The organism is Pseudomonas sp. PS01297, from assembly GCF_029959305.1.
GTDB classification, from domain to species: domain Bacteria; phylum Pseudomonadota; class Gammaproteobacteria; order Pseudomonadales; family Pseudomonadaceae; genus Aquipseudomonas; species Aquipseudomonas helleri.
In genome coordinates this window covers 1-230,686 of the sequence record NZ_JASCPQ010000001.1, presented here as the reverse complement: position 1 = coordinate 230,686, position 230,686 = coordinate 1, and the positions used below count along the sequence as shown (strand labels likewise).

179 protein-coding genes, 3 pseudogenes and 1 riboswitch (1 of these 183 cut by a window edge) are annotated in these 230,686 nt (G+C 58.0%); of the genes and pseudogenes, 134 read left to right on the top strand and 48 right to left on the bottom strand.

Annotation, left to right across the window (positions count from 1 at the left end; genetic code table 11):
• The 9 genes from QMX84_RS00910 to QMX84_RS00870 all read left to right on the top strand — a co-directional run.
• Positions 1-926 carry the 3' portion of a MotA/TolQ/ExbB proton channel family protein gene (locus QMX84_RS00910; RefSeq protein WP_282362870.1) on the top strand. Its footprint begins 892 nt before the window's first position, so only the last 926 of its 1,818 coding nucleotides appear in the window; its start codon lies beyond the left edge, outside the window; the stop codon is at positions 924-926.
• An 11-nt stretch (positions 927-937) separates the two neighbouring features.
• Positions 938-1,363 carry a biopolymer transporter ExbD gene (locus QMX84_RS00905; RefSeq protein WP_048372120.1) on the top strand — a complete coding sequence of 142 codons (426 nt, stop codon included), beginning with the start codon at positions 938-940 and terminating at the stop codon, positions 1,361-1,363.
• Between the two features lie 6 nt (positions 1,364-1,369).
• Positions 1,370-2,050: an energy transducer TonB gene (locus tag QMX84_RS00900; RefSeq protein ID WP_153326368.1), complete on the top strand. Its 681-nt coding sequence runs from the start codon at positions 1,370-1,372 to the stop codon at positions 2,048-2,050.
• A gap of 40 nt (positions 2,051-2,090) precedes the next feature.
• On the top strand, positions 2,091-3,791 hold the full coding sequence (locus QMX84_RS00895) for a putative porin (RefSeq protein ID WP_282362869.1): 1,701 nt from the start codon (positions 2,091-2,093) through the stop codon (positions 3,789-3,791).
• A gap of 18 nt (positions 3,792-3,809) precedes the next feature.
• Entirely contained in the window at positions 3,810-4,445 is a 636-nt protein-coding gene (locus QMX84_RS00890; protein WP_262125951.1) for a DNA repair protein, read from the top strand.
• An 18-nt stretch (positions 4,446-4,463) separates the two neighbouring features.
• Positions 4,464-4,955, top strand: coding sequence for a YbjN domain-containing protein (locus QMX84_RS00885; RefSeq protein ID WP_048372128.1), 492 nt, complete (start codon positions 4,464-4,466; stop codon positions 4,953-4,955).
• On the top strand, positions 4,952-5,893 hold the full coding sequence (locus tag QMX84_RS00880) for a peptidylprolyl isomerase (protein WP_262125950.1): 942 nt from the start codon (positions 4,952-4,954) through the stop codon (positions 5,891-5,893). Before QMX84_RS00885 ends, QMX84_RS00880 begins: the two co-directional genes overlap by 4 nt.
• Before the next feature lie 102 nt (positions 5,894-5,995).
• Positions 5,996-6,979, top strand: coding sequence for a LysR family transcriptional regulator (locus tag QMX84_RS00875; protein ID WP_282362868.1), 984 nt, complete (start codon positions 5,996-5,998; stop codon positions 6,977-6,979).
• A 115-nt stretch (positions 6,980-7,094) separates the two neighbouring features.
• Complete coding sequence (locus tag QMX84_RS00870; RefSeq protein WP_282362867.1) at positions 7,095-7,889, top strand: SDR family oxidoreductase; 795 nt, start codon at positions 7,095-7,097, stop codon at positions 7,887-7,889.
• An 87-nt stretch (positions 7,890-7,976) separates the two neighbouring features.
• Here QMX84_RS00870 and QMX84_RS00865 read toward each other — a convergent pair whose 3' ends face one another.
• The 4 genes from QMX84_RS00865 to QMX84_RS00850 form a co-directional block, all read right to left on the bottom strand.
• Positions 7,977-8,846 (bottom strand): oxaloacetate decarboxylase, encoded by an 870-nt coding sequence (locus QMX84_RS00865; protein ID WP_048372137.1) that lies wholly within the window; start codon positions 8,844-8,846, stop codon positions 7,977-7,979.
• 313 nt (positions 8,847-9,159) lie between these two features.
• Positions 9,160-11,517, bottom strand: coding sequence for a TonB-dependent receptor (locus QMX84_RS00860; RefSeq protein WP_282362866.1), 2,358 nt, complete (start codon positions 11,515-11,517; stop codon positions 9,160-9,162).
• A 76-nt stretch (positions 11,518-11,593) separates the two neighbouring features.
• The gene (locus tag QMX84_RS00855; RefSeq protein WP_282362865.1) at positions 11,594-12,433 is read right to left on the bottom strand and encodes a FecR domain-containing protein; all 840 of its coding nucleotides are present in this window, start codon (positions 12,431-12,433) and stop codon (positions 11,594-11,596) included.
• Positions 12,430-12,954 (bottom strand): RNA polymerase sigma factor, encoded by a 525-nt coding sequence (locus QMX84_RS00850; protein ID WP_153389861.1) that lies wholly within the window; start codon positions 12,952-12,954, stop codon positions 12,430-12,432. Before QMX84_RS00850 ends, QMX84_RS00855 begins: the two co-directional genes overlap by 4 nt.
• Positions 12,955-13,162: 208 nt before the next feature.
• Here QMX84_RS00850 and QMX84_RS00845 point away from each other — a divergent pair, with 208 nt between their 5' ends.
• Positions 13,163-13,936: an ATP-binding cassette domain-containing protein gene (locus QMX84_RS00845; protein ID WP_282362864.1), complete on the top strand. Its 774-nt coding sequence runs from the start codon at positions 13,163-13,165 to the stop codon at positions 13,934-13,936.
• 7 nt (positions 13,937-13,943) lie between these two features.
• On the opposite strand, the gene QMX84_RS00840 is transcribed toward QMX84_RS00845, so the two are convergent.
• Entirely contained in the window at positions 13,944-14,900 is a 957-nt protein-coding gene (locus tag QMX84_RS00840; protein ID WP_282362863.1) for a DMT family transporter, read from the bottom strand.
• Between the two features lie 95 nt (positions 14,901-14,995).
• On the opposite strand from QMX84_RS00840, the gene QMX84_RS00835 reads away from it, so the two are divergent.
• Entirely contained in the window at positions 14,996-15,931 is a 936-nt protein-coding gene (locus QMX84_RS00835) for a LysR substrate-binding domain-containing protein (RefSeq protein WP_282362862.1), read from the top strand.
• A gap of 26 nt (positions 15,932-15,957) precedes the next feature.
• Here the strand turns inward: QMX84_RS00835 and QMX84_RS00830 are convergent, their stop codons facing one another.
• Genes QMX84_RS00830 through QMX84_RS00820 form a run of 3 tightly spaced genes read right to left on the bottom strand, consistent with a single transcriptional unit; the run spans position 15,958 to position 19,109 of the window.
• A complete protein-coding gene (locus QMX84_RS00830) occupies positions 15,958-16,719 on the bottom strand; it encodes an enoyl-CoA hydratase-related protein (RefSeq protein ID WP_282362861.1) in 762 nt (253 codons plus the stop codon).
• A gap of 60 nt (positions 16,720-16,779) precedes the next feature.
• On the bottom strand, positions 16,780-18,129 hold the full coding sequence (locus tag QMX84_RS00825) for an MFS transporter (protein WP_282362860.1): 1,350 nt from the start codon (positions 18,127-18,129) through the stop codon (positions 16,780-16,782).
• Complete coding sequence (locus tag QMX84_RS00820; RefSeq protein WP_123749221.1) at positions 18,126-19,109, bottom strand: flavin reductase family protein; 984 nt, start codon at positions 19,107-19,109, stop codon at positions 18,126-18,128. The genes QMX84_RS00825 and QMX84_RS00820 overlap by 4 nt, the downstream gene beginning before the upstream one ends.
• Positions 19,110-19,279: 170 nt before the next feature.
• On the opposite strand from QMX84_RS00820, the gene QMX84_RS00815 reads away from it, so the two are divergent.
• From QMX84_RS00815 to QMX84_RS00800, 4 genes are all read left to right on the top strand, one after another.
• Complete coding sequence (locus QMX84_RS00815; protein ID WP_282362879.1) at positions 19,280-20,743, top strand: coniferyl aldehyde dehydrogenase; 1,464 nt, start codon at positions 19,280-19,282, stop codon at positions 20,741-20,743.
• A gap of 63 nt (positions 20,744-20,806) precedes the next feature.
• Positions 20,807-22,375 (top strand): amidase, encoded by a 1,569-nt coding sequence (locus QMX84_RS00810; RefSeq protein ID WP_282362859.1) that lies wholly within the window; start codon positions 20,807-20,809, stop codon positions 22,373-22,375.
• A gap of 155 nt (positions 22,376-22,530) precedes the next feature.
• Positions 22,531-24,240 (top strand): FAD-binding protein, encoded by a 1,710-nt coding sequence (locus QMX84_RS00805; protein WP_153332514.1) that lies wholly within the window; start codon positions 22,531-22,533, stop codon positions 24,238-24,240.
• Between the two features lie 8 nt (positions 24,241-24,248).
• Entirely contained in the window at positions 24,249-25,913 is a 1,665-nt protein-coding gene (locus QMX84_RS00800) for an FAD-binding protein (protein ID WP_282362858.1), read from the top strand.
• Positions 25,914-26,147: 234 nt separating this feature from the next.
• Here QMX84_RS00800 and QMX84_RS00795 read toward each other — a convergent pair whose 3' ends face one another.
• Positions 26,148-26,933, bottom strand: a complete 786-nt coding sequence (locus QMX84_RS00795; protein WP_282362857.1) for an enoyl-CoA hydratase — start codon at positions 26,931-26,933, stop codon at positions 26,148-26,150.
• Between the two features lie 139 nt (positions 26,934-27,072).
• On the opposite strand from QMX84_RS00795, the gene QMX84_RS00790 reads away from it, so the two are divergent.
• From QMX84_RS00790 to QMX84_RS00745, 10 genes are all read left to right on the top strand, one after another.
• Complete coding sequence (locus QMX84_RS00790) at positions 27,073-27,858, top strand: SDR family oxidoreductase (RefSeq protein WP_282362856.1); 786 nt, start codon at positions 27,073-27,075, stop codon at positions 27,856-27,858.
• 56 nt (positions 27,859-27,914) lie between these two features.
• The gene (locus QMX84_RS00785) at positions 27,915-28,898 is read left to right on the top strand and encodes an OB-fold domain-containing protein (RefSeq protein WP_282362854.1); all 984 of its coding nucleotides are present in this window, start codon (positions 27,915-27,917) and stop codon (positions 28,896-28,898) included.
• 8 nt (positions 28,899-28,906) lie between these two features.
• Positions 28,907-30,040: an acyl-CoA dehydrogenase family protein gene (locus tag QMX84_RS00780; RefSeq protein ID WP_282362853.1), complete on the top strand. Its 1,134-nt coding sequence runs from the start codon at positions 28,907-28,909 to the stop codon at positions 30,038-30,040.
• Positions 30,012-30,431, top strand: a complete 420-nt coding sequence (locus tag QMX84_RS00775; protein WP_262125937.1) for a MaoC family dehydratase — start codon at positions 30,012-30,014, stop codon at positions 30,429-30,431. The genes QMX84_RS00780 and QMX84_RS00775 overlap by 29 nt, the downstream gene beginning before the upstream one ends.
• Before the next feature lie 17 nt (positions 30,432-30,448).
• Complete coding sequence (locus QMX84_RS00770; RefSeq protein WP_282362852.1) at positions 30,449-31,627, top strand: lipid-transfer protein; 1,179 nt, start codon at positions 30,449-30,451, stop codon at positions 31,625-31,627.
• A gap of 10 nt (positions 31,628-31,637) precedes the next feature.
• Positions 31,638-32,807, top strand: coding sequence for an acyl-CoA dehydrogenase family protein (locus tag QMX84_RS00765; protein WP_153338001.1), 1,170 nt, complete (start codon positions 31,638-31,640; stop codon positions 32,805-32,807).
• A gap of 66 nt (positions 32,808-32,873) precedes the next feature.
• Positions 32,874-34,094, top strand: a complete 1,221-nt coding sequence (locus tag QMX84_RS00760) for an acyl-CoA dehydrogenase family protein (RefSeq protein WP_282362851.1) — start codon at positions 32,874-32,876, stop codon at positions 34,092-34,094.
• Positions 34,091-35,233 carry an acyl-CoA dehydrogenase gene (locus QMX84_RS00755; protein WP_282362850.1) on the top strand — a complete coding sequence of 381 codons (1,143 nt, stop codon included), beginning with the start codon at positions 34,091-34,093 and terminating at the stop codon, positions 35,231-35,233. Before QMX84_RS00760 ends, QMX84_RS00755 begins: the two co-directional genes overlap by 4 nt.
• Positions 35,234-35,283: 50 nt before the next feature.
• On the top strand, positions 35,284-36,966 hold the full coding sequence (locus tag QMX84_RS00750; RefSeq protein ID WP_282362849.1) for a class I adenylate-forming enzyme family protein: 1,683 nt from the start codon (positions 35,284-35,286) through the stop codon (positions 36,964-36,966).
• Between the two features lie 116 nt (positions 36,967-37,082).
• On the top strand, positions 37,083-38,441 hold the full coding sequence (locus QMX84_RS00745) for a DUF1329 domain-containing protein (protein ID WP_262125933.1): 1,359 nt from the start codon (positions 37,083-37,085) through the stop codon (positions 38,439-38,441).
• A 168-nt stretch (positions 38,442-38,609) separates the two neighbouring features.
• Here the strand turns inward: QMX84_RS00745 and QMX84_RS00740 are convergent, their stop codons facing one another.
• Complete coding sequence (locus QMX84_RS00740) at positions 38,610-39,938, bottom strand: MFS transporter (RefSeq protein WP_282362848.1); 1,329 nt, start codon at positions 39,936-39,938, stop codon at positions 38,610-38,612.
• Between the two features lie 277 nt (positions 39,939-40,215).
• On the opposite strand from QMX84_RS00740, the gene QMX84_RS00735 reads away from it, so the two are divergent.
• The 11 genes from QMX84_RS00735 to QMX84_RS00685 all read left to right on the top strand — a co-directional run bounded on the left by QMX84_RS00735 (position 40,216) and on the right by QMX84_RS00685 (position 55,007).
• Positions 40,216-41,301 (top strand): alkene reductase, encoded by a 1,086-nt coding sequence (locus QMX84_RS00735; RefSeq protein ID WP_282362847.1) that lies wholly within the window; start codon positions 40,216-40,218, stop codon positions 41,299-41,301.
• Complete coding sequence (locus QMX84_RS00730) at positions 41,298-43,151, top strand: long-chain-acyl-CoA synthetase (RefSeq protein WP_282362846.1); 1,854 nt, start codon at positions 41,298-41,300, stop codon at positions 43,149-43,151. The genes QMX84_RS00735 and QMX84_RS00730 overlap by 4 nt, the downstream gene beginning before the upstream one ends.
• The gene (locus QMX84_RS00725; RefSeq protein ID WP_282362845.1) at positions 43,144-44,229 is read left to right on the top strand and encodes an MBL fold metallo-hydrolase; all 1,086 of its coding nucleotides are present in this window, start codon (positions 43,144-43,146) and stop codon (positions 44,227-44,229) included. The genes QMX84_RS00730 and QMX84_RS00725 overlap by 8 nt, the downstream gene beginning before the upstream one ends.
• 67 nt (positions 44,230-44,296) lie before the next feature.
• Positions 44,297-45,964: a DUF1302 domain-containing protein gene (locus QMX84_RS00720; protein ID WP_262125928.1), complete on the top strand. Its 1,668-nt coding sequence runs from the start codon at positions 44,297-44,299 to the stop codon at positions 45,962-45,964.
• A gap of 92 nt (positions 45,965-46,056) precedes the next feature.
• Entirely contained in the window at positions 46,057-47,268 is a 1,212-nt protein-coding gene (locus QMX84_RS00715; protein WP_123749202.1) for a thiolase family protein, read from the top strand.
• A gap of 4 nt (positions 47,269-47,272) precedes the next feature.
• The gene (locus tag QMX84_RS00710; RefSeq protein WP_282362843.1) at positions 47,273-48,223 is read left to right on the top strand and encodes an OB-fold domain-containing protein; all 951 of its coding nucleotides are present in this window, start codon (positions 47,273-47,275) and stop codon (positions 48,221-48,223) included.
• Between the two features lie 243 nt (positions 48,224-48,466).
• Positions 48,467-49,471: a YCF48-related protein gene (locus tag QMX84_RS00705; protein ID WP_282362842.1), complete on the top strand. Its 1,005-nt coding sequence runs from the start codon at positions 48,467-48,469 to the stop codon at positions 49,469-49,471.
• Entirely contained in the window at positions 49,468-51,891 is a 2,424-nt protein-coding gene (locus QMX84_RS00700; RefSeq protein ID WP_282362841.1) for an efflux RND transporter permease subunit, read from the top strand. The genes QMX84_RS00705 and QMX84_RS00700 overlap by 4 nt, the downstream gene beginning before the upstream one ends.
• Positions 51,892-52,072: 181 nt before the next feature.
• Positions 52,073-53,308, top strand: a complete 1,236-nt coding sequence (locus QMX84_RS00695; RefSeq protein WP_153332474.1) for a helix-turn-helix transcriptional regulator — start codon at positions 52,073-52,075, stop codon at positions 53,306-53,308.
• Positions 53,309-53,394: 86 nt separating this feature from the next.
• Positions 53,395-54,162, top strand: a complete 768-nt coding sequence (locus tag QMX84_RS00690; RefSeq protein WP_262125924.1) for an SDR family oxidoreductase — start codon at positions 53,395-53,397, stop codon at positions 54,160-54,162.
• Between the two features lie 11 nt (positions 54,163-54,173).
• The gene (locus QMX84_RS00685) at positions 54,174-55,007 is read left to right on the top strand and encodes an SDR family oxidoreductase (protein ID WP_262125923.1); all 834 of its coding nucleotides are present in this window, start codon (positions 54,174-54,176) and stop codon (positions 55,005-55,007) included.
• 103 nt (positions 55,008-55,110) lie between these two features.
• Here the strand turns inward: QMX84_RS00685 and dmpG are convergent, their stop codons facing one another.
• The 4 genes from dmpG to QMX84_RS00665 form a co-directional block, all read right to left on the bottom strand.
• Complete coding sequence (gene dmpG, locus QMX84_RS00680; protein ID WP_262125922.1) at positions 55,111-56,130, bottom strand: 4-hydroxy-2-oxovalerate aldolase; 1,020 nt, start codon at positions 56,128-56,130, stop codon at positions 55,111-55,113.
• A gap of 10 nt (positions 56,131-56,140) precedes the next feature.
• Complete coding sequence (locus QMX84_RS00675; protein ID WP_153332466.1) at positions 56,141-57,067, bottom strand: acetaldehyde dehydrogenase (acetylating); 927 nt, start codon at positions 57,065-57,067, stop codon at positions 56,141-56,143.
• A 31-nt stretch (positions 57,068-57,098) separates the two neighbouring features.
• Complete coding sequence (locus QMX84_RS00670) at positions 57,099-57,890, bottom strand: fumarylacetoacetate hydrolase family protein (protein WP_282362840.1); 792 nt, start codon at positions 57,888-57,890, stop codon at positions 57,099-57,101.
• A gap of 77 nt (positions 57,891-57,967) precedes the next feature.
• Positions 57,968-58,741 (bottom strand): glucose 1-dehydrogenase, encoded by a 774-nt coding sequence (locus QMX84_RS00665; RefSeq protein WP_262125920.1) that lies wholly within the window; start codon positions 58,739-58,741, stop codon positions 57,968-57,970.
• 207 nt (positions 58,742-58,948) lie between these two features.
• Here QMX84_RS00665 and QMX84_RS00660 point away from each other — a divergent pair, with 207 nt between their 5' ends.
• From QMX84_RS00660 to QMX84_RS00640, 5 genes are all read left to right on the top strand, one after another.
• The gene (locus QMX84_RS00660) at positions 58,949-60,136 is read left to right on the top strand and encodes an acyl-CoA dehydrogenase family protein (protein WP_282362839.1); all 1,188 of its coding nucleotides are present in this window, start codon (positions 58,949-58,951) and stop codon (positions 60,134-60,136) included.
• Between the two features lie 74 nt (positions 60,137-60,210).
• Positions 60,211-61,233, top strand: a complete 1,023-nt coding sequence (locus tag QMX84_RS00655) for a ferredoxin--NADP reductase (protein WP_282362838.1) — start codon at positions 60,211-60,213, stop codon at positions 61,231-61,233.
• Between the two features lie 16 nt (positions 61,234-61,249).
• Positions 61,250-62,866 carry a FadD3 family acyl-CoA ligase gene (locus QMX84_RS00650; RefSeq protein WP_282362837.1) on the top strand — a complete coding sequence of 539 codons (1,617 nt, stop codon included), beginning with the start codon at positions 61,250-61,252 and terminating at the stop codon, positions 62,864-62,866.
• A gap of 43 nt (positions 62,867-62,909) precedes the next feature.
• The gene (locus QMX84_RS00645) at positions 62,910-64,556 is read left to right on the top strand and encodes a DUF1302 family protein (RefSeq protein WP_282362836.1); all 1,647 of its coding nucleotides are present in this window, start codon (positions 62,910-62,912) and stop codon (positions 64,554-64,556) included.
• A gap of 73 nt (positions 64,557-64,629) precedes the next feature.
• Positions 64,630-65,862: an NADH:flavin oxidoreductase gene (locus tag QMX84_RS00640; protein ID WP_282362835.1), complete on the top strand. Its 1,233-nt coding sequence runs from the start codon at positions 64,630-64,632 to the stop codon at positions 65,860-65,862.
• Between the two features lie 92 nt (positions 65,863-65,954).
• Here the strand turns inward: QMX84_RS00640 and QMX84_RS00635 are convergent, their stop codons facing one another.
• Entirely contained in the window at positions 65,955-66,788 is an 834-nt protein-coding gene (locus QMX84_RS00635; RefSeq protein ID WP_153332453.1) for an alpha/beta hydrolase, read from the bottom strand.
• Between the two features lie 215 nt (positions 66,789-67,003).
• Here QMX84_RS00635 and QMX84_RS00630 point away from each other — a divergent pair, with 215 nt between their 5' ends.
• From QMX84_RS00630 to QMX84_RS00620, 3 genes are read left to right on the top strand one after another with little or no spacing between them, the layout of a single operon-like run.
• Complete coding sequence (locus QMX84_RS00630; RefSeq protein ID WP_282362834.1) at positions 67,004-67,738, top strand: SDR family NAD(P)-dependent oxidoreductase; 735 nt, start codon at positions 67,004-67,006, stop codon at positions 67,736-67,738.
• A 13-nt stretch (positions 67,739-67,751) separates the two neighbouring features.
• On the top strand, positions 67,752-68,525 hold the full coding sequence (locus tag QMX84_RS00625) for an SDR family NAD(P)-dependent oxidoreductase (RefSeq protein WP_282362833.1): 774 nt from the start codon (positions 67,752-67,754) through the stop codon (positions 68,523-68,525).
• The gene (locus QMX84_RS00620; protein ID WP_153371997.1) at positions 68,525-69,160 is read left to right on the top strand and encodes a nuclear transport factor 2 family protein; all 636 of its coding nucleotides are present in this window, start codon (positions 68,525-68,527) and stop codon (positions 69,158-69,160) included. Before QMX84_RS00625 ends, QMX84_RS00620 begins: the two co-directional genes overlap by 1 nt.
• A 58-nt stretch (positions 69,161-69,218) precedes the next feature.
• On the opposite strand, the gene QMX84_RS00615 is transcribed toward QMX84_RS00620, so the two are convergent.
• Together QMX84_RS00615 and QMX84_RS00610 are read right to left on the bottom strand one after the other, a co-directional pair.
• Positions 69,219-70,409: an acyl-CoA dehydrogenase family protein gene (locus tag QMX84_RS00615; RefSeq protein WP_282362832.1), complete on the bottom strand. Its 1,191-nt coding sequence runs from the start codon at positions 70,407-70,409 to the stop codon at positions 69,219-69,221.
• Positions 70,406-71,578 carry an acyl-CoA dehydrogenase family protein gene (locus QMX84_RS00610; protein ID WP_282362831.1) on the bottom strand — a complete coding sequence of 391 codons (1,173 nt, stop codon included), beginning with the start codon at positions 71,576-71,578 and terminating at the stop codon, positions 70,406-70,408. Before QMX84_RS00610 ends, QMX84_RS00615 begins: the two co-directional genes overlap by 4 nt.
• A 219-nt stretch (positions 71,579-71,797) precedes the next feature.
• Between QMX84_RS00610 and QMX84_RS00605 the strand changes: the two genes are divergently transcribed.
• From QMX84_RS00605 to QMX84_RS00510, 20 genes are all read left to right on the top strand, one after another.
• Positions 71,798-72,688 (top strand): VOC family protein, encoded by an 891-nt coding sequence (locus QMX84_RS00605; protein ID WP_153332441.1) that lies wholly within the window; start codon positions 71,798-71,800, stop codon positions 72,686-72,688.
• 12 nt (positions 72,689-72,700) lie between these two features.
• Positions 72,701-73,576, top strand: a complete 876-nt coding sequence (locus tag QMX84_RS00600) for a CoA-transferase (RefSeq protein ID WP_282362878.1) — start codon at positions 72,701-72,703, stop codon at positions 73,574-73,576.
• 12 nt (positions 73,577-73,588) lie between these two features.
• A complete protein-coding gene (locus QMX84_RS00595) occupies positions 73,589-74,386 on the top strand; it encodes a ketoacid CoA transferase (RefSeq protein WP_282362830.1) in 798 nt (265 codons plus the stop codon).
• Positions 74,387-74,401: 15 nt separating this feature from the next.
• Positions 74,402-75,310 (top strand): enoyl-CoA hydratase, encoded by a 909-nt coding sequence (locus QMX84_RS00590; RefSeq protein WP_262125908.1) that lies wholly within the window; start codon positions 74,402-74,404, stop codon positions 75,308-75,310.
• The gene (locus tag QMX84_RS00585; protein WP_282362829.1) at positions 75,307-76,419 is read left to right on the top strand and encodes a nitronate monooxygenase; all 1,113 of its coding nucleotides are present in this window, start codon (positions 75,307-75,309) and stop codon (positions 76,417-76,419) included. Before QMX84_RS00590 ends, QMX84_RS00585 begins: the two co-directional genes overlap by 4 nt.
• Complete coding sequence (locus tag QMX84_RS00580; RefSeq protein ID WP_262125906.1) at positions 76,416-77,168, top strand: enoyl-CoA hydratase family protein; 753 nt, start codon at positions 76,416-76,418, stop codon at positions 77,166-77,168. Before QMX84_RS00585 ends, QMX84_RS00580 begins: the two co-directional genes overlap by 4 nt.
• Positions 77,169-77,177: 9 nt before the next feature.
• Positions 77,178-78,341, top strand: coding sequence for an acyl-CoA dehydrogenase family protein (locus QMX84_RS00575; protein WP_153332431.1), 1,164 nt, complete (start codon positions 77,178-77,180; stop codon positions 78,339-78,341).
• Positions 78,342-78,350: 9 nt separating this feature from the next.
• Positions 78,351-79,409, top strand: coding sequence for an acyl-CoA dehydrogenase family protein (locus tag QMX84_RS00570; protein WP_262125904.1), 1,059 nt, complete (start codon positions 78,351-78,353; stop codon positions 79,407-79,409).
• Positions 79,410-79,412: 3 nt separating this feature from the next.
• The gene (locus tag QMX84_RS00565; RefSeq protein WP_282362828.1) at positions 79,413-80,564 is read left to right on the top strand and encodes an acetyl-CoA C-acetyltransferase; all 1,152 of its coding nucleotides are present in this window, start codon (positions 79,413-79,415) and stop codon (positions 80,562-80,564) included.
• 56 nt (positions 80,565-80,620) lie between these two features.
• A complete protein-coding gene (locus QMX84_RS00560; RefSeq protein WP_278938450.1) occupies positions 80,621-81,499 on the top strand; it encodes an SDR family oxidoreductase in 879 nt (292 codons plus the stop codon).
• A 120-nt stretch (positions 81,500-81,619) separates the two neighbouring features.
• The gene (locus QMX84_RS00555; protein ID WP_262125901.1) at positions 81,620-82,405 is read left to right on the top strand and encodes an SDR family oxidoreductase; all 786 of its coding nucleotides are present in this window, start codon (positions 81,620-81,622) and stop codon (positions 82,403-82,405) included.
• A 10-nt stretch (positions 82,406-82,415) separates the two neighbouring features.
• Positions 82,416-82,886 carry a MaoC family dehydratase gene (locus tag QMX84_RS00550; RefSeq protein ID WP_282362827.1) on the top strand — a complete coding sequence of 157 codons (471 nt, stop codon included), beginning with the start codon at positions 82,416-82,418 and terminating at the stop codon, positions 82,884-82,886.
• A gap of 7 nt (positions 82,887-82,893) precedes the next feature.
• Positions 82,894-84,102 (top strand): acetyl-CoA C-acyltransferase, encoded by a 1,209-nt coding sequence (locus tag QMX84_RS00545; protein WP_282362826.1) that lies wholly within the window; start codon positions 82,894-82,896, stop codon positions 84,100-84,102.
• Positions 84,103-84,165: 63 nt separating this feature from the next.
• Positions 84,166-85,368: a LuxR C-terminal-related transcriptional regulator gene (locus QMX84_RS00540; RefSeq protein WP_282362825.1), complete on the top strand. Its 1,203-nt coding sequence runs from the start codon at positions 84,166-84,168 to the stop codon at positions 85,366-85,368.
• 105 nt (positions 85,369-85,473) lie between these two features.
• On the top strand, positions 85,474-86,850 hold the full coding sequence (locus QMX84_RS00535; RefSeq protein WP_282362824.1) for a DUF1329 domain-containing protein: 1,377 nt from the start codon (positions 85,474-85,476) through the stop codon (positions 86,848-86,850).
• Between the two features lie 153 nt (positions 86,851-87,003).
• The gene (locus tag QMX84_RS00530; protein ID WP_048387576.1) at positions 87,004-88,044 is read left to right on the top strand and encodes a Rieske 2Fe-2S domain-containing protein; all 1,041 of its coding nucleotides are present in this window, start codon (positions 87,004-87,006) and stop codon (positions 88,042-88,044) included.
• Positions 88,045-88,636: 592 nt separating this feature from the next.
• Positions 88,637-89,848 carry a transporter substrate-binding domain-containing protein gene (locus QMX84_RS00525; protein WP_282362823.1) on the top strand — a complete coding sequence of 404 codons (1,212 nt, stop codon included), beginning with the start codon at positions 88,637-88,639 and terminating at the stop codon, positions 89,846-89,848.
• The gene (locus QMX84_RS00520) at positions 89,845-90,480 is read left to right on the top strand and encodes an ANTAR domain-containing protein (RefSeq protein WP_282362822.1); all 636 of its coding nucleotides are present in this window, start codon (positions 89,845-89,847) and stop codon (positions 90,478-90,480) included. The genes QMX84_RS00525 and QMX84_RS00520 overlap by 4 nt, the downstream gene beginning before the upstream one ends.
• 137 nt (positions 90,481-90,617) lie before the next feature.
• A complete protein-coding gene (locus QMX84_RS00515) occupies positions 90,618-92,138 on the top strand; it encodes an amidase (protein WP_282362821.1) in 1,521 nt (506 codons plus the stop codon).
• A 119-nt stretch (positions 92,139-92,257) separates the two neighbouring features.
• Positions 92,258-93,733 carry a cytosine permease gene (locus QMX84_RS00510; RefSeq protein WP_282362820.1) on the top strand — a complete coding sequence of 492 codons (1,476 nt, stop codon included), beginning with the start codon at positions 92,258-92,260 and terminating at the stop codon, positions 93,731-93,733.
• Between the two features lie 57 nt (positions 93,734-93,790).
• Here the strand turns inward: QMX84_RS00510 and mdlC are convergent, their stop codons facing one another.
• On the bottom strand, positions 93,791-95,422 hold the full coding sequence (gene mdlC, locus QMX84_RS00505) for a benzoylformate decarboxylase (protein WP_282362819.1): 1,632 nt from the start codon (positions 95,420-95,422) through the stop codon (positions 93,791-93,793).
• A gap of 563 nt (positions 95,423-95,985) precedes the next feature.
• Between mdlC and QMX84_RS00500 the strand changes: the two genes are divergently transcribed.
• The 7 genes and pseudogenes from QMX84_RS00500 to QMX84_RS00470 all read left to right on the top strand — a co-directional run.
• Complete coding sequence (locus tag QMX84_RS00500; RefSeq protein ID WP_282362818.1) at positions 95,986-97,422, top strand: hypothetical protein; 1,437 nt, start codon at positions 95,986-95,988, stop codon at positions 97,420-97,422.
• A gap of 11 nt (positions 97,423-97,433) precedes the next feature.
• Entirely contained in the window at positions 97,434-98,243 is an 810-nt protein-coding gene (locus QMX84_RS00495) for a hypothetical protein (protein WP_282362817.1), read from the top strand.
• Positions 98,244-99,788, top strand: coding sequence for a hypothetical protein (locus QMX84_RS00490; protein ID WP_282362816.1), 1,545 nt, complete (start codon positions 98,244-98,246; stop codon positions 99,786-99,788).
• Positions 99,788-100,837: a hypothetical protein gene (locus QMX84_RS00485; RefSeq protein WP_282362815.1), complete on the top strand. Its 1,050-nt coding sequence runs from the start codon at positions 99,788-99,790 to the stop codon at positions 100,835-100,837. The genes QMX84_RS00490 and QMX84_RS00485 overlap by 1 nt, the downstream gene beginning before the upstream one ends.
• Before the next feature lie 999 nt (positions 100,838-101,836).
• Positions 101,837-102,994, top strand: a complete 1,158-nt coding sequence (locus tag QMX84_RS00480) for an ATP-binding protein (protein WP_282362814.1) — start codon at positions 101,837-101,839, stop codon at positions 102,992-102,994.
• A gap of 2 nt (positions 102,995-102,996) precedes the next feature.
• A complete protein-coding gene (locus tag QMX84_RS00475) occupies positions 102,997-105,231 on the top strand; it encodes a hypothetical protein (RefSeq protein ID WP_282362813.1) in 2,235 nt (744 codons plus the stop codon).
• A gap of 326 nt (positions 105,232-105,557) precedes the next feature.
• A pseudogene (locus QMX84_RS00470) lies at positions 105,558-106,100 on the top strand (IS3 family transposase); the annotation flags it as partial.
• 372 nt (positions 106,101-106,472) lie between these two features.
• Here QMX84_RS00470 and QMX84_RS00465 read toward each other — a convergent pair.
• Positions 106,473-108,854: a type I restriction enzyme HsdR N-terminal domain-containing protein gene (locus tag QMX84_RS00465; RefSeq protein WP_282362812.1), complete on the bottom strand. Its 2,382-nt coding sequence runs from the start codon at positions 108,852-108,854 to the stop codon at positions 106,473-106,475.
• 204 nt (positions 108,855-109,058) lie between these two features.
• On the opposite strand from QMX84_RS00465, the gene QMX84_RS00460 reads away from it, so the two are divergent.
• The 5 genes and pseudogenes from QMX84_RS00460 (at position 109,059) to QMX84_RS00440 (ending at position 112,981) form a co-directional block, all read left to right on the top strand.
• Positions 109,059-109,751 carry an HNH endonuclease signature motif containing protein gene (locus QMX84_RS00460; protein WP_282362811.1) on the top strand — a complete coding sequence of 231 codons (693 nt, stop codon included), beginning with the start codon at positions 109,059-109,061 and terminating at the stop codon, positions 109,749-109,751.
• On the top strand, positions 109,748-110,389 hold the full coding sequence (locus QMX84_RS00455; protein WP_261760986.1) for a hypothetical protein: 642 nt from the start codon (positions 109,748-109,750) through the stop codon (positions 110,387-110,389). The genes QMX84_RS00460 and QMX84_RS00455 overlap by 4 nt, the downstream gene beginning before the upstream one ends.
• Positions 110,390-110,706: 317 nt before the next feature.
• Positions 110,707-110,979 (top strand): annotated as a pseudogene (locus tag QMX84_RS00450) (IS3 family transposase); the annotation flags it as partial.
• Between the two features lie 28 nt (positions 110,980-111,007).
• Entirely contained in the window at positions 111,008-111,739 is a 732-nt protein-coding gene (locus tag QMX84_RS00445; protein ID WP_261760985.1) for a hypothetical protein, read from the top strand.
• 63 nt (positions 111,740-111,802) lie between these two features.
• A complete protein-coding gene (locus QMX84_RS00440) occupies positions 111,803-112,981 on the top strand; it encodes a hypothetical protein (protein ID WP_282362810.1) in 1,179 nt (392 codons plus the stop codon).
• 466 nt (positions 112,982-113,447) lie between these two features.
• Here QMX84_RS00440 and QMX84_RS00435 read toward each other — a convergent pair whose 3' ends face one another.
• The 3 genes from QMX84_RS00435 to QMX84_RS00425 all read right to left on the bottom strand — a co-directional run bounded on the left by QMX84_RS00435 (position 113,448) and on the right by QMX84_RS00425 (position 117,719).
• Positions 113,448-116,387 (bottom strand): DEAD/DEAH box helicase family protein, encoded by a 2,940-nt coding sequence (locus tag QMX84_RS00435; RefSeq protein WP_282362809.1) that lies wholly within the window; start codon positions 116,385-116,387, stop codon positions 113,448-113,450.
• Positions 116,388-116,687: 300 nt separating this feature from the next.
• Positions 116,688-116,876, bottom strand: coding sequence for an AbrB/MazE/SpoVT family DNA-binding domain-containing protein (locus tag QMX84_RS00430; protein WP_282362808.1), 189 nt, complete (start codon positions 116,874-116,876; stop codon positions 116,688-116,690).
• 315 nt (positions 116,877-117,191) lie between these two features.
• A complete protein-coding gene (locus QMX84_RS00425) occupies positions 117,192-117,719 on the bottom strand; it encodes a hypothetical protein (protein ID WP_282362807.1) in 528 nt (175 codons plus the stop codon).
• A gap of 346 nt (positions 117,720-118,065) precedes the next feature.
• Between QMX84_RS00425 and QMX84_RS00420 the strand changes: the two are divergent.
• A pseudogene (locus QMX84_RS00420) lies at positions 118,066-118,415 on the top strand (GNAT family N-acetyltransferase).
• 293 nt (positions 118,416-118,708) lie between these two features.
• On the opposite strand, the gene QMX84_RS00415 reads toward QMX84_RS00420, so the two are convergent.
• The gene (locus tag QMX84_RS00415; RefSeq protein WP_282362806.1) at positions 118,709-118,921 is read right to left on the bottom strand and encodes a hypothetical protein; all 213 of its coding nucleotides are present in this window, start codon (positions 118,919-118,921) and stop codon (positions 118,709-118,711) included.
• 313 nt (positions 118,922-119,234) lie between these two features.
• Between QMX84_RS00415 and QMX84_RS00410 the strand changes: the two genes are divergently transcribed.
• On the top strand, positions 119,235-121,655 hold the full coding sequence (locus QMX84_RS00410) for a glucose/quinate/shikimate family membrane-bound PQQ-dependent dehydrogenase (RefSeq protein ID WP_282362805.1): 2,421 nt from the start codon (positions 119,235-119,237) through the stop codon (positions 121,653-121,655).
• A gap of 148 nt (positions 121,656-121,803) precedes the next feature.
• On the opposite strand, the gene QMX84_RS00405 is transcribed toward QMX84_RS00410, so the two are convergent.
• Both QMX84_RS00405 and QMX84_RS00400 read right to left on the bottom strand, forming a co-directional pair.
• The gene (locus QMX84_RS00405; RefSeq protein ID WP_262125888.1) at positions 121,804-123,357 is read right to left on the bottom strand and encodes a TerC family protein; all 1,554 of its coding nucleotides are present in this window, start codon (positions 123,355-123,357) and stop codon (positions 121,804-121,806) included.
• Positions 123,358-123,619: 262 nt separating this feature from the next.
• On the bottom strand, positions 123,620-124,504 hold the full coding sequence (locus tag QMX84_RS00400; protein ID WP_282362804.1) for a LysR substrate-binding domain-containing protein: 885 nt from the start codon (positions 124,502-124,504) through the stop codon (positions 123,620-123,622).
• Positions 124,505-124,652: 148 nt separating this feature from the next.
• On the opposite strand from QMX84_RS00400, the gene QMX84_RS00395 reads away from it, so the two are divergent.
• Both QMX84_RS00395 and QMX84_RS00390 read left to right on the top strand, forming a co-directional pair.
• Complete coding sequence (locus tag QMX84_RS00395; RefSeq protein WP_282362803.1) at positions 124,653-125,954, top strand: FAD-binding oxidoreductase; 1,302 nt, start codon at positions 124,653-124,655, stop codon at positions 125,952-125,954.
• Between the two features lie 49 nt (positions 125,955-126,003).
• Positions 126,004-127,089, top strand: a complete 1,086-nt coding sequence (locus tag QMX84_RS00390; RefSeq protein ID WP_282362802.1) for a polyamine ABC transporter substrate-binding protein — start codon at positions 126,004-126,006, stop codon at positions 127,087-127,089.
• On the opposite strand, the gene QMX84_RS00385 is transcribed toward QMX84_RS00390, so the two are convergent.
• A complete protein-coding gene (locus tag QMX84_RS00385) occupies positions 127,086-127,286 on the bottom strand; it encodes a PLDc N-terminal domain-containing protein (protein WP_153332401.1) in 201 nt (66 codons plus the stop codon). The genes QMX84_RS00390 and QMX84_RS00385 overlap by 4 nt on opposite strands.
• Positions 127,287-127,374: 88 nt before the next feature.
• On the bottom strand, positions 127,375-128,220 hold the full coding sequence (locus QMX84_RS00380) for a tyrosine-type recombinase/integrase (protein ID WP_282362877.1): 846 nt from the start codon (positions 128,218-128,220) through the stop codon (positions 127,375-127,377).
• A 1,078-nt stretch (positions 128,221-129,298) separates the two neighbouring features.
• Here QMX84_RS00380 and mgtA point away from each other — a divergent pair.
• Both mgtA and QMX84_RS00370 read left to right on the top strand, forming a co-directional pair.
• Positions 129,299-132,013: a magnesium-translocating P-type ATPase gene (gene mgtA / locus QMX84_RS00375; RefSeq protein ID WP_282362801.1), complete on the top strand. Its 2,715-nt coding sequence runs from the start codon at positions 129,299-129,301 to the stop codon at positions 132,011-132,013.
• A gap of 96 nt (positions 132,014-132,109) precedes the next feature.
• The gene (locus QMX84_RS00370; RefSeq protein WP_282362800.1) at positions 132,110-133,738 is read left to right on the top strand and encodes a Na/Pi cotransporter family protein; all 1,629 of its coding nucleotides are present in this window, start codon (positions 132,110-132,112) and stop codon (positions 133,736-133,738) included.
• 53 nt (positions 133,739-133,791) lie between these two features.
• On the opposite strand, the gene QMX84_RS00365 is transcribed toward QMX84_RS00370, so the two are convergent.
• Together QMX84_RS00365 and QMX84_RS00360 are read right to left on the bottom strand one after the other, a co-directional pair.
• Entirely contained in the window at positions 133,792-134,436 is a 645-nt protein-coding gene (locus QMX84_RS00365; RefSeq protein WP_282362799.1) for a response regulator, read from the bottom strand.
• 3 nt (positions 134,437-134,439) lie between these two features.
• The gene (locus tag QMX84_RS00360; protein WP_282362798.1) at positions 134,440-136,251 is read right to left on the bottom strand and encodes a PAS domain S-box protein; all 1,812 of its coding nucleotides are present in this window, start codon (positions 136,249-136,251) and stop codon (positions 134,440-134,442) included.
• A gap of 178 nt (positions 136,252-136,429) precedes the next feature.
• Here QMX84_RS00360 and QMX84_RS00355 point away from each other — a divergent pair, with 178 nt between their 5' ends.
• The gene (locus tag QMX84_RS00355; RefSeq protein WP_282362797.1) at positions 136,430-138,052 is read left to right on the top strand and encodes an acyl-CoA synthetase; all 1,623 of its coding nucleotides are present in this window, start codon (positions 136,430-136,432) and stop codon (positions 138,050-138,052) included.
• 33 nt (positions 138,053-138,085) lie between these two features.
• Positions 138,086-139,858 (top strand): acyl-CoA dehydrogenase C-terminal domain-containing protein, encoded by a 1,773-nt coding sequence (locus tag QMX84_RS00350; RefSeq protein WP_282362796.1) that lies wholly within the window; start codon positions 138,086-138,088, stop codon positions 139,856-139,858.
• A gap of 46 nt (positions 139,859-139,904) precedes the next feature.
• On the opposite strand, the gene QMX84_RS00345 is transcribed toward QMX84_RS00350, so the two are convergent.
• A complete protein-coding gene (locus tag QMX84_RS00345; protein WP_282362795.1) occupies positions 139,905-140,201 on the bottom strand; it encodes a putative quinol monooxygenase in 297 nt (98 codons plus the stop codon).
• Positions 140,202-140,310: 109 nt separating this feature from the next.
• A complete protein-coding gene (locus tag QMX84_RS00340; protein ID WP_048371676.1) occupies positions 140,311-140,559 on the bottom strand; it encodes a DUF465 domain-containing protein in 249 nt (82 codons plus the stop codon).
• A 529-nt stretch (positions 140,560-141,088) separates the two neighbouring features.
• Here QMX84_RS00340 and bcsE point away from each other — a divergent pair.
• From bcsE to QMX84_RS00285, 11 genes are all read left to right on the top strand, one after another.
• Positions 141,089-142,633 carry a cellulose biosynthesis protein BcsE gene (bcsE, locus tag QMX84_RS00335; protein WP_262125875.1) on the top strand — a complete coding sequence of 515 codons (1,545 nt, stop codon included), beginning with the start codon at positions 141,089-141,091 and terminating at the stop codon, positions 142,631-142,633.
• The gene (gene bcsF, locus QMX84_RS00330) at positions 142,630-142,830 is read left to right on the top strand and encodes a cellulose biosynthesis protein BcsF (protein ID WP_153355642.1); all 201 of its coding nucleotides are present in this window, start codon (positions 142,630-142,632) and stop codon (positions 142,828-142,830) included. The genes bcsE and bcsF overlap by 4 nt, the downstream gene beginning before the upstream one ends.
• On the top strand, positions 142,817-144,466 hold the full coding sequence (gene bcsG, locus QMX84_RS00325) for a cellulose biosynthesis protein BcsG (RefSeq protein ID WP_282362794.1): 1,650 nt from the start codon (positions 142,817-142,819) through the stop codon (positions 144,464-144,466). The genes bcsF and bcsG overlap by 14 nt, the downstream gene beginning before the upstream one ends.
• On the top strand, positions 144,436-144,657 hold the full coding sequence (gene bcsR / locus QMX84_RS00320; protein WP_123749132.1) for a cellulose biosynthesis protein BcsR: 222 nt from the start codon (positions 144,436-144,438) through the stop codon (positions 144,655-144,657). The genes bcsG and bcsR overlap by 31 nt, the downstream gene beginning before the upstream one ends.
• On the top strand, positions 144,654-145,376 hold the full coding sequence (bcsQ, locus tag QMX84_RS00315) for a cellulose biosynthesis protein BcsQ (RefSeq protein WP_262125873.1): 723 nt from the start codon (positions 144,654-144,656) through the stop codon (positions 145,374-145,376). Before bcsR ends, bcsQ begins: the two co-directional genes overlap by 4 nt.
• Positions 145,373-147,976: a UDP-forming cellulose synthase catalytic subunit gene (gene bcsA / locus QMX84_RS00310; protein WP_282362793.1), complete on the top strand. Its 2,604-nt coding sequence runs from the start codon at positions 145,373-145,375 to the stop codon at positions 147,974-147,976. Before bcsQ ends, bcsA begins: the two co-directional genes overlap by 4 nt.
• Entirely contained in the window at positions 147,973-150,294 is a 2,322-nt protein-coding gene (gene bcsB, locus QMX84_RS00305) for a cellulose biosynthesis cyclic di-GMP-binding regulatory protein BcsB (protein ID WP_262125871.1), read from the top strand. Before bcsA ends, bcsB begins: the two co-directional genes overlap by 4 nt.
• 3 nt (positions 150,295-150,297) lie before the next feature.
• A complete protein-coding gene (bcsZ, locus tag QMX84_RS00300) occupies positions 150,298-151,410 on the top strand; it encodes a cellulose synthase complex periplasmic endoglucanase BcsZ (protein WP_262125870.1) in 1,113 nt (370 codons plus the stop codon).
• Positions 151,410-154,928 (top strand): cellulose synthase complex outer membrane protein BcsC, encoded by a 3,519-nt coding sequence (gene bcsC / locus QMX84_RS00295; protein ID WP_282362792.1) that lies wholly within the window; start codon positions 151,410-151,412, stop codon positions 154,926-154,928. Before bcsZ ends, bcsC begins: the two co-directional genes overlap by 1 nt.
• 709 nt (positions 154,929-155,637) lie before the next feature.
• The gene (locus QMX84_RS00290) at positions 155,638-157,296 is read left to right on the top strand and encodes a nitrite/sulfite reductase (RefSeq protein ID WP_262125868.1); all 1,659 of its coding nucleotides are present in this window, start codon (positions 155,638-155,640) and stop codon (positions 157,294-157,296) included.
• Positions 157,280-157,774, top strand: coding sequence for a DUF934 domain-containing protein (locus QMX84_RS00285; RefSeq protein WP_262125867.1), 495 nt, complete (start codon positions 157,280-157,282; stop codon positions 157,772-157,774). Before QMX84_RS00290 ends, QMX84_RS00285 begins: the two co-directional genes overlap by 17 nt.
• Positions 157,775-157,822: 48 nt before the next feature.
• Here QMX84_RS00285 and QMX84_RS00280 read toward each other — a convergent pair whose 3' ends face one another.
• Positions 157,823-162,940 (bottom strand): NEL-type E3 ubiquitin ligase domain-containing protein, encoded by a 5,118-nt coding sequence (locus QMX84_RS00280; protein WP_282362790.1) that lies wholly within the window; start codon positions 162,938-162,940, stop codon positions 157,823-157,825.
• Between the two features lie 180 nt (positions 162,941-163,120).
• Positions 163,121-164,140: a protease SohB gene (sohB, locus tag QMX84_RS00275; protein ID WP_262125864.1), complete on the bottom strand. Its 1,020-nt coding sequence runs from the start codon at positions 164,138-164,140 to the stop codon at positions 163,121-163,123.
• A 204-nt stretch (positions 164,141-164,344) separates the two neighbouring features.
• On the opposite strand from sohB, the gene QMX84_RS00270 reads away from it, so the two are divergent.
• From QMX84_RS00270 to QMX84_RS00255, 4 genes are all read left to right on the top strand, one after another.
• Positions 164,345-165,055: a histidine phosphatase family protein gene (locus QMX84_RS00270; RefSeq protein WP_262125863.1), complete on the top strand. Its 711-nt coding sequence runs from the start codon at positions 164,345-164,347 to the stop codon at positions 165,053-165,055.
• A 55-nt stretch (positions 165,056-165,110) separates the two neighbouring features.
• Complete coding sequence (locus QMX84_RS00265; RefSeq protein ID WP_123749121.1) at positions 165,111-165,425, top strand: SCP2 sterol-binding domain-containing protein; 315 nt, start codon at positions 165,111-165,113, stop codon at positions 165,423-165,425.
• A 187-nt stretch (positions 165,426-165,612) separates the two neighbouring features.
• Positions 165,613-166,680 (top strand): phosphotransferase family protein, encoded by a 1,068-nt coding sequence (locus tag QMX84_RS00260; RefSeq protein WP_282362789.1) that lies wholly within the window; start codon positions 165,613-165,615, stop codon positions 166,678-166,680.
• Positions 166,681-166,703: 23 nt separating this feature from the next.
• On the top strand, positions 166,704-167,471 hold the full coding sequence (locus QMX84_RS00255; RefSeq protein ID WP_262125861.1) for an SDR family oxidoreductase: 768 nt from the start codon (positions 166,704-166,706) through the stop codon (positions 167,469-167,471).
• Positions 167,472-167,547: 76 nt separating this feature from the next.
• On the opposite strand, the gene QMX84_RS00250 is transcribed toward QMX84_RS00255, so the two are convergent.
• The gene (locus tag QMX84_RS00250) at positions 167,548-170,481 is read right to left on the bottom strand and encodes an RHS repeat-associated core domain-containing protein (RefSeq protein WP_282362788.1); all 2,934 of its coding nucleotides are present in this window, start codon (positions 170,479-170,481) and stop codon (positions 167,548-167,550) included.
• 266 nt (positions 170,482-170,747) lie between these two features.
• On the opposite strand from QMX84_RS00250, the gene QMX84_RS00245 reads away from it, so the two are divergent.
• A complete protein-coding gene (locus QMX84_RS00245; RefSeq protein WP_262125859.1) occupies positions 170,748-171,269 on the top strand; it encodes an AAA family ATPase in 522 nt (173 codons plus the stop codon).
• A 370-nt stretch (positions 171,270-171,639) separates the two neighbouring features.
• Here QMX84_RS00245 and QMX84_RS00240 read toward each other — a convergent pair whose 3' ends face one another.
• Positions 171,640-172,965, bottom strand: a complete 1,326-nt coding sequence (locus QMX84_RS00240; protein ID WP_282362787.1) for a sigma-54 dependent transcriptional regulator — start codon at positions 172,963-172,965, stop codon at positions 171,640-171,642.
• A 352-nt stretch (positions 172,966-173,317) separates the two neighbouring features.
• Here QMX84_RS00240 and QMX84_RS00235 point away from each other — a divergent pair, with 352 nt between their 5' ends.
• On the top strand, positions 173,318-173,584 hold the full coding sequence (locus QMX84_RS00235) for a hypothetical protein (RefSeq protein ID WP_153335391.1): 267 nt from the start codon (positions 173,318-173,320) through the stop codon (positions 173,582-173,584).
• 72 nt (positions 173,585-173,656) lie between these two features.
• On the opposite strand, the gene QMX84_RS00230 is transcribed toward QMX84_RS00235, so the two are convergent.
• The 4 genes from QMX84_RS00230 to cobW all read right to left on the bottom strand — a co-directional run bounded on the left by QMX84_RS00230 (position 173,657) and on the right by cobW (position 180,182).
• Positions 173,657-174,199 (bottom strand): VWA domain-containing protein, encoded by a 543-nt coding sequence (locus QMX84_RS00230; protein WP_282362875.1) that lies wholly within the window; start codon positions 174,197-174,199, stop codon positions 173,657-173,659.
• A gap of 110 nt (positions 174,200-174,309) precedes the next feature.
• Entirely contained in the window at positions 174,310-175,317 is a 1,008-nt protein-coding gene (locus QMX84_RS00225) for an AAA family ATPase (protein WP_282362786.1), read from the bottom strand.
• A gap of 20 nt (positions 175,318-175,337) precedes the next feature.
• Complete coding sequence (gene cobN, locus QMX84_RS00220) at positions 175,338-179,108, bottom strand: cobaltochelatase subunit CobN (RefSeq protein ID WP_282362785.1); 3,771 nt, start codon at positions 179,106-179,108, stop codon at positions 175,338-175,340.
• Between the two features lie 3 nt (positions 179,109-179,111).
• The gene (gene cobW / locus QMX84_RS00215) at positions 179,112-180,182 is read right to left on the bottom strand and encodes a cobalamin biosynthesis protein CobW (RefSeq protein WP_153335926.1); all 1,071 of its coding nucleotides are present in this window, start codon (positions 180,180-180,182) and stop codon (positions 179,112-179,114) included.
• Between the two features lie 93 nt (positions 180,183-180,275).
• Positions 180,276-180,475: riboswitch (cobalamin riboswitch) on the bottom strand.
• 125 nt (positions 180,476-180,600) lie between these two features.
• On the opposite strand from cobW, the gene QMX84_RS00210 reads away from it, so the two are divergent.
• A complete protein-coding gene (locus QMX84_RS00210) occupies positions 180,601-181,905 on the top strand; it encodes a glycosyltransferase (RefSeq protein WP_282362784.1) in 1,305 nt (434 codons plus the stop codon).
• Here the strand turns inward: QMX84_RS00210 and cobF are convergent.
• Positions 181,900-182,661 carry a precorrin-6A synthase (deacetylating) gene (gene cobF, locus QMX84_RS00205; protein ID WP_262125855.1) on the bottom strand — a complete coding sequence of 254 codons (762 nt, stop codon included), beginning with the start codon at positions 182,659-182,661 and terminating at the stop codon, positions 181,900-181,902. The two genes, QMX84_RS00210 and cobF, sit on opposite strands and share 6 nt — an antisense overlap.
• Before the next feature lie 121 nt (positions 182,662-182,782).
• Between cobF and QMX84_RS00200 the strand changes: the two genes are divergently transcribed.
• The 8 genes from QMX84_RS00200 (at position 182,783) to QMX84_RS00165 (ending at position 192,253) form a co-directional block, all read left to right on the top strand.
• The gene (locus tag QMX84_RS00200; RefSeq protein ID WP_278938867.1) at positions 182,783-183,718 is read left to right on the top strand and encodes an AraC family transcriptional regulator; all 936 of its coding nucleotides are present in this window, start codon (positions 182,783-182,785) and stop codon (positions 183,716-183,718) included.
• Positions 183,719-183,859: 141 nt separating this feature from the next.
• Positions 183,860-185,170 (top strand): sugar ABC transporter substrate-binding protein, encoded by a 1,311-nt coding sequence (locus tag QMX84_RS00195; RefSeq protein WP_282362783.1) that lies wholly within the window; start codon positions 183,860-183,862, stop codon positions 185,168-185,170.
• 138 nt (positions 185,171-185,308) lie between these two features.
• A complete protein-coding gene (locus QMX84_RS00190) occupies positions 185,309-186,235 on the top strand; it encodes a sugar ABC transporter permease (RefSeq protein WP_282362782.1) in 927 nt (308 codons plus the stop codon).
• A gap of 7 nt (positions 186,236-186,242) precedes the next feature.
• On the top strand, positions 186,243-187,076 hold the full coding sequence (locus QMX84_RS00185) for a carbohydrate ABC transporter permease (protein WP_048371715.1): 834 nt from the start codon (positions 186,243-186,245) through the stop codon (positions 187,074-187,076).
• Positions 187,077-187,098: 22 nt separating this feature from the next.
• Entirely contained in the window at positions 187,099-188,202 is a 1,104-nt protein-coding gene (gene ugpC, locus QMX84_RS00180) for a sn-glycerol-3-phosphate ABC transporter ATP-binding protein UgpC (RefSeq protein ID WP_282362781.1), read from the top strand.
• Positions 188,203-188,232: 30 nt separating this feature from the next.
• Positions 188,233-189,708 (top strand): mannitol dehydrogenase family protein, encoded by a 1,476-nt coding sequence (locus QMX84_RS00175; protein ID WP_262125850.1) that lies wholly within the window; start codon positions 188,233-188,235, stop codon positions 189,706-189,708.
• Between the two features lie 113 nt (positions 189,709-189,821).
• Positions 189,822-191,309: a xylulokinase gene (gene xylB / locus QMX84_RS00170; protein WP_282362780.1), complete on the top strand. Its 1,488-nt coding sequence runs from the start codon at positions 189,822-189,824 to the stop codon at positions 191,307-191,309.
• Between the two features lie 5 nt (positions 191,310-191,314).
• Positions 191,315-192,253, top strand: a complete 939-nt coding sequence (locus QMX84_RS00165) for a carbohydrate kinase (protein WP_282362779.1) — start codon at positions 191,315-191,317, stop codon at positions 192,251-192,253.
• 73 nt (positions 192,254-192,326) lie between these two features.
• Here QMX84_RS00165 and QMX84_RS00160 read toward each other — a convergent pair whose 3' ends face one another.
• Positions 192,327-193,628 (bottom strand): OprD family porin, encoded by a 1,302-nt coding sequence (locus QMX84_RS00160; protein ID WP_262125847.1) that lies wholly within the window; start codon positions 193,626-193,628, stop codon positions 192,327-192,329.
• A gap of 241 nt (positions 193,629-193,869) precedes the next feature.
• Here QMX84_RS00160 and QMX84_RS00155 point away from each other — a divergent pair, with 241 nt between their 5' ends.
• The 4 genes from QMX84_RS00155 to rarD (QMX84_RS00140) all read left to right on the top strand — a co-directional run bounded on the left by QMX84_RS00155 (position 193,870) and on the right by rarD (QMX84_RS00140) (position 198,043).
• The gene (locus QMX84_RS00155; RefSeq protein WP_282362778.1) at positions 193,870-195,603 is read left to right on the top strand and encodes an ATP-binding protein; all 1,734 of its coding nucleotides are present in this window, start codon (positions 193,870-193,872) and stop codon (positions 195,601-195,603) included.
• Positions 195,604-195,648: 45 nt separating this feature from the next.
• Complete coding sequence (locus QMX84_RS00150) at positions 195,649-195,924, top strand: peptidylprolyl isomerase (RefSeq protein WP_019409622.1); 276 nt, start codon at positions 195,649-195,651, stop codon at positions 195,922-195,924.
• A 117-nt stretch (positions 195,925-196,041) separates the two neighbouring features.
• Positions 196,042-196,926 carry an EamA family transporter RarD gene (gene rarD / locus QMX84_RS00145; protein WP_048371730.1) on the top strand — a complete coding sequence of 295 codons (885 nt, stop codon included), beginning with the start codon at positions 196,042-196,044 and terminating at the stop codon, positions 196,924-196,926.
• A gap of 235 nt (positions 196,927-197,161) precedes the next feature.
• On the top strand, positions 197,162-198,043 hold the full coding sequence (gene rarD, locus QMX84_RS00140; protein WP_262125845.1) for an EamA family transporter RarD: 882 nt from the start codon (positions 197,162-197,164) through the stop codon (positions 198,041-198,043).
• 33 nt (positions 198,044-198,076) lie between these two features.
• Here rarD (QMX84_RS00140) and QMX84_RS00135 read toward each other — a convergent pair whose 3' ends face one another.
• On the bottom strand, positions 198,077-199,372 hold the full coding sequence (locus QMX84_RS00135; protein ID WP_282362777.1) for an ATP-binding protein: 1,296 nt from the start codon (positions 199,370-199,372) through the stop codon (positions 198,077-198,079).
• Positions 199,373-199,375: 3 nt separating this feature from the next.
• On the bottom strand, positions 199,376-200,077 hold the full coding sequence (locus tag QMX84_RS00130; RefSeq protein ID WP_048371735.1) for a response regulator transcription factor: 702 nt from the start codon (positions 200,075-200,077) through the stop codon (positions 199,376-199,378).
• A gap of 179 nt (positions 200,078-200,256) precedes the next feature.
• Here QMX84_RS00130 and QMX84_RS00125 point away from each other — a divergent pair, with 179 nt between their 5' ends.
• From QMX84_RS00125 to QMX84_RS00115, 3 genes are read left to right on the top strand one after another with little or no spacing between them, the layout of a single operon-like run.
• The gene (locus QMX84_RS00125) at positions 200,257-201,411 is read left to right on the top strand and encodes an efflux RND transporter periplasmic adaptor subunit (protein ID WP_282362776.1); all 1,155 of its coding nucleotides are present in this window, start codon (positions 200,257-200,259) and stop codon (positions 201,409-201,411) included.
• A 2-nt stretch (positions 201,412-201,413) separates the two neighbouring features.
• Positions 201,414-204,515, top strand: coding sequence for an efflux RND transporter permease subunit (locus QMX84_RS00120; RefSeq protein WP_282362775.1), 3,102 nt, complete (start codon positions 201,414-201,416; stop codon positions 204,513-204,515).
• Between the two features lie 56 nt (positions 204,516-204,571).
• Complete coding sequence (locus QMX84_RS00115) at positions 204,572-205,210, top strand: DUF1345 domain-containing protein (protein ID WP_123749092.1); 639 nt, start codon at positions 204,572-204,574, stop codon at positions 205,208-205,210.
• A 99-nt stretch (positions 205,211-205,309) separates the two neighbouring features.
• On the opposite strand, the gene hppD is transcribed toward QMX84_RS00115, so the two are convergent.
• A complete protein-coding gene (gene hppD, locus QMX84_RS00110; RefSeq protein ID WP_048371743.1) occupies positions 205,310-206,386 on the bottom strand; it encodes a 4-hydroxyphenylpyruvate dioxygenase in 1,077 nt (358 codons plus the stop codon).
• Positions 206,387-206,715: 329 nt separating this feature from the next.
• On the opposite strand from hppD, the gene QMX84_RS00105 reads away from it, so the two are divergent.
• The 4 genes from QMX84_RS00105 (at position 206,716) to QMX84_RS00090 (ending at position 210,561) form a co-directional block, all read left to right on the top strand.
• Positions 206,716-208,272, top strand: coding sequence for an EAL domain-containing protein (locus QMX84_RS00105; RefSeq protein ID WP_262125842.1), 1,557 nt, complete (start codon positions 206,716-206,718; stop codon positions 208,270-208,272).
• 219 nt (positions 208,273-208,491) lie between these two features.
• The gene (locus QMX84_RS00100) at positions 208,492-208,851 is read left to right on the top strand and encodes a histone-like nucleoid-structuring protein, MvaT/MvaU family (RefSeq protein WP_153335908.1); all 360 of its coding nucleotides are present in this window, start codon (positions 208,492-208,494) and stop codon (positions 208,849-208,851) included.
• A gap of 454 nt (positions 208,852-209,305) precedes the next feature.
• Positions 209,306-209,827, top strand: a complete 522-nt coding sequence (gloA, locus tag QMX84_RS00095) for a lactoylglutathione lyase (protein WP_262125841.1) — start codon at positions 209,306-209,308, stop codon at positions 209,825-209,827.
• 146 nt (positions 209,828-209,973) lie between these two features.
• Positions 209,974-210,561, top strand: coding sequence for a TetR/AcrR family transcriptional regulator (locus QMX84_RS00090; protein WP_282362774.1), 588 nt, complete (start codon positions 209,974-209,976; stop codon positions 210,559-210,561).
• Positions 210,562-210,670: 109 nt separating this feature from the next.
• On the opposite strand, the gene ahpF is transcribed toward QMX84_RS00090, so the two are convergent.
• The 3 genes from ahpF to QMX84_RS00075 all read right to left on the bottom strand — a co-directional run bounded on the left by ahpF (position 210,671) and on the right by QMX84_RS00075 (position 214,033).
• Positions 210,671-212,233, bottom strand: a complete 1,563-nt coding sequence (gene ahpF, locus QMX84_RS00085) for an alkyl hydroperoxide reductase subunit F (protein WP_262125839.1) — start codon at positions 212,231-212,233, stop codon at positions 210,671-210,673.
• Positions 212,234-212,358: 125 nt separating this feature from the next.
• Positions 212,359-212,922, bottom strand: coding sequence for an alkyl hydroperoxide reductase subunit C (gene ahpC / locus QMX84_RS00080; RefSeq protein ID WP_016780891.1), 564 nt, complete (start codon positions 212,920-212,922; stop codon positions 212,359-212,361).
• A 172-nt stretch (positions 212,923-213,094) separates the two neighbouring features.
• Positions 213,095-214,033 (bottom strand): site-specific integrase, encoded by a 939-nt coding sequence (locus QMX84_RS00075; protein ID WP_262125838.1) that lies wholly within the window; start codon positions 214,031-214,033, stop codon positions 213,095-213,097.
• A gap of 178 nt (positions 214,034-214,211) precedes the next feature.
• Here QMX84_RS00075 and QMX84_RS00070 point away from each other — a divergent pair, with 178 nt between their 5' ends.
• The 13 genes from QMX84_RS00070 to QMX84_RS00010 all read left to right on the top strand — a co-directional run bounded on the left by QMX84_RS00070 (position 214,212) and on the right by QMX84_RS00010 (position 229,455).
• Positions 214,212-215,213: a DNA-binding protein gene (locus tag QMX84_RS00070; protein ID WP_282362772.1), complete on the top strand. Its 1,002-nt coding sequence runs from the start codon at positions 214,212-214,214 to the stop codon at positions 215,211-215,213.
• A 165-nt stretch (positions 215,214-215,378) separates the two neighbouring features.
• On the top strand, positions 215,379-216,221 hold the full coding sequence (efeU, locus tag QMX84_RS00065) for an iron uptake transporter permease EfeU (protein WP_282362771.1): 843 nt from the start codon (positions 215,379-215,381) through the stop codon (positions 216,219-216,221).
• Positions 216,222-216,229: 8 nt separating this feature from the next.
• Positions 216,230-217,423: an iron uptake system protein EfeO gene (gene efeO / locus QMX84_RS00060; RefSeq protein WP_282362770.1), complete on the top strand. Its 1,194-nt coding sequence runs from the start codon at positions 216,230-216,232 to the stop codon at positions 217,421-217,423.
• 16 nt (positions 217,424-217,439) lie between these two features.
• Positions 217,440-218,759, top strand: coding sequence for an iron uptake transporter deferrochelatase/peroxidase subunit (gene efeB, locus QMX84_RS00055; protein WP_262125834.1), 1,320 nt, complete (start codon positions 217,440-217,442; stop codon positions 218,757-218,759).
• A 42-nt stretch (positions 218,760-218,801) separates the two neighbouring features.
• Complete coding sequence (gene efeO, locus QMX84_RS00050; RefSeq protein ID WP_048371765.1) at positions 218,802-219,626, top strand: iron uptake system protein EfeO; 825 nt, start codon at positions 218,802-218,804, stop codon at positions 219,624-219,626.
• A gap of 481 nt (positions 219,627-220,107) precedes the next feature.
• Complete coding sequence (gene arnC, locus QMX84_RS00045; RefSeq protein ID WP_262125833.1) at positions 220,108-221,115, top strand: undecaprenyl-phosphate 4-deoxy-4-formamido-L-arabinose transferase; 1,008 nt, start codon at positions 220,108-220,110, stop codon at positions 221,113-221,115.
• Between the two features lie 2 nt (positions 221,116-221,117).
• A complete protein-coding gene (gene arnA / locus QMX84_RS00040; RefSeq protein ID WP_048371769.1) occupies positions 221,118-223,109 on the top strand; it encodes a bifunctional UDP-4-amino-4-deoxy-L-arabinose formyltransferase/UDP-glucuronic acid oxidase ArnA in 1,992 nt (663 codons plus the stop codon).
• A complete protein-coding gene (arnD, locus tag QMX84_RS00035; RefSeq protein WP_262125831.1) occupies positions 223,109-223,993 on the top strand; it encodes a 4-deoxy-4-formamido-L-arabinose-phosphoundecaprenol deformylase in 885 nt (294 codons plus the stop codon). Before arnA ends, arnD begins: the two co-directional genes overlap by 1 nt.
• Entirely contained in the window at positions 223,990-225,639 is a 1,650-nt protein-coding gene (gene arnT / locus QMX84_RS00030; protein WP_262125830.1) for a lipid IV(A) 4-amino-4-deoxy-L-arabinosyltransferase, read from the top strand. The genes arnD and arnT overlap by 4 nt, the downstream gene beginning before the upstream one ends.
• On the top strand, positions 225,636-225,980 hold the full coding sequence (gene arnE, locus QMX84_RS00025; RefSeq protein ID WP_262125829.1) for a 4-amino-4-deoxy-L-arabinose-phosphoundecaprenol flippase subunit ArnE: 345 nt from the start codon (positions 225,636-225,638) through the stop codon (positions 225,978-225,980). Before arnT ends, arnE begins: the two co-directional genes overlap by 4 nt.
• Positions 225,977-226,384: a 4-amino-4-deoxy-L-arabinose-phosphoundecaprenol flippase subunit ArnF gene (gene arnF / locus QMX84_RS00020; RefSeq protein WP_262125828.1), complete on the top strand. Its 408-nt coding sequence runs from the start codon at positions 225,977-225,979 to the stop codon at positions 226,382-226,384. Before arnE ends, arnF begins: the two co-directional genes overlap by 4 nt.
• The gene (locus QMX84_RS00015) at positions 226,381-227,745 is read left to right on the top strand and encodes a UDP-glucose/GDP-mannose dehydrogenase family protein (protein WP_153330298.1); all 1,365 of its coding nucleotides are present in this window, start codon (positions 226,381-226,383) and stop codon (positions 227,743-227,745) included. The genes arnF and QMX84_RS00015 overlap by 4 nt, the downstream gene beginning before the upstream one ends.
• Before the next feature lie 102 nt (positions 227,746-227,847).
• A complete protein-coding gene (locus QMX84_RS00010; RefSeq protein WP_282362769.1) occupies positions 227,848-229,455 on the top strand; it encodes a glycosyltransferase family 39 protein in 1,608 nt (535 codons plus the stop codon).
• A gap of 57 nt (positions 229,456-229,512) precedes the next feature.
• On the opposite strand, the gene QMX84_RS00005 is transcribed toward QMX84_RS00010, so the two are convergent.
• A complete protein-coding gene (locus QMX84_RS00005) occupies positions 229,513-230,598 on the bottom strand; it encodes a nitronate monooxygenase (protein ID WP_282362768.1) in 1,086 nt (361 codons plus the stop codon).
• Between the last annotated feature and the right edge of the window lie 88 nt (positions 230,599-230,686).

Here is a 230,686-nt window from a genome sequence, read left to right as displayed (position 1 = left end):
CCGACGTGCCGCAGGCCGCTGACGCTGAGCCAAGCCACTACCAACCGTTGAATGGGGCCATTGACGAGTTGCGCCTGTCCAAGGTCGCCCGCCCGGCCAGCCTGCTGCTGGCAGATGCCACCGCGCAGGGTTCCGAGTCCAAACTGGTTGCCTATGGCGTTGATGAAGAACAGTCGGGCTTCGGCTTCGGCAGCCTGGGTTTTCTGTTCAATGCCGTGCCGATGGATGCCTGGATCATCATTTTGGTGCTGGTGGGCATGATGATTCAGTCGTGGATCATCATGATCCGCAAAAACCGCATGGTCACTCGCGTCAGCAAGGCCAACGAAGTGTTCCGCGAGCAGTTCGCCCAAGTTGGTACGCGTCTGGAAATGTTTGCCGATGACAAGGCCCTGGCCGAGCGTCTGACCCATTCGCCGCTGTGGCGCCTGTACCTGGTGGCGGTCAAGGAAATCCGTACCCGCCGTGCCCAGGGCGCTGATACCTCGTCGGTGTCTGCCGCCACCATCGAAGCGATCCGTTGCTCCATGGACGGTGTGCGCACCCGTGAAAACCAGCAACTGAGCTCAAAGCTCTCGACCCTCTCTAATGCCATCGCCGGCGGCCCTTACATCGGCCTGCTCGGTACGGTCATGGGGATCATGGTGGTGTTCCTCGGCACCGCGATGGCCGGTGACGTGAACATCAACGCCATTGCACCGGGTATGGCGGCCGCCTTGCTGGCCACGGCCATGGGCCTGTTCGTCGCGATCCCGGCACTGTTTGGCTACAACCGCCTGATTACCCGCAACAAGGAAGTCAGCGCTGACATGCGGGTGTTCGTCGATGAGTTCATCACCCGCCTGGCGGAAATGCACGGCGAGAGCCAATTCAGTGAAGCAGCGCATCAGCGCGGCCATCACGCCTACGCCGCGTTGCCGGCCTGAGGAGAAACGTCATGGCTTCTGTAAACGCCGCCCACGACGATGACGATGATGCCGCCGTCGACAGCATCAATATCACGCCCCTGGTAGACGTGCTGATGGTGGTGTTGGTGATGTTCATCCTCACCGCCACCGCACAAGTGTCGGGCATCCAGATCCACCTGCCTAAAGCCAGTGCTTCGGTGTCGTTATCCGAAGCCAAGACCAAGGCTATTTCGGTGAACGATGCCGGGCAGGTGTTCCTCGATGCCTACCCGGTCACCTTGAGCGAACTGGAAGAACGCCTGCGTATCGAGAAGGCGCAAAGCCCGGATTTCCCGGTCATCGTGCGCGGTGACGCCATGGTCCAGTACCAGAAAGTCATTGAAGTGCTCGACCTGCTGCGCCGCCTGGAGTTGTCCCAGGTCGGCCTGGTCACCGGCAAACCGAGTCAGGGCTGATACGACATGAGCGCACAGACTCCAAACACGCTCTTGCGCCCGCTGAAATGGGGCGCAGGTCTGCTGCTGGGCGGTGTTGCTGCCTGGTTTATCTGGCAGTGGGCCAATGACATGAGTGGCGTACGCCGGGAGGCACCGAAGGTGCCAACAATTATCCCGTTGCCGCCACCACCGCCACCGCCGCCAGAAAAACCCAAGGAGCCTGAACCGCAGGTGGAAGAAAAGGTGGTTGAGCCCGAGCCTTCACCGGAGCCCGAAGACGTCAAGCCCGAGGAAGAAGCACCGCCGTCACCGGCAGATGACCTGGCCAACCCGATGCAGATCGATGGCGACGCCCAGGCCGGTAACGACGGGTTCAACGTCGGCGCGGGCAAGGGCAGCGGCATGGCCGGTTCTGGCGGTGGCGGCCTGGGTACCGGGACGTACAAACAATACCTGGCGGGGGTCTTTCAGCGCCTGCTGCGCGAAGACCCGGAACTGCGCAAGAAGGCTTACCAGGTGCAGGCCGACCTGTGGCTGAGCGCGGATGGCCAGGTCACCCGTGTGGTGCTGGTGCAGTCCAGCGGTGACGCCCAAACCGATGCTCAGGTGCTGGCTGCCTTGCGTGCGCCGCATGCCACGCAGCGCACACCGGCTTCGCTGACCTTGCCGGTACGACTGTCCCTGAAGGGCCGTCGTCCGGAGTGATTGAACTTTTTTTGCAGTTTTTTACAGGAGTTGTGAGCACATGATTTCCCCCGTGAATCGACTGACCCTGGCGGTCGGCATGGTCATCGCGACCCTGGTTGGCCCCGCATCGGCAGCGACTGCCGCGCCCTCGGAAAACGCCACGATCAACCTGATCCGCCTGCTGGTCGAGCAAGGCGTGCTCAAGCAAGCGGCCGCTGACGGGCTGATTGCCCAGGCCGAACGTGAAGCTCAACAAGCCCGTCAGGCCAGCGCAGCCCCGGTGGTTGCCGCTGGCCCTGTGGCAGCGCCTGGCGATGTACGGGTGCAATACGTGCCGACCGCCGTGCGTGACCAGATCCGTGATCAGGTCAAGGCTGAAGTGATGGCCACCGCCAAGCAGGAAAACTGGGCTCAGCCCAACACCTTCCCGGAGTGGGCTTCACGCATCAGTTTTGACGGCGACATCCGCCTGCGCGACGAATCCCGTTACTTCTCGGGCCACAACAGCAATGAAATCGTCGACTACGCCAAGTTGAACGAAAACGGCCCTTACGACGTTAACAAAGACAGCAACACCAAGATGCCGCCGTTGCTGAACACCCGCGAAGACCGCGAAAACCTGCTGCGCCTGCGTGCGCGTCTGGGCATGAAAGCGATCATCTCGCCGGAATGGACGGCGGGCATCCGGGTCGGCACCGGCAATGACAACAGCCCGGTATCGGCCAACCAGACCCTGGGCGGCGGTTTTGGCAAGAAAGACCTGTGGCTTGATCAGGGTTACTTGAGCTGGAAAGCCATGCCGGGCCTGACCTTGACCGGCGGCCGCTTTGCCAACCCGTTCTACTCAACGGACATGATGTACTCCAAAGACCTGAACTTTGACGGGATCGCAGCCAACTTCAATCACACGTTCAACAAGGATTGGGGTGTGTTCGCTACGTTGGGCGCGTTCCCGGTTGAGTACAGTTCGGACACCGCGAGCAGCAACGGGCTGGACAAGGAAGACAGCAAAAACAAGTGGATGTTTGGCGGCCAGATCGGCGCTGACTGGAAGCTCAACAGCGACAACAGCCTGAAGGGCGCGCTGGCTTACTATCGCTTTGAAGACCTTGAAGGCAAACGTTCTGCCCCGTGCAAGCCGTGGCAAGGCCAGCCAGGGTGCGACACCGACGGTTCCCGCCTGACCTTTATGCAAAAGGGCAACACGGTGTTCTTGCTGCGCGACATCGTGCCGAACCCGGATACCCCTGGCCTTACGCCACAGCCTCAGTTTGTCGGCCTGGCCTCCAAATTCGATGTGCTTGACCTGAACCTGGCATGGGACGCCCAACTGCCGGAAAACCTGATGCTGCGCACCCAGGGCAACTACATCCGCAACCTGTCATACAACAAAGGCAAGATGCTCAAGCGCTCGGAAGGCGAGATCGTCAACAACCTCAACAGCAGCGGCGAGTTTGAGAGTGGCGGCAACGCAATGATGCTGCAATTCACCCTCGGTAACGCGCTGGAAATGCGCAAACGTGGCGACTGGAACGTGCTCGCGGGCTACAAATACATCCAGCCTGACGCCTTGCCGGACGGCTTCAACGACTCGTCCTTTCACTTGGGCGGCACCAATGCCAAGGGCTATTTCGTCGGCGGCAGCTACGGCATCGACAAAAACATCTACGCCAGTGCTCGTTGGTTGAGCGCCTCCGAAGTGTATGGCGCGCCGTTTGAGGTCGACGTCATGCAACTGGAACTCAACACGCGCTTTTGATGCGCCGGGAGAAACCACATGAACACCCGAATTTGCGGCCTGGTACTGGCCTTGGGCAGCCTGGCCGCGACCGGTGCATCAGCCGAAGGTATGGAGGAGCGCCTGCGCACGCAATTGCGCAGCACCACTGCGCAATTACAGACGCTGCAAAGCGAGCAGGCCCAGGCCAGCGCCGCGCGCATCGCTGCCGAAAACCAGGCTAAACAGGCGCAGGCACAGATCAAGCAATTGACCGCCGAGCTTGAGAAAACCCGAGGCATGGCCGAGCAGTTGGTGGGTCAGCAACAGAACCTGCACAACCAGGCGCAAGCTCAGGTAGCGGCGAGCAACGAACAGACCGGCAAGTTTAAAAAGGCCTATGAAGACCTTTTGCAACTGGCGCGGGGCAAAGAAGCCGAACGTGCACGCTTGCAGACGCAATTGACCGAACGTGACACACACCTGCAGCAATGTGCTGCCAAGAATCAACAGATGTACGGCGTGGCCCAGCAACTGCTCGCGGCTTACGAAAAAATCGATGTGGCTGAGGTGATGAGTATTCGCCAGCCATTCGCCAGCGGCGCACGGGTCAAGTTCGAAGAACTGGCCCAGGGCTTTGGCGACGATTTGTACAAGACCCGGTTTGATGCACCTCAAGCAGCCCTCAATCATTGATAGACAAGGAAGCACACCATGAGCGATTTGATCACTAGCGTTACCGTCCAGACCCTGACTGAGCTGCTGCAAGCGGCAGGCTACCGCGTCAACGAAACCGAACAGAACGGCATCGTGCAACTGCTCAGCGCCAGCCAAGGCATCGGTTTTGCCGTGCGTTTCGGTAACCCGGCAGTGGAGCAGGGCAGCTACGTTGACTTTACCTACAGCTGTGCATTGCGCGTTCAAGGCCAACTGCCACAAGGCCTGACCGAAGTGTGGAACGCTTCGCGGCGCTTTGCTCGCCTGTCGCTGCAGGGCGAGTTCTTGCTGATGGAAATGGACGTGGTCGTGGCCGGAGTCGGTGAAGTCCACCTGCGCAGCCAGCTGGAGCTATGGGACCGCTTGCTGCAAGAGTTCATCGTGTACCTGCGTGAATACAGCCAGCAAGCGGCGCAGTTGGCAGCCCAGGCCGAGAAACAAGAACAGACCGAGTCTGTCGACAACCGCGAAGAGGCGACTGCCCTGTGAAGAAACCAACCCTGGTGGTCGGCGCGGGCGCGTTGACCTTGCTGGTGGTAGCGGTGGTATTGAGCCTGCGTCCGGGTAGCGACCCGGTTGCCGCTCAGCAACCGGCGCCGGTCCTTGATCTGCAGCAAAGCGGCCCTGCGGTCGCCCGCCTGGGCAGTCAGCAAATAGATGTCCAGGAACTCAAGTCGGTGATGGCGACTTTACCGCCCGAGGCCCGCGAGCAACTGCGCAGCAACCGCAGTGCTCTGGAGACCTGGCTGCGTTCCCGATTGGCACAAAAGGCCGTTCTGGAACAAGCCGATGCCCAGGGCTGGCGTCAGCGCCCCGAGGTTGAGCAACAGACTCGCGCTGCCGCCGAGCAGATCGTATTCCGCGATTACATGTTGTCGGTCAGCGAAGTGCCGGCCAACTACCCGAGCGCCGCCGAACTGCAAGCGGCCTATGACAGCGGCAAGGCTCAATGGGGGACGCCGGCACAGTATCAAGTCAGCCAGATCTTCCTCGCAGTGGGCCCGGGGCAACGCGCAGAAGGGGTGCGCCGCCAGGCGTTGGAGCTGAGCCGCAAGGCTCAAGAGGCGCCGGGTGAGTTTGCAGAACTGGCGACCCAGTACTCGCAAGAGCCCAACAGCGCCGGGCATGGCGGGGATATCGGGATGCAGCCGCTGGAACAGCTGCTGCCAGAGGTACGTGGCGTGGTCTCGCGGCTCAAGGTCGGTTCAGTGTCGGATGTGGTGCAAAGCTCGGCGGGTTTTCATGTGCTCAAGCTCACGGCCCAACAGCCTGCACGTACCGCCACCCTCGACGACATGCGCGAGCGCCTGACTCAGGCCTTGCGCGCCCAGCGTCAGGAGCAAATCGCCAAGTCGTATCTGGAAGGCATGCTCAACACGGCAACCCTGAGCATCGATGGTGCGCAGTTAAACAAAGTACTTGAGTAAACCCCGCGCAAGGACGCGACACTGCAACAGGCTGCGATTACCAACAAAATCAACAGATCGCAGCTTGCCCCGCGCCGGCACCAAGACAGGGAGTCACCCTACATGGCATTTCAAGAATCGGCTGCACCCCAAAGCAACACCGGCTACCGCAAATCCTGTGAATTGCCAGAACCAAGGATGCTTCTGGCGAACACCCTGAGTAGCGATGTAGCGCGATTTTTTCTGGTGAGCGCCCGCTGTGGCTGCTTTACCCAGGCAGCACGCAGCCTGAACATCAAGGCCACGCTATTACGCAGGCAACTGACCCAACTGGAAGATCGCCTCAACTGTACATTATTCAACTATCAGGGCAGGTCGCTGGTACTCAGCCCTGAAGGCCAACGATTGCAGGCCCAACTGATTGCCCTGGCGGACGCAGAGCAATTATCGGTGGCCATGGCCGAGCAACCGCGCATTCGCCTGGCCGTCGCCGAAACAATCCTGCACGACATCCTGGGGCGTGACCTGATTGCCTTGTTACGCCGAAATGCCAGCATCCGCCTGGACATCATCTCGCTGAAAAACCACCACGCCTTGCAAACGGTCGAGGCTGACGTGGTGCTGTGGCTCTCAGATATGGACCCAACCCCGTCGGGCCCGAGTTTCGCCGTTGAGTCCGTCAGGCCGCTGGCGCGCCTGCACTACCTGCCGCACATCGCCAAACGTTACTCGCGGCTAATGACCCGCCCAGAAACCCTCGACGACCTGGCTGACTACATGCTGGTGCAGTGGCACCCGGACCAACAGGTACAGGTGCTGCAGCCATGGAATACGCTGGTGGAACAGCGTCAGGCGGCGGTGGTGCACGTACACGATTACTCATTGATGCTGGAAATGATCCGCTGCGGCGCCTGCATCGGTTTACTGCCGCGCTACATGAGCCACTGTGATCGCGGCCTCACCGCCATCCCCGGGCTGCTGCCCGCAAATCTGGAGCGGCAGGCCTGGCTGGCCGTCAATGCCGCCGCAGCATTCCCGCAAGAGGCACAGCGGCTGGTGGACCTGATCGTCAGCACCTTTGAAGGGCGCAAAGAGTGGTTTGATTGACACTCGTGGGTGCCAAGGGGTTTTTGAACGGTCGGGGAGTCAATTCGCTTTGTTGAAGGTCGTACTGAGTGTGCCCACCACACATCCGCACGATCAATCATGAGAAGGAGCAGTGATGAACATCCAATTCAATGACAAACGCGCACTGGTAACGGCTTCCACCGGGGGTATCGGTTTTGCCATCGCCCAGGGCCTGGCAGAGGCGGGCGCACAGATCGTCCTCAATGGTCGCAGCACGGAGTCTGTGGCTGAAGCCGTCGCCAGGTTGACGAAAGCGGTGCCGGGCACGTCGGTGCAGGGTATTGCTGCTGACTTGAGCACCGCCGAGGGTGTTGCGGCGCTGGTTCGTGATGCCGGTGAGGTGGATATTCTGGTGAACAATGCCGGTATCTATGGGCCTCAGGACTTTTACGAAACCGATGACGAGGTCTGGGACAGCTATTGGCAAACCAATGTGATGTCCGGGGTTCGCTTGAGCCGGGCATTGCTGCCGGCCATGGTCAATAAAGGCTGGGGGCGGGTGGTGTTTATGTCGTCGGAGTCGGCACGCAATATTCCGGCTGACATGATCCATTACGGCGTGTCCAAGACAGCGCTACTGGCGTTGGCGCGAGGGCTGGCCAAGCGGGTTGCAGGTAGCGGTGTGACCGTTAACAGCGTGTTACCGGGCCCGACACTCTCGGACGGGGTTGCAAACATGCTGAAAGACGAGGTTGAGCGTACGGGTAAAACCCTGGAGTCAGTGGCGACTGCATTTGTTTTACAGCATCGGCCCAGCTCGATCATTCAGCGCGCAGCAACGGTTGAAGAAGTCGCCAACATGGTCGTCTACGTGTGTTCACCTCAGGCGTCGGCGACGACAGGGGCGGCACTGCGGGTAGACGGCGGTGTGGTAGATGACATCGTCTGACCTAACGCTCTCCATGCGGTCGTTGTCCAACCACAGGTCTATCAAGGTGGTGAGATAACGGCCGTGTTATCCAACCGGGGGGGTGAATCACTCTTTTACGTCCATGAACTCTTTGGCCCAAGCCACGTAGTCTTCCGGCTGGGTGTAGGTGTGGGTCAGTTCGGTAGCGCTGAGGTTATTGGTGCTGTTGGTCAGGTGACGTTGGGCACGCAGGCTGTCGTAGGTGGCCTTGATCGACGCAAAGTAAGCGGCATGACCGGCGACGACAATGCGTACACCCAAGCTGGCCAGACGCTGGCTGTCATTGAGTTTCGGGTTGCCATATGTCACCAGCATCAACGGCACTGTGAGCTTCTCGGAAATTTGCTCAAGCTGGGCAAAGTCGTCGATCCCCACGATGCAAATGCCGTCTGCACCGGCTTTTTCATAAGCCTGGGTGCGTTTGATCACGTCTTCGGTAGACAACACGCCAGCGTTGGTCCGCGCGATGATCGAGAGCGCCGGGTCTACACGGGCTTCCAGGGCGGCCTTGATTTTGCCGATGCCTTCATCGATAGAAATCAGGTCGGTGGATTTGCGGCCAAATTGTGCGGGCAGCAAGGTGTCTTCAATGGTCAGTGCGGCAACACCGGCACGCTCAAGTTCTTCGACGGTGCGCATCACGTTGAGGGCATTGCCATAGCCGTGGTCAGCATCGGCAATGAAAGGCAACTGAGCGACGCGGCCGATACGGGTGGCCTGCTCGACGAATTCACTCAAGGTGATGAGGGCAAAATCAGGGGCTGCCAGAACTTGCAGCGACGCCACCGAGCCACCGAGGATACCGACCTCAAAACCCAGATCAGCGGCGATACGTGCGGACATCGGGTCAAAAACCGAAGCCGTTTCGAAACACGCAGGGGTGGCAAGCAATTGGCGGAAGTTATTGCGCAGGGCGGTGTGGGACTTTTTGGGCATGATCTTTCCTGTTTCTGGCCATCATCGAATTACGATCTATGCCTGTTCATGGTTCAGCGAGACTACCACGCAGCAAAACACAGGTTTATGACGTTTCAGAATGGGCTATGCCGCAACTGCATACCTTAAGTGTGGCGAGATGCCTTTATGAAGAAAGTTTCATCAATCGGAGGCTCCATTGAGGCTGAAGCGTTTCTGCCCCTCGCGGTTGCTGTGCGCATGGACGTCGCCTCGCAAAGCTCGACAACTGCTACGGGATTTGGGGCCGGGCAAATCAAAAGCGCCCTCTCCCGAAGGAGAGGGTGGCTGTTAATCAGAACTGATAGTTCAGCCCCAACGTCAACGAGCGTTGCGGTGCAGGTTGGCGGCCCCACGGGCTGGTGTCGATGCCACGGAAGTAATACTCGCGGTTGAACAGGTTGCTGATGCCCGCAGAGGCGGTCAGCAAGCTGTGGTCTTGCAGCTTGAACTGGCGCTCGATGGCGGTATTCCACAGCCAGTAGGCGGGCAGCCGGCCGACCGAGGCAATGGCGTCTTCGTCGACGCTGTTGGCGGCGTCGGTGTAGGCGCTGCTCACGTACAGGCCATCGAGGCTGTAGCTCCAGTGTTCGGCAAAACGGTAATGACCGTCGACGCTGAACTGGTTGCGCGAAGCGAAGGGCACGTCATTGCCTTTGTAGATACCGTTACGCTGCTTGGCATCGAGGTAGGCATAACTGGCGTGCAAGTCAAGGGCGGGCAGGGCTTGCGGGGTCCAGAAGATTTCACTTTCGATGCCCTGGTGACGGGTGCTGCCCAGGTTGACGAAGCGGTCGGTGGTGCCGTTGTAGACGATCTGATCCTCAAAATCGATGCGGTACAGGCCCATATCGACGCGCAGGCCGTCCCAAGGTGTATAGCGCACGCCCGTTTCGTAGTTCCACGCCAGTTCAGCACCGACCTGACCTTCCTTGACGATCTGCGTGACTTGCGGCGGCCGCAGGGATTTCTGCGCGTTGGCGTACACGTACCAGTCGTCACTGGCCTGGAAGCCGACGGTCAGGCCCGGCAACCACTCCCGGGAGGTGTTCTCGTTGGTAAAGCCGGTGATGCCGTCGTCGTAATCCATGCGCGCATTTTCATAACGCGCACCGGGGGTGATGGTCAGGCGGTTGTCGAACAGGCCGATGGCGTTGCTGATGTAGAACGCCTTGGCCGAGTCATTGAACTGCCAGTCACGGAACGGCGTGGTTTTGCCCGTGGCAACGCTTTGGCGATCGACCTTGTAGTCGATGTCTTCCTTGACGTAGCGGGCACCCAGCAACCAGGTCTGGCTGACCTGGTCGCCGTCGATGTTCATGCTCAGGCGCGGCTCGCTGCCCCAGACCTTAAAGTCTCGCGGGCCATCCTGCTTGGTAACGGCGGTGCCATCCGGGGTGAAAGGCAGGCCCACGACAAAGTTGCGGTAGCTCTTGTGGGCGAAGTTGGTCCAACTGAACTGCACCGAATCGAACGGCCCAATAGCGCCCAATTGTTGGGTGTAGGTGCCCCAGACGCGGTCGGTATTGCCTTCGAAGTTGTCCAGCGGGCGGGTCGACTGGCGCGGGTTGTCTTTGTAGTCGCGCACGCTGAGGGCGCCCGGCAGGTCCATGTCGGCGCGGTAGTGCTGAATGCCGAAGCTCAGGTCACGGTCATCGTCGATGTTCCATTGGCCGCGCAGGCGGTAGTTCTGGATATCCGTGTCGGAGTGTTCACGACCGGTTTCACCATTGATGCTGTTGAGGTCCAGTTGCAGGCCGAAATTGTCGGTCAGGTAACCGCCGGTGCCCACGTAGGTGTCCCACAGCTGGCGGCCTCCGGGGTTGAAGGTGGTGCGCTCTTGAACGGTATTTTGCCACTCGCGAGGGATGGGTTTGCTGATGAAGTTGATCACGCCGCCGACGTTGTTAGGGCCGTATTGCACCGCCGCGCCCCCACGTACCACGTCGATGCGATCCACCGTCGCCATGGTTACCGGGAACAATGAAAGCCCGGTCTGGCCATAGGGCGCCAATGCCAGCGGAATCCCGTCGGACAAAGCCTGAACCCGGCCGCTGCGGCTTTCATAGAGGCCGCGCACGGCGATTTGTGGCAGTGCGCCGGTGCCGGTTTCGTCAAACACCTTGACCCCCGGTACACGTTGCAAGGCTTCATCGACCCCGCGCACGCTGGCTTTTTGCAGTTGCTCGTTGCCAATCACCGTACGGCTGCCCGCGTAGGTGCGAACTTGCGGGTCGGTGGCGCTGCCCAGCACATCGCCTTTGATCACCATGGTGCCCAAGGCTACCGGCTCAGCAGGCGGTGGCGGGGTGAGGGTATTGGCCTGGGTGTCTTGCGCGACGATAAAAAACGTCTGGTCGTCGCGCTTTTGCACGTTAAGGCCATGTTTATCGAGCAGTCGGTGCAGGGCTTCTTCAGCGGTATAGCGACCTTTGAGCGCCGGGGTGGTGCTGTTGCCGACCACGTCGCTGGCGAAAATGATTTGCACGCGGGACTGTTGGGCCAGCGTATTCAGCGCTTGCTCCAGGTTGCTGCTCGGCAAGTCGACGTCGAACGTATCTTTGTCCTGGGCATTGGCCGAGAGGGCGAACAGAAGGCTGGTGGCGAGTACAGACAGCGACAGATACTGACGCGCCGGCAAGCGTTGTTTCATGGACGGGGCTCCTGAGAACGTTAGGGTTAGTTCTATTGCCGTCACCCGCACGGCAAAACCCTACCTCGTCACTGAATTATTTTTTTGCAGGCTTGTGGGTGATGTGCAACGTACCGTCCGCATCCCGTGCCGTCGCCAGGGGCAAGATATGCGGTAACAGGTCGAGCAGGGCTTCAACGTTGTCGGTGTTAAAAACGCCGCTGATGGGCAATTGCGCCAGGGCTGGATCTTCGAGGCGGATCGGTGCCTGACGATAACGCTGGATCTGCGCGATGGCCTGTGCCAGCGGGGTACGCGAGAACACCAGCTTGCGTTCTTGCCAGGCCAGCACGCCGTGCATGTCGGCGTTTCGGGTTGGCTGTAGCTGACCGTCAAGGACCGCCAACTGCTGCCCCGGAATCAGCCGCTGTTGCTGTGCCGGATCGGTGATTGACTGCACGTTGACGCTGCCGCGCACCAATGCCACGTGCACGGCATTCTCTTCGCGGGCCACATTGAACAGGGTGCCCAGCACAGTCACGCGGGCAGCACCGGCATCCACCTGGAACGGGCGCCACAGCGTTTTGCTGACATCGAACAAGGCCTGTCCGCTGTTGAGTGCCACGCGACGCGAACGCAAGTGCCAACTGACTTCAACCTGGGTGCCGCTGTCGAGCACCACCCGGCTGCCGTCTGCCAGATCGAGCACGCGCCGCTCACCCAGTGCACTGCTGTACTGCTCGATGTGATAGCTGGGGTCTGTCCAGAACAGGCCTGCACCCACCAGCGCCACCAGGGCCCCAACCACCAGCGGCGTGCGCGGTTTGCGCGGCTTGGGAGTGGGCATCGGAAAGCGCTTGCGCAGCTCTTCGCGATGGCGAGCCAGGGTTTCGTCTTCGGCAGACAGCGGTTGCTCGGGTGAAGAGGGCGTGTTCATAAAGGGCCGGGCGGACGATCCAGGTGTGCGCGGCAGGCAGCAATGCCCAGGCGCAGGTGTTTTTCGACGGTTTTTAGTGAAATGCCCATACGTGCAGCCACTTCAGCCTGAGGCAATTCGTGAATCTTGTGCATGACAAAGACCATCTGGCAGCGCTCCGGCAATTGGCTGATGGCCTGGGTGAGCAACTCCAGCTCCCGAGCCGACTCATACTGGCGCGTTGGTGACGGCGCCGGGCAGACAGCATCCAGCGGTTCGGGCATCTCAATGAGCCAGGCCTGGCTGCGTCGCTCACTGCGGTAGCGGTTGACCGCTTGATCGTGGGAGATCTTGCGCAACAACGCCAACGGCGTGTGGACGTTATCCTTTTCGCGTTTTTCAAGCAATTGCACGCAGACATCATGGACCACTTCGCGGGCAAAACCGCGATCGCCAAAACGCCGACGCACATGATCAACCAGCTCGTCGTAGTGACGCACCAGTGTACTGAGCAGTGAGGGTTTGACGGGGTCGAAGGGCATGATCGGCCTGAGCGGGTGCAGAGCGGCAGCAAATATAAATGAGAAATGTTTCCATTCATAGTAAAGATTGCCACGGCGTGCTTGCGCTCATTGGAGGAGCACTTACCGGCCGCAAAAGGGTTTCAAAACCCAAGAATGCGTCGTACAGTCTCGCGCGGCAAAACGCTAGTCGCTACGGCACGCACCCACGGTCAACCAAGGCATAACCATGATCGATTTGAACCAGGTCAGCGCTTTTCAACAGCAAACACAGGTCTTCGACCGCGTCACGCTTCACATTGGCTACAACGAACGCGTGGCCATCCTTGGCCCAAACGGCGCCGGCAAAAGCACCCTGTTAAAGCTCATCAACCGTGAGATCTACCCGGTTGAACGCGAAGGCAGCTACCTGAAGCTGTTCGGCGATGAAACCGTGAACCTGTGGGCCCTGCGCAGCAAGATCGGCTTCGTGTCCCAGGACATGCAAGAGGATTACACCCCGTACACCTCGGCGCTGGATGTGGTGGTGTCCGGCTTCTTTGGCGCCATGGGCGCCCACGCTCACTTGCAGCCCAATGAAGAACACATCACCTTAGCCCGCAACCTGATGCAGCAATTGGGCAGTGATATCGAAGAGCAGCGCATGTTCCAGCGCCTGTCCACCGGGCAAAAGCGCCGCTTGCTGCTGGCCCGCGCCCTGGTTCACCACCCGCAAGCACTGATCCTCGACGAACCCACCAGCGGCCTGGACATGGGCGCCAGCCTTGGGTTGCTGTCGCTAATGCGTAATTTCTGTGGCGAAGATCGTGCCATGATCATCACCACTCACCACATCGACGAGATCATTCCGGAAATCGACCGGGTGATTCTTATCAGCCAGGGCAAACTGATTGCCGACGGGCCCAAGCGCGAGATCCTCACCAGCGAGAAGCTTTCGGCGCTGTATCAAACTGAATTGCAAGTCTCGGAAAACAACGGCTGGTATCGCTGCTGGCACGCGTAACAGCGCTTTAGCCCTGACAGGCCGGGCTTGGTAGCTTAACGCCCGGCAGTCGATGGCGCCTCGCCGCCCAGACCACGCCGCCCACCAACAAAGCAATCGACACCAACTCGATGAGGCTGGGCAGGCGTTGGGCGTAAAAGAAGCCATAAATACAGGCGAACAGCGTTTCAAAGACAATCAATTGCGCGCTGAGCGACGCTGCCATGCGCCGTGAGCAGGCATTCCATAGCCCATTGGCAATCCACGAACCGCAGAACGCCAGGAACAGGCACACCCACAAAAAGTCCATCCAGCGGCTGCTGTCGATGTTGGCAGGCATGAGGTTAGGGAACAGCCACCAGGCAACCAGGCCAAACACCACGGCGACGGTCCCGGTAGCGATGCCCAGCAGGGTTGACCATTCGCTGCTGTTGAACGCGCTCTGTTTTAGGTAACGGGCATTGTGGGTGGCATACCACGACCAACTGACCACACCGCAGAACCCGCAAGCGATGCCCAGCAGTTGCGTGGTCAACTCTGTGCCCGATGAATGGGCCCCGGTATGTTCCAGGCTGATCGATACGATTCCGAGGAATACCATCAATAAAGGCAGCTTGAGTTTGCTGATCGGCAACGAGCCCGCATCGGCGCGGCCCAAAAACGTGATGGCCACCGGCATGATGCCGTTGATCAACGAGGCCGCCGTGACCCCGCTGAGCTGCACAGAGGCGCCCAGCAGTGCATAGTTCAACACGTTACCGGTGAGTGACAGACGCACCAGCATGCCGACATCGGCGCGGCTGATTTTAGCGAGCAGGCGTGCTGCCATGGGCAGTGCAACGGCCAAAGAAATAAGGCCATACATCGCAAAGCGGACGCTGCTGATCAGTACCGCATTAAATTCCGGCAGCAAGGAGGGCCCAAGAATCACCCCGCCCCAAATGGCTCCGGCCAGCAACGCAAACACAATCCCGCTTTTCATCACGCCTACTCAACTAATGACTTTGGCGAGATTCTATCGGTAGCTATTCAACGCCACCTGCGATAAAAAATCAGTCATCCATTCCGCTGCGGAATATCTTGCTGTTTGTCGCCACAAGGAGCTGCATCATCAACCGTTACCTGCGTGCCTTGCCACCATTGGAAACCCTGATCACCTTTGAAGCAGTCGGCCGCCACTCAAGCTTTACCGGCGCCTCCAGAGAGCTGTTCCTGACCCAAAGCGCCGTGAGCAAACAAATGCGTCAGCTGGAAGACTGCATTGGCGTGCCGCTGTTCGAAAGAAAACCGCGCGGCGTCATGCTCACGCCTGCCGCGCAGGAACTGCTGATAACGGTCAATACACTCCTGACCACGCTGCACCAGAGCGTGACGCGGATCCGCAATGTGCATCAACCCAACACCGTCTCAATTTTGGCGACCCATGCCTTGGCGCAGTTTTGGCTGTTCCCCAAGCTGATCGAATTCAACAAGGCCTATCCCGACATCGCCGTGCACGTGCACGCAATGAATGAATTCGATGAAGCCAGCCTCAAGGATTACGACCTGGGCATCCTCTACGGCCAAGGCGAGTGGGGGGCACTGAACAGCGATTTCCTGATGCCGGAAATCGTCTTTCCGGTGGCTCATACCTCATTGGACGTCGCAGGCATTGAAACCCTGGAACAGTTGGCCAGCGCCAACCTGGTGCAGATCGACACCTCGGCCTGGCATTGCCTGGACTGGGAGCAGTGGTTTGAGCATTTCGGCATCGACTACCTCGCCCCGGAAAAAGCCCCGGTGTTCAACCAACTGACCTTGGCCTTTCGCGCGGTGCAACAAGGCATGGGCATTGGCCTGGCGTGGACCTTCATGGGCGACGAAGCCTTCGCCAAAGGCGAGCTGCAGCGCGTCACCGGGTTTGAATGCGTGACAGGGCGTGCCGAGTACCTGGTGTCAGTCAAGCATCGGCCGTTGTCGCCCTGTGCGGTGATTTTTCGCGAGTGGGTGTTGGGGCTGGCGCAAGGCGAGATTTAATGACGTAGGCAGTCATGAAACCGGCTTCAGCCTTTTTCGGCACTGCGCTGCAACATGCCTTCCAGCACAGCCTTGGCCTCGGTGCTTTTCAGGCGTTCCATAAACAGCAGGTTTTCCCGGCGCAGGGTGTCTTGCAGCGCTTCCAGCAACGGCTGTTTCAGCAGACGCTTGGTGTGCAACACGGATTCACGGGGCAGGGAGATTAAGCGCTGTGCCATTTTTTGTGCCGCGGCCAGGCATAATTCGCCGTCTTCAAAGGCTTCGTTGGCCAATCCCAGAGCGACCGCTTGCGTGCCGTCCAGGCCGTCCCCCCATAGCAACAGCCGGGCGGCTCTGGCATGGCCGACCAGGCGGGGGAGCAGCAGGCTGGCGCCGAACTCCGGGCACAGGCCGAGGTTGACGAAGGGCATGCGCAGTTTTGCATGGTGGGTGACAAGCACCTGATCGCAATGCAGCAACAAAGTGGTACCGATGCCAATGGCCGCACCGCAGACGGCGGCGATCAAAGGTTTGTCCAGTTGGATAACCGCGTCCATAAAGCGGAACGCCGGGCTGTTCAAGTGGGTGGGCGGCGATTCGAGAAAATCCCGCAGGTCGTTGCCACTGGTAAAGCAGTGCTCGCCCCCGGTGATGATGACAGCGGTTATCCCCGGGTCTTCGCCTGCTGCATACAGCAGATCGGCCAGGCGGGTGTACATGGCATTGGTGAGGGCATTGAGTTTGTCTGGGCGGTTGATGCTCAGGGTGAGCAGCGCGCCTTGCTGGTTACTATGGATCAAGTCGTTCATAGAGTTGCCTTTTAATGACGGAGAAAGAGCGCAGTCCATGCCTGCAGCAGGGCAAGTTATTCACCCCTCTGCCCCAATAGGTGTCTCGACATAGCGATAACCTGTCCTGGAGGCATGACGCATGGCGCGCATCAGCAGCAACACGGCCCAAATCACTGGCAGGCTCACCAGCAGCAAGGCGTAGCGCAGCGATTCGTATCCGAATACCGGGTGCAATAAATCGCTGAACAAGCCCGTGATCAATGGGCCGATACCGACCCCAAACAAGGTGCTGATGATGGTTTGCAGCGCCATGGCGGTGCCGCGACGACCTGTCGGCACCAGTTGGGTCACGAGGTTGTAGGAGGGGGCAACCCACCACACGGCAAAGAACGAATACAGCGCACACCAGAGCATCGCGGTCGGGATTGGTACAGTGCCGACCTGCACTAGCAGGCTGTCGGACCACAGCAGGTAGGGGATCAGGGCGCTGAGGGCGATCAAGTGGCCGAGGATCGGAATGGTCAGTTGCCAATGTGCCTGGCGGCGGCACAGGCGATCACTCAACCAGCCACTGAACAGGCCGCCAAATCCGGCCGAAGACCCGCAAATCACCCCGGCCAGCAAGCCGGCATGTTGCAACGACAAACCATGTGAGCGCACCAGAAAGCTGGTGTTCCACATGCCAATTGCGTAAGAGCTGAGCGTGGCCAGGCCACCGGCGAGCACGAGGCAGCGATAGGCGGGTATGGCCCATAGTTTGCGCGCCTCGGCGCCCATGCCGAGCAATGCAGGCGCCGTGTGCGAGGGAGCCACTATGTCCCAGCGGCCACGCTGCGGTTCACGCACAAAAAAGGCCAGGATCGCGCAAAACACCAAGGCCGGGATGCCGAGTGCAATAAAGCCACTGCGCCAGCCGTACACCTCGACTACCCAGGCACCGATGCTCAAGCCGATGATCGAAGAGAAAGTCGGGGCTGCGGTAAAACAACTGATTGCAAACGAACGCCGTTGGGGCGGGTACAGGTCTGCGATCAGCGACAGCGATGCCGAGGTCGTGGGCGACTCGCTGACAGCGACCAGCATGCGGGCAACGGCCAGCGCCAGGAAACTGCCCGCCAACCCGCAGGCCATGGTCGCCAACGCCCACAACAGGCATGACATAGCCAGCAGGCGGACACGCGGCATGCGGTCTACCAGACGCCCGGCAGGCAAACCGGTGAGGGCATAGACCCCGGCAAACGCCAGGCCCGAAATCACCCCGATGGCGGTGTCGCTGACGCCAAACTCGGCTTTGATCGGTTCGACCATCACCGCAAGAATTTGCCGTCCGACAAAGTTATCGGCAAACACCAGGGCCAACAGCATCAGCAAGCCATGACTGCCCCAGCCGAGCGTGGCGGGGGGCAGTACACCTGCGCGAGCAGTCATCGCGGTGCCCACAAATCGGGCAAGCCCGGATCACTGACCACGATCAAGCGCTTGAGCAAGACCTTCAGGGCTTGCGCATCCGCGGCCCCCAGCGTGCTCGACAGATCCTCTTCCACGGCCTTGGCCAGCGCCAGTTGATGCAGGGACATTTCGCGGCCTTGAGCGGTGAGCACAAAGCGCAATGCTTCGGCTGCCCCCTCGAAAGCCACCAGACGCTGGCGCTCAAGAAAACGCATGCTGGCCAGCGTCACTTCACGCCCGGTGTAGCTCACGAAGGTGTTGATTTCTTCGAGGGTGAGGTTGTCGCGAATGCACAGGATCGACAGGATGAAAAATGTCTGCTCGTCCAGTTGCTTGCTGTTGAGCAACTGCCGCAGGGTGTTCAGCACCTGGTAGTGGGCGCGCCCCAACAGGTAACCGAGCAAGTCTTCGGTGTAGCTGCATTCCGGTGGCGGCGGGGTGGTCGCCAGCCGTAACTCGCTGCGCGGTTTGCGCGTAGCCAGCGCATATTGACCGCTCTGGAACGCTAGCGGAGCGCGGTCGCTGTGATCGAAGGCAAGGACTTCACCGACAAAAATAACGTGATCGCCGCCTTCGTACTGAAAGGCCGTGCGGCACTGGAAACGTGCAGTGCAATTCTGCAGCAGCGGGGCCGCGCTGACGCCGTTATCGAGTTCGATCTCGGCAAATTTGTCCTCGCCCTGGGTGGCAAAGCGTCCTGAAAGCGTCTCTTGCTCAGTGGACAATACGTGCACGTTCCAGTGCTTGCCGCTGCTGAAGACGGGCAGGCTGCGGGCTTGCTTGGACAAGCTCCAGAGCACCAGGGGCGGGTTGAGCGACACCGAGTTGAAGCTGTTGGCGGTAATGCCTACTGGCGCGCCTTCTTCGGTCTGAGTGGTGATGATCGTGACCCCGGTGGTGAATGTGCCAAGCGCAGCACGAAACGCCTGGGGGTCGAAGCTGATGTTTTGCATTGCCATGACTGGCCTCATGGAGTGGAATTTTCGTATGGCCAGTATTGAGCGTTTGCCCACCTCGAACATCGTCTCAACGGACTAACACTAATGAAGGGCTCTAGTTCGATTGGACGAGGCGCGGCAAGGGCTTGCGCGGTTAGGGTGGCGCCAGGCGCATAGGGCGCTCACCGGCCATCGAGCCAACCTGCAAGGGGATAACAATGAGTTCAGCCACGGCTTCTGTCCCGCATCTCGTCAGCCTGCTGGCGCAACAAAAAAGCGCCTTTGCGCGTGCTGGGAGCGTCAGTGCCGACACTCGTCGCCAGCGTCTTCAGCACGTGATCGATTTGCTGGTCAATCACCACGAGGCATTGACCCGTGCCATCGACCAGGACTTTGGCGGGCGGCCCGCCGGGTTCTCCCTGATGAACGACGTACTGGGTGCACTGGCTTCACTGAAATATGCCCGCGATCACTTGCAGGGCTGGATGCAAGACGAGCCCCGCGAGGTGTTTTCGCCTTACGACCAACTCGGTGCCAGGGCGTGGGTGATGTACCAGGCCAAAGGAACGGTGGGCATACTCGGCACCTGGAACGCTCCGCTGTATACCCTGTTCAGCCCGCTGGCCTCGGCCCTGGCGGCCGGTAATCGGGCGATTCTCAAGCCTTCAGAAGTGCTGCCGCGTACTGCTGAACTGCTGACCCGGCTCTGCACCGATCACCTGGACCCACTGGTCGTAGCGATGTTCAACGGCGGGCCGGAACTGGGCGAAGCCTTCAGCAGCCAACCCTTTGATCATTTGGTGTTCACGGGCAGCACGGCGATTGGTCGACGGGTGATGAGCAATGCGGCGAAAAACCTGGTGCCGGTGACCTTGGAGCTCGGCGGCAAGTCGCCGGTGATCATTTCTCGCACGGCGGACCTGAACAAGACCGCCTTCAGCCTTGCTGCGGGCAAGTCCAGCAATGGCGGGCAGATCTGCATCAACCCGGACGTGGTCTACGTGCCTCGGGAGCAACTCGAAGGGTTGCTGGATGCGCTGCGCAGTGCATATCGCGAACTCAACCCCAGTGTGGCGGGCAACCCGGATGTGGTGGCAGTGGTCAACCAGCGCCACTTGGAGCGGGTTGAAGGTCTGGTGCAAGACGCCGAATCACGCGGTGCGCGGGTCGAATGTTTGCCCGAGCCATTGGCCGTGGATGTTGACGACCGCCGCCGACCGCTGCGGGTCGTGGTAAATCCGCCTGCGGACAGCCAGATCCTGCAAGAGGAGATCTTCGGCCCGGCCATGGTCGTGCTGAGCTATGACGAAGTGGCTGAGGTTATCGCCGATATCAACGCCAGGCCCCGCCCACTGGCGTTGTACTACTTCGGTGATGACGTGCAGGAGCAGCGCCAGGTGCTCGAACACACCGTGTCCGGCGGGGTCACGATCAACGATGTGATGATGCACGCTGCGTTGCACGACGCTCCTTTTGGTGGCGTCGGGGCTTCAGGGATGGGCCATTACCACGGCCGTGAAGGGTTTCTGGAATTCAGCCACATGCGCACGGTGTTCAAGGCGTCGGCCCATGATCCACGCCGTGAGTGGGGGCTGTTGCCACCCTATGGCGAGCATTACCTCGCCACCATGCTGGCCGGGGTCACCGCCGACTGATGACCGTACAGGTGGCCTTAAGGCCACTGCCAATAAATGATTAATCAGGGCGTGATAACGACAATGGACAACCCTAAAAACACACCGCACAACACCGCCACTGACTGGCCTCGGCGCAGTGTGCTCAAGGCCGGTGCAGTGGCTGTCGGCGTTGGCTTGCTGGGGCGCTTTGCCGATGCGCGTGCGCAAGGGCTTTCTGCCAGCGATTACCAGCACATGGATGCCTGGGCCATGAGCGAGGCGATCCGCAGTGGCGAACTAAGCCCCGAAGACCTGCTGACGGCCGCACTGGCTCGCTATAACGCGGTCAACCCGAAAATCCAGGCCGTGAACATGCTGCACGACACTTACGCGCGCAATTTGCTTGCCCAACGTCGTGTCGCGGGCACCTGTAGCCAGGGCGCTCTGGCCGGTGTGCCCTTGCTGTTCAAAGACCTCAACACCACGCTGCAAGGCACGATCACCAGCAACGGTAGCCGGCTGTTCAAGGAGTCTCCGCCTGCCGAGCGCACCAGCACGCTAATAGCCCGTTACCAGCAGGCCGGAGCGGTGCCGTTCGGCAAGACGGCGACACCTGAATTTGGCTTGACCACCACCACTGAATCCCTGGCCTGGGGCCAGACCCATAACCCCTGGAACCTGGCCATGAGTGCGGGCGGTTCTTCGGGTGGCTCGGCCGCCGCAGTGGCCGCGGGCATCGTGCCTGTGGCCCACGCCACCGATGGCGGCGGTTCGATCCGCATACCGGCGTCGTATTGTGGCGTGATCGGGCTCAAGCCCAGCCGCTATCGCACCCCCAGCGGGCCGCAGCATTTCGAAGGTTTGTTTGGTGCCAGCGTGGCCAATGTTGTGACGCGCACCGTGCGCGACAGCGCGTTGTTTCTCGATGCCGGTCAAGGCCATGAAGCCGGGAGCGCCTATTGGTGCGCTCCGCTGGAGCGTCCCTACGTCGATGAATTACAGCGTGATCCGGGCAAATTGCGGGTGGCTGTTGTGCGCCGGTCGCTGACCGGAGCGCCTCTGGACCCGGTAATTGCGGCCACGCTGGAACAGACGATCAAGCATTTGTCGGCGCTGGGGCACGAGCTTGACGAGTTGACCCTTAACATCGACCCACGCCAATTGTTCGGTGCTCACGGCACGGTTATCGGGACCGCCGTGCGGGCGCAGGTTCAAGACCGCGAGCAAGTGCTCGGGCGGGCCGCAACCGCGCAGGACCTGGAGCAAATCACGCGGGTCAACCTGGAGCGTTCACAGGGCATCCGTGGTGAAGACCTTTATCGTGCGCGGCAGACCTTCGAGAGCATCGGCGCACTCATGGAACAGCAATTCGATCGCTACGACGTGATCCTGTCGCCGGTCACCGGCAGCCTGACACCGACGCTCGGCGTGTTGTCCCTTGATCAACCTTGGGACAGCTACGTCGGCCACGCCATGGGCAGTGCCGGTTTTACCGTGCTGGCCAATGTCAGTGGGCAACCGGCGATTTCGCTGCCTCTGGGCATGAGTGACAACGGCTTGCCTGTGGGCATGATGTTCACCGCCCGCCTGGGCGGCGAAGACGTGCTGCTGCGGCTGGCCAGCCAACTGGAGCAAACCAGCCCCTGGGCCGACAGGCGCGCGCCGGTCTGACCCGGCGCCTCTTGGCGCGGTGCCGCAGGTCGGCTTTCTAGTCTGCTTTGACGATGAGCCGAACCTGGGCAGCGCTGATCATGGGTTGCACTCCGCCAGCGCAGGTGCTGCGTCGTTGGCGGTTTTTTCTGACCTCAGCTAATGGCATAACAATAATGACGGCTCAAGTTCAGTCTCAGACCCACTACGATGTGATTGTCGTCGGTTCGGGCGCAGGTGCGATGACCTCGGCAGTGTTCCTGGCCGACCAGGGTTTTAAGGTCCTGATCGTCGAAAAAAGCAATCAGTACGGCGGCACCTCAGCCATTTCCGGGGGCGGTATCTGGATCCCCAACAATCACTATTTCGCCCGCTTGAGCGATAACGACAGCTATGCCAAGGCGCTCACCTACCTCAAGGCAGCGGTAGGCGAGACAGTCGATGAGGAGCGCCTGCGCGCCTATCTGGACAATGCGCCGAAGATGATCGAACAACTGACCCGCAGCAGCCGGGTGCGTTATGCGGTCGCGGACAAATACCCGGATTACTACCCGCATTTGCCGGGCGCTCTGGCCGGGGGCCGAACCCTGGACCCGGAGCTGTTCGACACCAGCCTGCTCGGTGACGAACTGGCCAACCTGCGTAAACCGTCGCCTTCCACCCTGTTGATGGGGCGAATCGCCTGGACCGCGCGGGATGCGCACAAAGCCATGGCCCGCAGTTTTGGCTGGCGCCTGCTGATCATGAAACTGATGCTGCGCTACAAGCTGGATTTTAAATGGCGGCGCAAAAGCAAAATGGACCGCAGGGCTTCTTTGGGCAGTTCGCTGGTGGCTTCGCTGCGCCGCTCGCTGATGGACCGCAACGTGCCGTTGTGGCTTAACACCGACTTTAGCGGGCTGATCAACGATAACCAGCGCATCACCGGTATCACCGTGCAGCAGGATGGCGCCGAGCGAGAGCTGTATGCGCGTTACGGCGTCATCCTCGCCTCGGGTGGTTTCGAGCAAAATCAGGCCCTGCGCGATCGCTATCTGCCAAGCCCGAGCCGCCAGGCCTGGTGCGCGACACCGCCGGGTAACAACACCGGCGCAGCACTGATTGCCGGTATGGAGCAAGGCGCTGCCACCGCCTTGCTGGACTGGGCCTGGTGGGCTCCGACGATTGCCGTGGTAGGTGAAGACAAGCCCCGTGCGGTGTTTGCCGAACGAGCTTTCCCTGGGGCCATCGTGGTCAACGGCGAAGGTCAGCGCTTTGTCAACGAAGCGGCGCCGTACCTGGAGTTTGTCGATGCGATGTACCAGGACAACGCAAAAACCAACGGCAAGTCGGTGCCGGCCTGGGTGATCTTCGACGCGCATTTTCGGTTCAACTACGCCATGGGGCCGTTGATGCCCGGGCAGGTCATGCCGGACAGCCGCTTGCGCAAGGAATGGTTGAACTCACTGTACTGGAAGGCCGATACCCTGGACGACCTGGCCCGGCAGATTGGCGTCGACGCCAGCGGGCTGCAAGCCACTGTCGGCAAGGTCAACGACTATGCCGTGACAGGTGTCGACCTGGATTTCGGGCGCGGCGCCAATGTGTTTGACCGTTACTACGGTGATTGCAACATCAAGCCCAACCCCTGTCTGGCGCCGATGCGCAAAGGCCCGTTTTACGCCATGCGCCTCGACGCGGGCGACATCGGCACCAAAGGCGGCCTGTTGACCAACAAACACGCGCAAGTGGTGCGTGAGGACGGCACGAGCATTGCCGGTCTGTACGCCATTGGTAACTGCTCGGCATCGGTGATGGGTACCCGTTACCCCGGTGCTGGCGGCACGTTGGGACCGGCGATGACCTTTGCTTATATCGCCGCCAATCACTTGGCCAGCCAGCGCTAGGAGGCGACATGTCAACACGCGAGAGCAGTTCCGGCAGCCCGGTGCTGCCGCCCTTGCAGGTGGCGGATGGCAACAGCCTCGATTGGGATGAGCAGTGTGATGTGCTGGTGGTCGGCTGGGGCGCTGCGGGAGCTTGCGCCGCGCTGGAAGCTCGGACACAGGGCGCCGATGTAATGATCGCCGATCGGTTCACGGGCGGCGGTGCCAGCGCCAAAAGCGGCGGAGTGGTCTATGCCGGTGGGGGGACGCGGCATCAGTTGGCGGCGGGTTTCAATGATAGCCCCGAAGCTATGTTCGATTACCTCAAGCACGAAACGCACAATGTGATCAGTGATGACACCTTGCGTCGCTTCTGTGCTGACAGCGTGGGCAATCTTGCCTGGCTGGAGGGCCACGGCGCGCCTTACTCCCACCAGATGCCACCCGGCGGCAAAACCTCGTACCCGTCTGACGGCTACTATCTGTATTACTCCGGCAACGAGTTGGTGCCTGCGTATGGCGGTGCCCTGCCACCCGCACCACGGGGGCATCGCACGGTGGGCAAGGGGCAGGGCGGCGCGGTGCTGTATGCCCACCTCAAATCTGCCTGCCTGCGAGCCGGGGCCCGGCCATTGTTGCAAGCAGCGGCGCGGCGGCTGGTAACCGACCCTCAGGGCCGTGTGCTGGGGGTTGAGTTCTATTGTTTGCCCGCAGGCAGCAAACCCGCGTTATTGCATGCGCGCCTGGCGGCCAGGGCTGAACGGTTGCAGAACTTCGCACCAGGTTATTGCAACAAGCTGCGGCACAAAATCAGCCAGCTGGAACGTGACTTCGCCCAGCCACGACGGGTGCAGGCGCGAAAGGGCGTCATCCTCAGTACGGGCGGGTTTATCTTCAACCGGCAGTTGCTGGATCAGCACGCACCCAAGTTCGTGCGCAATTTCAAGGTCGGTGCCACCGGCTGCGATGGCAGTGGCTTGCGTCTGGGCCAAAGCTGCGGCGGCCAGGGCGATCGGCTGGAACGGGTATCGGCGTGGCGCTTCCTTAACCCGCCGTACAGTTGGCACAAAGGCATTGTGGTCAATCGCACGGGGCAGCGCTTTTGTAATGAAGAAGTTTATGGAGCCACGCTGGGCCAGCCGTTGATGGAAGAACAGGGCGGCAAGGCATGGTTGGTGCTGGATGCACCGTTGCGCAAAAAGGCCATTCGTGAAGCGTTGTTCGGCGGTTACTGGTGGTTTCAGAGCTTTCCGGCGTTGGCGCTGATGCTGTTGAAGGTGCGCAAGGGCAAAAGCCTGGGTGAATTGGCCGCCACCACCGGCATGGACCCTGCTGCACTGAGTGCTTCGGTACTGGCCGCCAATGCCGCTGCCCATGGCGAGGCCCCGGAACCGTTCGGCAAGTCTGAAGGCGGGCGACACGTGCTCGAACAAGGGCCTTTTTATGCGTGCGACATCTCGGTTAATAACCCGCTCTTTCCGCTGGGCGCCCTGACCCTGGGCGGCTTGCGGGTTGATGAACGCAGCGGCGCGGTGCTGGACGGGCAGGGCCGGGCAATCGAAGGCCTGTACGCCGCCGGCCGCAGTGCCCTGGGCATCCCTTCACACTTGTACATCAGCGGTCTGTCACTGGCCGACTGCGTGTTTTCCGGCCGCCGTGCGGGAGCCGCTGCTGGTGCAGCCCCCCAAACATAAAATAAGTGATTGATTCTTGGGCCCTGTAGGAGCGAGCTTGCCTCGCGATCTTTTGATCTTGATCTAAGAGGCTCCGTTAAACCACGCTGGCCGAACGCAGGTTTTGCGCAGTAGTGCGCCCGGCAGGACGCCAGGTTAGCCGCGACACGGCCAGGGATTGCCGATCGCAGCCTTCGTACCTCGTCAGCGACTACAGTGGCCTGTTTGCTGCGCGACAGCGCGGCGTCGTATCAGTCAATGACCTTCAAACTGTGCCGGGCGTTTTTCAATAAAGGCTTGCATGCCTTCTTTCTGGTCCCTTGAGGCGAAGAGCAGGGCGTTGGCTTTGCGTTCCAAGGCCAGGCCGGCTTCCAGTGGTGCGTCCATGCCGGCAAGGATGACCTCCTTGATCTGTTCAGCAGCCAATGCCGGCATGCTGGCAATCACCCGTGCCAGTTCCAGCGCGTGCGCCTGCACCTGATCATCCTCCACCAGATCACTGACCAGCCCGGCAACCCAGGCATCCTCGGCACTGATGGGTTGCCCGGTCAGCGCCATGCGCATGGCCTTGACCTTGCCCACCGCGCGCACCAGGCGCTGGGTCCCGCCAATGCCGGGCATGATGCCGATGCGGATCTCCGGCTGGCAAAACCGCGCACTGCGCCCGGCGACGATCAAATCGGCGTGCATCGCCAGCTCACAACCGCCGCCATAGGCATAACCGCAGACGGCTGCAATCACAGGTTTAGGGCAGTGCTGGATCGGCCCCCAGACTCTCTCGGTGTGACGTTTATAGATATCGATGGCACCGACCCCGGCCATGCTGTTGATGTCGCCCCCGGCGGCGAACACCTTGTCACCGCCGGTCAACACGATGCAGCGCACCTCGGGATCAAGCGCCAACTCACTGAAGTACTGCGACAACAGCGCCTGCAATTCCAGGCTTAAGGCATTAGTCGCATGGGGGCGATTAAGCCGCAGCAGGGCCACGCCGGGCAGCGGGCGTTCAAGTAAAACCGGTGCAGCGGGCAAGTCAGACATGCGCATCCTCGAAAACCAGACAACGTAAATGAGTGCCAGTGTCCTGTTCACGAGGCCAGATTTTCATCGTCCGTTCAGACGTAGTTTGGCCAGATGTTCGGCCCTAGAGTGAACCTTGTCAGCAGAGAAGGAGCACATGATGGAGCTGCATTCGGGTCTTGATTACAGCGGCAAGGTGGTACTGGTCACCGGGGGTACCAAAGGCATCGGCGCGGGTATTGTCTCGGGATTTTTGGCAGCCAACGCGCGGGTGATTGTGTGCGCCCGGCGTGAGCCAGAACAGATGCCGGCATTCGGCGCGCGGCAGGCCACTTTCATCGCCGCCGATGTGCGTGACCCTGATTCCCTGCAACGCCTGTTTTCTGCCATCGAGCGCGACTTCGGCCGCCTCGACGTGGTCATCAACAATGCCGGAGGCAGCCCTGCCGCCGAGGCCGCGACGGCATCACCGCGCTTTCACGACAGCATCATTGGCCTCAACCTGATCGCCCCCCTCAATGTCGCCCAGCACGCCAATCGCTTGATGCAGGCGCAAACACAGGGCGGTTGCATTGTCTTTATTGGCAGCATCAGCGCCTTGCGTGCCTCTCCAGGTACCGCTGCCTATGGCGCTGCCAAGGCCGGAGTCTTGGCCCTGGTGCAATCGCTGGCGGTGGAGTGGGGGCCTAAAGTGCGCGTCGTGACGGTCAGCCCCGGGCTGGTGCTGACCGAACAGGCGCACCTGCATTACGGCTCCGATGCGGGTATTGCGGCGGTCGCGGCCGGTATCCCGGCAGCCCGTATGGGCGTGCCCGACGACATCGCCAACGCCTGCCTGTACCTCGCGTCCCCGCTGGCCAGTTACGCCAGTGGTTGCAACCTGCTGTTGCACGGTGGCGGTGAGCGCCCGGTATTTTTAGGGGCCGCGCAGGCACTGCCGACCTGATCGATCCATGGCGGTGGCCGGGTCTGGTCGCCGCCTTCACTGTGAAGGAGACGACTTTGGCTGATCCACAATTGCTATCCAATGTGCGTGCCCTGGTGGGGCGCCAGTACGGCCGCGTGTATGCCTGGGACGAGGTGAATGCGCCGATGATTCGCCAGTGGTGCGAAGTCATGGGCGTTGACAACCCGCTCTATACCGACGCGGATTTTGCTCTGGGCACTCAACATGAAGGGTTGATTGCACCGCCTGCGATGCTGCAGGTGTGGACCATGGAAGGCCTGCACGCCAACAACTATCCGCCGGGCTCCACGGATGAAAACCCTTACGAAGTGCTCAAGGAAATGGAAGCCTACGGGTATGCCTCGACCGTGGCGGTTAACTCCGAATTGAGCTTTCGACGGCCGGTTCGCCTGGGTGAAAAGCTTTACTACACCACCCGGCTGGATTCGATCAGCGACGAAAAAACCACCGCATTGGGTGTCGGTTTTTTTGTCACTCTGGTCATGAGCCATTTCGTTGAAGGGCCGGGGGCAAAACATAGCGGCGGCGATGAGGCCGTGGGCGAGTTGTTGTTTCGGGTCTTCAAGTTCCGCCCGGCCAATGTCCAGGCACCGGCCAAGGCCGAGGTTGCACCGCCCACGATCAAGCGCCCGTTACCCGGCATCAGCGACGATACGCGGTTCTTCTGGGAAGGCTGCGAAAAAGGCCAGTTGCTGATCCAGCGCTGCACCGCGTGCCAGACCTTGCGCCATCCCCCTGCGCCGGTGTGCATTGAGTGTCACAGCTTCGACTGGGACAGCGTGCAGGCCAGTGGTCGCGCCACCCTGTATTCGTTTGTGGTGATGCACTACCCCGAAGTGCCGCCGTTCGATTACCCCAACCCCATTGGTCTGATCGAGCTGGCGGAGGGCGTGCGCCTGATCGCCGGGCTGGTCGGGATTGAACGCGAACAACTGCAAATCGGCCAGCACTTGCAGGTTGAGTTCCAGACGTTTGATGAGCAACTGACCCTGCCGTTGTTCCGGCCGGTAGAGGCATAGGAGCCAGCATGGATTTCGAATTGAGCGAAGAGCAGCGCGCGATTGCGCAAATGGCCGACAGCCTGTATGTCGATCATTGCCATGACGACTACATGCGTCAGTGGGACAACAGCGGGGAACCGATAATGGCGCCGTTATGGGCGCTGAGCATCGAAACCGGTCTGCATGCACTGGCCATTCCTGAAGAGCACGGTGGCAGCGGCTTGGGCATGACCGAGTTGATGGTGGTGTTGCAGGCCCAGGGCAAGGCGCTGGCTCAGGTGCCGTTATGGCGGCATCAACTGGCCGCCGCGACGCTTGCACAGTTCGCCGCCAGCCAGTGCGGGGCCTGGGTCGACAAGGCGGCCAGCGGTGAGGCGCTGCTGAGCCTGTCCATAGATGGCTTGAACCACGCGCTGGGGATCGAGTTGCACGGGCAAGCCACTTCCGCAGGCTGGTCAATCAATGGCCGGGTTGCCGCCTTGTCTCTAGGGGCGCAGGCAAACGCGGCCCTGGTGCTGGTCGAGGTCGAAAAGCAGCCGCGCCTGTTGTTGCTCGACCTGTCGGCCGCTGAAATCCAGAAAGTCCAGGGGGTACTCACCCACGGTGAGTCAGTCGCCGACTTGCATATCCACGGCTTGACGGTCGAGGCCGGTGCCCTGTTGCCTGCCGAGGCCGTGGCCTGGCTGGAACTGCGCAGCGTGGCTGCCCTGGCGGCACTGCAACTGGGGGTCAGCGAAGAGCAGATCCGCCGTACCGTGGCCTATGTCAGCGAGCGTCGGCAGTTCGAGCGCAGCATCGGCAGCTTTCAGGCGGTGCAAATGAGCATGGCCGACACACACATCGCCGTTGAAGCCTTGCGCACGGCACTGTGGCAACTGGTGTACCGCATCGATGCCGGGTTGCCGGCCCCTTCTGAAGCACTGGCTACGGCCTGGCTGGCCTGTGAAGCCGGGCACCGTATCGGCCATGTCGCGCAACACGTGCATGGCGGCATCGGTGTCGACCTGACGTACCCGATCCACCGTTTTCTCTATTGGAGCCGCGGCCTCTGCCTGGCCTTTGGCGGCTCGGCGGCCAACCTGGAACGCCTGGGTGACTGGCTCAACGATAACGACAAGCTGGGATGGAAATATGACCTCGAAGAACACCAAGCGCTTTGACGACGTGCGCCCCGGCGAAGCGCTGCCGGAGCTGGCCGTGCCGATTACGGTGACCCTGATCAACGGCGGGGCAATTGCCACCCGTGACTATTTCCCCGGTCACCACGATGCGGAGGCAGCCCGTGCCCTGGGCTCGCCCCATGTGTTTATGAACATCCTCACCACCAACGGCCTGGTGCAGCGGTTCATCGAACAGTGGGCCGGACCGCTGGCGCAGTTCACTGCGCTGAAAATCAAGCTCGGCGCACCGAACTACCCCGGCGACTGCATGACCTTCAGCGGCAGCGTCAGCGCTGTTGATGCCCAGACCCGTTCGGTGGACGTCACCTTGAGCGGCAAAAATTCCATGGGTAACCACGTGACCGGCACGGTCTCGCTGGTTTTGCCCTGATAGCCGGAGAAACGCAGATGATTGGTTCATCGATTTCCGGGCGCGCTGCCATCGTCGGCCTCGGCGCAACCGAATTTTCCAAAAACTCCGGACGCACCGAGTTGCGCCTGGCCCTGGAAGCCACCTTGAGCGCGCTCAAGGATGCCGGGATCGATCCTGGCGAGGTTGAAGGGTTTAGCTCCTACTCGGTAGACAAAGTACCGGAATATGAAATTGCCCGGCTGCTGGGCTGCAAAGACGTCAAGTTCTTCTCCCAGGTGCCCCACGGCGGTGGCGCAGCCTGCGGGCCGGTGATGCACGCGGCGATGGCCGTGGCCACTGGTATGGCCAAGGTTGTGGTGGTGTATCGGGCCATGAACGAGCGCTCGTGGTATCGCTTCGGCACGGGCAACTATGGCTTCGCCGCGGCGCCGACTTTCGACAACGTCAACTACGGTTGGTACATGCCCCACGGGTTCCACACCCCGGCCGCCTGGGTCGGGATGTTTGCCCAGCGCTACATGCACACCTACGGCGCGACCAGTGAAGACTTCGGCCGAATCGCCGTGGCTGCGCGGGATTTTGCCGCGAGCAACCCCCAGGCGTTTTTCCATGGCAAGCCGATCACCCTCGAAGAGCACCAGGCTTCGCGCTGGATCTGCGAGCCGCTGCACTTGCTCGATTGCTGCCAGGAGTCCGATGGCGCGGTGGCAATGGTCATCACCTCGGCTGAGCGTGCCCGTGACCTGCGTCAGAAGCCGGTGAGCATCAAGGCTGGCGCCCAGGGCATCAGCCAGGGCCAGCAGAGCATGACCTCGTTTTATCGCGAGGACATTACCGGGCTGCCGGAAATGGGCGTGGTTGCCCGCGAACTGTATCGCCAGTCGGGCCTTGGCCCGGAGTCATTTCAGACCGCCGTGATCTACGACCACTTCACACCGTTTGTTTTGCCACAACTGGAAGAGTTCGGTTTTGCCAAGCGCGGTGAAGCCAAGGAGTTCATCCGCGCCGGGCATCATGCCCGTGGCGGCAAACTGCCGATCAACACCCATGGCGGACAACTGGGCGAGGCCTATATCCACGGCATGAACGGTATTGCTGAAGCCGTGCGCCAGGTGCGTGGTACGGCTGCCAACCAGGTGGCGGATGTGCAGAACGTGCTGGTCACCGCCGGTACCGGCGTGCCTACCAGCGGCCTGATTCTCGGCGCAGCTTAAGGAGCAGCACATGTTCGTTGACCTCACACCCGAACAACATGCCCTGCGCCACAAGGTGCGGGACTATTTCCAGGCCCTGATGACCCCGCACATGCGTGACCAGTTGCGCGGCAAGGAAGGCGGTGAGCTGTACCGCCAGACCATCCGCCAAATGGGCCGCGACGGCTGGCTCGCGGTCGGTTGGCCCAAGGCCCACGGAGGCCAGGGTTACGCCGCAACCGAGCAGTTGATCTTCTTCGAAGAGGCGAACATCGCCGGGGCACCGTTGCCTTTTGTGACGATCAGCACCGTGGGCCCGGCCTTGATGACGCACGGCAGTGAATGGCAAAAAGAACGCTTTCTGCCGGGTATCGCGGCTGGCGAGATTATGTTCGCCATCGGCTATTCCGAACCCGAGGCTGGCAGCGACCTGGCCGTGCTCAAGACCAGCGCCCGCCAGGACGCCGAAGGCTTTGTAGTCAATGGCAACAAACTCTGGACCTCCGGAGCCGAGTCCGCTGACTTTGTCTGGCTGGCGGCGCGTACCGACCCGACGCAGGCTCGGCACAAAGGCATTTCGTTGCTGATTGTCGACACCACGACGCCGGGGTTCTCGCACACGTTGATTCCCACCACCAGCATTCCCACCACCGCGACCTACTACGACAACGTCCGGGTGCCCAACGACATGCTGGTGGGTGAGTTGCACGGTGGCTGGAAGCTGATCACCTCGCAACTGAACCACGAGCGTCTGGGCCTGGGTACCTGGTCGGACAAAGTCGTGGCGCTGTTTCGCAGGGTTTACTTGTGGGCAAGGGCCCGTGATGAACAGGGACATCGGGCGATGGATAAAGCCTGGGTGCGCAGTTCACTGGCCGAATGTTATGCGCGCCTGGAAGCCATGCGCCTGATCAATATGCGCATCGCCGCAGACCTGGAGCGCGACCGCATGGACGTGGCGCTGAGTTCGACCACCAAGGTATTTGGCTCGGAGTCCGCCATCGACATCTTGCGCAAGCTGGCGGCCATTGTTGGCGCGAATGGCTCGATGCGCAGCGGCTCGGCGGCGACGATGCTCCACGGTGAGCTGGAATTCGAGCTGCGTGGTTCGGTGACCCTGACCTTTGGGGGCGGCACCAATGAGATCCAGCGCGAGCTGATCGCCCAGTTTGGCCTCGGCATGCCGCGCACCCAACGCTGACGTTCGTCCATTCAAAACAAAAAAACCGTACTCGCCCCTTACCGGGGCGGGTCGAAGGGGACATTCATGAGCACTATCGAGCAATTTCGGGCGCAGACCCGTGCCTGGCTGGAAGCCAACTGCCCGCCGTCGATGCGTACCGCCATGGCAGAAGGCGATGTGGTGTGGGGCAGCCAGCACCCACAGTTTCCCTGTGAAGACGCACGCCTGTGGTTCGAACGCATGCGCGACAAGCGCTGGTTCTGCCCCGAGTGGCCCGAGGAATATGGCGGTGCCGGATTAAGTGACGAGCAAGTAGCCGTGCTCGAAAGCGAGATGCGCCGGCTCAAGTGCCGGCCGCCGCAGATCAACCTGGGCATCTGGATGCTCGGCCCGGTGTTGCTGGCCTACGGCAGTGAGCAACAGAAACGTGACTTGCTGCCGCCCATTGCCCGTGGCGAAGTGCGCTGGTGTCAGGGCTTTTCCGAGCCGAACGCCGGTTCTGACCTGGCCAACCTGAAAATGGCCGCGCGCGATGCCGGTGATCATTTTGTCGTCGATGGCAGCAAAATCTGGACCTCCTACGGTGACAAATCCGACTGGATGTATGCCCTGGTGCGCACTGATTTCAGCGCGCCCAAGCATGAAGGCATCAGTCTGATTGTGCTGGACATGCGCAGCCCTGGCGTCAAGCCGCAACCGATCGATTTGATCAGCGGCAAATCGGCGTTCTGCCAAGTGTTCTTCGATGCCGTGAAAGTGCCCAAGAGTCAGTTGATCGGGCCGTTGAACGGTGGCTGGAGCCTGGCCAAATACCTGTTGCAGCACGAGCGCAAGGCGATGTCGAAATTCGGCGAATTCAGCCTGCCATCCCACGTCGACCTGCTGGCCTTGCTGCGCGAGTACGTACCGGCGCCGCAGAGCCAGAGCGAGCATGCCTTGCACGCACGGGCCAGCGCCTGTGCGATGAACGAGCACGCCTACAACCTGACCGTGCAGCGTATGGGCGAGGAGGCGCGGGCGGGCGAAGACATTAGTGGCCTGATGTCGATCATGAAGCTTGTTCACACCGAGCAAGAGCGCGACAAGTTCGAAGTGCTGCTCGACGCCATGGGCGGGCATGCCCTTGGATGGGAAAACAGCTGTTATAGCGAACAGCAACTGGCGGTCACCCGTTCGTGGTTGAACAGCTACGCCTTGACCATCTCCGGCGGCGCTTCGGAGATCCAGTTGAATGTCATTGCCAAACGCGTGCTGGGCTTGCCCGACGCTAAAAAACCCGACGCCAGACAAGGAGCCACGCAATGAGCCTGCGTTACAGCGATGAACAGCGGTTGCTGGCCGACAGTGCCCGGGATTTTCTGGCTGACTGCAGCCCCGTCAGCGCCCAGCGGCGTCTGCGCGATGAAGCTGCGCCCCAGGGCTTTTCAGCTCAGCTGTGGAGCGACGCGGTGGCATTGGGCTGGAGCGCGGTGCCATTCCCCGAAGCGTTTGGCGGCCTTGAGTTTGGTTGCAAGGGGCTGGGGCCACTCTTCGAAGCCATGGGCCGCAACCTGTCAGCCATGCCGCTGTTGTCCAGCGTGGTACTGGCCGGTTCGCTGGTGCATCTGGCCGGTAACACGGCGCAACAAACACGCTGGTTACACGCGCTGATTGGCGGCGAACAGCGCCTGGCCCTGGCGCTGGAGGAACACTCGCGCCACGAACCGCAGCGTATCGCCCTGCAAGCGTTGCCAAACGAGCAGGGTTATCGCTTGCACGGCGAGAAGTTCTGGGTGGTGGATGGTTTGGGGGCAGACGCCTATGTGGTGGCTGCGCGTACAGCCGGGCAGCCGGGCGACAGCTCGGGCATCAGCCTGTTTCTGGTGCCAGCCGATACGCCGGGTTTGACCGTCAGCGCCTTGCCGATGATCGATTCACGCAATAGCGCACGCCTGCAAATGGACCAGGTACAGGTCAGCCATGGGGCACTGCTGGGGAAGGTGGGCGAGGGCTGGTACGCCCTCGACAGCGCACTCGACCGTGGTCGCGTGTGCCTGGCCGCGGAGTTGCTGGGAATGGCCGGGCAATTGTTCGACACCACCCTTGAATACCTCAAGACCCGTGTGCAATTCGACACCCGGATTGGCACTTTTCAAGTCCTGCAACACCGCGCCGCCCAGATGTACATCGACCTGGCACTGAGCCGCAGCGCCTTGATGGCCGCGCTGGCGAGCCTGGATGACGACAGCCTGGATGCGCGCACCCGCGCCCGGTTGGTGAGCCTGGCGAAATGGAAGGCCGGTGACACCGCCATCAAGGTTGCCAACGAAGCCGTGCAAATGCACGGCGGCATTGGCGTCACTGATGAGCTGGACGTCGGCCTGTACCTCAAACGCGTCCGCGTCGCCCAAAGCTGCCTCGGTGATCGCGACTTCCATTGCCAACGTTACGCAAGCAACACCTAGCCGCGAACGGGTGCCAACGCTGTGGGACATATGTTTTGGAGAATACATCGATGAGCATAGAACGCTGGCAAACCGCGTGGCGGCAATTGATCGCCCCCGGTGCGCCGTTTGAAGTAGTGACCCCGGACGACGGCGCGCCACGCTATTTTCGCCATGCGCCGCGCAATCTGTTGCAGGTGATTGACGCCGGGCGGGTCCATGGCGACCGTGAGTTTCTGATCTGGCAAACACAACGCCTGACGTTCAACCAATTTTTCGACCAGGTTGATCGCCTCGCAGAACAAATGGTCGCGCAGTTTGACCTGCAACCCGGTGAACGCGTGGCAATCGCCATGCGCAACCAGCCCGCCTGGCTGGTGGCCTTTGCCGCAATCCAGCAGTGTGGCGGTGTGTGTGTGCCGCTCAATAGCTGGGGCCTGCGCGACGAGCTGCAACATGGCTTACAGGACAGCGGTTCACGTGTGCTGCTGTGCGACGAAGCGCGCTTCAATACCTTGGCTGAAGACCTGCGCCGTGAACAACGGGCGACCATCGTCGTCGGCGCCCGGGACGGCGTATTGCCCGAATACTGCCTGCGCTTCGAAGACCTGATCAACGCCCCGGCTGCGCCGTTTCCGGCCCGGCCCATCGAGCCCGAGCAAGCTGCCCTTATTCTCTACACCTCCGGCACCACCAGCCGGGCCAAGGGTGTGGTGTCTAGCCATCGGGCCATTTCCCAGGCACTTTTTGCCCTGGATTTCCAGGGTGCGTTCTGCGCCATGAGTTCGCCTGAGCGCATCGGTGTGGTGATCAACAGCGGTTACTTGCCGACGATTCTTGCGGCGGTGCCGATGTTTCACGTCAGCGGCCTGCATGCGCAGTTTCTCTCGGCGCTGCGCGGCGGGCGCAGGCTCCTGCTGATGTACAAGTGGGATGTGGAGCACGCGCTGGACTTGATCCGCGACGAGCGCTGCACGCAGTTCAACGGGGCGCCGGTGATGATGCAGCAACTGTTGGCGTCTCCGCGCTTTGCCAGTGAACACACCGCCAGCCTGTTCGGGCTGGGCCTGGGCGGCGGGGCTTCGTCCGCCGGAGTGCTGGACAACATGCTCAAGCTCAAGCCCGAGGTCATCGGCGGCGCCGGTTATGGCCTGACTGAAAGCAACGGCATCGGCTCGGCGATTGGCGGTGATCCGTTTGTTTACAAGCCCGCATCGGCCGGTTGGGCCTTGCCCATCGTGGACATCCGTATTGGCGACAACCCGCACCAAGCGCAATCAGCAGGTGCACGCGGGCTGATCTGGCTGCGCTCACCGACGCTGATGAGCGCTTACTGGAACCTGCCCGAAGCCACCTCTCACTGCCTGCGTGACGGGTGGCTCGACACCGGGGATATCGGTTACCTCGACGATGAAGGTTTTTTGACTATCACCGGCCGGGTCAAGGAATTGATCAACCGTGGCGGCGAGAAGATCTCAGCGGCGGAAATCGAAACCTGCATCCTCGATATGCCCGGCGTTCTTGAGGCGGCGGCGTTTGCCATTGCCGACCCGTTGCTGGGTGAAGTGGTGGGGCTGGCCGTGCATGGTCAGGCCTCGTCGCTGCCCCAGGAGCCGCAAGTGTGCGCGTTCATCGCCGAGCGCCTGGCGGCTTACAAAGTGCCTGCACGGGTGTATCGCCTGCTTGAGCCGTTGCCGCGCAATGCTACCGGCAAGGTGCTCAAGTCGCACATGCAAGAAAACCTCGATGCATAGCCCTTTTTTAGTCTTTCCGGACGATGTTGCGGCCGGCAGAACACTAACAATGGGGCCATACCCAAAAGCCTTATCAGCGAAGGAGGCACAACATGACAATAACAAGAACAGGTCTCATGCTTGCGGTCGCAGTCACAGCCCAGTGCGGGTTGTCGACGTATGCCAGCGCCGAGGTCTCAGCCCAGGAAGCCGCCAAACTGGGCAAGGAGCTGACCTGCGTCGGCGCCGAACAGGCCGGTAACGCCGAAGGCACCATCCCGCCGTACACCGGCAAGTATCTGGGAGAGGTGCCGGGCTGGCAGCATGTGAAATTCTCGGGCGACCATCCGGTTGACCCTTATGCCGCCGAAAAACCGATTGCGGTCATCACCGCGCAGAACATGAGCCAGTACGAAGCGCATTTGACTGAAGGCCAAAAGGCGCTGCTGAAGAAGTACCCCACCACCTACAAAATGAACATTTACCCAGGCCATCGGGATTTCCGTTACCCCGATTACGTGTGCCGACGCGCGATGGACAACGCCTTGCACGCCAAGCTGGTCAACGACGGCGCAGGTTTCACCGGGCTGGGCCAGGTGCCGTTCCCGATTCCCAAGAACGGCATGGAACTGCTGTGGAACCACCAACTGCCAGCACGGGCCTGGACTGAAGAAAAAACCAGCGACCTGGCCTCGGTCCTGCCCAACGGCAGCATCGGCTGGGGTCGTGCCCTGGCGCGCAACCTGGCACCCGCCAACTCGCCGGTGGTCGACCCCAGCACAGACGGCAAAATCCAGTCGCTCAGTAACAACATGACCCTGAAACCGGCGCGTGATAACGGCACCCTGAACATTGCCCACGAGCCCTACAACTTTGCCACCGACGCGCGCCAGGCCTGGACCTACAGCCCCTCAACCCGACGCGTCAGGCAATTGCCGGGATACGGCTACGACCAGCCGATGATTGGCACCAACGGCACCATGACCGTCGACGAAGATCGCTTGTACAACGGTTCCCCGGAACGCTACACCTGGACACTCATCGGCAAACGTGAAATCTACACCCCGGCCAACGCTTTTAAAGCCAACGCCGGCACCCTTAAATATGCCGACATCCTCACGCCCAACCACCCAAATCCTGACGTCATGCGTTATGAACTGCGGCGCGTCTGGGTCTTGCAAGCTGACTTGAAAGAGGGCTTTCGTCATGTGTATGGCAAGCGTGTCTTGTTCATTGATGAAGACACCTGGAACTCGGTTCTGGCCGACAACTACGATGCCCGTGGGCAGCTGTGGAAACACGCCATGGTCAATTACTACTACCACCCTGACATGAGCGGCTGGCAGGCCGGCTCGCAGTTTTTCATGGACCTTAACTCCGGTCAGTACACCGGCTACGGCATGACCAACGAATCGAAAAAAGGTCCGATTCTCAATGAAGGTAAATACACCCCTGACCAGTACACCGCCGATGCCGCACGCGCTTCCGGTCGCTAAAACCCGGCCTTGAAGCAAAAGCCCCGGCAACCGCCGGGGCTTTTTTTGTCCAGCGAATGGGTCCGCTCGGAGCTTACAAGAGAAGGGGGCAACGTCACCTGAGGTGCAGGCATGAAAAAGCCGCTGCAACCTGTGAGGTTGCAGCGGCTGGGTGGGGCGTAAAGCGGATCAGGCCGTGACAGCCCGCAAAGGTGTGGTCAGGCGGGCAGGGTGTTGCATGTGTTGGCGGTAGCGCGGCAATGCCAGGACCAGGAAGACGCTGGCCAACACCAGCATCGACACTGAGCAGGCCAGCGCATAACGCAATGATTCATTGCCCAGGCTCGGCACAAAAAAGTCACTGAGCATACCGACAAACAAGGGCCCGACGCCGACGCCGAGCAGGGTCATGGACATCACAAAAATCGCAGTCGCCTGCGCCAGTCGGGTTGCCGGGAACAAATGGGTGATGGCGCTCAGGCAGGGAGTCGCCCACCACACGCCAAAAAACGCGAAAACACTGTAGAACAGGAAGGCTTGTGGTACCGCTGTGCTGCCAACGTAAAACGCCGTGCCTTGCGGCCATAGAAAGTAGGCGAGGACGAAGGGGATGCTGATCAGCGTGCCCAGCAGCGGTACGCCTATTTGCCAGCCCGCATCACGTCGCGCCAGGCGATCGGTGAGCACGCCGCAGACCAGTGTGCCAATGGTTGCGCCGCCACCGCCGACTACGCCCACCAGAAACCCGGCCTGTTGCATGTTGAGGCCGTGGGAGCGGATCAGGAAGCTCGGGCTCCAGGTGCCGACGGCATATCCGGCAATCGCCGCTGCGCCGCCGGTAAGGACCAGCCAGAGGAACGACGGCATGCGAAACAGCTCGACGAGGGTCTGCATCCAGCCTTCCGTTTGCAGCGCCGTACTGCTTAACGGCACAACTCGCTTGGGGGTACGCACCGTCAACAGCAGTACCAGGCCGAGCAAGATTCCGGGCGCGCCAATCAAGATAAAGGCGTACCGCCAGCCATGGTGCTGGGCGACCCAGCCGCCCAGGCCCAGACCGACAATGGCGCCCAGGCTTGAACCCAGCATCAGGCAGGCCAGGGCGGTGGAACGGCGCTCGGGCGGGTATAAATCCGACACCATGGCCACTGAGGGCGCTGTACCGCCGGCTTCGCCCACCGCCACGCCAATGCGCGCGAGCACCAACGTCAGGAAGTTGCCGGCCATGCCACAAAGCATGGTCATCAGGCTCCAGGCCATGCAGCTGAAGGCGATCACCGGCTTGCGCCCGACACGGTCGGAGAGGCGCCCCAAGGGAAAACCGAACACGGTGTAAAACACCGCGAAGGTTACCCCTGACAACAGGCCGATTTGGGTATCCGAAATGCCGAATTCGAGCTTCACCGGCTCAATCAGAATCGCCATCAGTTGGCGGTCGATGTAATTGAAGACATATATCGTGGCGAGCACAAACAGTGCGTAGTGCGTTCGCCAGGTCACGGGGGGGGAATGGTTCACTGCGGGTGCTCCCGGTTTTATTAGGGTGTGCGTGATGCTCAGTCTGTCACGGGATTTTCTCATCGTCTGTTCAGACCATGTTCTTGCCATCTTTGGTCGAGTGCAGTCCCGTTTGCTCGGTCAGGCCGCACAGATCTCCTACCTAGTCTTGTCGGACGATGTTTGTCTGGCGTTGACGATTAATCATTCAGCTCATAGTCGCTGGCAGGTCAGCGCTTGCCCACGCGGTGGCAAGCCTGCGGGCAGCCTGAAAACAATAAGAAGCTGAGGAATTGAAATGAGCGTCTTGTTCGAGCCGGTCACCCTGGGCGAGCTGAAGCTGGCCAACCGAATTGTCATGGCGCCGATGACACGCAGTCGAGCCCTGGCGGATGCAATCCCTGGCAGCGATATGGTCGAGTATTACCGCCAGCGCGCCGGTGCCGGGTTGATCATCGCCGAAGGCACTGCACCTTCGGCCTGCGGCCTGGGCTATTGCCGGACGCCCGCAATCTACAGTGCCGAGCAGATGGCCGGGTGGCAGCGGGTCACCGAGGCCGTGCATGCCGAAGGCGGACGCATTGTGCTGCAACTGATGCACGTAGGCCGCGCGGCCAGCCAGCACAATAAACCGGCAGGCGCACCTACGGTGGCGCCTTCGGCACTGCGCGCAAACACTCAGGTGTTCAGCGACAGCCACGGGCCGGTCGACACCGACATGCCTCAAGCGCTGACGGTGCAAGGTATTCAACAGGTCATCGAGCACTACCGCAAGGCAGCCTTGAATGCGCGTCAGGCAGGCTTTGACGGTGTAGAGCTGCACTGCACCAGCGGTTATCTGCCGATGCAGTTCATGGCTTCCGGCAGTAACCTGCGCAACGATGCCTACGGCGGGGACGCTGCGGGCCGCGTGCGTTTTGCCAAGGAAGTGATCGAGGCCATGGCCGGGGCCATTGGTGCGGGCCGTGTCGGTTTTCGCCTGTGCCCCGGCAACCCGTACAACGACATTGACGACCTGGAGCCTGCACACACCGCTGCGGCCTTGTGTGCTGCGGTCGCGCCGCTGCCGCTGGCTTACCTGCATATCATGCGTTCGCCGCTGCAAGGGCTGGATGCCTTTGAACTGGCGCGTCAGCACAGCCCTCATGCACTGATTCTCAATGACAGTTTCGACGGCCCCTCGGCCAATGCCGCTCTCGCGTCGGGCGAGGGGGCTGCCGTGTCGTTTGGCCGTCACTTTATTGCCAACCCGGACCTTGTTGAACGCCTCCGGCACGGCCGGGCGCTGAGTCGTTTTGATCGCAAGACGCTGTATACACCGGGCAAGGCGGGCTATACGGATTACCCCACCTGGCAAGCCGTTGCGCAGGAGGTGGCGCAATGAGCCTGAATACCCTGTCCGGTGTGCTACCAACCCGCCCGGTGCCACGGGAACAGACCCAGGCGCTGCTGGATCTGCGTTCTGCCGCTGCCGGGTTGATCAAGCCCCGTGACCTTTACACCCTGGCCGACCGTCTTGAGCAGCAGGCGCAAGAGCAGGGCGAACGCCCGTTCCTGATCTACCGCGAGCAGCGCCTGAGTTATCGCGAAGTCGACGCACGGGCCAATCAGATGGCCCATACGTTCTACGCCAATGGCCTGCGCGCTGGCGACGTGTGTGCGTTGATCATGGAGAACCGCCCGGCGTTTTTCTGCACCTGGTTTGGTCTGGTCAAACTCGGTGTGGTGGTGGCCTTTATCAACACTCAGGTCAGCGGCAAACCGCTGCTGCATGCGCTGCAGACCACCGAGGTCAAAGCCCTGGTGGTTGGCGAAGAATGCCTGGCCAATGTGCAGGCCACCGAGGGTTTACCGGACGTGCCTTGCTGGTTGATCCATGACCCTGAAACCCCTTGGTCGGGGCCGCAGCCCAAAGCTATAGACGGGCATTTTGATGCGCGCATCGAGAACGCTCCACGCACACTGTTCCCGCGCGATATTCGCGCGCACATCGATGCGCAGACGCCGACCCTGTTGATTTTCACCTCGGGCACCACGGGTTTGCCCAAGGCAGCGCGCTACAGCCATATGCGCTGGTTGTCATCGGGGGATGTGATGGAAGTCACCCTGCAGGCAACCCGCGACGACGTGTTTTATTGCTGTCTGCCGCTGTACCACGGCGCTGCGGCCACTTCGGTGACGTCAACCGCGCTGCGCGCCGGTGCTGCCATTGTGATCCGGCGAAAGTTCAGCGTGCGTGAGTTCTGGAGCGATGCGGCGAATCATCGCATCAGCATCTTCCAGTACATCGGGGAAATCTGCCGTTACCTGCTTAACCAGCCGGTGCGCGAAGGCGAACGCCAGCACAGTTTGCGCTGCATGCTCGGCGCCGGGCTGTCACCCGATTCCTGGCAGCGCTGGCTGGAGCGATTTGGCCCGATCCAGGTGTTCGAAGGCTGGGGAGCCACTGAAGCCAACGCCGCGATCATCAACGTTGACAACTATTTTGGGTCCTGCGGCCGTGTGCCGGACTGGAGCAAAACCAATGTGCGGCTGGTGCGTTACGACATTGAAAACGACTGTCACCCGCGCGATGAAAACGGCTTTTACCAAGTCTGTGAGGTCGGTGAAGCCGGTGAGGCCATGGGCTTTATCGTCGATCACCCTGAAATCGGTAGCGGGCGCTTCGAGGGCTACACCTCGGCCGAGGCGACCGAAAGCAAAATCCGCCGCAATGTGTTCCGCGAAGGGGACGCGTACTGGAGTTCCGGTGATTTGTTGCGCCAGGACGCTGACGGCTACTGCTACTTCGTCGACCGCATTGGCGACACCTTTCGCTGGAAAAGCGAGAACGTGTCAACCGCCGAAGTGTCCGACGCCCTGGGCGACCTTGCCGGCCTTGAGCTGATTAATGTTTACGGCGTGCAGGTGCCGGGCCACGAGGGCCGGGCAGGGATGGCGGCGGTGCTGATGCAGCCAGGTTGCGACTTTGACCCGCAAGCGCTGTATCACCTGACCGAGGCCCGTTTACCCCGTTATGCGGCCCCGGTGTTTGTCCGTGTCACCCGGTCAGCCGATTTGACTGCGAGTTTCAAGCTGCGCAAGGTTGACCTGCAACGTCAGGGGTATTGCCCGGCACGTTGCAACGACCCGCTGTATATCCGCGACGAATCGGCTGGCACGTATGTGCCGTATTCGCTGCACGCCCTGGAACGGGCAGGGCTCGCGGCATTCGCGGTGGCCGACCATGGCTGATCTGGATCACAACGGTCATGAACTGCGCGCCGGGCTGCGTTATCCCTGGCCGCAGGCACCCGAGTCCGGGCAGGTTCGCGAAGTAGCGCCGGGCGTGTGGTGGCTGCGCATGCCTCTGCCGTTTCGCCTCGATCACATCAACCTGTATCTGCTGCGCGATACCCACGGTTGGGTCGTGGTAGACACCGGCATGAACACCGCACAAACCCGCGAGGTCTGGGACCGGGTGCTGGATGAGGTGTGCGAAGGCCTGCCGGTGCTTGCAGTGGTTTGCACTCACTTTCACTCCGACCATGCCGGGGTTGGCGCATGGCTCAGCGAGCGTTTCCAGTGCCCGGTGTACATGACGGCCAGCGAGTTTCAGGCGTTGCACGTCAGGTTCCCGGCAGATCAACCGCCGGGGTGGGACTTTCTCGATTTCTACCGCAAGGCCGGTGTGAGCGACGAGCACAGCGCCGAGTTGTTTGCGGTGATGAGCAACGCGCACTTTCTGCCAGTGCCGTTGAACCATTTTCGGCGCCTGCGTGAAGGCAGCCGCCTGGAGATCGGCGGTCGCACCTGGCAGGTCGTGACAGGCAAAGGCCACTCGCCAGAGCACGCCTGCCTGTATGCCGCTGAAGACGGCTTGCTGATTTCCGGGGACCAAGTGCTGCCGCGCATCACCTCGACGGTCGGCGTGCATGCCACCGAACCGCTGGCCAACCCGCTGCTGGACTGGCTCGACTCGATCACCCATCTGCGCAGTCTGCCGGACACGGTACTGGTACTGCCTGCCCACGAGCGGCCGTTTTTCAATTTGCATCACCGTCTGGATCAACTCGACGCCCACCACCAAGGGCAACTGGCGTTGATGCTGGCCAACTGTGACGAGCCGCGCACCGTGCTCGAACTGATGTCTGCGTTGTTTCCCAGGCTGTCGGGGCGTTTCGACGAACTGATGGCGCTTGGCGAGACCTTGGCCCATGCCAATTACCTGGTGGCCAATGGATCGCTGGAACGGGATGAGGACCGGGGGCGCTATCGCTACCGGTGCGCGGTAAAGAGCGCGTGCCCGGCAACTTCACTCAAGGTGTTTTGAGCGAACGGCACGCCAGCAGGGTTGAACATTCCAGGCGACCAACCGGTTGCCCTTCAGGAGAGTCAGTGTGATCAAGAAAAATAAAAATAACTCTACGGTCATGGCGTCAGGCGCGTTGCAGGTCAGCGGTTTGACAGCGGCGCTGGCCCTGGCGTCAACGCCCGCCTGGGCCGGTGACACGATCGAGTTCGATAACGGCATGACCATGGACTGGTCGGTGACCACCAGCTATGGCATCGGGGTACGGACCGGCAAGCAAAGCAGCCGCTTGATGACCATCAACGCCGACGATGCCAACCGCAACTTCGATCGGGGCAGCCTGACCACAAACCGCGTGGGCGCGCTGGGCGAACTGATACTGCGCAAGGACAACTACGGTGCGGTGGTGCGCGGCAGCACGTTTTACGACGACGTTTACCACCGTGGCAACGATAACAACTCACCCGATACGGTAAACAAGTACGGCAGCAACGATGAGTTCACCAGTGACACCCGTTATTACAGCGGCGGGCGCACACGCCTGCTGGATGCCTATGTGTTTGGCGGCTGGCGTTTTGACAATGACACCATGCTCGATGTTAAGGCCGGTCGACACATCGAGTCCTGGGGCGAAAGCTTGTACTACCCCGGCGTCAACGGCGTGCAAAACCCGTCCGACGCTGTAAAAGCCGCCCAGCCGGGGGTTGAAGTCAAGGAAGTACTGCTGCCGGTGGGCCAGGTCTCCGGGTCATTCCGCCTCAACCCGCAAGTGACCTTTGGCGCGTATGTGCAGTACGAGTGGAAGGGCACCGAACTGCCGCCTGTGGGGAGCTACCTGTCGAGCAGCGATGTGATCGGGCCAGGCCGCGAGTTCATTTACGCCAACGGCCAGAAAGTTGCTTACCGGGGCACCGACGAGCCGCGTGATGGCGGCCAATGGGGTGTGCAAGTGCGTTACCGGCCAGTGCAGGCAGTCGAACTGTCGCTGTTTCACGTCAATTACCACGACAAGAACCCGGCCACCGCCTTGCTCGGTTATGACGCCCTGCCAGTCGGCGGTGGCCTTAACGCGTTCACGATCAACGGCTACCGGGTCAAGTATTTCGAAGACATCAAGCTGACTGGTATCAGCGCCTCAACCAAAATCGGCGAAACCCAGGTGGGTGCCGAATGGTCGTACCGCGATGGTGCGCCGGTCATGGTCAATACCGCCCTTGGCGCCGTGCCCGCCAAGGGCAAAGGCCAGCAAATGCAGTTGTCGGCCATGCGCATCCTTGGCGATCGCCCCTGGGCCAGCCAGACCACGCTGACCGCTGAGGTCATTCGCGTGCAGGTTGATAGCGTCGAATCCACCTCGGCAGCGCCGAACCTGCTGGGGATGAACCTGTTGCCCTCAGTGGGCGCGCTGGTCGGCCCGTCCAATGACTACACCTACAACACCAGCGCTGGCTGGCGTACCAAAGCCTCCAGTGCCTACACCGTGGGCGCGTCGTTCAGTTATCCGGGGGTTTTCCAGGGCTGGGACCTGGACGTCCCCTTGAGCTTTTCCAACGTGTTCAGTGGTTCTACGCCCATGGCCGGGAGCATCTCCGGTGTCGCTGGCGACCGGCGCCTGAGCGTGGGCTCCACGTTCAAGTACCTGGGCAACCTGGAAGTCGGTTTGAAATACATCGCTTACCTGGGCGAGCCGGACCCGATCAAGCGTCCGTTTGCCGACCGTGACTACGCCACGTTCTCAATGAAATACACCTTCTGATCACTACCTCATGCCCGGGCCTTTAACCACGGCGCCGGGCAATCACCATCACTTTAAAACGGCCGAAGCCTGTGCTTCGGCAGGGAGGCGTCATGGGGCTCAAAGGGCATGCAGCCATTGTTGGCACTGCACAATACAAACCGGAAAAATACGCGACGGCGCCCAAGATGTTTCACCTTGAGCAGGTTGCCGACCTCGCAGCCCAGGCGTTACGCGATGCCGGGCTCAAGGCCTCGGACCTCGACGGGCTGGTGATCAACGGCCCGCACTTTCACGAAGCCTCGGTATTTGTTCCGGCCATGGCCGCCGAATACCTGGGCCTGCGCTTGAACTTCGCTGAAGTGGTGGACCTGGGCGGTTGCACCTCGGTGGGCATGGTCTGGCGCGCTGCTGCAGCGATCGAGTTGGGCCTGTGCCAGGCGGTGCTGTGCGTCATCCCCGCACGCATGGCGCCATTTGGCCCGGATGAAGACCCGTCCTGGATGGCGCGCTCCATGCGCTTTGGTGGGCACAGCACGGCCTTTGGCGCACCTGAAGCCGAGTTCGACCTGCCCTATGGGCACATGGGCCAGAACACCGGTTACGCGATGATCGCCCAGCGTTATGCCGCCCAGTACGACTACGACCAGCGCGCGATGGCCAAGATTGCCGTCGACCAGCGCACCAACGCCCTGGCCAACCCGCAAGCAATGTTTTATGGCCAACCCTTGACCATCGAACAAGTGCTGGCGAGCAAGATGGTCGCCGATCCGCTGCACGTTCTGGAAATTGTGATGCCGGTGGCCGGGGGCGCAGCCATGATCATCACCAACAAGGAGGTCGCGGCACGCTCGCGCAAGCGCCCGGCCTTTATTACCGGGTTTGGTGAGCACCTGGCGTTCAAATCGCCGTCGTATGCCGAAGACATGCTCAACACGCCGATTGGCCCGGCTTCTCGGCGCGCTTTTGGCATGGCCGGGCTCAAACCTGCGGACATCGACGCCGCGCAAATCTATGACTGCTACACCATCACCACCTTGCTGACCCTGGAAGATGCCGGCTTTTGCGGCAAGGGCGAGGGTATGGCGTTTGTCCGAGAACATGACCTGACCTGGCGGGGTGACTTCCCGATGAACACCCACGGCGGGCAACTGAGCTTTGGCCAGTCGGCTTCGGCCGGCGGCATGAGCCAGGTGATCGAGGCGGTGACGCAAATCGCCGGCACGGCCGGAGAACGCCAACTGGGGCGCTGCGACAACGTTTACGTGTCCGGTACCGGCGGCGTGATGAGCGAGCAGGGCGCATTGATACTTCAGGGAGCATAAGCACATGTCCAACAACAAACCCATGCCGGTCCCCACGCAGATATCCATGCCATTTTGGGAAGGGCTCAAGGCGCGTCGCCTGCTGATCCAGCAATGCAACGCGTGCACACACTGGAACTTTTACCCGCGCCGGCATTGCCCTGTCTGCCTGGAGCATGACCTGACCTGGCGTGAAGTCGATGGCAGCGCGACGCTGTACAGCTATACCGTGACGCGTATCGCCACCTTGCCCGACTTTATCGATGAAATGCCGCAAAAACTGGCGGTGGTTGAATTGGCGCAAGGGGTGCGCATCAACACCAACCTGGTCGGCCTTGATGAAAACGAAATCAAAATAGGCATGGCGTTGCAGCCGGTCTTTGCCGAAGTGGACAGCAAAGGTAATCGCCTGCTGCGCTTCACCGGCGTTGGCAAGGCCGTCGCGCCACTGGAATCGCTGCCAGAACAGGCTCGCGTTCCGCAGCCTGTGGAGTCCGAACAGCCACTGGCCCGGCAGATCGACCTGAACGATGAACCGGCTTTACAGGCGTTGGTCAGCGAGCACTACAGCGACTGGAGCAACGTAGTCGTCGTCGACCAGGTATTGATCGATGCCTTTGCCCAATTGTCGGGCGACGATTACTGGATCCATACCGACCCTGAGCGTGCGCGTCTGCAAAGCCCGTTCGGCGGCACCATCGCCCATGGTGCGCTGGTACAGGTTTTACAATCACGAATGAAACTGGCCCTGGGTTTTGAGATCAGCGGTTTCAGCACCCAGATCAACTACGGCTCCGACCGTCTGCGCTTTCCGGCGCCCGTGCCCGCAGGTTCACGCATCCACTCCCGGGCCCGGGTGAAAAAGGTCGAGCGGCTGCCCCGTGGCACTCAGTTGACCCTGGAGCTCAATACCCATGTGGTAGGCCAGGACCGCCCATCCGTCATCAATGACCTGGTCATTCTCTACATCGCTTGACCCCTCTGCAGGCGCCAGGTCTGGCGGCGAAATCAATACACACACTTTTTCGCCGCCAGCCTGGCTCAGCAGCCCGGCGACATAAGCCATTTGGACGATGTCACGGCCAGGGCTTGCACGGAGTATCACTTAGGAAGCCGCGTAGGAATGGCGTGCTTCTGCTGCCCTCGCACCTGACAAGAACAAGAGGATTGGCCCTATGACTTGCCCTATGCACGTGTGCCTGGAACAGGAGCGTTGTGTATGCGTTCTCTGATCGGTTACGCGGTTTGCCTGGTGGTCGCGTTGACCATTGGCTACACCTTCTCGCCCAAATCCCCTGCGCAAGCAGAACCATTGGCCACGCGGCCGGATCGGGTGCAGATCAACGGCTTGCTTAATCTGGGCTCGCGAGTAATCGCAGTGGGCGAGCGCGGCAGCATTCTGCTCAGCGATGATCAGGGCGTCAGTTGGCAGCCGGCCAGTGTCGGCACTCAACGCCACGCCACCTTGACCGCTGTCGTCGCACTGGACGCTAAACGGTTGGTGGCGGTCGGGCATGACAGCTGGATCTTGCGCTCCGACGACGCGGGCAACACCTGGCAGGAAGTGCGCTACGACAGCGAGCTGGGTGAACCGCTGCTGGGCGTCTGGACTGCTGGCGGTGACAGCGTCATGACGTTTGGCAGTTTCGGCAAGTTCTATCAATCCCTTGATGCCGGCAAGACCTGGACGCCACAGGCGCTGGACATCGACAAAGCCCATTTGAACAGCATGGCCGGTGGCAACGATGGCCGACGCATCTTGGTGGGCGAGCAAGGGCTGGTCTTGCGCACCGATGACGCGGGCCGGCACTGGCGCAGCTTGTCACCTTTTTACAACGGTTCATTGTTCGGCATCGTGCGCCTGAGTGCCGATAACTGGGTGGCTTATGGCATGCGCGGGCATGTCTTCGTCACTCACGACTTTGGCAACAACTGGAAGCAGATCAACATCGGCAACACGCTACCGCTGTACGGGCATGCCGTGCTGCCCGATCACACCGGGCTGGTGATTGTCGGCGCGGGCAGTTCCGTGGTGCGCCTGAATGAGCAGGGTGAGCTGGTCGGCGTCGGTCGTCTGGCCGGGCTGGGCACGTTGACTTCGGCAACGTTGATTGGCTCGCGCCTGCTGGTGGGTGGCGAGCGGGGGGTATTGCAGGGTTCTGCTGGCAGCGTCGCAACACTGTTGACCCCGCAGGCCAGTGAGTCCAAGGGAGTCATGCAATGAATCAAGGCAAACACTGGGTGACGCGCTGCGTCGAAACGTGCGCAGATTACTTGATGGCCTGGCGCAAACAGCTGTTGGTGCTGTTTGTACTGGTGACACTGGGCCTGGGCTACAGCGCCACCCACACGCAACTGGACCCGGGGTTCAACAAACAGATCCCGGTGAGCCACCCGTACATGATCAACTTCCTTAAGTTCAGCAATTACTTCACGGGGGCCAATCGCTTTCTGGTCAGTGTGCGCTGGAAAGGCGAGGGCGACATTTATAACCCCGAGTACCTGGAGACGCTGAGTAAAGTCACTGACGACGTGTTTTTTATCTCTGGGGTCAGCCGCCCCAGCGTGACATCGCTGTTCACCGCCAATGTGCGCTATATCGAAATCACCGAGGAAGGGTTTTTCGGTGACGTAGTCGTGCCACCGCGTTTCAGCGGCACCCCCGAAGACCTGGCGCAGGTGCGCAGCAACACGGCGGCCTCAGGCCAGGTCGGGCGGCTGGTGGCTAACGACCTGAAATCGGCCATGGTCCGTGCAGACTTGCAGGATATCGACCCCAAGACAGGCAAACCGGTGTCTTATGTGGAGATCGCCAAGCGCCTGGAGGACATTCGCAACAAGTACAACAGCCCCGATATCGAAATCAATATTGTCGGATTCGCCAAGCTGGTGGGTGATGTGGTGGAAGGGCTGAACACGGTGATCGGCTTCTTTATCGTGGCCTTTGTCATCACCGGGTTGTTGCTCTGGGTGTATTCCCGCTCGCTGCGCCTGACCGTGGTGGCGCTGCTGGTGGCCTTGCTCCCGGTGGTCTGGTTGCTGGGCCTGTTGCCGTTGCTGGGCCTGGGCATCGACCCGATGTCGATTCTGGTGCCCTTTCTGATCTTCTCCATAGGCGTATCCCATGCGGTGCAGATGACCAACGCCTGGAAACAGGAAGTGCTGGCAGGCCACTCTGCCAAAGACGCAGCGCGCTCGGCGTTCTGCAAAATATTCATCCCCGGTTCTTTGGCCTTGTTGATGAACGCCTTGGGGTTTGCAGTGATCATGCTGATTGATATACCCATCGTTCACGAGCTGGGGGTCACGGCCTGTATCGGTGTGATGCTGATGATCATCACCAACAAATTGATGTTGCCAATCATCATTTCTTACTTGCGCCTTGAACCCGCCTTGTTGCGCCGGGCCCAAGCGCAGCCCGCTGGCAAACACCGCCTGTGGTGGCGACTGTCGGCGCTGGCCGAGCCTGGCCCGGCGCTTGGGGTATTTGCCATCAGCCTGCTGCTGTTGCTGGCCGGTGCCTATAAAGCCCGTGATCTGGCGGTGGGCGACATTGGCGCCGGTGCACCGGAACTGCGCGCCGACTCTCGCTACAACCAGGATAACGGCAAGATCATCAGCAGCTATTCGATCGGGCTGGATGTGATGTCGGTGTTTGTCCAGGTCAAAGGGGTCGAAGAAGGTTGCCTGTCACCCACCGTGATGCGTGCGGTGGAGGCGTTTGATTTCCGCATGCGCACCGTTCCGGGAGTGCAGTCGATCCAGAGCGTAGTGGACATGGGCAAGCGGGTGATTGCCGGTAACAACGAAGGCAACCCGCGCTGGGCGGCCATACCGGGATCTGCACGGGGTTTGAGTCAGGGCGCACGGGCCTACATGCCGGATGACGGGCTGGTCACCGACGGCTGCCAGCAGATGCAGATCCTGGTGTTTTTGGCTGACCATGAAGGCAGCACCGTCAGCCATGCCATCGAGCAAGCCAGGCGCATCATCGCCGAGGTCAGTTCGCCGCAGGTCGAGTTCCTCCTCGCCGGTGGCAACGTCGGTGTCATGGCGGCCTCCAACGAGGCGGTCAAGCATGCCGAAGTGATCATGCTCGGGGCACTGTTCGGCTCGGTGGCGCTGTTTTGCTGGCTGACCTTCCTGTCGATTCGTGCAGTGCTGTGCATTTTGGTGCCGCTGGCGATTGTCGCGATCCTCTGTAATGCCCTGATGACGATGCTCGGCATCGGCCTCAAAGTCGCAACCTTGCCCGTAATGGCGCTGGGTGTGGGCGTCGGTGTCGATTACGGGATTTACCTCTATGAGCGTATCCAGCACGAAATGCTTCGGGGGGCGAATTTGCGCGAGGCTTTCTACGAGGCCATGTGTCAACGCGGTACGGCGGCAGTGTTTACCGCCCTGACCATGTCGATTGGCGTCTGTACCTGGGCCTTTGCCCCGCTGAAATTTCAGGCGGACATGGGCGTGCTGTTGTCGTTCATGTTCCTGGTCAACGTGCTGGGGGCGATTTTCCTCCTGCCAGCACTGGCGGCCTGGTTCAATCTCGGGCGCCCGCTGGTGCGTCAGCGAGTGAGGCAACCGGCCATGGCACAGGGCCAGTTTCGCCTGAAAAACAGCCCGGCATCGCGTGATATTCAGTAACAAAAATAAAAGTGCGAGACCTATTGTGGAGTCAATAAGCGATCGTGACACTGATCCCGGTCGCGCCGCATGAGGCCACGCTGCAAGCAGCGTTCAAAGGGGGAGCCCAGAGCTCTCCCAAGCCGAAATTATAAAAATAATAAGGGAAGGAATGTGTCCTTACCCGAGCGAGGAGAAGACTATGCAAAGTAGCGTCTTGACCCATGAAGGTCTGGTGAGTCTTGGTCTGGAACTGGCGCGTTACAACGAGCTCGTGGGCGAAATCTATGAAGGCGCACTGGACCCGAAACTGATGGCCCGCGCCCTTAAAAGTTTTCTCAAACTCTACGATGCCAACTTCGCCACCCTGATCCTGCGTGTGCCCGAACAGACCGATACCGGGGTGATGATTCTCGCGGGCGACATTGAGGGCGCCGGTGATGTCTGCTACATGACCTACCCGCAAACCAGCACACCGTTCGCCAACCAGCCGTTGGATCATGTGTTCACCGTGGACGACATCATGTCGTCCACCGAGTGGGAGCAAAACGTCTACTTCAAGATGTTCTGCGGGCCCCATGACGTGTACCACCTGATGGGCGCCGACATTTCCACCCCGGATGGCGGCAAACTGCGTTTTCGTGTGACACGGCCCAAGCACAAACCCAACTTTTCGGCCAATGAACGGGCGTTGTGCGCCAGTTTTCTGCCGCATCTGCGCCGTGCGTCGCAGTTGCACAACCTTATTGATCGCAGCGAATCGTTGAGCGACCTGTACTCCCAGGCCATCAGCCGCTTGTCGGTCGCGACGCTGGTTCTGGACGAGAGTGGCAGCGTGTTGCAAAGCAACCCGGTGGCCGACGAGATCCTCGCCCGTTCTGATGGCCTGAAGCTGGTGGGCGGCCGCCTCGAAGCCACTTACCCAAGCGACAACCGGGTGCTGCAACAGCTGATTCGCAGTGCGTTTGACCCGGATGCCCCAAAAAGCGCCGAAGCCATGTCTGTGACCCGGCCTTCGGGTCTGGTCAACCTGGGGGTGGTGGTCGAATCGATTCCATCCCTGGATTGGGCCGAGGAAAAAGGCCAGCCGGCGGCGCTGGTGTACATTCGCGATGCGTCGAGCAAGTCCCTGGCCAGCGAAGTGGTCACTAAGCAGTTGTTCAACCTCACCCGTGCAGAAACCGCCCTGGCGATGGAACTGGCCAACGGGTTGTCACTGGAGGAGGCCGCCGAAGCCTTGAATATTCGCCGTAACACGGCACGCGCGCATTTGCGCTCGATCTTCTCCAAGACCGGTGTGCGGCGTCAGACCGAACTGGTGCGCATCATGCTCAACAGCGTGGTCGCGCTGGGTAAACCCAAGCCGACCATGAAAGTCGCGGAAAAAATCAAAGTCCCACCGCCCCGGCTGTCTGCACCGCTCTATAACCACGCCTGAGTCAGGCGCAGTTTTTTAGTCTGCTCAGACGATGCCGGGGAGGGATTCGCGTGCCGATACTGCCCGGACCATTACGGAGAATACACATGCCTATAACTGCTATTACAGGAAGCGCCTCGGGAATCGGTGCCGCTGTCAGCGCGGCCATGCGTGCTGCAGGGCACCAGGTGATTGGTATCGATCGCAGTAATGCGGATGTGAACGCCGATCTGTCGACGCCACAGGGGCGTGACGCCGCCATCACACAGGTGCTCGAACTCAGCGGTGGTACCCTCGACGGGCTGATCTGCTGTGCCGGGGTGGGGGTTACGGCGCCCACCTGCGGCCTTATCCTGGCGGTCAACTATTTTGGCGTCAGCCAGTTGCTCGAAGGCCTGCAAGGTGCACTGAGCCGGGGGCAACAAGGCGCGGCGCTGGTGATCGGTTCAGTGGCGGCGACTCACTCAGGCCCGGCAGGCCAACCGATGATTGATGCCATGCTCGGCGGCGATGAAACCGGGGCCTTGGCGCTGGCCAACGACAGCGGGCAATCTCACGTAGCCTATGCCGCCTCCAAATACGCCATCAGCCACCATGCCCGCAGCCTGGCGGTGAGCTGGGGCAAGCAGGGGTTGCGACTTAACGTGGTTGCACCGGGCGCGGTAGAAACACCGTTACACCAGGCATCCCTGGACGATGCCCGGTTTGGTCAGGCAACCCGCGACTTTGTTGCGCCGCTGGGCCGTTCCGGTCGCCCGGATGAAATCGCTGCCGTGGTGGCGTTCCTGCAATCGCCCCAGGCGTCGTTTGTTCATGGCAGCGTGGTGTTTGTTGATGGCGGCATGGACGCCATGGTTCGCCCCGCGCACTTCTAAAAGGATTGAGCATGAATAAGGTGGCATTCATTACTGGCGCCAGCCGGGGTATTGGCCGCGAGGCGGCGCTGGCATTTGCCCGCGCCGGGTTTGACGTGGCAATCAGCGCCCGCACGCTCAACGAGGGTGAACGGCATGAACACGCGTTGCGCGACGCCGACGGGGCACCGCTGACAGGCAGCCTCAACGGCACTGCGCACACGCTGCGTGAAATGGGCTGCCGGGTCCTCGTGGTGCCGATGGACCTGCTCGACAGTGACTCGGCCCTCGCTGCCTGCGACGCGGTGATGGCGGAGTACGGGCGTATCGACGTGTTGATCAATAACGCGATCTACCAGGGCAGCGACCTCAATGCCGGCTTCATGGACCTGCAAGCGCAGACGCTGGAGCGGATGTTCCAGGGCTATATTCTGACGCCGTTCCTGTTGACCCGAGCCGTGACCGAACACATGGTGGCCCGTGGTGGCGGGGTGGTGATCAATGTCACCTCCGGTGCCGGAGAGAGCGACCCGCCCGTTGCGGCTTCCAAGGGTGGCTGGGGGTACGCCTACGGTGCAGGCAAGGCGGCGGTGTCGCGGTTGTCCGGGGTGTTGAGCACCGAACTGGGCGCGGCTGGCGTGTGTGCCTACACACTTAACCCAGGGGTTGTCACCACCGAAGCGCTCAAGGCCACCATCGGCGACAAGGGCCTGATAGCCCTGCGCGCCGGCAGCGCACCGCCGCAGGTTCCGGCGGCGGTCATGTTATGGCTGGCCACCGCCGAACAAGCCCCGGCGTTCCAGCGCCGAACCATCGCGGCGCAACCCTTCGCCCTGGAACACAGCATCGTCGCTGACTGGCGATAAAACGCTAACACCAAACACCCTTCTTTACGTAGGAGCCGCCGCAGGCTGCGATCTTTTGATCTTTGAAAGCAAAAGATCACAGCCTGCGGCAGTTCCTGCGCGGTTATCTATTGCGGGCGAGGGTCATGGCGGTGTCTTCGATCATGTCTTCCTGGCCACCGACCATGCCTCGGCGGCCCATTTCCACGAGAATTTCCCGGGCGGATACGCCGTATTTTTTCTCGGCGCGCTTGGCGAACAGCAGGAACGAGCCATATACCCCGGCGTAACCCATGGTCAGGGCGTCACGATCGCTGCGGATCGGGAAGTCCATGATCGGCACGACCAGGTCTTCGGCCACGTCCTGGATGCCAAACACGCTAACGCCCGTGTCGATGCCCATCCGGTCGCACACCGCAACCAGCACTTCCATGGGCGTATTGCCCGCACCGGCACCCAGGCCCGCGCAAGCGGCGTCAATACGGTTGGCGCCAGCGGCAATGGCGGCAATCGAGTTGGACACGCCCATCGACAGGTTGTGATGGCCATGAAAACCGATCTCGGTGTCCGGTTTCAGTGCCGCCCGCATCGCGGCCACACGGGCGCTGACCTCATGGGGCAACAGGTAACCCGCCGAGTCGGTCAGGTAAATGCAGTTGGCGCCGTAGCTTTCCATCAGCAGGCCTTGCTTGACCAAACCTTCCGGGCTGTTCATGTGGGCCATCATCAGAAAACCGACGGTGTCCATGCCCAGCCCGCGTGCATGGGAAATGTGCTGCTCGCTGACATCAGCCTCTGTGCAGTGGGTGGCAACCCGAATGGTATTGACCCCCAGCTCGTGGGCCATTTTCAGGTGGTCGACGGTTCCGATGCCCGGTAGCAGCAAGGCCGATACCTTGGCCTTTTTCATCAGCGGGATGACGGCAGACAGGTATTGCTCGTCCGTGTGGGCCGGGAAGCCGTAGTTCACCGAGCTGCCGCCCAGGCCGTCGCCGTGGGTGACTTCGATCAGTGGCACACCCGCGGCATCAAGACCACAGGCGATGTCTTTCATCTGCTGCAGGCTGATCTGGTGCCGCTTGGGATGCATGCCGTCACGCAAGCACATGTCATGAACGGTGATGCTTTTGCCGCGAAGATCCATGGTCGGCTCCTTATGCGTGGGCGGTTTGAGCGATGGCGTGCAAAACAAGTTCGCCCTTGAGGATTTCTTCGGCGAACATCTCGGCTGTGCGCGCTGCAGCGGCGGTCATGATGTCGAGGTTGCCGGCGTACTTGGGCAGATAGTCCCCGAGGCCCTCGACTTCCATGAAAATCGACACCCGATTGCCATCGAATACCGGGCCGTTGACCAGTTTGTAGCCGGGCACGTAGCGCTGCACTTGCTCGATCATGGCCTCGATGGCAGCGGTAATGGCTGCCTGATCGGGCTCTGTAGCGGTCAGGCAATGCACGGTGTCACGCATGATCAGCGGCGGTTCGGCCGGGTTAATGATGATGATTGCCTTGCCTTTTTTTGCCCCGCCGACTTTTTCGACGGCACTTGAAGTAGTGCGGGTGAACTCGTCGATGTTTTTTCGGGTGCCGGGGCCGACTGATTTGGACGCCGCCGTGGCAATGATTTCGGCGTAGTCCACTGGCTGCACGCTGGACACCGCCGCAACCAGCGGAATGGTCGCCTGACCGCCGCACGTGACCATGTTGACGTTCATGATGCCCAGGCCCAATTGAGCCTTGAGGTTGACCGGCGGCACGCAATACGGGCCGATTGCCGCCGGAGTCAGGTCGATCATCAACACACCGAGGGCGTTGAGCTTTTGCGAGTTCTGCGCGTGCACGTAGGCCGAAGTGGCGTCGAAGGCGATCTGGATGTTGTCCTCCAGAACGTGTGGCAACAAGCCGTCAACCCCCTCAGCGGTGGTTTTCAGGCCCAGCTCACGCGCGCGTAGTAAACCTTCGGATGCTGCGTCGATACCGACCATCCATACCGGTTCCAGCACATCGCTGCGCATGAGTTTATAAAGCAGGTCGGTGCCGATGTTGCCCGGCCCGATCAGCGCACATTTGATTTTGCTTCTCATGGTATTTGGCTCTTGGGGAGGGAAGGGGGCGTCAAGGGACAAAACGCAGGCTGATGTCGCCGAGCCCGCTCATGGACAGGCTGATATGGTCGCCGGCGACCACCGGAACCAGCGGTGCCAGTGCCCCGGAGAGAATGATTTCGCCCCGGCGGAACGGGATACCCAGTTCGCCCAGGGTGTTGGCCAGCCAGGCGACAGCCGCACAAGGGTGGCCCTGTACTGCCGAGCCCAGGCCTGAGCCTGCCGGGTTGTGGTTTTTCAGCAGTTGCATGTGCACGGCGGCCAGGTCCAGCGAGCGCGGGTCGATGCGTTGCGGCCCCAAGGCAAATACACCGCAGGACGCATTGTCGGCCACGGTGTCCTGGATGCGGATCTGCCAGTCGTGGATGCGCGAATCGACTATTTCAAAACACGGCACGACCCACTGGCTGGCGGCCAGCACGTCTTCGCGGCTGATGCCCGGCCCGTGCAGGTCTTCACCGAGAATAAAGGCAATCTCGCCTTCAGCACGTGGCTGGATCAGGTTGTAGCGGGCCAGGCTGACATCGCTGCCATCGGCAACCTGCATCGCGTCTGTGAGAAAGCCGAAGTCCGGTTGGTGAACATCGAGCATTTGCTGCACAGCGAGGCTGGTGACACCGATTTTTTTGCCAATGACCCTTTCTCCCAGGGCTTCACGGCGTTTTAGAAATTGCAGGGAAATCTGGTAGGCCTGCTCCAGGGTGATCTGCGGATAACGGCGGGTCAGCGGGGCCAGTGTCTGGCGGTTGCGCAAGGCGTTGAACAGTTCGTCACCGAGCGCTTTGATCAAGTCTGTGTCCATGGTGAGGACTCCGGATGGATTGCAAAGCGGGAGAGAAAAGGCCGGCCCAGCGCATCAGGGCTGGCCTGGAAGGGTGTTTAACCTGGCCAGACGGTGGAGTCGGCGCCGCCATCGACATCGATGATCTTGCCGGTCACCCAGGCCGAGGCAGGGCTGGCCAGGTACAGCGCAGCGGCGGCGATATCCTGAGGGGTGCCCAGGCATTTGAGCGGGGTGTTGGCTTCCATGACCTCGCGCATGGCGCTGGGCATCACGCCGCTGAGTGCTTCGGTCAGGGTCGGGCCAGGCGCTACGGCGTTGACCCGGATGTGCGGAGCGAAGTCCTGGGCCAGCAGGCGGGTCAAGTGGCTGAGCGCGGCCTTGGCCGTGCCATAGGCACTGAAATGGCGCTGCGCATAACGCGCCGCTACCGAGCTGATATTAAGGATGTTGCCGCCACCGGCTTCGCGCATCAGCGGCACACACAACTGGCAGAACGCATAGGTGGTGGCAACGTTGAAATTCAGCACCTGGGCAAACGCTTCAGGCGTCATGCCCAAGGGGTCGTTTGGGCCGCCGCCGCCCACGTTATTCACCAAGTGGGTGATACGGCCCATGTGTTCGACGCTGTGGCGCACCAGCGCCTGGCGTTGCTCGCTGTCATTGACGTCACAGGTCAGCGCCAGGGCGCGCCGACCGAGGCCACGGACTTCGTCGGCCACGGTCTCAACTTCGTCCAGCGAACGTGCCGTACACACCACATCGGCGCCGGCCTCGGCAAACGCCAGGGCAATCGCCCGACCGATGCCCCGGCCACTGCCCGTGACGATGGCGACACTGCCGTGCATCTGGAAACGCTGCAAAATACTCATGACCACTTGCTCCATGGGGTCGACTGTTAATAGCGCCACTATTGCAGTCGCCCCCATGAGCAGCATCGTCTTATCGGACTAGCGCCCGTCGGCACGGGCTGAAGGTTTGCGGCCCCTAGTCCGCTTTGACGATGAACAATGCCCGGCTCAATCCGATGATCCGTCACACCTCGCGCAGTGGCGCAGTGAGATCGGGAGAATTGAGTGATGCACAGCATGCGTGAAAAGACCCAGGACGAGTGTGATCTGCTTGAACGTGCGCAGCGCCTGGTGCCTGCTCTCAAGGCGCGTACGGCGCAGGCCGACCAGGATTTGAAAGTGCCGGTGGAAAACATCGTCGAACTGCAAAACTCCGGTTTGCTGCGGGCTTTGCAGCCACGGGCATTTGGTGGCTACGAAGTAGACCCGCGGACGTTTTTTGAAATTCAGACCATCCTTGCCCAAGGCTGCATGTCGACCGCCTGGGTTTACGGCGTGATGGGGGTTCACCCCTGGCAACTGGCGCGTTATCCGGTTGAGGCACAGCGCGAAGTCTGGGCCGATGACCACAACGCCTTGATCTGCTCGACATACATGCCTGCGGCCAAGGTCACGGTGGTTGAAGGCGGTTATCGCATCAGCGGTCGCTGGGGGTTTTCCAGCGGCAGCGAGCATTGCCAGTGGGTGTTTCTGGGCGGCATTCTGCCAGCCGATGGCGAATACGCCGCCGAGCACGGCACCTTCCTGCTGCCGCGCAGCGACTATCAGATCGAACGCAACTGGGATGTGCTGGGCCTGCGGGGCACCGGCAGCCACGACATTGTGGTCGAAGATGCCTTTGTGCCAGCCCATCGCGTGCAACGCACCAATAACTGGACCCTTGAGGCGACGCCGGGGCGTGAGGTCAACAAAAACCCTATCTACGCCATTCCGTTTGCCCAAGTGTTCTCCCGTGCAGTCTCGACTTCGGCCATTGGCGCGCTGCAAGGCGCCATCAATGAGTTTCGCGACAACGCCGCCCGCCACATCGGCAAACACGGAGCGCGCACGGCGGATGACCCGGTGGCACAAACCGCCATTGCTGAAGCGATGATCACGGTCGACAGCCTGCGCCTGGTGCTGGAACGCAACTATGAACACCTGATGAGCCTGGCCCGTGCCGGTGAATACCCGGACACCGAGACGCGCCTGCTTTATCGCTACCAGTCGGCGTATGTCACCAATATCTGTGCCGAACGGGTCAACGACCTGCTGCGCAGCATGGCGGCCTCGGGGTTGTACAACACCAACCCGGTAGCGCGGCTGTTTCGCGATCTGCATCAGGCCCGTGGCCATATCGCCAACAACTACATGGCATACGGGCGCAGCTACGGCGCGGTGATGCTCGGCCTGCCCAACCCGGACCCTTACGTCTGAAGCCGTTGCGCCGTAATGAACCTTGGGTTTACACCTGCCCGTCGTTGGGGCGGGTGGTCATGAGTACATGATCTATGAGCAATTATCTGGCCCTGCGTGTGGCACGTGTGATCGAGGAAACCGCCGATGCGTCTTCCGTGGTGTTCGACGTGCCCGCGCACCTGGGCGAACTCTTTTCGTATAAACCCGGCCAGTTCCTGACCTTGCGTGTACCCTTTGAGGGTGGCTGGCTGCCGCGCTGTTATTCATTGTCGAGTACGCCGCTGCTGGATGAGCCGTTGCGGGTGACGATCAAGCGCGTACACCAGGGTCGCGCCTCGAACTGGTTGTGCAGTGAGTTACAGGTCGGTCAGACGATTGACGTGCTGCCACCGGCGGGGGTTTTTGTGCCTCGCAACCTCGACGGCGACTTGCTGCTGTTCGGCGGCGGCAGCGGGGTAACGCCGGTGTTGTCGATCCTGCGTTCGGCCTTGCTTGCCGGTACGGGCCGCATTCTCCTGTTTTATGCCAACCGTGACGAAGCCTCAGTGATTTTCAAGGATGAGCTCAAGGCCTTGGCCAGCGCTTATGCGCAACGTCTGCAAATCGTTCACTGGCTGGACTCGGTACAAGGCATCCCCAGCGTTGAGCAACTGGCCGAACTGGCGCGGCCGTTTCTGCATGCCCAAGCGTTTATATGTGGTCCGGGGCCGTTTATGGACGCGAGCGTCAACGCGCTCAAGCGCCTGCGCATGCCGGATCGCAATGTGCATGTTGAGCGGTTTGTCTCATTGCCCGGTGAAGGTGAGCTGTTACCGGCCAGCAGCAGCGAAGCGGCGATGGCCGCGCAGTTGCTCGTGCGTCTGGACGGCGAGGACTACCAGTTGCCTTGTGACAGCGGCGAAACCGTGCTCAATGCCATGGAACGCGCCGGTCTCAAACCACCCAGTGCCTGCCGTGTCGGGGGCTGCGCGTCGTGCATGTGCACCCTGGAAAGCGGCGATATCGAACTGCTGTACAACGACGCGCTGGATGCCGGCGAGCTGGCCGAAGGCTGGATTCTGGCCTGTCAGGCGGTACCCACCAGCGCGCAATTGCGCATCCGCTTTCCTGAATAATCAACGCGAGCCCACGATGAATCAGAGTCTGAACCTTGCCGCGCCCTGCAATACCGCGCCCGTCACCCTGGCCCAATTGGTGTTTAGCAGCGCTGAACAGTTTGCCGGGCGCACGGCCATCGAGGAAAACGGCGAAAGCATCGACTTTGCGCAATTGCCTGAACGGGTCATGGCCTTTACCCGAGGCTTGATGGCGATGGGCATCCAGACCGGCGACAGGGTTGGCATCTGGGCGCCCAACAGCACCGGCTGGATTCTCGCGGCGCTGGGTATTCATTGCGCAGGCGCAGTCCTGGTACCCATCAATACCCGCATGAAAGGTCTTGAAGCGGCCGATGTGCTGGAGCGCAGCGGCTGCCGCCTGTTGTTTATCCAACAGCGTTTTCTCGAGGTTGATTACCCGGACATGCTCGCGCCCCATCGGCCAGCCAGCCTCGAACACCTGGTGGTGCTGGAGGGCGACCGACCTCAGTCGCCAGCGGACCTGACAGTGACGCAGTTTCTGCGCAGTGCCGCGATCATTGATGCGCAAAGTGCTCGACGCCGGGCATTGGCAATTGGTCCGGATGCCATATGCGACCTGCTGTTTACCTCCGGCACCACCGGCAAACCGAAAGGGGTGATGAGCGCTCATGGGCAAAACCTGCGGGCCTTCCGGGAGTACGCGAAAATTATTGGCCTGGTGCCGGGCGACCGTTACCTGATCGTCAATCCGTTTTTCCATGCATTTGGCTACAAGGCCGGGTGGCTTACGTGCCTGATTGCCGGGGCAACCATCCTGCCGCATGCGGTGTTCGACCCCGAGCAGGTGTTCCAGCGCATTGCCCGCGAGCGCATCAGCGTTTTGCCGGGTGCACCGACGCTTTACCTGTCGTTGCTGGCCCATCCGCAACTCAAGCAGACCGACCTGTCGAGCCTGCGCATCGCAGTGACCGGCTCGGCCAGCATTCCCCCAAGCCTGATCGAACGCATGCGTAATGAGCTGGGTTTTGCCGTGGTCACGACCGCCTACGGCCTGACCGAGTGTGGCGGCCTGGCGACAATCTGCGACCCGCAAGACTCGGCGCAGGTCATTGCCGGGACGAGCGGGCGGCCCATCGCCGGGACTGAAGTGAGCATCCGCGACCCGCACAACCAGGCACTGGACGCAGGGCAGACGGGGGAAATCTGCCTGCGGGGTTTTCACGTCATGCAGGGCTATTTCCAGAACCCTGAAGCCACCCGCGAAGCCATCGACAGGGAAGGCTGGCTGCACACCGGCGATGTCGGTCGTCTGGATGAGGCAGGCAACCTGATCATCACTGACCGCCTGAAAGACATGTTTATCGTGGGCGGCTTTAACTGCTATCCGGCAGAAATCGAAGCTGCATTGATCCGCCACCCGGCAATTGCCCAAGTGGCGGTGATCGGCCTGGCCGATGCGCGCATGGGCGAAGTCGGCTGTGCCTGCGTCGTGCTGCGTGAAGGCGCAGCACTCGACGAAGGGCAACTGATCGCCTGGAGCCGCGAGCACATGGCCAATTACAAGGTCCCGCGCCGGGTGTGTTTTTTCAGCGCGTTGCCGCTTAACCCGTCGAGCAAGGTCGCCAAAAACGAGCTGCGGGCGATGCTCAGTGACCCTGTCAGCCCTTAAAGCACGCCTTACCCGTAAACAACAACAAAAACAGGAGAAGAGCATGGCCATGCACAATACGGTTGCACGTCATTGGGGGCACCGGGTTATCGGTGGCAACCTGCTGGTGACCGCCATTACTTTAGGCAGCCCCGCAGCTTACGCCGCGCCTACCCTCCAGTTGGGCGAGGACACCACACTGGATTCGTCGTTGACGGTTAACTACACGGCCTCCATGCGCACGGCCAAACAGGCAAACGAATACCTCAATGACCCCAACAACGATGACGGCACCCGCAACTTCAAGCGCGGTTCATTGATCAACAACCGTATGAGCCTGTTTGGCGAGCTGCAACTCAAGCACGACAACCTCGGTGCCGTGTTGCGTGGCAGTTACTTTTATGACGACGTCTACAACCAGCGCAACGCCAACGACTCGCCAGACACCGTGAACAAGCTCGGGCACAACGATGAGTTCACTGACCGCACCCGTAAACTCAGTGGCAACAATGCGCGCCTGCTGGATGCTTATGTGTATGGCAACTTCGATGTCGGTGAAACCCAGTACTTGTCGGTCAAGGCTGGCCGGCATTTGGTGGCATGGGGCGAAAGCCTGTTCTGGTCCAACATCAGCCAGGGCCAGGCCCCGGTGGATGCCACCAAGTTCAACGTGCCGGGCACCGAGGCCAAGGACTCGTACCTGCCGGTAGGCCAGGTGTCGGCGTCGTGGTCGCTGAATGAAAACCTGGCCCTGGTCGGTTACTACCAGTACGAATGGGATAAAACCCAACTCAACCCGGTCGGGGATTACTTCGGCAGCGACACTTTTGGCCCCGGCGCCGAGTTCTATCGACTGGCCAGCGGCCTGATCAGCAGCTTGCCCAATGGCGCGGCAGTGGCCTATGCCGGCGAGAAAGACCCCAGCAACAGCGGCCAGTGGGGCCTGGGGGTGCGTTACCGGATTACCGAAAACACTGAAATCGGCTTGTTCCACTACCGCTACAACGAGCGCATCGCGTCGTTGTTTTTCGACTTTAGCGGCACTACCCACTACTCGTCGAACAAGGGTATTGGCCATAGCGGCGACCCGATGACCTATCGCCTGGGTTACTTCGAAGACGTCAAACTGACCGGTATCAGCTTCAGTTCCAAGGTGGGCGACTCGGTGCAGTACGCGGGTGACTTGAGTTACCGCGACGGCGCATCGGTGTACCTGAACAACGGCGCTCCGACGACCGGGCAGATCTGGCAAGGCAACCTCAACGCCTCGTACATCCTTGGCCCGAGCTTCCTCGCGCAACAGTCCACGTTCATGGCCGAAGTGGTGCATCAGCATATCGCCGGCGTCGATAGCCTGACGATCACCGGCGGCGGGGAGGGGGTAGACGGCACCTTCGACAAGTTCCTCTCGGCGACCCAGACCCGGGGTTCAACCCTGTTGGGCATTGGCGCGTACATGGACTATCCGTCAATTTTCAACGGCGTGGACCTGAACACCAAAGTCGTGTGGACACAGAACGTCGACGGCAGCGCTTATCAGGGCTTGGGCCGCGATGAAAAGCGCCTGACCGTGGGTGGCGACTTCAAATACCTGAGCAACTTCCAGGTCGGCATTACTTATGTGGCCTACCTGAGCTCGCCAGATATTGCCCAAGGTCGTTTGATGGCCGACCGCGATTACCTGTCGCTGAATGCCAAATACGCCTTCTGACCCGCAGGGCTGCGTCGCGACACGGCGAGGCAGCCATCTTTTGTAGCCTGATAACAATAAAGAGAGGCCCGTCATGAACCCTCGTTCAATCCCATCGCCATTCAGCCCTGTCAGGATTGGCCCGTTGACCTTGAAAAACCGCTTTATCAAGGCGGCCACCAACGAAGGCATGAGTACCCAGGGTGTACCGTCCAAACAGTTGGTGAGGCTGCATTCGGCCCTGGCCGAAGGCGGCACGGCACTGACCACCGTGGCTTACTGCGCGGTGAGCAGCGATGGCCGTACTTTGCCTAACCAGTTGATCCTCATCGAGTCCAGCCTGCCGCACTTCAAGGTATTGACCGATGGTGTGCATCTTGCCGGTGGGCTGGCCAGTGCGCAGATCACCCACGGGGGCTGTTTTACCTTTATTCGTGAACGCTCGACCAAACGCCCGCTGTCTGCCAGTGGCGGGTTTAACAAAATTGGCTTGATGAGCGGTATGTTCCTTAAACAGGCCATGAATGAAAGCGACATGCAGCACGTGGTGCGTGACTTTGCCCACGCGGCACGTCTGGCGCGCCAAGCCGGTTTTGATGCCGTGGAAATTCACATGGGCCACGGTTATCTGCTTAGCCAGTTCATTTCGCCGTTGTACAACAAACGCCGCGACCAATACGGCGGCAGCCTGGAAAACCGCCTGCGTTTTCCGCGCCGGGTACTGCGCGCGGTGCTCGATGCGGTGGGTCAGGACATGGCCGTTATCTGTAAATACAGCATTACCGAAGGCGTACGCGCCGGTAACAGCGCCGAGGATGGCGCGCAGATCGCACGCATGCTGGAAGCCGAAGGTGCGCACCTGCTGGTACTCAGTGCCGGGATGAACGCCGAGTCGATCACTACGATGTTTGGTTCTTCCTTCCCCAAGGAAAACCGCGTGCAGCAGAAAAACAAAATCATTGCCCTGGCCATGGCCATCCAGCGCCGTAAAGAGCCTACCGTGGAATTTCGCGAGCTGTATCTGCTGGAGCATGCACGTAAAGTCCGTGCGGCAGTGAACATGCCTCTGGCCTACTTGGGAGGCGCCAGGAGCCTGGCCAGCATCGAACAGATCATGGCCGAAGGCTTTGACCTGGTTGCCATGGGCCGGGTACTGCTGGCGGAAAATGACTACGTGAACAAGCTGGCCAGTGGTGCCAGCCGTGATTCGATCTGCACCGCCTGCAATCGCTGTGTGGCCATGATGTACACCCCGGGCGGAACCTCCTGCGTATTAGGCCAACCCGGCGATGCGCAGCTCAACCGCCAACCTGCTGCTTCGGTCTGAGCGTTCTTTGGCGTTTAAGGCGCAAAAGATCGCGAGGCAAGCTCGCTCCTACAAGGACTAACCCGGCAGGACGCCGGGTTGGTCTGAACGGGTTAGCCGTTTTGCAGGAAGTCGATGCAACTACGGTTGAACAGTTCGCGGTGTTCTACCTGCACCCAATGCCCACACCGGTTCAAAACGATGAAGCGGGCATTCTGCGCGCCGTCGATGATGCGCTGGGCGCCGCTGACGGGGTTGAAGTGGTCGTTACTGCCCCAGAACCCCAAGATCGGGCATTGGATCTCAGCCAGGCGTGCCTCCATGTTGGGCACCATCATCGTACTGAAGAGGTTTTTCGGCTGGGTGATCGCCACTGCCACCCGTTCCTGCAGCAGGCTTTGCGGCAGTATCGACGCATCGAACAGTTGCAGGCTCATCATGCTGCGCATTTCGTCCATGCCGATGGGCCCGGCATTGTAAAGCGAGACCATGCGCACAATGCCTTCCATTTTGAAGTAGGTTTCGCGCTCTTCAACACCGCCCGGTGCCAGCAGGATCAGGCTTTGCGGCAGTTGTGGCAGGCGCAGGGCCAGGCCCAGGGCGATCGCCCCGCCCAGCGAGTTGCCCAGCAAGGTGCAACGCCGCACACCGATGGACTCCAGGAAGGTGGCCACGCACTCAACAAAAAACTCCAGGTTGTACTGAACGTCTTCGGGCTTGTCTGAGCGACCAAAGCCCGGCAGGTCGAGGACGATATTGCGATATCCGGCGGCGACCAGTTGCGGATAGTTGCCCTTGAAGTTACTGAAACCGCTGGCGCCCGGTCCGCTGCCGTGCAGCCAAAGCACCACGGGGCCTGCGCCTTCATCCAGATAGTGCAGGCGCAAGCCGTTGGGCAGCGTTGCGTAATGGCCGACGGGCAAGGGCAGGTCTACGGGTTGGTTCATGGGGATCTCCATTGTCTGCGGATTGGACAGCGCAGTCGCGCACCGCGCGCGAGTCGCACGTGCCCATGCTGGGACTCCCCGACCTCGGCGGCATCGTCCGTTCAGACCACGCTGCGCTAGTCCCATCGGACGATGTATACCCGGGCCCTTGGCGCTAATCATTCAAGGCGCGGCGCTACTGCACGGGCAGCAGCTCGCAGACTCGGAGATTGCGAATGAAGTTACTCAACAAAGTGGCCTTTGTGACCGGCGCCGGGCAGGGCATGGGCCAGGCCATCGTGCGCGGGTTTGTCGACGAAGGCGCCCGCGTCGTGGCTGTCGACTTGAACCAGGCAGCGCTGGCCGAAAGCCTCGCAGACCTGGGCGACAAGGTGCTGGCCCTGGCGTGCAACGTGGCTGACAGTGCCAGCGTGGCCGATGCAATGGGCCAGGTAGAACAGCACTTCGGCGGCCTCGATATTTTGGTCAACAACGCCGGAGTAGGGGGGCTGGACAGCTTTCTCGATACCTCTGACGAGAGCTGGGCGCGGGTAATAGGCGTGAACCTGGGCGGCACCTTCATCTGTTGCCGCGAAGGCGCCAGGCTGATGCTCAAGGGCGGCCGCAAGGGCTCGATCATCAACCTTTCCAGTACAGCCGCGCTGACCGGCGACGGCCCAAGCCATTACTGCGCCTCAAAAGCCGCAGTAATGGGCCTGACCCGTTCGATTACCCGCGAACTGGCGCCCAGCGGCATCCGCGTCAACACCCTGGTGCCGGGGCCGACCAACACGCCGATGATGGTCGGGATCCCTGATGAGTACATGCAGGCGCTGCTTAAAAACGTGCCGCTGGGAAGAATGTGCGAAACCAGCGAAATCGCTAAAGTTGCGGTGTTCCTCGCCAGCGAAGACGCCAGCTTCATGACCGGGCAAAACATTGCGGTGAACGGCGGTATGGCCTTTATCTGATCCAGGAGCGTGCATGAACACTCGTTTACAAGGAAAAATCGCCTTCGTCACTGGCGCCGGTTCCGGCATCGGCGAAGCCACCGCGCTGCGCTTTGCCGAAGAGGGCGCCACGGTGGTGCTGTGCGGGCGCCGCATCGAGCCGCTGCAAGGCGTGCAGGAAAAAATCCACGCCCTGGGCGGGAAAGCCGATATCGCTGTGGCCGATGTCAGTAACGAACAGGCCTATGTCGAGGCGCTGCAAGCCACCGCGCAACGTTATGGACGTCTGGATATCCTGGTCAACAACGCCATGGCATACACCTGGGGCGGGATTGAGGCGATGACCACTGCCGACTGGCACGCCAACTTCACGACCACCGTAGATGGTACCTTTTGGGGCACCCGTACAGCCATGCAACTGATGAAAGCTCAGGGTGGCGGTTCCATCGTCAATATCGCTTCTATTTGCGGCCTGTTTGGCACGGCGTGGATGGCCGGCTATTCGGCGGCCAAGGCGGCGGTGATCAACTTTAGCCGCGCGGCAGCCAGCGAGGGCGCCCCGCACAATATCCGTTGCAACGTGATTATTCCCGGCGTGGTCGATACCCCGGCCACCGCCGGTATGCTCGGGGACGCCAAGACACGCAGCAACACCGAGAAAGTCATCCCGATGAAACGGGTCGGCTTGCCGCTGGAGCTGGCCAACGCGATTCTGTTTCTGGCCAGCGACGAAGCCTCGTATGTGACGGGCGCGAGCCTGGCGGTAGACGGCGGGCGCGGTTCTGACCTGTACACGGTGCTCGACTGATGAACCAGGCCACAGACACATTACTGGCGCGCATCGACCGCCTGGAGTCGCTGGACGCGATCCGCCAACTGGCCGGCAAGTATGCCCTGGCCCTGGACATGCGCGACATGGATGCCATGGCCAACTGCTTTGCCCCGGACGTGCGCGTGGGCCGCGATAAAAGCGGGCGCGCGCACCTCAAGGCGTGGCTGGACGAGACTATGCGCAATCAGTTTCACGGCACGTCTCATCACTTGGGACAGCACATCATCGAGTTCAGCGATGCCGACCACGCCACCGGTGTGGTCTATTCCAAGAACGAGCATGAGACCGGCCCTGAGTGGGTGATCATGCAAATGCTGTACTGGGACGACTACGAGCGGATTGACGGCCGTTGGTGCTTTCGTCGACGCTTGCCGTGCTACTGGTACGCGAGCGACCTTAACAAGCCACCGATTGGCGGCCTGAAAATGCGCTGGCCGGGGCGCGAGCCTTACGCGGGTACGTTCCATGACCTGTTCCCGTCCTGGGATGCGTTCTGGGCACAGCGACCGGATAAAGACGCGTTGCCGCAGATCGCTGAACCCGCGCCGCTGGAAGGCTTTCTCAAGACCCTGCGTCGTGGCGCCGACGCCCCTAAAATTCGCGTGCGTTAGACAACTCGTCCTGAACAAGCATGACTCACCCGGCTGGATGCCGGGTGAGTCATCTTGATCAGCCGTGCCGGGGTTCGCGGGGCATGCACAGGGCTCGCTCGGCAATGACGTTGCGCTGGATTTCGTTGCTGCCGCCGTACAGGGTGTCGGCCCGGGTGAACAAGAACAACGATTGCTGACGGCTGAGCTGGTAAGGCGCACCGTCGAGGATTTCAGCGTCCTCACCCAGTACGTCCATGGCCAGCTTGCCCAGATCGCTGTGCCAGGTTGACCAGGCCAGTTTGTAAATCATTGCTTCACGCCCCAGGCTGCCATCTTGTGGGCCTGAAAGCATGCGCAACGAGTTGTAGCGCAATACCTTGAGCCCGGCCCAGGCTTGAGCGATGCGCTGGCGCAGCATCGGGTCGCGCGCAGCGCCGTTGTTCCGGGCGATCCGGATGATCTCGTCGAGTTCGTTGTGGAACTGCATTTGCTGGCCCAGCGTCGACACGCCGCGTTCAAACCCCAGTAACGCCATGGCGATTTTCCAGCCGTCACCTGGTCGGCCAATCAAATTATCAGCCTGGGTAACGGCCTGATCGAAAAAGACTTCGTTGAACTCGCTGGTGCCGGTCAGTTGCTGGATCGGTTGCACGCGAATGCCAGCCTGGGCCATCGGTACCAGCAGAAATGACAAACCGTGATGCCCCTCGCTGCCGAGCTCGGTGCGGGCAAGGACAAAACACCAGTCGGCTTCATGGGCCAACGACGTCCAGACCTTCTGCCCGCTGATAAGCCAATGCTCGCCGCTGGCATCCAGCTTTGCCCGGGTTTGCACGTTGGCCAGGTCCGAACCGGCTCCCGGTTCCGAGTAGCCCTGGCACCAGAACTGGCTGCCATCGAGGATGCCGGGCAATAAACGTTGCTGCTGGGCCGGTGTACCAAACGCGGCGAGTGTCGGGCCCACCAAGCCTTCGCCGATATGACCCATTCGACCGGGGCCACCGGCGCGGGCATATTCTTCGTGAAAGATCACTTGCTGGCTGATGGACAGCCCGCGCCCGCCGTGGTCGGTGGACCAGCCCACACCGATCCAGCCACCGCTGGCCAGTTCACGCTCCCAGGCTTTGCGCTCATCGGGAAAGCTGTGCTCGTCACCGGGTCCGCCCCTGAACCGCAGGGGTGAGAACTCACCGCTCAGGTGCTCGGCCATCCACTGCGCGACTGTTTCCCGGAATGCCTCATCGGCGCGGCTGAAACCGATTTTCATGCTGAATCTCCTAATATATGCCCGGCGATACGCTCGCGATGCAGCGCCGGGTTGCCGAGCAGTTGTTCGCTGGCACGGGCACGTTTGAAGTACAAGTGAGGGTCGTATTCCCAGGTAAAGCCGACGCCGCCATGCAATTGGATGGACTCGGCGGCGCAGAGAAAGAACACTTCGCTGGCATGGATTTTTGCTGTCGCTGCGGCCAGTTCGAGCTCCTTGGCGACGTTTGCATCCCCGTCCGGGGCCAGCCGTTCCTGAGCCACGCACGCGGCGTAGTAGGCCGCCGAGCGTGCGCATTCAACGTGCAGCATCATGTCGGCGCAGCGGTGTTTGATCGCCTGAAAACTGGCAATGGTGCGCTTGAACTGACGGCGCTCGGCAATGTAGGCAAGGGTCAGGTCAAGCGCCTGTTGCGCGCCCCCGGTTTGCTCGGCGGCCAGCCCGATGGCAGCAATCAGCAGGGTGTCGCGCAGCACCGTCCACCCCTGGTCGGGGCCACACAGCTGCTGTGCTGTGTTGACCTGCACCTGATGCAAGTCGATACGGGCCAGACGGCGGGTTTGGTCCATTGTCGGCAGAGGGGTGGCGATGACTCCCGGTGCAGTTCCCGGCAAGGCAAACAGGCGGATGCCCTGTGCCCCGTGAGAACCGGGCGCGCGGGCAGCGATGATCAATACATCGGCGCAAGCGCCATCGATCACTTGAACGTAGTGGCCGCTAACCGTCCAGCCGTCTCCCTGGGGCTCGGCCACAGCCTGCACGCTGTCAGCTTCCAGCCCGGCCACACTGGCAAAAGCCAGGGTGGCGCGGGTGTTGCCGCTGGCAATCGCCTCCAGCCATTGCGCCTGCAGCGCCTCGTTGTGCCCCAGCAATAAAGCGGGGGTGGCCAGGCAGGCCGTGGCAAACAATGGTGAGCCAAGCAGGAAACGGCCGCTTTGTTCCATCAGGATGGCCAGCTCGACAAACCCCAGGCCCATGCCACCAAAGCGCTCAGGGACCATCAGCGCAGGCCAGAACAACTCTTGGCCGATGCGCTGCCAGACGTCTGGGTCGTGGCCATCCGGGCGCATCATCGCGGCACGCACGGCATGGGAATCGCTGGCCTGGGCGAGAAATCGCCCGGCGCTGTCACGAATCATCAGGTGCTCTTCGGTAAAAGCAAACTCCATGGGCACAAGTCTCGGTAAATAGCGGAGGGGTGCACGAAGTCTGCCGCGCCCCCCGATAGCAACGAATCACTAAAACGGACTAGAGGCCGGCAGGTGTTGGGGACGGGGACAACGCTCTTGGCGCGGCAGGGGGGCTTAGTCTCAACGGACGATGAAGGGGCGGGAGGGGCTTAGCACAATGCTCGTCACGCAAGCCCTTCAGTCAACGAGGACCCAGGCATGATCGACATTCGCGGTTTGAGCTATTTCGTCTCGCAGATCGAAAATCTCAGCCATTGGCAGCGTTACGCCGAGGACGTGCTGGGCATGCAAGTGCTGCCGGCGCCGGGCGGTGGTTTGTACGTGAAGATGGATGAGCGGCCCTTTCGCATGCTGATTGTCGAAGGCAGCGAGCCGCGTTACCTGGCGTCCGGCTGGGAACTGGCCAGCGAACCGGCCTTTCTCGCCGCGATCGAGCATCTGAATGCGGCGGGCATTGAGTGGCAGGCGGGCAACGCTGACGAGATCAATCAGCGCGGGGTGCAAGCGCTGATCAAGGTCAACGACCCGTCGGGCAATTGCCATGAACTGAGTTGGGGGCACCGCTCTGACTGTCTGCCGTTTGTGTCGCCCCAAGGTGTGCCGCGCTTTATCACCGGCGACATGGGCCTGGGCCACACCGTGCTGCCCGCTCCGAATTTCGACGCAACGCTGGCTTTCGCCAAGGATGTGCTGGGGTTTGAACTGTCGGACATTTTCAACTTCCGTCCCGACCCGGCGGCCCCGGCAATCCGTATTCACTTTTTGCATTGCCAGAATGCCCGCCATCACAGCTTGGCACTGGCCGAGTACCCGGTGCCGTCAGGCTGCGTGCACGTCATGGTCGAGGTCGATTCGATGACCGAAGTCGGGCGCGCCCATGACCGGCTGCAAGCCCATGCGGTGAATCTGTCGGCGACCCTTGGCCAGCACCTCAACGACCGCATGACCAGTTTTTACATGAAGACACCGTCCGGTTTTGACCTGGAATACGGTTTTGGCGGGCTGCAAGTCGATTGGGCCGAGCACTCGGCCTTCGAATTCACCCGCGTAAGCATTTGGGGGCACGACTTTTCGGTCGGCCAACAGTAAGGAGTTGTCATGATCAATAAGCAACTGACAGCGGCCGATGCGGTCGCTCAATTACGCGATGGCATGACCATCGGTTTCGGTGGCTGGGGCCCGCGCCGCAAGCCCATGGTGATTGTCCGTGAAATTCTTCGTTCGCCGGTCAAGGACCTGACCGTGGTCGCTTACGGCGGGCCGGAAGTCGGCATGCTCTGCGCGGCGGGCAAGGTCAAGAAGCTGGTGTTCGGTTTTGTCACCCTGGATGCCATTCCGCTCGAACCCTACTACCGAAAGGCCCGTGAAGCGGGTGAGCTGGAGTTGATGGAACTCGACGAAGGCATGTTCCAGTGGGGCCTGCGTGCCGCGGGTATGCGCCTGCCGTTTCTGCCGACCCGCTGTGGTTTGGCCACGGATGTGGCGCGTCTGAACCCGGACATCAAGACGGTTCAGTCCCCCTATGAGGATGGCGAGGTGCTGCTGGCGATGCCCGCGCTCAACCTCGACGTGGCGTTCTTGCATGTCAACGTTGCCGACCGGCTTGGCAATAGCTTGGTGATCGGTCCGGATCCGTACTTTGACCATCTGTTCGCCCGCGCCGCAAACCAGTGTTTTATCTCATGTGAGCATCTGGAAGAACGTCTGGAGCTGAGCGCCGATCTGGCGCGCTTCAACACGTTCGAGCGTTATCTGGTGACCGGTGTGGTGCATGCTCCGCTGGGTGCTCATCCCACCAGTTGCGGCCCCGATTATGGCTGGGACATCAAGCACCTTAAGGCTTATGTCGCTAGCAGCCAGGCGGAAAACGGCTGGCAAGACTACGTCAAGACTTACGTCGCTGCAGGTGAGTTGGCCTATCAGGCACAGAACGGCGGTGCTGATTCCATGGGCGCTTTGCCCCTTCCCGTGTTCTGAGGAGTAGCCACTATGACTGCAACCTGCGATTTCACCCTGGCCGAGCTGATGATTGTGGCCGCCTCTGAGGCCTGGCGCGGCAATGGCGAAGTGATTGCCTCCGGCCTGGGCGTAATTCCGCGCCTGGGCGCAAGCCTGGCCAAACTCACTCACAGCCCCGAACTGTTGATGACCGACAGTGAAGCGTTCCTGGTAGAGGAACCCATCCCTCTGGGGCCGCGTGGTGACTACGTGCCCCGTTACTCCGGCTACCTGTCATTTGAACGGGTCTTTGAATGTGTCTGGGGCGGGCGTCGCCACGCAATGATCGGGCCGACCCAGATCGACCGTTGGGGGCAGACCAACCTGTCTTGCATTGGCGACTATCAGAAGCCCAAGACCGCGATCCTCGGGGTGCGCGGCTTGCCCGGCAACAGCATCAACCACCTCAATTCGTTTTTTGTCGCCAGCCACAACACGCGGGTGTTTGTCAGCGGCGAAGTGGACATGGTGTCCGGTGTCGGTTTCAAGGCAGATCGCTGGCCGCAAGGCGCGCGTCGCGACCTGATGGATATCCGTTGTGTGGTCAGCGACCTTTGCGTGCTTGATTTTGATGGCCCGGAGCGGGCCGTGCAGGTGCGCTCGTTGCACCCCGGCGTGAGTTTCGAACAGGTCCAGGACAACACCGGCTTCCCGCTGCTCAAGTCGGCGCAGTTGTATGAAACCGCCCACCCGACGCCGGAGCAGTTGGCGCTTATCCGCCGACTCGACCCCCACGATTACCGCGCCACGGCGATCAAGGGCAACCCGCCGGGCATTCGTACGGCCTGAGGCAAGGAAGCGAGCATGCACAGCAGCGACAGTGAATTTATCGTCCGTGAGGACAACGCCGTCTACGAGACGGACACCCCGGTGCTATATAGCGTGGCCGAGGGTATTGCCACGCTGACGCTGAACCGGCCGAGTTTTAATAACGCGCAGAACTCGCAGATGACTTACGCGCTGGATGCGGCGTTGCGTGAGGCGGTGAACGATGACAGCGTCAAAGTCATCGTGTTGCGCGGTAACGGCAAACACTTCTCTGCGGGGCACGATATCGGCACCCCGGGGCGGGACATCAACAAACCGTTCGAGCGCGCGCATTTGTGGTGGGACCACACCAATAAACCGGGTGGCGAGCAACTGTATGCCCGCGAGCAGGAGGTATATCTGGGCATGTGCCGGCGCTGGCGGGAGCTGCCCAAGCCGACCATCGCCATGGTGCATGGCGCGTGCATCGCCGGTGGGCTGATGCTGGCCTGGGTCTGTGACCTGATCGTGGCCAGCGACGACGCGTTTTTCCAGGATCCGGTGGTGCGCATGGGCATTCCGGGGGTCGAGTATTTTGCTCATCCCTATGAAATGAACCCGCGTATCGCCAAGGAATTTCTGTTTACCGGCGACCGCATGAGCGCCGCCCGCGCATCGCAGGTGGGCATGGTCAACCGCGTAGTCCCGCGTGAAGAGCTGGAGCAGGCGACCTACGCCCTGGCCGCTGGCATTGCCAAGCAGCCACGCATGGGGCTGGCGCTGACCAAGCAGGCGATCAACCACGTCGAAGATTTACAAGGCAAGCGCACGGCCATGGATGCGGTGTTTGCCTGGCACCACTTTGCCCACGCGCACAACGAACTGCTGTCCGGTGACAAGCTGGGGGGCTTCGATGCCAAGGGCATGGCCCGCGCCAACAAGCAGGCCGAGGACAAAAGCCAATGAACCGCTGGTTGCATACGCCGCTGACCGAGGCGCTGGGCTGCCGTTACCCGATCGTGCAAACCGCGATGGGCTGGGTGGCTGACGCCAATCTGGTGATTGCGACGACACAGGCGGGAGGCTTTGGCTTTCTGGCGGGGGCGACCATCACCGCCGATGCCCTTGAGGGCGAAATCCGCAAGGTGATCGACGCCACCGGGGGCAGCAATTTTGGCCTCAACTTTCATATGTTTCAGGACAACGCCGCACAGTGTGTCGATCTGGCTATTCAATACCGCTTGCGCGCCGTCAGTTACGGGCGTGGCCCGGACAAACAGACCATCGCCCGTTTCAAAGCCGCCCATGTGCTGTGCATCCCCACCGTGGGGGCTTTAAAGCACGCGCTCAAAGCTGTGGAGCTCGGCGCGGACCTGATTACCGTGCAGGGCGGTGAAGGCGGCGGCCACACCGGCGGCGTACCCAGCTCGATTCTGTTGCCGCAAGTACTGGACGCGGTCAACGTGCCGGTCATTGCCGCCGGTGGCTATGCCACCGGGCGCGGCCTGGCGTCGGTACTGGCCGCAGGCGGGGCCGGTATTGCCATGGGCACGCGGTTCCTCATGACCCGCGAATCGCCAACCCCGGCCGCAACGCTGGCGCGCTACCTGAAGGTCAATGACCCCCAGCAGGTACGGGTGACCACGGCGGTGGATGGTATGCGCCATCGCATGATCGAAAACCGCTTTATCAACCACCTGGAGCGGGCCGGTTCCTTTGGCCGCTTGCGCATTGCCCTGGGCAGCGCCTGGCAGTGGAAGCAACAGACCGGCATGAGCCTGGGGCACATGCTGTCGGTGTTTGTCCGGGCCCTGCGCGAAGACCCGGCCCAGTTGTCGCAAGTGGTGATGGCCGCCAATCAACCGGTATTGCTGCAACGCTCGATGGTCGATGGCGCCCCGGACGAAGGGATTTTACCCAGCGGCCAGGTCGCCGCCGCCATCGCCGAGCTGCTGTCGTGCCGTGAGGTCATCGAAGGCATTGCCAACGAGGCCGAGCAATGCCTGGACGCGCTCCTGGCCCGCAGCCAACCGCTTCACACGATCCCGTCAGCCGTTATTGGAGAACCCCTGTGAATCAGGCCTTTACTACCCAACTCAATCAGGGGATCGCTGAACTGGTGATCGCCAAACCACCGGTCAATGCGCTGGACAGCCAGGAATGGCTGGCACTGGCGCGGCAAATCGAGGCGCTGGGCGCCAACCCCGAGGTGCGGGTCATCGTGATTCGCGCAGAAGGCCGCGGTTTTTGTGCCGGTGTCGACATCAAAGAACTGGACAAATACCCGGAGCGGATCGTCGAGGTCAATGCCGGCAACTACGCAACCTTCAAGGCCGTACACCGTAACCCGGTGCCGGTGATCGTCGCGGTGCATGGTTTTGTTCTCGGTGGGGGTATTGGTATCACGGGTGCTGCAGACATTGTGATTGCCGCAGAGTGCGCAACCTTTGCCTTGCCGGAAGTGGACCGTGGCGCCATGGGCGGCGGCGCACATTTACAGCGGCTGTTCCCGGTGCAGAAGGTCCGCTATCTGTTTTTTACCGGCGACAGTATCGGCGCCACCGAGGCCCTGCAATACGGGTTTATCGAGCGCATCGTCAGTAAGGAACAACTGCGCGAAACCGCCTTGGGCATCGCCGCCAGAATCGCCGAGAAGAGCCCCGACATGATCCGCATTGCCAAGGAGGCCTTGAACGGTATCGAAGACGGCAACCTGGAAGACAAGTACCGCTGGGAGCAGGGTTTCACTCTGCAGGCCTACAGCAGCCCGGATTCAGCGCAAACGCGTCGGGCCTTCGTCGAAAAACGCGACGCCAAGTTCTGAGGTAATGCCATGGACCTGACTTACACCCCCAAACAGAACGCTTTTCGCGCCGAAGTTCGCGCCTGGCTGGCAGCCAACCTGCCAACCGAGCCCTTGGCCAGCTATGACACCCGTGAAGGCTTTGAGCAGCACCGCGCCTGGGAAGCCACATTGTTCGAGAGCCGCTGGTCAATGGTGATGTGGCCGGCGGAACTGGGCGGTCGCGGCTGCGATTTGATCGAGTGGCTGATTTTCGAGGAAGAGTATTACGGCGCCGACGCGCCGATGCGCGTCAACCAGAACGGCCAGTTGCTGCTGGGGCCGACCCTGATGGAGTTCGGCACCCCGGAACAGAAACAGCGCTTCCTGCCGCGCATGGCCGCCAGCCTGGACATGTGGGCGCAAGGCTGGTCGGAGCCCAATGCCGGTTCTGACATGGCGGCAATTACCAGCAAGGCGGTGCTCGAGGGTGATCACTACGTGATCAACGGGCAGAAAACCTGGTCGACCCGGGCGATCTACGCCGACTGGCTGTTTGGCCTGTTCCGCAGCGAAGCCGGTTCGGCCCGGCATCACGGCCTGTCGTTTGTCATGGTGCCGCTGGATGCACCGGGAGTGACTATTCGCCCGATCAAGGCCCTCAACGGCAAGGATGCGTTTGCCGAGGTGTTTTTTGACAATGTGCGCGTGCCCGTGGGTAACCGCATCGGTGCTGAAGGCCAGGGCTGGCAAGTGGCAATGGCCACCGCCGGATTTGAGCGGGGTTTGCTGCTGCGCTCCCCGGCACGTTTTCAAGCCACCGCGCGAAAACTGGTTGAACTGTATAAGGCCAATCGCGCCACTGCAGACCGCGACCCAAGCCTGCGTGATGCGGTAATGGAGACCTGGATGGGCGCCGAAGCCTATGCGCTGTCGGCTTACCACACGGTGGGGCGCTTGAGCCGTGGCGAGCATATCGGTGCCGAGTCGAGCATCAACAAGATCATCTGGTCGGAGCTGGACCTGAAGATGCACGAAACCGCCATGCACATTCTCGGCATGCGCGGCGAACTGACGGCTAAAGGCCCTGAGGCCGGTGATGCAGCGGGCTGGCTGGAGGGGTTTCTGTTTGCCCAGTCCGGGCCGATCTATGCCGGTACCAACGAAATCCAGCGCAACATCATTGCCGAACGCATGCTCGGCTTGCCGAAATAAGGAACCGCCATGGACTTCACTTTTAACGATGATCAGTTGGCGTTCCGCGAGGCCATCAGTCGTTTCCTGATGACCGAAGCCGCACCGGAAATGCTCCGGGAAATTTGGGAAACCGACGTCGGGCGCTCCCGCGATTTGCGCAACAAAATAGCCGAGCAAGGGTTGACGGCTTTATCCGTGCCCGAGGCCCACGGCGGTCTGGGCATGGACGATGTGACCTGGGCGCTGATGACCCAGGAGCTGGGCTATTACGCCATACCTGATTCACTGGCCGACACCGCCTATGTGGCCTGCGGCGTGCTGACCGATCTGCCGGCGCAACATCCGGCCCGCGCCGAGCTGTTGCCGCGCATTGCCGACGGCAGCTTGCGCATGGCGATCAGCCACCCGATCAATGCGCTGGTCAGCGATGCGCAATTGGCCGACGCGCTGATTCTGGGCTGCAGCGACGAAATTCACCTGGTGCCGCGCTCAGAGGTACAGGTGCAGAGCCATTCGAGTATCGATGCCTCACGGCGCCCGGGCGGTGTGATCTGGACCCCGTCGGCCGCCACTTGCATCGCCAGTGGCGGGCAGGGCCTTGCCTTGCAGGCGCGCATGCTCGATCGCGGCGCGCTGTCGGTGGCCGGGCAACTGTTGGGGCTGGCCCAGCGCATGCTGGATTTGTCGGTGGACTACGTGGCGCAACGCAAGCAATTCGGCAAGCCGATCGGCAGCTTTCAGGCGGTCAAGCATCACCTGGCCGATGTCGCTCGCCATATCGAACACGCCAAACCGGTGCTCTACCGCGCCGCCCATGCCCTGGCCCGTAACGACCGCAATGCCGGTATCTGGGTGTCTCAAGCGCGTCTGGCGGCCAATGAGGCCAGCTGGATTGCTGCGCGCAAGGGCATCCAGGTGCATGGCGCGATGGGGTACACCTGGGAAGTTGATTTGCAGATGTTCATGAAGCGCGCCTGGGCGCTGGATGCGTACTGGGGCGACCGGGGCTTTCATAAAACCCGGGTCAGCGGCTACCTGTTCGCCGACACTACCGGCCTGGGGCCGGGACACACTTTTGAGGAATGAGTCATGGCCCAAGCCTATATCGTTGATGCGTTGCGCAGCCCGACCGGCAAGCGCAAAGGCGCGCTGAGCGAGATCCATGCCATTGATCTGGGCGCCCATGTGCTCAAGGCGCTGGTGGAGCGAAACCCGATCCCCGCCGAGGACTACGACGACGTGATTTTTGGTTGCGTCGACACCATTGGTGCCCAAGCAGGTGATATTGCCCGCACCAGTTGGCTGGCCGCCGGTATGCCCTTGACGGTGCCCGGTACCACGGTGGATCGCCAATGCGGCTCATCACAACAGGCGCTGCATTTTGCCGCCCAGGCTGTGATGAGTGGGACCCAGGATGTGGTGGCGGTGGGCGGTGTGCAAACCATGACCCGCATCCCGATTGCCTCGGCGATGCTCGCGGGCCAGCCGCTGGGGTTTGCCGATCCGTTTTCCGGCAGCGTGGGCTGGCAAGCACGGTTTGGCCAGCAGCCGGTCAACCAGTTTTACGCGGCGCAGCGAATTGCCGATCACTGGCAGATCACTCGCGAGCAGATGGAAGCGTTTGCCCTGCACAGCCACGAGCGCGCCCTGGCAGCCATTGCCAGCGGCCGTTTTGACCGGGAAATCGTTGCCTGCCAAGGCTTGACGCAGGATGAAACGCCGCGTCACAGCAGCCTGGCGAAAATGGCCGAGTTGCAACCAGTAGACCCACAGTACCCATCGATTACCGCCGCGGTGTCGAGCCAGACTTGCGATGCCTCGGCGGCGCTGCTGGTGGTGTCCGAGGCCGCGCTCAAGCGCTATGGGTTGACGCCTCGGGCGCGCGTTCATCACTTGACGGTGCTGGGCGATGACCCGATCTGGCATCTCACTGCACCGATTGCCGCTACTCGCCGGGCGTTGGCCAAAAGTGGCCTGAGTATGGCCGAGATCGACCGGGTGGAGATCAACGAAGCCTTTGCGTCGGTGGTCATGGCCTGGGCCAAAGAGCTGGATTACGACCCGGCGCGGACCAACGTCAACGGCGGCGCCATTGCCCTGGGGCATCCTTTGGGCGCAACCGGTGCACGGCTGATGACCACCTTGCTCAACGAACTGGAATGCAGCGGCGGCCGCTATGGCCTGCAAACCATGTGCGAAGGCGGCGGCCAGGCCAACGTCACCATCATCGAACGTTTGTAATGTTTCAACGGCCGCCGATTCGCGTGCGGCCGCTTACCCTGTCAAGGAGTCAAAACATGGCTATATGTGCAGACCGCACCGTGATCATCACCGGGGCTGGCGGCGGGCTGGGCCGTGCCTACGCGCTGGCGCTGGCCGCGCAAGGGGCGAACGTGGTGGTCAACGATATTCGCAGCGAAGCCGCGCAGGCGGTGGCGCAAGAGATTCGCGATAACGGTGGCCAGGCCATCGCCAACCACGATGACATCACCACATTGGTGACCGCACAACGGATTGTCGATGCGGCACTGGCGGCGTTTGGTGAAGTGCATGTGGTGATTAACAACGCCGGTGTGTTGCGTGACCGCATGTTCATCAGCCTCAGTGAAGAGGATTGGGACAGGGTGATGCAGGTCCATCTCAAGGGCCACTATTGCCTGGCCAATATCCTCGGGCGGCGCTGGCGCGACCTGGCCAAGGCCGGTACGCCGGTGGATGCGCGGATCATCAACACCAGCTCTGGCGCAGGCCTGCAAGGCTCGGTGGGGCAGTCCAATTACTCGGCGGCAAAAGGCGGCATCGCGTCATTGACCCTGGTGCAAGCGGCTGAGCTGGCGCGTTATGGCGTGACCGCCAATGCGCTGGCGCCAGCGGCGCGTACATCGATGACCGAGAGCGCCATGCCCGACGTGGTGAAAAAACCCGAAGATGGCAGTTTTGATGCCTGGGCCGCAGAAAACGTTGCACCGCTGGTGGTATGGCTGGCCAGCCCGGCGTCGGCCCATGTCAGCGGCCAGGTCTTTGAGAGCCAGGGCGGGCGCATATCCCTCGCTGACGGCTGGCGCACAGGCGTCACCCGTGACAAAGGCGCGTTGTGGGCGGTGAACGAAATTGGCGGCGCCGTCGATGCGATCCTCGCCGAGGCGACCAAAGCCCAGAGAGTCTGGGGCAGCTGATACCTGCATGACGTACGGGGCGGGGGCGTTTTGTTGGGTTGAGATACCCCATTTTGACGATGTGGCAGTGCCTGCGGCTCCGTACAAAGACGGGGTATCGAATTTTCGGAGGTAGACACTGTGAAGCAAGCCCCCCCTTATGTGCCCGGTCATCAATTGTTGGCCGGCAAGTCGGTGTTGATTACAGCGGCAGCCGGCGCCGGTATTGGTTATTCGGCGGCTCGGCGCAGTGCCGAAGAGGGTTGCCGGGCGCTGATGATTTCAGACGTGCACCCGCGTCGTCTGGAGGAGGCGGTCGAGCGGCTCAAGGCCGAGACCGGCCTACAGGCGGTTTTTGGCCAACTGTGCGATGTTACCGTCGAGGCGCAGGTCCAGGCCTTGGTGGCGGCGGCAGAAGATGCGCTGGGCGGGGTCGATGTGCTGATCAACAACGCCGGCCTCGGTGGGCAAAAAACCGTTGTGCAGATGAGCGACGAAGAGTGGCAACGGGTGCTGGATGTGACGTTGACCGGGACGTTCCGCATGACCCGGGCCATGTTGCCGCACATGCAGCAGCGTGGCGCCGGAGCCATTGTCAATAACGCCTCGGTATTGGGCTGGAGAGCCCAGAAAGAGCAGGCCCATTATGCCGCCGCCAAGGCCGGAGTCATGGCGCTGACCCGCTGCAGCGCTCTGGAAGCTGCCGAATTCGGCGTGCGTATCAACGCCGTGTCGCCCTCAATAGCCTTGCACGACTTTCTCAAAAAAGCCTCCAGTGAAGAGTTGCTGGCCAGCCTGGCAGGGCGCGAAGCGTTCGGGCGCGCGGCTGAAGTTTGGGAGGTGGCCAACGTGATGATGTTTTTGGCCAGCGATTACGCCTCTTACATGGTCGGCGAAGTGCTGTCCGTCAGTTCGCAACAGGCTTGAGGACTTACCCATGACGCACGTTTTCAGTACGGCCCAGGCGCTGTTGGCGGCCGAGGGCCTGGACCTGGGGCACAGCGACTGGCTGACCATTGACCAGCAGCGCATCGACCTGTTCGCCGAAGCCACCAGTGACCACCAATGGATTCATGTCGACCCGGTGCGGGCCGCCACTGGCCCTTTTGGTGCCTGCATTGCTCACGGTTACCTGACCCAGTCGCTGGCCAACCTTTTCATGCCGCAGTTGATGCGCATCGACAATATGGCGATGGGCATTAATTACGGCAGCGATCGGGTGCGCTTTCCGGCGCCGGTCAAGGTCGGCTCACGGGTGCGTGGCAGTGGCCAGATTATCCGCGCCGAGCTGCTGGGCGACACCGTACAACTGGTGGTGCGCATGACCATGGAGGTCGAGGGCCAGGCGCGCCCCGGTTGCGTGATCGACACCATCAGCCGTTATACCTTCAACCCAATTTGCCAGTGAGCGTGTCATGGACCTGAATGAAGTTGTCATCGTTTCAACTGCCCGAACCGCCTTGGCCAAGTCGTTTCGTGGATCGTTCAACGACACTGAAGCCCCGGTGCTGGGCGGGCATGTGGTGCGTGCTGTAGTGGAGCGCGCGGGCATCGACCCAGCCGATGTCGAGGATGTGATCATGGGCGCCGCGGTGCAGCAGGGCACCCAGGCGTACAACATCGGTCGGCTGTGCGCGTATACCGGCGGCTTGCCTGAGAGCGTGCCGGGCATGGCGCTGGACCGTATGTGTGCCTCGGGGCTGATGAGCATCGGTGTGGCGGCCAAGAGTATTCTCAGCGGTGAGATGAGCATCGCCATCGGCGGCGGTGTGGAGTCGTTGTCGCTGACCCAGACCAAGCACAAAAACAGTTATCGCGCACAGTCAGAGGCCGTGTTGCAGGCAATGCCCAGCGCTTATATCCCGATGATTGAAACCGCCGAAATTGTTTCCCGGCGCTATGGCATCAGCCGCGCCGCCCAGGATGAATACGCGCTGCAAAGCCAGTTGCGCACCGCCGCCGCGCAACGGGATGGCCTGTTTGACGACGAAATTGTCAGCCTGAGCGTGGACAAACTGTTGTTTGCCGGCGATGGCCAGGCCAATGGTCATGAGCGTGTGCAGGTCTTGCGGGACGAATGCAACCGGCCCTCTACGCGTCTTGAAGACCTGGCTGCGTTGAAGCCAGTGTGCAAGGACGGCAAATGGATCGGGCAGGGTGAGTATGTGACTGCCGGCAACGCCTCTCAATTCTCGGATGGCGCCTCGGCCAGCTTGCTGATGAGCCGTGCTGAAGCCCGGCGCCGGGGGTTAACGCCGCTGGGCATTTACCGGGGCATTGCAGTCGGTGGCTGTGCCCCGGAAGAAATGGGCATCGGCCCGGTGATTGCTATCCCCAAGCTGCTCAAGCGCTTTGGCTTGAGTGTCGCGGATATCGGTTTATGGGAGATCAACGAAGCATTTGCCTGCCAGGTACTGCACTGCCGTGATGCCCTGCACATCCCGGCCGAGCGCCTGAACGTGAATGGCGGGGCGATTGCCATCGGCCACCCGTTTGGCATGTCAGGCGCCCGTATGGTCGGCCACGCCTTGCTCGAAGGGCGCAGGCGCGGTGTGCGTTATGTGGTGATCGCCATGTGCATTGGGGGTGGCATGGGGGCTGCGGGCCTGTTCGAGCTGCCATAAACCCTGCTGTTTCAACTCAAACCATGCGGGCCTGACGGTCGGGCCCGCTGCTGGGGAATGGTTATGCAACCTTGTCTGCCCAATGCACAAATCCTGGCGCACATGGGCCTGGAGCTGGCCGATTACGAACAAATGATTGGCGACATCTATGAGTCGGCCTTGAATACGCGCTGTTTGAGTGATTCGTTGAGAGCGGTACGCACGCTGTTCAAGGCCAACTTTGTGACCTTGATCTTGCGCGTCCAGGATGAACCGCTGCTGTCGCCGATGGTGGTCGCGGGTGATATCGAATTGGGGGAGGGCGGGATCAACCATTACGCCTATTACGCCAAATCCACCCTGTTCGACGGGTTGCCCACCGACACGGTGTTCACCATCGATCAACTGATCAGCGATACCGAATGGCGCCGCTCGGCGTTTTACCTACTGTTTTGCGAGCCCCACAATTGTTACCACATGCTCGGAGCCGATATCCGCATGCCAGATGGCGGCATTGTGCGTTTCAGGATCAATCGCCCATTCGATCATCCGCGTTTTGACGACACCGATCGGGCCATGTGCGCGATGCTCTTGCCGCATTTGCGCCGGGCCTTGCACCTGCATGCCCAACTGGATCGCAGTGAGTCACTGGGCAGCCTGTATTCACAGACCATCAGCCGCCTGGCAGTGGCAACCATCGTGCTGGATGAAAACGGCACGGTGTTGCAACTCAACCCCGTGGCGCGGGAGATTCTCGACAGCCAGGACGGCCTCAAGATCGTGGGTGGCCGACTGGAGGCGACGTACCCCAGTGACAATCGGGAATTGTCACGCCTGGTGCGAAGCGCCTTTCAGCGCGTCAGGCAAGGCACTGGCCAGGGTGTGCAGCAAGCCGAGGCCATGTCGATCTCCCGCCCCTCGGGGCAGGTTAGCCTGGGGGTGGTGGTGGAGTTGATTGCCACCCGTGAACTGCTCGAAAGCAACGGTAAACCCACGGTGGTGGTGTATGTGCGCGATGCGGTGAGCAAGTCACTGGTGAGTACGGTTCTGACTTCGCAACTGTACAACTTGACCCCGGCAGAAACCGCCCTCGCGCTGGAGTTGGCCAACGGCCTGTCGCTGGAAGAAGCCTCTGAGCTGCTGAACATTCGCCGTAATACTGCCCGTGCCCACCTGCGCTCGATCTTTTCCAAGACGGGCGTGCGTCGCCAAACCGAACTGGTGCGGATCATGCTCAACAGCGTGGTAGCCCTGGGCGCGCCCCAAGCGGCTGCGTCCTTGCTGTGACGCTGCGCGGCGCCAACTTGCATTAGTCCGTGCGGACGATGCTGCGGCGCTCCTGGCCTGTCGATACTGGGCAACCGATGTCGAACCCAGAAAAGGAGAATAAAAATGATCGGCACTTATCAGCCCCCTGGCCGGGCCTTGGCGATGTTTTTAGGATGCTGTGCCATTGGCCTGGCCAATGCCGCGCCGCAGGATGTTGCGCGGCTGGGCACTGACTTGACCTGCATGGGCGCGGAAAAGGCCGGTAATGCCGATGGCAGCATTCCTGCATTCAGCGGTAAATGGCTGGGTGTACCGCCCCACGTGGATTTCAAGGGCACCGGTAACCATCCGGTAGACCCGTACCCCGACGAAAAACCGCTGTTTGTGATCACCGCGCAGAACATGGAACAGTATGGCGACGCGTTGTCCGAGGGGCAAAAAGCCTTGTTCAAGCTGTACCCGAGCACTTACAAAATGCCGGTGTACCCCTCGCACCGGGATTTCCGTTTTGACGACTCGGTGTGCCAGGCCACCCGCGAAAACGCCAGCGTGGCGCGCTTGGTCGATGACGGTGAAGGCGTTGTCGGCAAGACCGGCGGCACGCCATTCCCGGTGCCGCGCAGCGGTCTGGAACTGCTGAAAAATGCCTCGACCTTCACCTTGCGTGCATGGACTGAGGAATACACCTCCGACAACGCCTATGTGCTCAAAGACGGCAACATCAACTGGGGCCGTGTGCATTCGCGCAACCTGGCCCCGGCGCTGCAACCGGGCAAAATCGGTGAAACCACCGGCAACTCGTCGTTCTACCTCAACGAAACGCTGCTGCCACAGCGGGACAAGGGCGAGATCAATACCGGCACCGAGTTCTGGAACGACAAGACCGAACCCCGTCAGGCGTGGCGTTACGACCCGGGCACGCGTCGTGTACGGCAGTCGCCGGGGTATGGTTTTGACATGTCATTCCCAGGCAGCGGTGGCTCGCTCACGGTAGACGAAGTGCGCCTGTTCAACGGCTCGGGTCAACGTTATGACTGGAAGATCGTTGGCAAACGCGAAATGTTCATTCCTTACGACACCTATCGCTTGCATGCCGCCAACCTCAAGTACGCAGACCTGTTGCCCCCCGGCCACATTAACCCGGATGCCATGCGTTACGAGCGTCACCGGGTCTGGGAACTGGAAGGCACCCTCAAGCCGGGCTATCGCCACCTCTATGGCAAACGCAAGTTGTACATCGATGAAGACACCTGGTTCCCCATCCTCGCTGACAACTACGACAACCGTGGCGAGTTATGGCGCACCTCAATGGTCAATTACTTTTACGCCTACGAGAGCCAGCGGCCGCAAGCCGGTGTGGGTCTTTATTACGACCTCAATGCCGGGAGCTACCTGGCGTTCAACCTGATCAACGAACAGCGTAACGGCTACTTGCTCAACCGGCCGGGTTTCAGCCCGCGGGATTTTGGCCCCGAAGCCGCGCGGCGTTTCGGCCAGTAGGTGTGGCGCCTACTGCGAGTTAATCGCATTTGATCTAGTCCAATTGAAGGATGTTCTCCTTGTGCAGCTGTTAAATGATGGCTACCAAGGGCTCACCCTGTATTTCTTGGGGGCATTACAGGCCCCGAAGTCTGCAACCGAGGAACAATAACAATGACTAAACTCGCTGAAATCAACATCGAGAATGCCCAGCGTACCCACCGTTACGCCCGCGGCTGGCACTGCCTCGGCAACGCCAATGATTACCGCGATGGCAAGCCACATACCCTGAATATTTTTGGTACCCGCCTGGTCGCGTTTGCTGACAGCCAGGGCGCCATCAGCATTCTTGATGCCTACTGCCCGCACATGGGCGCAGACTTGTCCCAGGGCACCATCGAAAACGACCGGCTGGTGTGCCCCTTCCACCATTGGAAATACGACACCGGCGGCAAGTGCGTCGAGATCCCTTACTGCAAGCGCATCCCCCCCAAAGCCAAGACCCGAAGCTGGTTGACCTGCGAAGAAAACAACTTGCTGTTCGTCTGGAACAACCCTGAAGGCCGTCCACCGAAAGAGGGTGTGATCATTCCGCACCTGCCCGAAATGGATGACCCGGAGTGGATCCACGACTGGAACATCGACACCATGCACATCGAGACCAACCCTCGGGAACTGGTCGATAACCTGGTGGATGCCCAGCACTTCGGGCCGGTACACGGCACGCCGACCAAATACTTTGCCAACATCTTCGAAGGCCACATCGGTCACCAGATTTTCCATGGCGACTCCGAGCGACTGGGCGGTGACCTTATCGCGCCATCTGCGTATTACGGCCCGGCGACCCACTTCACCCAGATCAGCTCGATGTTCGGTGATGTGCGTATACACGCCATCCTGCTCAACAGCCACGTGCCCGTGACGGCTAACAGCTTTGACTTGCGCTTTGGCTGCATGGTCAAACGCGTGCCGGGCTGGACCGAAGAGCAGAACCTGGAAGTGGCCAAGGCGTATGTGAAGGGCAACCGCGACTCGTTCTACCAGGACGTGGTGATCTGGAAGCATAAAGTCCGCATCGACAAGCCGGTACTGGCCGAAACCGACGGCCCGGTTTACCAGTTGCGCGAATGGTACGAGCAGTTCTTCACCGATGAAGACCTGATACCGGCCAGCATGGCCGAACGCAGGGAAATCATCACCGTCGACGAACGCTGATTGCAGTCAACCTCTTCAGGTGGCCCGGCAAACACTGCTGAGTGCCTGGAGAGGGTTCTAGAACAAAGAGAAAGCTTTATTTCAATGTTCATAAGAGCACTCACAATGAAAATAAAAAATCATGTCGCCTACTATGTTCCTTTGTTCATTTTTATCGTGATCGCCACCGTCGCGAGTGGCACACCCAAAGAGTCACGAATGACCCAGTTGTGTAAGCAGTATTCAAGCTGCGTGGCCATGATGCCCAGTTTTAGTGGTTGGCCGAGCTTGCGCTAAGGAAGGAGTAGCTATGGTGAGCGCAAATAGTGCTGCGCGGCGCCGATGGAGTAGCGCCTACCGTCCTCGTGATGGATTGAAATATTTTTTCACAAAGGCGTTGACTTGCTATTGGTGAGGAGCGTAATTTCGGATCAGTTTCGCAGTTAACTCGGCTTGTCTGGTTAGTCTGCCGACCTTAATGGTCAATATCGGAACATACATTTACCTGATTGCTCTTGCGGTTAGGTACGGCGAAGAAGCCCGGCATGCCTTAATTGGCTGTTGGGCTTTTTTCGTTTATGACGTTTGATAACAACAAGAATGGCGGTGCACGATGACGCTTTCGACGACAAAACAGACGGTACCGTTAGGACTGCTGTTTTCGACCACTGGGACTTACGGTTCCGTGGGCCAAGCCATGTTGTCCGGCTCATTGCTGGCTATCGAAGAAATTGCTGCTGACAAGCAGTTCGATTTCGCCTTCGAACCGGTTATTGCTGACCCGGGCGGCGACCTGTCGCGTTATACCGAGTTGGCGCAAACCATGCTGGAAGACCGCAGCGTGACCCACGTTGTCGGTTGTTACACCTCGTCCAGCCGAAAGGAAGTAGTCCCCGTATTCGAACGGGCCAATGCCTTGCTTTGGTACCCATCGCACTATGAAGGTTTCGAGTGCAGCGACAACGTAATCTACATCGGCTCATCGCCTAACCAGCACATCGTGCCGTTAGCGGGTTACATGCTTTCTGTTTACGGTAATCGTATCTACACCATCGGCTCCAACTATGTCTGGGCTTGGGAAAGCAATCGGGTCATGCGCGACATCGTCGAAACACATGGCGGTGAACTGTTAGCTGAACGCTACTTGTCATTGGACGACACCGATGTCGAATGGATTGTTGACGAAATTCGCGCACTCAAACCGGATTTTATTTTCTCGACCTTGATCGGCGCCTCGACGCACGCGTTTCTCAATCGCTACACCGAGGCCGTTCGCCAAGGTGAACTGGGTGATTGCCCTGCACCTCCGATTGCGAGCTGCAACCTCTCTGAAACCGAATTGCAATATGTTGATCCGCAAGCACGAGCAGGCCATTTTTCATCTTCTGTGTACTTCCAAAGCATCATGAGTCCAGCGAACAGCCTATTTGTCAGCCAATACAAGGCGCGCTTTGGCGCGGCAAACGTCACGTCGGTAGACGCCGAGGCTTCGTACAACGCGGTTCACTTACTGGCCCGAGCAATACAAAAATCCGGGAAACACGATGTGGCAAGCATTCGTGAAGCGATTACCGAGTGCACCTTTGACGCGCCTCAGGGGGGTGTGAGTGTCGACCCTGGAAACTTCCACTGCGTACTTACCCCCCGGCTGGGGCGGTCGGAGGAGAATGGTCAATTCGAAGTGATTATGGGGGGACACTCACCACTGTCTCCCGATCCGTATCTGGCGTGGTTCGACGCCAAGCATGATGTCGACGCGTGGTCAGTATTTAAAGACTCAAGTAACGCATCAGAGGCTGCTACCCCTGTGCAGGTGGTGAAGTGAAAAGTGCGGCTATTCCAGTTTTCCGCGGGCGCCGCGTTCTACTTTTGCACAAGAACGATCGCGATCGCCAAACACTGGAGTCACAACTCAATCGTCTGGGGATGCTGGTTGAATCCCGAGACACTGCGCAGCGTCATGACTGGGACTTAATTGATGTGTGTTTCTTCGATGCGGACTCAGAGAAGCGTTTCACTTTTCCCTGGGCTTGCAACGAACCAAAAATCCCACTGATTGCAATGATGGGTTCTGAAACACCGGAACGGATCAAATGGTGCCTGGCCAATGGTGTCTCAAGTTTCTTGGTCAAACCTGTGCGCTCGAGCGGCACCTATCTTGCGTTAATGCAGGTCGAACACCGCTTCGAGGAATTGAAGAGGATCAATACGCAAATAAATGAACTGCGTGAGCGGGTGAAGTCGCGACGCATTGTGTTCAAGGCAATGCTGCAGATAATGCATGCATTCAAATTGAATGAAGATCAGGCATTTGAAAAGTTGCGCAGTGTCAGCATGCATCAACAGGTATCTATTGAAGCTCTTGCGGTATCGATTGTATGTGGCGAGCCAGTTGAAAGTTATAAGGATGCTGATGCAGCTAAAAACAAATCACTAAACAAACTTGATGACCACTAAATCGTCTGCAGTGGACGAGTATTATTAAATAATTCATAGCTTAACGCTGACGCGTTTATTTTTGCTCTGCCTTCATGTTTGGCAAAGTGAATCCCCGTGGGCGATTGTCCATAATTACAATAACCGAGGAATATTTCATGACGTTACGCAGACCTTCTCGCAGCGATATTCTTAACATCAGCGAGTCAACCCATGTTCATCTGACCGAGCACGAGTTAAGTGTGGTCGAGCAAATGATCGCCGATAATCTGGTGCACTATGATGTACTTGATCAAATACCCGAGGTCATCCAGACAAACGTTGCAGCCATTCGTATCCCTGGTAGTCGGCCGACGCGGGAGCACGATCCTTTCAACGCAATTGTGCGTACGTGCGACGTCAGGTCGGCTGCACCGATTGAAGGTTCACTCAGCGGTATGAAAATCGGTGTTAAAGACACCATCTGTGTTGCCGGTATCCCTACCACCTGCGGTTCGAAATTGCTTTACGACTATGTGCCCGATGTAGACGCACCGATCGTAAGCCGGATCATCAACGCGGGCGGACATATAACCGCGATGCTTAATACGGACGACTTTGCTTTTTCGGGTGCGGGTCATACCAGTACCTATGGGCCGGGGCTAAATCCACGCAATGCAAAACATGTGGCAGGCGGATCTTCTTGCGGTTCCGCGATCGCCGTTGCAACCGGCCAGGTAGACATTGCAATCGGTGGCGATCAGGGAGGCTCCATTCGAATACCTGCGTCCTGGTCAGGCATCGTAGGGCACAAACCAACGCATGGTTTGGTGCCTTACAGCGGAATTGCCGGATACGACCTTACGCTCGACCATATCGGACCGATGGCCAAAAACGTGGAAAGTGTTGCTTTGATGCTATCCGCCATAGCCGGCAAAGACGAAGCGTGGAGCGATCCTCGGCAGCCCGACTCCATAGAGAAAGTTGACTACACCGCGGCGTTGAGCGGTTCTCTGCGAGGACTGCGTATCGCTGTGGTTGAAGAAGGTTTCAATACGCCATGGTCAATGCCTCAGGTCAACGAAGCGGTGCGAGAAGCAATCAAACTGCTCGAGCATTTAGGCGCCACAGTGCAGAGTATTTCGGTACCAGAGCACAATAACGTAGTCCCCATCTGGAACAGCATCGCGACCGAAGGCGGTATCGACACGTTCTTCCACGGCCTTAACGCTTATGGCACTAAAGCCTGGTACAACACCCGTCAGATGTCGGCGATGTCTAAAGCGATTAAATCCAACGCCAGTGACTTTTCACCCACTGCCAAAGTAAGCGTGATGGTCGCTCACTATATGAAGGAGCAGTACCACGGAGTGTTTTACGGCCGAGCCCGTAATTTGGCGCGCCAGTTGACAACTGTCTACGACGAGGTGTTCAAGCGCTTCGATTTAGTGGTGATGCCGACCACACCGCAAACAGCACATGAAGTTCCGCCGATGCCAGAAGTGGACAGAGCCGCTCATATCTCCCAAGCCCTGAACATGCTGTGTAATACCGCAGCGTTCAACTTGACCGGCCACCCATCGATCTCGGTACCTTGTAAAGATGTCGTCGGTCTTCCCGTCGGACTCATGTTTACCGGTCGTTATTTTGACGATGCAACCGTATTACGGGCTGCCCACGCCTACCAAATTGCACAGTAGTTAAATCAGTTAACACTTAACAGCATCATCACCTGCTTTAAGCCGTATTAGTTACTGACCCGTTTCTATCGCATGTTCCATGCGAGGGGATCTTAATAAATAAAAACGAGGTGAACGCCATGAGCAAGTTTAAAGAATGGTTTCAAGGCCCCCAGGACATTACCGAAGCAGAGGCTGTGGAAGACTATGCGGTAGGGCGTGTACCCAGCCATTATCGCTGGCCAATCCCGGCGATTATTCTGGTTCTTCTGGGTAATTCCACGGCCATGTTCTGGTTCAGCTTAGGCGCCGATATGAGCTACCAAGTGGGATGGCCGACGATGCTGCTGCCAATTACCTATTTGGTGGTGCTGGCAACAATTATTGGTGCCTGCGTTATGAAGTTGGCAGCTAAAGAGGGACTGTCACTGAGCTTGCTGACACGAGGACTGGGCTTTGGCTATATGGGGTCGGCGTTTACCTCGTTGATTTACGCAATCAATTTCATTTTCTATTTCCTGTTCGAAGGCACAATCGTATCCCATGCGATCGCACATTATGCAGGAGTGGAAGTCAGTTCATGGGGGGGCGTCGCAATCTTCGCTGGCATCGGCATCGTGACTATTTGGTTCGTATGGAAAGGCATGTCGTCGATGCAGTTTTTGCAAACATGGGGTGTACCCATTTTTGTGGTGCTGTTCGGTTTTTGCCTCTATCAGTTGACTCAAAATTATGAAGTGGTCGGTCCTTCCGGTTGGCTGCCCCAAAGTCAAAACAGTGCTACTGCGCTGTGGACCGTGATGAATATGGCTAACGGGCAGATTGTCTTCCAGGGCTTGCTGGCTACGGACTACGGGCGATTTGCCAAACCGAACATCACCCACAAAGGTACCGCCACCATCATGCTGGGGATGATGGTGCCTATGGTCGCTGTCATGTTGTGCGGAGCGTTATTGGCTTACACCTTGATCCCGCACATTACTCAGGGTGACAAGCTGACTCAGGCTATGGACCCAGGTTTTATCTTCCCGACTGTGATCGCACTCACGGGTGTGATCTTCACCGTGGTCACGCAAATCCGTATCAACGTGCTCAACCTGTATTCGGGCTCGATCGCCTTGTCCAACACCATGGACATGACGTTCAATTATCGTCCGGGCAGACAGTGGTGGATGCTGCTGGTCTGGTTACTGGGCGTGCTGTTTTACGTGTGCAATGTGCTTCAGTACACCGGCACCTTCCTCGCGATCACCGGAATTTTGACTAACACGTGGGTGTTCATCATCCTTGCCGATTACCTGGTTTGCCGGAAGATATTCAACCTGGCACCCACTGATTTCGTCGAGTTCCGTCGTGAGCACCTGCGCTCGTGGAATCCGTGCGGCGTATTCAGTTTGTTGATCGCCGTAGCAATTGGCGCCGCCGGGATTCTGGGTGCTTACCCGATGTACTACGCCTCGTTCATCGCCATGTTGGTGGGACCGGTATTGCACGTCATTTTCAGTCTGGTGACGAAGGGGCGCTACTACTTCAAGAGCTTTCCGCAGGACATGCCAACCCAATGGCAGCCGGCTGGCGATTACGATGGGCCGAGGCCGGCAGCAGACGCGGCTTGAGGTAATAAATGTCAGAGCACCCAGGACTGAGTGCTCTGACTTAATACCCGGAGCAGGTCAAAGTAGCGGCGGTATGGTCGCTTGCACGGGCACTTCCAGTACCGTTGGCACGTTACGGGTGAAGGCTTCGCGGCAGGCCTTGCGGATCTCATCGAGGGTAGTGGCGCGTAACCCATGGGCGCCATAGCCCTGTGCCAGAGCGACAAAATCCAGACCTGGCAAATCCAGCCCCGGCACGTTCGGCGTTTGTTCCAGCACGGCAAAGGACTTCAAAATCCCGTATTGCCCATTGCGAGGCACGACAAAGAGAATCGGTAACTCGTGCTGCACCGCCGTCCATAAGCCTTGAATGGAGTATTGGAACGAGCCATCGCCGATGATCGCCAGCACGGGGCGATTGCGACCGCTGTCACGCTCAGCCAACGCAATACCGATACTGGCCGGAAGGTTCCAGCCCAGGCTGCCACTGGCAAAGGTATAAAACGAGTCGGGCTGGTCCACAGGCCATGCGCTGTGCAGCTCTGCGAGGTTAGAAGGCGACTCCTCAATCAGAACCGTATTGGCGGGCGTTGCAGCGCGCAGTGCCTGGAACACACTGAGCGATGACAACAACCCATCGGTGCTTTCTGCGTGCGTGGCTGCCGGGTGCGGAGCCAAGCCATGTGCCTGGCGCTTGACCGCAGCACTGCCAACAGGGCGCGGCTTGACCTGAGCAATCAAGGCATCAAGTGACAGGACCGCATCCCCCAGCACACTGTCGCCGACCGGTGCGCGAGCTGCCTCACTGGGGTCGTCAGTGATGTGCAAAAGGCGTAAGCCCGCAGGCAAGTAGTCGCCGGCAACGTAGGGATAATAGCGAAACACCGGGGCGCCAATGACGATGGCCAAATCATGGCCGGCAAGCTTCTGCGATAAAGGCGCAATGGCAAAAGGCAAGCCGCCGGCATACAGCGGATGGCTTTCCGGGAAAGGAGGGCGCTCAGAGGCAGGCGCCGCGTACACCGTGGCCTGCAACTGCTCGGCCAGGGCAATGGCTTGCGGCCACCCTTGGCCACGGGCGATGGCCGCACCATAAATCAGCGCCGGATTAGTGGCGTTGGACAACGCCTGAGCAAACGCACTGAGCACCTCAGGGTCTGGAGCTATTCGTGTGGCCACCGAACGCACAAGGGCAGGGCCTCTGGCGGGCTTATCCCAATCATCCAATGGAATCGACAAAAACACCGGGCCTGCAGGCGGCTGCACGGCGATAGCGTAAGCGCGCATAAACGCGGCCGGGACATCTTCAGCGCAAACCGGCTCATAACTCCACTTCACCCACGGCTTGGGCAAAAGTGCCGGCTCAATATTGCTCAGCCACGGCTCCATCAGCAACATGTCCCGAGTTTGGTTACCCGCGGTGATGATCAACGGCGTTCTGTTCTGAAACGCCGTCAAAATATTGCTCATGGCGTTACTCAACCCGGCACTGGTATGCACGTTAACGATCGCCGGACGCCTATTGGCCTGCGCAAAACCATCCGCCGCGCCAACCGCAGAAGACTCATGCAAGGTCTGGATATAGCGAAAATCGGCCGGGAAATCCTTGAGAAAGGTCTCCTCAGTCGAGCCAGGATTACCAAACATCGTGGTAAGCCCCAGTTCTCGTAGCAACTGATACGTCACATCGCGGACGGTTTTGCCTGTCATGGAAACTCCGATCAATTCATATTGAAGACATTGCGAAATAGCTGATGGGCAGGGTAGTTATTTCGCGCGTGTTCACCACAAGCCAGCGCTGGAACTGCGCGGTGATCAGAACGGAGGGTAGGCGAAGAGGGGGGGCGTGGGGGTGGGGGCGACGAGTGGTTTGTGTGAGGGGGATTGGGTCGAATGTTGTGGGCGCGTGACCAATAGAGACCAATCCTTTCCGGGTTTACATACCCTATGGCTACTGCATGCCAAGGAGCGACAGGCTCACTGAACTTTAGGCTAAAGCATTGATTTCCCGTTAAGCATTCAAACGGGAGAGCCAATTTTTATCTATCAGCTTCCTGATCATGCGCTCGATCTTGCTTTTCATGCTTGCCACAAGACAGTGAGGGCGTCATCATTTAGCCATCATAGTGGCTATCTGATGCGAAAATACGTTATGGACGACGAGTACTGCTGATCCGCCCTCCGAACCGGACACCTAGGCAACATATGTCTAGGCGTTCGTGCGCGCAAAGAAAGTCAGAAATCATTGAAAAACAACGAGTGTAAATATTCAGATGCGTTTTCTAAAACGACTCTTAGCTTTTTTTGCATCCCTTTTTTCGGGACAAGAAACAGAGCATAGCGAACCGCTAATCCCGAAAATCGATCCTGAGAAACTTAAGAAAAAACTTGATCTTCAACGAATTGCTAAAGAGCAGGGCGCAAAGGGAATCCCGCGTAGCAGTGATACACAGCTCACGGCTGCAGAACACGCGGTCCGCGCGGAGCTTGGTCGTATGCGAGAGCAGACAGTGAAATACGGGGAACAGCGCAATAAGCAGATTCAGAATCGTCTGGATTCGATAGACATCACGTCAGAAATAAACCGCGCTATCGAGTTGGGAAACGAGTTTATTCGTACATCCGACCACCACCTTACTCGCGAGGACGCTCGCATTAAGGATTTTGGCGCAGATACAAAAATAAAATTCCAAATCCTGAGTGATTTCCGTAGTAAGAATGGTCTGCCAAACACTCCTGCGAAATGTCCCACTAGCGGCAGCAAATTTCTCAAAATAATGTTGGTGCTAGTCTGTTGCGTCCTGGAGGGTGCTCTAAACGCTACGTTTTTCGGATCTGGTCTAGAAGGTGGTTTGTTAAGCGGATTCATGATGGCTTTCATGCTGTCTTCTTTTAACGTGATCATTTGCTTTATCGCTGGATACGGTTTTCGATATAAAAATCACATTAGAAGCACACGCCGAGTATGGGGTTGGTTTTCTTTCTGTTTAGCAATTACCGTCATGTTGATGTTAGGGGTATTAATCTCATATTTCCGCTATGTATTGACCGCCTACGATGATGGAAGTCAAAACGCCTTTCCACTTGTATGGCAAAGCTTTTTGGCGGGTGTATTCCCCGTGCAGGATTTTGAGTCTTTAATCTTGTTTTTTGGAACCATCTTATTTGGATTCATTGCTCTATGGGATGGCTATAGCTTTACAGATCGCTATCCAGCTTATGCCACTATTTGGGGGCAATATTCTGAGGCTCACCGCAACTACATTGAACTAATCGAAGGGCTGCGAGACAAACTCGAAAACGAGAAATCTGAAGTTTTGAAAAAGATTGATAATGGCGTGCAAGTTGCTAAAAAAGAAATCGAAAAATTTAAATTCAACATGAGCCAAAAGTCGATCGTAAAAAAGCAGGTGAGCGAAACGCTCGTCATGGCTGATGAAACGCTGCAAAGTCTGACCCGCTATTATCAAAATGCAAATTCCATGGCTCGACCTAAGGATGCACCACCACCAGAGTATTTTGACCACCCTGTTACCTTTGGGGTTTTGGAAATGCCAGATTTCTGTACTCAAACAGATGAGGCGCGCCTGCACACTCAAGAGCACTTACTGAAGGATATGGTCGCTCAGGTTGAACCTATCAGGTCGAGAATTCAGTCCTCCTTTAATAAACAGTACAACCAGCTTCAGCCGCTGCAAGACTTGGTATAAGGGGATAACTAATGTCAGTTTATGCCAAGCGTAAAAGCAGTGTCGGAAGTTGGGTTTGGGGAAGCGTGATTGGTGTTGCACTGGTCATGGCACTCTGTGGCATTGGCTACTACAAATTGAGCCACGAGACATTGGACAAAGAAACACTTTGCCCCAGTGGGGGGGCAAAGGGTCAATACGTCGTATTGATTGATAATACTTCGCCGTTCCCATTTACTCAGAAGTCGGCTTTGACCCAGCGATTAAAGATTATGGTGTTGAACGATATCCCTGAAGGCTACATGCTTTCTGTATTCCTGCTAGGAGAGAAATTTGAGCAGTACGAAAAGCCCGTTTTCGAACGCTGTAACCCTGGCCAATGGAGTGATCGTAACCAGTTCACGGCGACTAAGAAGTTTGTTGATAAAGACTTCAATGATAAGTTTTCCAAACCACTAGACGCCGTTGTGCGACAGATCTCGTTGGATGAGCACAGCAAATTGTCGCCCATTTTTGAGATGCTTCAGTTAGTAGGCATCAACGGTTTCGAGCATGCCAATGTGAAGGGTGATCGCAAGCTCATCATCTATTCGGACATGATTGCGAACATGCCCGGGTTTTCAATGTACAAAGGAGTACCTGCCCATTACTCAGACTTTGCGAAATCCCCCTATGGCCGTAATGCTCAGGCACTAGGACTGAGCGGTGTCAGCGTAACGATTAATTTGCTGGCAAATGAACAGAAAACCCCTCAAACCAACCGTCTTGGTGATTTTTGGGCTCACTATTTCGAGGCCAATGGGTCTTCAGTTGAATCAATTGATGCAATGGAGGGGTTGTAAATGGAACCTGACAATCTCGTCCATCGAGTGAAAAGCTATTTTATTGTTGCATTAGTCCTTAAAGCAGCTTTCGCCTATGCAAGCCTGCAGTTGAACGATCCTCAGTGGCTGGGTTTTGTTCTTCCGTTGGTGGTGATGGTTGGCTACTGGGCAGTTGGCTACCAGGTTAGGAAAAAATGGAACACCCAACTCACGCTCGCAAAGTTTGCCGACTCGGTGTACTACCTGGGTTTTTTGTTCACTGTATTCAGCATTATTGTTTGTCTGATCGACATTAAATCTATTGGTGACAATCTCAATGGGATGGCAGCGCGTTTCGGTGCAGCCATGGTGAGTACCGCGATTGGTATGGCCGCACGAGTCTTTCACACAGGGTTTAGGGTTGACACTAATGATGCGGTGAAGGGCGTCGAGGAACGGGCCATTCAGTCTGCCGAAAATCTTGCAATGTCTTTTGATGCTGCCAGCCAGCAGCTTGAGGTTTTCAGAGATCAAGTTATGGCAGCGTCCAAGGAGGCGGTACAAAGCGTCCATGAGCAGATCACCGCCATTTCGCAGCACAGTACCAACACGATGGAATCCTTTTTTACTAATGCCACGCGTCAAAGTAATGATGCATTTGAGCGCATCCTCACTCAAGCAAATGAAGCGAGTACGAACTTACTGATCACCATCAATGGCTTGCGTGAGAAAAGTGAGCAAACCCTTGATCGTATGGAGTGCCACGCCCTCGATTTTGGCAAGAAAGCGCAAGACAGGCTTGACCACACCTTGTTCCCGGATGACCTGTTCTCGCAAAAATTAAACCCGGCTATTGATACGCTGTCAGGAACTACAGAAAATCTGAACGAAGGTGTCTCGACATTGGCGCTAGACGTCAAGACAGCTGTACGGATGGTGGGTACTTCTATTCGCAGTTTGAATACTAAGACGGAATCGATAGGTCAGGCGATTACTGCAGTGGGCTCAATCGTAGAAAATCAAGAGCGTCTTGTGGAGTCTATGAAAGCTCAAAGTCAGGATGTTATGAAGCAAGTGGAGGGTCTTCAAAAGGACTATCTGGACTCTCTGGATGATCAGCGTGAAGACTTCATGGCAGACATGAAAGCTAACCAGCACGTTTTCGCTAAAGTGGTCGACAAACTTGAAGAGTTGCAAACCACTGTTCGAGACGATAGTGCATTAGAGCGTATCACTCAGGAAGTATCAGGCGCGCTGCGCGCCATCAGTGTTGCAGGCATCAAAAGCAACGAAACACTAGCTGAAGGTTTGCGCACAACACTTATGCCCTTGGTTGAAGCAGTTATAGCCAGTACCGATGAGCACAAAGTTATGGCCGCCAACATCGAGACAAGTAACCGCAGCCTTGAGGCGGCTCATTCATATTTAATGGATGAGCTGATGGGTAAGATTGATCTCATCAACAAGTCTGAGAAGCACACACCAAACACCGATGAAACAGTCGATGGGCCTTCGCTAGAGTCCATTACCGAAGCGACGTTGGCGCTGGAAAAATCCAGTCCGGAAGAGATGAGAACCGCCTGATGAGTTCTAAAAGCGATCAGGTGTTTCAGCTTTCACTCACAGAAATCTGGATCATTCTTTGTTTTATTTTGCTTCTATTGATGGGATACAATGTTTGGGAACTCGCTCATAAGAATTTGGCGTTGTCAGACAAAGTGTCCTCCTATCAGAATCTTGATGAGCGTGAACATGCCATCAAGCTCGCAAGTGATGAGCTCAAGACACGGCTGATCTCGCTTAAGGTGAAAAATCCTGAAGAAATCATCTCGAAGCTCGTTGACGCTTCCAAAGCAAAAGAAGAGGCCAGCCGTCTCAAGGTTTTGCTAACGCAGAAAGATGAGCTTCTTACAACGCTTGCAGCGATCGACAAAGCTTTGCAAGAGGTTGGTAGTAAAAATAAAGGAGAGGATGCCAAACGTCTGATTCTGGAAACGATGATGTCCTATGAGCAGCTCAAAAAACTGGTGATAGACCCTGACGATGAAAACGAGGCTCAACCAACGGATGTCATTAAACGAATCGGCGCTCTAAATGCAACCGAGCAATTGTTAAAGACTGCATTAGGACAGGATGGCAGCCCGACTTCCGAGCAGATTTCGAAGATAGTCAAGAATGCCGAATCTTATGTTCAAGCAGAGAAATTTGGGTTGAATCCTACAACATTGCAGAAAACCAATAGTGATTTGAAGGGCCAGGTTCAGTTTCTACAAAACAAACTAAATAGAGGGAAGGGTGGTGATCTTCCACCTTGCTGGGCGAATGAAGCAGGTAAAGCCGAGATGTTTCTTACGGTCTATTTGAAGGACGACTCAGTTAGCTTTGAACCAGCGTGGCCGTCGACTCGACAAGCGGATGCTGAAGCGCTTCCCAATTATTCCGCATTGATGTCTAACACCTCTAGAACATATGAAGATTTTCTTCAGGCAACTCGACCAATTTCCGATTTGGCCAACCAACGAGAGTGCAAGTTTTACGTACGATTGGCGAGCCAGATTCAAGGCGCGGTGCTGTCAGATCGGCGTCGTTTGATGATAGAGACGCAATTCTACAAGGTGGAACTCAGGCGTTAAGTCGACGGTGCTCTGTTTTTGATGAGCTCGCGCAGTAACCGACTGTCATTCGGCGGCATGAGCTTTAACCGATGCCGCCAAATGACAGTCGATTAAGGCTGGGCATAAGCAGGACATGTATTCGATGCAGCTATTTCATCAAGAATCGCAGTCCGTAGTGAGATCCGACGTTTAGAGCAAAAGTCAGAGCTCTGCCCATGAAACACGATTTAACAAGTGGGCGATGTTAGATGTTCATGTGTCGGTCCAAGCGCCGTTATAGATGGCTTAGCGTTCTATGAATTGAAGTAGTTGTTCATCTATATGTGTTTATGAACCTTGTTCGTCCAGTACAACGGCAGCAGCGTCTGCTTGGAGATGGGCAACCTGAAATAGGAGGATAAGACATCGTAGATATTCACGAAGAGTCCCGAAATCGCCATGTCCGGCGCCTTGCTCAAATTGTGGAGCTGAATGTTCATAAATGATGTTCATGACAGACAGCTCTCAATGGGGCCGCGCCCTTTTTAGGGTCGCGGCTTCATTCATACTGGACCGACTCAGCTCACCCTAGCGTGATTGAACCCGCCTGCTCTTGATACCCTTTGTGCAGTTTCTCCGCGATTGACGGTCACGTGATCCTGATACTTGAAACCTTGCTTTGCCGCAGGCCCTCCTTTATTCGATGGGCTAGAAGTACGCACCATGACATCCCTGCATTGCGAAAATTTACTGGAAACCTGGCAACCACTGGAGCTCTGCAGATCGGAGAAGGTGGGGCGGCGCCTTCCAATTACGGCAACGCCATCACTAATGGCAATTGGCCAATATCAGCAATTTCTGGCATATTGGTCGATACCAACGGAGGGAATGGCTGGAACGTCTCGGTTCATCACGGGGGGGGGCTGGGATCGCCGAACTTTTCCGTTTCGAGTACATTCTCCATAAATTTCCGGCTACCCAAGCGTCAACAAGTGGTAGCCGACCGGTGCGTAACCAACGAGGGAACGTGAGGCCTGAATGCAGATCAGCCGTAAGTTAAACCTGTACGACATCGAAAGCCTGTACGACTCAATAGGTACGGATCCACAACTCAGGCTGCCGATCAGCATGAGCCATGGTGGAGGGCTAGGGGTAGACGCGGCCCTCGCTCAGTTGATCGTTACCTGGGCCCGGGCCTGTGAGCAGTCAGTCCTGCATCTCTACGCCCCGGTTGAGGAGGCTATAGCCCAAATCCCTCAAATAGCCAAAAGCGCCGCTGGGCTCTTCGCGCTCATCATGAGCAGCGAGATCCATGCAGAGGATCACCAAGTTGTAGACCGTCGTGAAGCCCTGCTGGCGATAAAGCCTTTGATTGAGGCGATGTTTGTCGGCGACATCCGTAACACCTCCAGCACAAAAGGTGCTCGACCTACGGCTATCAACCTGTTCAGTGTCAACTTCGCAAAACGGGAATTTATTAAACCTTTCTACTTCGATCATAGCTCGCCACATGTTCAGCCTCACTCATGGTTTTCCCACTTGATTGCACAGTCATCGGAATTAATGACTGCGAAACAAGACAGGGCGACTCTGCTTAAAGCTGGGCTTCCCGAACTGGGGAGTGTTCTGCGAGAGTTGATTGATAACGCTGATCAGCATGCAGTGACTGATGTCTCTGGAATCAAATACAAAAAGGCGCTGCGTGGTACCTCGATCAAACTCAATCGGATCAGCCGCAAAGACGCCTTGGCTTACTCCGACCGAGAGCCTGAACTGGCACGCTTCATACTGAAGCTTTTTTTGAAGTCGGAAACCTTGGACTTCCTCGAAATTTCGGTCATCGACAGCGGGCCAGGCCTTGCTAGGCGTTGGCTAACGGCCAAAGAAGGACGTCCGGTCGATAGTCTTGAAAAACTCGACTTCGATGATGAGCTGCGAGCGACATTGGATTGCTTCAGAAGCCATATCACCTCCAAACCCGACGCAGGTGCGTCCGGAATGGGACTTTATCTCGCGCTACAGGCGCTTAACAAACTTAAGGCTTACGTACGAGTACGTACAGGGCGCCTTTCGTTAAATCAGGCTTTTCAAGGACGCAGTGGAATGATGGAGTTCGAACCGTCAGTCAGGGGTACTAAGGAACGATTGGCCGCCGCTGAAGGCACAGTATTTACTATTTGCATCCCGGTGGGCTGACAATGTTCGATCTCATGGATTTCGAAGCCGAGCTTCGTCAGGACGGCAAGCCCTTGCATCTCGCTGTCTTTTTCACTGGCCCTGACTTCTTCACCGGAAGCCAGATTGCTCACGCCCTGCAGACTCAGTTGCCCCGCCACGTTATGCCGGATGCGCTGCTGTTCCTGCTTCCCAAATACACGCTTGAAGAGTTCAAAGCTCACAAGGCTGACAAAGCTTCGCCACTGATGGCTCAGTTTGAGCGAAAGGGGCCGGGCTCACCTCAAACGTACGGGGTGGGCTTCTACGATGAGACAGGTGCGATCACCGACTATGTGCATGTTTCAGGCGTTGGCACCAAGGTAGGTGTGGTGATAAAGGCTCAATCACGAGCCATCGCAAAAGCTGGCCTTGCTAGCCTGGTCAAGCGCTCCGATGTATTGAAGAAAGCGCCCGCGGGATTCTTCTACTCAAAACCCTCGTCTCGCGCCTCAAACTATTTCATCCGTGCTGAGGATCTGTTCTCAGAAGCGCACCACGCCCATTTCTTGGCGTTTGCGTGCTTGCCACTCATCAAGAAGATCAAAGACAAAGGGCAAGCCACCCCCGATATCTTGTACCTAGACACGATCGCATTACTGCCATTGGCTTTTTCCTTGCAAATGTACCTCATGCGTTTCAAGCAACCACTTTTCGCGGACATTCGCTCTTTCCACTCACATGAAGGCTTGGTCAAGGATGGGCCTTTGCCGAAAGGCGCGTCCGCGATGTGCCTAATCTCGGCCTCCACTCGATGCGGGCTGGCAGACCAGTGGGTAAAGATCAACAGTGCTGACTCGTGTCTTGTGACCACTATCTTGTCGTTCGAGCCCACTTCGGACAGTTGTTCGATCTTGTACACTCTGAAGCAGCCAGCTGACTTTGAGGTGCTCAATGAGGGAGACTCTGGTGGCACACGGCTCATTCGGATTCACGGGGAGCGGTTCGTGGCTGAGCACAGCGACCCCAGGCTCCTGAACATCACCACTGACCACGCCCCAACGATCCTCCAGCCCAAGTTCTACTTGTACATGGGCGAAGGCCTGTTCAGCTGTTTCAGACAGGACAAGCCTGGCGCCCGGGCGCGAACGGTGCATGTCGACAAGAGCAAGCTGATTCAAACCCCAGGGTTCAAGGAATGGTTCGACACCGTCCTGCTGGAAGAAGCGGTTTCATCCACGCGGTGGATCATTCACGATAACGATGAAGCAAGTGTCCAGCTAGCGGACAAAACCATCGCTTACCTCGAAGGGTGTGGAGTTAAGATCGAAAACAGGGTGTCGTTTGATGATTTCGACGCCGGTACGAAATTCGATGGTTCGGTGATTGTCCTGGCTGCTGCAGTTGAGCGTGGCTCTCGGCTGCAAAGCGTTAGTCGACGGTTGCGTACTGCCCAGCAGAGTGGCACGCGTCTCTACATAGCAGGAACGCTGTTCGGCCGAAGCTATCAGATGATGAGGGAGCTGCATGCCAACCTGACACAGCCGGCGAAAGGCCATAGCCGATTTATCTTCAAAACCTACATCGAGATCCCTGCTGCTGAACTGGCATGCGCGCGGCACTGGGAGGAAGAGCGCGATCTGCTTCAGTCCTTGCATTCGATCAGCAGCAAATTTTCTGAACCGATCAGCAAGCGAATGGAAGTCTTTAACCAAGCGCCTGCCCAGGGACTGGCGTTGAATCCTTTCTGGCCTAGCAGCCAGACTGGAGAGTCGATGACGCTGGCTCAAGGCTTCGCGTTCGTGGATGGCAAGCCCGAAGGGAAAACTAACGTCACGGTCGCAACGTCCACGGACATCTTCCTGACCATCTTGTGGATTCTGCAAAACGCCAGGTACGGCGAACAAGTTGCGAACGCCAAACGCCTGGAGTCAGGTGAGCTCCAACAAGTGCTGTTGTCGCCAGAGGTCTTTTCAAGATTCGACGACGGTGTGATTCAGGCGGCATTCCTCCATGCTGCGTTGCCAACCGAGCTGGATTACCGTGCCGATGAAACCCAAAGCCTGGCGATGTCGGACATTATCTATCGCCTGGCCGCAGGTTATGGATACGAACGAGGAGAGGCAGCCATGGAGTTCGTGATGGCGTTGGCCATCGAGAAGATCCGACTCCATAAGACCGAGGATGCGCGCCTACGACAAAGGCTAATCAAGGTTTTGGAAGACAAAATCCCTGAAATCGTACACCTGCTTGATCCTGAAGCGGGGTCTCCGCTTTAAGTCTCAACTTTCGCACCTGCATTTCAGATGCCAACCGCCCCTAGCTTTAGCAGGGGTGATGAGTCTCTGTAGAAATCTGAAAATTCATGCGGTGAAGGTTCTCCAGCATTTACTGGTATTTGGGATGCATAGTGAAAAAAGGGTTCACATGCTTGCTACCGAACTTCATTCAGGCGGACGTGCCTAGTTGCGACAATCTTTGTCTCATGTTTGAAGATCGTAGGACACGCTGACTTCGAGGTTGGCAGGGTTAAAGAGAACCAGAGGACGCCTCATCGCGAGTTGAGACGGAATTACTTCGCGCGCATAGATACTGGCCAGCGGTCGCTTCACCCAATTTGCTGAAGCGCCAGTTCGATGTCGTGGAACCCAACAAGGTTTGGGTAACCGACATTACCTATATTCGTACGTATGAAGGCTGGCTGTTTTTGGCCGTGGTGCTAGATCTGTTTTCTCGTCAGATTGTTGGCTGGTCAATGAAGTCGCAGATGACCAGTGATTTGGCCATTGATGCGTTATTTATGGCGGTTTGGAGGCGTAAACCGAAACAGGAGGTGATGGTTCACTCCGACCAGGGCAGCCAATACAGCAGCTCCGACTGGCGCAGTTTTTTGAAGGAGAACAGTTTGGTTGCCAGCAAGAGTCGTCGAGGCAACTGTCACGACAACGCCGTGGCCGAGAGCTTTTTCCAGCTTCTGAAACGGGAACGGATCAAGCGGAAAATCTACACCACACGGGAAGATGCTCGCAGCGATGTGTTCGATTACATCGAGATGTTCTACAACTCAAAACGCCGGCATGGTTTCAACAATCAGCTGTCGCCGGTAGAGTTTGAAAAGCGTTACGCAATGAGCCTGCGAGGTGTCTAGAAAATCCGGGGCTATTCACTTCGGATTACTCTGCATGTGCCGAATGTATTTGAGGGCGATTATGAAATCGTCCACTACGACACCAGTACCCTCAGCATAATCGCCGCAGAAATGGACGCCAAAATGACATTCCGCGCTTAGGAGCAGATCTGACGGACAACTCAAAAAAATTCATTTTCCAGGAGAAGGGCAGCTTATTGCTCGCCGGGCAATGCGATTCTGATGGTGGTGGGATTGCTTGCCACTCTTGCCATCAACCGGAAGAAGCAGCGCCTCAGGCGCATGGCATCTGGGCGCGCCTCAAAAATTACGACAACAGGTGATCGGCTAGGGTAGGCACGCTCTAACCGACTTACCGGGGGCGCTTATGGTTTAAGCGCTGCCCTTGTCGTTTTTAGCGTCATCGGATGCGATGAAGGCTTTCCAGTATTTGTCCAGCCGTTGCAAGGCCGCGCGAGCGGCGGCACTGGCCTTCGGGTCGCTATCATTTCTCAGCAGACTGCAAAGAATCACCAGGCGCCACGCTAGATGGCGCTTATCTTCTTGCAACGCATGCGTTACCAATTGATGGAGTTCATCAGGACGGTGTGATGCACACAAGTACATGGCCTGCATGAGAGGTTCCACAATTCCGCTATTCACGCATAGTACTGAGCCAACACCTGGAATGTCGTGGGTATGTAGGCCAAGAGTGTCTCTGAGGTCGCGAGGCGCTGGTTTGAAAATCAGATCTTCAGAATTGCCCAAGGTGGCGACAATCAACAAGTTCACCGACGTACCATCATCGCCCGTGTCCATGGGCGTCATTGCCAAGTGGCTCAGAATCAGCCAAGGCTGCATATCCCCGGGCAGCCGCTCGTTCATTCCTTCACCGAATTGAATTCGTACGCCTTTGACATCCTTCGCTAGTATTTCGACCGTCGATCCCTCAGTCAGGAAGGTGGGCTCTGGCTCGGCGGCGATCAGTGTGTTGACGATTAGGAATAAGTGGTTACCGTCAGTAACTCGAGAGATGGCTGCTGCGACGCAGAGATCTCCCTCGGGCACGAAACGCGATTGCTGGAGTATGCGCTGCAGGGTTGTATTGAGGTTGTCCGCGTCCGTTTGCTTGTTTAGGTCTGCCGCCCACTGGGCAGAGATGTTATGAGCCAACTGCTCTGGGAATCGAACGACCAGCCTTGGCCCGAGCGTCCGGGTGTCTATCCAATGAATAACGCCATTTCTGCGCAGGCGTTCAATTCGCTGTTCGCCGAGTGACCGCTCCAGGATATCGGGATCGATCGACGGTGCCCCGTAGGTCTCGATGATTCGCAGCTGGTCTCGACCGTGTTCCGTCACATCGACCAGATAGGCGGCGGCAAGCTTTGATAGATCGTGCTTCAGCTGAGGGTCTGCACCGATGAGGTTGCTCGCCCTTTCCAGCATCCGAAAATCGGGAATCGGAGGGATTACCAGGCGGGTTTCATATCTTGAGCCATCAGTTGCTGATTTACGCTTCGGGACATGCCGGGGTAGAAGGGACGCGATAAGCCGCAGCTGACGCGGGCGACGCAGATCAGGAATCAACTGCGCGCCAGTCAAAAAATGCGCGTATTTGAGTTTCACAAAAAGCTCGCGTGCAGCCCCGAACTCTTCGTTTGACAAATCCTCAAGCTCAACCGGTGTTGCCAGGCGGCCAAGCATCGTTTCTTCAATGCGGCCAGCCAAGGTACTGTGTGACTCGAACGTACCGCTATCAGTCCCGAATACGAGCTGGAGGCGCTTCAGCTCTGCAAGGTGCAGCAGCTCCTCCAGCTCACCGGTCGGTACTCCGTCCACGACGAGAATGAGTCCTGCCAGTGACTGACCAGTAATAAGCCACTGCCTAACGTCATCCCGGGAAACCCCGATGGAAAGCTCTCGGGTCAGTCGGGATGAAAGAAACTGTAGAATATCGCCCGAGCTTCTGCGGTCGACGTAGAGGACAGGAGCCTTCTCGAGCTTCTCGATCAGCTGGATCAGTGTCCCCGTGATGCCTGATAGCGGAGCCCCATGCAGGACGACTACTTTCGCGCCTCTTTCGACGTAGTTGCAGATTTGGCCTACAGCCTGGCGGGGTATTTGAAAACCCTCGGCAATGGCTCGGTGCAGATCAGGTATGGCGCCAGTTCGGCTGCTGATCTCCTCGGCATTCCATTTCTTAAGTATGGCTCCCCAGATTTTCGGGTCACGTCCCAGCAAACTGCGAATTGCGCCCTCGGTTGAGCTGCGTGCCAGATTCGACGCTGCTAAGAGAATCTTCTCCAAACCTGCAGCATCCGCTTTATCGCTTGAAACTGTGGTTCCATCGTAGGTCAGGACAAGTCGGGTCGACGCTTGATCGCCATTCGTGACCAGTACCAGTGGCACCATTGGTTGGTGGATCCGGGCGTAGGAAAGCCCCTGGTCGACGTCTTCATCAGTGATAGCCACAGACGGAGCTTTCAGCTCAGCGAGCAACAGCGGTGTATCGTCGAGAAGCATGACTACGTCCGACCGGCCCTTGAAAAAATCTCTAGTTTTTCCGCTCCCATCGACTGCAATGTGATGGTGGCCGAGCTTTAAGTTCAAATAGCGCTCGGCACGAATGTTAGCCGGCAGCAAGGGTAGGGCCTGGCGCAAGCGAGCGATGATCGCAGCTTGGAAGTCTGCCTCGTTTATCGGTTGGTTCGCCCCAGAATGGGGTGCCGGTAGCACCTTTGGCTTAGCAGCGCTTTTCTTTTTCGAGGCGGTCATATCGTCCTTGGAATAAGATCTGAGGGGCGCAAAGCGTACCTCAGGTGGTGGGATTGTTGACTGGCTGAAGAACCGCATCAGGCGCTAGCGTCCGGCAAAATCGCAGCCGACTGCGTCATTTGATGTCGGACTCGCCTTAGGTCGGCCTATGAGTCTGCACCGTCTCCCGCTAAGCTACGCACCTCGAATATTGGGGGCGCTAGCATGGCAGATCGAAAGCACATTCCACAGGATACCAAGCTTCGGCTTTTCGCGGAGGCGGCAGGCCACTGCCAGCGCCCGGACTGTCTGCAACCCCTATTTCCGGCCGAGATGGGCGGTGACAAGCACATCGCGGAGATGGCGCACGTGATCCCCCATGGCGAAAAGGGCCCACGTCATGAGGAGCGGCCTGCTGGCGAGTTCGAAGCCGACTCCTTTGAAAACCTCCTGCTCCTGTGCCCCAGCTGCCATAAGACCATCGACAAGAACTCGCCCTCGTACAATCGCAGTACTCTGTTGATGTGGAAGAGCAACCACCTCGCGTCCTTGGCCAACAAGCAGGGCGTGTATGCCTACGAGGAGCGTTCGCAGGTCAGAAGCGCCATCACGGCCGCCATGGCCGAGAACAAAGCGATCCACACGCGGCTCGCTCCCTGCGAAGGAACAAGCTTCGAGTACGACCCGGAGTCAGACTCAGCGAACACCTGGCTGCACAGGATGCGCAACGTCATCCTGCCCAATCACTTTCGTATCCAGCGCATCATCACGGCGAACCAGCATCACATGGACGAGGCCGAGCATGAGGCATTTGCCCAATACCAGGAGCATGTTCGAGGGCTGGTTGAGCGCCACGTCTGTGGCGTAGCCGGCCGCGCTATTCGCTATCCAGTACAAATAGATGGAATTTTTGCATGAAATGGCAGGTGAAATATGCGCTGGAAAACATCCGGCGTGAAAGTGGGGTCATCTTGGCAGAACACGCAGGAGGCGACGCTATCCGCATTTCGGTTCGTGAGCAGCCAGACGTTTTGGCTGTCATCAGTGACACCCACAAGATGGACGCCGAATTGGCTGCCCGGTACCACCAGCAATGGCCGGAGATGGATTTCCTCTGCGGCTATCGCAAAGAGTGCGTTTGGGAAGGTGGTGCAATCGCCTTCCTGGAGGAAAAGCCGATAGGATGGGGAAATTACGGAACACTTGGGTCGGCAATTCCGAAGGGTTCAGTGAGGAAAGCGTCTCACAAAAACTATGCGTTTTCTTACCGAATGATTCTGCAGCTACGTTACGTAACGAACGTCCGCCGTGAGTTCGATCGTGTGTTCACTCTTACCCTTTCGGGTGGACGCTCGCTCAGAATAGGGATGATCTGGGAGTATGAGCCAACAGCCGATGCCGTCCGCAGCCTATGGGACGATTTCGGTGCGGTGGACGTTGCGTGGAACATCAATCCCAATGGATCGCCGGCTCCAAGCGCCATTGAGGCAGGTCGGGAGCTGGGATGCAAAGTACTGAAGTGGGAAGACCTCAGAACGATTTTGCTGAAGGGTTGATGACAGCAGCGGAAGTGGCAGGCTTTCTACTCGAGGCCTGCCCGTCGTTGCGGTACTTCGAGTCCTTCATGTTTGGGTCGTCACTCCGTGGTGTCGGCAGCGATTACGACGTGTTGGTCGTGGGCCCATCCGGCGCGCCGCTCGCTCGACTTAAGAGTGAGTTGAGAGCCGCTGGCGCTGAGCTTCCGCTCGACATCTTGTACATGATGCCGACGGAGGCGGAGGACACAGCGTTCATCGCGCGTGAAGGGTGCATTCCGCTCTCACAGCTGGCTCGATTAGGTAGCGAAGCTCACGAGCCACTTTGAGGTCTTCCTCGAGGCAACTGCCATGATAACGCCGTGGCCAAGAACTTTTTCCAACTTCTGAAACAGGAACAGATCAAGCGAAATATCTATACAGCGCGGAAAGATGCTCGTAGTGATGTGTTCGATTACATCGAGATGTTCTACAACGTAAAACGCCGCCATGGTTTCAACAATCAGCTGTCACCGGTAGAGTTTAAAAAGCGTTACGCAATAGACTGTGCGCAGAACGGGGGGAATGAGCACGAGTTCGAACAATCTTGCGCCTCAGTATATAAAATGTGAAATCAGTCGGGGAGTGGAGCCTAGACACATGGAGAAGTACACGTTTATTGATCGGTATTTTCACAGCCAGCGCGAATTGTTGGACATCAGGCATTCTGAAGAGCGGGACATCAACACGCTGTTTACCTACCTGAATAACCTCCACTCTACGGCTGATAAGCTGCTTGAGCTATTCAACTGCAGCATCAAAACTGCTCCAGAATTCAAAATGCTTCGGATTGTCAGAAACTATTTTCACCATGTCGGCGACGTCGACGAAGTTCGTCTCCATGTCAAGGTCGAGGAAAATGTTCTCGTTAGCCATTCGCAACACCTTCTAATACCACTAGAAGTGCTCGCAAAAAGCGTGAAATCATTTATCGATAACACGATACCTGACGAGAAAAATAAAAATTACAAAGCCAAGTTGCGATTCGTGCAGAGGGAAATGAGTGATATCGCTGAGATCTTCGACTACGCCGCAAATCTCATGAAAGACCTCGAAATGTTCTGCCAAAAGCCTAGCCTAAGGCTTGACGGAAGGGTCTACGAACTCGGATTCGATATGTACAAATTCGTTTTCAACATTACGAATACTATTGCTGATAAATGCCGAGAAATCCCAGAACTTCGCGAAAAGAAGGTAATCCAGGAGCTCGACTGGTCTTATCGTGCTGAAAACAACATTGGCAAACACGACGTTTTTTGCAGCCCGTCCAACGTACCAATCACCACCACCGAAGGCTTCGTATACGCCAAGGACATTGATCTGGTTCGTTAACTTGCTTGCTGTGACCCGCCTGCTTTCACAGCCCGAGGAAGCAAACAGACAAGGAGCAGCACATTGTCAGCTGAAAACAAACCAACAGAACCTGAAAACCAAAACAACCAAAACGACTCAATCAAGCCTAAAAAGGCCTTCGTGCTTACCGATGAGATGATCCGGAGGATAGCGGAATCGGAAAAAGAGCACCGTCGTTACAAGCGTCGGGAGAAGCGGTTTGAGTTCAGCTGGATTTCCTGGTTTTGCGATGAATTCCCGAATGAAGAGGTCTACAGGCCCGCCCTAGCTGAGCGACGCAACACGCGCCAGGAAATGGCGTATCACCGGTTTCGACAAATGACGAGTTGGTCGTTCTGGTCGCGGATGAAGTCTGGCGCCGGTATCAAGCTCGCAACGGTGGGAGGTTTGGTTGCCGCATTCCTTCAGGCTGCTCCCCCGCTGAAAGGTGCAGAGTCAGCGGTCGGGCCTTTGAGCTGGTTGCTGATCGGCGGGGGCTTCTACTTGTTGGCGGTAATTTGGTTCGAGTGGAAATGTCCGGTTCTGCTAAAGCGAACACTTGCTGGGAAGGATGAGTGCCTTGGCGTCGAAGCGCGGCGCTGGTTGCTCGCGCTCGTTGAGGATGAATTACGACGCTGGTGGAGCGTTAAGCCCTATGAAATGGATACGGGTATAATCAAGCCAGAGTCCAGTAAACATCAGCTTGCGCTTGAAATCACTCGGCGTGGTGACATTCCAGCCTACGGTGGCTTTGGTGAGTTCGCATCCGCACGGATAGAGTATGCACTTCATGAGTACGCCCAGCTGACATCTACAACGATCTGGCGAGAGGATTCCAAGCCGAACGAGTTCCAGGAATTCATGCCGGGACACCGAATTTGCCCACTCAATACACCTCTGCGTAACATCCATTTGAGTGTCATGAATGGGAGCGAGGTGAAAATGGCTAAGGTAGGCAAGGAGGGCGATTTAGTGGTGCGCTGGTTTGACGGCTCGCTGGATTTCCGCTCGGAGCAACCGACGCATCGAAATCTGATGGTGTCTGCCTATGCAGAAGGGCTTATCTATCTGTTTCGCACCGACGCCTCTGCGCTGACATTCACTCGAATTATCGCGCAGTGGCAAAACACGATGCGCCCATTAAGTCGGTTTGTACTTATTAGCTTGTTCTTGGCCAGCGGAGGCTGCTTCGTATGGTTTGTTTTCCTTCAGCTGAAGATTCTGCTGCCCGGCCTTTTGTGAGGTGCTGGCTGATGAAGTTCCAGGCCTGGTGCATGATTGAGCGCCCCATGCCAAGTTTCGGGCGGCAGTTGAGAACCTGTTGTTCCACATTCCCAGCCCGGAATCACGATCAGGCTTGAGGTGTCGTTGGGGTAACCGGCGAAAGCATTCTCTCAAGAAGCTTGTTGCTTGATTCGCCATGTGGTCGCAGAAATATCACGCCGTGGCGCACGGTGCCCACATCCGTTGACCTGTCTGGCCTATTCGTAGTGAAGCTCGCCAAACAATCCGATCATCAAATCGCCGTCCAGAACTTCGAAAGGAAGTTCAAGATCATCCGATGACGCGCGGGCTATGGATTTTCCGTCGTGAGGGGCGTTTTTTGTATGGCCTTGCACGCACTCGCTGATTGCTAACCGAGGGGGCAGGGCGTAGGTATTCGACGTGATGTCAGAGCGGCCTTGACAGCTCCGCTGACAGCAAGGCGCTATGGGCTAACGATTACCTTTATGTCCGATCCTGAAATGCTCTTGATGTATGAATAGCTCGTTCCTAAGACAGCCAACTGCTCGTTCGATATTTTCTGACTTGAGATCGCTGGCTGTACGATCACAAACTTGAAAATCAGCTCGTGGTCGTGACATTTATTGCGCAGTATCTCCAGCTCGTGCGGTGTTCCTTTGAGGATTCTATCGAAGCCTTTGGGAAGCGATTGCTGGTAGCGATCCATCAATCGATCAAAGAATTTTTCGCCGGTGGATAGCCATTTCACTGATCTGGAGGCTTGCCCGCACACCTCATAGACGTCACTGACGCGAGCCCCAGGCGCGGCCACCCCATCCGTCTGAGGGCAGTACTTACAGTGGTAGAGATCGATATTGATAGCATCTTTGCTTTCACGAATTGCGACCAAGTCAGCAATTTCCCCCTTCCCATCATCGTTGAAAACGATTGTGTACTCGTCAACAATTTTGTCGTAGGTGAAACCTTGCACGGTGTCCATGCGTTGCTCAGCCCGCATGGATTCTTGGTAAATTTTTGTTGCCCCCCAATTCCACGGTTCGAGCAGGCCTACAGGCAATCTGACGTCCACACTGTTGGGTGAGTAATGGCGGTAGTTCCCATAAACCATTGACCCGTCTACTCGTAACAGGACAAGCGGCTCCGCATCTAGATAAGAATCAAATGGCATCTCTTGGGAAAAAAGAATTTTCAAGCCAGGGCAGGACGTTTTGTACCCGTCCTCCAGCAGTTTGATGGAGATTGTCGTGAGGCGACGTTCTTCGTCGTCGACGCCGGCAACATATACCGGGATGGCCAAGGTCAGCGCATCCTCGTACTCAGGTTTACCTAGCTCGACATCCAGCAGGTTGAAGCTTTCCCCCTGGAAATACAGAGCGATCTTTTGCTCGTTCTCGATCGCGATAGACTCAGGCCAGTCCGCGTAAAAAAGCCCTCTCGGCCAAGCGTCTTCAATTTTTTCAGCCCGCATGACATTTTTGAGCACGTCGCCCGGGTCTATCGTTGCATCGTTGAGCTTGACCGAAATGTGTCTGCACCACTCGACCCAGTAATTGATTGCGGAGGAGTTCATTTCCCAGATTTTGCCTTTGTGCGAGCAGCCCACAGTCGTTCGTTCTCCTCCCTCGAATCCTGTCGCGAAAATATTGGATTTCTTGGCGTTACCTTTCTCAATGTCGCTGATCACCTGGTTGATATCGCGCCCTACATGCATCGTGAACCGAAGATCTTTACGGGCACGCGATAAACCTACGTTCTGCAGTTTCATGAGTTTGATATCGTGAAGTGTGCGGAAGACTGGTTCACCATGGATGCGACGAGGCTCTTTGGCCACAAGATTCAAAAAGCGTGTCGCCTGGCTGTCATCACCAGAGGTATGGATGAATAGGGTTTTCTGGGCTTCATTGAAGAAAGCTAGGTACAAGACCCAGTTGGTATCGACGATTTCCTCGGTTAGCGCCCATCCAACCAACGTTTCTCGCCGTGTCACCGCAATGACCGTGTCGGCTTCGTCATTGATCGAAATGTAGTGGAGTGCCTCCCTGCGCCCGTCAAGGCTGCGCGCTCGCTCAGGTTTCCACTGCTCGGCAGAAATGTGATAAGCCACCGCGCTAATTTTGGGGTTTGGGTTGAGCCCGAAAATCACATGCGCATCATCACCATCGGTAAACTGCTCGGTGAAGACTTCCTTCTCGATTTCATGGGTGACTTTTTCCTGGCTCACGTCACGGATAACTGCCCCCCAGTCGGCACTCTCTTTGTAGAGTGCTGCCATCTGATGGTCAGTCTTCTGATTGGCGATATTGGCAACGAACTTGGCGTCCCCTAAAGCAGCATCAACCCTTGTCAGCCGGCCAATGAACTGGAGCGTGACAGCTGGACTGCGGTGTTGGTCATGAATTGCGGCGATTTTCAGTTCTGGCAGATCGAAACCTTCCCCAAGCATGTCGACACAAACAATGATCCGATATTTTTTCTTGACGATCTCACCCAGAACCTTGGCCTGGTTCGGTACCTTACTGTGGATCAGGACGGGAGACAGGTCGGTGTGCTGCTTATAGATCTCAAAAAGGTCTGTTGCACGTTTTTGAGATTTGGCCCGTACCAGCATCAGATGGTCGTATCCAGCCTGTAGGTCTGCCCTAAGCAACTCAACAGCCTTGTCAGCAATGGCCTGATCGGACAGATCCAGGTTGTATTCTCGCACCGGGTGAAACTCGATGCCTTTGAAATAGCCATCGAGCTGAGCGTCCCGAAGAGGGTAGTTATAGATGATCTTGCCTTCCAGGGCCAAGCCATCCTCTCGAAATGGTGTAGCCGTAAATTGGATACAGGGTTTACCCTTGAAGGCTGTTTTGATTCGACTCCAGCTGATCGCGGCAACGTGGTGGGCCTCATCGATCATAAGGTGGCTGCATGTTTCCACCAACATGCCTAGCGTGACCTCGTCGAACAGTAACAAGGCTTGGGGAGTAGCCACAATGATGTTCGCGTATGCCAGTTCAGCAACCTCGACCTCAGACATTTTCGAGCAGATGGCAGCAACGATTGGATTGCGCGCTGTGTCAGACACAGCGCCCACTGTACGAAGCGTCTTCATCTCCGTGCACTTACCCACCAGTTGAGTCCTGAGGGCATCCGAAGGAACTAAAACTAGCGTTCTTGCCATTCTTGCAGCGATTACCAGCGCAAGCATGGTGTCGGTCTTCCCGGTGCCCGTTGGCATTACCACGGTTGCGGTAGAGTAGGGATCAACCACCAGATGACCGAGGGTTGTGTAGAGCGCAGCAAGTTGCGGCTTTCGTAGCCCAGGTGCTTTTGTCGCGGGGTCGTCAAGACTGAAATTGAAGAGATGGTCTTGCCAGCTCTGATACACATCCGAATGCGTTACTACTACGTCGTCCATGGCAATTACCTGAAGACAGAGAGGCTGCTAGGGTAGGGTGGCGATATGGTAGCACGCCTCCAGCAATGGCATGAGTTGCCCATCCTCAGAGGACTGCCAATCACCTTTCGGACCTGGGCCAGCCAGAATTGCCTCAAAGTGGCAGGCCAAGATGGTGTCATCGATATCCAGATCTCGACTTTTGGCATAGATGTAAAAAGTCTGGAATGACATGACCTGTCGTTTAGTCCGATCGTTGCCGCTCAGATGTTCTGTTCGCGTATGCCCGTTTGAAGACTAGGTAAAGCGCGCCAGTACGATTCAGGGTGTAGCTGAGTGGTTAGACTTCGGCGTCAGAACTATCGCGCCGTTGATCACTTCTAAGGTCAGTGCGTCGCCGACGCTCAATCCTAAACTGGCGAGTAGTTCAGGTGGCAAGTCGACGATGATATCGCCACTTCCATCCGCAGGATCTTGGCATTTCACTGTCCAGCGTTGGGCTTCGGTCATGATGTTACTCACATGCGGGGATGATTCATTATGCTCGCAATGTCTTTGCCGGTTGAAGCGTGCTGCTGACTGGTGATGACTTGTCCTGGCCGTTTGCTACCTGTCACAAAGGGCAGCAGTCGATCCATTGCGGCCCTTCGAGCAGTTTATGAAACCAGCGGCGATTCATTATGATGTTACCGTTGCAGCACGCTGGAGCGCTTTCGCAAACATCTGGTGGATCGTTAGCAGCAGCCAAGGAGAAGAGCTGATGAAACGGATTCTCCGCGGCGCCCGGGCGAATCAGCGTGCGAACGATCTGAAGTTGTGTATCTGTCAGGCTGCGGTAACGAGTGCGGTCGGGACGAACATTGATGATATGGCTCTCAAAGCGCCGTTCAATGACGTCGGCAACATCTGCAAATACAACCTCGATGTTAGCCAGCTTGCTTGATTTTTGACGAGCGCGCGGGATGTATCGTGTGACACACCAGGGTACTGGTCACGGGTACGCGGATCGATCTGCGGAAAAGGTTCCGTTCCAGAAGTGCCGATTCGGCCGACCAAGTTGTCGGCTTGTCGGCCGCTTTGGAGCCAGATGGCGTAACCGTCAAGTAACGCCAGAACCGCCTCAAAGTGGCAAGCCAAGATGGCGTCATCAATATTAACTTCTCGACTTTTGGCATAGCTATAGAAAGCCTGGATCGCGCGCAGATGCGCAGCTGTAGTGTTGTAAGCGCGGTACCGTAGCTTGAGTTGAACGTAGATGAACGGGACAAGTATGGGCAACGGCGTCGCATCTCCAGTCTGCACGAGCAGCGGTACACGCTGACCTGAAGAGAAACGGCATTGAATCAGCTTCATCGGCAGCCACCTCATTCAATGACTCGCCATGAACACGAAGTACATGGCCCGTTGAGAGAGTGGACGCCAGAAGCGGGTTTGTCGAATCAGTGTTTTACGAGCCTCATGAACACTCTTAACATAGCACCTTGTTTAACATAATATACATTATGCGAATATTGACATTGCGCCAACAGACCCAGCGCAGGCCAAATTTCAAGCCAGGAAATGGCGATCCTCTCGACCCCCTGAAATCTTCCGATCAATCCATCTCTACCAATCCACACCCACCACATGCGAACCTCTCAACACTCGCCTTGCATGCATAATCACCACCGTTTCATGTCCCAATCCCTTGGAACTAAAAATGATCAGAAAATTTGAACCACGCGACATGGATCGACTGCTGGATATCTGGCTGAGTGCATCCATCAAGGCGCATGATTTTATCGACGCGTCTTTTTGGCAAGCCAATATTGAGTCGATTGGATAGCCAATTGGCTGCTTTGTTTGTTGATCCCGCGCATAGATGTAAAGGCCTTTGGTAAACAGTTACTCGATCATGCCAAGTGTCTTCGCAAGGAGTTGAGCCTTTCTGTTTACAAGGAAAACACGCCCAGTGTCGGCTTCTACACGTCGCAAGGTTTTAAACGGGTCAAAGAGCAAATTGACGAGCAAACAGGCCAGGCCGAATACCTGATGTGCTACCCAGGCTGATCTTTGTGCTAGATTTGGCCCCTTGCTACAAGCCCTCGTACATGGAGAAAGCATTGTGTTTGCAGTAGGAATCTCGATGTTAGCCGTGGGATTAGGCACTGGAAACGCTGGTTTCTGGATACCGGGCTGTGTCTTTATGGCTATAGGGTTTTCTCAAAAATCCAGCAAGAAATGAATAACAGTGCCCTGACCAGTCACACACATATGTTTAGCCGCCGCCTCTAAGCACTCTTTGGGTATAACTCAACTAAACAGTCATTTAGTAGAGTTAAATAACCCCAACTTCTAACCTTTTACTTCGCTTTATAAGCCACCCGCCTTTGTTCGCGTTCTGCGGCAAATTGTTCGCTGATTTTTGCTTCCAGGTCTTTACGCTCAACGTGTATGCCACAGTTTGGGCACACAGTTCCCAAACCAATGTCGTGCCCGCACTCGCGATGGGTAAAACGTACGACAATCTCATCTTCCTCGCCCTTGGACCAGGTTTCTCCCCACGAACGCGGCATCGTGCCTGTTCGTGGGCCCCACAAATAGCAAACAAATCCGCCATTCTCCTTTTGTACCGCCCTCCTTCTCCCCTCGATTATTACGCGTTCCACAACAGTGTTTCTCGCTGATGACGACTGACAATTTGTCGCAGGCGCGATTTTTTTGATATTGTGTCGGCAATTAACCATTTAGTTCATAACCCGTGTGCATCTGTCTGTTCCTGACGATGCGGCATCCGCCTGAGCTTCCTTCCTGGAAATCAGCGCTACCGTTATGGCTGGTTACCCTGAATTCCTTATCACTTTCATGCATCTAATAGGGTCATGCGCCATGAATAAGTCTCAACCTGCGGCCACTGTCAGCCGTTGGCCAATCTGGATCGCCGCCTTGGGCGTGCTGGTCTTCGGCTTGCTGTTTATAGCGGGCGGCGGTTATCTCGCGACGCTCGGCGGCAGTCTGTACTTCGTCCTTGCCGGTATCGGGATGCTCGTTGCTTCGGTACTGATGTTTAAACGCCGTGTGGTCGGTGCCTGGCTGTTTGCAGCGGTGATGGTGGCATCGGTTATCTGGTCGGTCGCAGATGCCGGGCTGGTGTTCTGGCCACTGGTTTCACGGCTGTTTGCCCTGGCCGTATTGAGCCTGGTGGTGGCATTGGCTTACCCGACGCTGCGCAAGGCCAATGGTCTGCAGGGTAACGGTGGTTATGCGCTGAGCGCTGCCCTCGCAGTGGCCATTGTTGTTGGTTTCTGGGGAATGTTTCAGCCCCACGCGTCGGTTGCACCCACAGGTGACGGCCCCGGCCTGACCAAGGTTGATCCGGCCAAAGCGCAGAAAAACTGGGAACACTACGGTAATGACGAAGGTGGCAGCCGCTTTGCCGCACTGGATCAGATCAACCGCAGCAACGTGTCCAAGCTGGTGCCAGCCTGGACTTACCACACCGGCGACATCGCGTTCAGCGATGGCAACGGCGCAGAAGACCAAATGACCCCGCTGCAAGTGGGCGACAAGGTGTTTATCTGCACCCCGCACAACAACATCATCGCGCTGGATGCCGATACCGGCAAAGAGCTGTGGAAGAACGAAATCAACGCCAAGTCGGCGGTCTGGCAGCGTTGCCGTGGCCTGGCTTACTTTGATGCCACCGCTGCCATCGCCGCTCCAACCGATGGCAGCACCCCTGCCGCTACCGTCAATGTGGCGCCGGGTGCAGCTTGCCAGCGCCGTCTGTTGACCAACACCATAGACGCCCGCCTGATTGCTGTTGATGCCGACACCGGCAAGTTCTGCGAAGACTTCGGTACCCACGGCCAGGTTGACCTGAAAGCCGGCTTGGGCGATGTGCCCGACTCTTATTACCAGCTCTCGTCCGCGCCGTTGATGGCCGGTACGACCGTGGTGGTGGGCGGTCGTGTTGCCGACAACGTGCAGACCGACATGCCAGGCGGCGTGATTCGTGGCTTCGACGTGGTCACCGGCGCCATGCGCTGGGCTTTTGACCCGGGCAACCCGCAAGACAAACAGGCTCCGGCTGACGGCAAAACCTATGTTCGCAGCACGCCGAACAGCTGGGCGCCGATGTCTTATGACCCGCTGATGAACACTGTTTTCTTGCCGATGGGCAGTTCGTCCACCGACATTTATGGTGTCGAACGTACCTCGCTGGATCACACCTACGGCGCCTCGATACTGGCACTGAACGCCACCACCGGTGATGAAAAGTGGGTGTATCAAACCGTCCACAATGACTTGTGGGACTTTGACCTGCCGATGCAGCCAAGCCTCATCGATTTCACCAAGGCCGATGGTTCTCAAGTGCCTGCCGTAGTGATCGGCACCAAGGCCGGGCAGATCTATGTGCTCGATCGCCACACTGGTCAGCCGCTGACTGAAGTTAAAGAAGTACCGGTCAAAGCCTCGAACATTCCGAACGAGCCGTACTCGCCAACCCAGCCAAAATCGGTGGGCATGCCGCAGATCGGCGCGCAAACGCTGACTGAGTCGGACATGTGGGGCGCTACGCCGTTTGACCAGATGCTGTGCCGTATCGCCTTCAAGAAAATGCGCTACGACGGCCTGTACACCGCGCCGGGTACTGACGTGTCGTTGAGTTTTCCGGGATCGTTGGGTGGCATGAACTGGGGCAGCCTGTCGACTGACCCGGTGCACGGTTTCATCTTTGTCAACGACATGCGTCTGGGCTTGTGGAGCCAGATGGTGCCGCAGAAAAAAGACGCCAAGGCGTCTTCCGGTGGCGAAGCACTGAACACAGGCATGGGCGCTGTACCGCTTAAAGGTACGCCGTATGCCGTGAACAAAAACCGCTTCCTGTCCGTGGCCGGCATTCCGTGCCAGGCGCCGCCTTTCGGCACGCTGACCGCCATCGACATGAAAACCCGGAAAATTGCCTGGCAAGTACCCGTGGGCACCGTTGAAGACACGGGCCCAATGGGCATCAAAATGAAGTTGCCACTGCCAATTGGCATGCCAACCCTGGGTGGCACCCTCTCCACCCAAGGCGGTCTGGTGTTTATTGCCGGCACCCAGGACTACTACCTGCGCGCCTTCAACTCGGCCAACGGCGAAGAAGCCTGGAAGGCCCGTTTGCCCGTCGGCAGCCAAGGTGGCCCGATGACCTTTGTTTCGCCGAAAACCGGCAAACAATACGTGGTGATCACCGCCGGTGGTGCACGCCAGTCGCCTGATCGTGGTGACTACGTGATTGCTTATGCATTGCCTGACAACCAGTAAGTTGCTGTAAATAAAAAACCCGCCTCAACAGGCGGGTTTTTATTGTCCGGCTCCCAAGGATTTCCCTCGTACATCCATAACTCCGGATATAACTGAAGGCTTACGACGGCTGCGCCACCGGACGCAGCCTCGTAAAACTTGACAGCTGCTACACCCCTTCCTTCGTCAACAACACCCGCGTCACGCGGCGTTCTTCGACTTCAGCCACGGTCAGGCTCCAGCCTTCCCACGTCAGATTGTCGCCAACCACCGGCAACCGATCGAGCAAACTCATGACCATGCCGGCCAGTGTTTGATAATCATCTGTCGGCTTGGCAGTAAAGCCGGTATGCCGAGTGATCTGGCTCAGGTTCAAGGCGCCACTGACCAAATACCCGTCCCCTTGCGCCACGATATTCGGACCTGCAATTTCGCTGGCATCCGGCAGTTCACCGGCAATCGACTCAAGAATGTCGGTCATGGTCAGGATGCCGATAAAGTCACCAAACTCATTGATCACAAACGCAATGTGGGTCGACTCTTTGCGCATCTGCTCCAGGGCGTTGAGGATGGTAAAGCTGTCCAGCAGGTTGATGGCCTTGCGCGCCATCGCCTCAAGGTCGGGTTTGTGACCGGCCAACAGTTCCTTTAACAGCTCTTTTTTGTGCACAAAACCCAAAGGCTCATCGATGCGCCCTTCCCTGATCAATGGCAATCTCGAGTACGAAGAATGCATCAGGGTGGTGCGGATCTGTTCCTCAGAGTCGGTCAGATCAAGATGATCAATCTCGGCACGCGGGGTCATTACCGTGCGAATCGGGCGTTCTGCCAATTGCAGCACACCGCTGATCATGATCCGTTCACGTCGGTGGAAGACCTCTTCAGCCTCCCCGCCTTCGAGCATGTCGGCAATTTCCTCACCCACTTCATCCTCGTTCAGCTTGCGACCGCCCAGCAGGCGCATTACCGCATGGGCCGTGCGCTCACGCATCGGCCGCAGGCCCTGCAAGCTGCGTTTGCGGCGCGAGCGAGCGATCTGGTTAAACAGCTCGATCAGGATCGAGAAACCGATGGCCGCATACAGATAGCCTTTAGGAATGTGGAAGCCCAAGCCTTCCGCCGTCAGGCTGAAACCGATCATCATCAAAAAGCCCAGGCAGAGCATGATCACGGTTGGATGGCTGTTGACGAACTTGGTCAATGGCTTGCTGGCAATGATCATCAGGCCGATGGAAATCACCACGGCAATCATCATGACCGACAAGTGCTCAACCATGCCCACTGCCGTAATCACGGCGTCGAGGGAGAACACTGCGTCCAGCACGACAATTTGCGCAACGATCGGCCAAAACAGGGCGTACACCGCATTCGACTTGCGCTCGGCAACGTGGCCTTCCAGTCGTTCATGCAACTCCATGGTCGCCTTGAACAACAGAAACAGGCCACCAAACAGCATGATCAAATCGCGGCCAGAGAAGGACTTTTCAAACACTTCAAACAGCGGCTCGGTCAGCGTGACCATCCACGAGATGCTGGCCAGCAGGCCCAAACGCATCAACAGGGCCAGCGTCAGGCCGATAACCCGCGCACGGTCGCGCTGCTCAGGTGGCAGCTTGTCCGCCAGAATGGCAATAAACACCAGGTTATCGATGCCGAGCACCAACTCCAGCACGATCAATGTCAACAGGCCAAGCCAGGCCGTGGGATCTGCAATCCATTCCATATCGGTTATTCAGCCTCTCGAAACATCGGGGTCAACGAATGACGCGCACAAGCATGCGAAGCAACGGGCGTATTGCCCGTGCCCAATAAATTTGGGAAGCGCGTGGGAGATTCAAGAGTGGCGGCTAAGCGCAAAACGGCTGCGGGGTGCAAGAAAAAACTGGGAGGCTCCAGGAGGGTGTTCATATAGGCCTTGATGAAATTCGGGAGGCAATCCTACAGCGACTCCCGGTTTTACCCATGCGTATAGTTATTACAAAATCTTACTTCTGGTTGGCCTCTGCTTGTTGCGCGAACCACTGCAAGACCTTTGTACACGCGGGGTGTGCACTGGCCGAGGGCTGCAAACACAGCGAATAATTCCCACCAGTTTTCAGTGGCTGGCCAAACGGAATCACCAACAGCCCGCGCTGAATGGACTCTTCGGCCAACGTCATGTCCGTGACAGCCACGCCCAATCCTCGTGCTGCTGCATCAAGTGCCAACTCGTCCAGGTTGAACGGAATATGTCGGTAAGCCTCGAGGGGTTGCCCCTGATTGGCCGCCAACCAGGCAATCCACGCCTGTTTATCTGCCGAGCGGTGCAGCAGCGCGAAGCGCACCAGGTCATCCATGGACTCCAGTACGCCCAGCCCCGGCGCACAGACCGGTACTAACGCTTCATCAAACAGAGGCAGACAGGTTGGGTCACTGGAGGGCTCGGGCAAATAAAGGATGTAGGCATCGCTGTCGCTGGCAGGCTCGACGATTTCGGTGGCTACGGTCTCAATTGACAGCGAAATATCGGGATAACGCAGGTAAAAGTCGCTGAGTTTTGGTAGCAGCCAACGCACGGCCAACGATACATGCATGCGAATCCTGAATGGGCGCGTTTGTGGTGAGAGCCGGTCTTCAAGGCTGCGCAACTGCTCGAAAATAGCACGCGCTGTGGCCAGCACCTGCTCGCCCTCTGCCGTTAAACGCACGTTGCGGCTGTTTCTCGCAAACAACGCAACCGCGAAATACTCCTCCAATTGCTGGATTTTTCGACTCACAGCGCTTTGGGTCAAACAGAGCTTTTGCGCCGCTTGGGTAAAGCTGCCTGAATCAGCGACTTCTATCAGGGCCTGCATGGCCTGGAGCGAAGGAACGTGGCGAATCGTATCCATGCGTTTTCTGCATTGATCAATGAATTAATAGCGTTGGTTATATCACCGTGATCGTCATAAATTCCAGCGACACGCAGCGCCGACTGATCCCAAGCATGAAATTTAAGAATCAATTAAGCGGCGCAGCCAACGATAGACGAGGTGTTGTTTGATGAATCAATGTGGCTGGATTGCCCTCACCGAACCGTCGCCCGGCCATGCTCCCCTTAGGGGCGCGCAAAAGGCCGACTGGCTGATTATCGGGGCGGGCATCACCGGGCTTAGCGCGGCGCACTCACTGGCCGAACTGCACCCGCAGGCGCGAATCGTGATTGTCGATCGCCAGCGCGCCGCGCAAGGTGCCTCGGCACGCAACTCAGGGTTTGCTGTGGCCCATGAGAACCCTGCTGATAATGAACTGCTTGGACATAACGGCTTTGCCGACTACCAGGCTGACACCTTGATCGGCCTGGCTGCCAGCCAGGAGGTACGCACGCGTATTGCCCGACACCAGATCGATTGCGAATACCGCGACTCAGGTTACTACTTCGCGGTCAGCGACCCGGGCAAGCTGTGCAGGGTCGAAGCCAGGCTGCAAACCCTCAACGCCGTGGGCGCCTCAGCGCAGTTTCTACAAGGCCCGCAACTGGCCAAAACGTTGGGCACTGAGCACTATCAAGCGGCGATCTGGTGCGGTAATGGCAATGCCTTGCTGCAACCGGCCAAGTACGTAAAAGGCTTGCTGGATGCGCTGCCTGAGTCGGTCACCCTGTACGAAAACACTGAAATCAGCGGCCTTGAACGCCTCAGTGACGGTCAGATCCGCGCCAACGGCCCTAGTGGCAATGTGACCGCCCGGCAAGTACTGGTGTGTCTGAATGCCTTTATCCCCCGTGCCGGGATTGAGACCAGCAGCACCTTTGCCATGGAACTCAGCGCGAGCCTGACACGCCCGCTCACCGATCAAGAATTTGCCGCTATTGGCAGCGCAGCCCCTTGGGGTGTGCTCTCCACCAGGCCGCTGGGTGCGACGGTACGGCTGACCCCGGACCGCCGGGTCATGATCCGTAACACGGCGGAATATCGGACTAAAGATTTGACCGAGAGCAACCTCTTGCTGCGGCGCAAGCACCATGCGCTGGGCTTACAACGGCGTTTTCCCGGGTTATCCGAGCAGGATATTCAGTACACCTGGACCGGCCACCTCAGTGCTTCACGCAGTGGCCAACCTTACTTCGCCAAGGTTCAGGAAGGGATTTATGCAGTCGCCGGTTGCAACGGCTCTGGTGTTGCGCGGGGCACGTTGTGGGGCCGCTTGCTGGCAGAACTGGCCAGCGGTGCCAGCTCTGAGCTGTTGCATTCAGTCATGCACCGGGCCCAGCCGGGCTGGCTCCCTCCCCGACCGTTTTTCGACCTTGGCGCGAAGGTGCGCATGCGCCTGGAGGCCGTGCGGGCCCGAACAGAAATCTAAGACGTCACGACCCATAAAAGAACAAAAACCTACGATTCGGTGATCGAACATGCACATCCACGCAGTGTCCCTTGCACTCCTCTGTTCAGTTTCTGCGGCCAGTTACGCAGACGAAAGTGTCAATATTTCCAACTGGAACGGCTATATCGCCGACGACACCTTGACCACCTTCACTCAACAAACCGGGATCAAGCCCACATACGACCTGCACGACAGCAACGAAGTACTGGAATCCAAGTTAATGACCGGGAACACCGGCTATGACGTGGTCAGCCCTTCAAACCACTTTATGTCACGGCTGATAAAGGCCGGAGCCATTCAAAAACTGGATCGCAGCCAGTTGCCCAACTGGAAAAACCTGGACCCGGTGTTGATGAAAAAGCTCGAGGTCAATGACCCGGGCAATCTTTACGGTTTTCCGTACATGTGGGGGACCGCGGGTATTGGTTACAACGTCGACAAGATCAAAGCCATTTTTGGCACCACCGACGTTACTCACTCCTGGAGCATGTTTTTTGATGAGAACAACATCAAAAAGCTTAGCCAGTGCGGGGTCGCGATCATCGATAACCCCACACAGATCCTTCCAATCACCCTTAACTACCTCGGCTTGCCACACCACAGCCACGAACCGGCCGATTACAAGCAAGCCGAGCAGGCCCTGCTAAAAATCCGGCCGTATGTTCAGTACTTTCATGCCTCCAAGTACATCAGCGACTTGGCCAACGGCAACATTTGTGCGGTCATCGGTTTTAACGGCGACGTGGTACAGGCGGCGGCAAGCGCCAAGGAAGCGGGGAACGGCGTCAACATTGCCTACTCAATTCCTGACGAAGGCTCCACGCTGTGGCTAGACATGGTGGTCATGCCCAAGAATGCGCCCCATGCGAGCAATGGCTACGCCTACATGAACTACTTGTTGGCCCCGCAGGTGATCGCCAACATCAGCAACCAGATCCACTACGCCAACCCAAACCTTGCGGCGGACAGCTACCTGGCACCCGACGTGAAACAGGATCCGGCGATTTACCCGCCCAAGGAAGTCGTCGACAAACTGTTCACCGTAGAAGACCTGCCCGCCTCGATAGCCCGCCTCAGCACGCGGCTGTGGACCAAGCTCAAAACCAACACTTAGGCCTTGGGGTGGGCGTGTTTTTTGGCGCCCACCAGCAACCACGCCAACATGCCGAACAGCGGCACAAAGATCACCACGGCCACCCACATGCACCGGCTGTTCACCGGTGCATTGCTTCTCAGCACCCCGCGAATGGTCCATAGCTCCAGTAGTAGCAGAATGACGGCTATCACAGCCCAAAACGTAGGAATTTCCATACATCACCTCGCTAGTTGTAAAACTTTAGGCGGGCTGTAGGCGTGAGGGTTCATTAATTTTTCAAAATGCTTCGGCGGCTGGTGCGCATTACAGCGAAAAACGATCAGTGGCATTGCGTCGCTCGTTGTCATCGCGCATGTCATAGCTGACGGTAGTGGCAATGTTGGCGTGGTGGGCGAGTTTCTGAGCGATCGAGACGTCATATTCCTCAATCACCCGCGTAATGAACGAACGCCGAAAGTCATGGGGCATGATGTCCACGCCCACTTGTTTACCGCGCTGTTTGGCGATGTAGTAAATCGCATGTTTGGTGATGCGTTCACGGGTGATGTGGTTGCCACGGCGAATCCGGTTGAACAAAAACGTGTCGTCGCTGACGCCTTCCGGCAGTTGCTCGCGGCGAAAATTGAGCCAGACCTGGAGCTTTTCGAAGGCCCAGGCCGGGGCGAACTTGATCAGCTCTTTGTTGCCTTTGCCCAAGACCTGCAAGCTGCGCTCGGCCATGTTGACCTGACGCAAATCCATGTTCACAGACTCGGATTTACGCATGCCCGAGCCATACAAAATCGCAATGATTGCTGCATCCCTCAGCCCCTGTGGGCGCGGGTCCGCAGCGCAGACATCCATCAGCTCGCGGATCAACGTGCGGCGCAGGTTACGGCCCTTGGTCAGGCGCGAACCACCGCCCGCCTTCACTGCGCGAATTTTGAGGAGTTGATCCTGAGTGATCAGGCTCTGCTGCCAGGCCTGATTCATCACGCCGCGAATCGCATTCACATACAAAGACGACGTATTGGGCGCATAACCATCGGTACGTAGCGCGGCCACCAGGGCCGTGATATGCCCCGGCTGCAGTTGATGCCAGGGGAATTCCTCAATCGCGACATCATCGACACCCAAACGATCAGCCGCGTCCTGCAGCACATAGCGCATGGTCTGGCGGCTGGACGCTGCCAACTGTTGCAGGTAAAGCGTTACAGGCGCTTGAAGAAGCTGTAATGCTGCGGGGTCTTTAATCGACACAACCACTCTCGGTACGGATTGAAACACGCCGTAATATAACCCAAACCTATAGATCCGACGCGCACTTATAGCCGCAGATTGACTCGCTGAAGGCGATGGTCTGCGATCTTTAATCATCAAGATCTAAAGATCGCGAGGCGAGCTCACTCCTACACGGTATAGGTGATGTGTTATTAATTTGTAACTGTCATATAAGTGCCTTATTGAAACTTGACGTTCATTGCACTTTTTCAAGTTGCTGAACACTCCCTGTACCGCCCGCACTTGCTGGTGTTTAACGTTGACTTGATATACCCGTCTCAGTAGATTGCATGGGCCGACTCAGTCGGCACTTTACTCACTCACAAAAGAAGCTAATGGACACAGTATCTAGTCGCTGCCCGGCCTGCGTGAAAACGCCTGACCGGGCACCCAATCCAGACATTGACGGGACTCGCCTGCTGGGCGAGGTCAACTGCGCTAGAGCTTGACGCTCCAACGTAACGACCTCCCCGGCAGCCGTCCGGTTACGAGGTGTGTTATGACCTTTAAAGCCTTTGTTCTACCTGGCGTTCGCGCCTTTACCTCAAGCATGCGGGTTAAATTGGCCCGTGAGCCAGGCACTGCGCGCTCCGCTCGCACGCCCTTCTCATCCCCCGTTTTCGGCGCAAAACCTGCGCACCATCAGGTGCATTGGCGCGTCAGCCCTGCCACAGGTCAACTGGAGCAGCGCTGGAGCATAGCCGACCTTCAGGAGCCTCAGAGTCGCGCCTGGCGCTGAACACTGACAGGTTTTAAACCACTGTTGAATAACTGGAGTTCCCTATGGAAGAAGCCAGTAGCCACCCGCTGCGCAACTAGTAAGTTAATTGTTGTAGCGGGACTTTAAAGCGCACTTAAACACTTATTAAAACCGATCGCGATATCTGCGACCCGGCATACTTTGGCTCGTCGTTAATACGGTAAGCCAAGGTATGTTTTGTCGAGCGTTGGCGACAGGAGTATGACCATGAGCGCGGTAAAAAACAGCAACGTTCGAGACAAGAACAACGCAGGCGAAAACAGCAAATTGTCGATGCGCGCTGCACGGGAAGCGCAAAACGGCCTGGCCGCCACCCTGGCCAATGTCCGGGCCACCACGGATGGGCTGACCCTGCTGGATGCAACTGATCGCCTGGAAAATGAAGGCTACAACGAAGTAGCTCACGACAAGCCGCCTCACGCGGTCGTGCAGTTCATGATGGCGCTGCACAACCCTTTCATTTATGTACTGCTGACCTTGGGGGTTATCAGCTTCTTCACCGATTACTGGCTGCCTTTGCGTGACGGTGAAGAAACCGACCTGACCAAAGTCATCATCATTGCCTTGATGGTGGGCCTGAGCAGTTTTCTGCGCTTCTGGCAGGAGCACCGCTCGGCCAAATCCGCCGAAGCCCTCAAAGCTATGGTGCGCACCACTGCGACAGTACTGCGTCGTGAGCGCGTTGGCGCCCCCGCCAAAGTGCTGGAAATCCCCATGCGTGAACTGGTGGCCGGCGACATCGTGCAACTGTCCGCAGGCGACATGATCCCCGCTGACATACGCCTGATCGAATCCCGCGACCTGTTTATCAGTCAGGCGGTGCTGACTGGTGAAGCCTTGCCCGTAGAGAAATACGACACCCTGGGCAATGTCGCGCAAAAGTCGGCCTCCAACGCAGCGGCAGATCAAAGCAACCTGCTGGACCTGCCCAACATCTGCTTTATGGGCACCAACGTGGTCAGCGGTACGGCACGTGCCGTGGTGGTCGCGACCGGCCCACGGACTTACTTTGGTTCTCTGGCCAAGGCGATTGTCGGCTCCCGTTCGCAAACCGCATTCGATCGCGGGGTTAACAGCGTCAGTTGGTTGTTGATCCGCTTCATGCTGGTGATGGTGCCGGTAGTGTTCTTCCTCAATGGCTTCTCCAAGGGCGATTGGGGCGATGCTTTCCTGTTTGCCCTGGCGGTGGCGGTCGGTCTGACCCCAGAAATGCTGCCGATGATCGTCAGTGCCAACCTGGCTAAAGGCGCCACCGCCATGGCCAAGCGCAAAGTCGTGGTTAAACGCCTCAATGCCATCCAGAACCTCGGTTCGATGGACGTGCTGTGTACCGACAAAACCGGCACCCTGACCCAAGACCACATCATTCTGGAGCACCATGTCGGCCCTGACGGCCAACGCGATGAATCGGTACTGGCGCTGGCCTGGCTCAACAGCCATCACCAAAGCGGTATCCGCAACCTGATGGATCAGGCGGTGGTGCAGTTTTCCGAGCGCGATCCAAAGTTCAAGCTGCCTTTCGCCTACAGCAAGGTCGATGAACTGCCGTTTGACTTCGAGCGTCGTCGCCTGTCGATTGTGGTCAAGGACAACCGTGGCGATCACCTGCTGGTGTGCAAAGGCGCTGTCGAGGAGATGCTCGGCATTTCGACCCATGTGATGGAAAACGGTGTCCGGGTAGCACTCGATCCCGTGCGCCGCGCTGAACTGCTGGCACGGGCCACTGAATACAACGAGGACGGCTTCCGGGTACTGGTGGTGGCCACCCGCGACATCCCCAAGGCTAACGCGCAGAAGCAGTACACCACCAAAGATGAGCGCGACCTGGTGATTCGCGGCTTCCTGACTTTTCTTGATCCGCCAAAAGAAACCGCAGGCCCGGCCATCCGCGCCCTGCAAGACATTGGCGTAGCGGTGAAGGTACTGACCGGCGATAACGCGGTTGTCACCAGCAAAATCTGCCGTCAGGTTGGCCTTGAGCCCGGAACCCCGCTATTGGGGCCGGAAATCGAAGCCATGAACGATGCCACCCTCAAGCACGAAGTCGAGCAACGCACGGTCTTTGCCAAGCTCACACCGTTGCAGAAATCCCGGGTGCTCAAGGCGTTGCAGGCCAATGGTCACACCGTAGGCTTCCTCGGTGACGGCATCAACGATGCCCCGGCGTTGCGTGATGCGGATGTGGGTATTTCCGTGGACAGCGGCACCGACATTGCCAAGGAATCGGCCGACATCATCCTCCTGGAAAAGAGCCTGATGGTGCTCGAAGAAGGCGTGCTCAAAGGTCGAGAAACCTTCGGCAACATCATGAAGTACCTGAACATGACCGCCAGCTCCAACTTCGGCAACGTGTTCTCGGTACTGGTGGCCAGCGCCTTTATCCCGTTCCTGCCCATGCTGTCGATTCACCTGCTGCTGCAAAACCTGATGTACGACATCTCCCAACTGGCACTGCCATGGGACCGGATGGACAAGGAATACCTGCAAAAGCCGCGTAAATGGGATGCCAAAAACATTGGCCGCTTCATGATCTGGATCGGGCCAACCTCGTCGATCTTCGACATCACCACCTTTGCCCTGATGTGGTATGTGTTCAAGGCCAACAATGTCGACGTGCAGACCTTGTTCCAGTCCGGCTGGTTCATCGAGGGGCTGCTCTCGCAAACCCTGGTGGTGCATATGTTGCGCACCCGCAAGATCCCGTTCTTCCAGAGCAACGCCGCATGGCCGGTGATGATGATGACCGTCATTGTCATTGCACTGGGTATCTACGTACCGTTCTCGCCGCTGGGCACCCTGGTGGGCCTGGAGCCGCTGCCATTGGCGTACTTCCCATGGCTGGTCGCGACGCTGGTCAGCTATTGCTGCGTGGCACAACTGATGAAGACTATTTACATCCGCCGTTTCAAACAGTGGTACTGACGTAAAAAGCCGGGCTGACGCGGTTTCGCGTCAGCCCGGCCGCGCGTGTGTGTGTAGATGGCGTAAACCTGAATATTTGTTTTGTGGAGATTCCTCATGTCAGGAACCACTCTCTTGCTCAACCTGGCCGGTGCGATTGCACTGCTGCTGTGGGGCACTCATATGATTTCTACCGCGCTGCTGCGCGGTTTCGGCACCCAACTGCGCAACTGGATGGGGCGCAATCTGAATAACCGCTGGATGGCACTGCTGTCCGGCATTGGCATTACCGGCGTGCTGCAAAGCAGCACCGCCGTGAGCATGATGGCCACCTCTTTTACCGCCGCCGGCACCTTGAGCCTGGCGCCAGCATTGGCCGTGATGCTCGGGGCCAACATCGGCTCAACCCTGGTGGTGCAACTGCTGAGCTTCGACACGTCGCTGGCTACACCGATCATGCTGCTGGCCGGTTTTATCGTGTATCGCCTGCGTGACGACTCACGCTACGAAAGCATCGGCTGTGCGCTGATCGGGTTGGGGCTGATGCTACTGGCCTTGGGTTTGCTCAGTGCAACCCTGAGCCACATGGAGGCCACCTCGGTATTTCGCGCGGTCATGCAAAGCCTGGATGGCGACTTGATCATTGCCGTCGTGGCCGCGGTGTTACTGACCTGGCTGTGCCATTCAAGCGTGGCCGTGGTGCTGTTGATCGCTTCCCTGGCCGGTGCCGGAATGATGGCCCCGGTCACCGCCATGGCCTTGGTGCTGGGTGCCAACGTCGGCGGCGCGTTGCCCTCGGTACTCAGTGCCGGCTCAACCGTGGCACGTCGTCTGCCCGTGGGGAACTTGCTGATTCGTCTGCTGGGCACCGTGCTGTTGTTGCCGTGGCTGCCATTGCTGGCCGACCAACTGGCCCACACCAACCTCGGCCCTGCGCACTTGGTGGTGTACCTGCATACGGCGTTCAACCTGGCGTTGGCGGTGCTGTGTATTGGCCTGATTGAGCCAATGGCCAACGGCCTGAGTCGCCTGTTCCCGCAACAAGAGCGCCCGGCAGATCCGGGCATGCCGCAATACCTGGACGAAGCCGGGCTGGAAGTGGCCAATATCGGGCTTTCCAATGCCGTGCGTGAAGCGTTACGACTGGCGGACATGGCGTCGCTGATGCTCAATCAGGTGCTGCAACTGTTCGAAAAGCCCGATCAAGCGGCTTTCGACAAAGTGCGCCAGCTTGACCATTCCGTGGATATGTTAAGCGCGGCGATTCGAGCCTATCTGGCAGACATAGGCCAGGAAGGCTTGAGTGACGATGACGCCGATCGTGCCCAGGAAATCCTGATGTTCGTGATCAACCTGGAGCATGCGGGGGACATCCTCAGCAACCTGGCGCAACTGGCGATTCGCCGGGCTCGCCGTGGCGAACATTTCTCGACCTTTGAGATGCAGCACATCCAGGGCCTGCACTTGGCCTTGCTGGACAGCCTAAACCTGGCGATCACCGCTTTCTTGCGCGAAGACATAGCGGCGGCAAACAGGCTGGTGAGCCACAAAGAAATCGTGCGCCAGCTCGAAGCCCGCGCCAGCCGCGAGCACTTTCGCAAACTGCAAAACGACAAAACCGCCTGGGCCGAATCAGGCGATATCTTCCAGCGTGTACTGCGCGACTACCGCCGCGTGCACCACCACATCGCCGCGCTGGGCTATCCAGTACTCGAACGCAACACCCCGGACACCGCAAATCTGTAGGAGCGAGCTCGCCTCGCGATCTTTTGATCTTCTGAAAGATCGCAAGGCAAGCTTTACAGCGTTGCCCGCAATTTAAGCGGATCCACCAGCCCCGCCGCTATCACCATGCCCACCAGATCCGGCAAGTGCTCAGCCTGCATGCGCTTCATCACGCGGGCACGATACAGGTCGATGGTTTTTGCACTCACCGCCAATTGCTCAGCAATTTCACGGGTGGTGTAGCCCTTGACCAGCGGCAACAACACATCGCGCTCACGGGGTGTCAGGCTGTGCAGGCGAGCTTCAAGCTCCGTCAGTTCCTGGCCGGCGCTTTGCCGCGCATTACCGCCGCTCAAGGCCTGTTGCACACTGTCGAGCAGCAACTGCTGGTTGTAGGGTTTCTCGATAAAGTCATGGGCGCCCGCCTTGAACGCACGAACCACAATAGGCACATCGGCATGGCCACTGACAAAAATCACCGGCAGGGTTAACCCGCGTTCCTGTAACGCTTGCTGCACATTCAGACCACCCATGGCGGGCATGCGGATATCCAGGATCACACACGTGCTAAGGGCCGGATCCACGGCGTGCAAAAAAGCCTGACCACTGGTGAAGGGCACTGCATTCAGGCCGACCGACTCCAATAACCAGACGGTTGAATCGAGCATGCCCTGATCGTCATCGACGACGTAGACCACGTGGTGCTGCGGGGTTGTCATGGCTTAATTGCTCTCTTTTTGTTGTGGGGTGACGGTCATCAGTGGCAGGCGGCAGCACATGCGCAGCCCGTGGGGTTGCGGCTCGGCATCAAGCTCACCGCCCAAGCCCTCGATGATACTGCGGCTCATCGACAAACCCAGCCCCAGCCCTTCGGCCTTGCTGGTGTAAAACGGGGTGAACAGTTGCTCAAATTGTTCGGCTGTGACGCCTGGGCCCTGATCCTCGACGCTAATGCTTAACTCGCCAGCACGTGCGGCCTGCACATTTATACGGATACGCGAAGGCCGCCCCGGCTGCTGCTCGCAATTGGCGTCAATGGCATTGCGCAACAGGTTAAGCAACACCTGCTCCAGCAACACCCGGTCGGCATACACCAACGGCAGAAGGGCCGGCAACTCTTGCTCAATCATCACCTGTCGCTCACGGGCTTCCCACGCGCATAGATTGACTGCTTGGCGCACCACTTCACTGACGTCCAGCGCTTGTAACGTGCGCCGCCCCTTGCGTAAAAAACCGCGCAAACGCTTGATCACTTGCGAGGCATGGCCGGCATGCAGGGTAATTCGTTCCAACCCTTGAGCGACACGGGTTGCAGCCTCGGGGCTGGTGGCCAGGTTTTGCAGATAACGCTGGCTGGCATTCGCATAATTCATCACCGCGGCCAGCGGCTGATTGATTTCGTGGGCAATACCGGACGCCAGCTCCCCCAGGGTCACCAGCCGGGCGGTATGGGCCAGTTCGTCCTGATGATGACGCTGCTGGGCTTCACGCAGTTCGCGCTCGCGCATGTCACGGGCCACCAGTGAGAAAAACCGTTCACCCGAGGTGGCGCGATGGGCCAGCAGCAATAAAGACACCGGCACCGAGGGGTCACCATTCAACGGCTGCAAGCGGGCTTCACTGCTCCACAAGCCGTGTTCTTCAGCACTGCGCCAGCCCACAGACTGCAGTTGCGCCAGATCGCCAGCGCTTAAAAAATCCGCCAGCGAAATAACACTTTTCCCACACGATAAACCGAGAATTCGCTTGGCCGCCGGGTTGAGATAAGACACCCCACCCGCCGGATCAATAAACAACACCGGGTCAGGATTAACCTCGACCACTTCTGCCAGGCGCCGCTTGTTTTCTTCCGCCTGAATGCGCGCGGTGATGTCTCGCGACACGCTGACCACCTCAACCACCGCGCCGGTATAGGTTTCGCGAATTGCCCGGCTGGCGGTTTCAAACCACAGGTAATGCCCGGCTTGATGGCGAATCCGGTAGGTCATGGTGTGATACCCATCGAGCTCAAGTGCATCACGGGCCTGGCGCAACACCTGGGCCAGATCATGGGGGTGAAACAAACGCTGTGCCCGGCTGCCGCGCAGTTGCTCGGGCCAATAGCCAAGCAACGTCCAGGACGCTGGCGAGGCATCGAGAAAACGCCCGTCCGGGGTATGCCGTGAGATAAGGTCGGTGGTGTTCTCGGTAATCAGCCGGTACAGGCGCCGGGCCTTGGCGGCTTCACGCCCGGCCAGCAGTTCGGCACTCGCCTCCCGTCCACGGGCCACGACACATTGGCTTTCAGGTACCGGTATCAGTGTCCACAGCCACAGGTGTTCGGCAAACTCCGCCTGCACCTGCTCAATCGCCCGTCCTTGTTGCAAACAGGCGCGTACCAGCTCATCGATATTGCCCGGCAGCCACTTGCGCACCTCGGCCAGTGGCGTGCTAGCCAGCAGCCGTGACAGTGCCGGGTTTACCGTCAACGGCGTGCCAGCGGCGTCAAGGATCACTGAGGGTTGCGGGTCATGGGTGAGCAGTGAAACAGGCATGGGGCATCCGCGGGTTAAGTCACGATTCAATATAGAACAAATACTATATTGCTTAGGTATTACTTCCATATCAAATACAAACTGAGCTATAACTCAGACCGGACATAAAACTGCCCCCCTCGACAGCATAAGAGCGGGCAGCCATTAGAGCTAACAATCAGCCACCGGAATGACCATCATGTCGATTTTTGAGCAGGGCCTTGAGCCTACTGCCGTCAACCATATTGCCCTGTCGCCTCTGAGTTTTATCGAACGCACCGCCAGCGTCTACCCCGACTACCCCGCCGTTATCCACGGTTCTATTCGCCGCACTTGGGCGCAAACCTACAGCCGTTGCCGTCGTTTGGCCTGCGCGCTGGCCGGGCGCGGGATTGGCAAGAACGATACCGTCGCCGTAATGTTGCCCAATATCCCGACCATGCTCGAAGTGCATTTTGCCGTGCCCATGGTCGGCGCCGTATTGAATGCCCTGAATGTGCGCCTCGACGCCGAGGCCATCGCCTTCATGCTGGCTCATGGCGAGGCCAAGGTACTGATTGCCGACCGCGAATTCCATGAAGTGATCCACGCAGCAGTGGCCATGCTTGATCATCCGCCATTGATCATCGACGTGGATGACCCCGAGTACGGTGAAGGCCAGCCGGTCAGCGCGCTGGATTACGAAGCGGTACTTGCCGAAGGCGATCCTGACTACGACTGGCAATGGCCCGCAGATGAATGGCAAGCCATTGCGCTCAACTACACCTCGGGCACCACCGGCAACCCCAAGGGTGTGGTCTATCACCATCGGGGCGCTTACCTCAACTCCCTGGGCAACCAGATGGTCTGGGCCATTGGCAATCACCCGGTGTACCTGTGGACCCTGCCGATGTTCCACTGCAACGGCTGGTGCTACCCCTGGATCATCACCGCACTGGCCGGGGTGCATGTGTTCCTGCGCCGGGTCGACCCGCAAAAAATCCTGACTCTGATTCGTGAACACCAGGTTACCCACCTGTGCGGCGCCCCCATTGTGCTCAATGCACTGGTGAACATGCCGGAATCGGCCAAGGCAGCTATTGATCACCCGGTAAACGCCATGGTCGCAGGCGCGGCGCCCCCGGCCAAAGTGATTGGGGCCGTGGAAGAAATGGGCATCAAAGTCACTCACGTTTACGGACTGACCGAGGTCTATGGCCCGGTGACCATCTGTGCCTGGCATGACAAATGGGACGAGCACACCCTGGCCGAACGCGCCCAGATCAAATCTCGCCAGGGCGTGCGCTACCCCACGCTGGAAGGCGTGATGGTGGCCGACCCGAAAACCCTGAAGCCGACCCCGCGTGACGGTGAAACCATGGGCGAGATATTCATGCGCGGCAACACGGTGATGAAGGGTTACCTGAAAAACCCCAGCGCCAGCGCAGAAGCCTTTGAAGGCGGCTGGTTCCACACCGGCGACCTGGCCGTGTGCCACCCGGACGGTTATGTGGAAATCCGCGACCGCCTTAAAGACATCATCATTTCCGGTGGCGAGAACATCTCTACCATTGAAGTTGAAGGGGTCTTGTATCGCCATCCCGGGGTCATGGAAGCGGCCGTGGTGGCGCGCCCCGATGAGAAATGGGGCGAAACCCCTTGCGCATTCATCACCCTGAAGGCCGACCACCAGCAGGTGCGCGAAGCCGACATCATCAGCTTTTGCCGCGAGCATCTGGCCGGGTTCAAAGTACCGCGCACCGTGGTCTTTACCCTTCTGCCCAAGACTTCTACAGGCAAAGTCCAAAAATACGTACTGCGCGACATGGCCAAAGCCTTGTAACCCTCCTTTTGAAATGTTTGACGAGGTTTTGTAATGCCTGAATTCAATGCCCCGCTGCGTGACATGCGTTTTGTGCTGCACGAAGTTTTTGACGCGCCAGCGCTATGGGCGCGCCTGCCCACCTTGGCCGAGCACGTTGATGCCGACACCGCTGACGCAATTTTGCAAGAAGCGGCCAAAGTCACCAGCCAATTGATCGCCCCGCTCAACCGCAGTGGCGACGAAGAAGGCGCGCAATGGCACGCAGGCAAGGTCAGCACGCCGCAAGGGTTCAAGGCGGCCTATGACACGTATATAGAAGGTGGCTGGGTCGGCTTGTCAGGTAACCCGGACTTTGGCGGGCTGGGCATGCCCAAGATGCTTGCTGTGCAATTTGAAGAAATGCTCTACGCCGCCAACTCCAGTTTTGCCCTGTACTCGGCGCTGACATCCGGCGCCTGCCTGGCCATTGACGCTCACGCCAGCACGATGCTTAAAGAAACGTACCTGCCGCCGATGTATGAAGGTCGCTGGGCAGGCTCGATGTGCCTCACCGAAGCCCATTCCGGCACCGATCTGGGGCTTATCCGCACCCGTGCTGAACCCAGGGCTGACGGCAGTTTCAGCCTCAGCGGCAGCAAGATTTTCATCACGGGTGGCGATCAGGACCTGACCGAGAACATTGTCCATCTGGTCCTCGCCAAACTGCCGGACGCGCCGGACGGACCGCGTGGCATTTCGCTGTTCCTGGTGCCCAAGGTGCTGGTCAATGCCGACGGCACGCTGGCTCACGCCAATGCCGTGAGCTGCGGTTCTATCGAACACAAAATGGGCATCAAGGCGTCCGCAACCTGCGTGATCAACTTTGACGGCGCCCAAGGCTGGTTGATCGGCGAAGCCAACAAGGGCCTGGCGGCCATGTTCACGATGATGAACTACGAGCGCCTGTCCATCGGTATTCAAGGTATCGGTTGTGCCGAAACGTCATACCAAAATGCCCGTACCTACGCCCGCGAACGCCTGCAAAGCCGGGCGCCGACCGGTGCAGTAGCGCCCGAGAAAATGGCCGACCCGATCATCGTTCACCCCGATGTGCGGCGCATGCTGCTGAGCATGAAAGCCATGACCGAAGGCGGCCGTGCGTTTGCCAGCTATGTGGGCCAGCAACTGGACCTGAGCAAGTACTCAACCGATGCGCAAGAGCAGCAGGACGCCGCAGCGCTGGTGGCTTTACTGACGCCGGTGGCCAAGGCCTTTTTCACTGACACCGGGCTCGACAGTTGCGTACTGGGCCAGCAAGTGTTCGGGGGCCACGGTTACATTCGTGAATGGGGGCAAGAGCAATTGGTGCGCGATGTCCGCATCGCGCAAATTTACGAAGGCACCAATGGTATTCAGGCGCTGGACTTGCTGGGCCGTAAGGTGATTGCCAATGGCGGCGTAGCGCTGCGTTTGTTCACCGCGCAGATCCGCGAGTTTGCCGCGCAACCGGGCAAGCCTTACCAGCACGAACTGTTACAAGCGGTGCAACGGCTCGAAGACTTGAGCGACTGGCTGCAAGCGCAGGCCAAGCTCAACCCCAATGAAATCGGCGCGGCCTCGGTGGAGTACCTGCAGGTCTTTGGCTATGTGGCATACGCCTGGTTGTGGGCGCGCATGGCGGATGTTGCCCAAGGTTCCCTTGAAGCAGATCCGGCGTTCTATGCGGCGAAACTGGCCACGGCGAGGTTCTATTTCAAGCGGCTTTTGCCACGCATCGACAGTCTGGAACAGTCGATACGCGCGGGCAGCGAATCACTGTTTGAACTGGACGCTGCGAGCTTTTAAGCGGCCCACTAAAAACGGCGGCCCTTTCGAGGCCGCCGTTTACGGGTTAGAGACTCAATTCATCCAGCTCCAGCACCTCACGATGCTCCAGCCTGTCCGCAACGAACTTGGCCATCGCTACATAGTGCGGCGTTGTTTTGTGGTGTTCGATGGCCGCCAGATCTTTCCAACCTTCGATAAACACAAAGCGCTGCGGATCGGTACGGTCAATATGCAGATCGTAAAACGTGCAGCCCTCTTCTTTGCGTGAGCCTTCCACACACGCCAGCAGCGCTTGTTTGACGGTCGTTTCTTGACCGGCCTTGGCGCGCAATACAGCAACGATTTTGATGATGTTGGACATTTCGGCTTCCTGGGAGTGGTGTTCTTGAACACGCCAACCCTACTACGGCACAGAGACAGAAACATCTGCAGCGTGCAAAAAATTGGCCGCCAAGAACACCTTCAAAGGATTAGCGGGCCGCCTGGCTGGCCAGACGGCTTACGATGTCATCCTTGATTTTCAGCCGCTTCTCCTTGAGCGCCAGCAACACTTCATCAGTCACACCCAGCGCACTGGGCGCTTCGGCCTCTACCACCTGCTTGTCAGCCACTGTGTATTTCTCAATTAACGCAGCCAAGTGCGGGTCTTGACCTTTAAGCGTGTCGAGAGCCTCTTTGGAGAAGCCCAAATCCAATGGCAAATCATGTTTGACTGGCATAGATGCACCTCATTGAACGTTTCGGTGACGGTTTCAGACTCTGAGGATGAGCCTGCGCAAAAGGTTCCATCCGTGATGAACCCACTACAGCAATAGCACGCATCCGAACAGTGAGAAAGTCGCGCTTGTCTTTCTGTCAGCTAGCATTGCTTGAGATCAACACGCGGAATGACGAGTTATAGTCGTCAATTAAATGGCGGTATTTTTTACACAGCTATTTTTTTGACATTTTCCGTTTTAAACATGGACTAACCTCACAAAAATGTAAGAAAATTCCTACAGCAACGAAATAATCGACCACTATTTGAGTGCCAAGTGCGTTGACAAGGAAGGTTAAGATTTTGGCTCTCCGGGCCTCTACATCGCGACATGGATCAAGTCGGCGAACGACCAATCACTTCATGATTGACGCCATTGAACAATACTCAGGCTTGAAGGCGGATGACCGACCTGCAAGCACCGAATGAATGGCGCAATACATAACAAACCCGCCATTCGCTCGTGAACCTCCTGGAAGAGAACGTAGCGTTTGCCTTATATCAATCTCGGCATCCATGGATTACTGGACCAACACATTGCTTTACGCGCTGGCGGCTTGTACTGGATTACGGCCAACCAGCCTGATGATGCAAGACTGCTGGCCCGTCAGTTTCTGGAAAGCCTGCCCTCCAGTACCCCCGCCGCACTGATTGTGTGTGCAGACCCCGTTCAGACCGTCATTGACGAGATCGCCCCTGATCGCGGTCCGGACAAACTCAAACTGTTTGAAATCGCGCAAAAAGTGATCGCGCCGGGGCTGGCCACATTGACCCGCGATCTGGTTCGCGCGCGGATCGTCCCCCATAGCCAGATTGTGTTGCTGGTGCCGGCCAACAGCTGGCCCGAGGCCACGGTGGCAAAACGCCTGCAGCATTGGTGCGAACACTTGCGCCCGTGGCTACGGGACAGAAACGCCACCCTGTTGGTAATCGCCCACGGCGAAGCGTCGCCGCTGCATGCCCAGTTGCTGGCGCTCAATGAGCAACTCTCCGGGTTGAGTCGGCTGTATCGACATAACGGCGAAACGCGCTATCACGTGCACTTTTGGTACAACGACATTGGGGTGAGCGCCGGGCTGGAGTTCAAACTCTCGACCCGCAACAAAACCCTGGCCTTGATTCCGGAACCCGTTGCCGACATCGCACCGCGCGTCGCTGACGACCAGCATGTCTACCTCGCTGAACGCACGGTGCTTGAAGGCAGCCCGCCGCTGTCCAATCACTGGTACCTGTTCAATGACCGCCAGACATTACTTCAGCAAGCCGCTTCTGCCACCGCAGCCACGGTGATCGTCGGTATCGACAGCAGCCATCAACTGCTGGAGCTGGCGCAGCAACTGCACGACCTGCGCGAACAGTGCGGCCCGGCTTTAAAGATTGTTGTGCGTGAACTGGAACCTGCCGTGCGCTATCGCGACGAGCGTTTGCTATTGGCGTGCGGGGTCAACCTGATCATTCCTGATGGCACCTTGCTGTCGCGCTTTTTGAGCCTGATCGAAAGTATTCAGGGCCAACGCTGGCAGCACACCCAGGGCACCGACTTTGCCACATTGCTTGAGCGCCAGCGGCCACCGGCCATTCGCGGCCTGGTAAGTCCCCGTGAGTTCATCACCCAGGTGCAACACCTGTATCAAAACAGCTCCGGTGAAGTGCCCCATCAACTGCTCAAGTTCCAACCCGTTGCCGGGCTCAAACAAGAGCTGTTCCTGAACCAAATGTGTTTACGCCGACTGGGCGATTTCGCCTGCTTGCTCAACGGCGACCTGTACCTGTTTCTGTTTGCCTGCCGTGCAGACGCGTTGGAGCCAGCGCTGGCCAACATCTGCCGCCTGCCCTGGCGCGACCTGTTTTTGACCCGTCAGGCGCTGAGCAGCCCGACGGATCTGGATCAAGATGCCTTTATGGAAGATGACTCTGTGCCCCCTCATCTGAATATTCCCGTTGAGCCGCTGATCATGGCCCAACCGGCTCCCGGAAGCCGTGCCGCGATTAAACCGCAGCGCATCACTTTGACTGTCAGCGAGCCACAGCCATGACCTTTATGGAACTTGTGCAGGTCATTGCCCTGACCTGCGGGGTAACCGTACTCCTGACTTTGTTCTCACAGCGTATTCGCCAGTACCTCAAAGCGCATTTTGAGCAGTACTTGCCGCCGCGTTACCTGAAATCCTGCGGTGTCAGACGTCGTGCACCCGCCAGCCCTTCGATGAGAGCGCCGGATGAATCTGTCTAAACCTGCGGCTGTTCCGCAAAAACTAACCACGGTGTGGCGCGGACTGGGTGCCTGGAACCTGTATTTCCTTGGCAAGTTCCTGTTGACCTGGACCGGGCACCTGAACTTCCAGATTGTGCCCAACCTGATTTTTGCCTTGGCACTGCTCATACCGATTGCCCACCCAATGCTGCGCCGTGCCCGCACGTTGCTGGCGATTCCCGTCGCCGTCGCATTGCTGTACCAGGACACCTGGTTCCCGCCCTTCAGCCGTTTACTGGCGCAGCCCGGTGTCCTGAACTTTTCGGCGGATTACATCATTGAGTTGCTGGGGCGCTTTATTGACTGGCAAGTGTGCGCCTTGCTCTTGGTGCTGATCATTGGCTACCTGTTTATCAGCCCCTGGTTACGCCTCACCACCCTCACTCTGCTGGGCTTTGTGTGGTTGAGCCTGGGTAGCTTGCAAGCGTTGCTGCCAGCGCCAGTGAGCCTGCCAATGGCCAACAACACCAGCGGTGCTGCGACACCGGCCAGCAGCAGCGGCGGTGAGCCGGACGATGCGACGCTTAACGCCTACCTCGATACGTTCTACAAGAACGAAGCGCAGCGTAAGGTTGAGTTCAAAGAGCCCGCAGTCAAACCGCCGCCCTTTGACCTGCTGGTCATCAACATCTGCTCGTTGGCCTGGGATGACCTTGATGCCGTGGGGCTGCGCAACAACTCGTTGTTCAGCCAAATGGACGTGATCTTCGACAACTTCAACTCGGCGACAGCCTATAGCGGCCCTGCCGCCATTCGGCTGCTGCGCGCCAGTTGCGGGCAGACCTCGCACGCTCAGTTGTATAAACAGCCGCCCGATCAATGCCTGCTGTTCGACGATTTGCGCAAGCTGGGCTTTACCGATGAGTTGATGCTCAACCACACCGGCGAGTTCGATGGCTTCTTGCAAGAGGTTCGCGATCAGGGCCAATTGCCCCCACCTGCCCTGGGCGTCATCCCGGCCGGTTTGCAGCGTACCTATGTCGGCTTTGACGGTTCGCCGATCTGGCGCGACCGTGACGTACTGAGTAAATGGTGGCAACACCGTTTGAACAGCGATAAGCCGAACATGGCCCTGTTCTACAACACCACCAGCCTGCATGACGGCAACCGTCAGGTGAGAGCCGATGGCGGCACCCAGGCGGCGGACTACAGCAGCCGCGCCCAGGTATTGCTTGACGATCTCAACGCCTTCATCAAAGAGCTGCAAAAAAGCGGACGTCGCGTGGTGGTGGCCATCGTGCCTGAGCATGGCGCCGCCTTGCACGGTGACCGCATGCAGATCTCCGGCATGCGTGAAATCCCTAGCGAGTCCATCACCCATGTGCCGGTGGGCCTCAAGCTGATCAACATGGGCGACGACGGCCAGACCGAGCCGGTGCATATCACTCAGCCAAGCAGCTACCTGGCGATCGCTGAAATCATTGCACGCCTGTATGCCAGCCCGCAGCTCAGCAACGGCCAGACCGTGGACTGGTCAGCCTTGCTCCAGGACCTGCCGCAAACCGCAAAAGTATCGGAAAACTCAGGGACCGTTGTGCTCGATTACAACGGCAAACCTTATGTTCGAATCAAGGAGAACGGTGGATGGCTACCTTACCCACAGCAGCTCAAATAAGCGCGGACATCCTGTCGCGCAATGAGCGCGCCGATGATATTGAACGCCTTAAATTCATGGTGGACCTGCCCGACCTGCGCTACGTCGATATCTCTGCGCAGGTGGAGTTGCTGCAAGCCCTTGAGCGCTGGCCGTTACTGGCCCACCTTGAGGCGCGGCACAAGACTGCCGCTCTGGACGACACTCCATGATCGCCCTGAGCCTGCAAGGTATTCGCGGCGGAGTAGGCACCAGCTCAACCCTCGCGGCACTCGGCTATGCACTGTCAACCCTCGGGCAGAAAGTGCTGGTGGTTGATATGTGCCCGGAAAACACCCTGGGCCTGCATTTCAATCTTGATTACGCACTGCCGGGTGGCTGGGCCCCTGCCACGCTGAATAACAGCCCTTGGTATAAAGACGCCTGGAACATTGAGCCGGGCCTGGACGTATTGCCCTACGGCACGCTCGCCGTTGAGCAGCACCTGCAACTCGACACCTTGCTGCGTGATCAGCCGCAACTGTGGGCGCAACGCCAAACCAGCCTGGCCGACAGCTATGACTGGGTGCTGTTTGACCTGCCACAGCGTTTGCCGGGGCACGCGAGCAACCCGCGGTGTGACATTGCCCTTACGGTGTTGAATCTCGACGCGGCGAGCCATGTACTGCTGCAACCGATGCGCAGCAGTGCGGGGCGCTTATTGATCAATCGCTTTGAGCCGGCCAGCCAGTTGCAGCGCGATATGTTGCTGCTTTGGCAGAACCATTTCGGCAAGCATTTGCTGCCCATCCATTTGCATGCCGATGAAGCCATGGCTGAAGCCTTGGCCAAGCGTGAACCCACCGGCCGTTATGCCCCGGGCAGCTTGATCGCTCAAGACCTGATCAGCCTGGCCAGTTGGTGCATGCTGCGTGGCGGGAGGCTTGAATGATCGACCGTTGGTTCCCCTACACCTATTTGCGCCGTGAACAGAACTGCACCCGCTTCACCGCGTTGGTGCTGGCACTGATCCAGGCTGTTGGCTGGATATTCCTGCGTCTGGAAGCCCCGTCATGGAAAGCCCTGCGCGCGCAACACCGAAGCCTGTTCCCGCACTTGGCAGACAAACGCCCCACTATTGGCGACCCGCTGCGTTACATCATCCAGATCGCCTGGCTATTGCTGGTTCGCCCGGGTGAGCAAAGTTTGCCTCAGCGTCAGCGTACCCGCCGTCGTTTCGCCAGTGCGTTCAAGGCTTTGATCGGCATTGTGCAAAAGCCCTGGAATCTGCTGGCCAACAGCTTTGAACAGTTGCCTTCAGCCATCAGCCCGCAAGTGCGTAAAGGTTCGCGCTGGTGGAGCTCGATGCACTGGCCGCTGCGCAAAATACTCTATATCGCCATCGGCGCCCTGGTAGTGGTGCTGGTGTTTATCTGCGTGACCGAACCCTTCGGTTACTTGGCCCAGTTAGTGTTTGTGGTGCTGTTGTGGGCCATTGCGATGCTGGTGCGGCGCTTGCCGGGGCGTTTTCCGACGCTGCTGCTGATCGCCTTGTCAGTGATCATTTCGTGCCGCTATTTGTGGTGGCGCTACACCTCGACGCTGAACTGGAGTGACAGCCTCGACCTGGTCTGCGGGCTGATCCTGCTGCTGGCCGAGACCTATTCCTGGATGGTGCTGATCCTCGGCTACGTGCAAACGTCATGGCCGCTGAACCGCAAACCTGCGCAGCTGCCAGCAGACCCGAGCCAGTGGCCAACTGTTGACCTGCTGATCCCGACCTATAACGAAGAACTCTCGGTCACCCGTGGCACGGTGTACGCCGCACTGGGCATTGACTGGCCGAAAGACAAACTGCGCATCCATTTGCTCGATGACGGCAACCGCCCAAGCTTCAAGACGTTTGCCGATGAAGTGGGCATCAATTACATCGCCCGTACCGATAACCGCCATGCCAAGGCCGGTAACCTCAACCATGCCCTGACGCAGATTGACGGTGATCTGGTGGCGATTTTTGACTGTGACCACATGCCTGCCCGCTCATTCCTGCAATTGACCGTGGGCTGGTTTTTGCGTGACCCGAAACTGGCGCTGGTACAAACCCCGCACCACTTTCTTTCGCCCGACCCGTTCGAGCGAAACCTGGGCACCTTCCGCAACCGTCCCAACGAAGGCGAGCTGTTTTATGGCCTGGTTCAAGATGGTAACGACATGTGGAACGCGGCGTTTTTCTGCGGTTCATGTGCAATCGTGCGACGCACGGCGATTGAGTCCATAGGCGGGTTTGCTGTCGAAACAGTCACTGAGGACGCCCACACCGCTTTGCGCCTTCACCGCAAGGGCTGGAACTCCGCTTACTTGCGCATTCCGCAGGCGGCGGGCCTGGCCACTGAGAGCCTGTCGGCACACATTGGCCAGCGTATTCGCTGGGCACGGGGCATGGTGCAAATCTTCCGCACCGACAACCCGCTGATGGGCAAAGGCCTGACGATCTTCCAGCGGGTCTGTTACGCCAACGCCATGTTGCACTTTCTGGTAGGCCTGCCACGGCTGGTGTTCCTGACCGCGCCCCTGGCTTTCCTGTTGCTGCACGCCTACATCATCTATGCCCCGGCCCTGATGATTCTGCTGTACGTGCTGCCGCACATGATCCACGCCAGCCTGACCAACTCGCGGATGCAAGGCGCCTATCGCCAGACATTCTGGGGTGAGGTTTACGAGACGGTGCTGGCCTGGTACATCGCCCGGCCGACCACCGTGGCCCTGTTCAGTCCTTCGCGGGGCAAGTTCAACGTGACCGCCAAAGGCGGCTTGATGGAAGAAAACCAGTTCGACTGGCAGACCGCCAAACCGTATCTGGTGCTTTCGGTGCTCAACGTACTGGGCCTCGGTTTTGCTGTATGGCGGCTGTTTACCGGGCCTGCCGACGAGATCATCACGGTGATCGTCAGTGTGCTGTGGGTGATCTACAACCTGCTGATTATTGGTGCGGCCGTGGCTGTGGCGGCTGAAGTGCGCCAGGTCCGGCAAACCCATCGGGTGCAAACCCGCCTGCCCGGCGCCATAAAGCTGGCTGACGGCCATAGCTACCCGTGTGAGCTGGTGGACTACTCCGACGGTGGTGTCGGCCTGCTGCTCAATCAACCGTTGCCGCTGGCCACCGGCTCACTGGTGTCGTTGATCCTGCAGCGCGGCAACCGCGAGTTTGTCTTCACCGGCACCCTCACGCGTTCCAAAGACTTGTTTATGGGCCTGAACTTTGCCGATTTGCCACCCGAGCAAAAAATCGAATTTGTGCAGTGCACCTTTGGCCGGGCCGATGCCTGGCTCGATTACAACAGTGGCTTTGAAGCGGACAAGCCGGTTCAAAGCCTCAAAGAAATCCTCGCCCTGGGCGCTAAAGGCTACTACCGCCTTTATCAGTATCTGCCTGCATGGCTGCGCCATCTGGCACGGCCTTTTGTGCGAGTACTGCAATGGCTGGGCAGCTTTTTGCCGCGCATGCCCAAAGCGTCCACCCCTCTTATTTCCCGGCCAGTGAGCAAATCATGAGTCGATTCGCCAAAAAAAATCTTTTCGCCAGCCTCGCGCTGATGACCCTCGCCTGCGACCTGATGGCTGCCCCTCTGCCCCTGCCAACTGGCAGCGCGGCGGCGCAGGGTAAACCTGCGATCACGCAAAGTACCGACCCGCTACCAAGCTGGACCGTCACGCGGACCTTCGAGCAATTGGGTCGCCCGGCCGACACCCTGCTGCTGGGCATCAACAGTTCCGAGCAAGTTGAGTTCACCTTGCGCCGCGACCGCATCGCCAGTGATGCCAGCCTGCAACTGAACTACACCCCCTCGCCTTCGTTGATCCCGACGCTTTCGCATATTCGGGTGTACCTCAATGACGTGTTGATGGGCGTGTTGCCCATCGAGAAAGATCAACTGGGGCGCCAGACTCAGCAAAAAATGGCCCTTGATCCCCGGATGATTTCGGACTTCAACCGCATTCGCCTTGAGTTTATCGGCCACTACACCGACATCTGCGAAGACCCTGCCAACAACACCCTGTGGGTCAATATCAGCCGCAGCAGCAGCTTGACCCTGCAAGAGCAGGCGCTGAGCCTGACCAACGACCTCGCGTATTTCCCGCTGCCGTTCTTCGACCCGCGCAACAGCGGCACGCTGGAACTGCCGTTTGTGTTTGCCGCCAACCCGACTCTGGGCGAGCAACGCGCCGCCGCGATTCTGGCCTCGTACTTCGGCAGCCAGGCCAACTGGCGTGGCTCCAAGTTCCCGGTACTGTTTGACACCTTGCCTAGCGTGCAAAGCAAGGAAGCCACCCAACCCACCGTGGTGTTTGCCACCAACGACCATCGCCCGGCGTTTATGAGCGACCTGGAGAAATTCCCGGCCGTCGATGCCCCGGTGGTTGAGCTGATTGATCACCCTGATGCGCCTTACAGCAAAGTGCTGCTGGTCATGGGCCGCAACGAAGAAGACCTCGCCACGGCGGCCAAGGCACTGGCGCTGGGCGGCAACCTGTTGCGCGGCTCGCGGGCAACCATCAACAAAGTTGAAGAGCTGCAACCGCGCAAGCCTTACGACGCACCGGCCTGGATGCGCACCGATCGCCCTGTGCGCTTTGCCGAGCTGATCGACTACCCGCAGCAACTGCAAGTCAGCGGTTTGCAACCACGGCCGATTACCCTGGACGTCAACCTGCCGCCTGACCTGTTTGTCTGGCGTAACCAAGGCATTCCGCTGCGCACGCAATACCGCTACACCGCGCCGTCGGCCAATGATGATTCGCGTCTGAACATCAGCCTCAACGATCAGTTCATCACCAGCCTGCCGCTGACTCGCAAAGACAACAGCCGCTTCGAAGAGCTGCGCTTGTCGGTCCTGTCCAATGACTCGGCCAACGTCAACGACAAGCTGATCGTACCGTCGCTTAAAATCGGTGACCGTAACCGCCTGCGCTTTGACTTCAGCTTCGCCAGCACCATGGGCAGCGCCCAGCGCGATCACTGCCAGACCATTCTGCCGGCCAATACCCAGGCGATTATCGATGAAGACTCAACCATCGACTTGTCCGGCTATCACCACTACATCAGCATGCCTGACCTCAAGGTCTTTGCCCGCAGCGGCTTCCCGTTCAGCCGCATGGCCGACATGTCGGAATCCATCGTAGTGGTGCCGAGCAAAGGCACCCCGACGCAAATCAGCACCCTGCTGGAAGCCGTGGCCAGCATTTCTGCTCGCACGGGCTACCCGGCCTTTGGCGTACGCCTGAGTGATGACTGGGCATCGGCCTCCAAAGAAGATGCCGACCTGCTGTTGCTGGGCCAAATGGCGCCTGAAATGCGCGATAACCCGGACCTCAGCCTGTTGTTGCAACGCCAGCACGACATGCTGGTGCAGCCTTACGGCAACACGGCCATTGACGCCACCAACCGCCGCGGTCCGTCCACTGACGATCGTAATCAGCCCGCCAACCGGGTTGAAGTTACCGCTCAGGCGCCTATCGCCGCCATCATCGGCATGCAGTCGCCTTCGCATAACCAGCGCAGCGTTGTAGGTTTACTGGGCAATGACGATGCCGATTTCAACCTGCTGCGCGAAACCCTGGTCGACAGCGGCAAAATGGATGCCGTGGCCGGTTCCGTGGCGTTGATTCGCAGCAGCGGGATCTACAGTCAATTGGTCGGTGATCAGTACTACGTGGGTAACCTGCCGTGGTACCTGCTGATGTGGTACCAGCTCTCTGAGCACCCGGTTCTGCTGGCGATTCTGGCGGTGATCAGCGTATTGCTGAGTGCTTTCCTGTTGTGGCGTGCCCTGAGCTGGGCAGCTCACCGCCGCTTGCACAAGGATGACTGATCGATGCCACGTCTTGCAGTGCTCGCTCTGAGCTTGACCCTTGGCTTGTTACCTCAGGCAGCGAGTGCCGCGAGCTGTGACTGGTCTGCCTGGGACAATTACAAGCAGGCCATGATGAGCAGCGACGGGCGCATCATTGATCGCTCGTCCAAGCAATTGATCACCACTTCGGAAGGTCAGAGTTATGGCTTGTTTTTCGCCTTGCTCGCCAATGATCGCAAAAGCTTTGAGCGGATCCTGGAGTGGACCCACAACAATCTGGCGGACGGCAGCCTGGATGCGCACCTGCCCGCCTGGGAATGGGGCCGCTCCGAGTCCGGCAAATGGCAGGTGCTCGACAGCAACAATGCCACGGATGCCGATCTGTGGATCGCCTACACCCTGCTCGAAGCCGGGCGTTTGTGGGAGTCGCCGGAGTACCTGGCGCTGGGGCAAAACATGCTCTGGCGCACCGCAGCACAAAGCCTGCGGCCGCTGCCAGGGTTGGGCCTGATGTTACTGCCGGGCGATACAGGGTTTGACAGCCCTGAAGGCTGGCGGCTGAACCCCAGCTATCTGCCGCCGCAATTGCTTGCCCGCTTTACCAAGGTAGCGCCCATTTGGGCTGAACTGGCGGCCAGTCAACAGCGCATGCTGGTCGAAGGTTCACCCAAGGGCTTTGCACCCAACTGGCTGTTGTGGAAAGCCGGGGGCGGCTGGGCGCCTGACCCCAAGAGCGGCAGTACCGGCAGCTATGATGCGATTCGCGTGTACCTGTGGGTCGGCATGCTGGCCAAGGACGCGGCGGGTCGTCAGGCTTTGCAGGCGCAGTTTGCACCCATGGCTACGCTCATCCAAACCCTGGGTTATCCGCCAGAGTCGGTAGACGCCCTCACCGCCCAGTACACCGGCACCGGCCCCGTGGGTTTCTCGGCCGCCCTGTTGCCACTGCTCGCCAGTACCGGCTCACCGGCGTATGTCGTGCAACAGGCACGGGTACAGCACGAGCCACCCGCGGCGGATGCTTATTACAACCAGTCCTTGCTGTTGTTTGGCCAGGGCTGGAATGAACAACGCTATCGCTTTGACAAGGATGGTCAGCTTTTACCGGCGTGGGTTAACACATGCAAAAACTAATGGCATGGGCAGTTTTGTTCAGCGGTATCTCGACTTCGGCACTGGCGCAGCCGGTCAGCATCCAGGACCAGCAACAGTGGTTGCTGGAACAGGTGCGCATTGGCGAAGCCTTGTATCGGGACGATCTGGTGCGCGACTCATTGGCGCGGTTGTGGTTAATCGCACCGGACAACCCGCAAGCCCTGGCGGCGTCGGTGCGTCAGGCCTTGCTGGACAAAAATCCGGAGCTGGCCAAGCAACGTCTGGCCCATCTGCAACAATTGGCACCTGACTCGTTGGCACTGCGTCAGGCGCAAAACCTGATGAAATTGCAGGATCCGCAAGTCCAGGTGCAATTGCAACAGGCGCGTCTGTATGCGGCTGGGGGACGCCCTGAAGAGGCTGCCGTCATCTTTGAGCAGTTGTTTGGCGATGCTCCGCCGGACTTTGCCACCGCATTGGAATACTTGCGCATTCGCACCAATATCACCGGGCAACGCCCGCGCGTCATCGAGCAATTAAAAACGCTGGATGCGCAATACCCCGGCAACATCGGCCTGCGCCAAACCTTGGCCGACTTGCTATTTCGTGAAAAACGAGATGCCGAGGCGCTGGCGGTGCTCCATGAACTGTCGACAGACCCCAATGCCATCAACGCAGCAGCAGAGCGCGAATACGAGTACCTCAGTACCTTGCCGATTGACCGCTCCACCACGTTGGCATGGCAAGCGTACTTGCAGCGTTATCCGCGCTCTCCGGTCCTGAGTGAAGCCACCCAAAAGCTTAAAGTTCAGCAGCAATTGCTCGCAGACCCGGCTTGGGTCGCCGGTACGCGCGGCAAGCAGATGATTGATCAGTCACGTGACCCAGTGACGGCTGAAGCCCTGTTACGGCGCGCACTCAAGCATTATCCCGATGACACGACATTGTCCGGTGCACTTGGCGTCGCCCTTTTCCGTCAAGCTCGGTATGACGCGGCCTACGCAGCATTCAATACTGCGCGCAGCAAAGAGCAAGACACGTTCAAAATCAGTAAATGGCAGGATTTGATGGATGCCAGTCGCTATCGCGCGCTACTTTCTCTGGGCGAGAAAGCTCTGCAGCGCAACGACGTCAACGCAGCATTCAACGCCTACCAAAAAGCTCGTAGCACCCAAACGCGTGAAGCTGAACCGCTGATAGGGTTAGCTGACGTCGCTTTAGCACGGCATGACACGACACAGGCCGAAACCTTGTTGCTGCAAGCCAGACGGCTAGAACCCACCAATAGCAGTGCTGTACGGGGATTGCTGCGCTTGTATGCGGCTCAATCGCCAGACAAAGCCAAATATTTTCTTGATGGCTTACCGCCCTCTCTGCAAAAAGAATTTGCCTCCACGCGCCAAAGCCTGGAAGTGGACGAACTGAACCGCCTGGCCGATGCGGCCAGCGAGAGCAAGGACTGGCCGCAAGTGGTGGCCTTGCTCAGCAAAGTGCGCAACCTGACACCGGATGAACCCTGGCTGACTTATCGCCTGGCCAATGCCCAGCGCGAAATCAACCAGCCCAGCGCGGCTGACGACAGCTTTAAACAGTTGATGCAGCATCAGGGCCAAAACCCTGAGGCGCGATATGCCTATGCGCTGTACCTGTCCAGTACCGAGCGTAATGCCAGCGCCTTGAGCGTGCTGGAGCAGTTGCCCAAAGCGCAGTGGAACGACTCCATGCGCGAACTGGATGCGCGTCTGCAGCGCAGCGAACTGCTGGCCCGCGCTGACAGCTTGCGCAAAGCCGGCAATGAGCCTCAGGCGATTGCCCTGCTGATGCAGAACCCGGACAACGACGACCTGCTGACCCTGGCGCGCTGGGCGCAGGAACGTGAAGACTACGCGCAAGCGCAGAAACTCTATGCGCACGTTCTGCGCAAGGATCCCGGCAACACTGACGCGCAACTCGGGCAAATCGAAACCCTGATCAACACGCGTCAATTGGACGCCGCACGCCGCCAGTTGGAACAGTTCAAGCCTGCGCCCGGCGAGGCATTGACTCCGACACAGCAACGGCTGGTGGCCAATGCCTGGGCCGAAGTGGGTGAACCCGACAAAGCTCAGGCGCTGTTTGCCCAATTGCTGAAAAACCCGCAGGACGATCCTACGATCTATCGCGATGCTGCGCGGTTGATGTCCGCCAAGCAGCCACAACAGGCGTTGGACTACTACGCCAAAGGCATGGCTGGCGCCGGGTTGATCACACCCGCACAGGCCAACCCGCGCGACAACCGGGCAATGACCCTGGCCAGCCGTGAAAAAGACGACGATGAATGGCTTGAAAGAAGCCTGCGCAGCGACGTCGACGAGTTATACCAGCGGCAAAACCCGACGTTGCATCTGTATACCGATTACGGATGGCGCGCAGACGATGCTTCGGCGGGCACCTCGGACACCGACACCCAGACCACCATCCTGCAACTGGACTTACCCATCGCCGACGGCAGCGGCTTTGTCCGGGCGGAACAAATCGACATGGATGCGGGCAAGTTCGACGCAGACGAAGACGGTTTTGTTCGTGAGAGCTACGGCACCTGCGCGATAGGCATCAAACGCAAAGGCACCGACGAGCCGATTTTTTCAGGCTGTGAAGACCGTTCACAGTCAGCTCGAGGCACCACACTGGCGGCTGGCTGGAAAAACGAAACCTGGAACATCGACGTTGGCCGTACGCCAGACACCTTTAAAGTGCCCAACTGGCTGGGTGGCGTGGCCTACAGCAACAAAATCGGTTCCTTGGGCTGGACCCTGACAGGCTCGCGTCGCCCGTTGAGTAACTCGATCCTGTCTTACAGCGGAGCAAAAGACCTCAACACCGGCGTGACCTGGGGCGGCGTGACCTCAAACGGCCTGACCTTGAGCCTGAGCCATGACGAAGGCGGCGTTGACGGGGTATGGGCGAGCTTGGGCCAGCATTGGCTGCGGGGTAAAAACGTCGAAAACAACCACAAAAACACCGCCATGGCCGGGTATTACTACCGGCTTGTGGAGCGTGCCGATGAACGCATGCGCACCGGTTTGACAGTGATGTACTGGGGTTACGACAAAGACCTGAGCGAATACACCCTCGGTCAGGGCGGGTATTACAGCCCGCAGCAATACTTCTCGATCGGGGTGCCATTGAACTATGCGTGGCGCACGCCCAATTGGTCGGTGTCACTGGAAAGCTCGGTGGGCTGGTCTTATGCCAAAACCAAATCCAACGACCTTTATCCGTTGAGCGGGTTGAACGACAAACTGCTTAGCGTCGTTGACCAGGAAGGTTTCGAACTTGCCGAGCCACTTGGCCAAACCTCGGGCGGGAGCAGCAATGGTATCGGCATACGCCTGCAAGGGCTGGCCGAACGCAGACTGACGGACAACTTGGTACTGGGCGGTGGTTTGCTCTATCAGCACAGCGAAGGCTACGCTCCAAGCCGGGCCATGCTGTACCTGCGCTACACCTTCGACGCCTGGCAAGGCAACCTGCCATTGCCGGTTGAACCGTTGATCCCGTACGCCGACTTTAGATAGTAGCCATCACCTTTTTGTATCTGCCGAAGGCAGCTCTTATCAAACAATATAAGTGATTGATTCTAAAGGCTCTGTAGGAGCGAGCTTGCCTCGCGATCTGTTGATCTTGATCTAAGTGGCCTCGTTAAACCACGCTAGCCGAACGCAGGTTTTGCGCAGTAGGGCACCCGGCAGGACGCCGGGTTAGCCGCAAGTGGCCGTTGCCGCAGCAACGGATATGTACAAAAAATCAAGAGCCCCTCACCCTAGCCCTCTCCCGAAGGAGAGGGAACCGATTGGGGGATGCTGCAGATAATCGTCGGTCTGTATGCTGCGCGTCACCTGATATCGCAGTCAGCAGGAGGAACGCCATTTATGAATGGCTACTCCAGAACAGCGCGGCGGCCGCTACCAGGATGACCAGAAAAAGAATGGCCCACGCATCTACTCTGCTGCTGGTTTTGCGCACTTTCATTTGAGTTCTCATCGCATCGCCTTTTTTCGGTTTTATGGGTGAATGCTTAGAAGAATGTCTTTAAGTAAAGACCCGTAATACCCTTTGTACAAGTAAGTGATTGAGAATCAGCCTCTTATAGTCGCTTTGGTTCTTTGCATATGCTTAAACATCACTTTTGCGCATAACTACAAACTGGTATCTTGCGACCGCTCCGTGGGGAGTGCGCGGCCGTGCGCGCAGATAAGCTGTAAGCAGCCTGAGAACAGGACCTATATGTACGTATATGACGAGTACGATCAGCGGATCATCGAGGACCGCGTAAAGCAGTTCCGAGATCAAACCCGACGCTACCTGGCAGGGGAGCTGAGCGAAGAAGAGTTCCGCCCTCTGCGCCTGCAAAATGGCCTTTATGTCCAGCGTTTTGCCCCAATGCTGCGGGTTGCCGTGCCGTATGGCCAACTGACTTCGCGTCAAGCGCGAATGATGGCAAAGATTGCCCGCGACTACGACAAAGGCTACGCCCACATCAGTACCCGCCAGAACGTACAGTTCAACTGGCCGGCTCTCGAAGACGTGCCCGATATTCTGGAAGAACTGGCAACCGTGCAAATGCACGCCATCCAGACCAGCGGTAACTGCCTGCGCAACGTCACCACCGACCAGTTCGCCGGTGTGGCGGCAGACGAACTGATTGACTCGCGCCCATGGTGCGAAATCGTTCGTCAGTGGACCACCTTCCACCCGGAATTCGCCTACCTGCCACGCAAGTTCAAAATTGCGATCAATGGCTCGGCGTCTGACCGCGCCGCCATCGAAGTTCACGACATCGGTCTGGAGCCTGTGTTTAACGAAGCTGGCGAGTTGGGCTTCCGCGTGCTCGTGGGTGGCGGCCTGGGCCGTACGCCGGTGGTCGGCGCGTTCATTAATCAATTCCTGCCGTGGCAAGACTTGCTGAGCTACCTCGAGGCCATCCTGCGTGTTTACAACCGCTATGGCCGTCGTGACAACAAGTACAAGGCCCGGATCAAAATCCTGGTAAAAGCCCTGACGCCTGAAGTCTTCGCTGAACGCGTTGAGGCCGAAATGGTTCACCTGCGTGGCGGCTCGACCACGCTGACCGAAGCGGAAGTTCAACGGATCGCCAAGCACTTCGTTGACCCGGCTTACCAAGCCCTGCCTGACTTCGGCGCTGAACTGGCCGAGTTGGACAAGCAGCATCCAGGCTTTGCCCGCTGGCGTAGCCGCAACACCCTAGCCCACAAAAAGCCGGGTTATGTTGCCGTTACCCTGTCGTTGAAACCCACCGGCGTTGCGCCGGGTGACGTGACCGACAAACAGTGGGACGCGATTGCCGATATGGCCGACCGCTACAGCTTCGGCCAGTTGCGCACCTCCCACGAGCAGAACATCATCTTGGCCGATGTTGAAGAAGGCCAGTTGTTCACCATGTGGGGCGAGTTGCGCGAACAAGGTTTCGCCACGCCGAACATTGGTTTGCTGACCGACATGATCTGCTGCCCGGGCGGTGACTTCTGCTCGCTGGCCAACGCCAAGTCGATCCCGATTGCCGAATCGATCCAGCGCCGTTTTGAAGACCTGGACTACCTGTTCGACATCGGTGAGCTGGACCTCAACATTTCCGGTTGCATGAACGCCTGTGGTCACCACCACGTCGGTCATATCGGTATTTTGGGCGTGGACAAGAAAGGCGCTGAGTTCTACCAGGTGTCGCTGGGTGGCAACGCCAGCCGTGATGCCAGCTTGGGCAAGATCCTTGGCCCATCGTTCGCACAAGATGACATGCCGGATGTGATTGAAAAGCTGATCGACGTCTATGTTGAAAAACGCAATGAAGATGAGCGTTTTATCGACACTTACCAACGTATCGGCATCGACCCTTTCAAGGAGCGCGTCTATGCAGCGAATAATTAAGAACAACGAGGTTATCGACGAAACTTGGCACTTGCTGCCAAAGGACGCGACCTTCGACGGTATTTCCAACTGTGACGACCTGATCGTGCCGCTGGCCTTGTGGCGCGAGCATGCTCACGCCCTAAAAGCCCGTGACGGCGGTCTGGGTGTGTGGCTGGACAGCGATGAAGAAGCCGAAGAGATTGGCCAGGATGTTGAGTACTTCCAGGTGATTGCCCTGAACTTCCCGGCCTTCACCGATGGTCGCAGCTACTCAAACGCCCGCCTGCTGCGTGACCGCTATGGTTTTAAAGGCGAGTTGCGCGCCATTGGCGATGTACTGCGTGACCAGTTGTTCTATCTGCACCGCTGCGGCTTTGACGCGTTTGCCATTCGCGCTGACAAAGACCCGTATGAAGCACTGGAAGGCCTGAAAGATTTTTCGGTGACCTACCAGTCTTCAACCGACGAACCGATGCCTCTGTTCCGTCGTCGTTAAGCACAGCGTGACAGCCCTGAGCGACCCTCAGGGCTGTTTACGCAGCGCTTAAATGTCTGGTGATTGTGTTTCGCCCGGAACAGCCTGCGCTGGCACAACTTTACCCTCCAATTCCATTTGGGTCAGTTGCGCTATAACGTCCGCAATGGCCTGTTTGCGCTCTTTGCCCACCCTTTCAGCCTCTTGCCGGTATTCATCACTGCTGAGCTTAGCTCGCTTTGAGTACACCTCATCCAGCATCTCTTGATACTTACTCATTACGTCTGTGAACGACTCTGGTGTTTTTTTCTGCAAGTAATCACTCCAGAATCCTTGCCCGGAAATTGACTGTACCAGCGCCGGCACTTGCTCTTGATCAAGCACATAACGCTTTGCAATGTCGAGATCCGCTGCAGATACGTTGGCAATGTTGCCAAAGCGCATGCTGGTAGGCCGTGCGGGTAACTCCAGCGGGCTGGCCAGATGAACGTGATAAAACATCTGGATCTCCAACGGGTCAAGACGTTGTATCTGCCGCTGTACACTCCCAGGGCTTAGTAGCTCTGCCAGTCTCATACCCTCTGCACTCTCCAGGCTATAGGCAACCCCCTGCTGCTCTACCGCCGGCATCTCGGCCAACGGCATCGGAGCCAAATCCGGATTTGTCGCATCAACCAATTCTTGCAGTTGCTGCACGTACTCGCTCTGCGTGGCATGAATGGCATCGATCCGCGCCTTGATAATGCTCAGCACATGCTTGTTGAGCACTTCGATACGGAACAACCCGCGCGCCAGCTTGAGCATTGCGCTCTCACCTTGCTCCGAGTGCTCCGCCAGAAAAACCAGATGTTCCAGCTCCAGCTCAGCAAACACCATTGCAATGCCGTCACCACAGGTACTTAAGTGCCCAGCCAGAGAAAATAGACGACTGCGCAATTGGGTACTGTCGTTGGCGGCTTTTAACAGCGTCCAGACACGCAGAGTCAAATCCACCCGCGCGTTGGAAAATTGCGATGACGTACTCAGATCTTCAATGACCGCGAAAAAAAAACCGGCACCGGGCTCACGCAGCAAAGCGTTCCACACACTGCTTTGCTCAGCAGTAGGCTCAACAACCCAATGCTTGATTCCTTTTATTCGTGACACATGTTGGCGCAAATCTGCCATGCCCAAAGTAATCTGCTGGCTGTCGCGGTAAAGACCTAAACGTCTGATTGAGTCAGGAGTCAAAGGGTTGTCATGCAGAGAAGTGACACGATTAACCGAGGCCATCGACTCGGTCAAAATGGCACTCGGAATAAAACTGATAGCGTTGTTACGCAGGTCCAACATCAGCAAGTTTTCAAGTGTTTCTATGCCTGTTGGCCATTGGCTCAACCCGGTGTAACGCAGCATCAAATGCTGAAGATTTGGCATCTGCTGCACAGAAAAACTTCGACCCAATGGATTACCGGTCAGCACCAGTGACTTGAGTTTTGTCTTCGCCGACAAAATATCGGCACTATCAGAGGTCAATACAATTTGATTATTGCGCAGATTCAAATGTGTCAGCTCTGGCATGGCGGCAATAGAGGCCGGAAGCTCAGTCAACTGGGTGGTGTTGAGGGAAAGATGGCGCAGTTCAGTAAACTTATCTAAAAAACTCGCGGGTACGGTGCTCGTGGTGTTGGACAGATGCAACGAGAGAATATGCCGAAAATCCGCCTCCAGAGGCGGCAAGGCATCCACCGGCCAGCCGTTGAGATCCAGTTCGTAGCCTGCGATCCCTTCCATACTGACCGGCGTGCTCAATCTGCGCCAGGCCCGAATAAGCGCCCGACTCATGGCTCGTTTGGTTTGAACAGGCACCAAGGTGCGTTGCCCCCTGGACGGATAGCTCCAGGCGTTGGCCTCTGCCCAGTCCTGTAGCGTCTTGCGCAGCAGGTCCAGCTCGGCTTTGAGTCTCACCAATTCAGCAGCAGCTTGAATCGGGGTTTGCTGCAGGCCATACAAATAATGCCCAATCTGGGTTTCCGACATATTTGGGTAAAGATCTTGAACCAACTCTTTTAATGCCAACGGTTTACTTGAATCGAGCACATGCCCGGATCGACCTCCTAACGTATAACCCACTCGCCCATCGGCCAAGCGCATCGGAGATTTAAACCAGGGCATTATCTGTTGCATGCCCAATACTCTGGCCGATTGGTTACGTTGCTGAGCTGCCAGTGTGGCAATCCGTGACATGAAGTCTGAATAGGACAGGGTTGCGCCTGAGTTCAGCCCTTTGCGCTCGTTGTCAGTCAGCGACTTAAACACGCACGCCGTCAAGTCCGGACTGGTAAAGGGCTGTCCTGCGCTTGTGCCGGAAAACTCATAGAGCTCGCCCTTTTTAAAAATTTCACGCCTTGATGAGCCTGCCTCGCCTTCAATGACACTTAACTGCTCGTTGTTTAATCCGTCGCGCACTGAAATAGTCACCTTCTTCGGCCAACCTGGCAATTTCGCGATTGTGTTCCAAGCCAACGTTTGGCTGTCAGCGCTGCTCAAGGCTTCGCAAAAAATCCCCTCAAAAGCTCGATTTAAACGCAGCCTTTGCGCATAGATACGCGCCTCCTCGGCAGCACGTAGAGGTATGTGAGCACGGTAGGTGAGCGCAGACAGCTCATCCTGCGTCAGATGACTGATCAACTCTTCAAGCACATTTACCGGCAAGCTTGGAAATTGCTTGCTCATATTTTTAAGCGTGGGCTCAAGAGCTTTGTCGACCGCATAAAGGCTTAAAGCAAGTGTGCGCTTGCTTGACTGTGCCAGACTGCCCAATTTGCGGGCCAGTGCTAACGTTTGCGCCTGTACCCCTGTTACGGACTCCCCCAGCAACGCTTCGATCTGAGCCTGCGAGAGCGTCTCTAGCGTGTTTTTGAGCAACTCGCCTCTATCAATCCGCGTCTGACTGATCTGTGTTCTGGAATATGTCCGTTCAGGGCTCACACCGTAGTCCTTGAAAGTTCCTCGCGCTAAGTCAACGACTCTCAGGCCGTGGTCTTTTGGCCAGCCGGACAACTGGGGCAAAAGTTCCAGTTGCATCGACGCGAAGTCTGAAGTGGCATGCACCCCCTTCTGCATCTGTGACGAAATGTACTCAATTTGCTCACTCAATCGCACACGCTTGATGCAATCAGCTAACAAAGGCGGCCTCGGCAAGATATCGATATACATTGTGCGCAATTCCCCCTCAGTGGTACCGCTCAGCGACAGAATGAGTTCGGCGGTTGCGTTGGATAACAGCTCGGTATCCGGTCCCAGACGCTTGAATAGCTGCAAACGCGACCATTGCATCGGCGCATCAAACTCGTGAGTCCAGGCACCGCTGCCGTTATGTCTAAGGATGGGGCTGTAAGCGTCCGGGTTATGCACCGGAACAATCGTCATCTGCCCCGCACTGGCATCCCCCTGCACTTGATAGACCTGCTGCTCAAGTTGGAGGTATTGCACGCCATCCAAATGGTAGAGGCCTTGAGCATCAGGCGTGAGCCCAGTCAAGATTTCAGAACGACGCTCATAGAGCTTCAGATCAGCTTTCCACAAACGTTTCTGACCATTACTGCGGGTAATTTTAGTCAGTCGATTGACCACGGGGGATGAGCTCAATGACTTCGCAACACCTGGCACGGCGACCAATGAAAGGTTCTGCGCCACGTCAAACAGGTGTTCAAGCGCAGCCACTTTGTCGTTTTGTTCCCACGCTTCAATACCTTCGAAGATATCGGCCCCTAACTGAACGACTCCAAACAGCAACATGAATTCGCCCACGACAGGCACAAACCCCAATGCCAGCGTCAGGGCACTCAACCCTGCGTTCCACAAGGCTGTCTGACGTTCAAGCCGAGATTTGCTGTCTTCGTCTGCTGTCGGTATGACCAACAGGCGAGCGTCATCTTTAATTTGCGCCAGTTGTAACTCCCAGGACTTTTCAAAGGGGTTGCTCAACTGCGCAATCAACTCACTTTCATTGAAGATCGCAGGCTCATAAATAATAGGAGGTCGACGAAGTAACAGAGAATCCCAAGCGACTTTTTTGAGGTCTGTTCTTCTGATGAATTCGGCGCGGTAACGCAGAGGCACCCACTTCACAAAGTAGCCAGCGAACTCGCGTTGTGTCAGCCACTCACGCAACTCAACCTTGAATTTATCAATATTGTCAAATTCGTAAAAAGTGCGTTGCGGTGCTTGCGGCAGGTACACGATACAGCGTTGAGGTTGATCCGCAGGGCGTTTTTCGGGCCATATGATCATCACCCCTGCGACTTCAAAACCCATGAGTTTGAGTGTGCTGTGAAGATTGGGTATTGTTTGTGAAGCGACATTATAGTTCAGCAGTGTCGCCTGGATAAAATTATAGTTTTCAACCGTCAAATGGCTTTTCATATAAGCCACCTGCAATTCCGTTACAAACTCATGACGCTTATTTAAAACAAACGACGACCTTAGTTGAAACCCCTTAGAACGTTGATCCGTTAACGCATATTTGCTATCCGCCGGCATAAAAATGCTGTCCAAATGGGACTGATATTTTTCCCCCAGATTGAGCTCTCGGCAAATACGAGCAAATTCATGAGGTTCGTATACCGGTAAATCGACAATTTCGCTGTTTTGAACCGTATAGATTGTCGTGCCTGGATCGAATCCGCCCATCATTGTTTCTGCGCTCTCGAAATTTTGCAAAGCAGCCTGCAGCAGATCATGGTGGCTGGTGCTGGAAACAAGATTGACTTCCAGCGAGGCGGGAATTAATGACTCCGGCAACACCAACTTGGCCAAGCTATCAATCAGCCTGGTTTGCTGATTCGAGATAAACAATACTGCATGACTTAACAAGCGGACCTGTTTAAAACCATGAGTCTTCGGGTTGATGGTCGTCCAGCCATTAGCCACCAGGGCGGCCTTTAACAAAGGCTCAGCAAACTGTTCTATCGGCTTGATGCCTGCAAAAACTTTGGCGATCTCGATTTGTGTCGCATGCCACTCAAGCATGGACTTGCGTAATGTATCGCGCATCAACACCGATGCGTCCTTGAACCACGCAGGTATTTGCTGCGCAATTAAATCCTGATGGGGGTGCTGCACTTCAACATCGCCCCATTGGCTGGGTGTCAGCGGTGTTTCTTGCGCGGGAGAACGTTCGGATAAATCACGTGCGTCTGTCATGGCATTAGCCTGCATCTGAAGTAATCACTTCAGCTTATAGGCAGAGCACGTAAAAATTTAATGGGATAACTGATAACTAACTACTTGAATGCAACTGCAATTCGAAGGAAACCACTACATAAATAACGCACATTTAACAAACCCCCGGTTGCGGTAATAAAACCGCAACCGAGAAGCTAGTTACCAGAAACGCTGTTGGGTCAAACGGCTCCACAACGAATCAGCGACCCGCTCAGCTGAGTGGCTGGCAGCGAGCCCTACTCGCTCTTGCAAGCTTTTGCGCTGGACATAATGCAAGTGAAACAGCTGCGCTTGTTTGGCACGCTCAGACAAGTATTCATCGCTGGTTTTCAACTCATCAACCAGCAACTTTTCCACCGCGGCCACACCCAGCCAGACTTCCCCGGTAGCAATCTGATCAATCTCCAACTGCGGGCGGTACTGAGCCACGAAGTTCTTGAACAATTGATGAGTGATATCCAGGTCCTGCTGGAACTTTTCACGGCCTTTTTCGGTGTTCTCACCGAATACCGTTAACGTGCGCTTGTACTCGCCAGCGGTGAGTACTTCGTAATCAATGTCGTGCTTTTTAAGCAAGCGGTTGACGTTTGGTAACTGCGCCACCACCCCGATAGAACCTAAAATCGCGAACGGCGAGCTGATAATTTTTTGCCCTATACACGCCATCATGTAACCGCCGCTGGCGGCCACTTTGTCGATGCAGATCGTCAGCGGGATGCCGGCCTGACGAATACGTGCCAGCTGCGATGAGGCCAAACCGTAGCTATGGACCATGCCACCGCCGCTTTCCAGACGCAAAACCACTTCGTCAGCCGGTGTGGCCAGTGTCAGCAATGCCGTAATTTCATGACGCAGGCTCTCGGTTGCCGAGGCTTTGATATCGCCTTCAAAGTCCAGTACGAAGACCCGCGGCTTTTCTTCCGGTTGTTTCTTCTGCTTTTTATCGACTTTGGCCTGCTGCTTGCGCAACGACTTGAGTTGATCCTTGGACAACAGTGATTGCTCGAGCTTGTCGCGCAGGCCTTTATAGAACTCGTTCATCTTGCTGACTTGCAATTGCCCGGCAGTCTTGCGACCTCTACCACGCAATGCTGCCAGGGTCACCAGGAGTACCAGAATGGCAACCAACAAGGTGACGGTTTTAGCCAAAAAACTGGCGTATTCGGCAAGAAATTCCACAACCTCTCCTTACAAACGCTTGCAGCCCTCGGGACAGGGCCACGTAATGCTGCCCAGCATACCGACGTGATACCGGGGCTGCCAGCCGCGAAACACCTTGTCGACGGTGCTTACAGACAATTCAAACAAGCGTATGTTTTTTTATTGACAGGCTCCCGGCATCCTCCTAACCTCGCCAGACTTTCAACGTGCCGGGAAGCGGACGTGGGCATCATCTATTTGATTCGACATGGGCAGGCCTCATTCGGTGCAGACGACTACGACGTGCTGTCGCCGCTGGGTGTACGTCAGGCGCAAATCACAGGTCAGCATCTGGTTGACTTGGGGATACGCTTTGATCGCTGCCTGTCGGGTGATCTACTGCGCCAGCAACACACCGCAGAACATGCCCTCGCCCAGTTCACTGCCGCCGGCTTACCCACGCCCGCACTGGAAATAGACCCGGCGTTTAATGAGTTTGATGCGTTCGGGATTCTCGATGCCCTGCTGCCAGGCATTTTGCCGCAAGAACCGAACGCCCTGCACACGCTGAAAAATGCAGCTGAACAGCCAGAAGAGTTTCAGCGCATCTTTGATCTGATTATTGCGCGCTGGATCAGCGGTACCTATGACACCCCGCAGTTCGAAAGCTGGCTGGCCTTTGTCGAGCGCGTACAAGGCGGCCTCAATCGCGTGCTTGACCACGCCGGGCATAAACAAAACATTGCCGTGTTCACTTCCGGCGGCAGCATCACTGCCCTGCTCCACCTGTTGACCCAAATTCCTGCCAGCGAAGCCTTCAAGCTGACCTGGCAAATCGTCAATACCTCACTCAGCCAACTCAAGTACCGTGGCCGTGAGGTAACCCTGGCTTCCTTTAACAACCATGTGCATTTGCAGTTGTTGAAGACGCCATCGCTGATCACCTACCGATGAGCGCTGGCAACCGCGACCTGCGGGTCGCCGTAACCCACCCTAAAAGGATCGAACCATGACTTCTGTAGCTGATGCCGTTCAAGCAATGAAAGCCAAATTCAACCCAGCCGCTGCTGCCGGCCTGGACCTGGTATTCGGTTTTCGCATTGATGAAGACAAGCACTTCTCGCTGGTAGTCAAAGACAGCACGTGCGAATTGCTGGAAGGCGAAAACCCGGACGCACAAGTGACTCTGGTGATGGACGGCGAAACCCTGGAAGGCATCGTCAGCGGCGAAACCGACGGCATGCAAGCATTCATGGGCGGCAAGCTGCGCGCTGAAGGCGACATGATGCTGGCCATGAAGCTGAGCGAACTGTTCCCGTCGTAAGCCACACGCAACATCCTGAAAACCGAAGCCCCGTGCTTCGGTTTTTTTTTAGCTGTGCTTCACTCAATGCCAATCAAGGGCACTGATTATTCATTAACACGCCTACCTATTAAGGCTGTGCTTGGCGTTACGGCGCATTAGATTAGCGAATGTTGTCAGGTCACAAATATAAGCAGAAGAGATAAACATGACGCTTACCGACTCATCTACCCGTATCCGTTCTGGCGAAGAACTCGACGCCGGCCAGATTGATCCTTACCTCAAAGCTCATATTTCGGGGCTTTCGGGGCAACCGGCAATTAGCCAGTTTCCGGGTGGGGCCTCCAACCTGACCTACTTGATTGAGTACCCGGACGTTGAGTTGGTGCTTCGCCGCCCGCCGTTCGGCCATAAAGCCAAGTCGGCTCACGATATGGGCCGAGAATTCCGCATTCTCAACCAGCTTAAGGACGCGTTCCCGTACTGCCCCAAAGCCTATGCCCATTGCACCGATACCAGCCTGATCGGTTCCGAGTTCTATGTGATGGAACGGGTCAAGGGCATCATTTTGCGCTCAGACCTGCCCAGCGAACTGACGTTTAGTGCCGATGACACCCGGACCCTGTGCAAGAGCTTTATCGACAAATTGGTCGAGCTGCATCGGGTTGATTACACCGCTTGCGGTCTGGGCGAACTGGGCAAGCCAGAAGGGTATGTACAGCGCCAGATCTCGGGCTGGAGTGATCGCTATGAGAAAGCCCTGACCCCCGATGCTCCGCTCTGGGAAGAGGTCAAGGCGTGGCTTGACGCCAAGATGCCCGCCGACCATCCGACGCCTGCAATTGTTCATAACGACTATCGCTTCGACAACGTCATCCTTGATCCAGATAACCCGATGCAGATCATCGGCGTGCTGGACTGGGAACTGACGACCATTGGCGACCCGTTGATGGATTTGGGCAATACCCTCGCTTACTGGATCGAAGCTGATGACCCGGCACCGGTGCAACTGATGCGCCGCCAGCCCAGCAATGCCCCCGGCATGTTGACCCGCCGCGAGTTCGTCGACTATTACGGCGAACGGTCAGGAATTAAGATCGATAATTACGACTTTTACTACACCTACGGGCTGTTTCGTCTGGCCGGTATCGTTCAGCAAATTTACTACCGCTATTACCACGGTCAGACCCAGGACAAACGCTTTGCACCGTTCGTACATATGAACGCACTGCTTGAGCAGATGAGCCTCAAGGTCATCCGCCAGTCCAGCCTTTAAGCCCGCGATAACAGGGAATCAGCATGTCCAAGACTCAATTGTTCGACCTTGACGGCAAAATCGCTTTTGTTTCCGGCGCCAGTCGCGGCATTGGTGAAGCCATCTCCAAGCTGCTGGCCCAGCAAGGTGCCCATGTGATTGTCTCGAGCCGCAAGCTCGAAGGTTGCCAGCCGGTGGCTGAAGCGATTATTGCCAATGGCGGCGCTGCGACAGCCATGGCCTGCCATATTGGTGAGATGGAGCAAATCAGTCAGACCTTTGCACGTATTCGCGAGGAGTTTGGCCGCCTCGATATTCTGGTCAACAACGCCGCGACCAACCCGCAATTTGGTAACGTCCTGGACACGGATTTGGGCGCGTTCCAGAAAACCGTGGACGTGAACATTCGTGGCTACTTCTTTATGTCGGTAGAAGCCGGCAAGCTCATGCGCGAACACGGCGGCGGCAGCATCATCAACGTGGCCTCGATCAACGGTGTCTCGCCGGGGCCATTTCAGGGCATTTATTCGATGACCAAAGCTGCGGTTATCAACATGACCAAAGTCTTTGCCAAGGAATGCGCGGGTTTCGGCATCCGCTGCAATGCGCTGCTGCCGGGCCTGACCGATACCAAGTTCGCCTCGGCACTGGTCAAGAACGACGCCATTCTCAAAGGCGCACTGCAACAGATCCCGCTCAAGCGCGTGGCCAACCCGAGCGAAATGGCCGGTGCAGTGCTGTATTTGGCCAGCGATGCGTCCAGCTACACCACGGGTGTGTCGTTGAATGTGGATGGCGGATTCTTGTCCTGATCACGCTTGCCCTGAGGTCGATCGGCAGGATGGCGATCGACCTCAACGCAGCTCTTGATAGCCGAAACATCGTGATTCAGCGCGCAGTCGTGCGCCACAGGTTTGATATACGGGTGTAACCCTGTCTTGCGGTTAGCACCAAAAGACCACGAAACTCTGTGAGCGCCGTCGCCACTCCACGTGCCGCAGCGACCCAGAATCGGGCCCGCGAGCTTTGCCCGGAAGCGGGCTGGCCAGTGACATAAGCGGCAATGGCCTCAATGCCCGCCCCCGACCAATACCCCCACGCTTGATTGAACATTCGGCTTAACCCGCCGTGGCCAGTGGCCGCAAGGTCAGGCAGTTGAATGGCGTCTACATGAGCGTCGTATACAGAAGTTGCTTGTCCAGCCCGTATGGCACTGCCTGCCGCGGCATCGTAAGCCTCAATAAGGGGCCCTACATTGGGGATTAAAGATCCGGGAATTGAACCGCTGTAAATCGCATTGGGCACCGTGGCCAAGCCATAAGCCGCGGCTGCCATCAGTGTTCTGGGGGCGCGTGCCGCCAGCGGAGTTTGCCCCCATGACACAGTCGTACCCAGACCGCGCACAACTTGTTGTCCGACCTCCCTGGAGAACGCCCGTACGTGCCCTATCAAGCGCTGTCGGGCTACAAGGTCCCATTCCTGATCAAGGTCCACGGCGCCGGCATCGTTCATGCTGGCAAACCCTCTGTCAGCAGCCGCGAATGCTGCGACACCTGCTATCGGGCTCAAGAGAGTCCAATTGCCCAATAATCCAGTGGCCATGTGCCCTAGAGCCAGCCCATCCAGCACCGCGACGGCTTGCCTCAGAACGTTATTCAAGAGACGCGTCGGTTGCCTGCCTGCAAACAGCAGCAGATCGACCCCCACCCCAAGCGCGTTGCTTGCGTAAGTTGCCAATGAGTCGCGGATGGCCGCCGAGCTTGCCGCCTGCAAAGCCGGACGAATACGCTCAGAGAAGCGTGAGGCTGCGCCGCGAAGCTGCGAAAAGCGACTGGTCGGGACCCCTAAGGCCACTTTCTTCGACGCCATCCCTTGGCTGTCGACATAACTGACGGGGTTGCCACGTGCCATTGCGTACAGGTTTAAACCATCGATGTCTGCGCCTGGATCGGCATTGATCCAGCGCCCCAGCCATGGCGCATAGTAGCGATACCCGTAGTAATACAGGCCGCTGGCATCGCGCTCTTTGCCTGAGTAACGAATGGTTTTATACGACGCTTCAACCGCGCTTTTTGCCGCCCACCAAGCGGTGCCGCCATAGGGGTAATAGGTTTCCTGACTCAGTACCCGCGCGCTGCCATCCAGCTCCAGCGTACTGCTGCCCAGGTTATCCGAAAGGCCAAAGCGTATTTGCTGATTTTCAATGCCCTCAGGGCGACCTTGTTCCCACTGCAAGATCCGGATGCTGTGCAGTGCGCCTGAGACGATAACGGTGTTCAGCCACTCGCCGGTAGCGCTGTTATGGCGGATTTCAAGACCGGGCAGGTAGCGTACTTCGCTGCGGTGGCTCTGATTTTTGGCCACGCTACGGCGGATTTTCAACACTCGCTGCCCACTGCTGTCATAGCGATAGGTTTCGTCATCGTCCTCACCGTCAGGGCGCACGACCTGGATGACACGCTGCAACTGATTGCGCACATTCCAGCTGAGTGTCTGCCCCGGCTGCAGTGCCAACTGGTTACCATTTTTATCAAACCCGCTGCCCAACCCCGGTGCCAAACCGGCCGGAACTTGCTCCACTCCGTGGTTGCTGTGGGTGGCGATGCTCATCTGCCGGGTGTAACCCGTGGCCTGGGCAGGCAGGTGTCGCAGGGCGCTCAGATTGCCGCTGGCATCGTAGCGGTAGCTTTGCCGGTAGTGACGGCACAGATTGGCCTGGGTCGAGCCAAAAGGCACCGCATCCAACAGGCCCGGCCCGCTGGCAGCGCGGGTACTCTCACGGCCCGTGGCCTCGATCAGTCGGTAAAGGCTGTCATAGCGGTAGGTGTTCTGCGCCTCGGTCCGTGTGTTGTCAAACCACTGCACCGGCTGCGCCGCGTCCCTCACGCTCAACACATTGCCAACACGGTCATAGGTGTAGCTCAAGTCTTGCAATGGCTCTTCGGCCTTGCCTGACCGATAGCAGCGCAAACGCTGCAGGCGCTGATCAAGTGCGTTGTACTCAAGCGCGCTGACGACGCCATTACCCGCGCGCTCACTCAGCACTTGCCCGGATGCGCTGTATACCCTTTGTTCAACCAGGGTTTGGGCGCTGCCGCGGGCAAGCGTAACGCTCACGCCGGTCAGCAAGCCATCCACGGCATAGCCCGTACGCTGAAGATTGCCCTTGGCATCAACCTGCTCGGCAAGTTCACCTGAGGCCTGATAACGCCAGGTACTGGCATGCCCTGCGCTGTCCTGCTGCTCGTCACTGAAGCGGCGTATTTGCTTCGACAGTTGGCCAAGTACATCGTAAGACTCAAAGCGCACATCACCTGCCGGGTCGACATGGTTGATCAGTCGGCCACAACGGTTGCGCATGGCCTCGCCGCGAGTTGACGACCCGTAGGTCAACTGCTCGACAAACACGGGGACGCTTTCGTCACTGGCTTGCTCAGCTACCCCGGTCAGGCGTAACAAATGATCGTATTCGAACGTTTGGCAAGCGCCGCGTGAGTCCCAGCGCCGGATCACCTGGCCAGAACTGCCCAGCCAACTGATCCCCTGCCCTTGGTCGACGCTGTCACTCAACAGCAGTCGGCCCGACAGTGAGTAACTCATGCGTTGGTTGGGCCTGACACTCGTGTCGTTTTCATGCAGGGCTGATAAGCGCGGATCCCACTGCTCCTTGAGCACGCCGATAGGGCTGAAGACGTGTCGGTTAGTCCGCGCCTGCACCGCCTCCTGAGCGTTTTGGCGGTAATAAGCCACTTGGCGAATACTCAGCCCGCGTGGGTCGAGCGCTATCAGCGATGGGGTGTGTTGGTGTAAAGAAGCAGACATAAGGTGTTGTCCTGAACGGCACAATAATTAAAAAGTGTAGAGATCAGGTTCCATGCCTCATGACTAATAAGGGCGCGTTTTGTATCCATATAAGTACGCTTACAGCATTTAAAGCTTCTTCGACGGCTCACTGCTGACTGCCCTGACTGTGTGCAGAGCTGTAATGTGCAGGGATTCACATAGATGCGATGACTGCGGGTACAATTCCCGGCTTTATCTCTCAACCAAGGGTTGCCAATGTCAGGGCTGGTGATGGTGCTGCGCACATGAAGGTCGTGGTTTTGGCAGGTCCGGAATCCAGCGGCAAAAGCTGGCTCGCGGCGCAGTTACAGGCTCATTTTGGTGGCGTGTTGGTGGGCGAATATGTGCGCTACTTCATTGAACAGAACCCGCGTGATACCTGCCTGGCCGACATTCCGACCATCGCTCGCGGGCAACTCGACCAGGAAGATCAGGCCCGAGCCAGGCAACCTGAATTGTTGATTCTGGATACTCACTTGTTGAGCAACATACTCTGGAGCCAAACGTTGTTTGGCGACTGCCCGGACTGGCTGGAGCCGCAGTTGCTCAGCCGTCACTACGACCTGCATTTGCTGCTGTCACCCGACGACGTCGAATGGACGCAAGACGGTCAGCGTTGCCAACCGCTGCTGGCCGAACGCAAAGCTTTTTTCAACGCCAGCCGGCAATGGCTCGAACAGCACCAGCAACCGCTGCAAGTTCTGACCGGTGATTGGAATACTCGGCAGCAACAGGCCTTTGCGGCCGTACAGCGTTTACTCGCGTAAACCCGCTGAAACACTCGCCGGGGCTTAACGCCTTATAACACTGGGGCTTAAGGCTTTTAAGCAAAACTGTAAAGAGGTTGATACATCATTGCTTTGCCAATACTGGCGTTAACACTTAATCCGACTCATATCTGAAACACTGGGCTGCGTTACCGCCAAATAAGTTCTTGCAACTTACTGTTTTGAAAGAGTTGTTTAACAACGGCACAGGTATTGCTCTGTTCTGCTTACCGTTTAAATCAACAAGAACACGAAACACGTTGGTCTGGTGAATAAAGTTCGGAGTCTGCAATGAAATCCGCTGATGCTCTCAAGCCTTTGGTTTATGCCCTCGCCGCACTGATGGCCGCTGCCGCACAACCACCGCGTCCTAACGAATTTGGTGCTTGTGCAACAACCGATAAAAAGTAGGCCGGGACACACCGAGCACTTTGGCCGCAACGCTCAGGTTATTCGAGTGGCGATGCAACACATCACACAGTGCCTGCCGTTCAGCCCGATGTTTATAGTCTTCAAGGGTCTCCATGACTTGCTGAGTCGTGGTGTGGGACTCGAGGCCCAGGTCAGCCGCTTCGATTTGTCGGCCTTCAGCCAGCACCAGGCCGCGACGGACACGGTTGGCCAGTTCGCGAACATTGCCCGGCCAGGCATGATTGCCCATCGCGATCAGGGCGCCCTCACTGAACGAGCGCGGGCGCCGGCCAGTCTCCTGGCTGTAAAAGCGGGCAAAGTGATTGGCCAGCAGGCTCAGGTCACCATGCAATTCACGCAACGGGACGGTAGAGACCTGTAACACATTGAGGCGGTAGTACAGGTCCTCGCGAAAACGGCCAGACTGGATCGCCGCTTCAAGGTTGACATGGGTGGCCGCCAAAACCCGGACATCGACGGCGATCAGTTCGCCGCCACCGACCCGTTCAATGTGTTTTTCCTGCAAAAACCGCAAGAGGTTGGCTTGCAATTCCAGCGGCAGGTCACCGATTTCATCGAGGAATAGCGTGCCACCGTTGGCCGCCTCGATACGCCCGATCTTGCGTTGGTGAGCGCCGGTAAATGCGCCCTTTTCGTGACCAAACAACTCGGATTGAATCAAATGTTCGGGAATTGCCCCGCAATTGATCGCCACAAACGGCTTGTCGTGACGCAGGGACTGATGATGCAACGTTCGCGCAACCAGCTCTTTGCCAGTACCGCTTTCACCCCGGATCAGGATCGGCGATTCGGTGGGGGCAAATTTGCCGAGCAGTTTGCGCAATTCGCGCAAGCTGCGGCTATCACCCAGTAGTTCATGCCCCTCGGTATCGACAAGGTTGACCACATGATCACGCAACCGAGCCATGCCGAATGCACGACCGAGCGTCACCTCAACCCGTGGCACATCAAAAGGCAAGGTATGGAAATCAAAGAACCACTCACAGACAAAGTCGCCGACATTTTTAAGCTTCAACACCTCTGGGCTGACGACTGCAATCCATTGCGTACCACTGCGGTTGATCATTTCCTTGAGCGGATCGGGCCGCTCCAGGTGCTCAGGCAGCAAGCGAAACAAACCGACGTCACAGGTCCGATCAATCACTGACTCCAGGCTGCAACTGTCCACCGACCAGCCGACACTCTGAAGCCCTGGTAATAACTGGTGACAATCTTCGAAAGGGTCTACTACTAACAGACGCCGAGGTGATGACATCCCAAGCATGGCTAATCCCTCGCGCCATTGAGTAAAAAGAGTCGTAGAAACAAAGTGTTGATATGGGTGAGCATAACGTTAGCAACTGGATTGGCGGTGACTTGTACCGTTTCCTTATAACGCTAATAGCCAATTAAACTTTGCCAAGCCAAAGTGACATCATGCCGTTGCAACAGCCATTTAAGCGGATGCAGGCAGCCTTTCAGAATTGATTTAAATCAATGAGGTAAAAAAAAATTAAAAAAAGTGACACGCGTGTGTGACCCGAAGCAGGTCTCAGGACATCAGTACAAGTAACCAACCGAACGGTACGCCCAGCCGACGGTTAATCATTTGATGGGCACACATGAGAGAAGACCCTATGAACGCCCCGCTCCGTTTCAACGAAGCACTTTTGATTGCCGGCCACGCCTTTGAACCTTTCCAGTGCGTTGCCTGGGCAGCGCCCGATGGCCAAGGCGAATTGAGCCTGACAGTTATTGACCGCACCAACACCCGTATTGGCCGCAAACAAATCTCGCTGAGCGCGTTGTCTGACGCCACCCAGCTGAAAAACCTGCTGGCCCAGGCCCGTACCGAATTGAGCGACGAAGGCTACGCACTGCAACCTTGGGTAATGCCGGCTTAACAACCGCCCTACTTGTAGGAGCGAGCTTGCCTCGCGATCTTTTGATTTTTTAAACGATCGCGAGGCAGTCGGTTACGCGTCGATATGCAGGTAATCGATCTGCAACTGCGCTGCCATCTGCTCAGCACGCCCCAGACGAATCGGGCCTCGCTCGATATCAATCAATACCCCCGGACAGTCCAGCTTCGGTAACGCCGGCCCTTCTTTTAAACGCCCGTCGGTGATCAGCAAAAAGCGCTGTTGCTCTTGCGGCAACTGCTTGCGACGCACTTCAAGCCAGCGCGATACCTCTTGCAACGCTTCCAGCAACGGTGTGCCGCCACCTGCCCCCAGACTCTGCAACCAGTTATCCAGCGCTTTTGAAGCCTTGGCACCGCTGACGTGCCACTGTGGTGTGTTGCCACTGGCCGTCATCACGGCAATTCGGGCACGTTGGTGGTAGGCATCTTCAAACAGTTGCGCCAACAAACCTTTGGCATCGCCCAGCGCCTGGTGCCGACGGGTTGAAGCCGAGGCATCAATGACCACCAGCCACAGTTCCTGCGCAGCACTTTTACGGCTTTTAAAAGCCAGATCGTTGCGATTCTGTGGACGGCCTCGCAACAGTGTTTGCAGCCAATCAATGGCGCCGCTGTCAGCACGGCGACTGGCGCCCTGCCGACCTTGCTCAAGGGTGCCCGACTGAGGTTTGGCATCCACCCCCGCCGTTGTACGAGGGCGAATGCCTAAGGCTTTTTTGGCCAGCTCGGCACTTCACGTCGAGCGCCCATGGCTTGCGGCTGCGCAGGCATTTCACCCCACTGGCCTTGGCCTGAACGGCTGGAGCTTCCCGCCGACTTATCCTGAGACTGAGGCTGCTCGGGGGTTGGCGCTTGTGGCGGCTGTTCGCGGCGACGATGGCGCAAGGCGAACTCGGCCACGGCATCAATGTCTTCGAGGCTGATTGCCGTTGCCCCCCGCCATGCGGCATGCGCCCTCGCGGCACGCAGCCAGACCAGGTCGGCGCGCATGCCATCCACGCCTGCAGCGAAGCAGCGTTCAGTAATAATGGCCAGCGAGTCATCGTCCAGTGCAATGCCCTGCAAACTCTTGCGGGCCTGCTGGCAGCGCTGGCGCAAAGTCTCTTGTGCCTGTTCCCAGTGCGCGCAGAAACCCTGCGGGTCGCTGTCAAAGGCCAGCCGGCGACGGATGATTTCACTGCGTTCAGCCGGCTGCGGCTGCCCGTTCATGGCCACGTTCAGGCCAAAACGGTCGAGCAATTGCGGGCGTAGTTCACCTTCTTCGGGGTTCATGGTGCCGATCAGCACAAAGCGCGCCGGGTGACGATGGGAAATGCCGTCACGCTCCACCACATTGATGCCGCTGGCCGCAACGTCCAAGAGCACGTCCACCAGATGATCGGCCAGCAGATTGACTTCATCGACATACAGCACGCCGCCATCAGCCTTGGCCAACACGCCGGGTGAAAACTGCGCCTTGCCTAGGCCCAGTGCAGCGTCCAGATCAAGGGTGCCCACCAGCCGCTCTTCGGTGGCGCCCAGCGGCAAGGTGACAAATGGCCCGCTGGCCAGCACATCCGCCAGGCCGCGGGCCAAGGTTGATTTGGCCATGCCACGCGGGCCTTCGATCAACACACCGCCGATTTTCGGGTCAATCGCCGTCAGGCACAGCGCCAGTTTCAATGAATCCGCGCCAACCACCGCCGACAGCGGGAAATGCGGGGTGTCCGTCATGGGTTGAGCCCTTTCAAAAGTCAGTCTTCTTCAATGTCCAGCAACAGGTTTTCCAGCGCCTCGCGGTAGTCGCCCGGTTCGCTCCAGAGCCCGCGCTGCTGGGCTTCCAGCAGGCGTTCGGTCATGTCGCGCAAGGCATGCGGGTTGTGTTGCTGGACGAAATCACGGGTGTTCGGGTCGAGCAAATAGGCATCTGCGAGCAACGCGTACTGGTGGTCGTCGATCAATTGGGTGGTCGCGTCAAACGCGAACAGGTTGTCGAGCGTCGCTGCCATCTCGAACGCACCTTTGTAGCCGTGACGCTTTACCCCTTCGATCCACTTTGGATTCGCGGCACGGGAACGAATCACCCGATTCAACTCTTCCTTGAGAGTGCGTACTTTCGGCAAGTCCGGCTGGCTGTGATCGCCATGGTAACTGGCGGCCGTCGTACCGCTCAGGCTCTCGACGGCCGCCAGCATGCCGCCCTGGAACTGGTAATAGTCGTTGGAATCGAGCAAGTCATGCTCGCGGTTGTCCTGGTTCTGTACCACCGCCTGCACCTGGCTCAAGCGCTGGGCAAACTGCCCGCGAGCAGCGGTGCCTTCATCGGCGCCACCATAGGCGTAGCCGCCCCAGTTGAGGTAAACCTCGGCCAGGTCTTCGCGGCTTTGCCACAGACGCCCGTCAATCGCGTTTTGCACGCCAGCGCCATAGGCACCCGGCTTGGCACCAAAAATGCGCCAGCCCGCCTGCCGCGCGGCAAGTTCCGGCGCCAGGCCGTCCCGTTCAAGCTGTTCGCGTTCGCTGCGCACTTTGGCCGCCAGCGGGTTGAGGTCATCCGGTTCATCCAGCGCAGCCACCGCCTGTACCGCCGCATCAAACAGGCGGATCAGGTTGGCAAAGGCGTCCCTGAAGAACCCTGAGACCCGCAAGGTCACGTCTACCCGAGGCCGGTCGAGCAAGCTGACCGGCAAAATCTCGAAGTCATCGACGCGCTGACTGCCCGTGGCCCAGACCGGGCGCACGCCCATCAGCGCCATGGCCTGGGCGATGTCATCGCCGCCCGTGCGCATGGTCGCCGTGCCCCACACTGACAACCCCAGTTGCCGCAAGTGATCGCCATGGTCTTGCAGGTGACGTTCAAGAATCAGGTTGGCTGACTGAAAGCCAATCCGCCACGCAGTGGTCGTGGGCAGGTTGCGCACATCGACTGAAAAAAAGTTACGCCCGGTGGGCAGTACATCCAGACGCCCGCGACTCGGCGCGCCACTGGGTCCCGCTGGTACAAAACGCCCGTTCAGGGCATCCAGCAAACCTTGCATCTCTGCCGGCCCACACGCGTCCAGACGCGGTGCGACAACATCCAGCAAAGCATCAAAAATCGAGCGCACTTCAGCCCATTGCTCACTGCCCGGCAACTGCAAGCAGCCGTCCAGCGCTTGCTCGATTAACTGTGCGGCGTACAGCTCAAGACGCTCACGGGTGTCGCCTGCGGTGCGCCACAGCGCCTCGCTGACGGCTTGCAGCTCAGGTGGCTGACGCTGGGTCCAGGGTTCGGCCAGCGCACAGTCCAGCGGGTCGAAACCCAGTTCAAAGGCTTTGGCCAATGCGCGCAACAGGCTTGATTGGGCGCCACGACCATCGCCACGGGGGATGCGCAGCAACGCCAGCAAGGTGTCGATACGCAGCCGCCCGGCCGGGGATTCGCCGAAAATATGCAGCCCGTCGCGGATTTGCGACTCTTTGAGGTCGCACAAATAGGTGTCCAGACGCGGCAACCAAATAGCCGCATCGGCGTCGCTGTCGAGGTTGTCGTCCAGTTGCAGCTCGCGATCAATGTGGGTGTCGCGCACCAGCTTGAGAATATCGCCCTGCAATTCACGGGCGCGGCGCGGGTCGAGCAACTGCGCCTCGTAATATTCATCGGCCAGCAGTTCCAGATCACGCAGCGGGCCGTAGGTTTCGGCGCGGGTCAGCGGCGGCATCAGGTGGTCGATGATCACCGCCTGGGTGCGCCGCTTGGCCTGTGCGCCCTCGCCCGGATCGTTGACGATAAACGGGTAAACATTGGGCAGCGGGCCGAGTATCGCATCCGGCCAGCAGTGCTCGGACAGGCCGACGCCTTTGCCCGGCAACCATTCCAGGTTGCCGTGTTTGCCCACGTGCACCACGGCATGGGCGCCATAGGTGTGGCGCAACCAGAAGTAGAACGCCAGATACCCGTGCGGCGGCACCAGATCCGGGTCGTGATACACCGCGCTGGCGTCCACCTGATAACCACGGGCAGGCTGAATGCCGACAAAGGTCAAACCAAAACGCAGCCCGGCAATCATCATGCGGCCACTGCGAAACATCGGATCGTTGTGCGGCGTGCCCCAGCGCTCGTTCACGGCCTGGCGATTGGCTTCGGGCAACTGATTGAACATTGCCCAGTACTCATCCAGGCCCAGACTCTGATGGCAGGGCCGCAGGTCCAGGCTGTCCAGATCGTTACTGACCCCGCCCAATAGCGCTTGAATCAACGCTGTGCCCGACGCGGGCAAGTCGTCTTGCAGCGGATAACCCTGAGCCTGTAACGCGCGCAATATATTCAGCGCCGCCGCCGGGGTATCAAGCCCCACGCCATTGCCGATGCGACCATCTCGGGTCGGGTAATTGGCCAGAATCAGGGCAATGCGTTTTTGCGCGTTGGGTACGCGGGCCAATTCGACCCAGCGCCGTGACAGCTCGGCGACAAAGTCCATACGCTCGGGCTGTGCGCGGTAGCACACCACGTCTGACTGGCTGCGCTCACTGCGCCAGGCCAGGTCTTTGAAACTGATGGGGCGGCTGATAATTCGCCCATCCAGCTCGGGCAAGGCAATGTGCATCGCCAAGTCCCGCGGGCCCAGGCCTTGCTCGCTGTCGCGCCAGCCGGGCTCATTGTCTTGAGCGCAAATCGCCTGGATCACCGGGATATTGCGCCGGAACGGCCGCAGATGCGGCGCTTCCGGGCTGGATTGGGCAAAACCGGTGGTGTTCAGGATGACCCCGGCGTCGACCTCATCGAGCAGATCTTGTACCACCGCCAGGCAGCCCGGCTCTTTAAGGCTGGCCACCGCCATCGGCAAAGGGTTAAGCCCGGCCGCCTGTAAGCGCTGGCAAAACACATCGACAAATGCGGTATTGGCCGCCTGCAAGTGCGAGCGATAGAACAATAACGCCGCTACCGGCTGCCCGGCCTGCCAATCGGCTTGCCAGTGGGCAAGTTCGGCGCTGCCGTGCTGCGGGTGGTAGATGGCCGTACGCGGCAAGGTCTGTGGCTCGCCCCATGGATAATCGCGCCCCAGCCACAGGCTGGCCAGGCAACGATAGAGTTGCAGCGCGTTAGCACGGCCGCCCTGGCGTAAAAAGTGCCACAGGCGCTCGGCGTGTTCGGCGGGTACGTTGCACAACGCGCTGAGCTCCGGGTCGGGACGGTCATCGCCCGGCACCAGAATCAAAGTCACGCCGCGCTCGGCCAACTGCATCAACCGCTCGATGCCATAGCGCCAGTAACCAATCCCGCCGTGCAATGACAGCAGAATCACTTTGGCGTGTTGCAGCACCTGATCGACATACAGATCGACCGAGCCGTGGTTTTGCACCTGCATCGGGTTAGCCAGACGCAGGCTTGGATAATCTTCAGGCAACTGCTGCGCGGCGTCCGCGAGCAGTGCCAGGCTTGAATCACCGCTGCACAGGATCACCAGCTCGGCGGGTGTCTGGCCTAGGTCGGCAATGTTGTCGTCCGATACAAAGCCACCGGGCTGGGTCCTGAGCAAATGCATGGCTTAAGCGCCCAACGCTGTACGCAGTGTGGACTCGAGCAAGGCTGCGTCCAGGTCCTGACCGATCAGCACCAGTTTGGTGGTGCGTGCTTCGTCGCTGCCCCAAGCGCGGTCGAAGTGCTTGTCAAAACGCGTGCCCACGCCCTGAATCAGCAAGCGCATCGGTTTGCCAGGAATGGCGGCAAAGCCTTTAACGCGCAGGATGTCGTGTTTGACAACCAGCTCGGTGAGCGCATCCAGCAACTGGCGCTCTTCTGCTTGTGGCAGCTCGATGGAGATCGAGTCAAAGGCGTCGTGGTCGTGATCGTCGTGGTCATCATCGCCATCGTGGTGATGGTCGTGATGGCTGTGGCGGCTGTCGATATGGTCTTCAGAGCCGGCACCCAGGCCCAAGAGCACGTCCAGCGGCAAGCGACCGCTGCTGGCTTCGATGATTTTTACCGCCGGTGGCAGTTCTTCAGCGACTTCGGCACGGACTTTGGCCAGGTCTTCGGGGTTGATCAGGTCGGTTTTGTTAAGGATCACCAGGTCTGCGCTGGCCAGTTGGTCAGCAAACAGTTCGTGCAATGGCGATTCGTGGTCCAGGTTCGGATCGAGTTTGCGCTGTGCATCGACCTGGTCCGGGAAGGCGGCGAAGGTGCCACGGGCAACGGCCGGGCTGTCAACCACGGTGATGACCGCGTCAACGGTGCAGGCGCTACGGATTTCTGGCCACTGGAAGGCTTGAACCAACGGCTTTGGCAGGGCCAGGCCCGAGGTTTCGATGAGGATGTGGTCGATGTCGCCGCGACGGGCAACCAGTTCGCGCATGACCGGGAAGAACTCCTCCTGCACGGTGCAGCACAGGCAGCCGTTGGCCAGTTCGTACACGCGGCCGTTGGCTTCTTCTTCGGTGCAACCGATGGAGCATTGCTTGAGGATTTCACCGTCGATGCCCAGCTCGCCGAATTCGTTGACGATCACGGCAATGCGACGACCTTGAGCGTTGTCCAGCATATGGCGCAGCAAGGTGGTTTTGCCCGACCCGAGAAAGCCGGTAACGATAGTGACGGGGGTTTTGGCCAGTGTTTTCATCGGATGCCCTTTGGCAAAGCGGCGGGCATGCGGGACGAGAACCGCCCGGTGTGCGCGGTTACTCTTCGCCACCGGATCACCCCGCCCGGTTGAAGTAAGAATCTGGTACGAGGCAGGTCTCCTGGCTTACGGCTGGAAGTCCGCCAGCGGCTGACCTCTGCCCTGCGCCTTCCCGCTGAATCAGCAGTGGCCTGGCAGGGTTATTGACCGTTTACAGTTGCGGGGGCAGCCGCGGCATACCGCGTTCCCGTCTTAGCTTCGCGTTGCGAAGAACCTCGAAAGTGCAAGGCTACGCAGTGCTTTGTAACAGGTCAATGTTGAGGTAGTTGTCCACTCCCACAATCGAGTTGGTCATACACAACCGACTGGGCGACAATTGCGGCTTTTTTCAGCCTCCACGCGCTCCAAGGATCTGCTCATGTCGTTACCCCGCCCTACCCACGTCCTGATCATTGGCTACGTGTGGCCCGAGCCACGCTCCTCGGCGGCAGGCGGGCATATGATGCAAATCATCGAGAGCTTCTTGCAGGAAGGCTGGCACATCACCTTCAGCAGCCCCGCCGGGATTGGCGAACACAAGGCAGATCTGGCGGCCTTGGGCATTGCTGAGGTTGCTATCGAGTTGAACAACAGCAGCTTTGATGCCTTTATCAGTGAACTGGCCCCGGATATCGTGTTGTTTGACCGCTTCATGATGGAGGAGCAGTTCGGCTGGCGGGTCGAAAAGCACTGTCCGAATGCCCTGCGGGTGCTGGAAACCTCAGACCTGCAAAGCCTGCGTGATGCTCGCCACCTGCAACTCAAGGCTCACTTAAAAGATCATCCCGAGCAGGATGACTTCAGTCGCCTGTTTGCGCCCTCGCCCGTGCAGACCTTCGAACACATGGCCGATGCCGATCTGGCGCAGCGAGAAATTGCCGCCATCTATCGCAGCGACCTCAACCTGATGATCTCCGAATACGAGATTGATCTGCTGGTCGAGCAATTCCACGTGCCCGCCGCCTTGTTGCACTGGTGCCCGCTGATGGTCGACAAGGTGCCGACCGAGTTCGTGCCGTTTGAGCAGCGCCAGCACTTCTTAAGCATTGGCAACTTTCGCCATGCGCCCAACTGGGACGCGGTGCTATGGATGAAAACTCAGGTCTGGCCGCTGATCCGCCAGCAGTTGCCCGATGCCCAGTTGCATATCTATGGTGCCTACACGCCGCCCAAAGCCACGGCCTTGCATAACCCCAAGCAAGGTTTTCACGTGTTGAACTGGGCCGAAGACGCGCTGGCGGTAATGAGCAGCGCCCGCATCTGCCTCGCGCCGCTACGCTTTGGCGCCGGGATCAAAGGCAAAATTGCCGACGCCATGCTCTGCGGCACCCCCAACGTAACCACCCCGATCGGCGCCGAAGGCATGCACGGTGACATGCCGTGGGCTGGAGCCATTGAACAGAGTGCCAGTGCCATTGCTGCCGCCGCGGTTGAGCTGTATCAAAACCTGCAGGCCTGGCAACACGCCCAGCAAAACGGCCAGGCACTGCTCCAGGCGCGCTACCTGCAAAGTGACCATGGCCCGGCGCTGGTGAAACGGATCAACGCGTGCCGCGCCGGGCTTGAGCAGCATCGGCGCAACAACTTCACCGGCGCCATGCTGCGTCATCACCAGCATAAAAGTACGCAATACATGTCGCAGTGGATCGAGGCGAAAAACAGCGCCAAGCCACTCACCTCATAAGTCGGGTGCAAGGCGCCGACGCAGCAAGTAGGTGTCCATGATCCAGCCTTTGCGTTGTCTCGCGACTTCGCGGGTGTGTTTGATCTGCTCGCACACGTCGGCGAGCTTGCCGGCAATCAGGATTTCATCCGCGGTGCCCAGGTAAGCGCCCCAATAGATGTCGAGGTTTTCCTGGGTAAACCTTTGAAACGCGCAGTGGGCATCAAGCATCACCACCACGTTGTCCAGGTCTGCGGCGGTCAGCCGTCGCCCGGTGGTGATACGAATCGGCTGGCCAATACCGTTCAAGGGCACGCGATGGCGTGCGGCCAATGCCTGCACACTGCTGATGCCGGGGATCACTTCATAGTCGAAGCCGATACAGCCATTCGCCCGCACTCGCTCCAGAATACGCAACGTACTGTCATACAACCCCGGCTCTCCCCATAACAGGAACGCTCCGGACTCGCCCTCGGCCAGTTCATCTTCAATCAGACGCTGGAACACCTCAGCGCGCTGCTCATGCCAGTCTTCCACGCCCTGGGTGTACGAAGGCGTCGAGCTGTCACGTTGGGGATCACTGACCTGCACCACCCGGTAGGCGGGTTCGCGGATGTAACGCTCGCAAATTTCCAGGCGCAGACGCACCAGATCTTCAGTGGTCTGGCCCTTATCCAGCACAAAAAAAACCGATGCGCGGTTAAGGGCGTTAATCGCCTGAACGGTGATGTGCTCCGGGTCACCCGCGCCGATGCCGATCAGTAACAGTGTTTTCATTGAACCAGGCCCTTTGCGTACAGATCGTCGCCTCAATTGCGACGGAGTAATAACCGTAGCTGGTAGGAATTTAGATAAGGCGGCATGATCGCCCCATAACAATCCGAATAAGCGCGAAATCATGACGCGACTCGCCAGAGCTACCGACCCTTCCTACGAACTGATGGACGACCATAACGGCTTGTCGATCATTTATCGCCAGCATGGTTTCCCTTGCCCCTTGGTCCGCTGGCACTTCCACAAGGAGTACGAGCTGCACCTGATTATGGCCAGCAGCGGCAAAGTGTTTGTCGGCGACTATATCGGCAATTTTTACCCTGAAACACTGTTTCTGACCGGGCCTAACCTGCCCCACAACTGGATCAGCCAGGTGGGCGAGGATGAAGTGGTGCCCCTGCGCGACATGCTGGTCAACTTCACCGATGAAATGCTCGAGAACGCGAGCACGGTGTTTACCGAGCTGAAAGCCCTGACCCCGATGCTTGAGCGGGCGCAGTACGGCATCGAGTTTCGTTGCGCAAAAACCGTTCGCCGGGCGGTCGACCTGATGCAGGCCATTGCTGACGCCACCGGCACCACCCGCCTGGGGCATTTTTTGATCCTGCTGCAGTTGCTGGCCGACTGCGACGATTATCAGTTGTTGTCTGGCGTGACGGCCGGGCACTTGGCTGACGAGCAGACCATCGATCGTACCAACCGCGCCGTGGATTATATTTTTACTCACTACGCCCGCGAGCTGACCCTTGAAGAAGTGGCTGCGTACATGGGCATGAAACCGACCTATTTCTCCCGGGTGTTCAAACAGGCCACCGGGCGTTGTTTTATCGAGTTTGTGAACCGTTTACGCATCAGCAAATCCTGCGAGTTGCTGACCGATGGCGAAAAAGCCGTCACAGACGTCTGTTTTGAGTCCGGATTCAACAATATTTCCAACTTCAATCGGCGTTTTCAGCAGCTCAAAGGCATGACTCCATCACACTATCGGCGCCTTGCCGTCCAGCGTTTAACCGAGCAAAACCAGCCGCTGCCGGGTGAACGCCAGCGCAGTGCAAAATAGTATCGGTTCAAGTGTTTCCAAAGCTTTGTCACGACGGTGATTGAGGGCTGTAATCAGCCCACGTGCAGGTCTCTGGGCCGGCAGCTATAAAAACAATAACCGTCCTTCAAAAGCCGCCTGGCCGATGAAGAGGAGTGCTCAATGAATATTCCTGTCAAAGCGTTATGTGTGGCGACTTGCATGACCCTCAGCGGCATCGCCTTGGGCGCGCAAACCCTGACCATCGCCACGGTCAACAACAGCGACATGATCCGTATGCAAAAGCTCGCGAAAACCTTCGAGAGCGAACACCCCGATATCAAACTCAACTGGGTCGTCCTTGAAGAGAACGTCCTGCGCCAGCGCCTGACCACCGATATTGCGACCCAGGGCGGCCAGTTCGACGTCCTGACCATTGGCATGTACGAAGCCGCACTGTGGGGTGCCAAAGGCTGGCTCGAACCCATGACCGACTTGCCCGCCACGTACGCCATAGAAGACGTGTTCCCGTCTGTACGTGATGGCTTGTCAGTCAACGGCACGCTCTACGCCCTGCCGTTTTACGCCGAAAGCTCCATGACCTACTACCGCACCGACCTGTTCAAAGAGGCAGGTCTGACCATGCCTGAGCACCCGACCTGGGAACAGATTGCCGGTTTTGCCAAACAACTGAACAAACCCGATAAGGAGCAATACGGTATTTGTCTGCGCGGCAAAGCGGGTTGGGGCGAGAACATGGCCCTGATCGGCACCGTGGCCAACGCCTATGGCGCGCGCTGGTTCGATGAGAAGTGGCAGCCAGAATTTACCGGCCCTGAATGGAAGAACGCCCTGAACTTCTACGTCAAAACAATGAAGGAGTCCGGCCCTCCGGGTGCTACCAGTAATGGTTTTAACGAAAACCTGGCACTGTTCAACAGCGGTAAATGCGCGATCTGGGTTGACGCCAGCGTCGCCGGGTCATTTGTCACTGACAAAACCCAAAGCAAAGTTGCTGACCATGTCGGCTTCACCTTTGCCCCGCAGCAAGTCACCGACAAAGGCAGCGCCTGGCTTTACTCCTGGGCACTGGCCATTCCCACCAGCTCCAAAGCCAAAGACGCCGCAAAAACCTTCAGCACCTGGGCAACGTCCAAGGAGTACGGCGCTTTAGTGGCTGAGAAAGACGGCATCGCCAACGTACCGCCGGGCACGCGCAACTCGACCTACACCGACGCTTACCTGCAGGCCGCGCCGTTTGCCAAGGTCACGCTGGAGTCGCTCAAAGCCGCCAACCCCAAAGACCCGACCCTCAAGCCGGTGCCTTACGTGGGCATCCAGTTGGTGACGATCCCTGAGTTCCAGGCCATCGGCACCCAGGTCGGCAAATTGTTTTCGGCGGCGCTGATTGGCCAGACCACGGTGGACCAAGCCTTGGCTGCCGCGCAGCAATCCACTGAGCGCGAAATGAAACGTGCGGGCTATCCCAAGTAGTCGACCCAACGCCAAAAACTTGTGGGAGCGGGCTTGCTCGCGATACAGGCAACTCGGCACACCTGATTCACTGAGGTGATGCGATCGCGAGCAAGCCCGCTCCCACAAACGCTTTGCGTTATTATTCAGGTATTTACCATGACAACTTCGACTGTTACGACAGCGATTGACGCCCCGCCGCAGGTGCGTAAATCACGGCTGCTCAACCCCGGCTGGTTTCTGGTCTCGCCCTCTGTGGCGTTGTTGCTGCTGTGGATGATCGTGCCACTGGGCATGACCCTGTACTTTTCGCTGATCCGCTACAACTTGCTCTACCCCGGCGAAAACCAGTTTGTGGGGCTGGAAAACTTCACCTACTTCCTGACCGACTCGGGCTTTTTGCCGGGCGCCACCAACACCTTGCTGCTGGTCGGCAGCGTGCTGTTGATCAGCGTGGTCTTCGGCGTGTTGATCAGCGCCTTGCTGGAAGCCACTGAGTTCATGGGCCGCGGCGTTGTCCGGATATTGCTCATTTCTCCCTTTTTCATCATGCCCACGGTGGGCGCGCTGATCTGGAAAAACCTGATTTTCCACCCTGTATCCGGGGTTCTCGCGGCCGTCTGGAAGTTCTTCGGCGCCCAGCCGGTTGACTGGTTGGCGCATTACCCGCTGCTGTCGATCATCATCATTGTTTCGTGGCAGTGGTTGCCGTTCGCCATTTTGATCCTGATGACCGCCATGCAGTCGCTGGACCAGGAGCAAAAAGAAGCCGCCCGCCTCGATGGCGCAGGGCCGATTGCGATTTTCTGGCACCTGACCCTGCCGCATCTGGCCCGCCCGATTGCCGTGGTGGTGATGATTGAAACCATCTTCCTGCTGTCGGTGTTCGCCGAAATCTTCACCACCACCAACGGCGGCCCCGGCTACGCCTCGACCAACCTTGCCTACCTGATCTACAACCAGGCACTGGTGCAGTTCGACGTCGGCATGGCGTCGGCCGGTGGGTTGATCGCCGTGGTTATCGCCAACATCGCCGCCATTATTCTGGTGCGCATGTTGGGCAAAAACCTGACAGACAAGTCGTGAGGATCACGTGATGACACTCCAACAATCCCGCCGTCTGCAAAGCGTGCTGCTCGGCACCCTGGCCTGGGCCATCGCGATCCTGATTTTCTTCCCGATCTTCTGGATGGTGCTGACCAGCTTCAAGACCGAACTCGACGCGTTTGCCTCGCCGCCGCAGTTTATCTTCACCCCGACCCTGGAAAACTACCTGCACATTGAGCAGCGCAGTGGCTACTTTCACTTTGCCTGGAACTCGGTGGTGATCTCGTTCACCGCGACCCTGCTGTGCATGTTGATCGCGATCCCGGCCGCCTACTCCATGGCGTTCTACGAGACCAAGCGCACCAAAGGCACGCTGCTGTGGATGCTCTCCACCAAGATGCTGCCGCCGGTGGGCGTGCTGATGCCGATTTACCTGTTGGCCAAAACTTTCGGCCTGCTCGACACCCGCGTCGCGCTGATCATCATCTACACCTTGATCAACCTGCCGATTGTGGTCTGGATGATTTACACCTACTTCAAGGACATCCCCAAAGACATCCTCGAAGCCGCCCGGCTGGACGGCGCCACCCTGTGGCAAGAGGTGATTCGCGTGCTGCTGCCCATCAGCAAGGGTGGCCTGGCGTCGACCTTGTTGCTGTCGCTGATTCTGTGCTGGAACGAAGCCTTCTGGTCGCTGAACCTGACGTCCTCCAGCGCTGCACCGCTGACCGCCCTGATCGCCTCTTATTCAAGCCCTGAAGGGTTGTTCTGGGCCAAATTGTCGGCCGTCTCGACCCTTGCCTGCGCGCCGATCCTGATTTTCGGCTGGATCTGCCAGAAGCAACTGGTGCGCGGCTTGTCTTTCGGCGCTGTTAAATAAAAATAACGACTGGAGGCTCATCATGGCCAACCTGAAAATCAAGAATTTGCAAAAAGGTTTCGAAGGGCTAACGATCATCAAGGGCATTGACCTTGAAGTGAATGACCGGGAATTCGTGGTGTTTGTCGGCCCGTCGGGCTGCGGTAAATCGACTCTGCTGCGCCTGATTGCCGGGCTTGAAGAAGTCACCGGCGGGACCATCTCCCTGGACGGACGTGACATCACCGAAGTCAGCCCGGCCAAGCGTGACCTGGCGATGGTGTTCCAGACCTACGCGCTGTACCCGCACATGACCGTGCGCAAGAACATGTCGTTTGCCCTTGATCTGGCGGGCGTGCCCAAGGCCGACGTTGAGAAAAAGGTCAACGAAGCGGCGCGCATCCTTGAACTGGCGCCCTTGCTCGAGCGCAAGCCCAAGCAGTTGTCTGGCGGGCAACGCCAGCGCGTGGCTATTGGCCGGGCGATTGTGCGCAATCCGAAGATTTTCCTGTTTGACGAGCCGCTGTCCAACCTTGATGCAGCACTGCGGGTGCAAATGCGCCTGGAACTGGCGCGCCTGCATCAGGAACTGCAAGCCACCATGATTTACGTGACACACGATCAGGTTGAAGCCATGACCCTGGCCGACAAGGTGGTGGTGCTCAACGCCGGTAAAATCGAACAGGTCGGCTCGCCGCTGGAGCTGTATCACCACCCGGTCAATCTGTTTGTCGCAGGCTTTCTCGGCACGCCGAAAATGGGCTTTTTGAAAGGCAAAATCAGCCGCCTCGATAGCCAAAGCTGCGAAGTCGCGCTGGAGGCGGGCACGCGCATTCAACTGCCATTGAGCGGCCCTTCGCTGAGCCTGGGCAGCGAGGTGACATTGGGCATTCGCCCCGAGCACCTGAATTTGGCCAAGCCCGGTGACTGCACCCTGACGGTCACCGCTGACGTCGGCGAGCGCCTGGGCAGCGACACCTATTGCCATGTGATCACTGCCTGTGGCGAACCCCTGACCATGCGTATTCGCGGTGACATGGCGAGCCAGTACGGCGAGCAATTGCACCTGCATCTGGACAGTGAACATTGCCATTTATTTGATGCCCAAGGGCTGGCCATTAGCCGTTCCTTGCGTGCTGCTGCCTGACTCTGACGCGCTTTTTTTGAGATCGCACCCATGAAATTGAACCGTCGTAACCTCGACAACCTGACCCCAAAAGTGGCCAAGCCAACCTACCTCGACAGCGACACGCAGCACGGCATCGCGCACTTCGGGGTCGGCGGCTTTCACCGCGCGCATCAGGCGTTTTATACCGATGCGCTGATGGATCAAGGGCGCGATCTGGATTGGAGCATCTGCGGTATCGGCCTGCGCCCCGAGGACCGCAAAGTGCGTGACGACCTGGCCGGCCAGGACTACCTCTATACCTTGTTCGAACTGGGCGACAGCGACGACACACAAAGTCGCATCATCGGCTCGATCAGCGACATGCTGCTGGCCGAAGACAGCATCCAGGCGGTGATCGACAAACTGGCCAGCCCGCATATTCGCATTGTCTCGCTGACCATCACCGAAGGTGGCTACTGCATCGACGACAGCACTGGCGAATTTATGGCTCATCTGCCGCAAATTCAGCAGGACCTGGCCCAGCCGCACGCACCGCGCACGGTATTTGGCGTGTTGTGTGCCGCCCTCGCCCAGCGCCGCGCCAACAACACCCCGGCCTTTACCGTGATGTCGTGCGATAACTTGCCGCATAACGGCAATGTAGCCCGCAAAGCCCTGCTGGCCTTCGCCGCATTGAGCAACCCGGACTTGCATGACTGGATCGCCGCCAACGTCAGCTTCCCCAATGCCATGGTCGACCGCATCACGCCCATGACCAGCAATGCCCACCGCTTGCAACTGCACGACCAGTTGGGCATCGACGATGCCTGGCCGGTGGTGTGCGAACCGTTTATTCAATGGGTGCTGGAGGACAAGTTCAGCAACGGCCGCCCCGCCTGGGAAACGGTGGGCGTGCAGCTCACCGATGACGTTACGCCCTATGAAGAAATGAAGATCAAACTGCTCAACGGCAGCCATCTGGCGCTGACGTACTTGGGCTTTTTGAAGGGCTATCGCTTCGTCCACGACACCATGAACGACCCGCTGTTTGTGGCGTACATGCGTGCCTATATGGACAAAGACGTCACCCCGCAACTGGCGCCCGTGCCGGGTATTGACCTTGCAGCCTACAAAAACACGCTGGTGCAGCGCTTCTCCAATCAGGCGATTGCCGACCAATTGGAGCGCGTGTGCTCTGACGGCTCGTCGAAATTCCCCAAATTTACCGTGCCGACAATCAATCGCCTGATTGCCGACGGCGCTGAATTGAAGCGTGCAGCCCTGGTGGTCGCAGCGTGGGCGTTGTACCTCAAGGGGGTTGATGAAAACGGGCAAACCTATGCCATTCCGGACCCGCGGGCTGAATTCTGCCAGGCGTTGGTGGCTGACGACGAACTGATCGTGCAGCGCCTGCTGGGGGTTGAGGAGATTTTTGGCACGGCAATCGCGCAGTCGGCCGAGTTTGTGGCGGCGTTTGAGTGGTGCCTCAACAGTTTGCGTGAAGTGGGCGTGAGCGGGACGCTGGAGAGTCTGGCGCGGCTGTAAAATCACCCTGTGGCCGCAGTGCGGTCCGCAGGGCCGCCGTTTGGGGTCGCTGCGCAACCCATCGCAGCCTCGTACCTCGTCAGCGGCTACATGCACTACAAGGCTATGTCTCAATGAAACATCTATATCTGGGCATCGATTGCGGCACCCAGGGCACAAAAGCCCTGGTCCTCGACAGCCAGTCCGGCCAGGTGCTGGGGCTGGGGGCTGCCGCTCACACATTAATCCAGGGCGAAAACGGGCGTCGCGAGCAAGACATCGGGCAATGGCTAGAGGCCTTGCAGATCGCCACCCGCCAGGCCCTGGACAACGCCGGGGTCAGCGGCCTGCAGATTCAAGGCATTGGCGTCAGCGGCCAACAGCACGGGCTGGTATTGCTGGACGCAGAGGGTAACGTCCTGCGCCCGGCCAAACTCTGGTGTGACACCGAGTCCAGCGCCGAAAACCAACAACTGCTGGACTGGCTGGGCGGTGATGGCGGGTCGCTGGAGCGCCTGGGGCTGGTGATTGCACCGGGTTATACCGTGTCCAAACTGCTCTGGACACGCCGTCACCATCCGCAGGTACTTGAACAGGCCGCGCATATTCTGCTGCCCCACGACTACCTGAACTTCTGGCTGACGGGGCGCTATTGCAGTGAATATGGCGACGCTTCCGGCACCGGCTATTTCAATGTGCGAACCCGCCAGTGGGACCTCGGCATCTTGCGCCATATCGACCCCAGCGGGCGTCTGGAACAGGCGCTGCCGCAGTTGCTGGAACCCCATCAAGCGGTCGGCACACTGCGCCCGCACGTCGCCCACTTGCTGGGCCTTAACCCGAATGCCGTGGTGTCCAGCGGAGGCGGCGACAACATGCTGGGCGCCATCGGTACGGGCAATATCAGCCCGGGGATCATCACCATGAGCCTCGGCTCGTCGGGCACCGTGTACGCATTTAATGCGCAAGCGCAGGTCAGCCCGGATGCCTCGGTGGCGAGCTTTTGTTCCTCCAGCGGCGGCTGGCTGCCGCTGATTTGCACCCTCAACCTGACCAACGCCACCAGCGCTGTTCGTGAATTGTTCGGGTTGTCCGTCGAGGTCTTTAACACGCTGGCCAGCCAGGCCCCGATTGGCGCCGACGGGGTCAGCATGCTGCCGTTTTTGAACGGTGAACGGGTGCCTGCCCTGCCCCATGCCACCGGCAGTGTTCAGGGCCTGACCCTGACCAACATGACCCAGGCCAACCTGTGCCGCGCCGCCATCGAAGGCACCACCTTTGGTTTGCGTTACGGTCTGGACTTATTGCGCCGTAACGGCCTGCAAAGCCAGGCCATCCGCCTGGTTGGCGGCGGCTCCAAAAGCGCACTGTGGCGCCAGATGGTGGCCGACATCATGAATACCCCGGTGGTCTGTACCGAACAAAGCGAAGCGGCGGCACTGGGGGCGGCCATTCAGGCGGCATGGTGTGTCAGCGCAGGTGCCGAGACCCTTGAAGACCTCTGCCAACGTTGCGTGCGGCTAGAGTCAAACAGCCAGACACACCCCGACCCGACCCATGTCCTCGCCTATGAACAGGCTTATCAGCGCTACCGAGAGCAGGTAAGCGCCTTAACCGAGTGAGACTTATGTACCTGGTATGCGGTGAAGCGTTATTTGATTTTTTTGCCCAGGCGGACACGGCCGGCTTGCCGAATAAAGTCGGCTTTAATGCGATTGCCGGTGGTTCGCCCTTCAACGTGGCCGTAGGCTTGCGTCGACTGGGCGTCGAAGCCGGGTTGTTTGCCGGGCTTTCAACGGACTATCTGGGCAAACGCCTGAAACAGGTCCTGCTCAACGAAGGCGTGGCGGATCAGTATTGGTGGGAGATCGATGCCCCCACCACCCTGGCCATGGTCGCGCTGGATGCCAATGGCGTGCCCAACTATAGCTTTCGCGGAGAAGGCTGTGCCGACCGGCAACTGCACGTGCAGCACCTGCCAACGTTGGGGCCGCAAGTACGTGGTGTGCACGTCGGCTCGTTCTCGCTGGTGGTGCAACCGATTGCCGATACGTTGCTGGCCTTGGTGCAACGCGAAAGCGGCAAGCGCCTGATCAGCCTTGACCCGAATGTGCGGCTCAATCCTGAGCCTGATATCGAGGTGTGGCGCCAGCGGATCAAGCAACTGATCCCCTATGCCGACCTGATAAAAGTCAGCGATGAAGACCTTGAGTTGCTGTATCCGGGACAAGACCCGGAGCAGATCGCGCAATCCTGGTTGAGTCAGCGTTGTCAGTTGGTGTTTTTGACCCGGGGTGCCCAGGGCGCAAGTGTGTTCAGTCGCGAACACGGGCAGTATTCGGTGCCAGCGCAGACGGTGACCGTGGCCGATACCGTGGGTGCCGGTGACACCTTTCAGGCTGCGGTCATCGCATGGTTGACCGAGCAGCAACGGGATTCAATAGAAGGCTTGCAGCAGTTGAGCAAAGCGGACATCGCCGCCCTGCTCGATTTTGCATGCCGTGCGGCGGCACTGACCTGCAGCAAAACCGGGCCGGATTTGCCGTACCGTCACCAATTGGATTGACACATCTCTTGTAGGAGCGAGCTTGCCTCGCGATCTTTTGATCTTTAAAAGCTCGCTCCTATAGGGGGGATGGTTACCAGATCGACAGGTTATAGCCGACGATCAGTCGTGTTTCGTCGACGTCGCGGGCGAATTTTGAGTAGTTGGTGCGGTAGGTCGCATTTCTGAAGCGCACGCTGACGTCTTTGAACAGGCCGCTCTGCACCACGTATTTGAGCTCGCTGTCGCGTTCCCACTCTTTGCCTTCTTCGTTGCGGCCAACCACTTTGATGTTGTCGCCGTTAACGTATCGGGTCATGAAGGACAAACCGTCGATGCCCATGGCTTTAAAGTCGTAGTCGTAACGCAGTTGCCACGAGCGCTCTTGCGCGTTGGCAAAGTCGTTGACCTGAAGATAGTTGACCAGGTAAGGGTTGGTCCCATCCAGGTACGGCATTGAGGTCTTGCCGTTCAGGGTCTGCCAACCGGCACCGAACTTATGACCGCCCAACGAGTACGACAGCAAGGTGCCAAAGGCACGGTTATCGATGGTCCCGGCTCTGGACGAGCCGCTGTCATCGCTTTTCAGCAAGCGCACATCGGCGGCCAGCACACCCGGCCCCATCGGCTGCTTGGTCAACAGGCCAATGAACTGCTGACGGTAAATGTCTTGCAGCTCAGCGTAGTGGTACTGCGCCGTCAGTTGGTCGTTAACCTTGTAATCGAGGCCGTACATGGTGAAATGGTCAGCCGTGATGTTGCAGGCATAACGCTTGTTTTTGCAGTTCAGCCGCAGGTCCTGGGAGTCGGTGGAGTCCCGTGCGGTGTAGCGGTCCAGACGCGAAGCCATGAACTTCAGGTCTTTGATTTCCTGAGACTCCAGCATCGCGCCGTTGAAGATGTTGGGCAGCAAACGGCCGTCGTTGTACTTGAGCAACGGCAGGTCAGGCAGCAAGGTGCCGTACTTGAGCACGGTCTTGGAAACACGCATTTTGGCGGTCAGGCCACCTTTGGCGTATTGATCTTTGGAACGACGCGGATCGCTGCCGGTCGAAGGCAGCAGGCCGCTGTTACTGTTGGCCGGGCTGGAGTCCAACTTGATCCCCAGCATGCCCAGCGCGTCGAGGCCAAAGCCGACGGTGCCTTCGGTGTAACCCGATTGCAGGTTGAGGATAAAGCCTTGCGCCGTCTCGTCGCGCTTGGAAGCGCCTTGAGGGCTTGAACTGCTGCCATCGCGGAAGTCGCGATTGAAGTACACCGTGCGCGACTCCAGCGAGCCGCTGCTGTCTTCAAAAAAACCGCCGGCCTGCGTCTGGGCAGCGAAACCGGCACACACGGCCAGTGCACTCATACGCGCCATGCGGCTTTGCTTCAACGATGAAAAAGGATGAACCATGACCATGCTCCAGCAGCGAATCTTTCGCGCAACAAAAACAAGGGACGTCGCACCTGCGGTGAAATACCGAAGCGAATCCCTTGCCTGTAAAAACGGGGCGCAATTGTACGAAAGGCTATGCTGGACACTCATTGGACCTTAGTCGCACGCTCAAGCACGGGCTTTTTAAGATCATTAATAGCCTTTAGCCGCTATCCGGCATTAAATACACTTCTTTTAGCTTCACACTCGGGACTTATCCATGAGCGCCGTTTTTACCACCCGCCAACTCACGGCGTTGGCACGCAGCCCTTTGGGCCAGATCAATGACTGGCCGCAAAGCCTGCGCACCAGTGCGCAAATGGTCATGCACTCACCCATGCCAATGTTGTTGCTGTGGGGCGAAGAACTGACGCAAATCTACAACGAAAGTTTTGCCGCACTGGCGGGCAACAAGCACCCGGCAGGCTTTGCTCAGCCGCTGCATTTCAGCTGGCCGGAATACGCAGAGTTCAGTCGACCGGTGATTGCCTCGGTGTGGGCCGGACAAAGCCGCTCGTACCTGGACCAGTACTTTCTTTACCCGGACCAGAAGCACGCCACCGAACTCTGGCTGGACCTGACCTTCAGCCCGGTTCATGACGAGCAAGGCAACGTGGCGGGCATCCTGATGACGGCAGTCAAGACCTCGCGTCGCAGGCGCACCGCCATCAAGTTGCGCCAACGCTCTCTGGCCAGCCGCAAAGCCCAGCATGACACTGAAGAGCGTCTGCAATTGGCACTCACCGCCACCAACGGCGTCGGTACCTGGGACTGGAACATTGACCAGGACCTGTTTGTGACCGACAGCCGCTTCGCGCAAATGCACGGCATCGAGCCGCAGCTTTCCGGGCAATTGCCGATCACCGCCTACCTGCAAGGCGTGCACCCTGATGACCGCGCACTGCTGACCCGTACGATCAAGGACTGCGTGACCCGCAACGGCGAGTATGCCCAGGAATATCGCCTGCAGAACCTGGACGGCAAGGTGCGCTGGATTTTTGCCCGGGGCCGTTGTTTTTCCGGCGGCCCAGGCAGTGCTCAACGCTTTATGGGCGCGGCGCTGGACATCACCGAGCGTAAAAAAACCGAACAAGCGCTGCTCAATCTCAATGAAACCCTTGAGGAGCGCGTTGCGCAGCGCACCCAGGCATTGGCCGAAGCCAACGCACAACTGCAACGCGAGATGCAAGAGCGTGAACGGGCCGAAGAAGCTTTGCGGCATGCCCAGAAAATGGAAGCCGTGGGCCAGTTAACCGGTGGTATCGCCCACGACTTCAACAATATGCTCACCGGGATTCTCGGCAGCCTGGACTTGATGAAGCGTTATATCGCGGCCGGTCGGATCACTGAAGTGGGTCGTTTTACCGACGCAGCGGTGTCTTCGGCACAGCGTGCAGCGGCCCTGACCCACCGATTGCTGTCGTTTTCCAGGCGCCAATCACTGGACCGCAGACCGCTGGACCCCAACCAACTGGTAAGCTCACTGCAAGCGCTGTTCAGCAGTACCAAAGGGGCCAACATTGATTTGCACGTTGAACTGGGCGAAGACGTATGGGCCGTGAACACTGACAGCGGCCAGCTCGAAAGCGCCCTGCTCAACCTGATTATCAATGCCCGGGACGCCATGCCGGAAGGCGGCGAGTTGGTCGTGCGTACCGCCAACACCTACCTCACGGACAGCCAGTCCAGCACGCTTGAGCCGATCAAGGCCGGTGAGTATGTGATGTTTGAAGTCAGCGACAACGGTGCAGGCATGACCCCACAAATTCTTGCCAAGGCCTTTGACCCGTTCTTTACCACCAAGCCGGTGGGCCAAGGTACGGGGTTGGGCCTGTCGATGATTTACGGCTTTGCCCAGCAGTCCGGCGGGCACGTCAGCATCATCAGCGAAAGTGGCTCCGGCACCCGCGTGCGCTTGCACTTGCCGCGCTACCTTGAGAAAACTCAGGCATAATCCGCGCCCTCGTAAAAAGCCCCACAGTTGCAAGGTATCTGCCCCATGAAAGCTCAAGCCCGCCACATTCTGGTCAAGACCGCCGAAGAAGCCGAGTCGCTCAAGCAGCGCATTGCCAAAGGCGAAGCCTTCGATGTGCTGGCCAAAAAGTTCTCGACCTGCCCGTCAGGCAAGCGCGGGGGTGACTTGGGCGAAGTGCGTCCGGGGCAGATGGTCGGGGTGATTGATCAGATCATCTTCAAAAAGCCGCTGCGCGTGGTGCACGGCCCGGTGAAGAGCAAATTTGGCTATCACCTGGTGCAAGTGTTTTATCGCGACTGAATCGGTTAACCCTGCGGGAACAAACCCCTACCTCTTTTATGTTATTGCCCTGCACCTTCCATAGCCTCAAGCTATGCACTTCCTAAAAATCATAAAGTGCGTTTCAACGAGGCTGTTGTGTCCAAAGGTATTGTTTTATCGGTTCTGGCATCGAGCCTGTTCGGTGTCATGTATTACTACACGTCCATGCTGTGGCCCCTGAGCGGAGCTGAGATCTTTGGTTGGCGGATGCTTCTAACGCTGCCATGCATGACGCTGTTCATGTTTTTCTCGGGTGACTGGCGACACGTCCCGGTGATCTTCTCCCGCCTGCGCAAGCAGCCTAGGTTGTGGGGCGTGCTGGCGGCTTCCAGCGCGTTGGTGGGGGTGCAACTCTGGCTGTTCCTGTGGGCGCCGCTTAACGGGCATAGCCTGGATGTGTCGCTGGGGTACTTTTTGCTGCCGCTGACCATGCTGCTGACCGCGCGCATCGTGTTTGGCGAGCACTTGTCGCACTTGCAAAAAATCGCTGCGGCCCTGGCCACCATCGGTGTGGCCAACGAGGTCTATCGCGTGGGCGGGTTCTCATGGACCACGCTGCTGGTGGCCATTGGTTACCCGGTGTATTTCGTGCTGCGCAAACGCATGGCGACCGACAATCTCGGCGGTTTGTGGTTTGATATGCTGTTGCTGATCCCGATTGCCTGGTGGTTCGTGCAAAGCGGCGAACACGGTTTCGACGTGGCCAGCGAGCGAGCAGCGTTGTATGTACTGATCCCGATTCTGGGCGGTATCAGTGCCCTGGCCCTGATCAGCTACATCATTGCCAGCCGGATGCTGCCGTTCAGCCTGTTCGGCTTGCTCAGTTATGTTGAACCGGTGTTGTTGGTTCTTGTCGCCCTGCTGCTGGGCGAAAGCATCAGCTCAGGCCAATGGCTGACGTACATCCCGATCTGGCTGGCGGTGATGGTACTGATCTTCGAAGGGTTCAAACACTTGGTGCGCCAGCGTCGGTCTGTGTAGCGTTTGAGCCGACCCGAGTGTTGCCCAAACTACCGTTAATCACTTTTTCAGAAAACACGAACGCTCGTTTAAAACGACTTTGGCCCAGTATTTGCTTGGACTTTTAGAGTTTGATCATTTTCTGTAAGTCCTTGAGCCAAGTCACTGGTTTAAAAGGGATTTGCCAACGACCTCCAACAACCTCAATCTATGTGCCCACTCTCATGAGTAACGCTGTAGATCCATTGAGGTTGTTGTGTCTAAAGGTATTGTTTTATCGATTTTGGCTTCCTGCTTGTTTGGCGTCCTGTACTACTTCACTTCCCTGCTTTGGCCGCTTGATGGCCAGGAAATCTTCGGATGGCGAATATTGATCTCGCTGCCCTTCATGACTCTGTTTATCTGCTTCTCTGGTGATTGGAAATGGGTTCCCATAATTTTCAATCGCTTACGAGATAAACCTCTTCTAATTCCTTGCGTGCTGATCACTAGCTTTCTGGTCGGTGTGCAGCTATGGATGTTTATGTGGGGGCCGCTCAACGGGCATGGCCTGGATGTGTCACTGGGTTACTTTCTGCTGCCGCTGACGATGATTCTCACCGGGCGCATTGTCTACGGCGAGCATCTCTCGCATTTGCAGAAAATAGCCACCGCCCTTGCCGTGATTGGCGTGGCGAACGAGTTGTACCGCACCGGCGGGTTCTCCTGGACCACACTGGTTGTGGCCATCGGCTACCCGATGTACTTCGTGCTGCGCAAGAAAATCGGCATCGATAACCTGGGCGGTCTGTGGCTGGACATGCTGCTGATGGTGCCGGTTGCGCTGTGGTTTGTGCTGGCAGGCCAGCATGTAGACCTCGATGCGCAACGCCAGGCGCTGTATTGGTTGGTGCCCTTGATGGGGATCATCAGTGCGGCCGCCGGCTTTTCTTATATTCTCGCCAGCCGCTTGCTGCCTTTCAGCCTGTTTGGCCTGCTGAGCTACGTTGAGCCGGTACTGCTGGTGGCCGTCGCACTGCTGCTGGGCGATAGCCTGGAAGAAGGTCAATGGCTGACCTATGGCCCGATCTGGCTGGCCGTTGCGGTTCTGGTGCTTGAAGGCTTGAAACACGTAAGCCGCCAACGCCGCTCGATCTGAGGCAAGGCGCGGGTTCGCCCGCGCCACGTTGCGTCAGGCTGGCAACCACAGCTTGAAACGCGCCCCGCCCAGGGGCGATTGCTCAACATTCAAGGTGCCGCCCTGGGCTTCCAGGGCTCGCCTGCTGATGGCCAACCCCAGGCCAAAACCACCGGTTGCCCGATCGCGGCTGCGGTCCAGGCGATAAAACGGCTCAAAGATGCGTTCTCGTTCTTGCTCGGGAATGCCGATGCCGTCGTCATCCACCCACAGTGAACAGCCCTTCGAGTTGAGGCTAACCCCGACCTGGATCCGTCGATCGCAGTAACGCATGGCGTTGCGTAACAGGTTTTGCAAGGCTCGGGCCGTCAGCCGCGGATCGAGGGCAAAACGCTCTTCGGTGCCGTGCAGCATCACGTCGAGGACGATTTCCGGGGCTTCAAGCTCTTCGTCAAAACTGCCGAGGATGCTGTCGATAAACTCTGCCAACGACACCTCGATGCGCTCAGGGACCAGCGCCGGGTTTTGCAGACGGCTGAACGACAGCAATTCCAGCACCAATTCATCCAGTTCGCGAATATGCCCGACCAGCACTTGCAAACGCTCACGACTGGCTGGCGGCAGGTCATCACAGAGTGCCAGCGCCAGGCCAAAATCGAGGCGGGTCAATGGGGTACGCAACTCATGTGAGACCGCGTTGAGCAAATCACGCTGCTGGTTGAGCAGGTTCTCGATGTCCTGGGCCATCGTGTCAAAGGCGCTGGCCAGGCTGTAGATGTTGGAGCGTGGAGATATCTGCGTACGCTCGCTAAGCTGCCCCTGACCAATACGTGCTGCCGTGCGCTTGAGGCGCTCAAGATCGCGCCAGTGCGGGCGCAGCCACAGCAATAAGCCCGCGAGCAATGCCGCACCAATCAACACGTTGATGCTCCAATACAGCACGTTAAGGTCAAACGGATCAGGCGGCATCACCAGTTCGATGGCCTGCTCGCCGTTCAGCGGCGAAACCACCCGTGTGCGCCAGCCCCACTCACCAATACGCAACACGCCCTGCCCCTGATGCAACTGGTGCTGCTCGGCGGTGCTGAACTGCGGGTCAGTAATGGGCAGCAGATTGATCCGCAGCGGCGCGAATTGGCTATCAAGAGCCTGTGCTAACTCAGGCCACTGTTGCGCAGGCACCTGGTCAAACTGCTTGACCAGCAAGGCTTGCATGCCGCGTGACATATCAACGTTGTAGTTCATGAAACGGTCGTGGAACACCGCCACGATCATTTCCGGCACTAAATAAATGGCCCCGGCGAACGTCACGATGGTCACCAGGTACAGCCGGATGAGAATTTTGAACACGAATCAGCATTCCCATTCCGAGCGGCTGAACAAGTAACCCTTGCCCCACACGGTTTTGATTTTGCGGGCTTCACCGGCGTCATCGTCGAACTTGCGGCGCAATTTGGAGATGGCCACGTCAACCGAACGATCGGTGCCGTTGAATTCGATGCCGCGCAGACGTTGCAGGATCTGGTCGCGGCTGAGCACTTCGCCGGCATGCCGGGCCAACACCACTAAGAGGTTGTATTCGCCGCTGGACAGTTCGATGATGTCGCCGCGCCATGTCACTGTGCGTTCCGACAAGTCGATGCACAGGTTGCCCATCAGGATCCGGTCACTGGCGACGTGAGGCTCTGCCAGGCTGCTACGCCGCAATAAAGTGCGTACACGCGCCAACAGGACGCGAGGGTCGCAAGGTTTTGTCACATAATCGTCGGCCCCCATCTCTAGCCCCAGAACCTGATCATGACTATCGTCGCGCGCAGTCAACATCAGGATCGGTAAGCTTTCGGAGTCGGCGCGCAGCAATCGGCAGACCTGCAAACCATCCAGCCCCGGCAACATCAGGTCGAGAATCACCAGATCCGGGGGGTTGTTTCGCGCTCGATCACGCACTTGGTCACCGCGCGCAATGACATTGACCTGGTAACCATTGCGTTCCAGATAGCTGGCGATCAGTTCGGAGAGTGCGGCGTCGTCTTCGACCAGCAAGATAGTGGGCATAATAAATGCTTACAACCGGGGGAAAACCCAAAGGATATACAACCTCTCAGGGATAGGAGCAGAACCTTCACACTTTTTCACACACCGCCTACACAGCTTCACAACGCCTTTTGCGTGCTGCGCTTAGCATGCCAAGGTCTTTTACAGACTTACCCTGCATATATAAGAAGGCACGAACGTTGAAAAAGCTCTTCGTCCCGCTATGTTTTTCGGCACTGGCTTTAGCCTTGAGTGCCTGCGGTAAAACTCCGGCCACTGAAGAAAAAACGCCTGTGGTCAAGGTCAGCACTGAAGTCATCGTCCCGCAAGCGCTGTCGATCAATAACGAACTGAGTGGCCGCGTGGTTGCGCCGCGTGTCGCGCAGGTCAGCGCGCGGGTGGCGGGTGTCGTCCTCAAGCGCGCTTTCGAAGAAGGCAGCGAAGTCAAACAAGGTGACGTGCTGTTTATTATTGATCCTGCGCCGTTGCAGGCCGATCTGGACAGCGCGCAAGCAGCACTGCGCAAATCCGAGGCACTTGCCCTCCAGGCAAAACTGCAAGACCAGCGTTACAGCGCCTTGGTCGACAGCAATGCCGTGAGCCGTCAGGACTACGACAATGCCCGCGCGCAATCGCTGCAGGCACAGGCCGAAGTTGCCGCCAACAAGGCCGCTGTACAGCGGGCAAAACTGAATCTGGGTTATGCCACCGTGACAGCGCCGATTTCCGGGCGTATCGGTCGTGCGCTGGTCACCGAAGGTGCACTGGTTGGCCAGGGTGAAGTGACACCGCTGGCGCGCATCCAGCAGTTGGACCCGATTCAGGTTGACCTGATGCAATCGACCCGTGACCTCGACAACCTGCGCGATTCATTTCGCGCCGGGGACTTGCAACAGGTTGGCAAGAATCAGGCACGCGTCACCTTGATCCGCGATAACGGCAGCCTCTATCCGGTGCCAGGCAAGCTGTTGTTTACCGATGTCAGCGTTGACCCAAGCACCGGGCAGATCATTCTGCGCAGTGAGTTTGCCAACCCGGACCGCGACTTGTTGCCGGGCAGCTTTGTACGCGTGCGCCTGGAACAGGCGGTCAACAAGCAAGGTATCAGCGTGCCGCAACGGGCCATTCTGCGTGACAGCGCGGGGGTGGCGCAGGTGCTGCTGGTAGATGCTGAAAGCAAGGTCAAACAACAGCCTGTGCAACTGGGCGGCGTGATCAATGATCGCTGGATCGTCAACGAAGGCCTGAAGGCGGGAGACCGCATTGTGATCGAAGGCCTGCAACACGCACGTCCCGGTGAACAGGTGCAAATTGATGACCCGACACCTCCCCTCGCACATTCCACGGATCGGTGAGCATGCCGCAGTTTTTTATCGATCGCCCGATCTTTGCCTGGGTCGTAGCGTTATTTATTGTGCTGGCCGGAGCCTTGGCGCTGCCGAAGCTGCCCGTGGCCAAATACCCCGTGGTCGCCCCGCCGCAAGTTGAAGTGTATGCGGTGTACCCTGGCGCGTCGGCGCATACCCTGGACGAAAGCGTGGTCAGCCTGATTGAGCAAGAGCTCAACGGCACCGACGGCCTGCTGTATTTCGAGTCCCAAAGTAGCCTGGGCAGTGCCAGCATTACGGCCACGTTCAAGCCGGGTACCGACCCGGAAATGGCCCAGGTCAACGTACAAAACCGCCTTAAAGCGGTGGAGTCGCGTTTGCCACAAGCAGTTATCCAGCAAGGCTTGCAGGTGGAGAAAATCTCCTCGGGCTTCTTGATGCTGGTAACACTGACAGCAGACCCGAGCAGCGGGCTGGATGAGGTCGCCCTCAGCGACTACCTGGCGCGCAACGTGATGAACGAGATCAAGCGCGTTGAAGGGGTCGGCAAGGCTCAGCAGTATGGCTCTGAACGGGCCATGCGAATCTGGATCGACACGCAAAAACTGATTGGTTTCAACCTGACCCCGGCCGACGTCAACGAAGCGATTGCCAATCAGAACGCGCAAGTGTCTGCCGGCAGCATCGGTGATTTGCCGGGGCGCTCGACCCAGGAAATTACCGCCACGGTGCTGGTTAAAGGCCAACTGTCGAGCCCGCAAGAGTTCGGCGATATTGTCCTGCGCGCCAACCCGGACGGCTCCACGGTCCGGGTCAGCGATGTGGCACGGGTTGAGATCGGCAGCCAGGAATACCAGTACGGCACCCGCCTGAACGGTAAGTCGTCCAGCGCTTTCAGCGTCAAACTGGCACCTGAGGCGAACGCCTTGAGTACCGGTAATATGATCCGCGCCAAGATGGATGAACTGAGCCGCTACTTCCCCGAGGGCGTTGAGTACAAGATCCCTTATGACACCACGCCGTTCGTCAAAGTCTCGATCACCAAGGTGGTGTACACCCTGATCGAAGCCATGGTGCTGGTGTTCGCGGTGATGTTCCTGTTCTTGCAGAATATCCGTTACACGCTGATCCCGACCCTGGTGGTGCCTGTCGCGCTGATGGGCACGTTCGCCACGATGCTGGTCCTGGGTTTCTCGATTAACGTACTGACCATGTTCGGCATGGTACTGGCCATCGGGATTCTGGTGGACGACGCGATTGTGGTGGTAGAGAACGTTGAGCGGATCATGCTCAGCGAAGGCTTGCCGCCCCGCGAGGCCACGCACAAAGCCATGACTCAAATCAGCGGGGCGATCATCGGGATTACTCTGGTACTGGTGGCCGTGTTCATTCCCATGGCGTTTATGCCGGGCTCGGTGGGCGTGATCTATCAGCAGTTCTCGGTGGCGATGGCAACCTCGATTCTGTTCTCGGCATTCTTGGCCCTATCGCTGACCCCGGCTCTGTGCGCGACGCTGCTCAAGCCCATTGCCAAGGGTGAGCACCATGCCAAGGGCGGCTTTTTTGGCTGGTTCAACCGCAAATTCGAGCGTCTGTCTGAAGGCTATGAGCATTGGGTGGTGCACCTGATCAAGCGCAGCGGCCGTTATCTGTTGCTTTACGGTGCTTTGCTGGTGGTGCTGGTGGTGTGCTTTGCGCGCCTGCCCTCCTCTTTTCTACCCGTTGAGGATCAGGGCTTCATCATTACTGACATTCAGTTGCCGCCGGGTGCCAGCCAGGGCCGGACGATCGCGGTGGCCAAGCAGATCGAAGCTCACTACGCGGAAGAACCCGGGGTCAGCAACGTGACCATGATCCTGGGCTTCAGCTTCTCGGGTAGCGGGCAAAATGCGGCGCTGGCGTTCACCACCTTCAAAGACTGGTCGAGCCGAGGCATCAAGGATTCCGCTTCTGCCATCGCAGACCGCGCGAACGCAGCGTTTGGCGAGCTCAAAGACGCCGTGGCGTTCTCCATTTTGCCGCCCGCGGTCAGTGGCCTGGGCACATCCAGCGGTTTTGAACTGCGCCTGCAAGACCGTGGCGGCGTCGGTTATGACGTGCTGATGCAAGCGCGCACCGAGTTGATGGCCCTGGCCGAGAAAAGCCCGGTACTGGCTAACGTGCGCGAAGACTCCCTGGCAGAAAGCCCGCAAGTGCAACTCGAAGTCGATCGCAAACGGGCCAATGCGCTGGGTATTTCGTTTGCCGACATCGGTAATGTGCTGTCGACCGCCGTGGGCTCTACCTACGTCAATGACTTCCCCAATCAGGGGCGCATGCAACGGGTTGTCGTACAGGCTGAAGGCGATCAACGCAGCCAGGTTGAAGACCTGCTGAAGATCAATGTGCGCAATAACCTGGGGAAAATGGTGCCATTGTCGGCGTTTGTCGAAGCGCGCTGGATTCAAGGCCCGTCGCAGATGTCCCGCTACAACGGTTATCAGGCGGTGAGTATTTCTGGCGAAGCAGGTCCGGGCCACACAACGGGTGAAGCCATGCTGGAAATGCAACGCCTGGTTGATCAGTTGCCGGCAGGCATCGGCCTTGAATGGACGGGGTTGTCGCTGCAGGAAAAGCTCTCCGGCTCTCAGGCGCCGTTGTTGTTGGGCCTGTCGTTGCTGGTGGTGTTCTTGTGCCTGGCAGCGCTGTATGAAAGCTGGTCGATCCCCACCGCAGTGCTGTTGGTGGTGCCATTGGGCGTGCTCGGTGCGGTGTTGGCGGTGACGTTGCGCGGCATGCCGAATGACGTGTTCTTCAAAGTGGGCTTGATTACGATTATTGGCTTGTCGGCCAAGAACGCCATTTTGATCATCGAATTCGCCAAGACCCTGTACGACGAAGGCCACGACCTGGTTGAGGCCACGGTGAAAGCCGCTCGCCTGCGTTTGCGCCCGATTGTCATGACTTCGTTGGCCTTCATCCTCGGCGTTGTGCCTCTGGCGATTGCTACGGGCGCCAGCTCGGGCAGCCAGCAAGCCATTGGTACAGGCGTTATCGGCGGCATGATCGTCGCCACATTGGCCGTGGTGTTTGTGCCGGTATTCTTTGTGGTGGTGATGAAACTGACCCGCAGCAAACCGCGTAAACGTTAACGCCTGCTTCACGTGCTAAGGTTCGGCAATGCCCAGTAACATGGATTGTATTGACGATGCCGCACCTTGCACGCACTCACCCTCGCCTGACCGCTGGCACCTTATTGGGGCTGGCGGTCGGCATCTTTAATCCCGCCACCTCGTTGACCACCAAGTTTCTATTGGGCTGGAACGCCGGTGTCTGGCTGTACCTGCTACTGACCTTGTGGTTGATGCTTCGCTCCAAGGTGGCCGACGTTAAACGCACCGCAGAAATAGAAGACGAAAATGCCAGCATGGTGCTGTTCACCGTGAGCTTCGCGGCGGTTGTCAGCCTGGCGGCGATTACTCTCGAACTCACCGGCAACAGCCAACTGCGTCACTCCGAGCAGTTGTTGCACTACGCCTTTACCGGGCTGACCGTGGTGGGTTCATGGCTGATGATCGGGGTGATTTTCGGCCTGCACTATGCGCGGCTGTTTTATAACAATGAAGGGACGGAGCCAGCCTTGCGCTTCCCCGAAGGTGAATTGAACCCGGATTATTGGGACTTCATGTATTTCTCTTTCACCCTGAGCGTTGCGGTACAAACGTCAGACGTAGAAGTCGCCACCCGCGAGATGCGCAAAGCCGTGCTGGGCCATTCGCTGCTGGGGTTTTTGTTCAATACGGCAGTGCTGGGGTTTTCGATCAACATTGCAGCGGGGCTGTTTTAACACCAACCGCCAAACGTGCAGAAGCGAGCGTGTCTCGCGATCTTTAGCGTGTTTAAAAGATCGCGAGGCAAGCTCGCTCCTATAGCGGTTTGCCGTTACTTAGTTGGCTTCAAGCACGCCACGACGAATCTGGTCGCGTTCGATGGATTCGAACAGTGCCTTGAAGTTACCCTCGCCAAAGCCGTCATCGCCCTTGCGCTGGATAAATTCGAAGAACACCGGGCCCATCAGGTTTTCCGAGAAGATTTGCAGCAACAGGCGCTTGTCACCTTCAACCGACGAGCCATCCAGCAGAATGCCGCGCGACTGCAGGGCTTCGACCGATTCACCATGGTCAGGCAGACGACCTTCGAGCATTTCGTAGTAGGTGTCTGGCGGCGCGGTCATGAAACGCATGCCGATTTTTTTCAATGCATCCCAGGTCTTGATCAAATCATCGGTCAAGAAGGCCACGTGCTGGATGCCTTCACCGTTGAACTGCATCAAGAACTCTTCGATCTGACCAGAGCCTTTGGACGACTCTTCGTTCAACGGGATACGGATCATGCCATCCGGTGCGGTCATGGCCTTGGAGGTCAAGCCGGTGTATTCGCCCTTGATGTCGAAGTAGCGAATTTCGCGGAAGTTGAACAGTTTTTCGTAAAAGTTGGCCCAGTAAGCCATGCGACCGCGATACACGTTGTGGGTCAGGTGGTCGATGATCTTCAGGCCCGCCCCCACTGGATGACGCTCTACTCCTTCAATAAACACGAAGTCGATGTCATAAATCGAACTGCCTTCGCCGTAACGGTCAATCAGGTACAACGGCGCGCCGCCAATGCCTTTGATGGCAGGCAGGTTCAACTCCATGGGGCCGGTCGGAATTTCGATGGGTTGAGCACCCAGTTCCAACGCACGGTTGTAGGCTTTTTGCGCGTTGGCTACGCGGAACGCCATGCCACACACGGAAGGCCCGTGCTCGGCGGCAAAATAGGACGCAACGCTGTGCGGCTCATTATTGAGGATCAGGTTGATATGGCCCTGGCGATACAGGTGCACGTCTTTGGAGCGATGGGTGGCCACCTTGGTGAAGCCCATGATTTCAAAGATAGGTTCGAGGGTATTGGCTACTGGCGCTGCGAATTCGATGAATTCAAAGCCCATCAGGCCCATTGGGTTTTCGTATAGATCGGCCATTTTGGCGCCTCATCAGAGTCATTTTTACAATTAACAGTAGGTTATTTGCCAAGAATGCTGAGGGACACAGGTGGCGCACAGGAGATCCCGCGTACACTGCGCGCCAGGAAATCTCCGTAGATCAGTTGAAACCCGAATATCTTCATTTACCCATCTCTTACGCGGTGGTGACGCCTGATGACAGGGGTCATTATTCTTGTATGCGTAAGCGGATTCTACATGGCGTAATCATGTTTGTCTTACATCATGTGAAATGACCCTGAACCAATGCTAGGCTTTGTCTATTCATCTCACCTTGCCGCAGTCGCCATCAGTCCTCGGGATCTTGAATGCAATTAACGCTCAAACGGACCCGAAAATGGACCGATCGCTACGCGCTGGTCGTACTCAGCGCGTTACTGCCCATCGTCCTCGGTGTTTTTATCATTGTCTGGCAGGCCAATCGATCACTGATATCAGAAGCCAGTGATACCGCTAAAGAGGCCGTTCGCCAATTCGATCTCATGTTGGACAATGCCAAGCTGGCCGCAGATTTTGTATCCCCTCTCGCAGGCCAGCCGTGCGAACAGGTTGAACTGGACCTGCGTGAACAGGTGACGCGCCGCCCTTTTGTCCGCTCAGTGAATCTGGTCTGGAATAACCAGATTTATTGCACATCCCTGTTTGGCAACTTTAAAGAACCGGTCAATGCGGCTGACTATAACAACGGCGTGTTGTGGCTCATGCCCGGCAACGCGGTTACGCCAGACCAGCCGCTACTGGTTTATCGCCGCGAAAAAGACCAGGCCGGTGCCATTGTCAGTCTCTACGGCCTGCACTTGATCAATGTCTTGAGCCTGATCAACCCCTATACGCAAATGATGTTTCAAGTGGGTAACAATTCCATAGACCGCTACGCAGTGGTGCGTAACACACCGTCTGCGCCTTATCCTGTCGCCTCTGTAAGCGTATCGTCTACGCAATATCCTTATCGCGTCATGGCAGGGTTTAGTGAAGGCACGTTGTGGCGTTTTATTAAAGCCCGGTACCTGGGCTTAGTGGCCCTTTTTATATTTTTGGGCTGCGTTTCCGGTGCGACCGTTGTCTGGCTGCAAAAGCGTTTGTCTTTATCCTCACCCACCCACGAACTGCAACGCGGGCTGGAAGCCGACGAGTTCATTCCTTACTTTCAGCCAGTGGTGCGCAGTGACACACAACAATGGGCCGGTGCCGAAGTCCTGATGCGCTGGCAACACCCAACTGAAGGGTTGGTGCGGCCTGATTTGTTTATTCCACTGGCGGAACACTCGGGTCTCATTGTGCCGATGACCCGTTCACTGTTTCGTCAAACTGCACAGCTACTGGCGCCTCACGCCAACAGCATGGTGCCGGGCTTTCACTTGGGCTTCAACATTAGCGCTCACCACTGTCACAGCCTTGAACTGATAGACGACTGCCGTGCGTTGCTTGAGGCATTCCCGCCGGGGCGCATTACGTTGGTACTGGAGTTGACTGAACGCGAGTTGATAATACCCAGCATGATCACTCACCAGTTGTTTGCTGAGCTGCGCGCGATGGGGATCATGATTGCGCTGGATGACTTTGGTACCGGGCACTCAAGCTTGAGCTACTTGCACGAATTCAACGTCGACTACTTGAAGATCGATCAAAGCTTTGTCGCCATGATCGGGGCAAATGCATTGTCCAGCCCGATCCTGGACAGCATCATTGACCTGAGTGCCAAGCTGAACCTCGGGCTGGTAGCTGAGGGGGTCGAAACTCAAGAGCAAAGTGAGTATCTCGCACTTAAAGGCGTAGAGTTTTTGCAGGGCTATCTATATGCCCGTCCGTTAACCGCTGAGGATTTCATTAAGTCTTTAGTGGAGCACTATCGAGTGTCGGTTTAAAGGTGCGAGGCGTTTTAACAGCAAATGCGAATATCGGCTGGCGCACGGGAAAATGACAACTACAATTTCGAACAGATTGAAGTTTATTGACAGTCAATAACAAAGCCCTGCTGATTCGGCTGAACTGTTGACTGGTGTCTCTGTCTACCCCTTGCATGCCTCGCCTCATTAATTCACTTCGGCCCAGTCAATGCCGAAGCCATGACCGGAGTAATGACCTTGTCCAGACTTGCTGAATACCGTGCTGCCGAAAAAGCCCTTCAAGAACAAATGGCCCAGTTGGAAGCCCTGAAGAATGATGCCGGGCTTAAAAAAGAAATCGAGTTCGAACAGAAACTTAAGGCGCTGATGAGTTCCTACGGCAAAGGCCTTAGAGAGATTATTGCCATCCTGGATCCAAACCCCTCCGCTGCGCGCCAAACAGCAGCACCAAAACAGCGCAAGGCGCGTGTTTTGAAAGTGTATAAAAACCCGCACACCGGCGAATTGATTGAAACCAAAGGTGGTAATCACCGCGGTTTGAAGGCATGGAAAGAACAATACGGCGCAGCCACTGTTGAATCCTGGGTTCGCACTTAATGCTTTAGTAGTATTAAAAACCCTGCCTGGCAGGGTTTTTTAATATCACTAACTAGCGTGACTTACAGACAGTGTGAAGCCCGTGCAATACGCGCAGTTAAGCAAAATGTTAACAAGCACTCACGATCAATTGTCACAATGATGACCCTCGCGGCGCGCACATTAAGCCCATTCCCCACCAGCAGATTCTGCCCAGATGAAAGGCCAAATTAACCGGTGTCCTTTCACAGTTTTTTCACACGATTCATCACAGGATAGAGGCTGCTAAAGGACTAGCGCCCCATGCCCGCTTCGGCGGGCTTCTTTTTGCCTGAATTTTGCCAATCCCCTCCCTACACTCCCGCGGAACATCCCAAACAACGATCTTTTGTTGCCCACGGGGTTCGCGCAGGCCGTCACATTCCGTATCATTCGTGCATCGACTGTTTACCCATGCATCACTTTCGGAGGGTTCATGAGCCTGCAAGAGCTGAACAACGTCCCTGGCGTAACCGCACAACCGGATAGCGCTACCCAACAATTCGTTTTCAACCACACCATGCTGCGCGTCAAAGACATCAAGAAATCCCTCGATTTCTACACCCGCGTCCTGGGTTTCACGCTGCTGGAAAAACGCGACTTCCCGGAAGCCGAATTCAGCCTGTACTTCTTGGCGCTGGTTGATAAAGCCGTGATCCCGGCTGACGATGCTGCCCGCACCGTGTGGATGAAATCCATCCCTGGCATCCTGGAGCTGACTCACAACCACGGCACCGAGAACGATGCCGATTTCGCTTACCACAACGGCAATACCGACCCCCGCGGTTTCGGCCATATCTGCATCGCGGTACCTGATATCGTCGCTGCCTGCGAGCGCTTTGAAGCCTTGGGCGTGGACTTCCAGAAGCGCCTGACTGACGGCCGCATGAAATCTCTGGCTTTTATCAAGGATCCGGACGCTTACTGGGTCGAGATCATTCAGCCGACCCCGCTGTAACCTGCGCAGGTCAAAAAACCCATGCTCGCTCATGGGTTTTTTTACGCCTGACATTTGAGCGTTGTTCAGAAGCGATCAAGCCCGTAGCATTAGATACGCCACGTATGTTGTGTGGATTGAATTGGATTCAGGAGATCTGCGCTTCCATGGTACGAACACGCAAAGAGATGATCGAAGACACGCGGCACAGGCTTTTGGCGGCAGGCAGACAAGCATTCGCGAACAAAGGCTATGCCGACTCTTCAATGGATGACTTCACTGCCAATGTCGGCCTGACCCGGGGAGCGCTTTATCACCACTTTGGCGACAAAAAAGGCTTGCTTGAGGCCGTCATCCAGCAAATAGACGCCGAGACGTCTGTACGCCTGCGCGCCATTACCGCTCAGGCGAACTCCACCTGGGATGGCTTTATCAATGAAAGCATCGCCTATATGGAGATGGCGATAGAGCCGGAAATCCAGCGTATTGTGCTGCTCGATGGCCCCGCAGTACTGGGCAACCCTGCCCTGTGGTCAAACCAGAACGCCTGCATTCAGGGCACCATGGAGTGCCTGGAGAAGCTGAAAAGCGAGCACGTCATCCAGGACATCGAGGTTGAAGCGACAGCCAGACTGCTGAATGGCGCCACATTGAGCGCCGCCTTGTGGATCGCCGCTGATCCACAACCACTGGCCGCACTGGAGAAAGCAAAAAATGCATTCGTCGCGCTGGCCAATGGTTTGCTGAAAGATTAAAACCCCTAGGCGTAATACTTTTAGCACACATCAAAAAGCGCAGCCCGTGGGCTGCGCTTTTGTTTACGGAGAGGCTTTGCTAATGCAACGCGACTCTATTGCCGAGCAATCAATCCGGCGCCGAAGTGCGGATCAAGTGATCGAAAGCGCTCAGAGAGGCTTTAGCGCCTTCGCCGACCGCAATCACGATCTGCTTATAAGGCACTGTGGTCACGTCACCGGCAGCAAAGATCCCGGGTATCGATGTCTCACCACGTGCATCAACCACGATCTCGCCACGCGGAGTCAGCTCGATGGTGCCTTTGAGCCAATCGGTGTTAGGCAGCAGACCGATCTGCACGAAAATGCCTTCCAGCTCGACGGTGTGCAGCGCTTCTGTTGCACGGTCTTTGTAACGCAGACCGTTGACCTTCTGCCCGTCACCGGTCACTTCAGTGGTCTGGGCGTTAGTGATCACCGTTACGTTTGGCAAGCTGTTGAGCTTGCGCTGCAACACGGCGTCAGCGCGCAACTTGGTGTCAAACTCGAGCAATGTCACGTGTGACACGATCCCGGCCAGGTCAATGGCCGCCTCGACACCCGAGTTACCACCACCGATCACCGCAACGCGCTTGCCTTTAAACAGCGGGCCGTCACAGTGAGGGCAGTACGCCACACCACGGCTGCGGTATTCCTGCTCGCCCGGCACATTCATTTCGCGCCAGCGGGCACCGGTCGCCAAAATCAAGGTCTTGGCTTTGAGCGAAGCACCGCTGGCGAATTTAACTTCGTGCAGCTCGCCCGCTTTGCCCGGCAACAGCTTGTCAGCACGCTGCAGGTTCATGATGTCGACGTCGTATTGCTTGACGTGTTCTTCCAGCGCGGTGGCCAGTTTCGGACCTTCGGTTTCCTGCACCGAGATAAAGTTCTCGATCGCCATGGTGTCGAGCACCTGGCCGCCGAAGCGTTCTGCCGCCACACCGGTACGAATGCCTTTACGCGCTGCGTAGATGGCCGCCGCTGCACCGGCTGGGCCGCCACCGATAACCAGCACATCAAAGGCCTCTTTGGCGCTGATTTTTTCGGCCTGACGCTCAATGGCGCTGGTGTCCAGCTTGCCAAGGATCTCTTCCAGGCCCATGCGGCCCTGACCGAAGTTAACCCCGTTCAGGTAAACGCTCGGCACCGCCATCACTTGACGCTCGGTGACTTCGTCCTGGAACAGCGCGCCGTCAATCGCCACGTGGCGAATGTTCGGGTTCAACACTGCCATCAAATTCAGCGCCTGCACCACATCCGGGCAGTTCTGGCATGACAGCGAGAAATAGGTCTCGAAGTTGAACTCACCTTTAAGGGAGCGGATTTGTTCAATCACTTCGGCACTGGCTTTCGATGGGTGGCCGCCGACTTGCAGCAGGGCCAGCACCAGCGAAGTAAATTCGTGGCCCATCGGGATACCAGCAAAACGCAAGCTGATATCGCCGCCTGGACGGTTCAACGAGAACGAAGGCTTACGCGCATCGTTGCCGTTATCCAGCAAGGTAATCTGGCTGGACAGGCTGGTAATTTCTTTTAACAGGTCATGCATTTCACGGGATTTCGCACCGTCGTCGAGAGACGCAACGATCTCGATCGGCTGTGTGACCCGCTCCAGGTATGACTTCAACTGTGCTTTTAGATTGGCGTCCAACATACGGGCGATCTCCTAACTGTTTAATTCTGTGTCAAAAAAAACGCCCGAGCGAATGTCGCCCGGGCGTTTTGAGGGCGATGCTGCTGACAACTCAGGTGCGGATCACCGCCCTAGTCTTCACAGACTTAGATCTTGCCAACCAGGTCCAGCGAAGGAGCGAGGGTGGATTCACCTTCTTTCCATTTAGCTGGGCATACTTCGCCTGGGTGAGCAGCAACGTACTGAGCAGCCTTGATTTTGCGCAGCAGCTCGGAAGCGTCACGGCCAACACCGCCGTCGTTCAGTTCAACGATTTTGATCTGACCTTCTGGGTTGATCACGAAAGTACCGCGGTCAGCCAGACCTGCTTCTTCGATCAGAACGTCGAAGTTGCGGGAGATGGTCAGCGTAGGGTCGCCGATCATGGTGTACTGGATTTTGCCGATGGCTGGCGAAGTGTTGTGCCAGGCAGCGTGAGCAAAGTGGGTGTCAGTCGACACGCTGTAGATTTCCACGCCGAGTTTTTTGAACTCTTCGTAGTTGTCAGCCAGGTCTTCCAGCTCGGTTGGGCAAACGAAGGTGAAGTCGGCTGGGTAGAAGAACACTACAGACCACTTGCCTTTCAGGTCAGCGTCCGACACTTCCACGAAGCTGCCGTTTTTGTATGCAGTAGCTTTGAACGGTTTTACTTGGCTGTTGATGATAGGCATCGTTGACTCTCCGTCAGGGTTGAAAAGTTGATGGGGTGAATCCTAACAACTCATTTCGTATCTGGCTCATTGGTAAAGCTGATGCTCACGATTGGTTTTGACTATCAGCCGACCCTATAAATAGTCAAAAACTAAATATGGACCGAATGGCCGGCTTTCAAGTTGACGTCGATCAGCTACCAATGCGTTTTTCAGCGGTCATGCTCATCCCGGCAAACGGGGTGGACTCAACATAGCGCATGGCTGACTTGATGTCTTTCCAGCCGACGTAATTCATCAGCGACTTCAAGTCCCATCCACTTTGATGCGCCCATGTTGCAAAACCGCGACGCAGCGAGTGACTGGTGTAATGTTCGGCAGGTATGCCTGCTCGCTCCAGCGCCTGGCGCAGAAGCGGGATCACGCTATTAGCGTGCAAGCCCTCCTCACTCAGATTGCCCCAGCGATCAATACCCCTGAACACCGGGCCGCGTACCAGGGCTGCTGTATTCAGCCATTCGATGTAAGCCCGCACCGGGCATAGCCTCAGCAGCGCCGGGGTTTGAAAGGTCTTGCCCAGATTGTCGCGATCACTTTTGCTGCGCGGTAAATACAAGGTAATGCCCGAGCCTGCCACCGCCTGCACGTGCTCGACCTGCAAGCGACACAACTCATCGCTACGAAACCCGCGCCAGAACCCCAGCAGGATCAACGCCGCATCGCGCCGCGCGCGCAGCAGTCCCGGTTGATCCGCATTGGCCTGCGCGATATTCGCCTCACTTTCAAGCCAGTCAATGACTTGCTCCAGATGCTGCAACTGTAGCGGCGCAGCTTGTTTCTCTTGGGCCGGGTGCAGCGCGCGAATGCCCTTGAACACTTTGCGCACCACTGGCGACTTGGTCGGGTCGGCAAAGCCCTGGCTGTTATGCCACTGCGCGATAGCCGACAAACGCAGCTTGAGCGTGTTGATCGACAGCTGACCGGCATGCGCCACCAGATAGCGCGCCACGCTGTCGCTGGTGGCGGGCAAAAAGCCGCCCCAGGTCACTTCGAAGTGCTCGATAGCTGCCCGATAACTGCGACGGGTGTTATCGCGGGTCGCGGCGTTTAAGTAGCGATCCAGCTCGCTCATGCCCTGTTCTCTTGGTTGACGTACTGAAATAGCGCCTAAAAAACGGCTCGGGCGCTATGACACGGGATAATACCAGTATATCCCGCCTCAAAATCAGCAATTTAAAACAAAAATAAAGTGCTAATATAGTACGTAATTACAGGATACATACCACAGTACATAATCGTAGGAGAATGCCATGGCTCGTGGCGGCGTAAACAAGGCGGTGGTGCAAATAGCGCGCACGGCGATACTGGCTCGCGGCGAACACCCCAGCATCGATGCAGTACGAATTGAAATGGGCAACACCGGGTCGAAAACCACGATCCACCGCTACCTCAAGGAGCTCGACGAGACCGACTCACGTCGCGGCGTGCAGCACGAACAGCTAGGTGATGAGCTGAGCGAACTGGTCGCCCGCCTCGCCCAGCGCCTGAAAGAACAAGCGCAAGAGCCAATCGACCGCGCCGAAGCGCACTACGAGCAGCTCAAAGCAGAGTTGCGCGACCAACTGGCGCAAGCGCAGCAAGACCATCTGCAATTGCAGAAAGAGCTGGACATCCAGAACACGGCCTTGCAGCAAGAAACGGCGAACCTGGAAGCTACCCGTTCCATGCTGCAAACCGAGCAAACACGCAACGCTGCGCTCAATCAGGCGTGCAGCGATTTCGAGCTGCGCCTCAACGACCGCGACGAGCAGATCCGCTCACTGGAAGAAAAACACCTGCACGCCCGCGATGCGCTGGAGCATTACCGCAGCGCAGTCAAAGAGCAGCGCGAGCAGGAACAGCGCCGTCATGAAGGTCAACTGCAACAACTACAAATGGAATTGCGCCAAGCGCAGCAAAGCGCGCTGGTGCGTCAGGACGAAATCACCCAACTGCACCGCGATAACGAACGCGTACTCAGTGAAAGCCGCGCATTGAGCAAAGAGCTGAATCAAGCCAGCGATCAGCAGCACAAGCTGAGCAACCTGAATGAACGACTGACCGCCCAACTGAGCCAGCAAGAAAGCGAACGCACATTGCTGCAAGAACGCTTGCGGGTCGCCACCCAAGAAAGCCAGGCATTAAAAGAAGCGCAAAACCAGGCCCTTGAAGCCAGCGCAGCTTTGACATTTAGAGCCCTCAAGGCGGAGGCGGCACTGGAGACCCTCACTGCCAGCCCAAGCAACACCCCAAAAGAGGCTACCGAGAATTAACCCTTGAGCAGGCTTGCCCGTCAGTGCCACCAACTCCACGTGCAAGCCCGCTCCCAGAACATGCGTTCAGCAACCGTTCAGCCAATGAAATCGATTCTTGTTTAGCAATACGTATCAGTATGTTACAAATTAGCCACTACTAATTCGTGACGCGGTGCTCTCTTCATGCTTGTTCCTTTTCTGATCATGCTGCGCGAGGGCATTGAAGCCGCGCTTATCGTCGGCATTATTGCCAGCTACCTTAAGCAAACCGGTCGTGGGCAGTGGATGCCAGCGGTATGGATCGGGGTTTTCCTTGCCGCAGCCTTGTCCCTGCTGGTCGGTGGCGGCCTGAAGCTGATGAGCGCTGAATTCCCGCAAAAGCAACAAGAACTCTTTGAAGGCATCGTCGGCCTGATTGCCGTCGGCATCCTCAGCTCGATGGTGTTCTGGATGCGCAAAGTCGCGCGCTCCATTAAAAGCTCGCTGCACACCTCCCTTGACCACGCTCTTGCCGGCTCTAAACACCAGGTAACTGCGCTGATCGCCATGGTGTTTTTTGCCGTGGCCCGTGAAGGTCTGGAAACCGTGTTCTTCTTGCTCGCGGTTTTCCAGCAAAGCGAGGGCCCTGCAGCGCCTTTGGGCGCCCTGCTCGGTTTGATCCTGGCGATCTTTGTCGGTTTTGCGATCTACACCGGCAGCATGCGCCTGAACCTCGGCCTGTTTTTCCGTTGGACCGGGCTGTTCATTCTGGTGGTAGCGGCGGGCATTCTGGCCAACTCGGTCCAGGCCCTGCACGAAGCCGGCTTGTGGAATGCCCTGCAAGGCGTGGTGTTTGACATCAGCAGCACGCTGCCGATGGACGGCCCGCTCGGCTCGGTCCTCGCCGGCATGTTCGGCTATCAAGATGCGCCCACCATCAGCGTGCTCGGCGCTTATGTCATTTATCTGGTCGTGGCCCTGGTGATGTTCTTTCGCTCCCCGCCCGCTCTAAAGGTTGCCCAACCCTCTTCAGTGACGAACTCATAAGGTCCTGCATGTCTACCCCTGCAAGCGGTACACCCCCTCGCGCACTGCGCTGGGCGGTGGCCGGTTCGGTGATCGTTATGATCGCGGCCGGCGGTTTGTTCTATTACGCCTCGCAACTGGCTGCCGCCAAACGCAAGGTTCACAGCAATGAAATCACCGTTACGATTCACCCGCACAGCTGCGAACCGAATGAGCTAACAGTTCCGGCAGGCTTTAACAGCTTCCGCATCGTCAACGCCTCGGAACGCGCGGTGGAATGGGAAATCCTCGACGGCGTACTGGTGATCGAAGAGCGCGAAAACATTGCCCCCGGTTTGAGCCAAGTGATCAATGCCACGCTCAATCCCGGCGATTACGCCATTACTTGCGGCCTGCTCAGCAACCCGCGCGGCAAGCTCCATGTCACACCGACCGCCGAATCTGAAGCCAAGGCCAAGGCACGCCCGTCGATGGTGGCGTTTATCGGCCCGCTGTCTGAGTTCCGGGTGTATTTGAGCAGCCAGAGCAATGCGCTGATCAAAGCGATCGACGCTTTGTCGCAAGCCATCAGCAGTGGCGACCTTACCCAGGCGCAAGCGCTCTATGTTCCGGCCCGCGAGGCTTATCAGCGCCTGGCGCCCGCCGCGCAACGCTTGGGCGAACTGGACAACACCCTGAATGCCCGCGCCGACTATTTTGAAAAACGCGAGCAGGATCCGGGTTTCAGCGGATTCCATCGTCTCGAATATGGCCTTTTTGATCAACGCAGCACCCAGGGCCTGGCGCCTGTGGCCGAACAACTGCAAGCCAATGCGGCATTGCTCAAGCAGCAATTGATGGCGCAATCCCTGCCGCCTGAGCAGTTAGTCAGCATCGTTTCGCGCACGCTGCACAACATGGCCGACACCCGCGCCACCAGCGGCGAAGAAGAGCGCTACAGCCATATCGACCTCAACGGTTTTGCCGCCAACCTGCAAACCACCCGCAAAGTGGTTGACCTGTTGCGCCCGCTGCTGGCCAAAAACAATGCTGACATCCTGCTCAACATTGATAACGCCAGCACTGCACTCGACTCCGAACTCGACTCCTTTAAAACCGCTCAGGGCTATGCCACGTACGACACGGTAAGCGCCGCCCAGCGTCAAGCAATCAGTAACAAGGCCAAGGCTCTGGCCGATGCACTCGATGGAATCGATCCAGCCCTCGGCCTTTCCGGCCTGTAATGCAGACGAGACGCACATGAGCGATTCAGACAACACCCAGAATGAAATCAACCTGCAACGTCGTCGCGTACTGCTCGGCATGGGCGTCGCCGGGGCCGCACTGGCAGGCAGCGCTCTCAGTTGCCCGGCCATGGCCGCCAGCGGTGCAGCCAATGCGCAAGTGACTCAGGCACCCAGCAGCGACAAGACCCAGGATCACCACGAGTTCCACGGCCAGCACCAAAACGGCATCGTCACGCCTCGCCCGGCCGCCGGCATGCTGGTGTCCTTTGATGTACTTGCCACTGATCGCGCAGACCTCGAACGCCTGTTCCGCACCCTGAACGAACGCATCGCGTTTCTGACCAAGGGCGGCCCGGTGACACAAGTCGACCCCAAACTGCCACCCACCGACTCAGGCATCCTCGGCCCGGTGGTTACGCCTGACAACCTGACCGTGACGGTATCGGTCGGCGAGTCGCTGTTTGATGAACGTTATGGCCTGAGCAGCGTAAAGCCCAAGCACCTGAGCCGCATGCAGGGCTTTCCCAACGACGCGCTGGAGCCTGCCTTTTGCCATGGTGATTTGAGCCTGCAATTTTGCGCCAACACCGCCGACACCAACATCCACGCCCTGCGCGACATCGTTAAAAACCTGCCCGACCTGTTGCTAGTGCGCTGGAAGCAAGAAGGCACAGTACCGCCGCAAGCGCCCACCAAACCGGGCGTTCCCCCGCAGAGCGCGCGCAACTTCCTGGGTTTCCGTGATGGCTCAGCCAACCCGGACTCCAACGACAACACCCTGATGAACAGCATCGTCTGGGTCCAGCCAGGCAGCGACGAACCCAAGTGGGCGGTCGATGGCAGCTACCAGGCGGTGCGCATCATTCGCAACTTTGTCGAACGCTGGGACCGCACGCCGCTGCAAGAGCAGCAAAGCATCTTCGGCCGCAACAAGGCCAGCGGCGCACCGATGGATGGCCATCACGAAACCGACGTACCGGATTACAGCAAAGACCCTGAAGGCAAAGTCACCAAGCTGGATGCGCACATCCGCCTGGCCAACCCGCGCACTGCCGAAACCAGCAAAAGCTTGATCTTGCGCCGCCCGTTCAACTACTCGAACGGTGTCAACAAGAACGGTCAACTGGACATGGGCCTGCTGTTTATCTGCTACCAGAGCAATCTGGAAAACGGCTTCATCGCCGTACAGACCCGACTCAATGGTGAGCCACTGGAGGAATACCTTAAGCCAATTGGCGGAGGTTACTTCTTTACCTTGCCGGGCGTACGCGACGACAAAGACTTTATTGGGCGCTCGCTGCTGAATGCCGCAGCGCCCCTGACTCGAACTTGATTTCACCCCCAACCTGAACCTAAAACAAACCGGAAAAGTCCCATGAAGAAGACGCCGCTCGCACTGTTTATCGCTCTAGGTTTGCTCCATACCCCGCTCTCGGTATTCGCGGCGAATGCACCACTGGACCTGGTGCAACCTGTATCGGACTACAAGATTTACGTCACTGATGAAATCGACACGCTGGCGCAAGAAACCCAGAAGTTCACCGACGCCATCAAAAAGGGCGACCTAGCCACCGCCAAAAAGCTCTACGCACCGACCCGCGTGCATTACGAGTCGATTGAGCCGATTGCCGAACTGTTCAGTGACCTCGACGCGTCTATCGACTCCCGGGTTGATGACCATGAGAAAGGCGTGACCGCTGAAGACTTCACCGGCTTCCACCGCATCGAATACACCCTGTTCTCCGAGAACACCACCAAGGGTCTCGATGTACTGGCTGACAAACTCAATGCCGACGTCAAAGACTTGCAAACCCGCGTTGCCGGTCTAACCTTCCCGCCAGATAAGGTCGTGGGCGGTGCGGCTGCGCTGATGGAAGAAGTGGCTGCGACCAAGATTTCTGGCGAAGAAGACCGTTACAGCCATACCGACCTGTATGACTTCCAGGGCAACGTAGACGGCGCGAAGAAGATTTTCGACTTGTTCCGTCCGCAAATTGCAGCCAATGACAAAGCTTTTGCCGACAAGGTCGACAAAAACTTCGCCACGGTTGACAAGATCCTGGCCAAGTACAAAACCAAAGATGGCGGTTTTGAAACCTACGACAAGGTCAAGGATAACGACCGCAAGGCACTGGTTGGCCCGGTTAACACTCTGGCCGAAGACCTGTCTACATTGCGCGGCAAGCTGGGCTTGAACTAAACCCGCTTGAACAGCGCCAATCTGTGTGACGCATTTCACAAATCCGCAGGTTGGCGCTGTTTTTTGCGTCCGTTAAAAAAAGTCATTTTTCTGTGTAATGAATGACTTGGATCATTGTTTAAAATCGCCAAAACCCCATCCTTGTTACCCGATACATTTCCCCCACACTTTTACCCATAAAGCCGCGGGCCAAGCGCTACACGGGGTTTCCTGAATAGCACCTGTCTGCCCCCTAAAAACATGGCCTTTTGATTCAACTTTCATAGGTTTTTCACACCTCTGCGTTTAACGTAGGCGTCAGCTTTTAGGAATAACAAAAATAGTTTGTAAGAAAAATCATGTAGATAACGTAGTTTGATGACTTTACCTTCGTCAGTTTTAGGCTTTAATGCCTGCAGGCGTAATCTGTCTAGCGCGCCTGAACAGGCCGACTTCTCAGACGAGTCATCTTGTACCATTGAAACTGACTGGAACGAATAACTTGAAACCCTACCCTATCCAGTGCGTGTCGATCGTCATTCCGGTCTACAACGAAGAACAGAGCCTGCCTGAGCTGCTGCGCCGTACCGAATCAGCCTGTGCCCAGCTTACCCAAGCTTACGAAATCGTACTGGTCGACGATGGCAGCCGAGACAAATCGGCGCAAATCCTGCAAGACGCTGCCGAACGTGAAGGCAGCCCGGTAGTGGCGGTGATCCTCAACCGTAACTATGGACAACATGCCGCCATCATGGCCGGCTTTGAAAACTCCAAGGGCGATGTAGTCATCACCCTGGACGCTGACTTGCAAAACCCTCCAGAAGAAATCCCCCGTCTGGTTGCCCAGGCAGCCTTGGGCTATGACGTGGTTGGTACTGTGCGCAACAACCGTCAGGACTCGGCCTGGCGCCGCTGGCCTTCGCGCCTCATCAACCTGGCCGTACAGCGTTCCACCGGCGTTGCCATGAGCGACTACGGCTGCATGCTGCGCGCCTATCGCCGTTCGATTGTCGACGCGATGCTGGCATGCCGCGAGCGCAGCACCTTTATCCCGATTCTCGCCAACAGCTTTGCCCGCCACACCACCGAGGTGCTGGTGCAGCACGCCGAGCGTGAACACGGCGATTCGAAATACAGCCCGATGCGCCTGATCAACCTGATGTTTGACTTGATCACCTGCATGACCACCACCCCCCTGCGCCTGCTGAGCATCATTGGCTTCAGCATGGCCTTGCTGGGCGGCGTTTTCGCCATTCTGCTGATCGTACTGCGCCTGATCTTTGGCGCTACCTGGGCGGGCGACGGCACCTTCGTACTGTTTGCCGTGCTGTTTGTGTTCACCGGCGGCCAATTCATTGGCATGGGCCTGCTGGGTGAGTACCTGGGACGTATGTACAGCGATGTGCGTGCACGCCCTCGGTTCTTCATCGAGAAAATCGTCCGCGCAGAGCCGGCCACTGAAACTGCTACACCTTGCAACTCGTCTTCTTCTACTTCGACACAGGTCTAACCATGAGTTTGAAAGCCGTTGTTTTCGCCTATCACGATATTGGCTGCACAGGCATCGAAGCCCTGCTCAATGCAGGCTACGACATTGCTGCCGTGTTCACCCATGCTGATGACCCCTCGGAAAATAACTTCTACGGTTCTGTGGCCCAACTGTGCGCCCGTAAAGGCATTCCGGTACACGCTCCGGAAGATGCTAACCACCCACTGTGGATCGAGCGCATTCGCAAACTGAATGCCGACTACATTTTCTCGTTCTACTACCGCAACCTGCTGGGCGAAGAACTGCTGGCCAGCTCCAGCAAAGGCGCGTTCAACCTGCACGGTTCCCTGCTGCCCCGCTACCGCGGCCGCGCTCCAGCCAACTGGGTACTGGTCAACGGCGAAACCGAAACCGGCGTTACCCTGCACCGCATGGTCAAACGCGCCGATGCCGGTGACATTGTGGCCCAGGAACGCATCAGCATTGAGCGCAGCGACACCGCGCTGAGCCTGCACGCCAAGCTGCGTGAAACCGCTGCAAAACTGCTGGCAGAAACCTTGCCTGTGCTGCCTGAAGGCAAGCTCAAAGAAACCCCGCAAGACGAATCCAAGGCCACTTACTTCGGTCGTCGTACTGCCGCTGATGGCCTGCTGCAGTGGAACCGCCCGGCTGAAGAACTGTTCAACCTGGTCCGTGCGGTCACCCAGCCGTATCCAGGAGCGTTCTGCGCCGTTGGCGAGCACAAACTGATTGTCTGGGCCAGCGAAGTGGTTGCCGGCAACGAAGGCCAGGCACCGGGCAACGTGATCAGCTGCGACCCGCTGCGTATCGCTTGCGGCAAAGACTCGCTGGTGATCACCGCCGGTCAGCGCAACGACAACGGCCTGTACCTGAGCGGCCCGCAACTGGCTCGTGAACTGGGTCTGGTTGACGGCTCGCGTCTGCGTGGCAGCGAATCCGGCCGTCCGGCCCGTCGTACCCGCGTTCTGATCCTGGGCGTTAACGGCTTTATCGGTAACCACCTGTCCGAGCGTCTGCTGCAAGACGACCGCTACGAAGTGTACGGCCTGGACATCGGCTCTGATGCCATTGACCGCCTGCGCAGCCACCCGAACTTCCACTTCGTTGAAGGCGATATCAGCATCCACACCGAGTGGATCGAGTACCACATCAAGAAGTGCGACGTGATCCTGCCGCTGGTCGCCATCGCCACGCCGATCGAATACACCCGCAACCCGCTGCGCGTATTCGAACTGGACTTCGAAGAGAACCTCAAGCTGGTTCGCTACTGCGTCAAGTACAACAAGCGCGTGATCTTCCCGTCCACGTCCGAAGTGTATGGCATGTGCCAGGACCAGAACTTCGACGAAGACACCTCAAACCTGATTGTTGGCCCGATCAACAAGCAGCGCTGGATCTACTCCGTGTCCAAGCAACTGCTGGACCGCGTGATCTGGGCTTACGGTACCAAAGGCCTGAAGTTCACCCTGTTCCGTCCGTTCAACTGGATGGGCCCGCGTCTGGACCGTCTGGACTCGGCTCGTGTTGGCAGCTCGCGCGCCATCACTCAGTTGATCCTGCACCTCGTGGAAGGCACCCCGATCCGTCTGGTTGACGGTGGTGCTCAGAAGCGCTGCTTCACTGACGTGGCTGACGGCATCGAAGCCCTGGCACGCATCATTGAAAACAAAGACGGCAAATGTGACGGCCAGATCATCAACATCGGCAACCCGGAAAACGAAGCCAGCATTCGTGAACTGGGCCATGAGTTGCTGCGTCAGTTCGAAGCGCACCCGCTGCGTGACAACTTCCCGCCGTTCGCCGGTTTCCGCGACGTGGAAAGCCAGTCGTTCTACGGCACCGGCTACCAGGACGTAAGCCACCGCAAGCCAAGCGTTGAGAACGCACGTCGCCTGATCGACTGGACACCGACCACCGAGCTGAGCGAAACCATCGGCAAGACTCTGGATTTCTTCCTGCGTGAAGCCATGGTTGAAATCGCGGAAAAACGTTAATGCAAGCTGGACTACGTATTGATGTCGACACCTACCGAGGCACCCGTGAAGGGGTGCCGCGGTTACTCGAATTGCTCGACGAAGCCGATGTAAAAGCCACGTTTTTCTTTAGTGTGGGGCCGGACAACATGGGCCGCCATTTATGGCGCCTGATCAAGCCCCAGTTCTTCTGGAAAATGATGCGCTCCAAGGCTGCCAGCCTGTACGGCTGGGATATTTTGCTGGCCGGCACCGCCTGGCCAGGCAAACCGATTGGCAAGGATCTGGGGCATTTGATGCGCCAGACCCTGGCCGCGGGCCACGAGGTGGGCTTGCACGCGTGGGATCACCACGGCTGGCAGGCCAACACCGGGCGCTGGAGCGAGGCACAGCTGATCGAGCAGATTCGCCGGGGTGTTGACACCCTGAGCGACATCACCGGGCAAGCGGTCGAATGTTCGGCCGCCGCCGGTTGGCGCGCAGATGAACGCGTAGTCCAGGCCAAAGAAACCTTTGGCTTTCGTTACAACAGCGATTGCCGCGGGCACAGTCTGTTTCGGCCAAGGTTGGCCGACGGCAAACTGGGCGCGCCGCAAATCCCTGTTGATTTGCCTACATTCGATGAAGTAGTCGGGCCCGAGCTGAGTGCTGCCGACTTCAATTCATACATTCTTGATCGCTTCAGCCCGCAAAAGCTGAACGCGTACACCATCCATGCAGAAGTAGAAGGGATTCTAATGGCCAATGACTTTCGTCAATTGCTGACGCAGGCCCGTGCCCGCGACATTCACTTTCAGCCCCTTAAGGACTTATTACCCGCCGATATCGACAGCTTGCCCGCTGGCCAATTGAGCCGTGGCGTGCTGGATGGTCGTGAAGGCTGGCTGGGAGTGCAGAAGCCATGACTCAACGCTGGATGATTCCACTGCTGGTTTTAGCTTTTATCGCCTTTTACCTGTTACCCCTGGGCACCCACGGTCTGTGGATCCCGGACGAAGCGCGTTATGCGCAAATCGGCCAGCAAATCCTGGTCGACGGTAACTGGGTTACCCCGCACTTCATGGACATACGCTACTTCGAGAAGCCGATTGCCGGTTACTGGATGATCGCTATCGGCCAGGCCATTTTTGGTGAAAACCTGTTTGGCGTGCGCATTGCCTCGGCGATTGCCACCGGCCTGAGCGTGTTGCTGGCCTACCTGGTCGCCCGCCGCCTGTGGAACGACCCGCGCAAGAGCTTCGCCTGCGCGCTGGTGTACATGACCTTCGGCCTCATTGCTGGCCAGGCCGGCTACTCCAACCTTGATCCGCAGTTCACCCTGTGGGTCAACCTGAGCCTGGTTGCCCTGTGGTTTGCGGTCGATACCCAGGACTCACGTCAGCGCCTGTTCAGTTGGGCGCTGCTGGGTTTTGCCTGCGGCATGGGCTTTATGACCAAGGGCTTCCTGGCCCTATTGCTGCCGGTGCTGATCGCCCTGCCCTACATGATCTGGCAAAAGCGTTTTCTGGAGCTGGTCAAATACGGCCTGGTTGCCATGCTGGTTGCGGCCGTCGTGTCGTTGCCCTGGGTATTGGCGGTGCACGCACAAGAGCCGGATTACTGGCGCTTCTTCTTCTGGCACGAGCACATCCGCCGCTTTGCCGGTGAAGATGCCCAGCACGGTCGCCCATGGTGGTTCTACCTGCCGCTGATGGTGGTTTCCAGCTTGCCGTGGGCGGCCCTGCTGCCGGCCACACTCAAAGATGCCTGGAGCCAGAAGCGTCAGACCGGCGTGATCTTTGTGCTGATGTGGATGTTGCTGCCGCTGGCCTTGTTCAGCCTGAGCAAGGGCAAACTGCCGACCTACATCATGCCGTGCATGCTGCCTCTGGCCCTGTTGCTGGGCCACGCGCTGATGGACCGCGTTGATCAGGCGAAAACCCTGTCACTGCGCCTCAATGGCCTGGTTAACCTGCTGATTGGCGCCGTGGCCTTGCTGGCCCTGATCTTCTTCCAGATCAAAAAGCCTTTCTACGACAACGAGCCGCTACACATGGCTTTGCTGGTCGTGGTCTTACTGACCTGGATCGTTACCGGCCTGCTGGCCATGACCCGTCCGCTGAAAATGTGGGCGGCGCCTGCTGTGGCCATGGGCGTTCTGGTACTGGTGTTGCCAGCCAGCATGCCAAGCAGCGTGGTGCACAACAAAATGCCTGACCAGTTTGTGCTGCATCATCTGGACGCATTGAAGCCTGCGACTGCCCTGCTGAGTAACGACTTGGGCGCCGCATCGGCACTGTCATGGCGCCTGCGTCGTCCAGACGTAACGCTGTACAACACGCAGGGCGAGGTCAAATACGGCCTGACCTATGACGATGCCAAAGGCAAAAGCATTGGTCTGGAAGAGGTTCAGCAATGGCTTGCCGATGCACGTCTCAAAGGCCCGGTAGGTGTTGTGATGCGGGTCAAGGACAGCGATGAAACCCATGAAATGGACATGCTGCCCAAAGATGCCGAACGCTTTGACGAAGGCAACATGGTGATTTTGATCTACCCGCAGACCACTCCATGACCCTCACCCTGTTGCTCATGGCATGTCTGTTGACGTGCGCAGGCCAGGTGGCCCAGAAGTACGCCGTCGAAAGCTGGCGTGGGCCTGAGTCGGGGTTCGCGCAAAAGTTGCGCTCTCCCTGGCTGTGGCTGGCCCTGCTGTGCCTGGGCCTGGGTTTGCTGGTGTGGTTGCTGGTGTTGCAACGCCTTGAAGTGGGCATCGCTTACCCGATGCTCAGCCTCAACTTTGTCCTGATCACCCTGGTAGCCCGCTACCTGTTTAAAGAAACCATCGACCTGCGCCACTGGTGTGGCGTGGGCCTGGTGATTGCCGGTGTGGTTCTGCTGGGGCAACACGCATGAGTCTGCGCCGAGGTTTTACCTTTGCCTGCGCCAGCGTATTGCTGGTCAGTGGCGCCCAGTTGGGCATGCGCTGGAGCATGACGCGCTTGCCGGAACCGACACAGTGGCTGGAGGCAATCAGCCAAGGAGACGTTTCAATCAGCGCATTGGCCGTCGTGTTTGCCGCGATCATGGCCTACGCGCTGTCGATGCTCTGCTGGTTGCTGGCCTTGCGCGACCTGCCCTTGGGGCGGGCCTATTCGCTGCTCAGCTTCAGCTACGCTCTGGTCTACCTGCTGGCCGCCAGCCTGCCGGTGTTCCATGAGAGCTTCACCCTTTCAAAAACCCTTGGGGTGGCCTTGGTCATTCTGGGGGTGCTGACGATCAACTCTCGACGTACCCCAAGTTCCAGGAACAGCGCATGAAAATCAGTGTATTTGGTAGTGGTTATGTAGGCCTGGTGCAGGCAACGGTATTGGCGGAAGTCGGCCACGACGTGATTTGCATGGACATTGATCAGAAAAAGGTCGAGCTGTTACAGCAAGGTCACGTCAGCATTTTTGAGCCGGGGCTTTCGAGCCTCGTGCGTGAAAACCTTGAAAGCAAGCGCCTGCGCTTTACTAGCGACGAGAAAACCGCTGTTGAGCATGGCCAGGTACTGTTTATCGCCGTTGGCACTCCGCCCAGCGAAGACGGCTCTGCTGATCTCAAAGCGGTCTTCTCGGTGGGCGACGCAGTTGCCCGCCACCGCGTAGAACCAGCCATTCTGGTCGAGAAATCCACCGTGCCCGTGGGCACCGGTGACGCACTGACCGCGCACATCAACAAAGCGCTGGAACAAGCCGGCCGCTCGTTGCAATTCGACGTGGTGTCCAACCCGGAGTTCCTTAAGGAAGGCTCGGCCGTCAGCGACTGCCGCCGCCCGGACCGCATCATCATTGGTTGCGAGCGCGACGAAGTGCGCGACGTGATGCGTGATCTGTACGCGCCGTTCAACCGCAACCATGACCGCATCATCAACATGGACCTGCGCAGCGCCGAGCTGACCAAGTACGCCGCCAACTGCATGCTGGCGACCAAAATCAGCTTCATCAACCAGATCGCCGAACTGGCCGAACACTTGGGTGCGGACATTGAGTCGGTGCGTCTGGGCATCGGTGCCGACACCCGTATTGGCTACCACTTTATCTACCCTGGCTGCGGCTATGGCGGTTCGTGCTTCCCTAAAGACATGCGCGCGTTGATCCACAGCGCTCAGCAAGTCAACTGCTCCAGCGACCTGCTGCAAGCTGTAGAAGCCATCAACGAACGTCAGAAACACAAACTGTTTGATCGTATCAATGCCTACTTCAAAGGCGACCTCAAGGGCAAAACCTTTGCCTTGTGGGGCCTGGCGTTCAAACCCAACACCGACGACATGCGCGACGCGCCTAGCCGCGTACTGATGGAAGCTTTGTGGGCCGCGGGTGCAGACGTTCGCGCCTTCGACCCTGAAGCCATGCAAGAAACCCAGCGCCTGTACGGTGATGAACCTCGCCTGAGCCTGATGGGCACGCCGGAATCCGTGCTGCAAGGCGCCGATGCTTTGATCGTGTGCACTGAATGGCAGCAGTTCAAGGCGCCAGATTTTGACCTGATCAAACAACGCCTGAAAACCCCGGTGATTTTCGACGGTCGTAACCTGTATGACAGCGAGCGCCTGACCCGCGCGGGCTTGCAGTACTTCCCGATGGGGCGCGGCGAGTCTATCAACTTGCCGGTTTCACAAGGCGCTACAGCCGTTTAACGCTTCAACAGCGCCGCCATTGGTAACAATGGCGGCGTTTTTTATGGATGAAATTCGACTGTTTGCCCCTGCACGCCCCCTATTGAGTCAAGGAAACTCGACATGCCGGCTTTCTCTTCCCCCAGCGTTTTACGTGCCTTGCACCGACAGTCACTGCTACTGGGGGCGTTGACCTTACTGCTGTTTATTGTGGGTGATATTCACCAGGCTGCGATCGGCTTTGATTCGCGCTTTGTGATGTTTGCCAAGGAAATGCTGCGTCACGGCCCAAGCTTTTTCCCTACCACCTATGGCGAGCCCTACGCTGATTACAACGCCACCACCACCGTGTTTACCTGGCTGCTGTCGTTGCCATTTGGCGAGGTCAACAGCCTCACCGCCTGGCTGCCCACCGCTATTGCCAGCTCGATCATTGTGACCCTGATCTATCGCCTGGTAGCCCCGCAATCCACGACATGGGCCTTGCTCAGCGTGGCGCTGCTGTTACTCAGCATGACCTTCATCACCGAAACCCGCGCCGTGTCGCTGGACCAAATGCTCGCGGCGGTTAGCCTTGGCGCGTTCTATCTGGCGTATGCCCACGATCACTTTGAAGCACCGCGCCGCCACTTCTGGCTGCTGCTGTTGCTGGTCCTCGGTTTTGCCATTCGCGGCCCGATTGGTCTGGTGATTCCCACCGGCATGCTCTGCAGTTACTTCCTGCTCAGCGGCCAGTGGCGCCGCATGATCAGCGTAGGTTTGCAGGCACTGGTGATTTTGCTGCTGTGCATTGGCCTGCTGTTGTTTCTGGCTTGGGTCAGTGGCGGGCAAGCGTTTGTACAAGACGTGATCCGCATGCAGGTCACGGGTCGTATCGACGGCTCTGAAGGCGCCAGCGGCCCCTTTTACTACTTCACCAGTTCCATGGGTAACTACGCCCTCGCCTATCCATTGGCCGTACTGGTGCTGGTTGTTGTCTTGATCGCCGGGCGTAAGCCGTCGAGTCCGGCCTTGCATCTGGTCAAGTATTGCGCCGCAGCCGGCTTGATCGTGATGATCGGCCTGTCGGTCCCGCAAGCGAAAAAAGCCCGTTACTTATTGCCGATGCTGCCGATGGCCGCAATTATTGCCGCGTACCCGTTTCAAGGCGTTCGAGGTCGGGCATTCAGCGCATTGCGCGTGTTTATTCAAGCCATTGCGCTGGTGTTGCCGGCCTTGTTGATTGCCGGGCTGATGGTCGCAAGCAAGCGTTTCGCCGACCAACTGCCGCCCCTGAACGCGATCTATATCATTTTGGGCGTGTTGCAGGTCATCGCAGTGGGTCTGCTGTTCAAGGCGCAGTTGCGCGCTGTGGGCTTGGCTGCGTGTGCGGTATTGGCGATGTGGAGCAGCTATATTCTGGTGCTCGAACCGGCTGAGCAGAACGCCTACAACACTCGCGATTTCACCCTCAACGCCCTGCACCTGATCGACCAATCACCCGCGCCGCTAGTGTTGCACGGCATGGGCAAAGACGCCAAAGCCATCAAGTTCATGGTTAACGTGGATCGCGACTTGCTGCCGGTATTCACCCAGTCAGCGGTTGAATTGACGGCCTTGCAAGCGCCGGTATGGATCGTGATGGACCGCAAGGACTATCAAGCACTGCAAGGCACCGAGTTGGGCAATATTGTTCCGGCATTGACCGGTCAGTTCGACAAGAACGACTTCGTGTTGCTGCATTTGCCCTGAACCTTGGATAAGCACAGAGGCTGCGGCATATGCGCCGCAGCCTCGATCACCCCGAACTTATTGACCCGTTGAACGCGCCTGATAGTCGTCAATCAGCTTGCGGGTCAGCTCAAACGATGACAGCTCAGCCGTGCGCCCAGGGCTCAACGGGAACGCCTGGCCAGCCCACAAGTTGATGAAATCGCCAGAGCCGGCAGGCTCGGATTTGGCTTTCAGGGGCAGCAATACGCCGCCAGCCAGCGGGAACGCCGGGGCTTGCGGGTTAATCGGGCCAATCTCTCGCATCACTCGATTCAGAATGCCCCGCGCCGGTCGCCCGGTGAACAGGTTAGTCAGTGCCGTATCACTGGAGCTGGCTTCGCGCAGCGCACGGTGATGAGGCCTGGATATTTTCGCTTGCGGGCAAAACAGGTACGCGGTGCCGATTTGCACGGCGCTTGCGCCCAAGGCAAAGGCTGCTGCGATACCGCGCGCATCGGCAATCCCGCCAGCGGCAATTACCGGCACCGAGACCGCATCAGCGATTTGTGGGACCAACGCGAAGGTGCCGATCTGGCTGGTCCACTCCGTGGTTAAAAACATCGCCCGATGGCCACCTGCTTCATTGCCCATGGCAACAATGGCATCGCAACCGTGGCGTTCGAGCCACTGTGCTTCTTCGACAGTGGTTGCCGAACTGAGAATCTTCGCGCCCGTGGCTTTGACCCGCGCCATCAACTCTGGGGCCGGCAGCGCAAAGTGGAAACTCACCACCGCAGGCCGCAGCTCCTCGACCAGCGCACACGTGGCCTCATCAAAAGGCGCACGAACGGAGACTGGAGTGGGTGCGTCAAAGTCGGCGCCGAGTTCGGCGTAATAGTCTTTAAACAACGCCTTCCAGCGCTGAATATGCGCCTCGTCGTATGCCGGGGCCTGGTGACAAAAGAAGTTCAAATTGAACGGCTGGTCAGTAGCAGCACGGAAGGCGGCGACCTCCTCACGGATCGCATCATGACTCAACGTGGCGCAGGCCAGAGAGCCCAGACCACCCGCCTTTGCCACACCGATCATTACATCGGCGCCAGCACCGAGCATGGGCGCCTGAATGATCGGAACGCTAATGCCAACCAGGTCGATAAAGCGCGAGTCAGGCCATTGAGCCATTGGGGGGTCTCTCTACGGTCAATAATCAGAAGCTGGATAGTAACGCGTAGGAGCGAGCTTGCCTCGCGATCTTTTAAAGCAGCAAAAG

What these genes read in the sequence shown, in the direction of transcription:
- QMX84_RS00875 (WP_282362868.1), top strand. Translation starts at nt 5,996, where the DNA reads ATGGCATTTCAAGAATCGGCTGCACCCCAAAGCAACACCGGCTACCGC.
- QMX84_RS00200 (WP_278938867.1), top strand. Translation starts at nt 182,783, where the DNA reads ATGACGCGACTCGCCAGAGCTACCGACCCTTCCTACGAACTGATGGAC.
- QMX84_RS00790 (WP_282362856.1), top strand. Translation starts at nt 27,073, where the DNA reads ATGGAGCTGCATTCGGGTCTTGATTACAGCGGCAAGGTGGTACTGGTC.
- QMX84_RS00465 (WP_282362812.1), bottom strand. Translation starts at nt 108,854, where the DNA reads ATGACCGCCTCGAAAAAGAAAAGCGCTGCTAAGCCAAAGGTGCTACCG.
- QMX84_RS00455 (WP_261760986.1), top strand. Translation starts at nt 109,748, where the DNA reads ATGAAATGGCAGGTGAAATATGCGCTGGAAAACATCCGGCGTGAAAGT.
- QMX84_RS00605 (WP_153332441.1), top strand. Translation starts at nt 71,798, where the DNA reads ATGATCGACATTCGCGGTTTGAGCTATTTCGTCTCGCAGATCGAAAAT.
- QMX84_RS00645 (WP_282362836.1), top strand. Translation starts at nt 62,910, where the DNA reads ATGGCCATGCACAATACGGTTGCACGTCATTGGGGGCACCGGGTTATC.
- xylB (WP_282362780.1), top strand. Translation starts at nt 189,822, where the DNA reads ATGAAACATCTATATCTGGGCATCGATTGCGGCACCCAGGGCACAAAA.
- QMX84_RS00130 (WP_048371735.1), bottom strand. Translation starts at nt 200,077, where the DNA reads ATGCCCACTATCTTGCTGGTCGAAGACGACGCCGCACTCTCCGAACTG.
- QMX84_RS00570 (WP_262125904.1), top strand. Translation starts at nt 78,351, where the DNA reads ATGGACTTCACTTTTAACGATGATCAGTTGGCGTTCCGCGAGGCCATC.
- QMX84_RS00745 (WP_262125933.1), top strand. Translation starts at nt 37,083, where the DNA reads ATGCTTGCGGTCGCAGTCACAGCCCAGTGCGGGTTGTCGACGTATGCC.
- QMX84_RS00490 (WP_282362816.1), top strand. Translation starts at nt 98,244, where the DNA reads ATGGAACCTGACAATCTCGTCCATCGAGTGAAAAGCTATTTTATTGTT.
- QMX84_RS00350 (WP_282362796.1), top strand. Translation starts at nt 138,086, where the DNA reads ATGCCTGAATTCAATGCCCCGCTGCGTGACATGCGTTTTGTGCTGCAC.
- QMX84_RS00070 (WP_282362772.1), top strand. Translation starts at nt 214,212, where the DNA reads ATGGCTCGTGGCGGCGTAAACAAGGCGGTGGTGCAAATAGCGCGCACG.
- QMX84_RS00775 (WP_262125937.1), top strand. Translation starts at nt 30,012, where the DNA reads ATGACCTCGAAGAACACCAAGCGCTTTGACGACGTGCGCCCCGGCGAA.
- QMX84_RS00500 (WP_282362818.1), top strand. Translation starts at nt 95,986, where the DNA reads ATGCGTTTTCTAAAACGACTCTTAGCTTTTTTTGCATCCCTTTTTTCG.
- QMX84_RS00195 (WP_282362783.1), top strand. Translation starts at nt 183,860, where the DNA reads ATGAATATTCCTGTCAAAGCGTTATGTGTGGCGACTTGCATGACCCTC.
- bcsF (WP_153355642.1), top strand. Translation starts at nt 142,630, where the DNA reads ATGACCTTTATGGAACTTGTGCAGGTCATTGCCCTGACCTGCGGGGTA.
- QMX84_RS00905 (WP_048372120.1), top strand. Translation starts at nt 938, where the DNA reads ATGGCTTCTGTAAACGCCGCCCACGACGATGACGATGATGCCGCCGTC.
- QMX84_RS00540 (WP_282362825.1), top strand. Translation starts at nt 84,166, where the DNA reads ATGCAACCTTGTCTGCCCAATGCACAAATCCTGGCGCACATGGGCCTG.
- QMX84_RS00015 (WP_153330298.1), top strand. Translation starts at nt 226,381, where the DNA reads ATGAAAATCAGTGTATTTGGTAGTGGTTATGTAGGCCTGGTGCAGGCA.
- QMX84_RS00240 (WP_282362787.1), bottom strand. Translation starts at nt 172,965, where the DNA reads ATGCTTGGGATGTCATCACCTCGGCGTCTGTTAGTAGTAGACCCTTTC.
- QMX84_RS00700 (WP_282362841.1), top strand. Translation starts at nt 49,468, where the DNA reads ATGAATCAAGGCAAACACTGGGTGACGCGCTGCGTCGAAACGTGCGCA.
- QMX84_RS00590 (WP_262125908.1), top strand. Translation starts at nt 74,402, where the DNA reads ATGCACAGCAGCGACAGTGAATTTATCGTCCGTGAGGACAACGCCGTC.
- QMX84_RS00765 (WP_153338001.1), top strand. Translation starts at nt 31,638, where the DNA reads ATGTTCGTTGACCTCACACCCGAACAACATGCCCTGCGCCACAAGGTG.
- QMX84_RS00460 (WP_282362811.1), top strand. Translation starts at nt 109,059, where the DNA reads ATGGCAGATCGAAAGCACATTCCACAGGATACCAAGCTTCGGCTTTTC.
- QMX84_RS00075 (WP_262125838.1), bottom strand. Translation starts at nt 214,033, where the DNA reads ATGAGCGAGCTGGATCGCTACTTAAACGCCGCGACCCGCGATAACACC.
- bcsR (WP_123749132.1), top strand. Translation starts at nt 144,436, where the DNA reads ATGGCTACCTTACCCACAGCAGCTCAAATAAGCGCGGACATCCTGTCG.
- QMX84_RS00805 (WP_153332514.1), top strand. Translation starts at nt 22,531, where the DNA reads ATGACGGCTCAAGTTCAGTCTCAGACCCACTACGATGTGATTGTCGTC.
- QMX84_RS00210 (WP_282362784.1), top strand. Translation starts at nt 180,601, where the DNA reads ATGTCGTTACCCCGCCCTACCCACGTCCTGATCATTGGCTACGTGTGG.
- QMX84_RS00190 (WP_282362782.1), top strand. Translation starts at nt 185,309, where the DNA reads ATGACAACTTCGACTGTTACGACAGCGATTGACGCCCCGCCGCAGGTG.
- QMX84_RS00425 (WP_282362807.1), bottom strand. Translation starts at nt 117,719, where the DNA reads ATGAAGCTGATTCAATGCCGTTTCTCTTCAGGTCAGCGTGTACCGCTG.
- QMX84_RS00535 (WP_282362824.1), top strand. Translation starts at nt 85,474, where the DNA reads ATGATCGGCACTTATCAGCCCCCTGGCCGGGCCTTGGCGATGTTTTTA.
- QMX84_RS00260 (WP_282362789.1), top strand. Translation starts at nt 165,613, where the DNA reads ATGACGCTTACCGACTCATCTACCCGTATCCGTTCTGGCGAAGAACTC.
- QMX84_RS00090 (WP_282362774.1), top strand. Translation starts at nt 209,974, where the DNA reads ATGGTACGAACACGCAAAGAGATGATCGAAGACACGCGGCACAGGCTT.
- QMX84_RS00730 (WP_282362846.1), top strand. Translation starts at nt 41,298, where the DNA reads ATGAGCCTGAATACCCTGTCCGGTGTGCTACCAACCCGCCCGGTGCCA.
- efeU (WP_282362771.1), top strand. Translation starts at nt 215,379, where the DNA reads ATGCTTGTTCCTTTTCTGATCATGCTGCGCGAGGGCATTGAAGCCGCG.
- QMX84_RS00510 (WP_282362820.1), top strand. Translation starts at nt 92,258, where the DNA reads ATGAGCAAGTTTAAAGAATGGTTTCAAGGCCCCCAGGACATTACCGAA.
- gloA (WP_262125841.1), top strand. Translation starts at nt 209,306, where the DNA reads ATGAGCCTGCAAGAGCTGAACAACGTCCCTGGCGTAACCGCACAACCG.
- QMX84_RS00175 (WP_262125850.1), top strand. Translation starts at nt 188,233, where the DNA reads ATGAAATTGAACCGTCGTAACCTCGACAACCTGACCCCAAAAGTGGCC.
- QMX84_RS00630 (WP_282362834.1), top strand. Translation starts at nt 67,004, where the DNA reads ATGAAGTTACTCAACAAAGTGGCCTTTGTGACCGGCGCCGGGCAGGGC.
- arnE (WP_262125829.1), top strand. Translation starts at nt 225,636, where the DNA reads ATGACCCTCACCCTGTTGCTCATGGCATGTCTGTTGACGTGCGCAGGC.
- QMX84_RS00810 (WP_282362859.1), top strand. Translation starts at nt 20,807, where the DNA reads ATGGACAACCCTAAAAACACACCGCACAACACCGCCACTGACTGGCCT.
- QMX84_RS00475 (WP_282362813.1), top strand. Translation starts at nt 102,997, where the DNA reads ATGTTCGATCTCATGGATTTCGAAGCCGAGCTTCGTCAGGACGGCAAG.
- QMX84_RS00670 (WP_282362840.1), bottom strand. Translation starts at nt 57,890, where the DNA reads ATGGACACAGACTTGATCAAAGCGCTCGGTGACGAACTGTTCAACGCC.
- efeO (WP_048371765.1), top strand. Translation starts at nt 218,802, where the DNA reads ATGAAGAAGACGCCGCTCGCACTGTTTATCGCTCTAGGTTTGCTCCAT.
- QMX84_RS00225 (WP_282362786.1), bottom strand. Translation starts at nt 175,317, where the DNA reads ATGACGGACACCCCGCATTTCCCGCTGTCGGCGGTGGTTGGCGCGGAT.
- QMX84_RS00640 (WP_282362835.1), top strand. Translation starts at nt 64,630, where the DNA reads ATGAACCCTCGTTCAATCCCATCGCCATTCAGCCCTGTCAGGATTGGC.
- QMX84_RS00665 (WP_262125920.1), bottom strand. Translation starts at nt 58,741, where the DNA reads ATGAGTATTTTGCAGCGTTTCCAGATGCACGGCAGTGTCGCCATCGTC.
- QMX84_RS00575 (WP_153332431.1), top strand. Translation starts at nt 77,178, where the DNA reads ATGGACCTGACTTACACCCCCAAACAGAACGCTTTTCGCGCCGAAGTT.
- QMX84_RS00105 (WP_262125842.1), top strand. Translation starts at nt 206,716, where the DNA reads ATGCAATTAACGCTCAAACGGACCCGAAAATGGACCGATCGCTACGCG.
- QMX84_RS00685 (WP_262125923.1), top strand. Translation starts at nt 54,174, where the DNA reads ATGAATAAGGTGGCATTCATTACTGGCGCCAGCCGGGGTATTGGCCGC.
- QMX84_RS00485 (WP_282362815.1), top strand. Translation starts at nt 99,788, where the DNA reads ATGAGTTCTAAAAGCGATCAGGTGTTTCAGCTTTCACTCACAGAAATC.
- arnT (WP_262125830.1), top strand. Translation starts at nt 223,990, where the DNA reads ATGACTCAACGCTGGATGATTCCACTGCTGGTTTTAGCTTTTATCGCC.
- QMX84_RS00675 (WP_153332466.1), bottom strand. Translation starts at nt 57,067, where the DNA reads ATGAGAAGCAAAATCAAATGTGCGCTGATCGGGCCGGGCAACATCGGC.
- QMX84_RS00695 (WP_153332474.1), top strand. Translation starts at nt 52,073, where the DNA reads ATGCAAAGTAGCGTCTTGACCCATGAAGGTCTGGTGAGTCTTGGTCTG.
- cobF (WP_262125855.1), bottom strand. Translation starts at nt 182,661, where the DNA reads ATGAAAACACTGTTACTGATCGGCATCGGCGCGGGTGACCCGGAGCAC.
- efeO (WP_282362770.1), top strand. Translation starts at nt 216,230, where the DNA reads ATGTCTACCCCTGCAAGCGGTACACCCCCTCGCGCACTGCGCTGGGCG.
- QMX84_RS00620 (WP_153371997.1), top strand. Translation starts at nt 68,525, where the DNA reads ATGAACCAGGCCACAGACACATTACTGGCGCGCATCGACCGCCTGGAG.
- arnD (WP_262125831.1), top strand. Translation starts at nt 223,109, where the DNA reads ATGCAAGCTGGACTACGTATTGATGTCGACACCTACCGAGGCACCCGT.
- QMX84_RS00830 (WP_282362861.1), bottom strand. Translation starts at nt 16,719, where the DNA reads ATGAACGACTTGATCCATAGTAACCAGCAAGGCGCGCTGCTCACCCTG.
- QMX84_RS00735 (WP_282362847.1), top strand. Translation starts at nt 40,216, where the DNA reads ATGAGCGTCTTGTTCGAGCCGGTCACCCTGGGCGAGCTGAAGCTGGCC.
- QMX84_RS00710 (WP_282362843.1), top strand. Translation starts at nt 47,273, where the DNA reads ATGTCCAACAACAAACCCATGCCGGTCCCCACGCAGATATCCATGCCA.
- QMX84_RS00435 (WP_282362809.1), bottom strand. Translation starts at nt 116,387, where the DNA reads ATGGACGACGTAGTAGTAACGCATTCGGATGTGTATCAGAGCTGGCAA.
- QMX84_RS00385 (WP_153332401.1), bottom strand. Translation starts at nt 127,286, where the DNA reads ATGGAAATTCCTACGTTTTGGGCTGTGATAGCCGTCATTCTGCTACTA.
- QMX84_RS00515 (WP_282362821.1), top strand. Translation starts at nt 90,618, where the DNA reads ATGACGTTACGCAGACCTTCTCGCAGCGATATTCTTAACATCAGCGAG.
- QMX84_RS00155 (WP_282362778.1), top strand. Translation starts at nt 193,870, where the DNA reads ATGAGCGCCGTTTTTACCACCCGCCAACTCACGGCGTTGGCACGCAGC.
- QMX84_RS00365 (WP_282362799.1), bottom strand. Translation starts at nt 134,436, where the DNA reads ATGACAACCCCGCAGCACCACGTGGTCTACGTCGTCGATGACGATCAG.
- QMX84_RS00795 (WP_282362857.1), bottom strand. Translation starts at nt 26,933, where the DNA reads ATGTCTGACTTGCCCGCTGCACCGGTTTTACTTGAACGCCCGCTGCCC.
- QMX84_RS00855 (WP_282362865.1), bottom strand. Translation starts at nt 12,433, where the DNA reads ATGAACACGCCCTCTTCACCCGAGCAACCGCTGTCTGCCGAAGACGAA.
- QMX84_RS00890 (WP_262125951.1), top strand. Translation starts at nt 3,810, where the DNA reads ATGAACACCCGAATTTGCGGCCTGGTACTGGCCTTGGGCAGCCTGGCC.
- QMX84_RS00865 (WP_048372137.1), bottom strand. Translation starts at nt 8,846, where the DNA reads ATGCCCAAAAAGTCCCACACCGCCCTGCGCAATAACTTCCGCCAATTG.
- QMX84_RS00245 (WP_262125859.1), top strand. Translation starts at nt 170,748, where the DNA reads ATGAAGGTCGTGGTTTTGGCAGGTCCGGAATCCAGCGGCAAAAGCTGG.
- QMX84_RS00415 (WP_282362806.1), bottom strand. Translation starts at nt 118,921, where the DNA reads ATGCCGCGTTCGTGGGGAGAAACCTGGTCCAAGGGCGAGGAAGATGAG.
- hppD (WP_048371743.1), bottom strand. Translation starts at nt 206,386, where the DNA reads ATGGCCGATCTATACGAAAACCCAATGGGCCTGATGGGCTTTGAATTC.
- QMX84_RS00160 (WP_262125847.1), bottom strand. Translation starts at nt 193,628, where the DNA reads ATGGTTCATCCTTTTTCATCGTTGAAGCAAAGCCGCATGGCGCGTATG.
- QMX84_RS00405 (WP_262125888.1), bottom strand. Translation starts at nt 123,357, where the DNA reads ATGGAATGGATTGCAGATCCCACGGCCTGGCTTGGCCTGTTGACATTG.
- QMX84_RS00725 (WP_282362845.1), top strand. Translation starts at nt 43,144, where the DNA reads ATGGCTGATCTGGATCACAACGGTCATGAACTGCGCGCCGGGCTGCGT.
- QMX84_RS00900 (WP_153326368.1), top strand. Translation starts at nt 1,370, where the DNA reads ATGAGCGCACAGACTCCAAACACGCTCTTGCGCCCGCTGAAATGGGGC.
- bcsZ (WP_262125870.1), top strand. Translation starts at nt 150,298, where the DNA reads ATGCCACGTCTTGCAGTGCTCGCTCTGAGCTTGACCCTTGGCTTGTTA.
- QMX84_RS00585 (WP_282362829.1), top strand. Translation starts at nt 75,307, where the DNA reads ATGAACCGCTGGTTGCATACGCCGCTGACCGAGGCGCTGGGCTGCCGT.
- QMX84_RS00290 (WP_262125868.1), top strand. Translation starts at nt 155,638, where the DNA reads ATGTACGTATATGACGAGTACGATCAGCGGATCATCGAGGACCGCGTA.
- QMX84_RS00380 (WP_282362877.1), bottom strand. Translation starts at nt 128,220, where the DNA reads ATGCGCTATGTGCTGCAGGACGCGGCTGATCGTTTGGGTGTCGATGAT.
- QMX84_RS00625 (WP_282362833.1), top strand. Translation starts at nt 67,752, where the DNA reads ATGAACACTCGTTTACAAGGAAAAATCGCCTTCGTCACTGGCGCCGGT.
- QMX84_RS00255 (WP_262125861.1), top strand. Translation starts at nt 166,704, where the DNA reads ATGTCCAAGACTCAATTGTTCGACCTTGACGGCAAAATCGCTTTTGTT.
- QMX84_RS00370 (WP_282362800.1), top strand. Translation starts at nt 132,110, where the DNA reads ATGTCAGGAACCACTCTCTTGCTCAACCTGGCCGGTGCGATTGCACTG.
- QMX84_RS00400 (WP_282362804.1), bottom strand. Translation starts at nt 124,504, where the DNA reads ATGGATACGATTCGCCACGTTCCTTCGCTCCAGGCCATGCAGGCCCTG.
- QMX84_RS00800 (WP_282362858.1), top strand. Translation starts at nt 24,249, where the DNA reads ATGTCAACACGCGAGAGCAGTTCCGGCAGCCCGGTGCTGCCGCCCTTG.
- QMX84_RS00615 (WP_282362832.1), bottom strand. Translation starts at nt 70,409, where the DNA reads ATGAAAATCGGTTTCAGCCGCGCCGATGAGGCATTCCGGGAAACAGTC.
- QMX84_RS00345 (WP_282362795.1), bottom strand. Translation starts at nt 140,201, where the DNA reads ATGTCCAACATCATCAAAATCGTTGCTGTATTGCGCGCCAAGGCCGGT.
- QMX84_RS00560 (WP_278938450.1), top strand. Translation starts at nt 80,621, where the DNA reads ATGGCTATATGTGCAGACCGCACCGTGATCATCACCGGGGCTGGCGGC.
- QMX84_RS00285 (WP_262125867.1), top strand. Translation starts at nt 157,280, where the DNA reads ATGCAGCGAATAATTAAGAACAACGAGGTTATCGACGAAACTTGGCAC.
- QMX84_RS00115 (WP_123749092.1), top strand. Translation starts at nt 204,572, where the DNA reads ATGCCGCACCTTGCACGCACTCACCCTCGCCTGACCGCTGGCACCTTA.
- arnF (WP_262125828.1), top strand. Translation starts at nt 225,977, where the DNA reads ATGAGTCTGCGCCGAGGTTTTACCTTTGCCTGCGCCAGCGTATTGCTG.
- QMX84_RS00845 (WP_282362864.1), top strand. Translation starts at nt 13,163, where the DNA reads ATGATCGATTTGAACCAGGTCAGCGCTTTTCAACAGCAAACACAGGTC.
- QMX84_RS00715 (WP_123749202.1), top strand. Translation starts at nt 46,057, where the DNA reads ATGGGGCTCAAAGGGCATGCAGCCATTGTTGGCACTGCACAATACAAA.
- QMX84_RS00235 (WP_153335391.1), top strand. Translation starts at nt 173,318, where the DNA reads ATGAACGCCCCGCTCCGTTTCAACGAAGCACTTTTGATTGCCGGCCAC.
- QMX84_RS00340 (WP_048371676.1), bottom strand. Translation starts at nt 140,559, where the DNA reads ATGCCAGTCAAACATGATTTGCCATTGGATTTGGGCTTCTCCAAAGAG.
- QMX84_RS00655 (WP_282362838.1), top strand. Translation starts at nt 60,211, where the DNA reads ATGAGCAATTATCTGGCCCTGCGTGTGGCACGTGTGATCGAGGAAACC.
- QMX84_RS00780 (WP_282362853.1), top strand. Translation starts at nt 28,907, where the DNA reads ATGGATTTCGAATTGAGCGAAGAGCAGCGCGCGATTGCGCAAATGGCC.
- bcsC (WP_282362792.1), top strand. Translation starts at nt 151,410, where the DNA reads ATGGCATGGGCAGTTTTGTTCAGCGGTATCTCGACTTCGGCACTGGCG.
- QMX84_RS00250 (WP_282362788.1), bottom strand. Translation starts at nt 170,481, where the DNA reads ATGTCTGCTTCTTTACACCAACACACCCCATCGCTGATAGCGCTCGAC.
- arnA (WP_048371769.1), top strand. Translation starts at nt 221,118, where the DNA reads ATGAGTTTGAAAGCCGTTGTTTTCGCCTATCACGATATTGGCTGCACA.
- QMX84_RS00760 (WP_282362851.1), top strand. Translation starts at nt 32,874, where the DNA reads ATGAGCACTATCGAGCAATTTCGGGCGCAGACCCGTGCCTGGCTGGAA.
- QMX84_RS00430 (WP_282362808.1), bottom strand. Translation starts at nt 116,876, where the DNA reads ATGACCGAAGCCCAACGCTGGACAGTGAAATGCCAAGATCCTGCGGAT.
- QMX84_RS00545 (WP_282362826.1), top strand. Translation starts at nt 82,894, where the DNA reads ATGGACCTGAATGAAGTTGTCATCGTTTCAACTGCCCGAACCGCCTTG.
- QMX84_RS00390 (WP_282362802.1), top strand. Translation starts at nt 126,004, where the DNA reads ATGCACATCCACGCAGTGTCCCTTGCACTCCTCTGTTCAGTTTCTGCG.
- QMX84_RS00885 (WP_048372128.1), top strand. Translation starts at nt 4,464, where the DNA reads ATGAGCGATTTGATCACTAGCGTTACCGTCCAGACCCTGACTGAGCTG.
- QMX84_RS00595 (WP_282362830.1), top strand. Translation starts at nt 73,589, where the DNA reads ATGACTGCAACCTGCGATTTCACCCTGGCCGAGCTGATGATTGTGGCC.
- QMX84_RS00660 (WP_282362839.1), top strand. Translation starts at nt 58,949, where the DNA reads ATGCACAGCATGCGTGAAAAGACCCAGGACGAGTGTGATCTGCTTGAA.
- QMX84_RS00705 (WP_282362842.1), top strand. Translation starts at nt 48,467, where the DNA reads ATGCGTTCTCTGATCGGTTACGCGGTTTGCCTGGTGGTCGCGTTGACC.
- QMX84_RS00360 (WP_282362798.1), bottom strand. Translation starts at nt 136,251, where the DNA reads ATGCCTGTTTCACTGCTCACCCATGACCCGCAACCCTCAGTGATCCTT.
- QMX84_RS00150 (WP_019409622.1), top strand. Translation starts at nt 195,649, where the DNA reads ATGAAAGCTCAAGCCCGCCACATTCTGGTCAAGACCGCCGAAGAAGCC.
- cobN (WP_282362785.1), bottom strand. Translation starts at nt 179,108, where the DNA reads ATGCATTTGCTCAGGACCCAGCCCGGTGGCTTTGTATCGGACGACAAC.
- QMX84_RS00480 (WP_282362814.1), top strand. Translation starts at nt 101,837, where the DNA reads ATGCAGATCAGCCGTAAGTTAAACCTGTACGACATCGAAAGCCTGTAC.
- QMX84_RS00530 (WP_048387576.1), top strand. Translation starts at nt 87,004, where the DNA reads ATGACTAAACTCGCTGAAATCAACATCGAGAATGCCCAGCGTACCCAC.
- QMX84_RS00445 (WP_261760985.1), top strand. Translation starts at nt 111,008, where the DNA reads ATGGAGAAGTACACGTTTATTGATCGGTATTTTCACAGCCAGCGCGAA.
- bcsB (WP_262125871.1), top strand. Translation starts at nt 147,973, where the DNA reads ATGAGTCGATTCGCCAAAAAAAATCTTTTCGCCAGCCTCGCGCTGATG.
- bcsG (WP_282362794.1), top strand. Translation starts at nt 142,817, where the DNA reads ATGAATCTGTCTAAACCTGCGGCTGTTCCGCAAAAACTAACCACGGTG.
- QMX84_RS00280 (WP_282362790.1), bottom strand. Translation starts at nt 162,940, where the DNA reads ATGACAGACGCACGTGATTTATCCGAACGTTCTCCCGCGCAAGAAACA.
- QMX84_RS00650 (WP_282362837.1), top strand. Translation starts at nt 61,250, where the DNA reads ATGAATCAGAGTCTGAACCTTGCCGCGCCCTGCAATACCGCGCCCGTC.
- ahpC (WP_016780891.1), bottom strand. Translation starts at nt 212,922, where the DNA reads ATGCCTATCATCAACAGCCAAGTAAAACCGTTCAAAGCTACTGCATAC.
- QMX84_RS00895 (WP_282362869.1), top strand. Translation starts at nt 2,091, where the DNA reads ATGATTTCCCCCGTGAATCGACTGACCCTGGCGGTCGGCATGGTCATC.
- QMX84_RS00010 (WP_282362769.1), top strand. Translation starts at nt 227,848, where the DNA reads ATGCCGGCTTTCTCTTCCCCCAGCGTTTTACGTGCCTTGCACCGACAG.
- mgtA (WP_282362801.1), top strand. Translation starts at nt 129,299, where the DNA reads ATGAGCGCGGTAAAAAACAGCAACGTTCGAGACAAGAACAACGCAGGC.
- ugpC (WP_282362781.1), top strand. Translation starts at nt 187,099, where the DNA reads ATGGCCAACCTGAAAATCAAGAATTTGCAAAAAGGTTTCGAAGGGCTA.
- QMX84_RS00550 (WP_282362827.1), top strand. Translation starts at nt 82,416, where the DNA reads ATGACGCACGTTTTCAGTACGGCCCAGGCGCTGTTGGCGGCCGAGGGC.
- bcsA (WP_282362793.1), top strand. Translation starts at nt 145,373, where the DNA reads ATGATCGACCGTTGGTTCCCCTACACCTATTTGCGCCGTGAACAGAAC.
- QMX84_RS00635 (WP_153332453.1), bottom strand. Translation starts at nt 66,788, where the DNA reads ATGAACCAACCCGTAGACCTGCCCTTGCCCGTCGGCCATTACGCAACG.
- QMX84_RS00610 (WP_282362831.1), bottom strand. Translation starts at nt 71,578, where the DNA reads ATGGAGTTTGCTTTTACCGAAGAGCACCTGATGATTCGTGACAGCGCC.
- QMX84_RS00750 (WP_282362849.1), top strand. Translation starts at nt 35,284, where the DNA reads ATGAGCATAGAACGCTGGCAAACCGCGTGGCGGCAATTGATCGCCCCC.
- QMX84_RS00690 (WP_262125924.1), top strand. Translation starts at nt 53,395, where the DNA reads ATGCCTATAACTGCTATTACAGGAAGCGCCTCGGGAATCGGTGCCGCT.
- QMX84_RS00770 (WP_282362852.1), top strand. Translation starts at nt 30,449, where the DNA reads ATGATTGGTTCATCGATTTCCGGGCGCGCTGCCATCGTCGGCCTCGGC.
- QMX84_RS00860 (WP_282362866.1), bottom strand. Translation starts at nt 11,517, where the DNA reads ATGAAACAACGCTTGCCGGCGCGTCAGTATCTGTCGCTGTCTGTACTC.
- QMX84_RS00355 (WP_282362797.1), top strand. Translation starts at nt 136,430, where the DNA reads ATGTCGATTTTTGAGCAGGGCCTTGAGCCTACTGCCGTCAACCATATT.
- QMX84_RS00165 (WP_282362779.1), top strand. Translation starts at nt 191,315, where the DNA reads ATGTACCTGGTATGCGGTGAAGCGTTATTTGATTTTTTTGCCCAGGCG.
- QMX84_RS00820 (WP_123749221.1), bottom strand. Translation starts at nt 19,109, where the DNA reads ATGGCAATGCAAAACATCAGCTTCGACCCCCAGGCGTTTCGTGCTGCG.
- QMX84_RS00265 (WP_123749121.1), top strand. Translation starts at nt 165,111, where the DNA reads ATGACTTCTGTAGCTGATGCCGTTCAAGCAATGAAAGCCAAATTCAAC.
- QMX84_RS00525 (WP_282362823.1), top strand. Translation starts at nt 88,637, where the DNA reads ATGACGCTTTCGACGACAAAACAGACGGTACCGTTAGGACTGCTGTTT.
- mdlC (WP_282362819.1), bottom strand. Translation starts at nt 95,422, where the DNA reads ATGACAGGCAAAACCGTCCGCGATGTGACGTATCAGTTGCTACGAGAA.
- QMX84_RS00565 (WP_282362828.1), top strand. Translation starts at nt 79,413, where the DNA reads ATGGCCCAAGCCTATATCGTTGATGCGTTGCGCAGCCCGACCGGCAAG.
- QMX84_RS00825 (WP_282362860.1), bottom strand. Translation starts at nt 18,129, where the DNA reads ATGACTGCTCGCGCAGGTGTACTGCCCCCCGCCACGCTCGGCTGGGGC.
- QMX84_RS00495 (WP_282362817.1), top strand. Translation starts at nt 97,434, where the DNA reads ATGTCAGTTTATGCCAAGCGTAAAAGCAGTGTCGGAAGTTGGGTTTGG.
- QMX84_RS00410 (WP_282362805.1), top strand. Translation starts at nt 119,235, where the DNA reads ATGAATAAGTCTCAACCTGCGGCCACTGTCAGCCGTTGGCCAATCTGG.
- bcsQ (WP_262125873.1), top strand. Translation starts at nt 144,654, where the DNA reads ATGATCGCCCTGAGCCTGCAAGGTATTCGCGGCGGAGTAGGCACCAGC.
- QMX84_RS00850 (WP_153389861.1), bottom strand. Translation starts at nt 12,954, where the DNA reads ATGCCCTTCGACCCCGTCAAACCCTCACTGCTCAGTACACTGGTGCGT.
- QMX84_RS00755 (WP_282362850.1), top strand. Translation starts at nt 34,091, where the DNA reads ATGAGCCTGCGTTACAGCGATGAACAGCGGTTGCTGGCCGACAGTGCC.
- ahpF (WP_262125839.1), bottom strand. Translation starts at nt 212,233, where the DNA reads ATGTTGGACGCCAATCTAAAAGCACAGTTGAAGTCATACCTGGAGCGG.
- QMX84_RS00005 (WP_282362768.1), bottom strand. Translation starts at nt 230,598, where the DNA reads ATGGCTCAATGGCCTGACTCGCGCTTTATCGACCTGGTTGGCATTAGC.
- dmpG (WP_262125922.1), bottom strand. Translation starts at nt 56,130, where the DNA reads ATGGATCTTCGCGGCAAAAGCATCACCGTTCATGACATGTGCTTGCGT.
- QMX84_RS00120 (WP_282362775.1), top strand. Translation starts at nt 201,414, where the DNA reads ATGCCGCAGTTTTTTATCGATCGCCCGATCTTTGCCTGGGTCGTAGCG.
- QMX84_RS00870 (WP_282362867.1), top strand. Translation starts at nt 7,095, where the DNA reads ATGAACATCCAATTCAATGACAAACGCGCACTGGTAACGGCTTCCACC.
- efeB (WP_262125834.1), top strand. Translation starts at nt 217,440, where the DNA reads ATGAGCGATTCAGACAACACCCAGAATGAAATCAACCTGCAACGTCGT.
- cobW (WP_153335926.1), bottom strand. Translation starts at nt 180,182, where the DNA reads ATGAAAACACTGGCCAAAACCCCCGTCACTATCGTTACCGGCTTTCTC.